Raw genomic sequence first — 224,611 nt, forward strand, 5'->3', positions numbered from 1 at the left:
GCGCGCGTGACGCTGCCGATGTTCTTCCTGATGGTGGCCGCGGTGCTGCTCATCTACTTCGTGCCGCAGCTCGTGACCTGGCTGCCGCAGCAGATGGCACCCTGAAGCTTTCACGCCCCGGGCCGACAATCGCCGCATGCTCGTTCCGATTCTCGCGATCTGCGTCGGCGCCTCCATCGGCGCCCTGTCCCGCTGGGGTCTCGCGCTCTGGCTCGGTGTCGGCGGCCTCATGCCCTGGGGCACGCTGGCCGCCAACCTGATCGGCGGCTACCTGGTCGGCCTGGCCGTCGCCACCTTCCAGCTGCTGCCCAACCTCGATCCGGTCTGGCGGCTCGCGCTGGTGACCGGCTTCCTCGGCGGCCTCACCACCTTCTCGAGCTTCTCGGCCGAAGTCACGACCATGCTGCTCGAAGGCCGGCTCGGCGTGGCCCTTGTCACGGCCGCCGCCCACCTGGGCGGATCGCTGTGCCTGACCTGGCTGGGCATCCGCACCGTGCAGGTCTTGTCGGCCTGATCGACCACGAAAAAACCGCCTTATGTCCTGCGGTTATAGATACCGGCGTCGATAGAGGCGGCCGATAGAATCGACCGCAATGCCCCTCGTCCTGCTCGTCGCACTCCCGTTCCTTGCCAGCGTGCTGGCGGCCTTGATGCCGTCGAACGCGCGCAACCGGGAGTCCACGCTCGCGGGGCTGGTCGCGCTGGGCTGCGCGGTGCAGACGGCGTGGCTCTTTCCGCGGCTCGCCAACGGCAACGTGCTGCGCCACGAGATCGAATGGCTGCCCGCGCTGGGCCTGAACCTGGTGTTCCGCATGGACGGCTTCGCCTGGCTGTTCTGCATGCTGGTGCTGGGCATCGGCTCGCTGGTGGTGCTCTATGCGCGCTACTACATGTCGGCCTCCGATCCGGTGCCGCGCTTCTTCTCGTTCTTCCTCGCGTTCATGGGCGCGATGATGGGCGTGGTGCTCTCGGGCAACCTGATCCAGATGGTGCTGTTCTGGGAGCTCACCAGCCTGTTCTCGTTCCTGCTGATCGGCTACTGGCACCACCGGCGCGATGCCCGGCGCGGCGCGCGCATGGCGCTCACGGTCACCGGCGCGGGCGGGCTGTGCCTGCTGGCCGGCGTGCTGGTGCTGGGCCGCATCGTCGGCAGCTACGAGCTCGACGTGGTGCTGGCCTCGGGCGACGTCATCCGCGCCCATGCGCTGTACCCGGTGGTGCTGGTGCTGATCCTGCTGGGCGCCTTCACCAAGAGCGCGCAGTTCCCGTTCCACTTCTGGCTGCCGCGCGCCATGGCCGCGCCAACGCCGGTGTCGGCCTACCTGCACTCGGCCACCATGGTGAAGCTCGGCGTGTTCCTGATGGCACGGCTGTGGCCCGTGCTCTCGGGCACCGAGCAGTGGTTCTGGCTGGTGGGCGGCGCGGGCGCGATCACGCTGCTGCTCGGCGGCTTCATCGCGATGTTCCAGCGCGACCTCAAGGCACTGCTGGCCTACTCGACCATCTCGCACCTCGGCCTCATCACCCTGCTGCTGGGCCTCAACAGCCCGCTCGCGGCGGTGGCGGCGGTGTTCCACGTCATGAACCACGCGACCTTCAAGGCCTCGCTGTTCATGGCCGCCGGCATCATCGACCACGAGACCGGCACGCGCGACATCCGCAAGCTCAGCGGCCTGATGAAGCTGATGCAGATCACGGGCACGCTGGCCATCATCGCCAGCGCCTCGATGGCCGGCGTGCCGCTGCTCAACGGCTTCCTCTCGAAGGAGATGTTCTTCGCCGAGACGGTGTTCATCCAGTCCACGCCCTGGGTCGACTTCAGCCTGCCGCTGATCGCCACGCTGGCCGGCATCTTCAGCGTGGCCTATTCGGCGCGCTTCGTGTTCGACGTGTTCTTCGGCGCGCCCTGCGGCAACGAGGTGCCCAAGCCGCCGCACGAGCCGCCGCACTGGATGCGCGTGCCGGTCGAGCTGCTGGTGCTGATCTGCCTGGTGGTGGGCGTGGCGCCGGCCTGGTCGGTCGGCCCGATGCTGGCCGCCGCGGCCGCGCCCGTGGTCGGCGGCATCCTGCCCGAGTACAGCCTGGCCGTGTGGCACGGCTTCAACCTGCCGCTCCTGATGAGCTTCGTCGCCCTGGCGGGCGGCGCCGGGCTCTACCTGCTGCAGCGCCGCCAGCGCGCGGCCGGCGGCCTCGAGAACACGCCGCTCCTGCACCGCTTCGACGGCCAGGTGATCTTCGAGCACCTGATCGCGCTGCTGAGCGAGGCCGGCCGCCGCAGCCGGCGCCTGTTCGGCACGCGCCGCATGCAGACCCAGCTGCTGCTGCTCGTGGTGGTGGCCGTGGCCGGCGCCTTCGCGGCGCTCGAGCAGACGCCCGCGGCCGCCGGCACGCGCGAACTGCTGCCCTTCTCGCCGATGTTCGCCATGACCTGGCTGATCGGCGGCGTCTGCGCGCTGGCCGCCGCCTGGCAGGCCAAGTTCCACCGGCTCGCGGCGCTGATGCTGGCCGCGGGCGCGGGCCTGGTCTCGTGCGTCACCTACATCTGGTTCTCGGCGCCCGACCTCGCGCTCACGCAGCTGGTGGTCGAGGCCGTGACCACCGTGCTGATCCTGCTGGGCCTGCGCTGGCTGCCGATGCGCAGCAAGGACGCGGTGCAGACCGCGAGCGCGCGCCTGCGCCCCTGGGGCCGGCGCGGCCGCGACCTGCTGGTGGCCACCGTCGCGGGCTGCGGCATGGCGGCGCTGGCCTGGGCCATGATGACGCGCACCTTCCCGCAGAGCATCTCGCCCTTCTTCCTCGAGCGCGCGCTCAGCGAGGGCGGCGGCACCAACGTGGTCAACGTGATGCTGGTCGACTTCCGCGGCTTCGACACCTTCGGCGAGATCACCGTGCTCGGCGTGGTGGCGCTCACCGTCTATGCGCTGCTGCGCCGCTTCCGGCCCGCGGTCGAATCGATGGCGCTGCCGCCGCAGCAGCGTGCCCAGGCCGACGACGGCAGCAGCGACCTGCTGAACCCGCGCCGCGCCAAGGACACCGCCGTCGGCTACCTGATGGTGCCCGCGGTGCTGGTGCGCCTGCTGCTGCCGCTGTCGGTGCTGGTGGCGGTCTATCTCTTCATGCGCGGCCACAACGCGCCCGGCGGCGGCTTCGTCGCGGGGCTGGTGATGTCGGTGGCGCTGGTGCTGCAGTTCATCGTCTCGGGCACCGAGTGGGTGGAGGAGCACCTGCGCATCTACCCGCGCCGCTGGATCGCCATCGGCCTGCTGTTCGCGCTGGGCACCGGCGGCGGCGCTGTCTTCTTCGGCTACCCCTTCCTGACCACGCACACCGCCCACCTGCACCTGCCGGTGCTCGGCGACATCCACGTGCCCAGCGCCCTGTTCTTCGACATCGGCGTGTTCGCGCTGGTGCTCGGTGCCACCATGCTGATCCTCACCGCGCTCGCGCACCAGTCGGTGCGCAGCCATCGCTGGGCCGACGAGCAGGCCGAGAAGGAGGCGCAGGCCGAAGCGGATGCGCTGGCGGCCGGCGCCACGCCGGAGGGAGCGCGCTGATGGAAATCGTGCTCGCCCTCGCGATCGGCGTTCTGACCGGCTCGGGTGTCTACCTGCTGCTGCGTCCGCGCACCTTCCAGGTGATCATGGGCCTCACGCTCATCTCGTACGCGGTCAATCTCTTCATCTTCAGCATGGGCCGGCTCAAGGTCGACAGCGAGCCGGTGCTGATCCCCGGCTTCGCGGCCACGCTGGCCAACACGGCCGACCCGATGCCGCAGGCGCTGGTGCTCACCGCGATCGTGATCGGCTTCGCGATGACCGCGCTGTTCCTGGTGGTGCTGCTGGCCTCGCGCGGCCTGACCGGCACCGACCACGTGGACGGCGAGGAACGCCAGGAACAGGAGGAGGCGCGCGAATGACCGAGCTCTTCAGCCTGCTCGACCGCTTGCTCGACATCAGCATGCCGCACCTGGTGGCGGTGCCGATCCTGGTGCCGATGCTCACGGCCGCCTTGATGCTGCTGCTGGGCGAGCAGCGCCGCCGCACCAAGTCCTTCCTCAGCGTGGTCTCGGGCCTGGTGGGCCTCATGGCCGCGCTGGCGCTGCTGCGCTGGGTCAACGCGGCCGACACCGGCGGCGGCCCGGGCTCGATCGGCGTCTACCTGCCGGGCAACTGGCGCGCGCCCTTCGGCATCGTGCTGGTGGCCGACCGGCTCTCGACCATGATGGTGGCGCTGACCGGCGTGATCGCCTTCGCCGCCTCGATCTACTCCACCTCGCGCTGGGACCGCGCGGGCGTGCACTTCCATCCGCTGCTGCAGCTGCAGCTCATGGGCCTGAACGGCGCCTTCCTCACCGGCGACCTGTTCAACCTGTTCGTGTTCTTCGAGGTCATGCTGGCCGCCTCCTACGGCCTGCTGCTGCACGGCTCGGGCCGGCTGCGGGTGCAGGCCGGGCTGCACTACATCGCGATCAACCTCGCGGCTTCCTCGCTGTTCCTGATCGGCGCGGCCATGCTGTACGGCGCCACCGGCACGCTCAACATGGCCGACCTGGGGCTGCGCATCGCCCAGCTCGCGCCCGGCGACCGCGGCCTGGTGCACGCGGCCGCGGCCATCCTGTTCACCGCCTTCTTCGCCAAGGCCGGGGCCTGGCCGCTCAACTTCTGGCTGGTACCGGCCTACAGCGCGGCCGTGTCGCCGGTGGGCGCGGTGTTCGCGCTGCTCACCAAGCTCGGCGTCTACACCGTGCTGCGGCTGTGGACCGTGCTGTTCGCGCCCGACACCGGCGCCTCGGCCGAGTTCGGCCAGGTGGTGCTGATCGGCGCCGGCATCGCCACCCTGTTCGTCGCGGCCATCGGCATCGTCGGCACGCAGCGGCTGTCGAACCTCGCGGGCTTCAGCGTGCTGATCTCGGCCGGCACGCTGCTCACCGCCGTGGGATTGGGCCAGCCCGATGTCTGGGCCGGTGCGCTGTTCTACATGCTGAGCTCCACCCTCGCGGTGGCCGCCTTCTTCCTGCTGATCGACATGATCGAGCGCTGGCGCAACGCCGGCATGAGCGTGGCGCCGCACGAGGCCGCCGGCACCGCCCCCTTCCTGGCCGAGGACCTGAGCGCGCTGAGCGACGTGAACCTCGACGACGACGCGCAGGCGCTCTACGGCCGCGCCATTCCGGCCGGCGTGGCCTTCCTGGGCCTGAGCTTCATGATCTGCACGCTGCTGCTCACGGGCCTGCCGCCGCTGTCGGGCTTCGTCGGCAAGTTCGCGATGCTCTCGGGGCTGATGGGCTCGAGCGCCGCCCTCACCGCCGCCGACTGGACCTTCCTCGTGCTGCTGATCGCCTCGGGCTTCCTCGCGCTGATCGCGCTGACCCGCACCGGCATCCGCCATTTCTGGACCCAGCCGCACGGCAACCTGCCCTCGCTGCCCGCGCTCGAGGTGCTGCCGGTGGCCGGGCTGATCGCGGCCTGCATCGCGCTCACCGTCTGGTCCGAGCCGGTGCTGCGCCACGCGATGGCCACCGCCGAGGGCCTGCGCACGCCGAGCGCCTACCGCGAAGCGGTGATGGGCGCGCGGCAGGTGCCGAACCCGGCGCCCAAGGGCGATACGAAGGCCGGCACGCCATGAAGCGCCTGATCCCCTCCCCGCCGCTGTCGGTCGCGCTGTTCGTCGTCTGGCTGCTGCTCAACCAGTCGCTCGAGGCCAGCACGCTGGTGTCGGGCCTGCTGCTGGCGGTCGCCGTGCCGCTGCTGACCAAGGGCCTGCGGCCCGCCACCGTGCGCATGCGCCGGCCCGGCGTGGCGCTGCGGCTGTCGGCCGTCGTGCTCTACGACATGTCGCTGTCGGTGTTCGCGGTGGCGCGCGCGCTGCTCACGCGCCGCAGCGACCGGATCCATTCGAACTTCCTGCGCATACCGCTCGATTTGCGCGACCCCAACGGCCTCGCGGTGCTCGCGATGATCATGTGCCTCACGCCCGGCACCGCCTGGGGCGAGGTGGCCTTCGACCGCAGCACCCTGCTGATCCACGTCTTCGACCTCGACGACGAGGCGGCCTTCATCGCGCAGATCAAGAGCCGCTACGAACGTCCGCTGATGGAGATCTTCGAATCATGACGCCCATCCTCTTCTGGTCGCTCAAGTTCGCGCTGTTCCTGCTCGCGGTGGCGATGCTGTGCGCCGTCGCGCGCCTGCTGATCGGCCCCACCGCGCAGGATCGCGTGATGGCGCTCGACTGCCTCTACATCAACGGCATGCTGATGATGCTGGTGCTGGGCATCGTCTACGCGAGCGACGTGTACTTCGGCGCCGCGATGCTGATCGCGCTGTTCGGCTTCGTCAGCTCGACGGCGATGGCCAAGTTCCTGCTGCGCGGGGAGGTCATCGAATGAGCGATTTCATCGTGGGGCCGCTGCCGCTGTGGGCCGAGGTCGTCACCGGCGTGTTCGCCGTGCTGGGCGCGGCCTTCGCGGCCATCGGCTCTTTCGGCCTGGTGCGGCTGCCGAGCTTCTTCCGCCGCATCCACGCGCCCACCCTGGGCGCCACCGGCGGCGTGTGGTCGATGATGGTCGCGACCATCGTCTACTTCTCGGTGCAGAGCCACAGCCTGTTCCTGCACGCGACCCTGATCGCGCTGTTCGTGGCGCTCACCACGCCCGTCACCACCATCTTCCTGATGCGCGCCGCGCTGTTCCGCGAGCGGCAGAAGCACGGCGACGTGCCGCCGCCCGCGCCCTCGGACCAGGGGCCGATCCCGCCCTACAAGGGCTGAAGGCCCGCGGCGTGCCAGGCGCTCAGGGCGCCATGCGCACGTTCCTGTCGAGGAAGTCGTTGCTGAACAGCAGCGCGGGGTCGTAGGGCTTCTCGATGCCGATCAGCGACGAGACCAGCTCGTAGTCGGCCTTCACGCGCGCGCCGTCGAAGGCGCCGAGCGCCACCTTGGTGGTGGTGTCGTCGCGCATCAGCTGCTTGATGCGTTCCCACTGGTCGCGCTGGTTGTCGGGCGACAGGCCGCTCACGCTCGCGGTCAGCGCCTGCAGGCAGGGCGCGAAGTCCTTCACGCAGGCTGCGTAGGCACGCTGCGTGACGGCGACGAACTTCTTCACCTGCTCGGGCTTCTTCGCGAGGTAGGCGCCGTTGACGATCAGCGAGTTGCCGTAGACGTTCACGCCCGCCGTGCGCCAGGGCTGGAAGCCGAGGTCGTCGCCGAACTCGCGCACCTTGAGGTCGTGCTCGTTGTAGAAGTCGCTGATGATGTCGACCGATTTGCTCTTGAGCGCCGCCACCTTGGCCTGCGGGCTCACGTTGACGAAGCTCACGCTGGCCGGGTCGAGGCCGGTCTTCTTGGCGAAGGCCGGCCACATCAGGCGCGCGGCGTCGCCCGGCGGGTTGCCGATCTTGCGGCCCGCGAAGTCCTTCGGCCCCTGGATGCCCGAGGACTTGAGCCAGTAGAAGCCCTGCGGGCTGTTGGCGTAGATCACCATCAACGCCTTCACGTCGGCGCCCTTGCCGCGGGCCTGGATGGTGGTCGGCAGGTCGGAGATGCCGAGCTCGCTGCCGCTCGTGCCCACGCGCTGCGCCGACACGGCCGAGCCCTTGCCGGCCTCGATGTTGAGGTCGATGCCGGCCTCCGAATACCAACCCTTGGACTTGGCGTAGTAGAGCGGCGCATGGTCCGCCGTGGGCGTCCAGTTGAGCATCAGGCTCATGGAATCGGCGGCGAATGCCGCGGGCCCCTGCAGCGCGAGAACGGCGGCGGCGCCAGCCACCGACAACAGCTTTTTCATGCAGCTCACTCCAAAAGAAGGTACAAACAGATCCTGAAATTCATATTACCAACTGTTTGGTTGACAGGCAATCGAAGCCTTCCCGCCCTGGAGACAGAATCCGACCATGCCTTCCGCCACCTCCCGCAAGTCCGCCGCACCCGCCGCCACCCCCGCGGCTCCTGTCGCCACGCGCCGCGAGCGCGACCCCGTCGCCGCCAAGCAGGCGCTGATCGCCGCCGCGGTCGCCGAGTTCGCGACCAAGGGCTTCGCGGGCGCGCGCGTCGACGAGATCGCCGCCGCCGCGGGCGTGAACAAGCAGCTCGTCTACCACTACTTCGAGAGCAAGCAGGGGCTGTACCTGGTGGCGCTCGAATCGGTCTATGCCGAGATCCGCGAGAAGGAACAGAAGCTCGAGCTCGGCGCGCTCGAGCCGCGCGAGGCGATGGCGCAGCTGGTGGCCTTCTCCTTCGACTACCTGGCCGAGCATCCGGAGTTCATCGCCATGCTGGCCGACGAGAACCGCAACCGCGGCGAGCACCTGCACGAGTCGGAGCGGCTGCAGAAGATGCACTCGCCCTTCATCGAGATGCTCGAGGCCACGCTCGAGCGCGGCGTGGCCGCGGGCGTGTTCCGCGCCGACTTCGACGCGATCAACCTCTACATCTCGATCGCCGGCATCTCCTACTTCTTCTTCTCGAACAACCACACGCTGTCGGCCATCTTCGGCACGCCGCTCGACGCGCGCGGCGCGCTGCTCAAGCGCCGCCGCCACGTGATCGAGTTCGCGCTCAACGCGCTGCGGCCCTGAGCGCTTGCGGCCCTCGCGCCGCTTTTTATCAACTAGTTGGTTGACTCGACCGGCCAGCCTGCCTATGATCCGCCGCATTGTTTCCTTCCACAGGAATTGAGATGACGGCATCCGACGGCGCCTCCCCGCCCACCGCAAGCTCCGCGCCGCTGTCCGGCGAACGCCCCGCCTGGCAGCGCTGGGCCGTGGTGGTCGCGGTGCACATCGCGGCGGTGCTGCTGTGGGAGTTCGCGGTGCGCGCCTTCCAGATCCAGCCTTTCGTGCTGCCGGCGCCCTCGAAGGTGCTCGCCACGCTGGCCAATCCGCAGCACGCCTGGCTCATGAACACCGGCGTCACCGCACTCGAGGTGTTCGGCGGCTACGTGCTGGGCCTGGTGCTCGGCATCCTCTGCGCGCTGCTGTTCGTCACCAGCCGGCGGCTGATGCTGGTGGCCTTCCCGCTGCTGGTCACGCTCAACATGATCCCGAAGGTGGCGATGGGCCCGCTGGTGATCGTGTGGTTCAGCTACGGCATCGGACCGAACATCCTGATCACCTTCAGCCTGTGCTTCTTCCCGATCCTGCTGACCACGATCCGCGGCCTCAACGAGACCGAGCCCGAACTGCTCGACCTCGTGCGCGCGCTCAAGGGCTCGCGCTGGCAGCTGTTTCGCTACATCCAGCTGCCGGGCTCGCTGCCCTACGTGTTCTCGGGCATGAAGGTCGCCACCATCCTCGCGGTCGCGGGTGCCGTGGTGGGCGAATTCATCGCGTCGGAGCGCGGCCTGGGCTACCTGATGATCCAGGTGCAGGCCTCGCTCGACACCCCCGCGGTCTTCATGGCCGTGCTCCTCATCACCGGCCTGGGCGTGCTGCTCTACCTGCTGGTGCTGCTGCTGGAGCGCCTCTTCATCACCCAGGACGCCCGAATCCAATGAACACCACCACGCCTGTGCTCGACGACCTCCCCTTCCCCGAACGCTTCGACACCGAGGCCGCGCTCGAGGACTACCTCGCCACGCCCTCGCGCGACCTGCTGCGCGACATGGCGCGCATCGACGGCGACCTGATGGTGCTCGGCGTCGGCGGCAAGATGGGCCCGACGCTCGCACGGCTGGCGAAGAACGCGATGCCGGGCCGGCGCGTGATCGCGGTGGCGCGCTTCAGCGAGGCCGGCGTGCGCGAGGCGCTCGAGGCGAACGGCATCGAGACCCTGGCCTGCGACCTGCTCGACGCCGAGGCGATCGCGAAGCTGCCGCGCACGCCCAACGTGGTCTTCATGGCCGGGCGCAAGTTCGGCGCCGATGCCGACAACCCGCTGACCTGGGCCATGAACGCGCACGTGCCCGCACTGGTGGCGCAGCACTTCAGCGGCTCGCGCATCGTGGCCTTCTCCACCGCCTGCGTCTATCCCTTCGTGCCGGTGATCGGCCAGGGCGCGCACGAGAGCGAGGCGCCCAATCCGCCCGGCGAGTACGCCAACTCCTGCGTGGGCCGCGAGCGCATGTTCGAGTACTTCTCGCAGCGCCACGGCACGCCGGGCCGGCTGTTCCGCCTGAGCTACGCCATCGACCTGCGCTACGGCGTGCTGGCCGACGTGGCCGGCAAGGTCTGGCGCGGCGAGCCGGTGGACGTGACCATGGGCCACGTCAACGTGATCTGGCAGGGCGACGCCAACGCGCAGGCGCTGCGCTGCCTCGCGGCCGCGACGGTGCCGACCTCGCCGCTCAACGTGAGCGGCCCCGAGACCACCTCGATCCGCTGGCTGGCCGAGGAGTTCGGCCGCCGCTTCGGCAAGCCGGTGCAGATCGCGGGCAGCGAGGCGCCCACCGCCTGGCTCATGAACACCGGCGAGGCCGAGCGGCTGTTCGGCTATCCGCGCGTGCCGTTGTCGCAGCTCGTGGGCTGGGTCGCCGACTGGATCGCGCGCGAGCAGCGCCAGTACGGCAAGCCGACCAAGTTCGAATCGCGCGACGGCAAGTACTGAAGGAAGACACCGTGCCCGCCACCGCCCTCGTCGAAACGCTGGACGCGCTCTCGCCGCGCGAGCTGCCGCAGCTGGACGCGCTGGTCGCGGCCAGCGGCTGGAACCAGCTCGCGGCGGACTGGCGGCTGTTCGAGCGGCTCGGCAGCGTGCACGCGATACGCGACGGTGAAGGAACGATCGTCGCGAGCGGCGCTGTGCTGCCGCTGGAGCGCGCAGCCGACGCACCACGCAACCAGCCCGGCGCCGCCTGGATCAGCATGATCCTCGTGGCGCCCGCCGCGCGCGGGCAGGGCCTGGGCCGCGCGGTGTTCGCGCACTGCCTCGAGCGCGTGCGCGCGCAGGGCCGCGTCGCGATGCTCGATGCCACGCCGCAGGGCGAGCCGCTCTATGCGAGCTTCGGTTTCGCGCCGCTGTGGCGGCTCACGCGCTGGCGCCGCGAGGCGCTCGCGCAGGCGGCCGATCCGGCACCGATCGACCGGCCCGATGCGGCGCCGCTCGCCGCGCTCGACACCGAGGCCCTGGGCCTCGCCCGCCCCCAGGTGCTCGCCGACCTGCTCGCGCGCCCGGGCAGCCGCTGCGTGCGCGATGGCCTGGCCTTCGCCCTCGTGCGCGAAGGCCGCGTCGCCCATCACGTCGGCCCGCTGCTCGCTGCCGACGAGGCCCATGCCCGCGCGCTGCTGCCGCGCGCGCTCGCCGGTATCGCCGGCCCGGTGCTGATCGACGTGCCCGACGGCCGCGCGCAACTCGCGCAGGCACTGCGCGCGGCCGGCTTCGAACCCCAGCGCGGCTTCGCGCGCATGGCGCTGCCGCCCGCGAGCACGGCGGCGCCGGCCGGTCATCCCTCGTTCATCCACGCCATTGCCGGCCCCGAGTTCGGCTGAGGACTTCGCACATGCCATTGAACCGCTCCGACCTGCCCGCCGACGTGCTCGCGCTGCTCGCCAAGGGCACCGTGATCCCGGCCCATCCGCTCGCGCTCGATGCCGAACGCCGCTTCGACCGCCGGCGCCAGCGCGCGCTGACGCGCTACTACGTCGATGCCGGCGCGGGCGGGCTCGCGGTCGGCGTGCACACCACGCAGTTCGCGATCCGCGAGCGCGGCCTCTATGCCAAGGTGCTCGAGGCCGCGATGGCCGACCGCCTGGCCTGGAGCGACCGGCCGATGGCGATGATCGCCGGCCTCTGCGGCCCCACCGCGCAGGCGAGCGCCGAGGCGCGCACCGCCGTCTCGCTCGGCTACCAAGCGGGCCTCCTGAGCCTGGCCGCGCTGGCCGGCGCCTCGGAAGACGCGTTGATCGCCCACTGCGAGGCGGTCGCGCAGGAGATCCCGCTGATCGGCTTCTACCTGCAGACCGTGGTCGGCGGCCCGGTGCTGTCGAGCGACTTCTGGCGCCGCTTCGCCTCGATCCCGAACGTGCTCGCGATCAAGGTCGCGCCCTTCAACCGCTACCGCACCATCGACGTGGTGCGCGGCGTGATCGAGGCGCGCGCCGAGGAGCGCGTGTTCCTCTACACCGGCAACGACGACCACATCGTGCTCGACCTCGCCCTGCCCTTCGCGGCCATGCGCGACGGCGCGCCGGTGCAGGTGCGCTTTCGCGGCGGGCTGCTGGGCCACTGGTCGGTGTGGACCGCGGGCGCGGTGCAGCTGCTCGCGCGCATCCAGGCCGAGCTGGCGGCCGGCCAGGGCAACCTGAGCCCCGAGCTGCTCGCGCTCGATGCGCGCGTGACCGACTGCAACGCCGCCTTCTTCGACGTGGCGAACAATTTCCACGGCTGCATCGCGGGCTGCCACGAGGTGCTGCGGCGCCAGGGGCTGCTCGAGGGCATCTGGTGCCTCGATCCGGCCGAGGGCCTGGGCGCGGGCCAGTCGGCGGAGATCGACCGCGTGTACGCCGCGCACGGCGACCTCGCCGACGACGCCTTCGTGCGCGACAACCTCGCACGGTGGCTGGCATGACCGCGACCGCCGTCCGCGCCGAGGTCGAAGTGCCTCTGATCCGCATGCGCGGCCTGCGCAAGGTCTACCGCCGCCGCGACCAGGAGTTCCTCGCGGTCTCCGACGTCACGATGGACATCCACGCGGGCGACATGGTGTCGCTGGTCGGCCCTTCGGGCTGCGGCAAGTCGACGCTGCTGAAGATCCTCGCCGGGCTGCACGGCCACGACGGCGGCACGCTGGAGATCGGCGGCGGCCAGGCCTTCGAGCCGGGTCGCGACGTGGGCATGGTGTTCCAGCAGCCGCTGCTGCTGAAGTGGCGCACCATCCTCGAGAACGTGCTGCTGCCGGCCGACATCCTGGGCCTCGACCGCAAGGCCGCGACGCAGCGCGCGCACGAACTGCTCGAGATGGTCGGCCTCGCGGGCTTCGCCGACAAGCGGCCCTACGAGCTCTCGGGCGGCATGCAGCAGCGCGCCGCGATCGCGCGCGCGCTGATCCACGAACCCAAGCTGGTGCTGATGGACGAGCCCTTCGGCGCGCTCGATGCGCTCACGCGCGAGAAGATGAACCTCGAGATGCTGCGGATCTGGGCGCGCAGCCGCACCACCTTCGTGGTGGTCACGCACAGCATCCAGGAGGCGGTGTTCCTCGGCTCGCACTGCGCGGTGCTCACGGCGGGGCCGGCGCGCATGGCCGACTTCTTTCCGATCGAGCTGCCAGCGCCGCGCACGCTGCACATCAAGACCAGCGCCGAGTTCGGCCTCTACGTGCGGCGCATCTACGACCTGCTCGGGGTCGAGTAGACCCCTGCGGCTCAGGCCGGCAGCAGCCGTTCCTTGGCGCGCGCCACTTCCATCTCGCGCGGCAGCGGCACGGCGTTCTTCACCGCGAGGATCTCCGCCATCACGCTGACCGCGATCTCGGGCGGCGTCTTGCTGCCGATGTAGATGCCGATCGGCCCGCGCAGCCGCGCCAGCGATTCGGCGGTCTGGTCGAAGTGCTCGATCATGCGGTCGCGCCGCGCGTCGGCATTGCGGCGCGAACCGATGGCGCCCACGTAGAAGGCATCGCTCTGCAGCGCCTCGAGCAGCGCGAGGTCGTCGAGCTTGGGATCGTGCGTGAGCGCCACCACGCAGCTGCGGCGGTCAGGCCGGAAGGCCAGCACCGCATCGTCGGGCATCTCGGTGGTGATCTGCACGCCGGGCAGCGACCAGGCGGTGCGGTACTCGGCGCGCGGATCGCACAGGGTGACCGCGAAGCCGCTGAACTTGGCCATGGTCGCGAGGTACTCGGCGAGTTGGCCGGCGCCGATCAGCAGCATGCGGTACTCGGGGCCGAAGGTGTTGGCCAGTTCGGTGTCGTCGACCGTGAGTTCGTCGGGCGCCTTGGCTTCCTCGAGCCGCACCACGCCCGTGGCCAGCTCGACGGTGCGCCGCATCAGCCGGCCCTGTTCGAGCTGCGACACCAGCGTGTCGAGCGCGCCCGCGTCGGGCGCGTACTCGAGCAGCAGCTCGAGCGTGCCGCCGCAGGGCAGGCCGAAGCGGTGCGCCTCGTCGGCCGTGATGCCGTACTTCACCAGCGCGGGCGGCGCGCCCAGCGGCACCTCCTGGGCCTGGCCGTGGGCATGGCTGTAGCGCGCGATCAGGTCGTCCTCGATGCAGCCGCCCGAGACCGAGCCGACCACCGCGCCGTCTTCGGCCAGCGCCATGATCGAGCCCACGGGCCGCGGCGACGAGCCCCAGGTGCGCACCACCGTGGTCAGCAGCGCGCGCTTGCCGGCACGCCGCCAGTCGCGCAGCGTGCGAAGCACCATCACGTCGAGGTTTTCCATCGCGTCTTCTTTCGTGGAAAGCGGCGCCTGTCGGCCGTCTCAGCCGCCGCCGGCTTCGCCGCCCGCACCGGGCTCGGCGTCCTTGTCCGATTTCTTGCCGAGGCCGATCTTCTTCATGAAGCCGGCCACCGCGCCGGTCCTCTCGGCCGGCGCCTCCGCGTTCTCGGGCGCCGCGGCCGGCGGCGGGCCGTAGCGGCTTTGCATCTCGGCTTCGAAGCGCTTGAAGAAATCGTCGGCCGTGGACTTGGCCGCGCCGTCGATCAGGCGCTGGCCGAGCTGGGCGATCTTGCCGCCCACCTGGGCCTGCACCGTGTAGTCGAGCTCGCAGCCGGCGGGGGCGACGGCCGGGGCCGCCTCGGCGCCCTCGGCCGCGGGTGCATCCGCGGGCGCGGCCGGCGCGGCATCGGCCAGCGGCCGCAAGGTCACGCTCGACGAGCCCTTGGCGAAGCCGGCCACGCCGCCCTGCCCTTCGAAGGTGAGCTTGTAGCCGTCGGGCGCGACGATGTCCGACAGCATCACCTTGCCGCTGAACTTGGCCGACACCGGGCCGATCTTGACCGCGAGGCTCACGCTGTAGGTGTTCTCGCCCGTCAGCTCGAACTTGTCGCAGCCGGGAATGCACTTCTTGAGCGTTTCCGGGTCGTTGAGCGCCTCCCAGGCCTGTTGCTGGGTGATGGCGAGCCGGCGGTTACCGAGCATTTCCATGGTGGTCTTTCCTTCTTGTGATCCTGTCCCGCGGCCCGAAGGCGGCTAGCGCCCTGACCGCATCAGTGCCGCGAGACTCGCGGCCAGCTGTTCGAGCGCGCTGAGATTGTGAACCGCGAGCATCGCGTCCGCATGGCGGTGCAGCACGCCGGCCCCACGCGCCAAAGGGGCGTAGCCCTCGAAGCGCAGCAGCGGGTTGAGCCACAGCAGCCGGCGCGAATGGCGTTTCAGCCACTGCAGTTCCTGCGCGAGCTGGGCCGGCTCGCCGGTGTCGAGCCCGTCGCTGATGACCAGCACCAGCGTGCGGCGGCCGATCAGTCGGCGCGCGTGGCGCTGGCGCAGCTCGGCCAGCGAGCTGCCGAGCCGCGTGCCGCCCGCGAAATCGTCGATGGCGAGGCTGGCCGCGGCCAGCATGTCGTCGGTGTCGGCCAGCCGGAAGGCCGGCGTGAGATCGGTCAGCCCGGTGCCGAAGGCGAACACGTCGCGCCGGCCCGCGCGCCGCGTGGCCGCGTGCAGGAAAGCCAGCAGCAGCCGCGCATAGCGCTCCATCGAGCCCGAGACGTCGACCAGCACCAAGAGCGGCAGCGGCTGTTCGCGCCGCGCCAACCGCGGCAGCCGCAGCATCTCGCCGCCGGTGCGCGCCGCCTCGTGCAGCACGCCGGGCCAGTGCATGCGCGCATGGCGGCCGCTCTCGCCGGCCGGGCGCAGGCGCCGCGTGGGCAGCCGCGGCACCGGCAGCGAGATGTCGCGCGCGAGCCGCTCGACCAGCCGGTACTCGGCCGCGCCCAGCGCATTGAAGTCGGCATGGTGCAGCCGCTGGCGATCGCTCGCGGTCATGGCGGCGTCGAACTCGACCTCCTTGTCGGGCAGCGCAGCCAGCGGCGGTTTGTGCGGATCGCGCGGCGCGGCCAGCGCCTCGCGCACGCGCGGCCGGCGCTTCGAGGGCTCGGCCTTGCCCTCGGCGCTCGGCAGCATCTGCGCGAGCAGCTTGTTGGCGAGCTCGGGGTCGCGGAACCAGGCGTCGAACAGCTCGCGGAACACCAGCCGGTCCTGTTCGCGGCCGACCATCACGGCCTCGAGCGCGGCACTGAGGTCGAGCTTGCGCTCCACGCCGACCAGTGTGGCGGCCTCCTCGGCCAGCGCGATGCGCGCGGCGTCGGTGCGCACGCCCGCGCGGCGCAGCGCCCGGCCGAAGGCGGCGATGTTGCCGGCCAGCTTGCCGGTGCGGGCGTCGCCTAGCTGTTGCATCTCTGAATACGGGAGCGGGGACCGAACGCAGACGTCGCGAAGGTTTCGCAGAGGTCGCAGAAAAGAAAATCCAAGGATTTCTTCTGCGACTTCTGCGCTGCTTTCGGCTTCCTTCTGCGTTCGGTTTTCATGCCCCCGCTTCCTCGGGCTTGAGCAGCTCGCTCGCCAGCTCGCGCGTCAGCGCCGCCACGTCGTCGCGCTGCTTGAACAGGATGCCGGCGGTGTCGGACACCACCTCGGGATCGAGCTCGACCGTGTCGAGCGCGATCAGCGCGCGCGCCCACTCCACGCTCTCGGCAATGCCGGGCGCGCGCTGGAAGGCGTTGACGAAGGGCGCGCTGCGCAGACGGGCCGCGAAGTCGGCCACCTGCGCCGACAGCTTCTCGCCCACGCCCGGCACCTGGGCACGCACGATGGCCAGTTCGCGTTCGCGCTCGGGATAGTCGAGCCAGTGGTAGAGGCAGCGCCGCTTCACGGCGTCGTTGAGTTCGCGCGTGCGGTTGCTCGTGAGGATGGTGACCGGCGCCACCGCGGCGCGGATGGTGCCGAGCTCGGGAATGCTGACCTGGTACTCGCCGAGGTACTCGAGCAGGAAGGCCTCGAAGGGCTCGTCGGCACGGTCGACCTCGTCGATCAGCAGCACCGCGCCCGGGGCCGGCGCCTGCAGCGCCTGCAGCAGCGGGCGACGGATCAGGTAGTGCGGCTGGTAGACCTCGGCCTCGACGTCGCGCACCGCGCCCGAGGCCTCGACCGCGCGCATGTGCAGCAGCTGCGCTGCGTAGTTCCATTCGTAGAGCGCCTCGCGCTGCTCGAGGCCGTCGTAGCACTGCAGCCGCAGCAGCTCGCGCTGCAGCGCCTGGGCCAGGGCCTTCGCGAGTTCGGTCTTGCCCACGCCGGGCTCGCCCTCGAGCAGCAGCGGACGCTGCAGCTTCAGCGCGAGGAACACGGCGGTCGCGAGCCGGCGGTCGGCGTAGTAGCCGGCGCGCAGCAGGCCGTCGGTGAGTGAGTCGATGGTCTCGAAGGTCATGGCCTAGGGTAATGCACGGCCGCATGGAAGACGCCGGGAAACGGACATCCGGACGCAGAGGACGCGAAGGTTTCGCGAAGGGCGCGAAAGGGAAACCGAAAAACTTTTTCGGATGTTCTTTTGCGCCCTTCGCGAAACCTTCGCGTTCTTCGCGTCCGGTCAGCCCGTGTTCGCCGACCCGTGGATCAGCCCAGCGCCTTCGTCACCGCGCGCTGCGTCAGCACGTTGATCAGGTTGGCGCGATAGGCGGCCGTGGCGTGCAGGTCGGTGTTGAGCTCGCTGGCGTCGATCTTCACGCCGGCCGCCGCGGCCGCGGTGAAGCTCTTGTCGAGCGCATCCTCGAGCCCCGCGTGCCGGAACACGCCGTTGCCCGCGCCGGTGATGGCCACGCGCACGCCGCTGTCGTACTGCGCGAGGAACACGCCGACCAGCGGGAAATGCGAGGCCTTCTGGCGCAGCTTCTCGTAGACCGCGCGCTTCGGGATCGGGAAGCGGATCGCTGTGATCAGCTCGCCCTCTTCGAGCGCGGTGGTGAACAGGCCCAGGAAGAAGTCGTCGGCCGCGATCTCGCGCTTCGTGGTGACCACGGTCGCGCCCGTTGCCAGCACCGCGCTCGGGTAGCAGGCGGCCGGATCGTTGTTGGCCACCGAGCCGCCGATGGTGCCCATCGCGCGCACCTGCCGGTCGCCGATGCGCGAGGCCAGGTCGGCCAGCGCCGGGAAGGCGGCCTTCACCTCGGCGTTGTTGGCCACGTCGAGGTGGCGCGACATGGCACCGATGACGAGGGCATCGCCATCCTTCCGGATGCCGGTGAGTTCCTTGATGCCGCCGAGGTCGACGAGCTGCTCGGGCGCCGACAGGCGCAGCTTCATCGAGGCCAGCAGGGTCTGGCCGCCCGCCAGGGGCTTGCCGCCGGCTTCGGCCAGCTTGACGGCGTCGGCCAGGGCCGCGGGCCGTTCGAACGTGAAGGCGTACATGGGGTGGTTCCTTCTTTATTTATAGATATGGGGGGTGATCAGGCGGCAGCGCCTGCCTTCTGCATCGCTTCCCAGACGCGGCTCGACGAGGCCGGCATGTCGAAGTCCTTCACGCCCAGCGGTGCCAGCGCATCGAGCACGGCGTTGATGACCGCCGGCGGCGAGCCGATCGCGCCCGCCTCGCCGCAGCCCTTGGTGCCCAGCGGGTTGTGGGTGCAGGGCGTGCAGACGGTGTCGAGCTTGAACTGCGGGAACTCGGCGGCGCGCGGCATGGCGTAGTCCATGAAGCTGCCGGTGAGCAGCTGGCCGGTCTCGTTGTCGTAGACGCAGTTCTCGAGCAGCGCCTGGCCGATGCCTTGCACCAGGCCGCCGTGCACCTGGCCCTCGACGATCATCGGATTGATGATGGTGCCGAAGTCGTCCACCGCGGTGAAGCGGTCCACGCGCACCTCGCCCGTCTGCTTGTCGATCTCGACCTCGCAGATGTAGGTGCCGCCCGGGAAGGTGAAGTTGGTCGGGTCGTAGAAGGCGGTCTCGTTGAGGCCCGGCTCGAGCTTGTCGAGCGGGTAGTTGTGCGGCACGTAGGCCGTCAGCGCCACCTGGCCGAACGGGATCTTCTTGTCGGTGCCCTTGACCGTGAACTCGCCGTTGGCGAACTCGATGTCGGCGTCGCTCGCCTCCATCAGGTGGGCCGCGATCTTCTTGGCCTTGGCCTCGATCTTGTCGAGCGCCTTCATGATGGCCGCGCCGCCGACCGAGATCGAGCGCGAGCCGTAGGTGCCCATGCCGAAGGGCACGCGGCCGGTGTCGCCGTGCACCACGTCGACCGCCTCGACCGCGATGCCCAGGCGCGCCGCCACCACCTGCGCGAAGGTGGTCTCGTGGCCCTGGCCATGGCTGTGCGAGCCGGTGAACACGGTCACGCTGCCGGTCGGGTGCACGCGGATCTCGCCGCACTCGAACAGGCCCGCGCGCGCGCCGAGCGCGCCCGCGATGTTCGACGGCGCGATGCCGCAGGCCTCGATGTAGCTCGAGTAGCCGATGCCGCGCAGCTTGCCGGCCGCCTCGCTGGCCGACTTGCGCTGGGCATAGCCCTCGACCTCGGCCAGCTTGCGCGCCTTGTCCATGCAGGCATGGAAGTCGCCGGTGTCGTACTGCAGCGCCACCGGCGTCTGGTACGGGAAGGCGGTGATGAAGTTGCGCTGGCGGATCTCGTCCTGGCCCAGGTTCATTTCCCAGGCGCAGCGCGAGACCAGCCGCTCGAGCAGGTAGGTGGCCTCGGGCCGGCCGGCGCCGCGGTAGGCGTCGACCGGTGCCGTGTTGGTGAACCAGGCATCGACCTCGACGTAGATCTGCGGCGTGGTGTACTGGCCCGCGAGCAGAGTGGCGTAGAGGATGGTCGGCACCGCGGTCGAGAAGGTCGACAGGTAGGCGCCGAGGTTGGCATCGGTGTGGACCCGCATCGCGAGGAACTTGCCGTCCTTGTCCATCGCCATCTCGGCATGGCTCACGTGGTCGCGGCCGTGCGCGTCCGACAGGAAGCATTCCGAGCGCTCGGCCGTCCACTTGATGTTGCGGTTGAGCTGCTTGGCGGCCCAGGTCAGGCACACGTCCTCGGCGTAGAGGAAGATCTTCGAGCCGAAGCCGCCGCCCACGTCGGGCGCGATCACGCGCACCTTGTGCTCGGGCAGGCCCAGCACGAAGGCCGTCATCAGCAGCCGCTCGACGTGCGGGTTCTGGTTCGAGACGTAGAGCGTGTAGTCGTCGGTGCCGCGGCTGTAGCTGCCGATGGCCACGCGCGGCTCGATCGGGTTGGGGATCAGCCGGTTGTTGACCAGATCGAGCTTCGTGACGTGCGCGGCGCCCGCGAACGCGGCATCGACCGCCGCCTTGTCGCCCAGCGCCCACTTGTAGCACTGGTTGTCGGGCGCCTCGTCGTGGATCGTGACGCCGCCGGCTTTCTTCGCCGCGTCGGCCACGCCGACCAATGCGGGCAGCACCTCGTACTCGACCACTACGGCCTCGGCGGCGTTCTTCGCCTGCTCGACCGTCTCGGCCACCACCATCGCGACATGGTCGCCGACGTAGCGCACCTTGTTGATCGCGAGGATCGGGTGCATCGGCTCCTTCATCGGCGTGCCGTCGGGGTTGTTGATCAGCCAGCCGCAGGGCAGCCCGCCCATCTTGCCCTCGATGTCCTTGCCGCTGAAGATGCCGACCACGCCGGGCATCGTGAGCGCGTCGGCGATGTCGACCGAGACGATGCGCGCATGCGCGTGCGGGGAGCGGACGAACACCGCGTGCGACTGGTTCGCCAGCGTGATGTCGTCGGTGTAGTTGCCCGCACCGGTCAGGAACCGGTAGTCTTCCTTGCGCCGCAGCGCGTTGCCGATGTGCGGCAGGTTCGCGAAGTCGGAGGCACCCATGTCGCTCTCCTCAGGCCGCGGCCGTGGCCTGGACCGGAACCGGCTTGCCCGAGGCCATGGCCTCGCCGCCCATCTGCACGGCCTTGACGATGTTCTGGTAGCCGGTACAGCGGCACAGGTTGCCGTCGAGCAGCTCGCGGATCTCGGATTCGCTCGACTTGGGGTGGTGGGTGCACAGGTCGATGGCGCTCATGACCATCCCCGGGGTACAGAAGCCGCATTGCAGGCCGTGGCATTCCTTGAACGCGGCCTGCATCGGGTGCATGGTGCCGTCGGGCTGGGCCACGCCCTCGATGGTGGTGATCTCGGCGCCGGCCACCTGGGCCGCCAGGATGTTGCACGATTTGACGGCGCGGCCGTCGACGTGGACGGTGCAGGCGCCGCACTGGGCGGTGTCGCAGCCGACGTGGGTGCCGGTGAGGTGGAGGTGCTCGCGGATCGCGTGCACGAGGAGGGTGTTGGGTGGCGCGTCGACGGTGACCGAGCGGCCGTTGACCTTGAGGGCTACCTGCATGTGGCTGTCTCCGTGAAGGGTGATGGCTGACAGGCCCGCACCCACGCTGCGGCGTGGCGGCATGGGCGGGCCCCGTGGGCATCTTGGATGCCGACCCCCTGCACTATCCTAGGCAAAACCCTCGACGCTTGCGCCGGGGGCCTGAAATTCTCAAAATGAAACAGCTTGCCGTTCGGCAGGTCCCCAAAACGGGCGTCCCACGCGCCCCGCAAACAAGATGCTCGCTTCCAACGCCCTGCCGACACCCGAGCGCTCGCTGGCCATCGCCCAGGCCCGACAGGCCCTGATCCATGGCGATGCCGCCGATCTCCGCGTTCCGCCCGGCAGCCGCATCGAACCCTGGATCGCCCGCTCGTGGCAGCGCTGCATCGAGGCCGGCCAGCAGCCGCAGCAGCGCGTGAGCTTCGAGCCCGTGAGCCGCGGCGTCCAGCGCGAGGTGATGGAGCGCAACCGCGCCCTGGTGTCGGCCGCGCGTCCGGTGATCGAACGCCTGTCGCGCGCCATCGCCGACACCCGCTATTTCGCCGTGCTCACCGATGCCGAGGGCATCGTGGTCGACCTCGGCGTGCTGCCCGACGGCACCGACGACGCGAGCCGCTATGCGCGCAACATCGGGCGCATCGGCGTCGACCTGTCGGAGCGCGCCATCGGCACCAGCGCGATCGGCACCGCGCTGGCCGAGCAGGAGTCGGTCTGGCTGCACGGCGGCGAGCATTTCTTCGACGACACCAGCGTCTACAGCTGCGCCGGCGCGCCGCTGTTCGGTCCCCAGGGCGACTGCATCGGCATGCTCGACCTGACCGGCGTGCAGGTGGCCGAGCGGCCCGAGCTGCGCCACCTCGCGACCCTGTCGGCGCGCAGCATCGAGAACGCCCTGGTGCTGCGCGCGCCCTGTGCGATGCTGCTGCGCCTGGCCTGGCCCGGCTGCGCCACCAGCGAGGCGGCCGAGGGCCTGCTGTGCATCGACGGCGGCGGCAACGTCACGGGCGCCAATGCTGCGGCGCGGCAAATGCTGCACCAGCCGCTGGCGCGCAGCCAGGGCGGCCTGCATTGCAACGACCTGTTCGCGCTGCCGCTCGACATGCTGTTCGATGCCGCGCGGCGCGGCGACGCGGTGCTCGAGGTGCCGCTGTGGTCGGGCCTGCGGGTGCAGGTGCGGCCCCAGCGCGGCGACGGCAGCAGCCACGGCGCCGCCGCGCCCGAGCCGCGACCGCGGCTGCGCGACGTGGAAACCGCGCTGATCCGCAAGGCCGTGGCCGATGCCCGCGGCAACGTGGCCGAGGCGGCGCGCGCGCTGGGCATCAGCCGCGCCACCGTCTACCGCAAGCTCTGGCGCGGGCGCGGCACCGGCACCGCGGACTGACTCAGGCGCCGACCGGCACCTTGTCGAGAAAGCCGGTCACCGAGCGCAGCTTGCCCGCGTCCAGCCGCACGAAGTCGGTGCCCTGGATCAGGTCCTCGGCGCCGCTCGGCCCGAGCGTCCACGAGAAGCGCACATGGTCGCCGTGCGCGTCGGCCTTGCCCAGCAGGTTGAAGCGGAAGCCCGGGTAGCGCTGGTGCACGGCGCCGACCAGCGCGCTGATCTGCGCATGGCCGCTGCCCTGCATGAGCGGGTCGACGTACTGCGCGTCGGCCGACCAGCCGGCTTCGAGCAGCGCGGCGCGGCGCGCGGGATCGGTCTCGTTCCAGACGGCGATATAGCCCTGGGCGATGGCGGCGGGGTCGTGGGCGGCGGTGTTCATGGCGACGATTCCTTTCGTTGAATCCCGCGACGTTGCGGGGTGAAGGAATGGTCGTTTCAGCGGCGCTCGGGGTCCATGACGTGGGAGGTCATGAAAGCCTTCAGATCGGGTCGAGCGGAAACACCGGCCGCCGCACCTTGCCGAACGGGAACAGTCCGTAGTCCGAACTGGTCACGCCGCGGCTGTCGCACTCCACCAGCGCGGCCGCGAGCGGCTCGAACACCGGCCGGCAGTACATGCGCGACTTCAGCAGCAGGAAGCGCTCGCGGCGCGGATCGAGCCCCGTGCATGCGAACACGCCGATGTCCCACGGCTCCTGCGTGCGCTCGGTGACCACGATGCGCGCGGCGCCGATGTCGAACAGCACCGTGCGGCCCATGCTGGCGCGCTGGCCGGTGTAGGTCGGGCCGGTGATGACGTACTCACCGTCGCAGATCGTGCGCACGATGCCCGTGAGCCGGACCGGCGCGCTCTCGCGGCCGATGCCGGCCAGCGAGACCTTGTTGCCCAGCGCCACCGTCGCAGTTGCGCCCTCGCCCGCCGCGACCAGTTCGGCCACCGCCTCGGGATCGCACAGCGGCCCGACGCCGATGCCCTCGAGCCCCTGGGCCAGCGCCTCCTGCAGCACGTCTATGGTGTCGCAGCTGCCGCCCGACATGCAGTTGTCGCCATGGTCGAGCAGCAGCACCGGACGCTCGGCGCCTTCGGCCAGCTGCTTCGCGCGCGCGACCGAGTCGGCCAGCGGCTCGCTGTCGTAGACGAAGGCCTCGCGCTCGTTCCACATCTGCGCCGCGATGCGGTCGGCCGTGGCCTGCGCGCGCTCGCCCGACTGCGCGTCGACCACGATCACGCTCATGCACGGCGCCTCGATGTCCGACAGCGAGAAGCCCGCGAGGATCGACACCGCGAGCGATTCGCCCGAGGCCTCGGCCGCGCGCGCGGCGTCGATGGCGCGCTGCATCGCGCCGGTGTAGGAGGCGCTGCGCAGCGTGTGGGCCATCAGCGGCAGCGAATGCCAGCGCATCGCGGGCCGCCCGCGCCCCGCCAGCAGGTCGAGCAGCAGCCGGCCCGCGTGTTCACCGGTCTCGTACATGTCGACGTGCGGATAGGTCTTGAAGCCGACGATCACGTCGGCGTTCTCCACCATCGCGGGCGTGACGTTGGCATGCAGGTCGAGCGCCACGCCGATCGGCACGCCGGGCGCGGCCGCGCGCAGCCGCAGCAGCAGGTCGCCCTCGCCGTCCGCGCTGTTGTGGGCCACCATCGCGCCATGCAGGTCGAGCAGGATCGCGTCGCAGCCCGGCGCCGCATCGACGATGCGTTGCGTGAGCGCGTCGTAGGCACGCGCATCGACCGGCCCGCTCGGGTTGGCCGAGGCCGACACCGGCGTGACCAGCTCGGCGCCGGCCGCCTCGGCCAGGTCGATGAAGGCCGACATCGCGGTGCGCATGCCCTTGTTGTCGCGGTAGGCCTGCGCGCCGAAGGTCGGGCCGTCGGGCCCGAAGGCCGCGAGCGGCGTGGGCACGGGCGAGAAGGTGTTGGTCTCGTGGTTGAGACGCGCGATCAGCACCTTCATGCGGCCACCCCGGCGCTGCGGAGCATCGCCTGCAGCAACACATTGCAGCCGGCCTCGAGATGATCGGGCTGCGCGTCCTCGATCTCGTTGTGGCTGATGCCGTCGCGGCAGGGCACGAAGATCATCGCCGCGGGGCACACGCGCGCCAGGTACACCGCGTCGTGGCCGGCGCCGCTGATCACGTTCATCCAGTCCAGGCCCTGCGCCTCGGCCGCTTCGCGCACCGCCGACACCAGCGCCGGCGTGAAGGGCTGCGGCGGGAAGTACACGACCTGCTCGAGCGTCGCCTCCACCTTCGACGTGCCCGCGATGCGCTGCACCGCGGCCTTGAGCGCGGCGTCCATCGCCGACAGCACCACGTCGTCGGCCGCGCGCAGGTCCACGCTGAGCTTCACGCGGCCCGGGATCACGTTGCGCGAGTTCGGATAGGCATCGATCCAGCCGACCGTGCCGCGCCCGTGCGGCGCATGGGCCAGCGCGATGCGGTTGACCTCGGTCACCAGTTCGGCGGCCGCGAGCAGCGCGTCCTTGCGCAGCTCCATCGGCGTGGGACCGGCATGCGCCTCCATGCCCTGCAGCACCACGTCGTACCAGCGCTGGCCCAGCGCGCCCTCGACCACGCCGATGACGCGCTCGTGCGCCTCGAGCACCGGGCCCTGCTCGATGTGCGCCTCGAAGTAGGCGCCGACCGGCGACGAAGCCGCCGAGGCCGGCACGCTGCCCGCGTAGCCGATGGCCGCGAGCGCCTCGGCCACGCTCACGCCCTCGGTGTCGCGCTGCGCGAGCGCATGCTCGAGCGTGAAGGCATCGGCGAACACGCCCGAGCCCATCATCACGGGCACGAAGCGCGAGCCCTCCTCGTTGGTCCACACGGCCACCTCGATCGGCGCCTCGGTCTGCACGCCCGCGTCGTTGAGGCAGCGGATCACTTCCAGTCCGGCCAGCACGCCGTAGTTGCCATCGAACTTGCCGCCCGTGGGCTGGGTGTCGATGTGGCTGCCGGTGGTGACCGGCGGCAGCGCGGCGTTGCGGCCGGCGCGGCGCGCGAAGATGTTGCCGATGGCGTCGACGCGCACCTCGCAGCCCGCCTCGCGCGCCCAGCGCACGAACAGGTCGCGGCCCTGGCGGTCGAGTTCGGTCAGCGCGATGCGGCAGACGCCGCCCTTCTCGGTGGCGCCCAGGCGCGCCAGTTCCATCAGCGAGCGCCAGAGGCGCTGGCCGTCGATACGCAGTTCGGTGTGTGGTGTCATGGTTTTCTTTGAATCGATGGGGGCGCCTCAGGCGAGGCCCACGCCCAGGTAGCGGTCTTTCACGTCGTGATCGGCCATGAAGGCGGCATTGCCGGCCTCGTGCACGATCCGGCCCTGCTCGACGATGTAGTGGCGATCGGCGAGTTGCACGCAGACCTCGAGGTTCTGTTCCACCAGCAGGATCGCGACGCCCGCGGCCTTGATGGTCTGGAGCTGCGCGACGATCTCCTCCACGATCACCGGCGCCAGGCCCTCGACCGGCTCGTCGAGGATCAGGAGGCGCGGGTGGTTCATCAGCGCGCGGCCGATCGCCAGCATCTGCTGCTCGCCGCCCGAGAGCTGGCCGCCGCCGTTGCGGCGTCGCTCCTTCAGGCGCGGAAAGATGCGGTAGATGTCGTCGAGCTGCCACGGCGACTCGCGCCGCTGGCCGAGCAGCAGGTTCTCCTCGACCGTCAGCAGCTTGAAGATGCCGCGGTGCTCGGGCACCAGGCAGACGCCGCGCGCGGCGATGCGGTGCGCGGGCTGGCCCGCGATGTCGGCGCCCTGGAAGCGCACGCGCCCGGCCGTGGGCGTGACCGCGCCCGCGATGCTCTTGAGCGTGGTCGACTTGCCCGCGCCGTTGCGGCCCAAAAGCGTCACCAGCTCGGCCTCGCCCACGCGCAGCGACACGCCCTGCAGCACGTGGCTCTTGCCGTAGTGCGCATGCAGGCCCTCGACCTCGAGGATGGGGGTCGTGCTCATGCCTTGCCTCCCGTGATCATGTTGCCGAGGTAGGCGCTGCGCACGCGCGCATCGGCGCGGATGTCGCCCGGCAGCCCCTCGGCCAGCACGCGGCCCAGCTGCATCACGGTCACGGTGTCGGAGATGTCCATCACGATGTTCATGTTGTGTTCGATCAGCACCACGGTGTGCTCCTCGCGCAGGCCGCGGATCAGCTGCTTCATGTCGTCGAGGTCGTCGATGCCCATGCCCGAGGTCGGCTCGTCGAGGAAGATCGCCTTCGGCCGCGCGGCCAGCGCCATGCCGACCTCGAGCCGCCGCTGCTGGCCATGCGAGAGCTCGGCCGCCGGCACGTGGGCGAAGCGCTCGAGGCCCACGCGCTGCAGCACTTCGTCCACGATCGCCTTGCAGGCCATCTCGCCGACCGGCGCGCGCCAGCAGTTCATGGCCTGGCGCGGCGCGATGCCCTGCGCCGCCACGCGCAGGTTCTCGCGCACCGCGAGGCTGCCGAACAGGCTCGTGACCTGGAACGAGCGCGCCATGCCGCGCTGCACGCGGCGGTGGTCGGGCTCGCGCGTCACGTCGTGGCCGTCGAACAGGATGCGCCCGCCGGTGGTGGTGCCGGTGCCCGTGAGCATGTGGAACAGCGTGGTCTTGCCCGCGCCGTTCGGGCCGATCACCGAGTGCACGGTGTTGCGGCGGATCTGGAGGTCGACGCCGCCGAGCGCGGCGAACTTGCCGTAGTGCTTGGTGACGCCGACGGCTTCGATGAGGACGTCGCTCATGCTTTCTCTCCCTGCGCGGCGGAGGCGCCGGCGCCTTGCGCGCCCTTCCCGAAGATGCGTCGCCAGGCGCTCTCGCCCAGCCCCCAGAGACCGCGCTGCATGCCGATGCTCACGCCGATCAGCAGCAGCCCCAGCAGCAGCAGCCAGCGCGGCCACAGCGTGGAGAGCCAGTCGGCCAGCAGCACGTAGAAGGCCGAGCCCAGCACCGAGGCGAACAGGTTGCCGGTGCCGCCGATCACGGTGATGACCAGGATCATCTCGCTCGTGTGGTACTCGGCGTTCGACAGCGGCGCGATGCCGGTCATCATGGCGTGCAGTCCGCCCGCGAGGCCGGTGACGGCGCCCGAGATCACGAAGGCCAGCAGCTTGAAGCGCCGCAGGTCGTAGCCCACCGCGGCGGCGCGGTCGCCGTTGTCGCGGATCGCCAGCAGCGTGCGGCCGAACACCGAGTCGGTCACGCGCAGCAGCAGGCCGAAGGCGATCAGGAACATCACGGCCACGAAGGCGTAGTACTTCCACGGCGTGTCCATGAAGGCCGGGCGCGGCACGTCGAGCAGGCCATTGTCGCCACCGGTCAGGCCCGAGGCGGTGTAGGCCACGAAATAGAACATCTGCGCGAAGGCCAGCGTGAGCATCACGAAGTAGGTGCCGCGCTGGCGGATCGCGACCCAGCCGACCAGCGCCGCGCCGAGCGCGCCCATGCCGATGGCCGCGAGCAGCGCCAGCGGCATCGGCAGCGAAAGCCGCGTGAGCAGGATCGCGATGGTGTAGCTGCCCAGGCCGAAGAAGATGCCCTGGCCGAAGGACAGCAGGCCCGTGTAGCCCAAGAGCAGGTTGCAGCCGAGCGCGGCGAGCGCGTAGATCAGCACCTCGCTCGCGAGCGAGCCCGAGCGCATGAACAACGGCAGCGCCAGCGTGACGGCCAGGGCCAGCAGGAAAGTGATTTTTCTGGGCATGGCGTTCATCCTCTGCGGCCGAGCAGGCCATGCGGGCGCAGCAGCAGCACGGCCGCCATCGCGATGTAGATCATCAGGCTCGCACCGGGCGGCCACAGGGTGCTCATCAGGCTCTGCACGATGCCGATCAGCAGGCCGCCGACCAGCGCGCCGCCGAAGCTGCCGAGCCCGCCGATCACCACCACCACGAAGGCCACGCCGAGCGCCTCCACGCCCATGAAGGGCTCGGCGCCGCGGATCGGCGCGGCCAGCACGCCGGCCAGCGCCGCCGTGGCCGCGCCGAGCGCGAACACCAGGCTGAAGACGCGGAACACGTTGATGCCGAGCAGCGAGACCATCTCGGTCGACTCGCTGCCCGCGCGCACCGCGCTGCCCAGGCGCGTGCCCTCGAGCACCCACCACAGCAGCACCGCGAGCACGGCGGTGAAGCCGATCACGAACAGCCGGTACTTCGGATAGATGAAGCTGCCCCACATCACCACGCCCTGCAGCAGGTCGGGCGTGGGCACGCTGTTGCCCAGCGGGCCCCAGAAGACGATCACGATCTCCTGCACCGCGAGCGCCAGGCCCACGGTGACGAGGATGTGGAATTCATGCGCCTTCGCGTACACGCGGCGCAGCAGCAGCTTCTCGGCCAGCCAGCCGAGCGCGCCGACGGCCAGCGGCACCAGCACCAGCGCGGCCCAGAAGTTCAGGCCCCACTGCAGCGCCTGGAAGCACAGGTAGGCGCCCAGCAGGTAGAAGGCGCCATGCGCGAAGTTCACGAAGCGCAGCAGGCCGAACACGATCGACAGGCCGACGGCCAGCAGGAAATACAGCATGCCGATGCCGATGCCGTTGATGGTCTGGAGCAGGTAGACGGACATGGGTGTGGGGAATGGAGCGTGCGGGCGGACCGCGCCCCGCCGCGCCACCGCGGTGGCACGGACGAGATCGCGGAACCGGCGTGACTCAGGCCAGCTTGCAGCCCGTCTTGTCGACCGGCAGGAAGGACTTGCCGGAGCTCACCACCTCGACGTAGTCGGCCGCGTCCTTCATCTTCGACTTGGCCTTGCCCTTGAGCAGGTAGTAGTCCTTCACCACCTGGTGGTCGGCCTTGCGGATCTCCTCGCTGCCCGTGAGGCCGTCGAACTTCATGCCCTCGAGCGCCGCGATCACGGCCTTCTGGTCGACCGTGCCGGCCTTCACGATGCCGTCGATCAGGATCTTGGTGCAGATGTACGAGCCCGCGAGGCTGTAGTTGGGCACGATCTTGAGCTTGTCGGCGGTGCGCTTCACCAGCTCCTTGTTGAGCGGCGTATCCACCGTGTGCCAGTACTGCGCGCCGAAGTACACGCCGTCGCAGAGGTCGGCACCGAGCTCGTCGAACTGCTCGAGCCCCGAGGCCCAGGCCATCAGGATCGTCATGTTCTTGTGCATGCCGAAGCTCACCGCCTGGCGCAGCGCGGCCGAGGACTGCGCGCCGAAGTTCAGCAGCAGCAGCACGTCGGGCTTGGCGGCCATCGCGTTGGTGAGGTAGCCGCTGAACTCCTTCTCGTTGAGCGAGTGGTAGCTGTTGCCCACGTGCTCGATGCCCTTCTCCTGGAAGATGGCCTTGGCCGCGCTCAGGAGGCCGTCGCCGAACACGTACTGCGGCGTGATCGTGTACCAGCGCTTGGCCTTGGGCATCTGCGCGACCAGCGGGCGCACCGTCTGCTCGATGGCGCCGAAGGTGGGTACCGACCAGCGGAAGGTGGCGGGGTTGCAGTCCTTGCCGGTGATCTCGTCGGCGCCCGCGGTGGTGATGAACAGGCCGCCGGCCTTCTCGGCCTCCTTGCCCATGGCCAGCGCTTCCGACGACAGGATGCCGCCCGCGAAGAACTTCGCGCCCTGCTGCTGCGAGGCTTCCTGCACCTTGCGCACCGCGGTCGCGGGCTTGCCCTCGGTGTCGAGCACCGTGTAGGCCAGCGGACGCTTGAGCACGCTGCCGTACTGCTCGATCGCCAGCTTCATGCCGAGGTCGGCGAACTTGCCGTTGGCCGCGAAGGCGCCCGACATCGGCACCGGGCAACCGAAGCGGATCGCCTCGGCCGATTGCGCGAAAGCCGAACGGCCGGCCAGCAGGGAAGCGGGAGCGGCCGACAGGGCGGCCAGTTGGAGAAGGTGTCTGCGTTGCAAGAGGAACTCCGTCGTGGTGAGGGTGGAGGGGATGGGCGTCCGCGGTCGCGGCGAATTTAAGCGGATAAATAGGATTAATATGCTGGTAAAAACCCGCTAGCAATCCTCGTGCCCAAAAACCACCGACTTCGCGGCCCCCTCGCCCCGCCCGCGTGTACCACGCCGATGCACCCAGTACCGCTGGGTAAGATCGCGCGCTGTTGCGCATTCCGCGCATCTCCCGAGGGACATCGAGCGTGGGCATGACAGTGGGGCAACACCGCCCGAAGCGACAAAAGCTCTCGGACGTCATCGTCGAGGACGTGAAACGCTGGATCGTGGCCGAGCGCAAGCAGCCCGGCGACCGGCTGCCGAACGAGAAGGAACTGATAGAGCTGTTCGGCTATTCGAAGAGCACGGTGCGCGAGGCGCTCAAGGCGCTCGAGGTCAGCGGCCTGATCTCGATCCGCACCGGGCCCGGCGGCGGCGCCTACCTGCAGCAGGTGTCGGTCGAGCATGCGTCCGAGCCGCTGCGCAACTTCCTGCACTTCCACCACCTCGACGGCCACCACATCTACCAGCTGCGCAAGGCGCTCGAACCCGAGCTCGCGGTCAGCGTGGTGGGCCGGCTCACGCCCGAGATGTTCGAGCGGCTCGAAGAAAACGTGCGCCTGTGCACAAAGGAACCGGCCTCCGAGGACGAGCAGCGCATCCAGCGCGAGGCCGAGCTGGCCTTCCACACCATCCTGGCCGAGGCCTGCCCCAACCCGGTGCTGTCCTTCATGTGCCGCTTCCTCAACGACCTGCTGCGCGACCTCGTGGTCTACAAGAAGGCGCTCGACCATCACCACTTCGGCGAGGCCAACGTCGACTACCACACGCAGCTGCTCGCGGCCTACCGCAAGGAGGACGCCGCGACGGTGCAGCGGCTGATGAGCGAGCACATGGTCGACGCCGAGCAGCACATGCACGAGATGGAGGCGCACATCGGCGCCAAGCATCTTCTCGTGCCCAACGCGCAGCGCTGAGCGCGTCTCCTACTTGCCGCGGTGCGCCGCCGTGAGGCAGGCCTGGAACGCCAGCACCGCGCGCGAAGGCTTCGGCGAACGCCGCAGCAGGCTCACGAAGCGGCATTCGTAATGGAAGCGCTCGGGCAGCACCGGGCGCATCAGCCCGCGCTGCTCGAACACCTGCGCATAGTGGTCGGGCAGGAAACCCAGGAAGCGCCCTGAAAGGATCAGCGTGGCGATCGCCTCCTGGTCGAAGCCCGTGGCCTTGCGCGAGAGCTGCGCGCGGTGGCTCAGCTCCATGTTGGGCGAGTGGTAGCCCAGGCCCGCGAAATGGTGCTCGCGCAGCTTGGGCCAGGTGAGCTTCGCATGGCTGGCCTCGAAGAGCGGATGGCCGCGGCCGCAGTACAGCAGCATGGTCTCGCCGAACAGCTCCTCGTAGATCAGGCTCTTCGAGCTGCGGTGCGCCGGGATGATGCCGATCTGGAAGTGGCCCTCGAGCACGCCCTGCTCGATCGCGTTGATCGAACCCACGTGCACCGCCAGGCTGACCTCGGGCGCCACCTCGGCAAAGCGCGCGATCGCCTCGCCGATGCGCGCCTGCGGATTGGTCGCGGTCTTGTCGAACAGCGCCACCTCGAGCTGGCCGCCCATGCGGTTGTGGATGTCGTCGATGCTGCCGCGGAAGGCGTCGACCGAAGCGAGCAGCCGCAGCGTCTCGTCGTAGACGCGCTGGCCCTCGGCCGTGAGCGCGAAGCCGGCCCGGCCGCGCCGGCACAGCACCAGGCCGAGCCGGGTCTCGAGGTCCTTCACGTGGCGGCTCACCGTCGAGGTGCCGATGTTGAGCTCGAGCTCGGCGGCCGCCATGCCGCCGCAGTCGACCACGCTCTTGAACACCTTGAGCAGGCGCAGGTCCATGTCGCTGAGCTGGCCCAGCACGGCACGGCTGCGGGCCGTGGAGGCGCCTTCTTTTACTTGCATGGATCGTCAAGTGAACATTGATATTGCGCCATTCTCCACACTGAACGGCTTGCCAACAATAGTCGCGTCACCTCTCCCACCCAACCTGGACGCACCCATGACCCTCGCCACGCCCGACCTCGCCAACCCGGCCCCGCGCACCGATGCCGCCTGGCTCGAGGCGCACTGGATGCCCTACACCGCCAACCGCCAGTTCAAGGCCGACCCGCGCCTGATCGTCGAGGCCAAGGGCGCCTACTTCACCGACCACGAAGGCCGCAAGATCTTCGACGGCCTCTCGGGCCTGTGGTGCTCGGGCCTGGGCCACGGCCGCCCCGAGATCACCGAGGCGGTGAGCCGCCAGATCGCCAAGCTCGACTATTCGCCGGCCTTCCAGTTCGGCCATCCGCTGTCCTTCGAGCTCGCCAACCGGCTCAAGGAACTGACGCCCGCCGGCCTCGACTACGTCTTCTTCACCGGCTCGGGCTCCGAGGCCGCCGACACCTCGCTCAAGATGGCGCGCGCCTACTGGCGCGCCAAGGGCCAGGCGAGCAAGACCCGGCTGATCGGCCGCGAGAAGGGCTACCACGGCGTCAACTTCGGCGGCATCTCGGTCGGCGGCATCGGCGCCAACCGCAAGCTGTTCGGCCAGGGCGTCGAGGCCGACCACCTGCCCCACACCCAGCTCGCGGCCAATGCCTTCACGCGCGGCATGCCCGAGAACGGCGCCGAGCTGGCCGACCGCCTGCTCGACCTGATCGCGCTGCACGACGCCTCGAACATCGCGGCCGTCATCGTCGAGCCCTTCGCGGGTTCGGCCGGCGTGGTGATCCCGCCGCAGGGCTACCTCAAGCGCCTGCGCGACATCTGCACCGCCAACAACATCCTGCTGATCTTCGACGAGGTCATCACCGGCTTCGGCCGCTGCGGCACGCTCACCGGCGCCGATGCCTTCGGCGTGGTGCCCGACATCATGAACGCCGCCAAGCAGATCACCAACGGCGCGCAGCCGCTGGGCGCCGTGATCGCCAGCAAGGAGATCTACGACACCTTCATGGCCGCGGGCGGCCCCGACTACATGCTCGAGTTCCCGCACGGCTACACCTACTCGGCCCACCCGGTGGCCTGCGCCGCCGGCATCGCCGCGCTCGACGTGCTGCAGAAGGAAGACATGCCCGCGCGCGTGAAGGCGCTGGCGCCGCATTTCGAGAACGCCGTGCACAGCCTCAAGGGCAGCAAGCACGTCGCCGACATCCGCAACTTCGGCCTCGCGGCCGGCCTCACCATCGCCGCGCTGCCCGGCGAACCGGCGCGCCGTCCCTACGAGATCGCGATGAACTGCTGGAAGAAGGGCTTCTACGTGCGCTACGGCGGCGACACCATCCAGCTCGCGCCGCCGTTCATCTCGGAGAAGGCGGAGATCGATCGCATGATCAATGCGCTGGGCGACGCGCTGGCGGAAACCAACTGATCAGACTCCGCCCGACATGACCTTGATGTTCGAGGTGCGCACGGCATACACGCCGCCGAAGCTCCTGAACCAGATCAGGTCGCCGGACCGCGCGATGAACCGGCCATTCATCTCGATCTCGATGCGGGGCGTCAGCAGATCCGACTTGTAGCTGAAGTCTTTCTCGGTCCCGCCCTTGGCCTGGCCCTCCTGCTGCGGCGCTTCCTTCGCGATGAAGGCCGCGAGCGCCGAGAAGCCCTGGGCCGCCTCCGTGCCCAGGCGGGCCTGCATCTCGGGCGTGAGGCGGGCCAGGTCGCCCAGCTGGTAGGACGAAGGCAGCTGGTACATGTAGACGCCCGACCACTGGTCGGCGCCCTGCCCGTACTCCAGCCGCACCGCCGCCGCGGTCAGCAGGCGGTCGTTGTCGGTCTTGCTCACGAACAGGTAGGGCGTGGCCAGCGTGCGGCCCGGCACGCCGGTCGCGGCATCGTCCACGACCTCCAGGCCCTGTTGCGTCGCGGCCGCGAGGAACAGCTCCCGTGGCGCCAGCGTCAGCTTGCCCCGCAGGCGCACGGCGTCCGCCTCGGTGTTGCTGTCGATCATGCTGATGTTGGCCGCCACGCCCAACGGGCCGAGCAGCAGGCCAAGGGCCGCGCCTCCACCGCCGAAGTTCTGGGAGTAGACGATGCTCTTGGCCGCATCCAGATGACGCGTCCCATGGCGCTCGTCCTCGACCGCCTTGGAATGGGCCAGCGAGAAAGTCCCCGGCGACTGGCCGGTGACGGGGCGAAGCTTGTATGTCGGCGGCGTTCCGCAGCCGGCAAGACTCGCGACGGCCAGCAACGCGCCCAGCCAGAACGTGCGGCGGCGCACGGCCTTGAAATATGTCATGCCTTCTCCTCGTCTTCGTGTTGTGATGCCTGCCGCTCCCATGCGGCGCGCGGATCATAGACGGATGCCATGACGTGCGGGCCCGCCCGGCCCGCCGCCGCGGGTCAGGCCTTGTCGGCCTTGCCCGCGGCGTTGGCGAGCTTGCTGAGCATGCGGTCCACCAGCCACGGCTGGCGGTTCTCGTCCTCGGCCCGCTCCTTGCGCCGGATCGCGTCGCGCACCACGATCGATCCCACGTAGCGCACCGGCTCGGGCGGAAAGTAACCGAGCGGCCCCTTCGTGATCGGGCTGCGCGTCCAGGCGTTGTCCTGGTCGAGCACCAGCGACGACAGGATCTGCCCGCCCATGTAGGTCGGCCCGACGCCGTTGCCCGAGTAGCCGAAGCCGTAGTAGATGTGCGGCGCCCCATCGAGCCGGCCGAAGAACGGGAAGCCCGTGACCGAGCGGTCGGACGGGCCGTTCCAGCTCGCGGTGATCGGCGTTTCGCTCAGGGCCGGGAAGAAGGAACGCAGCGCCTGCGTGAGCTCGGCCTCGTAGGGCGAGCGCTCGTCGAACACCTTGGCCATGCGCCCGCCCCAGGCGAAGGTGTTGCCGCCCTTGCCCAGCATGAGGCGGCCATCGGCCGTGCTGCGGTAGTAATAGACGAAGGTGCGCGAATCGAGCACCGACACGCCGTCGGTCAGGCCGCTGCGCGCGAGCAGCTCGGGGCAGCGCTCGGTGATCACCATGTCGCTCGACACGATGGCGATGGTGCGCTCGAACTGCGCGAAGCGGCTGGCCATCCAGGCATTCATCGCGAGCACCAGCTTCTGCGCGCGCACGCTGCCGGCCGGCGTGCGCACCACGACCGGATGGGCGGTGGAGAAATCGAGCATCGGCGTGCGCTCGTGGATGCGGATGCCCATCGCCAGCGCCACGCGCCGCAGCCCGCGCACCAGCTTGCCCGGATGCACGGTGGCGGCGATCGGCGAATACACGCCCGCGAGGTTGCGCGCCGAGCCCGAGCGCCGCGCCACTTCCTCGGGCGGCAGGGTGCGGTAGGAATGGATGCCGCGCGCCTCGAGCGCGCGCATCATCGGATCGAGCGTGCCGACCTGGGCCGGCGAGGTGGCGGTGTAGAGCGTGCCGTCCTGGCGCAGCTCGGCGTCGATGCCGTGGGCGGCGCAGAAGTCGGCGATGTGCTGCACCGCCGCCTCCGAGGCCTTGACCAGGCGCACCGCCTCGTCCTCGCCGAACAGCCGGCGCAGGGTCAGGAACTTGGCCGACCAGGTGAGCAGGCAGCCGCCGTTGCGCCCGCTCGCACCGGCGCCGCAGAGGTCGCTCTCGAGGATGACGATGTCGAGCGCGGGCGCCTGCTGCCTGGCCTGGATCGCGGTCCACAGTCCGGTGAAGCCGCCGCCGACGATGCAGAGGTCGGCCTCGCATTCGCCCTGCAGCGCGGGCGCGAGGTCACCGTCGTTGAAGAGAGCCTGTTCGATCCAGAAGGGGCGCATGGCGGCTCCGTGAAGGGGTCAGGGCTTGCGCCGCATCTCGTAGGAAAACTCGGACTCGCGCTCGACGACGAAGCCGAAGCGCGCGTAGAGCGCGCGGGCCGGATTCGCCTTGAGCACGCTGAGCGTGAGGTCCACGCAGGCACGCTCGGCCTCGACGACGACCTCGGCCAGCAGCCCGGTGCCGATGCCGCCGCCCTGATAGCCGGGCGCGAGCTGGATCTGGATCAGCACCCACTCGTGCGGATCGCGCGACACCTTGAGCAGGCCGACCGGCTCGCCCTCGTGCAGCAGCAGCTCGGCGCATTCGAAGCGGTGCATCAGCCGCGCCATGTGGTGCGCATCGCTGACCTCGGCGCCCGAAGCCACCACGTGGCCGTTCATCGTGCGCTGCCGCAGCGCGAGCAGGAAGGGAACGTCTTCCTGCGTGGCCGGGCGGCGCGCCAGCACGACCGGTGGCGCGGCGCTCATGCGGCGATGGCAGTAGGCTTCAACGCGGCCTCCAGGTGCCGCACGTAATGCGCGAGGTCCGGCGTCTTCGCGTCGGCGCACTTGGCCGTGTCGTCCCAGCGCCGCAGCCGCACCGCGTCCTTCGCGTAGGGCAGCGCCTCGAAGGCACTGGCCTGCGCCGAGTCGAACACGCCGCCCTGCAGCTGCAGGCTGCGCTGCGAATCGGGCGACAGCGCCTCGAGGTAGCCGGGCTCGCGCGCGCACAGGAAGCGCTTGGCATCGACGTGCAGCCGGATCGGCTCCAGCGTGGCCGGGCCGAACAGCGCGCGCAGGAACGGCAGGCAGCGGTACTGGTGCAGGTCGTCGAGCCCCTGCTGCGTCGGCGTGCCGCCGAAGTCGTGCAGCAGGTGACCCAGGTCGTGCAGCAGCGAGGCGGCGATCAGCGCGCTGTCCGCCCCCTCCTGCTCGGCCAGGTGCGCCGATTGCAGCGCATGCTCGAGCTGGGTGACGGGCTCGCCGTCGTACTGGGCATGGCCCTTGGTTTCGAACAGGCCGACGATGTCGGGAAGGCTCAGGCTCATGGTTACCAGGGCAGCGAGTAGGTCTTGGTGTTGGTGAAGCTCTTCATCGCCTCGAGCACTCCTTCCTTGTAGCCAAGGCCCGAGTCCTTGATGCCGCCGAAGGGCGTGAGTTCGAGCCGGTAGCCCGGCACCTCGCGCACGTTGACGCTGCCGACGTTGAGCTCGCGGATGAAGCGCGTGATGTGGTCGAGCCGGTTGGTGCAGATCGACGACGACAGGCCGTAGGCCGTGCCGTTCGAGATGCGGATCGCCTCGTCGATGGTCTTGAAGCGGATCACCGGCGACACGGGCCCGAAGGTCTCGTGCTTGGCCACCGTCATCCCGGGATCGACGCGGTCGAGCACGGTCGGCGAATACAGCGCGCCGCGGCGCTCGTTGCCGTACAGCAGCTTCGCGCCGGCCGCGATGGCCTCGTTGACCACGCCCTCGAACTGCTTCGCGGCGGCCTCGTCGATCACCGTGCCCATGTCGGTGTCGGGATCCATCGGGTCGCCGTACTTCAATGCGCGGGTCTTGGCCACCAGCAGCTCGACGAACTGGTCGGCCACCGATTCGTGCACCAGCATGCGCTTGATCGCGGTGCAGCGCTGGCCCGAGTTCTTGTACGAGCCGCTGGCCGCGAGCGTGGCCGCCTCCTCGATGTCGGCATCGTCCATCACGATGATCGGGTCGTTGCCGCCGAGCTCGAGGATCTGGCGCTTGTAGACCGCCTTGGCCGCGATGTACTTGCCGATCGGCACGCCGCCGGTGAAGGTGACGAGGTCGACGTCGGCATTGGTCAGCAGTTCGTCGGCGATCTCGCGCGGGTCGCCCGTGAGCACCGACAGCATCGGCGGCGGCAGGCCGGCCTCGTAGAGGATGTCGGCCAGCAGGAAGGCCGCCAGCGGCGTCTTCTCGCTGGGCTTGAGCACGATGCGGTTGTTGGTGGCGATGGCCGGCGCCACCTTGTGGATCACCTGGTTGAGCGGGTGGTTGAACGGCGTGATGGCCGTGATCGCGCCCTGCAGCGGCTCGCGCAGCGTGTAGACCTTGCGGCTCTTGCCGTGGTGCGTGAGGTCGCACGAGAACACCTGGCCGTCGTCGACCAGCGCCTGGTTGGCCGCGAACAGCAGCACGTCGGAGGCGCGGCCCACCTCGTAGAGCGAGTCCTTGCGCGACAGGCCCGATTCGAGCGTGATGGTGCGCGAGATCTCGTCGAGGCGCGAGGCGATGATCTCGCCCGCGCGCATCAGGATCTTGTAGCGCTCGTAGCGCGTGAGCGTGGGCTTGTAGTCGCGCGCGATGCGCAGCGCGTTGCGCACGTCGTCGAGCGTGGCCTTGGGCACGGTGGCGATCACCTCGCCGGTGTAGGGATAGGTGACCTCGATCGTGCGGTCGCGGTAGACGCGCTCGCCGGCGATGCGCAGGGCTTCGCGGTGGATGGTGCCTGGCTTCGGCGTGGCTTGGCTCATGGGTGCTCCGGCGGTCGGTTACTGGGCGTGGTTCAGCGCGATGTCGAGCGCATCGAAGTTGCGCAGGCGGCGGCCGGCGGCGATGCCCGCCACCGGGCGGTTGCAGATCAGCGGCACGCGCTGCTCCGACACGCCGCCGTGCGAGCGCAGCGGCACCTCGAGCGCCGACAGGTCGTGGCGGCTGGCCGCAGTGCCGATCACGGTGTTCTTCTCGCTCACGACCACGATGTCGCCGATGCGGTCGGCGGGCAGTTCGAAGCGCTGCGCCGCTTCCTTGCGCGACAGCACCGACTCCATGCCCGGCACCTGGCGGATGCGCTCGATCCAGCCCGGCACGCTGGCCTCGTCGGGCGCGTAGACGGTGGCGAAGGAACCGAGCGCGCCGTGGTGCACCACGTAGGGATCGGTGATCGGCAGGATCACGCGCGCGGTGCCGGCGCCGTACCAGCCGTCGAGCACGTCCTGCAGGTAGATGACGTTGGGCGAACCGTCGGCGCCGTGCTTGTCGTTCATGCCGTGGTCGGCGGTCAGCACGATGGTGGCGCCGAGCGCATCGAGCTGCGCGAGGTAGCGGTCCATCATCGCGTAGAAGGCATTGGCCTGTTCGCTGCCGGGCGCGGCCTTGTGCTGCACGTAGTCGGTGGTCGAGAGGTACATCAGGTCGGGGCGGCGCGACTCCATGAGCTTCACGCCGGCCGCGAACACGAACTCGGAGAGCTCGGCGCTGTAGACCGAGGGCACCGGCATGCCGACCATGCCGAGCACGTCGTCGATGCCGTTCTCCTCCATCGTCACCTGGTCCGACTTCTCGGACGAGAAGCAGATGCCCTTCATGCGGTGGCCCAGCAGCTTGCGCAGCTTGTCCTTGGCCGTGACCACCGCCACCTTGGCACCCGCGTCGGCGAAGGCCGCCAGCACGGTGCCGGCGCGCAGGTACCTGGGGTCGTTCATCATCACTTCCTGGCCCAGCTCGCGGTCGAAGAAGTAGTTGCCGCAGATGCCGTGCACCGCGGGCGGCGCGCCGGTCACGATCGACAGGTTGTTCGGGTTGGTGAAGGACGGCACGACGCAGTCGGCCAGCAGGTCGGCGCCCTCCTTGCGCATGCGCCCGATGTACGGCGCCACGCCGGCGGCGATGGCCGCGTCGAGGTAGGCCGGCTCGCAGCCGTCCACGCACACGACCACGATCGGGCGCGCCATCCAGCGATAACTCCTGGCATTGACTTCGAGGGTCTCCGGTGTCATTTCAGACTTCCTTTGGTGGGTTGTTCGTGGTGGCGGCTTCGGCATCGGCGCGGCCGAAGGCCTTGTGCATGCGCGCGCGGCTGCCCGCGACATGCCGGCGCAGCGCGCGGCCCGCGATGTCGGGGTCGCCGCTGGCGATGGCCTCGACGATGTCGCGGTGCTCGTCGGCCGAGACCCGCAGGCCGCCGCCGCTGTCGAGCGCGCGCATGCGGAACAGGTGCAGCTCCTTCACGAGGCGCTTGTAGGTCTCGGTCAGCTTCCTGCTGCCCGCGGTGTCGAGCAGGATCTCGTGGAACTGCAGGTTGAGCTGCGCGTACTGCTCCACGTCCTGCGCCTGGGCCGCCGAGCGCATGGCATCGAGCATGGCGCGCAGCCGCTCGACGGCATCGGGCTTGATCGCCAGCGCCACGCGGCGGCCGATGATTTCCTCCAGTGCCTCGCGCAGCTCGTAGATCTCGTCCGCTTCCTCGAACGCGATCTCGCGCACGAAGACGCCGCGGTTCTTCTCGTTGCGCACCAGGCCCGCCTCCTCCAGCGCGCGCAGCGCCTCGCGGATCGGGCCGCGGCTGGTGTTGAAGCGCTGCGAGAGCTCGCTCTCGTTGATGCGGCTGCCCACCGGGAGCTCGCCCGTCATGATCAATCGCTCGATCTCCTCCTGCATCAGCATCGGCAGCGAGCTGGACTGGAGGAACGCGAGGGCGGAGGAGGGATTGCTGGTGACCATGGAACGCATTCTCCAGCCTTCAATTGAAAACTGTCAACAATTTTTTATTGACAGTCTTAAGTTGGCAATCTACATTGCTTTCACCGGATCCCGGCCGCCAGGCCCCGGACGCCCGCCACTCACCCTTTCGTGACAGCAAGCCCTCTCAGGAGAAACAGATGACGATGAAACCAAGCTCGCGCCGTCTCGCGGCCGTCCTGTGCGCCGCGGCGCTCGGCCTCGCGACCAGTGGCGCCGCCTGGGCGCAGAAGACCTCGCTCCTGGTCTACACCGCGCTCGAGACCGATGCCATGAAGCTCTACAAGGACGCCTTCGAGAAGGCCAATCCCGATATCGAGGTGAAGTGGGTGCGCGACTCCACCGGCATCGTCACCGCCAAGCTGCTGGCCGAGAAAGCCAATCCGCAGGCCGACGTGGTGGCCGGACTGGCCGCCAGCAGCCTCGCGCTGCTGCAGCAGGAAGGCATGCTGCTGCCCTACGAGCCCAAGGGCTTCAAGGAACTGAACCCCGCCTACTCCGATGCCGCGCGCCCGCCGGCCTGGGTCGGCATGGACGTCTGGGCCGCCACCATCTGCTTCAACCGGGTCGAGGCGCAGAAGCTGGGCCTGCCCAAGCCCGAGAGCTGGAAGGACCTCGCCAAGCCGGTCTACAAGGGCGCCATCTCGATGCCGCATCCGGCCTCCAGCGGCACCGGCTACCTCGACGTCTCCTCGTGGCTGCAGCTGTGGGGCGAGGCCGAGGGCTGGAAGTACATGGACGCGCTGCACCAGAACATCGCGCAGTACGTGCACTCGGGCTCCAAGCCCTGCAAGCAGGCCGGCGCGGGCGAGTTCCCGATCGGCATCTCCTTCGAGTTCCGCGCCCACCAGGTCAAGAAGTCGGGCGCCCCGGTCGACCTGATCTTCCCGAAGGAAGGCCTGGGCTGGGACATCGAGGCCACCAGCCTCATGAAGACCAGCACCAAGCTCGAGCAGGCCAGGCGCTTCGCCGACTGGATGGCGAGCAAGGAGGCCAACCAGATCAGCGCACGCTGGTGGGCCGTGGTGGCCTATCCCGGCGTGGTCTCGAAGCTCGAGGGCATTCCCGACAACTACGAGAAGCTGCTCGCGAAGAACGACCTGAACTGGGCCGCCAAGAACCGCGAACGCATCCTGGCCGAGTGGAGCAAGCGCTACGAGGGCAAGGCCGAACCCAAGTAAGAGCTCGCCCCGCCTCTCCCGCCTGCCGTCTTCCTCCAACCCGCGGACACGCGCCCCGCCGCGTCCGCCAACGACGAGTGCGAACAATGGATACGACCGACACCCCGTTCATGGCCGGCCGGCGGCCCGCGAGCGGCGCCGCGGCGCTCGAGGTCATCGGGGTCCGCAAGGACTTCGAGACCTTCAGCGCGCTGCGCGACGTGCACCTGCGCGTCAACCCCGGCGAGATGCTGTGCTTCCTCGGCCCCTCGGGCTGCGGCAAGACCACGCTCTTGCGCATCATCGCGGGGCTGGAGACCCAGACCGCGGGCCAGATCCTGCAGAACGGCAAGGACGTCTCGTGGCTGCCGCCCGACCGACGCGACTACGGCATCGTGTTCCAGTCCTACGCCCTGTTTCCCAACCTCACGATCGCCGAGAACATCGGCTACGGCCTGGTCAACGGCCGCGCCCGGCGCGCCGAGGTCAAGGCGCGCGTCGACGAGCTGCTCAAGCTGGTCGGCCTGCCGACCTCGGGCGCCAAGTACCCGAGCCAGCTCTCGGGCGGCCAGCAGCAGCGCGTGGCCCTGGCGCGCGCGCTCGCCACCCGGCCCGGCCTGCTGCTGCTCGACGAGCCGCTGTCGGCGCTCGACGCGCTCGAGCGCATCCGCCTGCGCGGCGAGATCCGCCGGCTGCAGAAGCAGGTCGGCATCACTACCATCATGGTCACGCACGACCAGGAAGAAGCGCTGTCGATGGCCGACCGCATCGTGGTGATGAACCACGGCGTGATCGAGCAGGTCGGCACGCCGATGGAGGTCTACGAGCAGCCGGCCACGCCCTTCGTGGCGGACTTCGTCGGCAAGGTCAACGTGCTGCGCTCGGTGGCGCTGGGCAACCACCGCTTTCAAGTGGGCGACATGGAGCTGCAGTGCGATGCCTGCGACGGCGCCTTCGAGCCCGGCGAGGCGGTCAACCTCTACCTGCGGCCCGAGGACCGCGCGGTCGAGCACCTGCGCGAGGACACGGCCAACCGGCTGCGCGCCATGGTCACCAAGGTCGAGTTCCTCGGCGGCCTGTGCATCGCCGAGGTGACGGCCGACGCGCTGCACGGCCAGACGCTCGGGCTGCACTTCTCGCTCAACCAGCTGCACGACCTGGGCATCCGCGAGGGCCACACGGTCGACATCGCGCTGCGCGCCAACCGCATCCGCGCCTTCTCCGCCGCGCGCGCTACGCAACCATGAACACGCTGGCCCATCCCCTCGCCGCCAAGCCGGCCATGAGCACGCGGCCCGCCCTGCGCTGGAGCCGCGACGAGACCATCGCGCGCGCCGTGCTGTGCGTCGTGATGGCGATGCTGTTCGTGTTCCTGGTCGCGCCGCTGCTCACCATCCTTGCGCACGCGGTGCAGGACAAGGACGGCCGCTTCGTCGGTCTGGCCCACTTCATCACCTACTTCCAGACGCCGAGCCTGCTGCGCGCCGCCTGGAACTCGGTCTGGGTCGCGGCCGCGGTGGTCGCGATCTCGGTGCCCGCGGCCTTCGTGTTCGCCTATGCGCTCACGCGCAGCCGCATGCCGGCACCGCTGAAGGCCGTGTTCCGGCTCATCGCGCTGATCCCGCTGCTCGCGCCCTCGCTGCTGTCGGCGATCTCGTTCGTGCAGTGGTTCGGCAACCAGGGCGCGCTCAAGTTCCTGCTGGGCGGCACCTCGATCTACGGCGCGCCCGGGATCATCCTGGCCGAGGTCTACAACACCTTCCCGCATGCGCTGATGATCCTGGTCACTGCCCTGTCGCTGGCCGACGGCCGGCTCTACGAGGCCGCCACCGCGCTGCGCACGCGGCCGCTGCGGCAGTTCATGACCATCACCCTGCCCTCGTGCAAGTACGGCCTGATCAGCGCGGCCACCGTGGTCTTCACCTACGTGGTCAGCGACTTCGGCGCGCCCAAGGTGATCGGCGGCAACTTCAACGTGCTGTCGGTCGACGTCTTCAAGCAGGTGGTCGGGCAGCACAACTTCTCGATCGGCGCGGTGGTCGGCATGCTGCTGCTGCTGCCGTCGATCGTCTCCTTCGTCATCGACTACGTGGTGCGGCGCAAGCTCAAGGCGCAGCTCACGGCGCGCTCGGTGCCCTACAGCCCGAAGCGCAGGCGCGTGGCCGACACGCTGCTCACGCTGTTCTGCACGGTGGTCTGCGCCTTCCTGCTGGCCACCATCGGCATGGCGGTCTACACCTCGCTGATCGCGCTGTGGCCCTACGACCAGACCTTCACGCTCAAGCACTACCACTTCGTGCTGGTCGAGAGCGACATGGCCGCGGCCTACGGCAACAGCCTGCTGGTGGCCATGGCCACCGCGGTGGCCGGCTCGCTGATCGTGTTCACGGGCGCCTACCTGATCGAGAAGACGCGCGGCCTCGGCCTGATGCGCAAGGGCATGCACCTGATGGCCGTGCTGTCGATGGCGGTGCCGGGCCTGGTGCTGGGCCTGGGCTACGTGATGTTCTTCAACCATCCGGCCAACCCGCTGAACTTCCTCTACCAGACGATGGCGATCCTGATCGTGTCGATGGTGGTGCACTACTACACCTCGAGCCACCTCACGGCCGTCACCGCGCTCAAGCAGATCGACAACGAGTTCGAAGCCGTCTCGGCCTCGCTCAAGGTGCCGTTCTTCAAGACCTTCCTGCGCGTCACGGTGCCGGTATGCCTGCCGGCCATCCTCGACATCGGGCGCTACTTCTTCGTGGTGTCGATGGCCAGCCTGTCGTGCGCCATCTTCCTCTACACGCCCGAGACCATCCTCGCGTCGGTCGCGATCATGCACATGGACGACGCCGGCGACATCGGCCCGGCCGCCGCGCTGGCCAGCCTGATCGTGGTCACCTCGACCCTGGTGTGCATCGCCTATGCGCTGCTCACGCGCGTGCTGCTCGCGCGCACGCAGGCCTGGCGCAACCTGGGCCGCGGCTGAACGGCCCCCTCTCATTCCCCTTCCCTGCCTGGAGACACCATGAGTCAAGCCCCGCATCCGATCCTGCTCACCCCCGGCCCCCTGACCACGTCCGAGCGCACGCGCCAGGCGATGCTGCGCGACTGGGGTTCGTGGGACGGCGACTTCAACCAGATCACCGCGCGCATCCGCCGCCAGGTGCTGGAGATCGTGCACAGCACGGGCACGCACGAATGCGTTCCGCTGCAGGGCAGCGGCACCTTCTCGGTCGAGGCCGCCATCGGCACCGTGGTGCCGCGCGACGGCCACGTTCTGGTGCCGAGCAACGGCGCCTACTGCCAGCGCCTCGCGAAGATCTGCAAGGTGCTGGGCCGCAAGCTCACCACCATCGACTACACCGAGGAGAAGCAGATCTCGCCCGCCGACGTGGACCGCGCGCTCGCGGCCGACCCCGGCATCACCCATGTCGCGGTGGTGCACTGCGAAACCGGCGCCGGCGTGCTCAACCCGCTGCACGAGATCGCATTGGTCGTTGCGAAGCACGGGCGCGGCCTGATCGTCGATGCCATGAGCTCCTTCGGCGCGCTCGAGATCGACGCGCGCAAGACGCCGTTCGATGCCGTGGTCGCGGCCTCGGGCAAGTGCCTCGAGGGCGTGCCGGGCATGGGCTTCGTGATCGTCAAGCGCAGCACGCTCGAGCAATGCGAAGGCCACAGCCCCTCGCTGAGCCTGGACCTGTACGACCAGTGGGTCTACATGGAGAAGACCACGCAGTGGCGCTTCACGCCGCCCACCCACGTGGTGGCCGCGCTCGACACCGCGATCGCGCAGTACCTGGAGGAAGGCGGCCTGGCCGCGCGCGGCGGCCGCTATGCGCGCAACTGCAAGGCGCTGGTGAGCGGGCTGGCCGCGCTGGGCCTGCGCGCCTTCCTCGACCCGGCCATCCAGGCGCCGATCATCGTCACCTTCCATGCGCCCGACGATCCGCGCTACGACTTCAAGACCTTCCACAACGAGGTCAAGAAGCGCGGCTACATCCTCTACCCCGGCAAGCTCACGCAAGTGGAGACCTTCCGCGTGGGCTGCATGGGGCACTTCGGCGACGCGGGCATTCCGGGCGCGGTCGCCGCCATCGCCGAGACGCTCGAGGCCATGGGCATCCGGCAGGCATCGGCCGCCGTCGCGGCCTGAACGGACAACGCATGGCACCGGCGCATTGCAGCGCCGGTCCTACAACGCGGGGCACGGCACGCTTCCCATAATCGGGCACATGACGGCGCTGCGCAGCGACATCCCCGCCCGCCTCGACCGCCTGCCCTGGTCGCGCTGGCACTGGCGCGTGGTGATCGCCCTCGGCGTGGCCTGGGTGCTCGACGGCCTCGAGGTCACCCTGGTGGGCTCGATCGGCGCCGTGCTCGAGCGGCCCGACACGCTCGGCCTCACGGCCGGCGAGATCGGCCTCTCGGGCTCGATCTACGTGGCCGGCGCCGTGCTCGGCGCGCTGCTGTTCGGCCGGCTCACCGACCGGCTCGGACGCAAGAAGCTGTTCCTGGTCACGCTGGTGGTCTACACGCTGGGCACGCTGGCCACGGCCTTCTCTCCCGACTTCGCCTTCTTCGCGCTGTGCCGCTTCGTCACCGGGCTGGGCATCGGCGGCGAGTACGCGGCCATCAACTCGGCCATCGACGAGCTGATCCCCGCGCGCGTGCGCGGCCGCGTCAACCTCGCGATCAACGGCAGCTTCTGGATCGGCGCCGCGCTCGGCGCCGGGCTGAGCCTGGTGCTGCTCGACGCGCGCGTGATCGGTCCGGTGTGGGGCTGGCGCGCCGGCTTTGGCCTGGGTGCGGTGCTCGCGGTGGCGATCCTGCTGGTGCGCCGCCATGTGCCCGAGAGCCCGCGCTGGCTGATTGCGCACGGCCGCGCCGATGAGGCCGAGCGCATCGTCGGCGCCATCGAGGCCGAAGTCTCGGCGCAGCACGGGCCGCTGTCCGCGCCGCGCAGTTACGTCGACTACACGGCCGCGCGCCGCGAGAGCCCGCCGATGCGGCAGGTGGCGCGCGTGCTGCTGCAGCATTACCGGCAGCGCAGCGTGGTCGCGCTCGCCTTGATGATCGCGCAGGCCTTCTTCTACAACGCGATCTTCTTCACCTATGCGCTGGTGCTGACGCGCTTCTACGCCGTGCCCGAGGCCAGCGTGGCGCTCTACATCTTCCCGTTCGCGCTCGGCAACGTGCTGGGGCCGCTGCTGCTGGGCCCGCTGTTCGACAGCGTGGGCCGGCGCCGCATGATCGCGCTGACCTATGTGCTCGCGGGCGTGGGGCTGGCCCTCACCGGCTGGGCCTTCATGCAGGGCTGGCTCGATGCGCGCAGCCAGGCGTTGTGCTGGTCGGCCGTGTTCTTCCTCGCCTCGGCCGCCGCGAGCTCGGCCTATCTCACGGTCAGCGAGGTGTTCCCGCTCGAGATGCGCGCGATGGCGATCGCGATCTTCTATGCCATCGGCATGGGCGCGGGCGGCTTCGCGGCGCCGCTGCTGTTCGGCCTGTTGATCGAGACCGGCAGCCGCGGCGCGGTGATGGTCGGCTACTGCCTGGCCTCGGTGCTGGTGGTGGTGGCCGGGCTGCTCGCGCTGCGCTATGCGGCCGACGCGGAACGCAAGCCGCTCGAGGAAGTGGCACCGCCGCTGGCCTCCGAGCACGGCGGCGAGCGCTGAGGCCCGGCGCGGCCATCGCCACGCGGTTGCGTCTGCACCGTGGCACGGCACCGGCAAGGCATGTGACTTGCTTCGGCCTCGCGGTCCGCACCGCGAGATGCAGGACTCCTACAAACGTCGACGCCCCCGTCTTCGATTCATTGCTTTCGCGATCCGGACATCGCCAGAGGCGCGTTGCAACCCCGTCGCGATTCGCCTCGATTCTTAAGAAATCTTGGGAGAAAGCAATTGAAAACAAAGCGTTCGACACGCGCGGCGGCAGCCTGCGCGATGCTCCTGGCCTGCGTGCTCGCGAGCGGATGCGGCGGCGGCGATGACACGGCCGTGCGGCCGCTCGCGGTCCCGCCCATCGCACCCGCCGACCCCGCGCCGACGATCTCCGTGACCGCGCCGCCCAACCCGGCGGACCCCACGGCGATCACGCGCTTCACCTCGACCGTGCCGTTCGGGGAAAAAGGCAGCTACCTGTCGTCGGAGCAGATCGTCTACGGCTTCGGCACCACGGCGGTGTCGGATGCCCAGTACAAGGACGTGATCTATACCGTGCCGCTGCGAGGCACGGTGCGCTATCCGATGGCTCAGGCCGGTGCGCCGGGCGCGTCGAAGGTGCAACCCTCCGCCGCCGGCGGCCATCCGGTGGTGGTGTTCCTGCACGGCATGCACGACGCCTCCGACCTCAACAACGCCAAGGGCTACGACTACCTGCAGAAGGGCCTGGCCGAGAACGGCTACGTGGCCTTCTCGATCGACGCGGGCAAGATCAACGGCCTCAACAACATCAACGCATCCGACGCCGGCGCGCTCGCGCGCGGCCAGTTGCTGATGACCACGCTCGACCTGCTGCGCGCCGGCAATGCGACGGGCGTGTTCAACGGCGTCGAACTGCCCGGGCTCAAGGGGAAGCTGGACCTCGACCGCGTGGGCATCGTCGGCCACTCCCGAGGCGCCGAGGCGGTGGCCTACGCGGTCGAGCTGAACCGGCAGCGCATCGGCATCAGCTACCAGAACGTCGAAGCCGCGCGCGAGATCCGCCAGGCGGCCGCGCTCGCCGAGGCCGAGCAGGCGCGGATCCAGAAGCGGGTCGAGGCCGCCTCGGCCACCGTCAGCCAGCTGACCGTGCAGCTCATCATGGCGCAGGCCGCGCTCACGGCGATGCAGGGCCAGTCGCCGCCCGCGGCGCCTGCGGTGATCGAGGCGCTGAAGCAGGACCTGCGGCGATGGAGCGAACAGGTCGCGGCGGCCCAGGCGGTGCTCGACGCGGAGAAGGCCGCGCTGGAAAAGGCCAGCGCCCGTTTCCGGGACGCGAGCTCGATGCCGAAGCTCATCAATGCGGGCAGCAGCGCGTGGCTGGAGCAGGTCTCCTCGCCCGAGGCCCTGCGCGAATCGGGCGTGCTGCTGCCATCGGGCAGCGAGCCGCCGCACCGGATCCGCGCGGTCTTCTCGCTGGCGCCGATCAACGCGCGGCGGCTGTCGAACGTGACCTACGTGCCGTTCGCGACGCTGCTGCCCACCTGCGACGGCGACGTCTACAACATGCCGGGCGCGCAGATCTTCGACGACAGCCGCAACACGGCGGCGGACGAGACCGCGCCCAAATACCAGGTGGTCGTGCGAGGCGCCAACCACAACTTCTACAACGACCACTGGTCCGAGAACGACGATTCCGAGAAGAACGCGCCGCTCTATTGCAAGGCGGGAAAGATCGAGACGCTGCGGCTCGGCGCCGACGACCAGCGGCGCAACGGCGAGTTCCTCATGCAGTCGTTCCTGCGCTACTTCGTGGGCGACGAGTTCCAGTTCGCGCCGTACTGGAAGGGACAGGCGCCCATTCCTTCCGCGGGCTGCCCGGCCGGCGAGCGCCAGTGCGACGAGCGCGTCGTGCTGACGGTGCACCAGCCCGCCACCCAGCGCAAGCTGCTCCAGGACTTCCGCAACGCCGATGCCAGCGCCAGGAATGCGAGCGGACTCGCGACGCGCTACGAGCGCTTCGAGGCGACCGTCCAATGCCAGTTCCTGGCCATCGACGGCCTGCTGGGCGGCCGCAAGGCGGCCTGCACCGATCCGCTGAGCCAGCGCCCGGTCGAGCGCCTGTTCAAGGAAGGCGAGCTGTACCGCCCATCCTCGTACGACGGCAAAACCCTGCTGACCTGGTCGACCACGGATCAGGCCCAGCTGCAATGGGAAGCGGCCGGCCCCGTCATGGCCATCGACACCGGCGATCTTTCAACCCAGGGCTTCGACACGCTGAGCGTGCGCGTCGCCGTGCTGGCCCCGATCGGCCAGGAGGTCGAGATCGCGCTCGTCGACACGCAGGGCCGCAAGGCCGCGCTCAAGGGCAGCGACTTCAGCGATGCGCTCTACGGGATCGCGCGCAAGCCCGACGGCGCGATCCCGCTGGTCGACGCGCCCGAGGACGCGATCTATGCCGACACGGGCACCACCCGGCCGCTGCTGAACATGGTGGCGGTTCCGCTGAAGGCCTTCGCGCTGCATGGCGTGGACCTCGCGCACATCCGGCAGGTCACGCTGCGCTTCCCGAAGGGTTCGGGCAGCGTGGCCGTCACCGACGTGCAGCTGCAGCGGATGGACTGAACGCCACGCCGGCTACAGCGCGCAGGTCCTGAAGCCCAGGAAGCCGTCGTCGCGCCACGGCAGCGCGAAGCCGCGCCGCCGCATCGAGCGCAGCCGCGCGCGCGTGGCGAACGAGGCCCCGCGCAGCACGCGCGCGCGGCCGAAGCCCGCGGCGGGATCGAACTCGCCGCCGCCGCTCCAAGGATCGGCGCGGTAGCCGGGCCAGGGCTGCAGCGTGCCCGCGGTCCATTCGTGCACGTCGCCCCAGCGGAAACCACGCCGCGCCGCGGCATGCGCCGCGATCTCCCACTCGACCTCGGTCGCGATGCGGCGGCCGGCCCAGCGGGCCCAGGCATCGGCCTCCCACCAGCTCAGGTGCACCGCGCTGTGGTGGCCGGCCGCGCGCACGGTGGCGCCGAAGCGCTGCTGCAGCACCGAGCCGCCGGTGGCGCTGCGCGCCGCGCCGATCTGCTCCACGTGGCGCGGCCCGCGCCGGCCCTCGGCCTGCGCGGCCAGCCAGCGCCAGCCCTCGCCGTGCCAGAGCTCCTCGCGGTCGTAGCCGCCGTCGTCGACGAATTCGGTGAACTGGTTCCAGGTGACCGGCTGGGCATCGATCTCGAACTCCGGCACGTCGACGCGGTGTGCGCCGCGCTCCTGCGCGAAGGCGAAGCCGGCCTCGCCGCGGCCCAGCTCCCAGCGCGTGGCAGGCAGCGCCAGCGGCTCGCGCACCACGCTCACGGGCGCCTGCTCGATGCCCAGCGGCAGCCCGAGGGTCTGCGCCATCACCACGAACTGCTCGCCGCGCAGGTCCTCGTGGAACAGCGCGAGGCGGTAGAAGTAGAGGCCCGCATCGGTCTCGGCCGCATGCTCGAGCAGTTCGAGCGTGCTCTCGAGCGTCTCGAGCAGGTAGGCCTTGGTCTGGGCCAGGTCCGGCAGCCCGGGCGCCCAGCGGCGCTCGGGGCCGATCTGCGCGGGGTTCCACCAGTCGTCGGCCCCGGGATCGATGGCCGCGAGCCGCGTCGGTCGCACCGGACAGTCGGCGCCGAAGGCACGCTGCGTGTTGCGCCCGATCCACCATTCGGCGAACCAGCCGATGTGGCCGGCCAGCCAGACCGGCGGCTGCATGCCCTCCTCGCGCTGCAGTTCGGGCGGCACCGGCAGCGCGGCCGAGCCCAGCGCCTGCTCGTAGAGCGACAGCAGGTGCAGCGTGTGGTTGCGCGCATCGATCAGCGCCAGCGACAGCAGTTCGCGGCCGGCGCGGAGCATGTCGGGGGAGTCGATGCTGGCGGGCATGGAAACCGCCGGGTCGGACGCGGGGCGCGGTGTCTGGGCCATGGCCCATTATGGCCACCGCCCCCGGGGTAGCCCCTGAAGGTAATCCCCGGGGTAGTTCATTAGAATTCAGCCCGCTTCCCCGCACCCGACCCGCCGGCGCACAACGTCGGTGCGTCGGGTGCATTCGTATCGGGGCGGCTTCCACTACAAAAATGGAGATGTGATGCAAGGCTTGCTCAAGCTGTCCCGGGCCATCGACTGGCTCAACGCCCAAGTGGGCAAATACGCCATCTGGCTCATCCTGGCCGCCACCGTGATCAGCGCCGTCAACGCGCTCGTGCGGAAGGTCTTCAACACCAGCTCGAACGCGTTCCTCGAGGTCCAGTGGTATCTGTTCGCGTGGTCGTTCCTGATCGCCGCGGGCTTCACCCTGCTGCACCGCGAGCATGTGCGCATCGACGTGGTCAACAGCCGCCTGTCCAAGCGCAAGCAGGTCTGGATCGACATCATCGGCTTCGCCTTCTTCCTCACGCCGCTGTGCCTGGCGGTGCTCTACCTCTCGACCCCGGTGGTGATCCAGATGTACCAGTCGGGCGAGGTGTCCGGCAATTCCGGCGGCCTGATCCGCTGGCCGGTGTGGGCGGCGCTGCCGGTGGGCTTCGTGCTGCTGCTGCTGCAGGGCTGGTCCGAACTGATCAAGCGCATCGCGTTCCTGCGCGGCCAGGGACCCGATCCCATGGGCCGCCTGACCGACAAGACGGCCGAGGCCGAACTCATCGAAGCCCTGCGCCTGCAGGCCGAGGCGGATGCCGCCAAGGCCGGCACCTCGGCCAAGCCGCAGCACTGAGCGCACCAGACACACACCATGGAATTCATCGTCGCCAACTTCGCCCCGATCATGTTCGCGGGGCTGATCTGCTTCCTCCTGCTGGGCTTTCCCGTGGCCTTCAGCCTCGGCGCCTGCGGCCTGTTCTTCGGCCTGATCGGCATCGAACTGGGCGTGTTCCAGTCCTCGGTGATGGCCTGGCTGCCCCAGCGGCTCATCGGCATCATGGCCAACGACACGCTGCTGGCGGTCCCCTTCTTCACGCTCATGGGGCTGATCCTCGAGCGAAGCGGCATGGCCGAGGACCTGCTCGACACCGTCGGCCAGGTGTTCGGCCCGATGCGCGGCGGCCTGGCGCTGGCCGTGATCTTCGTCGGCGCGCTGCTGGCGGCCACCACCGGCGTGGTGGCGGCCTCGGTCATCTCGATGGGCCTGATCTCGCTGCCGATCATGCTGCGCTACGGCTACGACCGGCGGCTCACCAGCGGCGTCATCGCGGCCTCCGGCACGCTGGCCCAGATCATCCCGCCCTCGCTGGTGCTGATCATCATGGCCGACCAGCTCGGCAAGAGCGTCGGCGACATGTACAAGGGCGCCTTCCTGCCCGGCTTCATGCTGATGGGCCTGTACGTGCTGTACGTGGTCTTCCTCGCGATCTTCAAGCCCGCCCAGGTGCCCGCGCTGCCGCCCGAGGCACGCACCTTCCGCGAACCCAACGGCAGCGGCGGCTACGTCTCGCTGGTGGCGCTCACGGCCCTCTCGGCCGTGGTGGCCGTGGTGCTGGCGCGCAACATGGCGGCCGTGCACACCTGGTTCCAGGGCGAGGAAGTGACCTCGGTCGCGACCGACGAGAAGGTCGTGGTCGCCATGTGCGGCGGCGTGTTCGTCGCGCTGGTGATCGCGCTGGTCAACAAGGGCCTGAAGCTCAACCTGCTGTCGCGGCTGGCCGAGCGCGTCACCTTCGTGCTGATCCCGCCGCTGCTGCTGATCTTCCTGGTGCTGGGCACCATCTTCCTGGGCGTGGCCACGCCGACCGAAGGCGGCGCGATGGGCGCGGTGGGCGCGCTGGTCATGGCCTGGCTGCGCGGGCGCATGAACATGACCCTGCTCAAGCAGGGCCTGGCTTCGACCACCAAGCTCTCGAGCTTCGTGATGTTCATCCTGATCGGCGCCACGGTCTTCAGCCTGGTGTTCCAGGCCGCCGACGGCCCGATCTGGGTCGAGCACCTGCTGTCGGCGCTGCCCGGCGGCCCGGTGGGCTTCCTGATCGCGGTGAACGTGCTGGTGTTCTTCCTGGCCTTCTTCCTCGACTACTTCGAGCTCTCGTTCATCGTGGTGCCGCTGCTGGCGCCGGTGGCCCACAAGCTGGGCATCGATCTGATCTGGTTCGGCGTGCTGCTGGCGGTGAACATGCAGACCTCGTTCATGCACCCACCCTTCGGCTTCGCGCTGTTCTTCCTGCGTTCGGTCGCGCCCGAGAAGCAGTACGTGGACCGCGTGACGCAGAAGGTCATGGAGCCCGTGACCACGATGCAGATCTACAAGGGCGCGATCCCCTTCGTGCTGATCCAGCTGACGATGGTGGGCATCCTGATCGCCTTCCCGCAACTGGTGACCGGCAGCCTCGACAAGGAGGTCAACGTCAACCTCGAGGACATCGGCGCGCAGATGCGCGACAGCCTGAAGTCGGAAGACGGCGCCCCGTCCTCCGAGCCCTACGGCAACGACCAGCCGGCCTCGCCCGACGCGGCGCCGGGCAGCACGCCCGATGCCGGCGCGCCGCAGGGCGCGGAAACGCCCGCGCCCACGGCCGAGCCGGCCGAGAGCGATCCGCTCAAGGCGATGGAGGACGCGCTCAAGCAGGGCGACAAGAAGCCCTGACGCGCGGGCGGCGCCCTCCGGGGCGCCCCTCAAGAAAAAGGCCGGCCACTCTCGCGAGCGGCCGGCCTTTTTCGTGGCCCGGTCCGGGAAGGGCTGGCGCCCTCCCGGCCGTGGAACTCAGATCTTGACCGAGTTCATGTACTGGTTGAACGGGTACTCCGAGAAGCGGTTCCACAGGATCTGGTCGCGCTGGAAGGCGCGCATGTCCTGGTGGATCTTCTTGAACTCGGGCGACTTCGCCTCGTGCTCGGCGAAGGTGTCCATCGAGGCCTTGAAGCCGGCATCCATCACGGCCTTCGGGAACGCCTTGAGCTGGGTCTTGGCGGCCACCAGCTTCTTCAGCGCGACCGGGTTGTAGGCGTCGTACTTGGCGATCATGTCGCGCGCCGCCACCTTGGTGGCCGCGTCGAGGATGGCCTTGTTCTCGTCCGACAGCTTGGCGTAGGCCTTGTTGTTGATGAAGAACTCGAGGTCGGCGCCGCCTTCCCACCAGCCGGGGTAGTAGTAGTAGGGAGCGACCTTGTTGAAGCCCAGCTTCTCGTCGTCGTGCGGGCCGACGAATTCGGCCGCGTCCAGCGTGCCCTTCTCGAGCGCCTGGTACACGTCGCCGGCGGGCATGTTCTGCGACACCACGCCCAGCTTGGCCATCGCCTCGCCGAACACGCCGCCGCCCATGCGCATCTTCAGGCCCTTGAGGTCCTCGACGGTCTTGATTTCCTTGCGGTACCAGCCGCCCATCTGCGTGCCGGTGTTGCCGGCGCTGGCGGTGCGGAAGTTGTAGTTGGCGAAGAAGGCGTCGAGCAGCTTGCGGCCGTTGCCGTACTCTTTCCACGAATCGGTCTGGCGGGCCGTCAGGCCGAAGGGCACCGCGCAGCTGAAGGCGAAGATCGGATCCTTGCCGGTGAAGTAGTAGGCCGCGGACTGGGCCATCTCCAGAGTGTCGCCCTGCAGCGCGTCGACCACGCCGAACGCGGGCATCAGTTCGCCCGCGGGGTGCGCGGAGATTTCGAACTTGCCGCCCGACAGGGCCTTGACCGTCTTCGAAAGCATTTCGGCACTGCCGAAGATGGTGTCGAGCGAGCGGGGGAAGCTCGACGCCAGGCGCCAGCGCACGGCGGCCTGCGCATGAACGGCAGGCGCGATGCCGGCAGCCAGAACGCCGGCGATGCCGGCGTTTTTGATGAGGGAACGACGATCCATTGATTTCACTCCGAGTGCTTCAAGAAAAACGAAACGCGGCTTGTGACCGCGTTGGGGACTTTTGTAAGTCTTAAGGCCTGTGCGTCGACAGGCCTTGGACGATTGTAAAAACGCCCTTACACACGGGCGGCGGGGGTTTACCCTGCGACAGCGCCGAAGCGTTGCCGGATCGACTGCTCGATGCCGGGCGCATCGAGCCCGATCGAGGCCAGCAGCTTGGCCGGGTCGCCGTGCTCGATGAAGCGGTCGGGCAGGCCCAGCTGCAGCACCGGCACCTGCACGCCGGCGGCCTGCAGCGCCTCGAGCACCGCGCTGCCCGCGCCGCCCATCAACGCGCCTTCCTCGAGCGTGACCAGCGCCTCGTGCGAGCGCGCCACCTCGAGCAGCAGCTCCACGTCGAGCGGCTTGGCCCAGCGCATGTTGGCGACCGTGGCGTCGAGCGCCTCGGCGGCCGTGAGCGCCGGATACAGCAGCGTGCCGAAGGCCAGGATGGCGATGCGTTGGCCCTGGCGGCGCAGCTCGCCCTTGCCGAAGGGCAGGCCGTCGAGCGCCAGGTGCGGCTCGACGCCGGCACCCGCGCCGCGCGGATAGCGCACGGCCACCGGGTGGTCCTGCTCGTAGGCGGTGGTCAGCAGCTGCCGCGTCTCGCGCTCGTCGGCGGGACAGGCGATGCTCATGTTCGGGATGCAGCGCAGGAACGGGATGTCGTAGGCACCCGCATGCGTGGCGCCGTCGGCGCCCACCAGGCCCGCGCGGTCGAGCGCGAACACCACCGGCAGGTTCTGGATCGCGACGTCGTGCACCAGCTGGTCGTAGCCGCGCTGCAGGAAGGTCGAGTAGATCGCCACCACCGGCTTCAGGCCTTCGCAGGCCAGGCCCGCGGCGAAGGTCACGGCATGCTGCTCGGCGATGCCGACGTCGTAGTAGCGGTCGGGGAAGCGCTGCTCGAACTCGACGAGACCCGAGCCTTCGCGCATGGCCGGCGTGATGCCGACCAGCCGGCCGTCCTTGGCCGCCGTGTCGCACAGCCACTGGCCGAAGACCTGCGTGAAGGTCTTCTTGGGCGCCGACGCGGGCTTGACCAGGCCGACCTGCGGATCGAATTTGCCGGGGCCGTGGTAGGCCACGGGATCGGCCTCGGCCAGCTTGTAGCCCTGGCCCTTCTTGGTCACCACGTGCAGGAACTGCGGGCCCTCGAGGTGCTTGAGGTTCTCGAGCGTGGGCACCAGCGAGTCGATGTCGTGGCCGTCGATCGGGCCCACGTAGTTGAAGCCGAACTGCTCGAACAGCGTGGCCGGCACCACCATGCCCTTGGCATGCTGCTCGAAGCGCTTGGCCAGCTCGAACAGCGGCGGCGCGGCGCGCAGCACGCTCTTGCCCACGTTCTTGGCGGCGGCGTAGAAGTTGCCGCTCATCAGCTGCGCGAGGTAGCGGTTGAGCGCGCCCACCGGCGGGCTGATCGACATGTCGTTGTCGTTGAGGATCACGATCAGCCGGCAGTCGCACACGCCCGCGTTGTTGAGCGCCTCGAAGGCCATGCCGGCCGTGAGCGCGCCGTCGCCGATGATGGCCACGGTGAAGCGGTCCTCGCCCTTCTGCTTGGCGGCCATGGCCATGCCGAGCGCGGCCGAGATGCTGGTCGACGAGTGCGCGGTGCCGAAGGTGTCGTACTCGCTCTCGCTGCGCTGCGGAAAGCCCGAGATGCCGCCGAGCTGGCGCAGGGTGGGCATGCGCTCGCGTCGGCCCGTCAGGATCTTGTGCGGATAGGTCTGGTGGCCCACGTCCCACACCAGCCGGTCGTGCGGCGTGTTGAAGACGTGGTGCAGCGCGACCGTGAGCTCCACCGTGCCGAGGTTCGAGCTCAGGTGGCCGCCGGTGCGCGAGACGTTGTCGAGCACGCAGGCGCGCACCTCGTCGGACAGCTGCTTGAGCTGGGCCCGGTCGTACTGGCGGATGGGGGACGGATCGTGGAGCGTGGGGAGCAGCGGAGCGGCCATGGATCGTGGTGTTCGTTCTTGTCTAGCGGTCGCGGGCGACGACCATGTGGGCCAGGGCGCGCAGCGCCGCGGTGTCGTTCAGGCCGCTCGCATCGAGCGCGGCGAGCGCGTCGTCGAGCAGTTGCGAAGCCTGGGCCCGGGCTCCCTCGAGCCCCAGCAGCGACACATAGGTGGGCTTGTCGGCCGCGGCATCCTTGCCGGCGGTCTTGCCGAGGGTCTGCGAATCGGCTGTCACGTCGAGGATGTCGTCGACCACCTGGAAGGCCAGGCCGATCGCCGCGCCATAGCCGCGCAGCGCGGTCAGCGCCGCGGGCGAAACACCGGTGCCGCAGGCCGCGCCCATCTCGACGCTGCCCTGCAGCAGCGCGCCGGTCTTCAGGCGGTGCATCTCGCGCAACTGCGCTTCGTTCAAGGCCACGCCCACGCTCGCGAGGTCGATCGCCTGGCCGCCGGCCATGCCCTGGCTGCCGGCGGCGCGCGCGAGCATGCGGCACAGCGTGGCCTGCATCGCGGGCGGCACCTCGTCGCCATCGGGCGTGAGCAGCTCGAAGGCCAGCGCCTGCAGCGCGTCGCCCGCGAGCAGTGCATCGGCCTCGCCGAACTTCACGTGCACGGTGGGCTTGCCGCGGCGCAGCACGTCGTTGTCCATGCACGGCAGGTCGTCGTGCACCAGCGAATAGGCATGGATCAGCTCGGTGGCGCAGGCCGCGCGCAGCGCCGCGGCCGCATTGCCGCCGACCGCCTCGCTGGCCGCGAGCACCAAGAGCGGCCGCAGCCGCTTGCCGCCGTCGAGCACCGCATAGCGCATGGCCTCGCCGAGCAGCACCGGCGAATCGACGCCGACCCAGCCCGACAGCGCCTGTTCGACGCGCTCGAGGTGCGGACGGCTCCAGAGCGCGAGGCGGGCCTGATCCCAGGCGGAGGACGTGGTGGCCGCGGTCATTCGGCGGCCCAGGGCTTGAGGCTGCCCGCGTCGAGCACCTTGATCTGGTCTTCCACCGCCTGCAGCCGGTCGCGGCAGAAGGCCAGCAGCGCGGCGCCGCGCTGGTAGCTGCCCAGCAGCTGGTCGAGCGGCAGCTGGCCCGATTCGAGTTCCGCGACCAGTTGCTCCAGTTCCTGGAGTCCCGCTTCGTAGCTGACGGGCATCGGGCCCGTGTCGGGCGTGGGCGCCGGACTGGACGCGGGAGAGGAAGGCACCTTGGGCATGCGGGGGCAACGAGGATGAAACCGCGCATTTTAGGTCGCGGCCGATGGCACATCGGCGGCTTGCGTGACACCGCGGCGCGGCGTCGTGCACGGCCGGACAGGGCGCCGGCCCGACCAGGGTGAAAGCCCCAGGGGCCACAAGGAAGGCCCCCCGGGTACAATCACCCTCCCCCAGCCGGTCACGCCGGCGCAACTCTCGGGCCGGCACGCCTCTCCTGTCGTCGGTACCTTCCGTTTCAATTTTGTTTTCCTCCCTGTGGGGAGCTTGGTCAGGTCCTCCATGTCTGATTTAAGTCTTCAACTGCAGCAGGCCACGAGCCAACTTCCGGTTTCCGCGTACTTCGACGAGGCGCTCTTCGCCCGCGAGATGGAAACGCTCTTTGCCCGTGGCCCCCGCTATGTCGGCCACCGCCTTGCCGTGCCGGAGGCCGGCAACTTCCACACGCTGCCCCACGAGCACCAGGGCCGCGCGCTGGTCCACACGCCCAAGGGCGTGGAACTGATCTCCAACGTCTGCCGCCACCGCCAGGCCGTGATCCTGCAGGGCCGCGGCGAACTCGACGCGCGCACCGGCGGCAACATCGTCTGCCCGCTGCACCGCTGGACCTATGCCGCGGCCGACGCGCGCACCACCGGCACGCTGATCGGCGCACCGCATTTCGCGCAGGACCCCTGCCTGAACCTGCACAACTACCCGCTCACCGAGTGGAACGGCCTGCTGTTCGAGGCCAACGGCCGCGACATCGCGGCCGACATGGCCGGCCTGGGCCCACGCGCCGACCTCTCGTTCGAGGGCTTCGCGCTCGACCACGTCGAGCTGCACGAGTGCAACTACAACTGGAAGACCTTCATCGAGGTCTACCTCGAGGACTACCACGTCGGCCCGTTCCATCCGGGCCTGGGCAGCTTCGTCACCTGCGACGACCTGCGCTGGGAGTTCAACCGCAACTATTCGGTGCAGACGGTGGGCGTGGCCAACCGCCTGGGCCGCGCGGGCAGCCCGGTCTACCAGAAGTGGCAGGAACAGCTGCTGCAGTACCGCGAGGGCAAGCCGCCCAAGTACGGCGCGATCTGGCTCACCTACTACCCGCACGTGATGATCGAGTGGTATCCGCACGTGCTCACGGTCTCGACCCTGCACCCGGTCAGCCCCACCAAGACGCTCAACATGGTGGAGTTCTTCTACCCCGAGGAAATCGTCGCCTTCGAGCGCGAGTTCGTCGAGGCGCAGCGCGCCGCCTACATGGAGACCTGCGTGGAGGACGACGAGATCGCCGAGCGCATGGACGCCGGCCGCCGCGCGCTGATGCTGCGCGGCGACAACGAGACCGGCCCCTACCAGAGCCCGATGGAAGACGGCATGCAGCAGTTCCACGAGTGGTACCGGCGCGAGCTGCAGGCCGCCGGCTGAGGCGTCGAAGCGACTGCTTCCGCCTCGTTTCCTGCTATTCTCTTGATAGCTGAACACGTCCGATTGGCGGGCGTTTCAGCTATTTTTCTTTTGTAAGAAGTCAAGACGATGCAAGCGCTCTGGATGGTGCTCGGCGCCTTTTTGTTCGCCACCATGGGCGTGGCCGTGAAGATCGCCTCGGCCTGGTTCACCAGCGGGGAGATGGTGCTGTGGCGCGGCGTCATCGGCATCGTCTTCCTGTGGCTGCTCGCGCGCAGCCGCGGCGTCTCGCTCGCCACCCGGTACCCGGGCATGCATGCCTGGCGCAGCCTGATCGGCGTGGTCTCGCTGGGCGCGTGGTTCTATGCCATCGCCCACATGCCGCTGGCCACGGCCGTCACCCTCAACTACATGAGCAGCGTCTGGATCGCCGCCTTCCTGGTCGGCGGCGCGCTGCTGGCCTGGATGCCGGTGCCGGGCCGCGACGGCCGCGTCTCGCGCCCGCCGCTGCAGGCGCCGCTGGTGCTGACCGTGCTCACCGGCTTCGTCGGCGTGGTGCTGATGCTAAAGCCCAGCGTGGATTCGAGCCAGGGCTTCGCCGGCCTGCTGGGCCTGCTGTCGGGCCTGACCGCCGCCTTCGCCTACATGCAGGTGGTGGCGCTCTCGCGCATCGGCGAGCCCGAGATGCGCACGGTGTTCTATTTCGCGCTCGGCTCGGCCGTGGCCGGTGCGCTGGCCACGGCCTTCACGGGCTTTTCGGAATGGAACTGGCGCCACGGCCTGTGGCTGCTGCCGATCGGCCTGCTGGCCGCTCTCGGACAGCTTTGCATGACCCGCGCCTACGCCACCGCCAAGACCCAGAGCGGCACCCTGGTGGTGGCCAACCTGCAGTACTCGGGCATCATCTTCGCGGCCTTCTACAGCGTGGTGCTGTTCGACGACCGCATCGACGCCGCCGGCTGGACCGGCATGGCGCTCATCATCGCGAGCGGCGTTGCCGCAACCGTGTTGCGTCAGCGTACAGTTCCGCAAGCGCCGGCCGAGGAACATTGAGGCCGGTTCGCAGTCCCTTCACCGTCCGCCGCGCCCGTTGCGCGGCCCATGCGCCAAGGAGTTCTTCGCCATGACCTTCACCACCCTCGTTTCCGCCGCCGAGCTGCGCGCCCTGCAGGCCGCCGGCACGCCGCTCATGGTGTTCGACTGCAGCTTCGACCTCATGAAGCCCGAGTCGGGCGCCCAGCAGTACGCGGCCTCGCACATCCCCGGCGCGCTGCATGCCGACCTCGACACCGACCTCAGCGCCAAGCATGGCAAGCCCGGCGCGCACGGCGAGGTGGTGGTGGCGCAGGAAGACGGCGTGCCCGCCTCGGGCGGGCGCCATCCGCTGCCCAGCCGCGAACGCTTCGCGGCCTGGCTCAGCAGCATCGGCTTCTCGAACGACATGCAGGCCGTGGTCTACGACCGCAACGGCGCCAACTACTGCGGACGCCTGTGGTGGATGCTCAAGTGGATGGGCCACGACGCCGTGGCCGTGCTCGACGGCGGCCTGCAGGGCTGGCAGGCCGAGGGCGGCGAGGTCACCGACCGCGAGGAGCCCGCGCGCTTCCAGTCGAACTTCGTCATGGGCGAGCCGCTGGTGCGCCTCGTGACCACCGACACCGTGGTGCGCCAGCTGGGCCAGCCTGACCAGAACCTGATCGACGCGCGGGCCGGTGCACGCTATCGCGGCGAGGTGGAACCTCTGGACCCGATCGCCGGTCACATCCCCGGGGCACTCAACCGCCCCTTCGCCGAGAACCTCGGTCCCGACGGCAAGTTCAAGCCCGCCGCGCAACTGCGCGCCGAGTTCGAAACGCTGCTCGAAGGCCGCGATCCGGCGACGGTCGTCCACCAGTGCGGCAGCGGCGTGAGCGCCGTTCCCAACCTGCTCGCGATGCGCATCGCGGGGCTCGGAACGGCCGCGCTCTATGCCGGCAGCTGGAGCGAATGGAGCAACACCCCGGGGCTGCCGACCCGGCAAGGCGCCCAACCATGACCCAGATCCGATCCAGCGTCGCTCGACGCATCCTCGCTTCCGCCGCCATCGCCCTGATCGCCTCGGCCCCGTTCGCCGCCGCGCAGGCCCAGCAGCAGCACGCCCACGTGCACGGCCAGATCAAGCTCGACGTCGCCATCGACGGCCCCACGGTCGTGATCGCCATGGAGTCGCCGCTCGACAACATCGTGGGCTTCGAGCGCGCGCCCAAGACCGATGCCGAGAAGAAGACCGTCGAGGATGCCGTGGCCCAGCTGCGCGCGGCCGACAAGCTGTTCGCCATCGACCCCGCCGCGAGCTGCAAGCTCGGCCCGGTCGAGCTGCAATCGGCCGCGCTCGGCCTGGGCAAGCCCGATCCGAACGAGCCCGAGGGCCATGCCGACCTCGACGCCACCTTCTCGTTCAACTGCGCCAACGCGGCCGCCGCCAAGTACATCGACATCGGCCTGTTCGCCGCCTTCAAGGGCACGCGCCAGATCGATGCGCAGATCGCTTCCGCGCAAGGCCAGTTCAAGCGCCAGCTCAAGCGCCCCGCGGGTGCGCAGGCCGCGCAGCCGGCCCGCCTGACCTGGGGCAAGTGAGGTCGTGAGCCTTCCTTCGCAGGCCGAATCCACGCCGCTGCGCGTGGTGCTCTCGGCCGAATCGCTGCGCTTCTCCTGGCCCGGCAGCGCCACGCCCTGCATCGACATCGAGGCCTTCCGCATCACGGCCGGCGAATCGGTGTTTTTGCATGGCCCCAGCGGCTGCGGCAAGAGCACCCTGCTGTCGCTGCTGGCCGGCGTGCTGGTGGCCGACGAGGGCCGCGTGTGCCTGCTGGGCCACGACTGGTCCAAGCTCTCTGGCGCCGCGCGCGACCGCTGCCGCGTGGCGCACGTGGGCTACATCTTCCAGCAGTTCAACCTGCTGCCGTACCTGAGCGTGGTCGACAACGTGCTGCTGCCCTGCCGCTTCTCGGCACGCCGCCGCGAGCAGGCCTCGCGCCAGCGCGGCGCGCGCGAGGAAGCCGAGCACCTGCTCGACCAGATGGGCCTGGACCGCAAGCTCTGGCAGCGCCAGGCAATGCAGCTCTCGGTGGGCCAGCAGCAGCGCGTGGCCGCGGCGCGCGCGCTCATCGGCCAGCCCGAGGTGGTGATCGCCGACGAACCCACCTCCGCGCTCGACGAGGACCGGCGCGAGGCCTTCCTCGACGTGCTGCTGACCGCCTGCGCCGAGAACGACAGCGCGCTGGTGTTCGTGAGCCATGACCAGCGCATCGCGCAGCGCTTCGCGCGCCATGTGCTGCTGCCCGAGATCAACCGCGCCTCGAGCGCGACGATGGCGACCGAAGAATGAAGGCCCTCTTCTCCATCGCCTGGCGCAGCGCCTGGAACCGCCGCTTCACGCTCGCGCTCACCGTGTTCTCGATCGCGCTGTCGACCTTCCTGCTGCTGGGCGTCGAGCGCATCCGCACCGAGCTGCGCGAGAACTTCGCCTCCTCGGTCTCGGGCACCGACCTGATCGTGGGCGCGCGCACCGGCTCCACGCAGCTGCTGCTGTACTCGGTGTTCCGCATCGGCGCGGCCACCAACAACATCTCGTGGAAGAGCGTGCAGGCGCTGCAGGCGCACCCCGGCGTCGACTGGGTGGTACCGCTGTCGCTCGGCGATTCGCACCGCGGCTTCGCCGTGCTCGCGACCTCGCCCGAGTACTTCACGCGTTTTCGCTACGGCGACCGCCAGTCGCTCGCGCTGCGCGAGGGCAAGCCCTTCAGCGAGCTGTTCGACGCCGTGGTCGGCGCCGAGGTGGCCGACAAGCTCGGCTACCACGTGGGCCAGAAGATCACGCTGGCGCACGGCAGCGGCGAGCTCAACGTGGCCGAGCATGCCGACAAGCCCTTCACCGTGGTGGGCGTGCTCGCGCGCACTGGCACGCCGGTCGACCGCACCGTGCACATCGGCCTCGCGGCCATGGAGGCGATCCACCTCGAATGGGTGGGCGGCGCGCCCATGCCCGGCGTGAAGATCCCAGCCGACCAGGTGCGCAAGTTCGACCTCACGCCCAAGAACGTGACGGCCGCGCTCGTGGGACTGAAGAACCGCGCCGCCGTGTTCTCGGTGCAGCGCTGGATCTCCACCTACACCGGCGAGCCGCTGATGGCGATCCTGCCCGGCGTGGCGCTCGACGAGCTCTGGAGCGTGATCGGCGTGGGCGAGAACGCGCTGCTGCTGATGTCGGGCCTCGTCGCGCTCGTGAGCCTCGCGGGCCTGGTGTCGGTGGTGATGGCCGGCCTCAACGAAAGGCGGCGCGAACTGGCCGTGCTGCGTGCCGTGGGCGCGGGCCTGCGCCACGTGCTGGCGCTGCTCGCGCTCGAGGGCGCGCTGGTCACCGTGCTCGGCGTGCTCGTGGGCGTGCTGATGGCGGTGCTGGGCATCGCCGGCCTCGCGCCCTGGCTGCAGTCGCAGTTCGGGCTGACATTGCGGCTTTCCGAACCTACACTGAACGAATGGCTGCTGCTCGCGAGCCTGCTGGCCGCCGGCTGGCTGGCGAGCCTGCTGCCCGGCATTCGCGCCTACCGGCTCTCGCTCGCCGACGGGCTTTCACCGAGGATCTGATCCCATGCGCCACACAAAGACTCTCCATCCCGCCGTCCAGGCCTCGAAGCGCTTCGCCCTGCTGATGGCCGGCGCCAGCCTCGCGGCCGCCGCCTGGGCCGCCGAGCCCGCGCCCAAGGACACCACCGCCACCAACCCGCTCGGCGGCAAGGCCGCGCCCGTGGCCACCGCCAAGGCCCCGGCCGGCCAGCCGCGCCAGATCACCTGGGAGGAACTGGTGCCCAAGGACTGGGACCCGTCGAAGGAGTTCAAGGGCATGGACCTCAGCGCCCTCGACGACGGCGACCCGCGCGCCAACGAGCTGCTGATGAAGATGCAGGAGGTGTCGAACAACGCGCCGACCAATCCCGCGATGAACGGCGTGGAGGTGAAGATCCCCGGCTTCATCGTGCCGCTCGAGGAGGCCAAGGGCGAGGTCACCGAGTTCCTGCTCGTGCCCTACTTCGGCGCCTGCATCCACACCCCGCCGCCGCCGGCCAACCAGATCCTGCACGTGGTGCCGCAGAAGGGCGCCAAGTTCCGCGCCATGGACACCGTGTGGGTCACGGGCAAGCTGCAGACCCTGCGCAACGATTCGATGATGGGCGTGAGCGGCTACCACGTGAGCGCGAGCAGCGTCACCAAGTACACCGGCGGATCGAAGTAGGTTGCGCGCGGCTCTGACCGCCAGCTGACTGTTCGAGAGGGGCCGGCATTCACCGGCCCTTCACCTTTCTTGACAGGCCTGTTCCTACCCGGCCTGCGCCCGGCAGACGACACAGGCCGTTGCATCCTGGGGCCATCCTTCGTCATCGCTTCAGTTGCGGCAGCCGTTCTCTACGGGCGGGCGCCACGACAGCGTCCCAGGAAGGCCCACATGATCCCCTCCAACCCCACCCCCCTCGCGCGTGCGCTCACGCTCTCGCTGTGCACCGCAGCATTGGTGCTCGCGGGCTGCGACAAGTCCGAGACGCCCGCCGCGCAGAACGCCGCGGCACCCGCGCCACAGGCAGCGGCTTCGGTACCCGCCGCCGCAGGACCGGCACCCGCGGCCCCCATGCCCGTGGCCTACGTGCCACCCGCGGCCGAGGAGCTCTACCAGATGGTCGCCCCCATCGCGCTGTACCCCGACAAGCTCGTGGCGCAGGTGCTGGCCGGCGCCACCTATCCCGAGCAGATCACCGCCGCGCAGGACTGGCTCAAGCAGAACCCCACGCTCAAGGCTGGCGCGCTGGCCGATGCCGTCAACCAGCAGCCCTGGGACCCGAGCGTGAAGTCGCTGACCGCCTTCCGCAACGTGATGGACCAGATGGCCGGCAACCTGCCCTGGACCGAGGCACTGGGCAAGGCCTACTACAACGACCCGGCCGACGTGATGAACGCGATCCAGGTCATGCGCCAGCGCGCCTCCAAGGCCGGCCGGCTCAAGAACAACGACAAGCTCAAGGTCGCCACCGCCGCGGCGCCGGCCAACTACACGCCCGCGCCCGATCCGCAGGGTGCCTATGCGGGCCCGCTCATCGTCGAGCCGCCGCAGCAGCTCATCACCATCCAGCAGGCGCAGCCCGACGTGGTCTACGTGCCCAGCTACAACCCGCAGCAGATCTACGGCGAACCCGTGGCCGCCTACCCCGGCTACGCCTACACGCCCCCGCCGCAGCCCGTGTACGTCGACCGCGGCTACAGCGGCGCCCAGGTCGCCACGGCCGGCGTGCTGGCCTTCGGTGCCGGCGTGGTCGTGGCCTCGGCGCTCGAGCGCCATGGCTGGGGCTGGAACTCCTGGAACGTGAACTGGGGCCGTCCGCGCGACCGCGACTATCAGCGCGCCGCGCCGCCGCCGCCGGCCTATCGCCCGGCCGTGGTCTACAACAACAACACCTACGTCTCGCGCTCGACCACCGTCGTCAACAACGTCTACAACAACAACGGCGGCGGCCGCGACCGTGACCGCCCGCGCGGCGACGCGGGCGTGGCCGCCTGGCAAGCCGCGCATCCGGGGCAGTCGCCCAACTTCGCGATGCAGCAGCAGGCCCAGCAACAGCAGGCCGCCGCGCTGCTCGCGCAGCAGCAACAGGCGCGCCAGCTGCAGATGCAGCAACAACAGCAGCAACACGCGCAGCAGTTGCAGAGCCAGCAGCAAGCGCAGCAACAAGCCCAGCAGCAGGCCCTGGCGCGCCAACAGCAGATGCAGCAGCAGGCGCATCAACAACAGGCGCAACAGCAGGCACAGCAGGACCAGGCGCGACGCCAGCAGCTGATGACGCAACAGCAGACGCGCGAGCAGCAAGCCCAGCAGGCCCAGGCCGCGCGCCAGCAGGCGCAGCAGCAGCAAGCGCAGCAAGAGCAGGCGCGTCGCCAGCAGCAATTGGCCCAGAACCAGGCCGGCCAGCAGCAGGCGCAACAGGAACAGGCGCGCCGCCAACAACAGCAGCAACAACAACAGGCGCAGGAACAGGCGCGACGCCAGCAACAGCAGGCTCAGCAAGACCAGGGCCGCAGGCAGCAGCAACAACAGCAGGCGCAGCAGGAGCAGGTCCGTCGCCAGCAAGAGCAGCAACAGCAAGCCCAGCAGAACCAGGCCCGCCAACAGCAGCAAGCGCAGCAGGAGCAGACGCGGCGCCAGCAGATGCAACAGCAGCAGGCCGCGCAGAACCAGGCACGGCAGCAGCAGCAGCAGCAACAGGCCGCCCAGCAGGCGCAGCAGCAGGAACAGGCGCGACGCCAGCAGATGCAGCAACAACAGCAGCAGCAACAACAAGCCGCGCAACGCCAGCAACAGCAGGCCCAGCAGCAACAGGAGCAGGTCCGTCGCCAGCAGCAGCAAGCGCAACAGGCACAGCAACAAGCCCAGCAACAGGCCATGCAGCGGCAACAGCAGCAGGCTCAACAGGCGCAGCAGCAAGCCATGCAACGCCAGCAGCAACAGGCCCAGCAAGCCCAGCAGCAAGCGATGCAGCGCCAACAGCAGCAGGCCCAACAGGCTCAGCAGCAGGCCGCGCAGCGCCAGCAGCAACAGGCCCAGCAGATGCAGCAACGGCAGGCACAGGCTCAAGCGCAGGCCCAGGCTCAAGCCCAGGCCGCCGCGCACCGCAACCGCCCGCCCGGCGACCAGCGTCCGCAGTGACGGCAGGCGCCTCGATGCGCCACCCGATCGAAGCCTTCAGCCCCCAGCAAAAAGGCGCATGCGAGTCCTTCGCATGCGCCTTTTTCATGGCGGGTGCGGCGTGCTTCAGCGGCCCTTGCCGATCTCCGTCAGCAGCCGCGTCACGAGGTACAGCCGCGGCACGATCGAGTCGACCTCGATGTACTCGTCGCGCGCGTGGTAGCCGAAGCCCGCGAGGCCGAAGCTCTCGACCACCGTCGCCTTGCCCGAGCGCCCCGCGTAGCCCGCGTCGGTGCCGCCGCCGGTCATCGGCGTGAGCGCGAGTTCGCGGTCGATCTCCTTGTAGATCGCCTGGGCCTTCTCGGCCAGCGCGCGGCCCTTCTCGCCCGCCACGAAGGCCGGGCGGCCCACCTCCACCTTCACCGTCGTCTCGGTGTCGGGAATCAGCTTGCCGCTCGCGATCTTCGCCTGCAGCGCCGCGTCGAGCTTCTTCTCCGCGCCGGGCTCGGTGATGCGCACGTCGCCGAGCGCCTGCGCCTTCTCGGTGATCTGGTTGATCGGGCCCACCGCGCGCGCCACCGTCCAATTGAGCGTCACGCCCGGGATGTCCTTCGCGAGGTCCTTGGTCTGCAGCATCTGGTACGAGAGTTCGTACAGCGCATTGCGGCCCAGCTCGGGCGCCGCGCCCGCGTGCGAGGCGCGGCCCTTCACCTCGAGCGTGGCCTGCGCGATGCCGGCCGCGCCGAGCAGCAGCGATTCGCCCTTCACCACCGACTTCGCCGCCGTCGGCTCGAACGACAGCACCGTGTCGTGCAGGTCGGCCGTCGTCGCGATCAGCTCGCCCGAACCCACCGAGCCCACTTCCTCGTCGGGATTCATGAGCACCGTGAGCGTGTCGTAGTCGCGCCAGCCCGCGTCGGCCAGGATCTTGAGCGAGGCCATCATCACCGCGAGCCCGCCCTTGTCGTCCGCGATGCCGGGCCCGTAGATGCGGTTGCCGTCGACCTTGTAGGGCTGCGAGTTGAGGATGCCGGGCTGATAGACCGTGTCCATGTGGCCCTGCAGCATGATCTTGCGCTTGCCGTTGCCCTTCATCGTGCCGATCACGATGTCTGCCCCCGCACCGGCCGTCGCCTTGCGCCGCTCGACCTTGAAGCCGGCCGCCTTGAGCCGGCCTTCCACCACGTCGGCCATCTTCATCAGCCCATCGACATTGAGGCTGCCCGACTCGATCAGCACCATCTCCTTGAGGTTCTCGATCACCGCCGGCTGCGCCTTCTCGGCCGCGGCGAGCAGCTTGGCGTCGGGGGCGGCGTGAGCAGCGGTCGCGGCGCCGAGGGCGAAGGTGCAGGCCAGCGCGATGGAGCGCAGCGAGAAGATGGGTGAGGAAGGTTGAGTCATGAGGGTCCCCTTTTGTTGAAGTGAATGGCGAGCGGAAGGATAGCGAGGCGGGGCGGAATGCGGAGCAAATGGGCGACAGGTTCGCCGGTCGGCTCAAGCAATGTTGCGCCGCCGGACACGAAACTTGACGGCCCTCGCCGCGACCACCTACAGTGCCCTCGCCTCGTGTGAACGAGGCCGGGTTTGGCGGCCTGAAGACATCCTGCGATTCACTTTGGAGGCCCACATGGCCAAAGACTTCGATGCAGGCACCGACGCCGGTGATTCAGGGGCACGCCCCGTCTCTCAGTTCAAACCCTTCGAATGGGTTCCTCCTCGGGGACTCGATCCCAGCCGACAGCACCAAGCCGCCTTCTTGAACGATGCGCGCGACGTGGTGCAAGGCGCGCTGTTGCTGGTTCAACTGCTGCAGTGGGATGAAGAGCGGCGCGATGCCGCGTCATCCGAGACCGACCCCGCCCCTGTGCTCGACGCGTGCCAGCGCGGTTCGCTGCAGCGCTTCGTTGCGGTGTCGCTGGGCTTGCTTCATGCGCGGATCGAGGCGCAGTGCGAGGCGATGAGGGAGTAGCGCGAGGTGCGTCGAACGGCATCGGCAATACTCGGCCGATCGACTGCACGAATCCTCGCGGACTCACCAGACCCATGCGCGCACTCGCCTTGAATCTTCTTCTTGCACTGGCACTGCCCCTCGCACATGCCGCCAACGATGCCGACACGGTCGGCACCTACCTCACCCCGGGCACGGAACGCGAAGAACTCGCGCAGCGGTTCACCGGGCGCAATGCCGTCGTCATCGCCTCCGTGACGACGTACATCGAGCCCATGTGCAACCCCGACAGCCTGCCACCCAAGGGCTCGCGCATTCAGGAACTCACCTTCCTCGACGATCACGGAAAAACGCTGCGCATCCGCATTCCCAGAACCGATGCCGAATGGGCCGCCAAGGCTGCAGCCCAACCCACGATACCCAAGCAGACTGCATATGCGCATTTGCCGGTCGCCTACGTCATTCCCAGCGGCCGCTATACCCTGCAAAGCCACACCATCGAAGCCGGCATGACCGCTCGCCGCGCACCGGCGAGCGGCTGGAGCGATGGCTACCCGGAAGTCGTTCCTGCGGACGGCCTGCCGGAAAACAGAGTCTTCGTGGCGGAGGCCGGAAAGCCTGTCTATATCGGGCACTTCCATCAGGCCTGTGGCATCGGGGCCAAATCAGTGCCACCCATGTATGCCGATGGGATGTATGAGAAAAGCGGCGCCACGGGAGCCGTGGATCCGCGCTACCCGAGCCTGGAGGAAGTCGTGAATCAACGCTACCCGAGCCTGGATCTGGCGCAGCTGGTTCGCAATCCCATTCGGCAGGGGCCGTCGCTGGGGATGGAGCCGCGTCGTGGGAAGTGAGTGGCCTGAGTCCCTGCATCCCGTGCAGCCGACAACGCACCCGGCGTCATGAAGCTCGTTCTCATCGACGGGCCTGCCGCCTTCGGCAAGCCAAGGATCGCGCGAGAGCTCGCGGCATGACCACCTCGACCCATCCGCTCATCCGTCCGGCGACCATCGCCGATGTAGACGCCATGTTCAACGTCAGAACGACGGTGCGAGAGAACGCGATGACCATCGAGGAACTCGCCGGGATTGGCGTGACACCGGCAGCCATCGCCCTGGCCGTCGAAAGCGCGGCTTGCGCCTGGGTCGGCGAAATTCAGGGGGATGTCGTCGGCTTCGCCATGGTGGATCTCGAAACGGCCTGCCTGTTCGCCGTGTTCGTGTTGCCGGAGTTCGAGGGCCAAGGCATCGGAAAGCGCCTCATCCAGGCCTGCGAAGCTGCCTTGTTCGACCTGCATCCTGTCGTTTGGCTCGAGACGGCAAGAAGCAGCCGTGCTGCCTGCGTCTATCGACATCTCGGCTGGGGACGCGAGCAAGACCTGGGGGATGGTGACGTTCGGCTGGAGAAACGACGTTCGGGCGAAACCGATCCGAAGATCACTCTTTCCGGATGACTGCTTTCGACAAGAAGCGAATATCTCCGCGCCCCTTGGGATTGCCGCCATATCGGCCGCTTGCATCCTCCGTCCAGCCTCACGAGCCACTATCGCTTGGCTGCGCTCGTCATCAACCTACGGATCGACCTCTGCCGGCGCGCGGCGCCCGCCGCCAACTTCCACGGCCTCAGCTCTGGTTGTATTCCTTGAGCCTTCGCCCCGCCGCCAACGGCAACCCCCGCAACCTCCGCCCCGTAGCATCCGCAATCGCATTCCCCAACGCTGCAGGCGCCGGCCCCTGCGAAGCTTCGCCGGTCCCCAGAAACGGCGCCCCGGGCCGATCGATGATGTGCACCTCCACCTTCCGCGGCACGTCCGAGAACCGCATGATCGGATAGCGGCTCCAGTCGTAGCTGCGGATGCGCTGGGCGTCGTACTGCACCTGCTCGTACAGGGTCCAGCTGGCCGACTGCAGGATGCCGCCCTCCACCTGGTTGCGCACGCCGTCGGGGTTGACCACCTGGCCGCAGTCGATGGCCGCGATGGCGCGCTCGATGCGGATCTCGCCGGTCTCCGGCACGATCGACACCTCGACCGCCAGCGCCAGATAGCTCATCAGGTTCTTGTACTGGGCGAAGGAGAAGCCCACGCCGCGGTTCGGCACGCGCTTGCGCTTGGGGTCCCAGCCGAACTTCTTCGCCGCGAGCTGTACCACGTCGCGCCCGCGCGGGTCGTCGAGATGGCGCAGCCGGAACTCCACCGGATCGGCGCCCGCGGCGGCGGCCAGCTCGTCCATGAAGCTCTCGATGGTGAAGACGTTCATGTACGCGCCGAGCCCGCGCATGGCTGATACGCGCACCGGCATGTCGGGCAGGAAGTGGTGCTCGACGTTGTAGTTGGCGAAGTTGTACAGCGGCAGGCTGTTGCGGTCGCCACCGCCCTCGGGCATGGGAATGGGCTTGGGCGGCGCCGGCGTGAAGGGCTTCGCGAGGTACTGCGCGGAGATGAAGCGCCCTGCGTTGTCCAGGCGCTGGTTGTGCGAGTTGCTCCAGATCTCGTAGTGCCAGTCGACCACGCGGCCGCTGGCGTCGAGCGAGGCCTTCACGTCGGTGACCATCGCGGGGCCGAAGGGCTCCCAGGTGAACTCGTGCTCGCGCATCCATTGCAGACGCACCGGCCGACCCGGCACGGCGCGCGCGATGAGCGCTGCCTCGGCGCCTGCATCGTCGGCGGCGTTGTGGCCGTAGCAGCCCGAGCCCTCCACATGCACGCAGCGGATGTCCTCGGGCTTCATAGCGAGCAGTTCCGACAGCGCGCCGCGCATCGGGAACACGCCCTGCGAATGGGTCCACACGGTGAGCTTGCCCTGCGCGTCGAACTGCGCGACGGCGCACGAAGGGCCGATCGACGCATGCGCGAGGTAGGGCTTGGTGAAGCGCGCATGCAGGGTCTTGGCCGCGGGCATGGTCTCGCCATGGCGGTCGCCGACGTGGATCTCCTGCCGGGGCAGCTTCATCAGCGTGTCGTGAATGGTGGCCGGGGTGGGCAGCGAAGCACTCTCCTGCCAGCGCGCGGCCTCGGTGAGCGCGCGCATGGCCTGGATGGCTTGCCACTCGTCCTGCGCCACCACGGCCAGGAAGCTGCCGTCGCGCACCACCTTGACCACGCCCGGCATCTTCTCGACGGCCGCACTGTCGACGCCGGTCAGCACGGCGCCATACGACGGCGGCCGCACCATGCGCGCATGCACCATGCCCGGCAGGCGCATGTCCTGCACGTAGCTCGCGCCGCCGGTGACCTTTCCCGGGATGTCGAGCCGCCGGCGCGACTGGCCGATGACGCGGTGCTGCTTCGGATCGACCAGTTCGGAACGCGGCTCGGCGCGCCGGTGCAGGTCGAGCCCGCTCACGGCCTGGCCGTAGCTCAGGGTACGGCCGTCGGGGGCGGAGATGACGCCGTCGCGCAGCTTGAGGGTGTCGGCCGCCACGCCGAGCTTGCCGGCGGCCGAACCGACCAGCAGCACGCGCACCTGCGCCGCCGCGTTGAGGATGGCGGTGCCGCTGTCGGCGGTGGAATGGCTGCCGGCCGTGTAGCCCTCGTTGGGCGTGACGGCGGTGTCGGCCGTTACCAGGTGCACTGCCTCGAAGGGCACGCTCAGCTCCTCGGCGGCGATCTGCGTAAAGGCGGTGCGGATGCCGGTGCCGAGTTCGGCCTTGCCGGTCCACACGGTGATGCGGCCCTGCTCGTCGATGCGGATCCAGGCGTCGAGCATGGGCGTGCCGGTGAGGTCGCCCGGCAGCTTGGCGGTGCCGGCATCGAGCGCGCTGGGCGCGCCCGCCTCGGTGGCCTGCTTGCCCTGCTGGGCCAGCGCGGCGGCGCCGGGCCAGAGCGAGAAGCTCACGGTGAGCGAACCCGCGGCCAGGAAGTGGCGTCGGCTCGGGTTGCGCAGCGCGGCGTCTTGCCGCTGTGCGGGGCGGCTCATCGCGCTGCTCCTTGCCGCGCGCTGCCGGCCAGCGTCTTCGAGGCCTCGACGATCGCGGCCACGATGCGCATGTGGGTGCCGCAGCGGCAGAGGTTGGGCTGCATGTGCTGGCGGATCTCTTCCTCGTCGGCGCCCGGGCGCTCGTCGAGCAGGGCCTGCGCGCGCATCACCATGCCGGCGATGCAGTAGCCGCACTGGGCCGACTGCTGCTCGATGAAGGCCTGCTGGATCGGTGCCGGCTTGTCGGCGCTGCCCAGGCCCTCGATGGTGCGCACCGCGCGCTTGCCCACGGCCGACACCGGCATCAGGCACGAGAACACGGGGCGCTTGTCGACGATCACGGTGCAGGCGCCGCACTGGCCGAGGCCGCAGCCGTACTTGGCGCCGTTGAGCTTGAGGTGGTTGCGCAGCGCATACAGCAGCGGCATGGAGGGGTCGATGTCGAGCGCGTGGTCGACGCCGTTGACGGTGAGCGTGATCATTTCGGCAGTGCCTCCTTCTCCTTGCGAACCTTCGCAACCTCGTTCTGCAGATCGGGCCAGGCCGGACGCTGCGTGGCGCTGGACCGCACATAGCGCAGCACCTCGGCGATCTGCTCGTCGCTCAGCACATCCGCGAACGGCGGCATGTAGTGCGCCGATGCCGAACCGCCCCACGGGTTGCCGCTCAGCACGAGGTTGATGGCGTTGCGCGCGCTGTCGGCATTGACCGCCGTGCTCAGGCCGAGCGCGGGCCGATCGCCGATGGTGCGCATGGGCGCCGCGCCGCCGTGGCAGCCGGCGCACGAGCCGTTGAACAGCGCGGCACCGGCATCGACGCGCTGGCCCGCGGGTGCTGCCATGGCGGCTACCGAAGCCGACGCAGCCGCCTTGGCCGGCTCGGCCTGCGCCGCGGCAGGGGCCGCGGGCTGCATGCCCATGATGTAGGTCGCGATCGCGCGCACGTCCGACTCGGGCACGTCGGCCAGGTGCTGCGTCACCGGCAGCATCGGCCCCGCGGCCGCGCCGTGTTCGCTCGCGAGGCCGGTGCGCAGGTAGGACACGAGCTGTTCCTTCGTCCACGGCCTGGGCGCGCTGGCCATTGCATTCAGCGGTGGCGCTTCCCAGCCGTCGATGAGGTTGCCCGTGAAGGGCTGGCTGCCTTTCTCGGCGCCGAGCAGGTTCATCGGCGTATGGCAGGCAGCGCAGTGCGCCGCGCCTTCCACGAGGTAGCGGCCGCGCAGCCATTCGTCGGACTGCGCGGTTGCGGGCGCGGGCAGCGGGCCCTTCCGCAGGAACAGCAGGTTCCAGCCCGCGACCAGCGGCCTAAAGCCGAGCGGGAACGTGAGCTGGTTGGCCCTGGCCGGCGCATGCACCGGCGTGCGCGCCATCAGGTACGCATAGAGCGCGCCGATGTCGTCGTCGGACATGCGCGTGAAGTGCGGATAGGGAAAGGCCGGGTACAGCAGGTGCCCGTCGCGCGACACGCCGGCGCGCATGGCGCGCGTGAAGGCCTCGAGCGACCAGGTGCCGATGCCGGTCTCGGCGTCGGGCGTGATGTTGGTGCTGTAGATCGTGCCGAAGGGCGTGTTGAGCGGCAGCCCACCCGCGAAGGGTTTGCCGTTGGCGGCCGTGTGGCACACCATGCAGTCGCCCGTGCTGGCCACGTGCGAGCCTCGCACCAGCAGCGCCTGGTCGCTACTGGACGGCGGTGGCGTGGGCAAGGCCGAGATGGCCGGCTCCCACGCATAGGCAAAGGCCGCGCCAACGGCAGCAGCCGCGACGACCAGCAGCGTCGCGATCTTGTTTCTCGTGTTCATTCGTCCATCCTGCCCGGCCGGGTTTGCGTACGGCGCATCGCTTCATCGTGGGCGGCGCGGATGCTACGCGGCAAGAATTAGATGGGAGTTCGGGCTTGGAGATACCTGAGTCGAATGCGGGTCGGTGTCGGGCCTTGCTGCCCCGGCGTCGCTTTTTCAGTCAGCAGGAAATTCCGCCCTTGGCCGAGATATCCATGGCGAGTTCTTGTCTTCGCGCCGAGCAAACCAACCCAGCGGCAGGTTCGCGAGTTCAACGAGAGTTTCTTCCAACTGAACCAGCTGCTTCAGCCCCACGATCATTGCCTCTGACGCATCCGCACCGCCGCCGGGCAGCATCTGCCAGGCGCCGTCGTCCTCGTCGTGGAACACGAGCAGGATCGGCGCAGCCTCGTTCATGATGGACCTCACGGTGAAGCACGCAACATTCGGTGCATCGCTGAAAGGCCAGGTGTCGTCGGAAATGGACATGCTCTTGTTCAGTGAAACATCAAGCCTTGCCGGCGCGCCCTAACTTCTTCTTCGCCACCGCCTCCACGGCTTCCACCTCCGGCGCCTCCCGCGCCGACTTCATGTGCCCGCTCTCCCCGATCGTCATCCCCACGATCTTCGCGAGCTGCCGGCTCACGCTGATGTACGCATGCCCGAGCCGGCTGTCGAAATAGAGCGAATCCCCACGCCCCAGCCGCACCACCTCGCCGTTGTCGAAGTGCACCTCGATCTCGCCCGAGAGCACATAGGCGAACTCCTCGCCCGAGTGCCGCACGAAGTCTTCGGGGCCATGGATGCGCCGCGCGTGCACCACGCCGACGATGGGGCTCATCTGCTTGCCGGCGGCGGTGGTGCCGAGGAACTCGTAGGCGATCGATAGGCCGCGGTACACCACGCCCTTGCCGGCGCGCGTGACCACGGGGCCGTCGAACTGCGCGGGCTTGACGCCGGCGCCCGCGAACATGGCGTTCATGTCCATGTCGAGCGCGCGGCCCAGGGCGGTGAAGTTCTCGTAGCCCAGCGCGAGCTGGCCGCGCTCGGCGCGCGAGATGGTGGTGATCGACACGCCCGAACGCTCGGCCAGTTGCGCCAGCGTCCAGCCGAAACGCTTGCGCGCGGTGCGCAGGCGATAACCGAAAGTGGTGCGGTCCAGCGTGGGCGCGGCCTCCTTCGGCTTCGCCGCCTGCTTGGTCCCTGTATGTGGATTCACGCTTGGCTCTCTCTTGTGATGCGCAGGATTCTGCCAGTCCATCCGCCCCCCCTCCACCGCCGGGCCGCCGCGGCCGGGCCCGGAATTTGCGTATGCGCAAATTGCAAGTACGCAAATTTCACCGCCATGGTGCAACGAGCGTCCTGGGCCCCTCGCCGCGTCCTCACTCTGCACGAGACGACGTCAAAGGAACTCAGGGCTTTCGATAATTTGCGGATACGCAAATTTGTTCCTACACTCCGCCGCGATGACAACGACCGAACACACCACCGCCACCGCCGACTTCCTCGTGATCGGCGGCGGCATCGCCGGCGCCTCGGTGGCGCACTGGCTCGCGCCGCATGCCCGCGTGATCCTGCTCGAACGCGAGAACCAGCCCGGCTACCACTCCACGGGCCGCTCGGCGGCGCTGTTCATGGAGAGCTACGGCACGCCGCAGGTGCGCGCGCTCACGATGGCCAGCCGCGCCTTTCTCGAGAACCCGCCGCCGGGCTTCGCCGAGCATCCGCTGCTCACGCCGCGCGGCGCGATGATGATCGCGGGCCCGGGCCAGGAGGCTCAGCTCGAAGAGCATTGGCAGGTGCTGCAGGGCATGCCCGGCGATCCGCGCCGGCTCGGTGCCGACGAAGCATGCGCGATGGTGTCGGCGCTGCGGCCCGATCAGGTGATCGGCGCGGTCTACGAACCCGACGCGGCCGACATGGACGTGCATGCGATCCACCAGGGCTACCTGCGCGGCATGCGGCGCGCGGGCGGGCAGCTGGTGTGCGATGCGGGCGTGACGGCCATCGAGCGCGTGGGCGAGGTCTGGCGCGTGCAGGCCGGCGGGCGCAGCTACGAGGCACCAGTGCTGCTCAATGCGGCGGGCGCCTGGGTCGACACGGTGGCTCGACTCGCGGGCGTGCCGCCCATCGGCATCGAGCCGCGCCGGCGCTCGGCCTTCATCTTCGCGCCGCCCGAGGGCGAGGCCGCGACGGCCGCGCGCTGGCCCATGGTGTTCGGCGCCGACGAGGACTGGTACATCAAGCCCGACGCCGGCATGCTGCTCGGTTCGCCGGCCAATGCCGACCCGGTGGAGCCGCAGGACATCCAGCCCGAGGAGCTCGACATCGCGATCGCGATCGACCGCATCGAGCAGGTGACCACGCTTTCGATCCGCCGCCCCACGCGCACCTGGGCCGGCCTGCGTTCCTTCGTGGCCGACGGCGACCTGGTCGGCGGCTTCGATCCCGAGGCGCCGGGCTTCTTCTGGGTCGCGGCGCAGGGTGGCTACGGCATCCAGACCTCGGCCGCGATGGGCGAGGCCTGCGCGGCGATGGCACGCGGGCTGCCGCTGCCAGAGCGCATCGCGGGCTTCGGGCTCACGGCCGAGATGCTCGGGCCGCAGCGGCTGCGCAGCAAGGTCGCGGCCTGACGCGGCAACGCCCCCTTTTCCTTCCTTCTTCCCTCCACCCGAGAACAAGAGAAACCCCATGCGTGTCTTCAGTGCCTCCCTCGCCACCGAAACCAACACCTTCGCGCCCATGCCCACGGGCCTGGCCTCGTTCAAGGATCGCGGCTACTTCCCCGCCGGCCAGCATCCCGAAGCGATGACGCTGTTCTCGGGCCCGCTGTGGGCCGCGCGCATCCGCGGCAAGGAGCGCGGCTGGACGCTGTTCGAAGGCATGGTGGCCGGCGCGCAACCGAGCGGCACGACCACGCGCCATGCCTACGAGACGCTGCGCGACGAGCTGCTGGCCGATCTGCGCGCGGTGCTGCCGGTCGACATGGTGCTGCTGGGCCTGCACGGCGCGATGGTGGCCGACGGCTACGACGACTGCGAAGGCGACCTGCTGAAGCGGGTGCGCGAGATCGTGGGCCCGAAGGTGGTGATCGGCGCCGAACTCGATCCGCACAACCACCTCACGCCCGAGATGGTGGCCAACGCCGACCTGATGATCTCGTTCAAGGAGTACCCGCACACCGACGTGCTCGAGCGCGGCATGGAACTGGTCGACATCTGCGCGGCGCAGGTCGAGGGCAAGGTGAAGCCGGTGGCCGCGATGGTCGACTGCGACATGATCGTGACGGTCCACACCTCGCGCCAGCCGGCGCGCGGCTTCGTCGAGCGCATGCAGTCGCTCGAGGGCAAGGACGGCGTGCTCTCGGTCTCGCTCACGCACGGCTTCTCGTGGGGCGACGTGCCCGAGATGGGCACCAAGCTGCTGGTCTACACCGACGGCGACGCGGCCAAGGCGCAGGCCCTGGCGCGCCAGTTGGCCGACGAGGTGATCGCGATGCGCGACGCGCTCACGGTCCCCTACCCCGGCATCGACGCCTCGCTCGACGCGGCGCTGGCCTTCGACGGCGGCCCGGTGGTGCTGGCCGATGGCGCGGACAACCCCGGCGGCGGCGCGGCTAGCGATTCGACCTTCATCCTGCGCCGCATGGTCGAGCGCGGCATCACCAATGCGGCGCTGGGCCCGATGTGGGACCCGATCGCGGTGCGCATCGCCTTCGACGCGGGCGTGGGCGCCAGGCTCACGATGCGCATCGGCGGCAAGATCAGCCCGCTCTCGGGCGACCCGATCGACCTCGAGTGCACGGTGAAGGCGCTGCAGCGCGACCTGGTGATGACCGGCCTGGCGGGCACGCCGGTGCTGATGGGCGACAGCGCGCTGGTGGAAGCCAACGGCATCGAGATCGTGCTGATCACGCTGCGCAACCAGGCGATGGGCACCGACCTCTTCACGCAACTGGGCTGCGATCTCGCCGCCAAGAAGATCGTGGTGGTGAAGTCCTCGCAGCACTTCTATGCCTCGTACTCGAAGGTCGCCAGGCATGTGATCTACGCGGGTGCGCCGGGCGCGGTCACGCTCGACCTCAACACCCTGCCCTACCGCAAGGCGCGGCTGCCCAAGTGGCCGATCGGCGCCACGGCCTGACGCTTCGTTTTTTCTTTCTCCCTCGTTCCCTTCCCTTTTTCTCAGCCACGGAGTTCCGCGATGACTTCACCACGCCGCCTTCTCGCCGCCTGTCTCGGCGGACTCGCCCTCGCCACGGCGAGCCTGCACGCGCCGGCCCAGCAGCAGCCCAAGACGCTGCGCGTGGTCGCGCATGCCGACCTGAAGATCCTCGACCCGACCTTCACCACGGCCTACATCTCGCGCAACTTCGGCTACATGGTCTACGACACGCTGTTCGCGCAGGACGCGAACGGCAAGCCGCAGCCGCAGATGGTCGAGAAGTACAGCACCTCGAAGGACGGCAAGCAGTGGAGCTTCACGCTGCGCCCGGGCCTGAAGTTCTCGGACGGCAGCGCCGTGACCTCGGCCGATGCCATTGCCTCGCTGCAGCGCTGGGCCGCGCGCGACAGCCTGGGCCGCGCGATGGTGGCCAGCGGCGCCGAATGGAAAGCGGTCGACGCCCACAGCTTCACGCTCACGCTGACCGAGCCCTTCGGCATGGTGCTCGACGGGCTGGCCAAGCCCTCGGGCTTTCCGCCGGTGATCCTGCCCGAGCGCATCGCGAAGATGCCGGCCACGGCGCCTTTGACCGAGGTCGTGGGCTCGGGCCCGTTCGTCTTCAAGCGCGACGAATGGGTGCCGGGCAACAAGGCGGTGTTCGTGCGCAACACCAACTACGTGGCGCGCAGCGAGCCGCCGAGCGGCCTCTCGGGCAGCAAGAAGACCAGCTTCGACCGCGTGGAGTGGCTCTACCTGCCCGACGCCAACAGCGCGGTGGCGGCGCTCAAGCGCGGCGAGGTCGACCTGGTCGAGCAGCTGCCGCCCGACTACATCGCGCCGCTGCGCACCGACAGCAACGTCAAGATCGGCTCGGGCGGCGCCTACCAGGCCTTCCTGGTGATGAACCAGCTGCACGCGCCCTTCAACGACCCGAAGGTGCGCCAGGCACTGCTGCAGGCGGTGAGCCAGGAACGCTTCGTCGCGGCCATGGGCTATCCGCTGGACATGCGCATGAGCTACTGCGCCACCTACTTCATCTGCGGCAGCCCGAACGAGACCGCGGCCGGCGCCGAGCCCTTCCGCAAGGCCGACGTGGCCAAGGCCAAGAAGATGCTGGCCGACGCCGGCTACAAGGGCGAGAAGGTGGTGCTGCTGGTGCCCAGCGACGTGCCCTATCTCAACGCCGAGGCGCTGATGGCCGCGCAGACCATGCGCAGCATCGGCCTGAACGTCGACGCGCAGACCATGGACTGGGCCTCGATCGGCGCGCGCCGCGCCAAGCGCGATGCGCCCGAGGCCGGTGGCTGGAACATGTACGTGACGGTGGCCGGCGAGTTCGACGCCAACTCGCCGATCGCCAACGCCTACCTGAGCGCGGCCTGCGGCAACAGCCTGCCGGGCTGGCCCTGCGACAAGAAGCTCGACGAGCTGCGCACGGCCTGGCTCAAGGAGACGGTGCCGGCCAAGCGCAAGGAACTGCTCGACGCCTTCCAGTCGCGCGCCTATGAGGCCGTGCCCTACATCAACGCGGGCCAGTACTCGGCCGCGTTCGCCGCGCGCTCCAGCCTCAAGGGCGTGGACAAGCTCTGGGCCGGCATGCCGACGGTCTGGATGCTCGACAAGTAAGCCCTCCTCCCCAGCCACGAGAACCTCGAAGCCATGGGCTACATCCTCCGTCGGTTCCTCTCGACGCTCCCGGTCATGGCGGTGGTCGCCGTGGTGGTGTTCCTGCTGATCCACCTGTCGCCCGGCGATCCGGCCGCGCTGATCGCGGGCGACCTCGCCACCGGCGAGGACATCGAGAAGCTGCGCGCCGCGCTCGGCCTCAACCTGCCGCTGTGGCAGCAGTTCGCGCTGTGGCTCGGCCGGCTCGCCACCGGCGACCTCGGCACCTCGATCTTCACGCAGGTGCCGGTGTCGCAACTGCTCGGGCAGCGGCTCGAGCCCACGGTGTCGATCGCGCTGCTCACCATGGCGATCACGCTGGTGGTGGCGGTGCCGCTGGGCACGCTGGCAGCCTACCGCGCCGGCACCTGGATCGACCGGCTGGTGATGCTGTTCGCGGTGCTGGCTTTCTCGGTGCCGGTGTTCCTGGTCGGCTACCTGCTGATCTACGCCTTCGCGATCCAGCTGCCGTGGTTTCCGGTGCAGGGCTACGTGCATTTCGGCCAGAGCCCAGCCGACTGGCTGCTCGGGCTGGTGCTGCCGTGCGTGAACCTGGCGCTGGTCTACATCGCGCTGGTCACGCGCATGACGCGCGCCACCGTGCTCGAGGTGCTGCACGAGGACTACATCCGCACCGCGCGCGCCAAGGGCCTGGGCGTGTTGCCGGTGCTGGGCCATGCGCTGCGCAACGCGGCGATTCCGATCGCCACCACGGTGGGCGTGGGCATCGCGCTGCTGATCGGCGGCGTGGTGGTCACCGAGACGGTGTTCGCGATCCCCGGCGTGGGCCGGCTGGTCATCGATTCGGTGCAGCGCCACGACTATCCCGTGATCCAGAGCGTGCTGCTGCTGTCGGCCGGCGTGTACGTGCTGATCAACCTGCTGATCGACCTGAGCTACCGCTTCTTCGATCCGCGCATCCAGTACTGAACCGCGCCATGTCCACCGTACTCCCCATGAGCGACAGCGACACGCCCCCCATCCAGGCCAGCACCGAGGCCGACATCGCGCCCTTCGTCCCGCCGCGCTTCCGCTGGCTGCGCAAGCACCCGACGCTGATCGTCGGCCTGCTGCTGCTGCTCGCGGTGGCCGCACTGTCGATCGCCGCGCCCTGGATCGCCACCCACGACCCGCAGGACATCGACCCGCTGGCGCGCATGCAGCCGCCCTCGGCCGAGCACTGGTTCGGCACCGACGCGCTGGGCCGCGACGTGTTCAGCCGCGCGGTGTGGGGCGGCCAGGTGTCGATGATCGTCGGCGCCTCGGTCGCCGTGCTGGCCACCGTCTTCGGCATCGTGCTGGGGCTGCTGGCGGGCTTCGTGCGCCGCATCGACGGCTTCGTGATGCGCGTGATGGACGGACTGATGGCGATCCCCGGCATCCTGCTGGCGATCGCGCTGATGGCGGTCACGCGCGCCAGCCTCACGACCGTGATCGTGGCCATCACCATTCCCGAGATACCGCGCGTGGTGCGGCTGGTGCGCTCGCTGGCACTCACCTTGCGCGAGCAGCTGTTCGTGGAGGCCGCGCATGCGGTGGGCACGCGGCTGCCGACGATCCTGTGGCGCCACGTGCTGCCCAACATGGTGGCGCCGCTGATCGTGCAGTCGACCTTCGTCGCGGCGGCCGCGGTGCTGACCGAGGCGGCGCTGTCCTTCCTCGGCGTGGGCGTGCCCGCGCAGACGCCGAGCTGGGGCAACATGATGGCCGAGGGGCGCAACTTCGTCGCCGTGGCCTTCCACATCATCCTGTACCCGGGCCTCTTGCTCGCGGCCACGGTGCTCGCGATCAACCTCGTGGGCGACGGGCTGCGCGATGCGCTCGATCCGCGCCTGGCGCGCCAACTCTGAGGGACGACGCCCCATGACCACTCCCCTGTCCCGCGTCGCGCTCGCGACCGGCGAGCCGCTGCTCGAGGTCGACGCGCTGCGCACCCACTTCCACACGCTGGCCGGCGTGGTGCGCTCGGTCGATGGCGTGTCCTACACCGTGCGCGCCGGCCGCACGCTCGGCGTGGTCGGCGAATCGGGCTGCGGCAAGAGCGTGACCGCGCTGTCGATCCTGCGGCTGGTGCCCACGCCGCCGGGCCACCACGCGGGCGCGGTGCGGCTGCGCGGCACCGACCTGATGCAGCTGAGCGAGCGCGAGATGCGCCAGATCCGCGGCAACCGCATCTCGATGATTTTCCAGGAGCCGATGACCTCGCTGAACCCGGTGCTGACCGTGGGCCGGCAGATCGCCGAGACGGTGCAGCTGCACCAGAAGGCCAGCCGCGCCGAGGCGCTGCAGCGCGCGGTCGAGATGCTGCGGCTGGTGCAGATCCCCGAGCCCGAGCGGCGCGTGAACGAGTACCCGCACCAGCTCTCGGGCGGCATGCGCCAGCGCGTGATGATCGCGCTGGCCCTGGCCTGCAACCCCGAGGTGCTGATCGCCGACGAGCCCACGACCGCGCTCGACGTGACGATCCAGGCGCAGATCCTCGACCTCATCAGACGGCTGCAGAAGGAGCTGGGCATGGGCGTGGTGATGATCACGCACGACCTGGGCGTGGTGGCCGAGAGCTGCGACCGCGTGGTCGTGATGTACGCGGGCAGGAAGGTCGAGGAGGCCGAGGTGGTCGAGCTGTTCGACCGGCCGCTGCATCCCTACACGCGCGCGCTGATGGCCTCGATGCCCGCGATGAACACCGCGAGCACGCGGCTCACCGAGATCCCGGGGCTGGTGCCGGCGGCGCACGAACTGGGCCGCGGCTGCGCCTTCGCGGCGCGCTGCGCCTCGGCGCGCGAACGCTGCCGACACGAGACGCCGCGGCTCACGCGCCAGGGCGATGCGAACGACGCCGACGGCGGCCACGTGGTGGCCTGCTTCGCGGTGCAGGAGGGCTGGGCCACGGCTTCGGTCGAACAGGAGGTGGCGGCATGAGCACGACGACGACAACCAATGCCGCGCCGCTGTTGCGCGTGCACGAGCTGCGCAAGCACTATGTTTCGCCGAAGCGCTGGCTGCGGCCGGCGCGGCCGCCGATCCAGGCGGTCGATGGGGTGTCCTTCTCGGTGGCCCGCGGCGAGACGCTCTCGCTGGTCGGCGAATCGGGCTGCGGCAAGACGACCACGGCGAAGTCGGTGCTGCGGCTGGTGGAGCCGAGCGCGGGCTCGGTGCAGCTCGACGGCGAGGAACTGGTGGGACTGTCGCCCTCGCAGATGCGCCAGCGCCGGCGCGACCTGCAGATCATCTTCCAGGACCCCTACGCCTCGCTCAACCCGCGCCTGACCGCGGGCGAGATCGTGGCCGAGCCGCTGCGCAACTTCGGCGGGGCCGACGCGGCCGCGCGCGAGGAGCGCGTGCGCTGGCTGTTCTCGCGCGTGGGCCTGCGGCCCGAGGCGGCGAAGAAGTATCCGCACGAGTTCTCGGGCGGGCAGCGCCAGCGGCTGGGCATCGCGCGCGCACTGGCCCTGCAGCCAAAGCTGATCGTCTGCGACGAGCCGGTGTCGGCGCTCGACGTGTCGGTGCAGGCGCAGGTGGTGAACCTGCTGATGGACCTGCAGGCCGAGTTCGGCATCGCCTACCTGTTCGTCGCGCACGACCTCGCGGTGGTGCGCCACATCAGCCACCGCGTGGCCGTGATGTACCTGGGCCACATCGTCGAGATCGCGGACCGCGACACGCTGTTCTCCGCGCCGCGCCATCCTTACACCGAAATCCTGCTGTCGGCGGTGCCGGTGCCCAACCCGCGCACGCCGGCCAAGCGCCTGCTGCTGCAGGGCGATCCGCCGAGCCCCGCGAACCCGCCCTCGGGCTGCCGCTTCCACACCCGCTGCCCGATGGCGCAGGCGGTGTGCAAGGAGCAGCAGCCCGCGCTCACGCCGCGCGAGGCCGAGGGCCATCTGGTGGCCTGCCATTTCCGCTGAACACGCACTCACGACAGACAAAGGAAAGAACGCGATGTCGAACCCCACCCACCACGACCTGCTGATCCGCGGCGGCACCGTGATCGACGGCACCAAGGCGCCGCGCTTCGAGGCCGACGTGGCCATCTCGGGCGGACGCATCGCCGCCATCGGCAAGCTCGAGGGCCACACGGCCGACCAGGTGCTCGACGCCACGGGCCGCATCGTGGCGCCGGGCTTCATCGACTCGCACACGCACGACGACCAGGCGGTGCTGTCGCAGGCGCAGATGCCGTTCAAGGTGTCCCAAGGCGTGACCACGGTGATCGCGGGCAACTGCGGCATCAGCGCCGCGCCGCTGCGCGAGGACATGGACCTGCCGATGCCGCTGAGCCTGCTCGACTCGCCGGTCGAGGGCCGCTTCACCACCTTCGCGGCCTACCTCGACGCGCTGCGCGCCACGCCCTCCTCGGTCAACGTGGCGGCGATGGTGGGCCATTCGACACTGCGCGCCGTGACCATGGCCGACCTCGACCGCCCAGCCACCGCGAGCGAGATCGCGGCGATGCAGGCGCTGGTCGAGGAAGCGATGCAGGCCGGCGCCATCGGCCTGTCGACCGGCACCTTCTACCCGCCCGCGGTGAAGGCCACGACCGAGGAGATCATCGAGGTGGGGCGCCCGCTCACGTCGCGCAAGGCGCTCTACGTGACGCACATGCGCGACGAGGCCGACCGGGTGATGGAATCGCTCGAGGAGACCTTCGCCATCGGCCGCGCGCTCGACATCCCGGTGGTGGTGTCGCACCACAAGGTGCAGAACGTGCAGAACCACGGCAAGACCAAGGTCACGCTGCCCTTCATCCAGGAGGCGATGAAGCACCAGTGCATCGGCCTCGATTGCTATCCCTACACGGCCGGCTCGACCATGATCCGCACCGACCGCGGCATGATGGACGGCCGCGTGCTGATCGCATCGAGCGTGCCGCATCCCGAGTGCGCGGGCCGCGACCTCAAGGACATCGCGGCCGACTGGGGCGTGTCGGGCGAGGAGGCTGCGAAGCGGCTGCAGCCCGGCAGCGCGATCTATTTCATGATGGACGAGGACGACGTGCAGCGCATCCTCGCCTTCGACGAAACCATGATCGGCTCCGACGGCATTCCGCTCGGCGAGAAGCCGCACCCGCGGCTGTGGGGCACCTTCCCGCGCGTGCTGGGCCACTACAGCCGCGACGTCGGCCTGTTCCCGCTCGAGACCGCGGTGTGGAAGATGACCGGCCTCACGGCGCGCAACTTCGGCCTGCACGAGCGCGGCACGCTCAAGCCCGGGCACCACGCGGACGTGGTGGTGTTCGATGCGAAGACCGTGCGCGACACCGCGAACTACCAGGAGCCGACGCAGGCGGCCGAAGGCATCGAGGCGGTGATCGTGAATGGCGCGCTGACCTGGCGCGATGGCGCGCACAGCGGTGCGCGCAACGGGCAGGTGATCGTGCGGCAGACGAGCTGACGCCGGGGGCAGCTCTCAACGCGCGTCGTGCGAATGGATCTGCAGCGCTTCGAGGAAGCGCGAGACCATGTTGTAGGCCGCGACCGTCGCCGTGAGTTCCACCAGCTGCCGCGGCTCGAACTGCGCCGACACCGCGGCGAAGATCGCATCGGGCACCTGCACGTGGAGCGTCATGGCGTCGGCATAGGCCAGCACCGCGCGCTCGCGCTCGCTGAACAGGTCGCTTTGCGCCCAGTCCGCCAGCGCATCGAGCTGCGGCTGCGACATGCCTTCCTTCAGCGCGATCGGCGCGTGCTGGTCCGCTTCGTAGGGCGCGTGGTTGAGCTGCGCCACGCGCATGATGACCATCTCGCGCAGCGCGCCGGGCAGCGAGGACTTCTGCCGGATCGCGGTCAGATAGGTGAGCCAGCCTTCGGCCACGGGCGGGCTGTTGAGCAGCATGCGATAGAGATGCAGCACCTCGCCGCGCTCGGCGACGATGCGGTCCGCGAGCGGCTTGACGGCGGGGTTCTGGCTGTCCGCGTAGGGGATCCGGGCCATGGGGGTGTTCCTTTCTTCGGGGATCGGGTTCAGTCGCTGGTGACGATCCTGCGCTTGACCAGGTCGTCCATGACTTCGGCGTCTCTTTTCACGCGCTGCGCGAACTGCTCGGGCGTGCCGTTCACGATGTCGTAGGCGTTCTCGGCGAAGCGCTTCTCCACCTGCGGATCGTGCATCGTCTCGCGCACGGCCTTGAGGATCTTCTGGCGCACCTCGGGCGGCATGCCCGGCGGCGCGACGATGCCGATCCAGGTGGGGTATTCGAAACCCGGGATCAGCTCGTTCATCGCGGGCACGTCGGGCAGCATCGCCGAGCGCCGCGGCGAGCTCACGGCCAGCGCCCGGACCTTGCCGGCCTTGATCTGCGGCAGCATCACCGACAGGCCCGCGAACGCATAGTCGATGTGACCGCCCAGCATGTCGGTGAGCAGCGGGCCCGCGCCCTTGTAGGGCACGTGCTCGGTGCGCAGCCCCTTGGCCAGCGAGAGCTGCGCGCTGTTCACGTGCCCGGCCGAGGCGGTGCCCGCGGAGCCGTAGGAGCTCTTGGGATTGGCCTTGAGGTAGGTCACCAGTTCATCGAAGTTCTTCGCCGGCAGGTCGTTGCGCGTGACCAGCACCTGCGGCGTGGTGACGAGCAGGCTCAGGTAGTCGAAATCCTTGAAGGTGTCGAAGGGCAGGTTCTTCACCGTGAGGTGGTTCACCGCCTGCGAATCGAGCGCGAGCATGAGGGTGTAGCCGTCGGGCTTGGCGCGATGCAGGTCGCCCGCGCCCAGCGAACCGCTGGCGCCGGGCTTGTTGTCGATCACCAGCGTCTGGCCCAGCTTCTCGCCCAGGGTGTTGCCGATGATGCGTGCCGTCTGGTCGACCGCGCCGCCCGGAGCGAAGGGCACGATGAGGCGGATGGGCTGGCGGGGATAGCCCTGCGCATGGGCGGCCGGCATCAGTGCAGCCGCGGCCGTCGCGACTGCGCAAGCCAATAGAAGTCGTCGCCCGGTCTCGAGCATGTATGTCTCCTGGTTTTTGGGGGAAGCGATGGAAAGCGAACGGGCCGTCAGCGCGTGGCCGCGACCAGGCCGCCGTCGACGACGATCTCGGTGCCGGTCACGTAGCGGCTCTCGTCCGCCACGAGGAACAGCACCGCGTGCGCCGTGTCCCAGCCGGTGCCCATGTGCTTCATGGGCACCTGGTTGTTGCGGTGGTCGATGAAGCCTTGCGTGTCGCCCTTCGCGTACTTCGCCGCCAGCCCTTCGATGAGCGGCGTGTGCATCAGCCCCGGCACCACGCAGTTGAGCCGGATGCCTTCGGGCGCATGGATGACGGCCGAGGTGTGCGTGAACTGCAGCAGCCCCGCCTTGGCCGCGGCATAGGCGACCTGCGGCTTGCCGATGTAGCGCAGGCCGGCCACGGACGCCACGCTGACGATGGCGCCGCCGCCCTGCGCGCGCATGTGCGGGATGACGTGCTTGCAGCCGAGGAACGCGCTCTTGAGGTTGACCTGGATCTGCGCGTCCCACACCGCCTCGTCCATGTCGACGGGACCGCCGGGCTGCGAGACGCCGACGTTGTTGACCAGGATGTCGATGCGCCCGAAGCGCTGGATGCAGGCGGCCACCGCCTGCTCGACCTGCGCGGACTGGGTGGCATCGCAGGCCTGGACCTCGGCCTCGCCGCCCTCGGCCACGACCAGGGCACGCGTGGCCTCGGCGTTGGCCAGCACGAGGTCGGTGCCGAACACCTTCGCGCCCTGCCGCGCGAGCAGCACCGCGGTGGCGCGCCCATTGCCCCAGCCATCGGCCACGGCGCCGCAGCCCATGACCAGCGCTACTTTTCCCTTCAGATCCAGCACCTTGTCGTCTCCTTCGATTTGCCTGAGCGGCGATCGTAGGAAGAACCCATTTATCTTTGAAATTCTTTCTATCTATCGATTTATAGAATCAGGGAATGAATATCTCCCCGCGCCAGCTGCGCCTGTTCCTCGCGCTCAGCGAATCGCTGAACTTCAGCAAGACCGCGGAGCAGCTGTTCATGACCCAGCCCTCGCTGAGCAAGGCGATCCGCGATCTCGAGGAGGCGCTGGGCCTGGTGCTGTTCGAGCGCACCACGCGCAGCGTGCATCTCACCGCGAGCGGCACGCGGCTGGCCAGCATGGCGCGCAGCGTGATCGGGGAATTCGACAGCGGCCTCGAACGCATGCGCACATCGGCCGAGCAGGAGGCGCAGCAGCTGAGCATCGCCTCGCTGCCGTCGCTGGCCAGCGTGATCCTTCCCGCCACCTGCGGCGCGCTCGAGCGGCGCTTCGCGCAGCCGCGCATCGCCATCCACGACTGCTCCAACAGCGCGAGCATCCAGCGGCTGCTGAACTACCAGGTGGATTTCGCGCTGGCGTCCGTCATGCCCTCGCACCCGGAGCTGCAATACGAGGAACTGCTGCGCGACCAGTTCGTGCTGCTGTCGTGCGGCGCCTGGCGCCAGCGCATCGCCGACGAGGTCATGCTCGACGAACTGCTGCGGCTGCCGGTCATCAGCATGACCGACGCCAGCACCGCGATGCGCTACATCAGCGCCGCCTTCCTGCAGCGCGGCGTGGAGTTCCGGCCGAAGATGCAGCTCGACCAGGTCGGCACGATCGCGGGCTTCCTCAAGGAAGGGCTGGGCGTTGCCGTGCTGCCCTATCTGGGCATGATGCCGATGGTGAGCCTGCGGGGAATGAAGATCTCGTCGATTTCAGACGGGCCGCTGCGCTCGGTGGGGATGGTCACGCGCAGGCAGGGCGGCACGTCGGCGATCGCGCGGGCGGCGATGGAGGAGATCCGCAAGGTGGTGGGCGCCTTGATGGAGAAGCACCAGGGCTGGCTGCATCCCGCATCGGCCTAGCGAGCGGCCCCCGGGAGAGGCGCCCTCAGTCGGGCGCGTTCATCACGCGATCGAATTCCTCGTCGGCCGGCACGTTGTCGGCATCGAGCTCGCTGGCATCGGTGAGGTCGATGCCGGTTTCCTCGGACAGGGAATCGGCGGCTTCCGCGTCGATGGCATCGAAGTCGTCCTCGGGCAGGCCGTCGGCATCGAGGTCCTCGTCGACTTCCTCGGGGATCGGCGCGGGGCGCGCGCTGGTGGCGGCGGCACGGGTGGTCATGGTCGTTTCCTCACGTTTTCTCACGGATGACAGGACGAAGCAGGCCCCTATGTTGCGCCGATTTCGCGTCATCCGGAAGTCGGCGCGGGTGACCGGAGGTATCGCCCGCGCCCGCACCTGTGCAAACGATCAGTTCTTCGCCGCGTCCTTGTTCGCCCCAGGCTTGGCCTCGCCTTCGTGCGCGTGGTCGTGCCCTTGCTCGTGCGCATGCGCGGCGTGGTCGTGCCCGTGGTCGTGGCCGTGCTCGCCGCTGTGCGCGAGCCGGCTCACGCCCGTGACCAGCGCGATGCCCGCGATCAGCCAGGCGATCTGCCCGAGGGTCTGGCGCATCGGCAGGCGCTTCTGCAGCTGCGGGATCAGGTCGGCCAGCGCGACGTAGACGAAGCTGCTGCCGGCCAGCACGAGGAAGTACGGCAGCCAGCCATGCAGCTGGTCGACCAGCCACCAGCCCGCGATGCCGCCGAGCATGGTCATGGTGCCGGCCAGCGACACCTTCACGAGCGCGGCGCGCTGGTTGGCCGAGCTCTGGCGCAGCACCACGAGGTCGCCGATGTGGTGCGGCACCTCGTGCGCGAGCACCGCGAGGGCGGCGACCAGGCCCAGGCGCAGGTCGGCGATGAAGGCCGAGGCGATCAGGATGCCGTCGCCGAAGCAGTGCACGCTGTCGCCGGTGAGCACGGCCCAGCCGCCGGCGCGCGGGCCGTGGTCGTGGCCGTGGTGCGCATGGTCGTGGCCGTGCGCGTGATCGTGGTGGCCGTGGTTGTCGTAGATGGGGCCGAGCTGCGCCGGCTGCCCGGCGGTGTCGCCGCCGTGATGGTGCTCGTGCCCGTGGTGCCACAGCTCGGCCTTGTCGAGCAGGAAGAAGAACACCACGCCGAACAGCAGCACCGCGAACAGCAGCGCGGGCTCGATGCGGCTTTCGAAGGCCTCGGGCAACAGGTGCATGAAGGCGGTGGCGAGCAGCGCGCCCGCCGCCAGGCTCAGCAGGTGCTGCGGATTCACGCCGCCCGAGCCGCTGCGCACGCCCACGCGCAGCAGCAGCGCCGCGAGCCACACGCTGCCGATGCCGGCGACCAGGGTCGCCAAGATGATCACTATCAAGTTCATAGCTGCTTACGCAATAAGAGCGCCCGATGGCACCCAGTTCCATTCATAAAAAGCAAAAAGGCCGCCCCTTGCGGGGACGGCCTTCGGCGGAAGCTGGCTCTCGGGTCGTCTGAACTGGATTCGCTCAGGCGACGCCGTTGGCTTTGAACCAGGCGGTGGCTCGCTGCCATCCGTCGTCGGCCGCGCTCTTGACGTAGCTGGGACGGTAGTCGGCATGGAACGCATGGCCTGCTTCGGGATACACGACGAAGCTCGACGCCTTGGCAGCCGGAGAGCCATTTGCCAGGGCCGATTTCATCTTATCAACGGTGTCAAGGGGGATGCCCTGGTCTTTTCCGCCGTACAGGCCGAGCACCGGCGCCTGCAGGCTGGCGGCGATGTCGACCGGGTGCTTCGGGGTCAGGTCGCTGGCCTGGCCGACCAGCCGGCCGTACCAGGCGACGCCGGCCTTGACCTTGCCGGTGGCGGCGTAGAGCCAGGTGATGCGACCGCCCCAGCAGAAGCCGGTGATGCCGGCCTTGGAGGTGTCGCCGCCGTTGGCCGCGGCGTACTGCAGCGCGCCGTCGAGGTCGGCCAGCACCTGGGCGTCGGGCACCTTGCTCACGATGTCGGCCTGCAGCTTGGGAATGTCGGTGTAGCCGCGCGGATCACCCTGGCGCGCATAGAGCTCGGGCGCGATGGCGAGGTAGCCGAGCTTGGCGAAGCGGCGGCAGGTGTCGGCGATGTATTCGTGCACGCCGAAGATCTCCTGCACCACCAGGATCACCGGCAGGCCGGTCTTGTTGGCCGGCGCCGCGGCATAGGCCGGCACCTCGAAGCCGTTGACCGTGTACTTGATCGGGCCGGCCTTGAGGCCGTCGGCCGGGGTGCTGATGGCGGTCTGCGCCATCACCGGCATCACGGCGGCGGCATAGCCCACGCCGATGGCGGCCTTGAGCGCGGTGCGCCGCGTCGCGCCCTGCTCGGTGCTGTCGCCGGGGCGCAGCGAATCGAAGTCGGATTGCAGGTCGGAACGGCGGTCGTCGAATTGGGGCATGAGGAGGGCTCCAGGTGAGGGATCGTCGGACAAGGGGCGTGCTGCGCGAAAAAACGCACGCCGCAATGTAGGCGATAACGGCCCGTCCTCTGAGTCCGCGGGGTTGATGCCCCCGCGCGGGAACCGCTCAGCGCGGCTCGTAGGCCCGGCGCGCCAGCGCCGCCGCCAGCACCTGCGCCGGATCGACCAGCCGCAGCCCCGCCACCGCCGGCGAGCCCGCGAGCCCCAGCGGCACCTCGGTGCAGCCCATGATGATGGTGACCGGCCCGTGGCGCTCGGCCAGCCGCAGCGCGACCTCGGAGAAGCAGCGCTCGGCCAGCGCCATGTCGCCGGCCTTCACGCCCTCGAAGATGCCGCGCGCGATGGTGCGGCGCTCGGCCTCGCTCGGCACGTGGCAGCCCAGGCCGGCCTCGGCCAGCGCCTGCTCATAGAGGCCGATGCGGTAGGTGCCCTCGGTGGCCATCAGCGCCACCTCGCCCGCGCCCTGCGCCGCGAGGTGCTGCGCGGTCTCGCGCGCCATGTGCAGCAGCTCGACCTGCGGAAAGCGCTCCTGCAGCCGCGCATGCCAGGCATGGGCGGTGTTGCAGGCGATCGCCACCGTGCGGCTGCCGAGCGCGGCCAGCCGGCCCAGCGCCTGCAGCATCGGCTCGAGCGGCTGGTGCGCGCCGTTCTCGGCGCTCGACAGCAATGCGCCGGTGCGGTCGGGCACCGGCACCTGCGCGAGCCAGTGCTCGGGGAAGGACTGGTCGCGCACCGGTTCGCCGCGCGCACGCATCTGCTGCGCGCAGGCCTGCACGAACAGGCGCACGAAGTCGGCGCCCGCGGCCGGGCCCATGCCGCCCAGGATGCCTACGACCTGCGTGGAGACCATGTCCTTGCTTCCGATCGCGGCGTGCTCAGGTCGCCGGCTTGTCGCTGAATTCCTTGAGGTTGTCCTTGAGCTGCGGGCTCATCGGCAGGTTCAGCGGCAGGTTCTTCGGCGGGATCGGCGACATGAACCACTTGGTGTAGAGCTTCTCGAACTCGCCGCTCTTCATCATGCCGATGAAGGTGTCGTCGACCAGCTTCTTGAAGGCCGGGTCGTCCTTGGGCAGCATGCAGGCGTAGGGCTCGACCTGCAGCGACTCGCCCACCACCTCGTAGTCGGCCGGGTTCTTCGAGTTGGCGATCAGGCCGAACAGCAGGATGTCGTCCATCGCGAAGGCAACGGCGCGGTCGCTCTCCACCAGCAGGAAGGCGTCGGCGTGGTCCTTGCCGAGCACGATGTTCATGTCGAGGTTCTTCTCGGTGTTGTACTTGCGCATGACCAGCGCGTTGGTGGTGCCGGTGGTGCTGGCCACGGTCTTCTTCGCGAGGTCGGCGTAGTCCTTGATCTTCGAGGACTTCTTCACCAAGAGGCGCGTGCCCGTGTAGAAGTGGTTGACCGCGAAGGACACGTCCTTGCCGCGCGCGGTGTTGTTGGTGGTGGAACCGCACTCGAGATCGACCGTGCCGTTGGTGATCAGCGGGATGCGGTTCTGCGAGGTCACGGCCATCAGCTGCACCTGCAGGTTCGGCTTGTTGAGCTTCTTCTTCACCGCCTCGACCACGGCGTTCGACATCTCGACCGCGAAGCCGATGGGCTTGTTGGGACCGTCGAGGTAGCTGAACGGTACCGACGACTCGCGGTAGGCCAGCGTGATCTTGCCGGACTCGGCGATCTTGGCCAGCGTGTCGGCGGCCTGGGCGCCGGTGGCAGCGAGCAGGACCGTGGCGGCGGCGGCCATCAATGCGGAGAGTTTCATGCGTGCCTTCTTCGAGGGAGGTTGAACAGGAGGCCCAGTGTAAGAAAGAGTGACTCAAGGCGGCAATTCCAATAGCGGCCTGGGCCATACCCAAAGGTTATGGGGAGGGAAAACCCCGCCCGTTTCCTGAAGCCGCGTTGCGGTATCGGGGCGTTCGCTCGGCAACGGGGTGATGTCCACCTCGAAGACCGACCCGAACCCGCCGCGGCCAGGCCCGCGTTCCCTCGCGCTGGCGGGCTGCGCCGCATGGCTGCTCGCGCTGGCGGCCTGCGGCGGCGGCGCCGGCAGCGGCCTGGGCCCGCCGGCGGACACCGAAGCCGCGCCGCCGATGCCCGAACCCCCGCTGGTCGCGGCCACGCCGGCCGAGCGCGCGGGCTGCTCGGTCACGCTCGAGGGCGACTCGATCCTGTACGGCGGCTTCGTGCCCGGCCCGCGCCTGCCCGAGACGCCGGCCGCGCTGCTGCATCGGCTGCGGCCCGCCTACACGGTGGTCGACAACTCGGTGCCCGCCCTCACCGCCGCGCTGCGGGCACGGCCCTTCGCCGCCGAGCGGCGCAGCACGCGCTTCGTGGTGCTGCAGCACGGCATCAACGACGCCCAGAACGCCACCGCCCTCGCGCCGCCGCTGCGGCGCATGGTCGAGCGCGTGCAGGCCGAGGGCCGCGTGCCGGTGGTGACCGGTCTCGCGCGCCAGTTCGGCGCGCGCAAGGTGCGCCGCCGCGATGCCTACGACGCCACCGCGCGCGAGGTGGCGCGTTCGCGCGGCGCGCTGTTCGCCGACTGGGGCGCGGTCGAGGGCCGGCCCGAGGACATGGCCGACTGGATCCATCCCGGCACGCCCTATTCCGCGCGGCTGGTCGAGCGGCTGGTGGCCGTGCTCGATGCCGCGGCGCCCGAGTGCGCGCAAGGGCCCCTCGCGCGCGCCGACCGAATTCTTCCCGAGCCTTCGCCATGACAAGTCCCTTCTCGCTTCCCACCTGGCGCCGCGCGGCGCTGGCCTGCGCCTGCGCGCTCGCGCTGTCCGGCTGCGGCCGCGATGCGCCGGGCGGACGCACGGCCGCCGCGCCCATGCCGCCGCCACGCCCCGACTGCTCGGTCACGCTCGAGGGCGACTCGATCATGTTCGACGGCGGCGCCGCGCTGCTGATGCGCCTGCGGCCGGCCTATGCGGTGGTCGACAACTCGGTGGCCGGCTCGACCGCCACGCTGCGTGCCACCGCCTTCCCGCGCGTGCGGCTGACCACGCGCTTCGTGGTGCTGCAGCGCGGCATCAACGACGCGATGCGCGGCTGGCAGATCGAATACCCGCTGCGCACGATGGTGGGCCTCGCGCAGGCCGAGGGCCGCGGCGTGGTGCTGACGGGCCTCACGCGCCAGGCGCCCGGCCATCCGATCGCGCTGCGCGACGCGCACGACGCGACCATGCGCCGCGTCGCCGCGGAAACCGGCGCGCTGTTCGCCGACTGGGGGTCGGTCGCGGCCGATCCGGCCGATATCCAGGCCGACGGCCTGCATCCGCGCCCGCCCTACACCGCGCGACTGATCGCGCGGCTGGTCGAGGTGCTCGACACGGCCGCGCCCGAGTGCGCGGCGCGCGGCCACTGAGTCCGGGGACGGCGGCGACAGGGGTCATGCCCTTTGGCTATGGGCCACGCCTCTTTTTGCATTTCCGCGCCGACGGCGGCACGCCTACAGTCGAGGCTCACCCCTTCCCTCTTCGTTCCCGAAAGTTGCCCCTCATGCATGTGTGCGTGCTCGGCGCCGGCATCGTGGGCCTGGCCACCGCCTGGCAACTCGAACGCCAGGGCCACCAGGTCAGCGTCGTCGATCGCGCGGCCCCCGGCGCGGGCGCGAGCGGCGGCAACGGCGCGCAGCTCAGCTACTCGTACGTGCAGCCGCTGGCCGATCCCGCGATCTGGCGGCAGCTGCCGAAGCTGCTGCTCTCGCCGACTTCGCCGCTCAAGCTGCGCCCGCAGCTCGATCCGCTGCAATGGCGCTGGGGCCTGGCCTTCCTCGCGGCCTGCAACGCGCGCACCTCGCGCGACACCACCGAAAAACTGCTGGCGCTCGCGGCCGAGAGCCGCGCCGGCTTCGAGGCCATGCAGGCCGATGCCGCACCCGACTGCGACTTCTCGGCCACCGGCAAGCTGGTGCTGTATGCGAGCGAGGCCTCGCTGGCCGGCGCGCGCGCGCAGCTCGAACTGCAGCGCACCATGGGCAGCGAACAGCGCATCGTGCGCCCCGACGAGTGCGTGGCGATCGAGCCCGCGCTCGCGGACTACGCGCGCGGCATCGCGGGCGCGGTCTACACGCCCAGCGAATGCGCGGCCGACTGCCTCAAGGTCTGCGCCGAGCTGATGCGGGTGCTGCGCGCGCGCGGCGTGCGCTTCGAGCTCGGCACCGAGGCCCGCGGCTTCGCGCAGGCCGGCGGGCGCATCGCCGCGGTACGCACGGCCGCGGGCGACATCGAGGCCGATGCCTACGTGATGGCGCTGGGCACCGCCTCGCACAAGCTCGGGCGCGCGCTCGGCGCCTACCTGCCGGTCTATCCGCTCAAGGGCTACAGCATCACGCTCGACGTCGATCCGGCGCCCGGTGCGGCGCCGACCGTGAACGTGACCGACAGCGCGCGCAAGGTGGTGTTCGCGCGCATCGGCTCGCGCCTGCGCGTGGCCGGCATGGCCGAGCTCGTGGGGCACGACGCGAGCATTCCCGCCACCCGCATCGAGACCCTGGCCGAGGCCACGCGCGCCGTGTTCCCGCGCGCGAGCCGGCTGGCCGAGCTGCATCCCTGGACCGGCATGCGTCCGGCCACGCCCACGGGCCTGCCGATCGTCGGCCGGCTCGAGGGCGCGCCCTCGAACATGCTGTTCAACACCGGCCACGGCGCGCTGGGCTTCACGCTGGCCTTCGGGTCGGCGGGACGCATCGCTGCCGCACTCGAACACGGGATCGGATAGCCGAACGCAGAAGGCAAACCAAGAAGCGCAGAAGTCGCAGAAGAAACATCCATTTTTCCGGCTGTTCCTTCAGCGACTTCTGCGAAACCTTCGCGCCCTCTGCGTTCGGCTGTCCGCTCCCGACTCCGCTAAACCCCCGCCTCCACGATCGCCTGCTGCATGCAGCGCGTGATGCCGCGCACCGCCACCGAATCGGGCCGGCCCGTGAAGCGCAGCGCGCGGATCGGCACCGGGATGTGCGGCTCGAGCATGAGCACGTCGACCTTGGCCTTGTCGGCCGAGCGCGCGGTGCAGCCGTCGACCAGCGCCACGCCCAGGCCGTGGTGCGCCATCGCCAGCGCCGCGTGGTAGGTCTGCACCGTGACCACCGCCTGCTGGAAGCCCACGCCGGCCTGGCGGCAGGCCTGGCTCAGGCTGGTGCCCACGGGGTCGCGGCTGTCGAGGCCGATCACCGGCCGCTCGGCCAGGTCGTGCAGCGCCACCGAGCCGTTGCGCACCAGCATGCGCGGCAGCATGCCCTTGGGCGCGATGCAGACCATGCGGCTGTCGGCCACCGTGTCCTGCGTGAGCGAGGGATGCACGGCCGGGCTGAACGCGAAGCCGACGTCGGCCTCCTGCAGCAGCAGCGCCGACATGATCTGCGGCGAATGCAGCGACTCCACGCTGATCGCGTAGCCCGGATGCTTCTCGCGGAAGGCCTTGAGCGCGCGCGGCAGGATCTCGTAGCTCAGCGCCAGCACGCTGAGGATGCGCAGCTCGCCGGTGTCGGCGCCCGCGCGCAGGTTGGCCGCGAGCCGCTGCACCTCGTCGAGCTGCGCGAACAGCCGCTCGATGTGCGGGTACAGCGTGAGCGCCTCGGTGGTCGGCGTAAGCCGCCCCTTGGCGCGCTGGAACAGCGGGAAGCCCAGCTGCAGCTCGGCATGCTGCAGCGTGCGGCTGACGGCCGGCTGCGTGATGTTGATGAGCCGTGCCGCCGCGCTCACGCTGCCCGTGAGCATGATGGCGTTGAAGACCTCGATGTGGCGCAGCCGCATGGCGGGATCAGCGCACGCTGGTCTTGCCGCGCGCGATGTCCATCACCATGCGCGTGGCCAGGTACAGCCGCGGCTCGATGGAATCGATCAGCACGTACTCGGCATCGGCCGAATGCGCGCCGAAGCCCTGCAGGCCGAAGCGCTCGATCACCGGCGCCTTGGTCTTGAGCGAGGCGAAGGCCGCGTCGGTGCCACCGCCGGCGGCCTTGTCGTCGGCGCCCAGCGGGCGGCCGAGCTCGTCCTTGTAGATCGCCTGCGCATGCCTGGCGAGCGCGCGCGAGGCATCGGTGGCCTCGAGCGGCGGACGGCGGCGCTCGAACTTGAGCTCGACCTTGGCCTCGGGAATCAGCTGCTTCTTCACGCGCTCGTTGACCTGCTGCTCGATGCGGTCGTAGTCGGCGACCTTGAGCACGCGCACGTCGGCGCCCGCGGTGGCCGAGGCCGGGATCACGTTGCGGTTGCTGCCCGACTTCGAGATGGTCCAGTTCATCTTGAGGCCGGTGGCCGGGTCGGACAGGTCGCGCATCTGCAGGATCTGGTGCGACAGCTCGTAGAGCGCATTCACGCCGAGCTCGGGTGCCGAACCGGCGTGCGAGGCCTTGCCGCTCACGTTGAGCGTGACCGAGGCGATGCCGGCGGTGGCCAGCGAGAGCTTGTCGTCCTTGACCGAGGCGCCCTCGAAGGAGAGCACCGCGTCGTGCTCGCCGCCCAGGCGCGTGAGCAGCGCACGCGAGCCGGGCGAGCTGATCTCCTCGTCGCCGTTGATCAGCACCGTGAGCGTGCCGTACTCCTTGAACTTGAGCGCCTGCAGCATCGCCACCGCATGGAGGATGACGGCCACGCCCTGCTTGTCGTCGGCGATGCCCAGGCCGTAGGCCTTGTCGCCCTCGACGCGGAACGGCTGCTTGTTGAGCATGCCGATGGTGTAGACCGTGTCCATGTGGGCGATCAGCATGATCTTCTTCGTGCCCGTGCCCTTGAAGCTGGCACGCACCACGCGGCCGATCTTCTCGGGCGTGTCCTCCATGCGGTAGGCCTCGGCGCTCGGGTCGATCAGCTCGACCTCGCCGCCGAGCGCCTTGAGCTTGGCGGCGATCAGGTCGGAGATCTTTTCCAGTCCCTCGAGGTCGCGGCTGCCGGACTCGATGGCCACCAGTTGCGAGAGCGAATCGAGCAGCGGCTGCTTCTGCGCGGCGGCGAGTTCGGCGATGCGCGCGTCGGGCGCGGCGGCGGCCGTGGCGGCGGCGCCGGCCAGCAGCATCGGCAGCAGTGCGCGCGCGAAGAAGCGGGAGGGGTGGAAATGCATGTTCTGGTCTCCTGACGATGATGACGGTCGAATGGCGGATTCAAGCACGGGCGCCGTCGCGATGCGACCCTCTCATTCGCGCACGAGCCGTACGCCGAGATGCATGATGCGTGCCTCGCAATAGATGGCGCCCTCGCGGCTCAGCACCCAGGCGCTGATCGATGCGCGGGCCGTCGATGTCTCGGGGCTGGAGTTGCAGACGGTGGAAGACCACTGGCCCGCGCGCAATGCCTCCTTGCCCTGCGCCGGAAAGTCCGATGGGGGCAGCTCGAAGCGATCGGCCTCTCGCCGCGCGAGGCTGTCGATTTCCTTGATGGTGGGCAGGCGCCAGCCGGCCTGCTCGCCGGCGCGCTGCAGGGCCTGCACGTAGTCGTAGCGCTTCGCACTCCAGGTGCAGCGCTTGCCGTTCCAGGTCTGCGGCTCCTCGCAGCGGCGCCACACCAGGCCGGTGTGGCGGTCCTCGACCGCGCCGCCGGGCACGCCGCGCTCGTCGGGCAGCTCGCGCCAGCGGCCGGACTTCGGCGCCTCGGGGCCGCGCACCAGGCGCACGAAGAGCGGCGGCTCGCGCGACATGTCGGGGTCGCAGTCGTAGACGAAGCCGTTCGCGAAGTTCACGCACCACGGGCTCACGGGATCGCGCATGTCGGACGTCAGGTAGATGGCCGGCACGGTGTTCGGAAACCAGCGCGCGTCGATGACCGACTGCTCGGCCAGCGGCCGGTCGGCGCGCACCTCGGGCACGCGTTCCTTGCCCAGGTCGACCAGGCCGTGCAGCTCGGCCACCGTGGGCAGGCGCCAGTCGGCGTAGCCGCACAGCCGGCTCGCGTTGACCTGCGCCACGTAGGCCATGGCGTCGGCGGGCCGGCCGTTGTCGCGCTTGCCTTCCCAGACCAGGCCCGACACGCGGTCGCGCACGCAGGCTGTTCTCGGCTGGCCCGGCACGGCCTCGTAGGCCAGCGGACCCGCGCCCTGCCGGCCGTCCTGCTTGGGAACCAGGGCCAGCGGCCCGGCGTCGGCGCAGGCCTGGGGCGTGGGCCAGCCTTCCTTCGTCAGGCCCAGGCAGGTGCGCACGCCGGTGGGCGGCACCTTGGAAAGCGCGGGCTGCGCGGCCGCGGGCACCGCGATCCATGCGGCGAGGATGGCCGCCGCGGCGAGGGCCCGCGCCAGGCTCAATGCGCCTTGTCCCAGTTCGGTCCCACGCCGATCTCGGCCAGTAGCGGCACCTTGAGATCGGCCACGCTGGCCATGATGCGCGGGATCTCGGTGCGCACCCATTCGACCTCGGCCTCCGGCACCTCGAACACCAGTTCGTCGTGCACCTGCATGATCATCTTCGTGCCGCGCTTCTCGGCGTCGAGCACGTCCTGCACCTTGACCATGCTGAGCTTGATCAGGTCGGCCGCCGTGCCCTGCATCGGCGCGTTGATGGCCGCGCGCTCGGCGCCGCCGCGGCGCGGACCGTTGGGCGAGTTGATCTCGGGCAGGTACAGGCGCCGGCCGAACACGGTCTCGACATAGCCCTGCTCCTTGGCCGAGGCCTTGGTCTCGTCCATGTAGGCCTTCACGCCCGGGTAGCGCGCGAAGTAGCGCTCGATGTAGGAGGCCGCGGCCTTGGTCTCGATGCCGAGGTTCTTCGCGAGGCCGAAGCTGCTCATGCCGTAGATCAGGCCGAAGTTGATGACCTTGGCGTAGCGGCGCTGCTCGCTCGACACCTGGTCGGGCGTGGAGCCGAACACCTCGGCCGCGGTGGCGCGGTGCACGTCGATGCCTTCGGTGAAGGCGCGCAGCAGCGATTCGTCGCCGCTGATGTGGGCCATGATGCGCAGCTCGATCTGCGAGTAGTCGGCGCTCGCGATCACGCTGCCCGCGGGCGCCACGAAGGCCTCGCGCACGCGCCGGCCTTCGGGCGTGCGGATCGGGATGTTCTGCAGGTTGGGGTCGTTGCTCGACAGGCGCCCGGTGACGGCCACGGCCTGCGCATAGTGCGTGTGCACGCGGCCGGTGCGCGGATTGGCGAGCTGGCCGAGCTTGTCGGTGTAGGTGCCCTTGAGCTTCGACAGGCCGCGGTGCTCGAGGATCTTGGCGGGCAGCGGATAGTCCTCGGCCAGCTTCTCGAGCACTTCCTCGTCGGTGCTGGGCGCGCCGCTCGGCGTTTTCTTGACCACGGGCAGGCCGAGCTTGGTGAAGAAGATCTCGCCGATCTGCTTGGGCGAACCGAGGTTGAAGGGCTGGCCCGCGATGTCGTAGGCCTCCTGCTCGAGCGCCATGATGCGCGTGCCGAGTTCGTGGCTCTGCGCGGCCAGGGTGGCGCTGTCGATCAACACGCCGTTGCGCTCGATGCGGTAGAGCGCCTCGCTCGAATCCATCTCGAGCTGGTAGATGAAGCGCAGCTTCTCGTTGGTTTCGAGCTGCGGCCACAGCGTGCCGTGCACGTCGAGCGTCTGGTCGCTGTCCTCGCACGAATACTCGGCGGCCTTGGCGATGTCGACCTGGCTGAACGGGATCTGGTGCGCGCCCTTGCCGCAGAGGTCCTCGTAGGAGATGCCGCTGCGGCCCAGGTGGCGCTCGGCCAGGCTGGCGAGGCCGTGCGGCTTGTGGACCTCGAGCACGTAGCTCTGCAGCATGGTGTCGTGCGCGTAGCCCTGCACCTCGATGCCGTGGTTGGCGAACACGTGGCGGTCGTACTTGATGTGCTGGCCGAGCTTCTTCTTCGCGCCGTTCTCGAGCCAGGGCTTGAGTTTGGCGAGCACCTCGTCGATCGGCAGCTGCGCGGGCGCGTCGGGATAGTTGTGCGTGAGCGGTATGTAGGCCGCCTCGCCGGGCTTCACGCTGAAGCTGATGCCGACGATCTGCGCCACCATCTCGTCGAGCGAGGTGGTCTCGGTGTCGATGGCCGTGAGCTCGGCGGCCTCGAGGCGCGCGAGCCAGGTGTCGAACTGCTCCCAGGTGAAGACGGTGTCGTATTGCAGGTTGCTCGCGGGCGCGGCGGCCTCGAGCGCGCCGAGCTCGGTGCTCTCGTCGAACAGGCCGCCCTGGTCGGTGCTCGCGGCGCCGCCCTTGGACTTCTGCTTCTTGATGTTCTCCTCGATCAGCTCGGGCGGCACCTCCTGCGCCTCGAGCGACTTCACCAGGCTCTTGAAGCCGAACTTCTCGTAGAAGGGCTTGAGCTCGCCGGTCTGCGGCGCACCCACGGGCAGGCCTTCGAGCGAGGGCAGGCCCTCGACGTGGCCGGCCAGGTCGCAGTCGGTGCGGATCGTGACGAGCCGGCGGCTCAGCGGCAATTGCCCGAGCGCCTTGCGCAGGTTCTCGCCGGCGGCGCCCTTGACCTCGGCCGCGCGCTCGATCAGCGCGTCGAGCGAACCGTATTCGAGCAGCCACTTGGCGGCCGTCTTGGGACCGACCTTCTCGACGCCAGGCACGTTGTCGACCGAGTCGCCCACCAGCGTCTGGTAGTCGACCATCAGGTTCGGCGGCACGCCGAACTCGGCCGTGACGCCGGCCACGTCGCGCTTCTTGCCGTTCATCGTGTCGATGATGGTGATGTGCTCGTCGACCAGCTGGCTCAGGTCCTTGTCGCCACTGGAGACGATCACCTCGACGCCCTGCGCGGCCGCCACCTTGGCGAGCGTGCCGATCACGTCGTCGGCCTCCACGTCGGGCACGCTGAGCACCGGCCAGCCCAGCAGCTTGACCACCTCGTGGATGGGGTCGATCTGGCTGCGCAGGTCGTCGGGCATCGGCGAGCGGTTGGCCTTGTACTCGGGATACCAGTCGTCGCGGAAGGTCTTGCCGGGGGCATCGAAGATGCAGGCCGCGTAGTCGGCGCGCACCTCGCGCCGCAGCGCCGTCATCATGTTGATCATGCCCCGGATCGCGCCTGTGGCCGGGCTCTTCGGATCGCCGGGCACGGCCCGCAGGTCGGGCATGGCGTGGAAGGCGCGATAGAGGTAGCTCGATCCATCGACGAGCAGCAGCGTTTTCTTGTCGGTCATCGGGGCATTTTGCCTGCCTCCATGGCCGCCCGAATGTCCTTGCGGACCACGCCGCCGCGAGGCCTGCGACGACAACCCCGGTACGGCGCGCCGCCTACAATCCGTGCATGCCCGACTCCACACTCCTGGTTGCCCGCCGCCTCCTGCTGGCGCTGGCCCTCGCCACCCCCTTCGCCGCCGTGCAAGCGCAGAACGCGCCCGCGGCCGCGCCGGCTGCAGCGGACCCTTCGCTACAGAATCAGGAGCAGCAGTCCGACGCCCGACGCAACCAGAAGATCGAGCACCTGCACACCGAGGACAGCGGCGCCTCGGTCGACGAGGTCCGCTACGGCGGCCGCACCCAGAGCATCAACGTGACGCCCAAGGCCAACATGCCCGGCTACCAGGTGCTGCCGAACGATCCGTCCGGCGCGCGTCCCAACGCGGCCGACGGCCCCGCGGGCACCTCGCCCCGGGTCTGGAACGTCATGAAGTTCTGACCGTGCGACGCATCGCAGCGGCAGCCGCATCCCAACCGCGCTGAGGGCGCTTTCCATGGCAGTCTTTACCGAAGTCGAATTCGGCGAGGCCGACGCGCTCGTGCAGCGCCTCGGCCTGGGCCCCCTGCGCGAACTGCGCGGCATCGAGGGCGGCATCGAGAACACCAACTACTTCGCCACCACCGAGTCGGGCGAGTACGTTCTCACGCTGTTCGAGCGCCTGAGCGCCGAGCAGCTCCCCTACTACCTTTGCCTGATGAAGCACCTGGCCGCGCGCGGCCTGCCGGTGCCCGAGCCGGTGGCCGATCCGGCCGTGCAGCCGATAGCCGCCCAGGACGCGCATCCGTTGTCGGTGCCGGCCAACGCGCCCTGCGAGCTGCTGCTCGAGGTGGCGGGCAAGCCGGCCGCGCTGGTGCGCAAGCTCGCGGGCCGCAGCGAGCTCGCGCCGGGCCCCGCGCACTGCGCCGAACTCGGCGCGCTGCTGGCGCGCATGCATCTGGCGGGACGCGACTTCCCGCGCATCCAGCCCAACCTGCGCGGCCTGCCCTGGTGGAACGACACCGTGCCGGTGGTGCTGCCCCACATCGACGAGGCCCAGTCGGCGCTGCTGCGCGGCGAACTGGCCTACCAGAACCACGTGGCCGAGTCCTCGGCCTATGCGGCCCTGCCGCGCGGGCCGGTGCATGCCGACCTGTTCCGCGACAACGCGATGTTCGAGACCGGCCATGAGGAAGGTGCCGCCCCGCGCCTGACCGGCGTGTTCGACTTCTACTTCGCGGGCACCGACACCTGGCTGTTCGACCTCGCCGTGTGCCTCAACGACTGGGCCATCGACCTGCCGAGCGGCCGCCACGACGAGGAGCGTGCCGACGCGCTGCTCGCCGCCTACGAGTGCGTGCGCCCGCTCAACGCCTCGGAACGCGCGCTGCTGCCCGCCATGCTGCGCGCCGCGGCGCTGCGCTTTTGGATCTCCCGCCTCTGGGACTTCCACCTGCCGCGCGAGGCCAGCATGCTCAAGCCCCACGACCCGACGCACTTCGAGCGCGTGCTGCGCGAGCGCGTGCGGCACCCGCACGTCATGGCCCGCGCCCTCGAGCCCGTGGCCGCCTGACCCGTACCCCATGAAACTCCACCTCGTGCCGGCCAAGACCGGCGCCCAATGGGTCCGCCTCGGACTCAAGACCTTCTGGCGGCAGCCGCTGGCCTTCGTGTCGCTGTTCTTCCTGCTGATGGCGCTGATCTCGACGCTGTCGGTGGTGCCGCTGCTGGGCAGCGTGCTGGCGCCGGTGCTGCTGCCGTTCATGACGCTGGGGCTGATGGTCGCCACCGCGGTGGCCTATGACGACGAGCAGGCCGGCAACGACGGCGTGGCCGGCACGCGCCGGCCCACCGGCTCGGCGATGTTCGTCGAGGTCTTCGCCGCGCTGCGCGCCGAATGGCGCCCGCTGGTGGTGCTGGGCCTGATCTCGGCCGTGTACTTCGTGCTCGCGGTGCTGGCCACCGCGCTGGTCGACGGCGGCCAGCTCGCGCGTGCCTACCTGCTCGACGAGGCGCTGTCGCCCGAGGTGCTGGCCAGCAGCGAGTTCCAGGTCGCGCGCATGGTCCACCTGTGCCTGAACCTGCCGCTGTCGCTCGCGATGTGGCATGCGCCCGCGCTGGTGCACTGGCACCGCGTGGAGCCGGTGAAGAGCATCTTCTTCAGCATCGTGGCGCTGTTCCGCAACTTCGGCGCCTATGCGCTGTTCGGCATCGCCTGGTTCGGCGTGTTCCTGCTGGCCGGCATCGCGGTCGGCCTGATCGCCACCGTGCTGGTGGGCGTCGGCGCCGTGGGCGCGGGCTCGGGCGCCACCGCGATCGGCACCGTGCTGATCGTGGGCACGGCGCTGGTGCTGGCGGCGATGTCGCTGGCCTCGACCTGGTTCACCTTCCGCGACAGCTTCGACCCGAACTGAGCCGGGCGGCCCCGCGGGCCGCGCCCCGGCTCAGACCGGCGTGAGCTTGGCCACCGACAGCGCCAGCCACTTCACGCCGTGGCGCGTGAACTTGACCTGCGCTCGCGCATCGTCGCCGCTGCCCTCGAGCGCGGTCACCGTGCCTTCGCCGAACTTGTTGTGGAACACCTGCATGCCCGAGCGCAGGCCGTGCGAGGGCGCGGCCTTCTGGGGCGGCACGGGCGGGCTCGCGAAGGTCTCCTTGCCGGCGCCGCCACCGTAGGACTTGCCGCTGTATCCGCCGCCACCCGCGCCGCGCGTGCTGCCATAGCCGTTGCCATAGCCGAAGGCCGAGTTGCCGAAGGCCTGGTTCTTGGGCGTGAGCCACTTGAGCGCGCCCTCGGGCAGCTCGTCGAAGAAGCGGCTCTTGACGTTGTAGCGGGTCTGGCCGTGCAGCATGCGGGTCTGCGAATGGCTCAGGTACAGCCGCTTGCGCGCGCGCGTGATCGCCACGTACATCAGGCGGCGCTCCTCCTCGAGGCTCTCGTAGTCGCTCATCGAGTTCTCGTGCGGGAACAGGCCCTCTTCCATGCCGGTGATGAACACGCAGTCGAACTCGAGACCCTTGGCGGCATGCACCGTCATCAGCTGCACCGCGTCCTGGCCGGCCTGGGCCTGGTTGTCGCCCGATTCGAGCGCCGCGTGCGTGAGGAAGGCCGCGAGCGGGCTCAGCGTTTCGCCGGTTTCGGCGTCGGGCGCCAGCGGCTCGTCGAGCAGCGGCCGGCCCGGGTCGATGCCCTGGCTCGCGGGCGACTGGCGCAGCTCGTCGACCGGCAGCGCCACCGCGTCGCGGCCGAAGCCTTCCTGCGTGACGAAGCTCTCGGCCGCGTTCACCAGTTCCTCCAGGTTCTCGATGCGGTCGGCGCCTTCGCGGTCGGCCCGGTAGTGCTCGACCAGGCCGCTGTGATCGAGCACCAGCTCGATGATCTCGCGCAGGCTCGCGCCCTGCGTCTGTTCGCGCAGCACGTCGATCTTGGCGACGAAGGCCGTGAGGTTCGAGCCGGCCTTGCCGCCGACCGCGTGCACGGCGTCGTGCAGCGAGCGGCCCGCGGCGCGCGCGGCGTCCTGCAGTTGCTCGAGCGTGCGCGCGCCGATGCCGCGCGGCGGGAAGTTGACGACGCGCAGGAAGCTGGTGTCGTCGTCCTTGTTCTCGAGCAGGCGCAGGTAGGCCAGCGCATGCTTGATTTCGGCGCGCTCGAAGAAGCGCAGGCCGCCGTACACGCGGTACGGCACCGAGGCATTGAACAGCGCGGTTTCGATCACCCGGCTCTGCGCGTTGCTGCGGTAGAGCACGGCCATCTCCTTGCGGTCGACGCCGTCGCGCACCAGCTGGCGCATCTCCTCGACCATCCACTGCGCCTCGGCGAGGTCGCTCGAGGACTCGTAGACGCGCACCGGCTCGCCGGGGCCTTGATCGGTGCGCAGGTTCTTGCCCAGGCGCTTCTTGTTGTGGCTGATGAGCTCGTTGGCCGAGTCGAGGATGTTGCTGTAGCTGCGGTAGTTCTGCTCCAGCTTGATCTGGTGGCGCACGTCGAACTCGCGCACGAAGTCGGCCATGTTGCCCACGCGCGCGCCGCGGAAGGCATAGATGCTCTGGTCGTCGTCGCCCACCGCGACCACGCTGTTGTCGCCGGGTACGAACTGGCCCGCGACGGTGTTGCCCGCGAGCATCTTGATCCAGGCGTACTGCAGCCGGTTGGTGTCCTGGAACTCGTCGATCAGGATGTGGCGAAAGCGCCGCTGGTAGTGCTCGCGCACCGGTTCGTTGTCGCGCAGCAGCTCGTAGCTGCGCAGCATCAGCTCGCCGAAGTCGACCACGCCCTCGCGCTGGCACTGCTCCTCGTAGAGACGGTAGAGCTCGACCTTCTTGCGGTCGTCCTCGCTGCGGATCTCGACCGCGTCGGGGCGCAGGCCGTCTTCCTTGGCGCCCGCGATGAACCATTGCGTCTGCTTGGCCGGGAAGCGCTCGTCGTCGACGTTGAACTGCTTCATCAGCCGCTTGATGGCCGAGAGTTGGTCCTGCGTGTCGAGGATCTGGAAGGTCGACGGCAGGTTGGCCAGCTTCCAGTGCGCGCGCAGGAAGCGGTTGCACAGGCCGTGGAAGGTACCGATCCACATGCCGCGCACGTTGACCGGCAGCATCGCCGTGAGCCGCGTCATCATCTCCTTGGCGGCCTTGTTGGTGAAGGTCACGGCCAGGATGCCGCCGGCGGACACCTGGCGCGTCTGCAGCAGCCAGGCGATGCGGGTGGTGAGCACGCGGGTCTTGCCCGAGCCGGCGCCCGCGAGGATCAGCGCGTTGCCGGCCGGCAGCGTGACCGCTGCGAGCTGCTCGGCGTTGAGGTTGTGCAGCAGCGGCAGGTCGACCGGCGGCGGGGTGCGGTCATCGGCCGCGAATTCTTCGAACATCCGTCGATTGTAGAAACCACGGCGTATGCGGGTTATATGAAGTTCCGGAAGACCTCCCCACGGGAGGCTGCGTAGAATCAATCACCGGGCCCAAGTTTTTGTGCCCGGTTTTTTGTGCGCGTCGCCCGCCCCCGCAGGGGCTTTCGCAGCGACGCCGCCGAAGCCGGCCAGACCAAGCGCTCACTCGTTTTCAACGACTTCCTCCAGGAGCTTGGTTTCATGCAAATCTTCGATTACGACAACATCCTGCTGCTGCCGCGCAAGTGCCGCGTGGAGAGCCGCTCCGAGTGCGACACCAGCGTCACGCTCGGCGGCCGTACCTTCCGCCTGCCGGTGGTGCCCGCCAATATGAAGACGGTGGTGGACGAGTCCATCTGCCTGTGGCTGGCGCAGAACGGCTACTTCTACGTCATGCACCGCTTCGACCTCGACAACGTCGCGCTCGTCAAGCGCATGCAGGGCCATGGCGTGTTCGCCTCGATCTCGCTGGGCGTGAAGAAGGCCGACTACGACACGGTCGACCAGCTCGTCGCGCAGGGCCTGGTGCCCGAGTACGTGACGATCGACATCGCGCACGGCCATGCCGACAGCGTGAAGAACATGATCGGCTACCTCAAGCAGAAGCTGCCCGCGACCTTCGTGATCGCCGGCAACGTCGGCACGCCCGAGGCGGTGATCGACCTCGAGAACTGGGGCGCGGACGCGACCAAGGTCGGCATCGGCCCGGGCAAGGTCTGCATCACCAAGCTCAAGACCGGCTTCGGCACCGGCGGCTGGCAGCTCAGCGCGCTCAAGTGGTGCTCGCGCGTGGCGACCAAGCCGATCATTGCCGACGGCGGCATCCGCGACCACGGCGACATCGCCAAGAGCGTGCGTTTCGGCGCCTCGATGGTGATGATCGGCTCGCTGTTCGCGGGCCACGAGGAATCGCCGGGCCAGACCGTCGAGGTCGACGGCGCGCTGTTCAAGGAGTACTACGGCTCGGCCAGCGACTTCAACAAGGGCGAGTACAAGCACGTCGAGGGCAAGCGCATCCTCGAGCCCATCAAGGGCAAGCTGGCCGACACGCTGGTCGAGATGGAGCAGGACGTGCAGAGCTCGATCAGCTACGCGGGCGGCCGCACGCTGATGGACATCCGCAAGGTCAACTACGTCACCTTGGGCGGCGACAACGCAGGCGAACACCTGCTGATGTAGGCCTTCAGGACTCGAGCAGCTGCACCGCGAGCCGGTGCAGCCGGTGCGAGGAATCGGCCAGCGCGTCGACCACGCCGAAGTGGTCGAGGCCCGGCAGTAGCTCGCACACCGGCACCGCCCGCGAGCCCCAGGCCTCGCGGATCATCGCGTTGTGGCGGATGAACTCCTCGCTCTCGTTGCCGCCCGCCACCGCGTAGAGCAGCCCGCGCTTCGGCGCCGGCCAGTACGCGGGGCTCGCGCGGCGCACGTCCTCGTCGCTGAGCCGCAGCACCTGCTCGAGGAAGGGCGTGCGCTGCAGCGGCGCGAGGTCGTACAGGCCCGAGATCGACAGCGCATTGCGCACCAGGTGCTCGGGCAGGTCCGGCGCCACGGCCTTCCAGTCGCAGGCCAGCAGCGCCGCCGCCATGTGGCCGCCGGCCGAATGCCCGGCCACCGTGATCCGCGCGGGATCGCCACCATGCGCCGCGATGTGGCGCCAGGTCCATGCGAGCGCGCGCACCATCTGCAGCACGATGCCCGGCACCGTCACCGGTTGCTCGGGCGTGCCGGGGCACAGCGCGTAGTTGGGCTGCACCACGCAGACGCCGCGGTCGTTGAAGGCGGGCGCGATGAAGGAATGGTCCTTCTTGTCCATCGCGCGCCAGTAGCCGCCGTGGATGAAGACCAGCACGGGCGCGTCGGGCACGGGCGCCGGGAACACGTCGAGCGTTTCGTTGACGCCCTCGCCGTAGCGCAGGTCGATCCGGCTCGGCAGCGCATCGCGCGCCGCGGCGGATTCGCGCGCCCAGCGCGCGAAGTACGCCGGGTGTTCCTTCACCCGCGCGAGGTTGTTGTACATGCCTTCGAGCCAGGCGGGGTCGCGCGAGGGGGTCATGGGGTTGCCGGGGTCCGGTGCCGTTTCTGGGAGGCGCGCATCTTGGCATGCGGCGAGCACGCTGCCGCGAGTTCCGGCTAAAATTCGCCTCGCGTTGGGGGGGTAGCTCAGCTGGGAGAGCGCCGCGTTCGCAATGCGGAGGTCGGGAGTTCGATCCTCCTCCTCTCCACCAACCGACAAAAAAGGGCCTTGGCATCCGCCAAGGCCCTTTTGCTTTGGTGCATCGCGTATCAGTCGAGCGCGAGGTGCTGGCCGTGCAGCGCCGCCGCGCCGGGCGACGCGAGAAAGCCGATGGTCTGCGCGGCGACCGCGGTCGACACCCATTCGGCCGGGTTCGCATCGGGCATCGCCTGCCGGTTGGCCGGCGTGTCGAGCACGCTGGGCGCCACGCTGTTGATGTTGACGCCATGCGGCGCCGCCTCGGCCGCCATCGCCTCGACCAGCCGCTGCAGCGCGCTCTTCGACGCGATGTACGACGCCATCGCGGGCAGGCCGCGCGCCGCGACCTTCGCCGTCACCGCGACGATGCGGCCGGCGCGGCGTTCGATCATCGAGGGCAGCAGCGCCTGCGTCACGGCCACGAAGGACCAGGCGTTGAGGTTCATCATCCGGTCCCAGCTCTCGCGCGTGAGCGCGTGCGTCGCCTCGCCCATCTCGAAGCCGCCGGCGATGTGCACCAGCGCATCGACGCGGCCGAAGGCCTTGAGGATCTGCTCGGACAGGCCGGCCATCGAGGCGGCAGAGGTCACGTCGCCGGCCAGCAGCAGGTGCTGCGAGTTGTCGAGGCCCGGGAACACTTCGGACAGGCGCCCGGCGTGGTGGTCGATCAGCGCGGCGCGCGCGCCCTGTGCGAGGAAGTGTTGTGCAACGGCGCGCCCGAGTGCGCCCGCGGCACCGGTGATCACGACATGCGGCGCGGTGTTGGCATCGCTCATGGAAGTTCTCCTGAATGGGAAAGAGAGGGGGCGAACCCCCTTCGTCGGTGCCGAATGCTAATCCGCCACACACGCCGCATACAAAAATTTTGAGAACAACGAATTTCTACGCTATACTCGCAGACTTGCCTGAAAACGAATATGTTTTCAACGCAAGGGCTCTTAGCTCAGTTGGTAGAGCAGCGGACTCTTAATCCGTAGGTCGAGTGTTCGAGTCACTCAGGGCCCACCACCAACACTGAAAACGGCCGAAATCCTTCTGGGTTTCGGCCGTTTTTCTTTGTGCGTCCGCACTGCTTGCCTTGGCGCGGGTGGCAGGCCCGCCGGACCTGCCACGATCGATGCTCAATCCACCGGCGTTACTTGGACGAGTAGGTCATCTTGGTCGCGACCATCGGCGACTTCGGATCGACACCCTTGAGCAACTGGCCGCGATAAGGTCCTTCGGCCGCCAGCCAGAACTCCTTGGTGGCCGATGGGCCGACCAGCGAACCCAGCGTCAGCTTCAGCGTGAACTTGCAGGTGCTGAACGTGCCCAGCGGCGTCTCCAGCTTTTCGCGACCGCTGTAGCTGAGCTCGCCCTTCGCGGGCAGCGTACGCGTCGAGACGACGCTGCCGTTGGAGGTCTCGGTCTTGGTCACGGAAGACTCCTTGCTCACGACCTGCCCGGGCTTCATGTCGATCGGGAACGAGAACGGCGGTTCGAACACCTGCGATGCGTAGCCTGTGTACTCCCGGGGCACGATGGCGGGAAGCTTCATGTCGTCGGCGAACTTGTCATCGATCTTGCTGTGGTACGAGGTCGACTTTCCATAGAGGAAGAGATTGCCGCCGACCAGGTCCTTGTATTCCTTCTTGACGATGCGCTGCTCGAAGGCTGGATAGGAACTGACCTCCGTGCCGACGTTGAAGGCCACCGGCGTGGCACCGGCGAAGGCCTCGCGCCCTTCGGTCACGCTCTTCCTGCGGAAGGAGTCGGTCTCGGGATCCTTGCCTGGCACGACCGCCTCGAAGTCGAGCAGAGTGCCTTCGCGGAAATCGGCTTCGTTGAAGCAAGGCGCGGAACTCTCGGCCTGCGGGTCCGGTGCGGGCGCCGGTGCCGGCGCGGGTGCCGACGCGATGGGCAGCAACGGGAAGCCTCCCCCGCCTCCCCCGCCGCCGCCACAGGCCGAAATTGCCGCAGCCGCGGCTGCGATGGAAAGCAGGCGCGCGCGCGGCATCCTGCTGAAATCTGCGCTTCTCATGACTTCTCCCTTGTGTGACAACAACCGACAAAGAAACTTGCAGTTGTCACGGAAGAATACGTTTGCCCCTCGCGGGGGCACACCTCCTTACGGAGGAATAAGTCACGTGGTCCGAATCAAGGTGCTGAACGATCGTGAACCACGTCGCAGCGATTCGGCGTCGTCACACAGCACGCGCATTCGCGTGAAGGCCTCAACCCGCAGACCGCCGCTCCAGCCAGTCGGAGGCATAGGCCGCCAGCAACGCCTGCCTGTCGACCACCTCGGCCTCCAGGTACTGCCGCGCATGCGCCTGCGCGACCTCGCTCGCGAGAAACCAGCGCTCGCGCTCGCCGCTGCCCAGGGGTGGCGGCGTGCCCCAGGTGGCGCCGTCCTCGCCGCGGAAGGCCTCGGTGATGGGCAGCCGCCCGCCCGTCATGCCGATCTCCGACAGCATGCTGCGCGGACCGTCGAGCGCGATGCGCACGCGCACGTCGTCGCCATTGACCTCGACGATCGCGCCGAGTCCACCCTTCTGATGCACACGCCACAGCTGCGCCGGCGAGGCACTGCGGATCCAGTTCTGCATCGCGGCCTTCAGGGCCTTGAGGATGATTTCCTTGTCCATTTCCACACTATTTCACATTTTTGAATGACGGCTGCATCGCCGCCCCTGGCCACGCAGTGGCGGGTCGCGTGCCCCATGGCATCTTGCTGTTGCTGTCACACAGCGCCCCATAACAATGACCACAGGGACCAGAAACCGAAGCCAGAAAAGCTCGTTGCCACACCCGCCTCGGCGGGTATTTTTTTGCCCGCGCACGCGCCCATGAAACGCCGTCCGATGAGCCGCCACGCGGGTGGCTTTTCGGGCCTACGCTATATTTCCGCCCCATGGAAAAGGCTTCCGACATCGGCAAACCCACCGTGCCCATCGATCTGATCGGGCCGGAACACTGGCACCGCTCCAGGCGCCGCAACGGGCGCACCGCCAGGGTCCTCTTCGCGATCGTCGGCGGCCTCGCGGCGGCCGGTGCGATTGCCTACCGCTACTTCGGACTCGGCCGCTGAACACACCCATGAAAAAGGCCCGCCGTGCGCGAGGACGGCGGGCCTTTGCGTTGGCACCGGTTCATTGCAGCCGCGATCCCTTCGGCAGCCGCCTGGCCAGCCACTCGTGCACGTCGGCGCGGATGTGGCGGCCCTCGAGCAGGAAGTTCTCGAAGCGGCTCGGCACGTACGGCAGGTACACGAGCGGCATGCCGGCCTCCTCGGGCGTGCGCGCGGCCTTGCGGCCGTTGCACGCGGCACAGGCTGTCACGAGGTTGGCCCAGCTCCAGGCACCGCCACGCGATGCCGGCAGCACGTGCTCGCACTGCAGCACCTGCTCCGCGAACACGCCCGCGCAGTAGGCGCAGGTACGGCGGTCGCGGCGCAGCAGCTTGCGCTTGGTGAGGCCGGGCACGACATCGAAGAGGTTGATCTTCGAGGCCCCGCGCAGCGCGATGATCGGCGCGACCTCGATGCGCGATTGCACGCCGCGCGCCACGTTGAAGCCGCCGCGCATGGTGGCCAGCGGCGTGTCGCCGTCTTCCCAGGCCACGTCGTCGCAGGCGTAGTGCAGCACCGCCTGCTCCAGCGAGACCCAGGCTTGCGGCGTGCCCTGGATGTCGAGTTGCAGGACGTGTGAATGCATGGCTCGCCTCCTTTCGCGGCGATGTCGAACGATGGTCGAAAAAGTCTGGGGTACACGAACGGAATCGAACCGTCGTCAGCGGGATCACAACCCGCAGCTCTGCCATTGAGCTACGCGCACCATGGAAAAACGAAAGAAGGATCCGCTACCACTCCCCGACTTCGCGCACACGCTGGTCGAGGTCGAGCTGATCGAGCCGCAGCTCGCGCAACGAGCCGGGCTCGCGCAGGACATCGGTCTTGCGACCGAAGCCCAGGCGCCGCGCCAGCGCGGACACGAAGGGCTTGCGCGCCGGCGCGGGATGCACGGCGATCATGCGGATGGGGCTGTTGCGCTTGCGCATGCGATGACTCCTTGTTGTATGGGTTGAGCGATGTGGTGACAGCATTGGCGTTCCGCAGGGGACTCGAACCCCTGGCTTCCTCCTGGACAGGGAGGCACTCTGGCCGCTGAGTTAGCGGAACGTGATCGAGGAAAAGGCGCTTTCCATTTCGGTTGTGTCCTCACGCGACAGGCCCCGCGCTCTCGCTCGAGGCCCCGTGCGACATCGCCGCACAGGAGTGGTCCACGCTCCTGCACATCCCGCCAGACCGTCCACGCGGCTCATCCTGGCGGTGTGGTGAAGGCACACCCGAAATGGCGAAGCTGCGCGCCGATCCAGTGACGGCTGCGCCTCGCGGCAAGTTGTCGAAGAACACCGGCGGCATCCGTGGACGCCACCGCCGCGGCACGATGGCCGCGAAAAAAAAAAAGGCCCGGAACCTTTCGGTGTCCGGGCCTCTGGTGAGAGAGCTTGGGAGGGCATGCGCCTAAGCGCAACCTCCACCCGGTGGCAGTCGACCCTCGAATGCATCAACGCGCGCTTTCGCGTGGTTCAGCGAATGCATGGCGTACGAGCGACCCAGGTTCGCGGCGGGCGACGGCAGGTCGAATCCTTTGCTGAAACCCGCGCGCACGAGCGCCCGGCCCGAGACGGGTCGAATGCTGGAGAGTTGGCGTGCGGTGTTCACGATGGGACCTTGGTGGAAGCTGTCGCGCTTTGAAAAGGGGTGGAGGGATCGGGCCTCTCGCGGCCTGGGCCTGCGAGTGCCTTGCACTGTAAAGAGTCTTTACGAGGGCGTCAACAACCGGGACAATCTTTTTTTGTCTTGTTGTTGTTTTTGAACAGTGCCCCAACTCACCGTCGCACGCCGCCGCAATGTGCTCGCGCTGCATCGCCGTTTTCTCGAGGCGTCCGTGGCCGCCGGCCTGCCCGCCAAGGGACTCGACCAGGCCTTCGCGCGGAAGATCGAGGTGTCGCCGAGCATGTGGAGCCAGATCAAGAGCGCGCGGCCGATCGGCGACAACCTCGCGCGGCAGATCGAGCGGCACTGCGAGGTCGAGGCCGGCTGGCTCGACCGGGAAGACCGGCCCTCCGAAGTGCCCGACGAGGCCGAGGAGCGCTTCGTCGCGATGGCGCGCGAAGCCTGGCGTGCCGCCAATGCCAAGGGCAAGCGCGAACTCGGCGGCTGGCTCAAGAAGAAGATCGCCGAAGACGCGGGGCCCGTCGCGGCGGACAAGAAGTGACGCCTCGAAGCTAGGCCGCAAGCGCCGTCTCCACCGCTGCCTCGTCGCCGTACTCCGACGGGTACATCCCCCGCAGCCACCACTCGACGCCACTCAGTTGCGCCTCGAGCGACAGGCCATCGAGGGCCAGGGCGCGCAACGCCCGCATCGAGCGGAAGCCGATCAGGCCGTCGATCCCGCCGATGTCGTACCCCAGGCGGATCAGGCCGCTCTGCAGGCGCGCCTCGTCGGCGTTGTGAACGAACAGGTCGTGCGGCAGGCCGGCCGCGAGGATGGCGCTGGCCGCCATCGCGAGGTACGGCGTCCTGAACGGGCCCGCGGGCCTCGACGCATGCTGCTCGTACACGCGCTGATGGCTGCCGCGGCATTCGAAGTGCCAGGCCTCGCTGAGCGCCGGGTCGGGCGTGCGATGGATCGGCACCACGCCGAAGCCGCGCGCCAGCGCCCAGAACTCGGCCAGCGGCATGCGCAGCGCACCGAGGTCGACGTCGAAGGCGCGGCCGGCCTCGTGCATGCCGTCGCCCGTGCACGCGCCGAGCGATGGCTGCCGGCCGGGCCCGGCGGCCCGGTCATGGAACAGGTCGGACAACAGCAGGCGCCCGCCGCGGCGCTCGACCTCCTTGCGGATCGCGGCGAGCGCGCGCCGCGTGTCGGGCGTGCACCAGGCCAGGGGCCGCGGCAGCGCGAGCCATTGGCCTGCCACCTTGTAGATCGAGGGCACATCGATCGAAACCAACCGTCCCGGCATGAGCGCTTTCTTTGATGACTGCAATGCGCCGCACGCGGGGCCCGCGCGGCCCTGTCACGGCATGCGGGGATTGGAGTTCATCGTCGCGCCGCGCGCATGCCCCAATTGGAGGAGAAACGCCGCGCGGCGCTACGAGAGGTCGACGCGCGGCCAGTCGAAGCGCTTCCTGGTCGCGCCCTCCTCGAGCACCAGCAGGTCGGTCGACAGCGCGGCCGACCAGCCCTCGGCGCATCGCTCGAAGCGCAGCAGGCCGTAGCCCGATCCACGCTGCGGCAGCTCGCCATCGATCGCCTCGAGCCGCAACGTGCGGCCGTCGGGCAATGACAGGTCCTCGTCGAGCCACAGATCGCCGGGCGAGCAGTTGGCGTACGGCAGGGGCGCGTAGAAGGCCGGCGCGAGCATCACCGCGCCGACGCGCACGCCATCCACCGTGACCGCGCCCGAGAAGCTCAGGTGGTAGTCGCCCGAGATGCAGGCGAAGCGCCCCGGCACCGCATCGGCCAGTCGGCCCAGCAGCTCGGCGCGTTCTGCCGGCGCGGCCTGCATCGAGTCCGGCGGGCCGGGGTTCGCGGGATCGCAGCCCGGCACCAGCCCCGGCAGCAGCACGCTGCCCGTGAGCAGGCAATGGAAGGCGTCGCTGTCGCGGCCCTCCTCCACCCAGGCGTGGAAGGCCGCGCGCGCCTCGTCCGACAGGGTGCGCACCGCGACCGGCTTGCCCGGCGCGCTGTGCCGGGCGGCCTTGCGCCAGCGTCGCGTGTCGGCCACGAAGAAGCGCACGCCGCCGCGCTCGTAGCGCGCGAAGCCGAAGCGACGCATGCTCTCGCTGCCGTGCATCAGCTGGTAGGCGGTCAACGCGTTCTGCGCGGCCTGCAGCGCATGTTGCTCGCGCAGGCGGCTGTAGCCGCGGCGCGCGAGATGCGGCTTGAACAGCGAGCGGGCCAGCGGGTAGTTGTCGGTGAACTCGTGGTCGTCCACCGTGCACACCGACGGCACCCGCGCCAGCAGTTGCTGCAAGGCGCGCCGCGTGAAGGCCCGCTGGTGCCGGTCGGTGTAGCGCTCGACGGGATTGGTCGAATCGATGATGCCGCCGGTCGCGTCGGCATAGATCTGGTCGCCGAGCATGAACAGCATCTCGGGGCCACCCGCTCCCAGCTTGCGCACGGTCTTCAACAAGCGCTCGAACGAGGCCGAGGCCGGTTCGCTGTCGAAGGAGAAGCCCGGGTAGCTGCAGCTGCCGATGGCGATGCAGAGCGCGCCCTCGCGCGCGGCCAGCATGCGCGGCCTGAGGCGGATCCAGCGGTGTTCCGCCAGCGGTGCATTGCGACGCTGGTGCGACAGCGAGGCGGGAAAGGGCCCGCGCCCCACCTCGCGCTCGCGCACCGCCGCTTCGGCCGCGAAGCGGATCGAGCCCTGCAACGCCATCAGCTCCGCCGCCTCCGCGGCGGCAGAGAACGCCACCGGCGGCCCTTCCACGACCTCATCGGGCAGCCGCTGCAGTGGCCGGCTCGCGGTCCGTGCATCGAGCGCCGGTGCGTGCGAGACGCACTCGATGCGCGCGCGCTCCCACGTCCCGCCCTCGGGCAGCGGAATGTTGCCGCAGGCCACGCGGATCGCGCTGCTGCCATCGGTGCGGCCCTGCGCGCTGCCGAGCACCCAGGGCCGCCGCGGCGGCGGCAGCAGGAAGCCGTCGCGCGCCACCATCGGCGCGGGAAAGTCGACGATCTCCAGCGGCACGCGATAGAGACGCGACCCCAGGTGCACGATGGCGCTGGCCGCCAGCCCGCGGCTGAGCAGCGCGTCGGCGGCGGTGTCGTCGACCACGAAGGCCACGCGCACGCCGCGCGACGGGCCCGGCGGCATGGCGCAGTACAGGGCCAGTTGCGGGTCGACGTCCATCGGCTCCATCGGCCCGACCCAGGGACCGGCGCGCGGAAAACGCACCTCGTGGTTCGGATGCGGGCTCGCCGGCGGGATGTCCTCGTCGACGCCGGGCGCGGCGACGGCCGGCCCATGTTCGCGCGATCCCCAGGCCTGGTTCAGCAAGGCCGCCAGCCGTTCGTAGGGACTGGCCTCGCCGTCGACGCGATCCATCGCCGCCTGGCCGATCAGCGGATCGAGGTGGCCATGGCCCGCGATCAGGTCGCACATGTGCGGCGGCTGCCCCTCGGTCGCCTTGCCGAACAGCGGCACCCAGTCGGGATGGATCTGCGCGAACTGCAGCGACGAGCGCAGCGCCCCTTCCTTGTCGAACAGCTCGTTCTCGCAGCCGTGCACGAAGCGGATCGGCAGCGCCATGTGGCGCGCGATCGCGCTGTCGTTGGCGTAGACGTTGAAGCCGTCCTCGCTGACCAGCCGCTCGTATTCGACGAAGCGCGCCGCATGCGCGAACACGCGCACCGAGGCGTTGCCGAACAGCTTGGGCAGTTCGCGGTGGGTTCGGGCGTTGAGGTTGCGGTGCTTGAACAGCTCGGCGTCGAGGAAGCGCACGCGCCTGCAGGTCGCGCAGTCGTCGTCGTGCGGCCGGCCCAGCGTGCCCTCGCCCGGGCAGTGCTCGCCGGGCGGCACCGGCAGCGCCGCGAACAGGCGGTCGACCAGCGATTCGACCAGCGACTCCACCGGCCCGCGCACCGCCAGCGGCACCGTGGTGCGGCCGGCCAGGTTGCGGATGAAGGCCGGCAGCCAGGTCTTGCCCTGCGAGGAGCGCGAACCGACCGTGAACAGGTGCGTCTGCGCGCTCACCAGGCCCGCGAGCTTCGGCAGCAGCGGACGCACGCCGGTGGCCGACACGTAGCCGGCGCTCTCGATCGGATAGGACAGCCGCCCCGCCAGCAGCGCCATCTGGAAGGCCGCCGCGCCGAGGCACTGGCCGAAGGCATGGAGCTGCAGCGGCAGCCCGGCTTCGGGTCCGACGACCCGGTCGCGCTCGTTGCGCAGCAGGTCGAGCACGAAATCGACCGCCTCCGGGATGTCGACCATCGCGACCTGGTCGGCGGTACCCGGCTCCTGCGAGGCCCGCGAACGCGGGCTCAGCCGGGTGTCGAGCACCCAGACCTCCCAGCCCAGGCCATACAGGTGCTCGGCGAAGTTCTGCGTCGTGCCCTTGAAGGTGAAGGTGTGGCCCGACATGCCGAAGGCATGGGTCAGCAGCACCGAGCGCGCGCGCCGCACGGGCACGCCGCACCACTGGCCGTCGAGGAACTCGGGCAGCCCGTCGGCGCCGGGCCGCCGGTAGCGCCACAGCCGAAGCTGCACGTTCTCCACGGCCTCGGTGCCGTCGTCGCTCGACGAGCGACCGCGCCGCACCCACAGCGAATGCGCCTGCGGATGGACGTCGCCCTGCGTGCCGCCGCAGGCCTCACCGCGCAGCTTCAGGTCCTCGCGGCTGGCGACGTCGACCAGCGGGCTGCCGCTATAGTCGGGCAGCCGGAAATCGAGCATGCGCGACTGCAGCGCGAAGCGCGCGAGCAGCGCCGGATAGGCCACCAGCGTGCCCATCGCCGAGCTGGCGTCGGCGCCGCCAAGCAGTTCGATCGGGGTGTCGCGCACCGCGCGCGCCACGTCGAACGCGAAGTGCGCTTTCGCCACACGGTTGCGCCACGGCGACCACCAGGGCGCCGGCCGGTCGTCGGCATCGAGCGTGATGACCGGGCAGGTGAGCTGGGTGAACAGGTCGGGCCGCAGGTCGGCCGGTACGGCCTTGCCCGGACGGTCGTCGGCCCACCGCCATTGCCACAGCCGCCGCGCGCCATGCCCCACGAGCTGCGGCCAGCTCGCGGCATAGACGATCTCCTTGGTGCCGCGCAGCCGCAGCCGCCGGACCGGATCGGGCCGAGGCACGCCGCCGGGGCGCAGCGTCAGCCCGAGGTCGTACTCCACATGCCGGATCTCGGTGGCGGCCCACCAGGCCCAGAACATGTTGCGGCTGCGCTCGAGCGTGATCTCGGTGTCGCCGCGCCGCCAGTCGAGGTAGCCGCGCAAGATGAACCAGGTCAGTACCGTGCGCGGCAGGCTGGCGATGCGCCGCAGGGTCGCGAGCGGACCGCCGGGCTCCACCGCGAGGATGGAGACCGCGCCGCCGCGGATCTTGTAGCTGACGAAGCGCTCGCTGGCCGGCCTGGCATCGGGGGCCGTGCCCTCGACCAGGGGTTCGAAGCGCAACAGCCCGCGCACGCCCGTGAAGCGATGCCGCGCATCGCTCCACAGCTGCTGCCAATCGAAGGTGTGCATGCTGACCACCATGTCGCAGTCGGCGGTCGGCGTGCCCAGCATGCGGCGCAGCGGACCCCGCAGCGGCAGCGCGCGGCACTCCAGCCGCTCGCGCGCGCGGGCCTCGACCCGCATCGGCCCGGGCCGCGACCAGCCCGCGGTGGAGCGCGGCAGGCCGCGCTGCGGCGCGGGCGTCGGCGTGGCGGTCGGGCCGGCCACGCGCAGCCCGGGCGCCAGGTGCGCCATCGCGCGTTCCGCCAGCGCGGTGATGGTCCACAGCGGATTGCAGCCCAGCGAGGTCGGGACGATCGAACCGTCGAGCACGTAGAGGCCGTGCCAGAGTTCGTTGTCGCCGCGCCAGACCCGCCCCAGGTGGTCGACCACGCCCGAGTCGTGGTTGTCGCCCATCGGGCAGCCGCCGAGCGGATGCACCGTCATCGCGAGCGCATCGGGCTTCGGCCCGGACAGCAAGGTCGCGGCGCCCGGCGGCAGCGCCTGCCAGGTCGGCAGGTGCAGGTGCACGCCGTCGCGCCTCGTGCCCGCATCGAACATGCGCTGCTGCGCGGCGTAGGTGGGCGCCTCCTGCGGCCGCGGCCAGTAGGGGGCGATGCCGTCCATCTCGGGCACCCAGACCGCCCGCCCCTGCGAGCTGTCGTGGCCCATCGCCAGCAGCAGCTGGCTGTGGGCGGCGAGCTCGGGCGAGGCGGCCAGCGGATCGATGCCGCGGCCGTGCGCGCGCGGCGATGGCGCGCGCGCGCCGATGTGGCGCAGGGTCCAGGCGATGGCCAGCATCTCCTCGTACAGGCGCGACAGCGGGCCGGGCACCGCGCCGTCCTGCAGCATCACGCGCTCCTGCAGCGGCGGCCGGTCGTCGCCGCTGCCGCGCAGGTCGAGCAGGGTCGTGATCGTCGGCCCCACGGGCCGGCCGGCCTGGGCCTCGGGGATCGCGCCGCGGCCCACGTTGTCCACCGGCGTCTTGAGGTCGGCGATCACGCTCACGCTGTCGCCGTTCGCGCTCACGCGCGTGCCCAGCGTGGGCGACAGCGTGAAATGCTCGTGCACCTTCTGCGAACGCATCAGCAGCTCGGTGCTGCCGAAGGTGCCGGCCGCGACCACCACCAGCGCGGCCTCGAAGCTGCGGCCGTGCTGCGTCACCAGGTCGGCCATGTTGCGCAGGTCGCGGCTGCGTTCGGTCTCCACCGCGGTGAAGCGCCAGCGGCCGGTCTTGCGCTGCGGCTCGAGGGCATAGACGGTGCAGCGGCTCACGAACTGCACGCCCAGCTCGCCGGCCTGCTTCAGGTAGGTGGTGGGCAGGGTGTGCTTGGCGCCGGGCGTGTTGCAGCCGGTGAAGCAGTCGCCGCAATGGCTGCAGCGCGCCGGGTCGATGGTCAGCGTTGCCGCGTGCACCCGTGGCGCGTGCTTGCGCAGCGTCTTGTCGCGCTGCAGCGTCTCGCAGAGCTTCGCCAGCGCCTGCGACTTGGGCAGCGGTTCGGCCTCGGCGCCGTCCGCGGTGCGGATCGAGAAGCGCGTGCCCTGCAGCTGTTCCCTGGCGCGCGCGAAGGCCGACGGCAGGCGCAGGCCGGGCCTGTCGTCGTCGAGCGCATGGCGGATCTGGGCCGGCCACGCGGGCTGGGCGAAGACGTCGTCGTCGGGCTGCACCAGCACGCCGGCATTGATCAGGCTGCCGCCGCCGAAACCGTTGGCCACCAGCGAAGCCATGCCCGGCCCGACGCGCCATTCGAACAGGCCGCAGGGGCTGCCCATCGGCCCCTGCGGGCCCTGGAAACGCAGGTACTTGGGCAGCTGGCCCACGTCGTTGGCGAACTCGCCCGGCAGGAACTCCGAGCCGCGCTCGAGCAGCACCACGCGCCGGCCGGCCTGCGCGAGCCGCAGCGCGGCCACGCTGCCGCCATAGCCCGAGCCGATCACGACGGCATCGAGCTGCAGCGGCTCGGGAGGCTTCCATTCGTCGAAGGGAATGGACAGCGGCTGCGCGGTGGGCGAGGACATGGGACGGCGGGAAACGGGAGAGAGGAAATCGTGGCCCGCCGACGGTGGACCTGGGGGGCGAATCCGGACTCAGAGCAAGGCGCGCACCTGCCTCGCGAGCTGGACTTCGTCCACCGGCTTGTGCATCAGCGGCCGGCCGGTGCGGGTCGCCTGCTCGATGCGCGCGGGGGCCGTGTCGCCCGTGATGAAGACGATCGGCAGGTCGGGCGCATCGCGGTTCAGCCGCGCCGCCGTGGAGATGCCGTCCTCGCCGCCGCGCAGGCGCAGGTCGCACAGGCACAGCTGCCAGTTGCCGGGCGGCCCGAGCGCGAGCGCGGCATGCAGGCCGTCGGCGGTGTCCACGTCGGCGCCCCAGGTCTGGAGCAGCGCGCTCAGGCTGTTGCTCACCATCTGCTCGTCGTCGATCACCAGCACGCGCCGGCCGCGCAGATCGGGCATCGGCACCGAGGGGCGCGGCCGCAGGTCGGATTCGTCGGGCGCGCGCGTGAACAGCGCGGGAATGGTCAGCGTGAACTTCGAGCCCTTGCCGGCCGCCGATTCCACCTTCACCTCGCCGCCGAGCATGTGGATCAGCCGGCGCACGATCGACAGCCCGAGGCCGAGGCCGCGGGCCCGATCGCGCTCCTGGTTGTCGACCTGGAAGAACTCCTCGAAGATCAGCGTCTGGTGTTCGGTCGCGATGCCCTGGCCGGTGTCTTCCACCTCGAAGCGGATCACGGGACCGACGATGTGGGCGCGGATCGCTATCAGGCCCGAGGTGGTGAACTTCACCGCATTGCCCACGATGTTGCGCAGCGCGCGCTCGAGCAGCACCGGGTCGGTCTGGGCCACGAAAGCGCCGCCCTCCACTTCCACCCGCACGTTGCGCCCGGCCAGCATGGCGCGCGCCTCGGTGCCCTGGCGCGCCAGCATCTGGCCGATGTCGACCGCCTGCGCGCGCGGCTGCACCGCGCCGGCATCGAGGCGCGACATGTCGAGCAGGTTGTCGAGCAAATCGCCCAGCACGCGGCTGGCCTCGGCGATGCTGCGCGCGATCTGGCGTTGCTCGTCGGTCTCGGCGTTGTGCGTCAGCACCGCCGTGTAGAGCGCGAGCGCCTGCGCCGGCTGGCGCAGGTCGTGGCTGGCATTGGCCAGGAAGCGCGACTTCGAGACGCTCGCCTCCTCGGCCACGTGGCGCGCCTCCTCGGCCTTGCCGCGCTCCTCCTCGGCGACCACGCGCATCCGCTCGGCCTGCTCGCGCTGCGCGTCGGCCTCGAAGCGGATCAGCACCGAGCGCTCGAACACGCTCGCCAGATAGGTCGAGAAGCGCGCCATCACCACCGCGTACATCAGCAGCGACAGCACCACCGCCCAGGCACGCGGACCGCCGTGCAGCCCCCAGCCCAGCGCCACCAGCGGCACGCCGACCAGCAGGAAGCACAGGTAGCCGCGCGCGAAGGAGGCATAGGTGGCGGCCCCGCCGGCCGCGGCGAGCAGCACGATCACGGTCAGCGCGAGCCGCGACTCGTCGGGCAGCACGCCGAAGAACATCACGGGCAGCAGCCCGATCCAGATGCCGTTGACCAGCGCGATGTAGAAGAACTTGCTCAGCGCCGCGGCGTCGCGCGGCTCGCGGTCGCTCAGCAGGCGCGCGCCCAGCCGCATGCGGTAGGCGTTGGCGCCGATGAACAGCGCCAGCCAGGCTCCGATCAGCACCCACGACACGTGCCGCGCGAGGATCGCAGAGACGAAGGAGCAGCCGACCAGCAAGCCGAGGACGGCGTTGCGCGACTGGGTCGCGAGCAACCCGACCTGCTCGGCGACCAGCGCCGCGGCCCGGTTCCTCATCCGGCTTCCATCGCGCGCCAGCCGAGGCGGGAGAGCTCGTACATGGCCTGGGTGCGGCTGTGGACGTCGAGGATCTCGAACACCACCTTCAGGTGCGACTTCACGGTGGTGTCGGAGATGTTGAGCTCGCGCGCGATCGCCTTGTTCGACTTGCCGTGGGCCAGGCGCAGCAGCACCTCTTCCTGGCGCGGCGACAGTCGCAGGCTCGCGAGCCGGTCGGCCGGCGAGGGCTCGTCGGTGCGCGGCGGCTCGAGGCACACCGGCGGCACGTAGATGCCGTCGTCGAGCACCACGCGCAGCGCCTGCATCATGGTCGCCGGGTCGAGCGACTTCTTGACGTAGCCCATGGCGCCGTCGTCGATCGCGCGGCGCACCGTGTTGGGGTCTTCGTTGGCCGACAGCACGACCACCGCCTGCTCGGGGAACTGGCCGCGGAACAGGTGCAGCGAGTCGAGCTCGCGCATGCCGGGCATCTCGAGGTCGAGCAGCACGATGTCGAAGGGGCCATGCGTGCGCATGGCCGCGATCGCATCGTGGATGTCGGCGGTCTGGTGCACGCCGATCTTGGGGTCGAGCGAGCGCAAAAGAAGTGCCACGCCCTCGCGCACGAGGCCGTGATCGTCAACCAGCAGAATTCTCATCAACCGTTCCCATTCAACTCCGCCTTATTTTCCCAGGCCCGGAATTGTGGAAGCAGTACGCTGGTAGTACAAGCCCGGGGGAACTCCTCCTTTAGAGGGATCGACATTCCCCGGGGCTTAAGAAGGCATCGCGCCCTTCAGGATCGCCGCGCGCAGGTCGGCCGGGATCTCGATTGCCTTGTGGGTTTCCAGCGAAGTGGTCACCAGCACCTGGCCGACCTGCATGCGCACTTCGCCCGACACCGGCTCGAAGCAGCGCAGCCGCAAGCTCAGGGAACGCGAACCGAGCCGCTCGACCGCCAACCCCAGCGCCACCCGGTCGCCCATGCGGCTCACGGCGCGGAAATCGGCCTCGAGCTTCACGGTCGGCAGGCCGACGCGACGGCCGGTGACCAGCGCGTCGTAGCCGATGCCGAGCTCCTCGTTGACCCAGTCCTCGACCAGCCCGTTGAGCATCACGAAGTACTGCGGGTAGAAGACGATGCCGGCCGGGTCGCAGTCCGAGAAGCGGATCAGCCGCGGCCGGCTGAATTCCGCGAAGCGCGGCGCGGGCGTCTCGGCCATGGCTCAGCCCTCCTCGCCCGCGGGTTCGCTGCGCATCACGTGCACGCGCAGCTCGCCGAGCTGGGCATGCATCTGTTTGATGGTCTTCATGTCCAGGCCCGAGAACATCTCGAGGATCCATTGCTCGTGCTCGCTCGCCATCGCCTCGAAGCCGGCGCGGCCCTTGGGCGTGAGGCTCACGATCCAGGCCCGGCGGTCCTCGGGGCTGGGCGCGCGCGCCACCACGCCCTCGCGCTCGAGCTCGTCGGTGAGGCCGGTGACGTTGCCGCCGGTCACCATCAGGTAGCGCGAGAGCACGCGCATCTTCAGCCCTTCCCTGTGACGGTAGAGCTGCGCCATGTAGTCGAAGCGCGCCAGCGAGATGCCGAAGCGCTCGCGCAGCCGGCGCCGGATCTCGGCCTCGATCTGGGTGGTGCTGGCCAGCATGCGCAGCCACAGCTTGAGGGCCGCATGGTCCTCGGTGCGCGCGCGCGCCTCGTGGCCCAATTCCTCGGCGTCGCTCAGCGCGGCATGCGAGGCATCGTTGTGCTTCATGTGACCTCCCCGCCCGAGACCGAGATCGACTGCCCGTTGACCGAGGCGGCGCCCTCGCCGCACAGCCAGCGCACCGCGTCGGCCACCTCCGAGGGCTGCACGATGCGGCGCTGCGGGTTCACGCTCGAGAACTCCGCCAGCGCATCGGCCTCGCTGCGGCCGGTCTTGCCGACCACGTTGGCGACGCTGTTGCGCAGGATGTCGGTGTCGGTGTAGCCCGGGCAGACCGCGTTCACCGTCACGCCCTTGCGCGCCACCTCGAGCGCCAGCGAGCGCGTCAGCCCGATCACCCCGTGCTTGGCCGCGGTGTAGGCCGCCACGTAGGCATAGCCCTTCTGCCCCGCGGTGCTCGCGATGTTGACGATGCGGCCCCAGCCGGCCTCGAGCATGTCGGGCAGCGCCGCCTGGGTGCACAGGAAGCTGCCCGTGAGGTTGACCGACAGCATGCGCTGCCAGAGCTCGACCGAAGTCTTGAGGAAGGGCGCGCTCTCGGCCGCGCCCGCGTTGTTGACCAGGATCGCGAGCGGCCCGAGCGCGGCGCGCGCCTGCGCGAAGGCCTGCTGCACGGCCGCCGGGTCCGCCACGTCGGCCGCCACCACGCGGTGCGAGGCGGCGGCGGGCAGCGTGTCGGCCACGCGCTGCAGCGCCTCGCGGTCGCGCCCCAGCAGCGTGAGCACCGCGCCCTCGGCCGCGAGGGTGCGCGCGATCTCGGCGCCGATGCCGCGCGCGGCACCGGTGACCAGGGCGTGGCGGCCGGAAAGAGAATTTGCTTGCATGGCAATAATATTTAGTCCTAAACCATTCTAGCGTTTTGCGGCCCTGGACATCGGCCACAGGCCTAGGTACGCCGCGCCGGCTGCCGGTCCCAGGTGCCGGGCGTCACGCCGCGCTCGCGCAGCTTGTACTTCTGGACCTTGCCGTTCTCGGTGCGCGGCAGGTCCTCGAGGATGTCGATGTAGCGCGGCACCGCGAAGTACGGCAGCCGCGCCTCGCAGAAGGCCGCGAGCTCGGCGGGTTCCACCGCCGTGCCGGGGCGCGCGATCAGCGCCGCCATCACCTCGTCCTCGGCCAGTTCCGAGCGCACCGGGTAGACCGCCACCGCCGCCACGCCCGGATGGCTCAGCAGCACCTGCTCGACCTCGAAGGAGGAGATGTTCTCGCCGCGCCGGCGGATGGCGTCCTTGAGCCGGTCGACGAAGCGGAAGGCGCCGTCGGCATCGCGCACCACGCGGTCGCCGGTGTGGAACCACAGGTTGCGCCAGGCCTCGACGGTCTTGGCCGGCATGTTGAAGTAGCCGCTCGCGAAGGCATGGGGCTCGCTCGCTCGCAGCAGCAGCTCGCCGGCCTCGCCGTCGGGCAGTTCCACGTCGTGCGCGTCGGCCACGCGCGCCTCGAAGCCCGGGCGCACCCAGCCCATCACGCCGCCGCGCGGCGAATCGGGCGCGGTGCTGATGACGAAGTTGGTCTCGGTCGAGCCGTAGCCCTCGAGCAGCCGCACGCCCGTGCGCGCCAGGAAGCTCTGCATCGCATGCGCCGGCACGCCAGGGCCCAGGCCCACGCGCACCCGGTGCGCGCGCTCGCCCGGCCCCTCGGGCTGGGCCAGCAATATCGGCACCATCGCGCCCAGCAGGTAGACCACCGTGGCCTCGTGGGCGCGCATCGCCTCCCAGAAGCCCGAGGCCGAGAAGCGCGCCTCGAACACCACCCGGCAGCCGGTGATCGCGGCCTGCGCGAAGGTGTTGAGCGCATTGATGTGGAACAGCGGCAAGGTGGTGCACAGCACGTCGTCGGCGCCCACGCCGAGCACGGCCGCGCTGTTCACGCCCCACCAGTAGTACTGCGCATGCGGGCAGGTCACGCCCTTGGCCGGGCCGGTGGTGCCCGAGGTGTAGAGGATCGCGAGCGTGTCGCCCGGCTGCACCTCGGCCGCGGCGATCGCCTCGCCATCGGCCGGCCAGGCCTTGACCTCCACGCCCTCGAGCGCGATCTCGCCCTCGCCGATCACCCACACCGTGCGCAGCGCGGTGCGCGCGAGGTCGACGCCGGCCAGCCGGTCGAGGAAGGCGCTCTCGATCACCAGCAGCCGCGCCGCGCTGTCGGCCAGGAAGTACTCGATCTGCGGCGCCATCGAGGCGGTGTTGATCGGCACCATCGCTGCACCCAGCCAGCCGCAGCCGCCCAGCGTCTCGAGCACCTCGAGCCGGTTGCCGCTCATCAGCGCCACGCGATCGCCGCGCGCCACGCCCGCCGCGGCCAGCGCGCCGGCGCGCGATGCGGCGGCCGCGCGCGCATCGGCATGTGCCCATTGCCGTCCGGCGATCGACAGCAGCGGCTTGTCGCCGAACAGCGCCGCCTGCCGCTCGAGCATCGCCGGCAAGGTGCGGCGCGCGGGCGGCAGCGGGTCCGGCTCAGTCCTCATCGTGCGTGCCCCCGCCGAGGTAGGTGGCCTGCACGCGCGGATCGCAGGCCAGGTCCTGCGAGGCGCCATCGAGCGCGATCTCGCCCGTTTCCAGCACGTAGCCGTGGTCGGAGGATTCGAGCGCCGCGCGCGCGTTCTGCTCCACCAGCAGGATCGACACGCCGTCCTCGCGCAGCTTGCGCACGATCGCGAGGATGTCGCGCACGATCAACGGCGCCAGCCCGAGGCTGGGCTCGTCGAGCATCAGCAGGCGCGGCGAGGACATCAGCGCGCGCCCCACGGCCAGCATCTGGCGCTCGCCGCCCGAGAGCGTGTCGGCGCGCTGCGCGCGGCGCTCGGCCAGCCGCGGGAAGCGGTCGTACACGCCCTGCAGCCGGCTCTTGAGCACGCTGCCGCGCAGCCGGCGCGAGAAGGCGCCGAGCTGCAGGTTGTCGAGCACCGAGAGCTCGCCGAACAGCTCGCGCTTCTCGGGCACCAGGCACAGGCCGCGCTCCACGCGCGCCTCCACGTCCAGGCCGTGCAGGTCCTCGCCCTCGAAGCGCAGCACGCCCTTCGAGGGCAAGAGGCCCATCGCGGCCGCGAGCAGCGTGGTCTTGCCGGCGCCGTTGGGGCCGATCACCGAGACGATCTGGCCCGGTTGCATCGCGAGCGACACGCCGCGCACCGCATCGACCTGGCCATAGGACACATGCAGGTCGCCGATCTCCAGCATCGGGGTCGTCGTGCTCATGCCACGCTCCCCAGGTACGCCGCCTGCACCCGCTCGTCGGCACGCACCGCGGCCGGCGCGCCCTCCACCAGCTTGGCGCCGAAGTTCATCACCACCAGGCGGTCCACGAGTTTCATCACGAAGTCCATGTCGTGTTCGACGATCAGAATGGTCACGCCCTCGTCGCGCAGCTTGCGCAGCAGCTCGCCCAGGGCCATCTTCTCCTTGCGGCGCAGGCCGGCCGCGGGCTCGTCGAGCACCAGCAGCACCGGGTCGGCCGCGAGCGCGCGCGCGATCTCGAGGATGCGCTGCGTGCCCAGCGGCAGGCTGCCCGCGAGCTCGTGCGCGCGATCGCCCAGGCCGATGCGCTCGAGCTGGCGCTGCGCCTCCTGCAGGATCTGCCGCTCCTCGGCGCGATCGAGCCGCAGCCCAGCGCGCAGCACGCCCGAGCGCGTGCGCGAGTGCGCGCCCAGCGCCACGTTGTCGAGCAGGCTCATCTGCGGGCGCAGCTTCACGTGCTGGAAGGTGCGCGCCAGCCCGAGCCGCGCCACCTCGCGCTGCGGCATGCCGGCGATGTCCTGGCCCAGGAAGCGCACGCTGCCCGAACTCATGGGCAGGGTGCAGGTCAGCAGGTTGAACATGGTCGACTTGCCCGCGCCGTTGGGCCCGATCAGGCCCACGATCTCGCCAGCCGCCACGTCGAAGCTCACGTCGTTGACCGCCACCAGCCCGCCGAAGCGCTTGACCGCGCCCTGCACCGAGAGGATCGGCGTGCCGCGCGCCGGCAGCGCGCGATGCGGCAGCGGCTCGACGGCCGCCAGCGGCGCCGCGGATGGGCGTACCGCTCCCGGGCCCTTGCGCGCGCGCAGCCGCCGCACGAAGCCCATCAGCCCGCCGCGCGCGAAGTGCAGCAATGCGATGAACAAGACCGCGAAGGCCACCGCCTCGAGCTGGCCGGCGCGTTGGGTGATCAGCGGCAGCACGTCCTGCAGCCCGTTCTTGAGCACCAGCACCAGGCCCGCGCCCACCAGCGCACCGACCAGGCTGCCGAGCCCGCCGGCCACCGCCATCAATAGGTACTCGATGCTCGCGCGCACGTCGAAGGGCGAGGGACTCACGAAACGGTTCATGTGCGCATAGAGCCAGCCCGCGAGCCCGGCGAACAGCGCCGCCGTCACGAACAGCGACAGCCGCACGCGGTAGGCGTCGGCGCCCACGCTCGCCAGCAGGGTTGCGCCGCCGCGCAGGCTGCGGATCGCGCGGCCCGGGCGCGAGCGCAGCAGGTTGTGGCTGAACAGGAAGGCCAGCCCGACGATCGCCCAGATCAGGTAGTACATGGCGCGCGGATCGGCCAGCGACCAGCCGCCGATGAACAGCGGCGGGATGTTCGACAGCCCGGTGTGGCGCCCCAGCGCGTCGACGTTGCCGAACAGCATGGCGATCGACAGGCCCCAGGCGATGGTCGACAGCGGCAGGAAGTGCCCGCCCAGGCGCAGCGTGAGCAGCCCGATGGCCAGCGCCGAGAGGCCGGTCAGCAGCAGCGCGAACAGCAGGCCGATCCAGGGCGAGTAACCCTGCGTGGTGCTGAGCCAGGCCGTGGCATAGGCCGCGATGCCGACGAAGGCCGCCTGCCCGAAGGAGGTGGCGCCGCCCACGCCCGTGAGCAGCACCAGCCCCAGCGCGACCAGCGCGCCGATGCCGATGTCGTTGAGCAGCGAGACGGTGAAGCTGCCGAACAGCGCCGGCACCACGGCCAGCGCGGCGATCACCACGGCGCAGAGGATCAGGGGACGGCGGTTCATTGGTCCACCTCCTCTTCTTCCTCTTCCACGTGCCGCGCCATGAACGAGCGCAGCATCAGCACCGGGATCAGCAGGCTGAACACGATCACGTCCTTGAGCGCGCCGCTCCAGAACGAGGCGAAGCTCTCGACCACGCCGACGGCCAACGCGCCGATGGCGGTCATGGGGTAGCTCACGAGGCCGCCGATGATGGCGGCCACGAAGGCCTTCAGGCCGATGATGAAGCCCGAGTCGTAGTACATGGTGGTCACCGGCGCGATCAGCACGCCGATCAGCCCCGCCAGCAGCGAGGCGCAGCCGTAGGCCAAGAGCGCGGTGCGCGCGGGCCGGATGCCGACCAGCCGCGCGCCGACGCGGTTGACGGCGGTGGCGCGTAGCGCCTTGCCCATCACGGTGCGTTCGAACACCAGGAAGAACAGGCCGCTGAGCACGATCGCCGAGCTCACCATCAGGATCACCTGGCCGCTGACGGTGAAGCCGTCGCCCAGCGTGAGCGTGCCCGAGGCCAGCGGGCTGGTGCGCGAGCCTTCCGGCCCGAAGAACAGCAGCCCCAGGCCCGACAGCAGGAAGTGCAGCGCGAGCGAGACGATCAGCAGCACCAGCACCGAGGCATCGGCGATCGGCTGGAACACGACGCGCGCCAGCAGCGGCGCCACCGGCACCACCAGCAGCACCGACACCGCGAGCTGCACCGGCGCCGGCACGCCGGCGCTCGCCGCGGCCCAGGCGATGGCGCAGGGCACCAGCGGCAGCACGCCCCAGGCCAGCACGGCCTTCGGAATGCGCCGCGCCTCGCCGCGCCGGATCAGGCTGCCGACCTCGGTCAGCACGGCCAGCGCCGCGAGCACGGCCACCAGGCCGATGGTCGGCGGCAGCTTGCCGGTCTCGAAGGCCGCCAGCGTCAGCGCGGCGAAGGCCGCGATGTCGCCGAAGGGCACGAAGACCACCCGGGTCACCGAGAAGATCAACACCAGGCCGAGACCGGCCAGCAGGTAGATGGCCCCGTTGGCCAGCCCGTCGATGCCCAGGATGAGGGCCACGTCCCAGGTCATTGCACAGTCCTTCGCTTCGTCATCGCTCTCGCTTCTCGCTTGCTTTGGGTGGATGGAGGATGGAGGACGCCGCGCTCAAGGCGCCAGCTTCCACTGGCCCTTGTCGAGCTTCACGATCACGCGCGCGCGCTGGTCCACGCCGTAGAGATCGCCGGGCTTGAAGTTGTAGACGCCGTGCGTGCCCACGACCTCCTTGGTGCTGAAGATCGCGTCGCGCAGCGCGACCCGGAACTCGGGCGTACCGGCCTCGGCCTTCGTGAGCGCGCGCGCCGCCGCATCGGCGAACACCAGGTAGCCGTCGAAGGAATAGGCCGAGAAGGCGTCGCTGGTGGGCGCGTTGTTGACCTTCTGGAAGATGCTGCGGAACTCCAGGCCGATCTTGCGCGTGGGATGGTCGGCCGGCAGCTGCTCGGCGACGATGATCGGGCCGGTGGGCATCAGCGCGTCCTGGCCGGCGGCCCCGACCACGCGCACGAAGTCGGGGTTGATCAGGCCGTGCTGGCCGTACACCTTGCCCTTGAAGCCGCGCTCCTGCAGCGCGAGAAAGGGCAGCGCGCCCGGCGTGCCGGCGCCGCCGGTCATCACGGCCTCGGGCTTCATCGCGAGCAGCTTCAGCACCTGGCCCGTGACCGAGGCGTCGGCGCGCGCATAGCGCTCGTTGCCCAGCACCTGGATGCCGGCGGCCGGCGCGGCCTTCATCAGCGCGTTGTAGACCAGGTCGCCCCAGGCGTCGGAGAAGCCGATGTAGCCGACCGACTTCACGCCGTCCTTCTTCATGCGCTCGACCACCGCGTCGATCATCAGCTGCGTGGGTTGCGCCACCGTCATCACCCAGCCGTTCTCGGCCGGGTCGAGCAGAATCGGCGTGAGCCCGATCATCGGCACCTTGGCATCGCGCCCGACCTGCGCCATGGCGATCGCGGCCGGCACGCCCGAGGTGCCCATCAGCACGTCGACCTTCTCCTCGTCCACCAGCTTGCGCGCATTGCGGCCCGCGGTGGTCGGGTCGGAGCCGTCGTCGAGCACGATCAGCTGCACCTTGCGGCCGTTGATCTCGCCCTTGTAGGCCAGCGCGGCCTGCATGCCCTTGGCATAGGGCACGCCCAGCGAGGAGTTCGGGCCCGACAGCGACACGCTCAGGCCGACCTTGAGGTCGGCCGCGAAGGCGGCGGCGCCGAGGCCGGCGGCCAGCGCGAGCACGGCGGCGTGGCGAAGGGACTGCATCAAGCGGGTCATGTCGAAGCTCCTGGAGGAAAGGGTGGGGAGTGGAACGAGGGAGGGAACTAGATGAAAAGCTGGATGGCCGGCAATGCCTGGCCCGGGTTGAGCAGGTCGACGCGCTTCTCGCGGATGCGCCAGCCGTCTTCGATGCGCACCAGCCGATGGCGGTAGCTGCCGGCGAGCAGCACCTGCGATTCGCCCCGCGCCTCGATGTAGATGAAGGGAGTGCGCAGCACGGCCTCGCCGTCTTCGCCGGCCTCCGGCACCGAGCGCTGCAGCACGTGCTGGCAATGGCTCGCGGGATGCTGCGAATGCGCGCGCGGGTTCTTCAGCCGGTCGACGCGCAGTTGCAGCAGCAGCCGGTCCTCGCAGGCGATGGCGTTGTGGCTGCGCGGATCGGCCTGCGCCGCGCCGAGCAGCGGCACCCAGTAGAGGCATTCGACGTCGTACAGCGCGAGCCAGTCGTCGAAGCGGCGCGCGTCGAGCAGCGCGGCCTCTCGCACCACGAGGTCGATGGCGTCGTTCATGCACCCTCCCCCTGCTCGCCCATGAACTTCGCCCAGGCGCGGAACTGGTTGCGCATCAGCAGTTCGTTGGTGCCGTTGGTCTCGGCCGTTCCCCGCGCGAGTTCGGCCGGGTCGAAGTCGCGGTGCAGGCTCACCCACTCGTTGCCTTCGCCGCGCAGGCCCTTCTGCATGCTCTCGAACAGGTGCACGTCGTCGTGCGCCACCACCGACATCGGCGAGAACACGAGCCGGTTGTAGTTCATCGAGCGCTCCAGCAGCAGCTCGGGCGCGCCCTCGGCGCGGAAGCTCCAGGCCTCGATCAGCGTGCGGTCGGCCGCGAGCGGGCGGATCACGCGGATCGCCTGCGGCGAGCCCTTGACCGAGAGGCTCGGGAACAGCACCGAGTTCTGCGGCGAGCGCTGCAGGATCTCGGTAGCGCGTTCCTCGCCGTGCGCGGCGCGCATCGCGGCCTCGTAGCCCGGCAGCTGCGCGTAGTTCGAATGGATGCTGAAGTGGATGCCCAGCACGCTGTGGCCATTGGGATAGACGCGACCGCCCATGCGGTCGAAGAAGTCGTAGCCCGCGCCGAAGGGCAGGATCTGCTCCATCGCCATCGGTTTGGCCGCCTCGGGCTCGGCCGCCGTGATGCCGGCCCACAGGCCCTCGGCAGCGGCGGTGGCCGATTCGTGCGTCGACATCGGATGCACCGTGTCGTTGATGTTCTCGAGGTACATCTTCCAGTTGCAGTGGACGATGTTGCGCAACACGCCGCCGGCCACCGTGAGCCGGCCCTCGGGCGAGCGGTCGACCATGTTGTCGATGGCGTGCAGCACGCCGCCGAAATAGTCCTCGAAGCTCGGGCCTTGCGGCGACAGGCGCACGAACACGAAGTCGCGGTAGACCGCGAGGCCCGCCACGGGCGACAGGCCGCGCCCCGACTCGCATTGCGCCAGGCCGGTGTTCTCGTAGCCCGACTTCAGCGGCAGCGCGAGCGGCGCGCCGTCGAGCTTGTAGGTCCAGGCGTGGTACGGGCAGCGAAAGAACTTGCCCGCGTTGCCGCGCTCGTCGCTCACGAGCTGGCTGCCCTTGTGGGCGCAGCGGTTGTAGAACACCCGCAGCGCGCCATCGGCCTGCCGCACCATCACCAGCGGCCGGCCCGCGAGTTCGAGCGTGCGGTAGTCGCCGGCCTTGGGCACCTCGCTCGCATGGCCCGCGAACAGCCAGGTGCGCGCGAAGAAGCGCTCCTGCTCGAGCGCGAACAGCTCCTCGCTCAGGTAGACGTCGCGGTGCACGCGCCGGTCCTCGACCAGCGCGCGGATCGCCTCGGGGTGTTCGCGGTAGCGGCTCATGGGGTGCTTCGGATGCGGGCGCTCAGGGCACCAGCTTCCACTGGCCCTTTTCCATGCGCACGATCACCACCGCGCGCTCGTCCGAGCCGTAGCGGTTGTCGGGCTTGAAGTTGTAGATGCCGTGCGTGCCGACCAGCTCCCTGGTGCTGTTGATCGCATCGCGCAGCGACGTGCGGTAGGCCGGCGTGCCCGGCTCGCCCTTGGCGCGCGCCGCGGCGCTGGCCAGCAGCAGGTAGGCGTCGTAGGTGTACGAGGAGAAGGCATCGACCGGCGCCGCGCCGTGCGCCTTCTGGTAGGCCGCGCGGAAGTCCATCGACACCTTGCGGATCGGGTTGGCCGCATCGAGCTGCTCAGCCACCAGCACCGGGCCGCTGGGCACCTGCAGGCCTTCGATGGACTTTCCGCCCACGCGCACGAAGTCGGCGTTGATCAGGCCGTGCGTGCCGTAGATCTGGCCCTTGTAGCCGCGCTCGGCCAGCGCCAGGTAGGGCAGCGCGCCGGGCGTGCCCGAGTTGCCCGCGAACACGGCGTCGGGCCTGGCCGCCACGATCTTGAGCACCTGCCCGGCCACCGAGGAGTCGCTGCGTGCATAGCGCTCGTTCGCCACCACCTTGATGCCCGCGGCGGCCGCGCTCTTCATCAGCGAGTCGTAGGCGAGGTCGCCGAGCGCGTCGGAGAAGCCGATGAAGGCCACCGACTTCACGCCGGCCTGCTGCATGCGCTTGACCACCGCCGCCACCATCAGCTCGAAGGGCTGCGAGACCGACACCGTCCAGACGTTCTCCGGCCCCGGCAGCGACACCGGCGTGGGCGAGATCAGCGGCGTGCCGAGCTCGCGCGCCACCGCCGCGATCGCCATCGCGCCGGGCACGCCCGAGGTGCCGATCAGCACGTCGACCTTGTCCTCGGTCACCAGCTTGCGCGCGTTGCGCCCGGCGGTGGTGGGATCGGAGGCGTCGTCGAGCACGATCAGCTCGACCTTGTGGCCGGCAATGGTCGGCTGCTGTGCGAGCGCGGCGCGGATGCCCTTCTCGTAGGGAATGCCGAGCGCCGAGACCGGGCCCGAGAGCGAGCTGATGACGCCGACCTTGAGGTCGGCGGCGGCGGCGCCGGCGACCATGCAGGCGGCCAGCACGGCGGTGGCCAGGCGGGGGAAGAGATGGGTCACGGGGGTGGTCCTTTCTGGGGGCGGGTCAGTAGCGCAGCGTGCGCGTGGATTCGAGGTCGGCGTCGAGCTGCGCCGGAGTGAGCCGCTCCGGCTTGCAGCCGAAGTCCTGGAACAGCGCGAGCTGGTCGCCGTAGTGCCTGTCGCGCCGGCCGGCCGGATCGACGAAGCCGCTCTGGCCCGGCGCGGCCACCGAGCACATGCCGACCGCGCCCGGGCGCAGCACCACCCGGTAGCTCAGCGTGCCGCGGTTCATGTAGGGGCTGGTCTCGGGCTGCTCGTCGGCACCGGCCCAGGGCACGCCGATCGCGTTGATACTGGAGAAGCGGTGCCGCACCACGGGCGTGGTCCAGCGCGCCATGTCCGGGCCGCGCGCGGCCGACAGCTCGGCCACCGCGTCGGCCAGCGCCGCGCGCACCAGCGCCTGCGGGTCCTGCCCATGCAGGAAGTCGATGCGCTGCGGCACGCCCGAGGCCGGGCCCGCGAGCGCATTCCAGATCAGCTTGGACACCGCGGCCGGCTGCACGCTGCCCGGCGAGCCGCGCGGCGTGAGCGTGGGATAGCCGAGGTTGGCGTAGTTCGCGAGCAACGGCGCCGGCAGGTCCTGCGACAGCAGCCGGCGGCCCATGGCGGCGAGCCAGGCGCGCAGCACGGTGGTGGCGTTGTCGGCATAGACCGCGTCGCCGGGCGCGGCCCGGTTCTTGAAGTCCCAGCGCGCCAGCAGGTCGGCCGCACGGCGCACCGGATCGTTCTGCGGCAGCCGCGCCGCGGCCTCGACGATCTTCGGCACGAAGTAGCGCGCGTTGAGGTCGGCCAGCGCGGCGTTCTCGTTCACGCGCCAGACCTGGTCGGCGTCGAGCCTCGCGTCGCCCTGCAGCTGCGCATGGATCTCCGCCACGCGGTCGACGTGCGAGAAGTTCGCGCCGTCGGCGCGCAGGCCCGCGGCGATCTGGTTGTTCCAGCTCGCGAGATAGCCCTGCGCCGGGTTGAAGCTGCGCGGATTGGCCTCGAAGGGCAGCAGGCCCTGCCACTCCATGCTGCCGTCGCCGCGCGCGGGAAAGCGGATGTCCTGCGCGGCCGGCCGGCGCGGCTGGCTGCCCAGGCCGACGACGCCGATGTTGCCCGCCACGTCGGCATAGAACCAGGTGATGGAGGCGCTGACCCGCGCGCCCTGCGCGAGGAACTGCGGCCAGTCGCGCGCACGGGCCGCCTGGGCCCAGCCCAGCATGGTCTCGACCTCGCGGCCCTGCCAGCTGCTGCGCACGGTGTAGGCGCGCTGGTTGGGCAGGTCCCAGCTCTGCACGAAGCCGTGCACGGTCGAAAGGACCTCGATGCGGCGCGGCGCCTCGCCCTTGACGCGGATCTCGTCGACCCGCCGCGTCATCGGCCGCCAGGCGCCCTGGTAGCGGTAGCTGTAGCGGTCGGCGGGCGAGAGCTCTTCCTGGTAGCTGTCGTTGGTGTCCAGCGAGCCCACGGTCGAGCCCCAGGCGATGGTGCCGTTGGTGCCGAACAGCACCGGCAGCAGGCCCACGGGCGTGAGGCCGGTCAGGTCGTAGCCCGCGCCGTGCAGGCCGATGCCATGCACGAAGGACGGATTGTTGAAGCCCTGCTGCGGCCCGTTGTAGAGCACCGCCACGCCCTCGCGGGTGCGGCCGGGCCCGAGCACCCAGGCATTGCTGGCGGTCGGCATCTGCTCTGCCGCGGCGAGGCCCAGGCGCGCGACCTGCGTCGCGCGGAAATCGGCGGCCGCCGTGGGCGACAGCGGCGCGAGCGCCGCGTCGCCGGGCTCGGCGCGCGCGCTCGTGCGCGGGGACGGCACGCCGCGCGGCACGATGGTGGGCGCGGTCGGATCCTCCAGCCAGCGCAACTGCTCGTAGAGCTGCAGGCCCGCCGCGTCGCCGCGCGCCGCCTTGAGCTGCTGCAGCAGCGAGAGGTTCGCGACCTCGGCCGTGCCGGCGAAGAAGCGGTTGAGGATCAGCCCGATCCAGACCAGCGCCACGTCGTCGGCGGACCAGGCCGTGGGCACGAAGCCGTTGTCGATGAACTGACGCGGCATCAGCCGCGCGCGGTCGGCCAGCACTTCGCGGATGCGCGCGTTGACGCCGGCCGCATAGCCCTCGAACAGGGCGCGGTCGTCGGCGCCCAGCGCATCGATCTGGCGCCGGATGCTCGCCGGGTCGATGTTCGAGCGCGTGGCGGTGTCGACCGCCACGTAGTCCGGCCCGAGCACCTCGGCCACGCTGCCGTTGCCCGAGCGCCTGGCCATCTCGAGCTGGTAGAGCCGGTCCTCGGCCACCGCGTAGCCGAAGCCGTAGAACAGGCCGTAGGTGGTGCCGGCGTAGACGTGCGGCACGCCGTGTCCGTCGCGCTTGATCGTGACCTCGCCGGCGGGCGGCGCCTGCGTGGCGCAGCCGGCCAGCCAGGCCGCGGCCAGCAGCGCGCCGGCCACGGCCCGCGCGCGCGGGCGGTGCGATGCGATGGCGTTCATCGGCGAGGCGGGCCGCGCGGCGTTCAAGGCACCAGCTTCCACTGGCCCTTGTCGAGCCGCACCACCACGCGCGAGCGGTCGTCGGAGCCGTAGCGGTTGTCGGGCTTGAAGTTGTAGACCGAGTGCGTGCCCACCAGCTCCTTGGTGCTCACGATGGCGTCGCGCAGCGCGAGGCGGAACTGCGGCGTGCCGGGCTCGGCCTTGGTGGCGAGCGCGCGCTGGGCGGCGTCGAGGTAGATCAGCCAGGCATCGAAGCTGTAGGCCGAGAAGGTGTCGGTCGGCGGCGCGCCGTTGGCCTTCTGGAAAGCGGCACGGAAATCGAGCGCGATCTTCTTCATCGGGTTGGTGTCGGGCAACTGCTCGGCCACCACCACCGGGCCCGTGGGCGCGAGCAGGCCATCGACCGACGGGCCGCCGACGCGGATGAAGTCGGGGTTGATCAGCGAGTGCATGCCGTAGATCTTTCCCTTGTAGCCGCGCTCGGTCAGCGCGAGGTAGGGCAGCGCGCCGGGCGTGCCCGAGGCGCCGGTGATGACGGCGTCGGGGCGCAGCGCGACGATCTTGAGCACCTGGCCGGCAACCGAGGAGTCGCTGCGCGCATAGCGCTCGTTGCTCACCACCTTGATGCCCGCCGCGGGCGCGGCCTTGTTGAGCGCGTCGTAGACCAGGTCGCCCCAGGCGTCGGAGTAGCCGATGTAGGCCACGCTCTTCACGCCCGCCTGCTTCATCTTCTCGACCATCGCGCCCATCATCAGCGGCGCGGGCTGCGGCAGCGTCACCATCCATGCGCCCTCCTCGCCCGGCAGGTCGGCGTTGGCGATGGAGATCAGTGGGGTCTTGGTCTCGCGCGCCACGCCGGCGATGGCCAGCGAGCCCGGCGCGCCGGCGGTGCCGATGATGACGTCGACCTTGTCCTCCTCGATCAGCTTGCGCGCGTTGCGCGCGGCGGTCGAGGGATCGGAGGCGTCGTCGAGCGCGATCAGCTGCACCTTGCGCCCGCCGACCTCGGACTTGTAGGCCTGCGCGGCCTTGATGCCCTTGTCGTAGGGAATGCCGAGCGAGGACACCGGCCCCGACAGCGAAGTGATGAAACCGACCTTGAGGTCTGCCGCCCAGGCGTTCGATACCGCGAGCGCACCCGCGGCCACGGCGAGGCCCGCGAGGGCACGGATTCGGGTCATGACTGTCATGCTTCTTCTCCTGGAATGAGGGGGTGGGTGACGGGAACTCGGTGGGGATTCAGAGCGCGAGGCTGCCGACGCTGGTGCCGCCGCAGACGTAGAGCACCTGGCCGGTGACGAAGCTGTTGGCGGGGTCGGCGAAGAAGCGCACGGCGCGCGCCACGTCGGCCGATTCGCCGAGGCGGCGCACCGGCACGCTGGCGGCCAGCGCGCGTTCCTTCTCGCTGCCGGCCTCGACCACGTCGTAGAACATGTCGGTGCGGATCGGCCCGGGCGCGACCACGTTGACGGTGATGCCCTCGGGCGCGAGCTCGAGCGCCCAGGTGCGCGCCATGCCCAGCATGCCGGCCTTGGTGGCCGAGTAGCTGGTGCGCGTGGCCAGGCCCAGCGCGGCGCGCGACGAGAGCAGCACCACGCGGCCGAAGCGGCGCGCGCGCATCGCGGGCAGCGCGGCCTGCACGAGCTGGATCGCGCAGCCCAGGTGCAGGTCGACCAGCGCGTCGAGGTCGGACAGCTGGACTTCGGGCAGCAGCGCGGCGCGGATCACGCCGGCGTTGTGGACCACGGTGGTCACCTCGAAGCGCGACACCAGCTCCTTCGCGGCCGCGGCCGTGGCCGCGCGGTCGGCCAGGTCGACCTCAATGCTGTGCAGCTTCGGATGGTCGATCTCGGCCTTGCGGCGCGCGAGCGAGACGACCTCGTAGCCCTGCTCGAGCAGGTCGAGACAGATGGCCTTGCCGATGCCGGCGCTGCCGCCGGTGACGACGGCGGTCTTCGGTGCGTCGCTCATGCGTTCGCTCCCTTTGTTGCTCCCTCCCCCAGCGGGGGAGGGAGAAATGGGCCCTCATGACGAGGCTCCCACCAGCGCGAGCACCCGCAGCGGGCTGCCGCTGCCCTTCTCGATCTTCAGCGGCGGGCAGATCAGCATCGCGCCCGCGGGCGGCAGCAGGTCGAGGTTGCTCAGGCACTGCAGGCCGTAGCGGCCCGCGCCGTGCATGTAGTAGTGGCAGGGGTACGGCGGGCGCAGGTGGTAGCCCTGGCCGGCATCGGTGCCGATGGCCTCGGAGCCGAAGCCCAGCACGTCGCGCTGCTCGACCAGGAAGCGCACGGCCTCGGTGCTCGGGCCCGGCGTGTGCTGGCCGGTCTCGTCGAAGTTCTGGTAGGCCTCGGGGTCGTGGCGCTTCGACCAGTCGGTGCGCATCAGCACCCAGGCGCCGGCCGGGATGCGGCCGTGCTTCGCCTCGTAGTCCTCGATGTCCGCGGGCGTGAGCAGGTAGTCGGGGTCGTCCTTGACCTGCGGCGAGCAGTCGATGACGCAGGCCGGCGCCACGAAGTGCTGCACGGGAATGGTGTCGACCGAGTTGTTCGGCAGGTCGCGGCCCGAGATCCAGTGGATCGGCGCATCGAAGTGGGTGCCGGTGTGTTCGCCGCAGGAGAAGTTGTTCCAGTACCAGCCGGGCCCGCGCTCGTCGTACTTCGAGACCTCCTCGATGCGGAACGGCCAGCACTGTCCCATCTCGGGCGGCAGCGCGATCTGCGGGAACTCGGGCGTCAGGGTCTGGGTGAGGTCGATCACGCGGATGCCGCCGCCGGCCAGGGCGCCGGCCAGGCCCGCGAGGATCTGCGCCGGGGTGAGCGTGGGGTTGCTGGGGGTCATCGGGGAGCGCTCCTGTCTCTTTCGATCTGTCTTCAGCTGCCGCCGGCCGCGAGTTCGCGTTCCAGCACCTTGGGGTTGTCGCGCCAGCGCTCGAGCCACTCCTGCGCCACGTCGCCGGGATAGACGTCTTCCACGCCGTCGCGCAGCGCCTTCACGATCGCGCTGGCGAGCGCCGGGGCGCCGAGCTTGGGCGGCGGCATGTGCTGGTTCCACTCGTCGTCGATCGGGCCCGGGAACACGTTGACGACCCGGATGCCGGCCGGTCGCATCTCGGCGCGCAGGCACTGGGCGAGCGAATAGGCCGCGGCCTTCGAGGCGCTGAAGGTGCCGTGCGCCGGGTAGTTGCTCAGCGCGTAGATCGACAGCAGGTTGACCCAGGCGGTGGCACCGGTGGCACCATCGGCCGAGCGGCCCTTGAGCGCGGGGCCGAACTCCTGCGCCAGCCGCAGCGCGCCGAAGTAGTTGATGTCCATCTCGGCCTTGGCCACGTCGGTGCCGCGCCGCGAGGCGATGCCGAAGGTGCGATGCACCTCCGCGTTGTTGATGACGATGTCGACCTTGCCGCCGATGGAGCCCGCGAGCTCGGTCACCTGCCGGCCGTTGGTGAGGTCGAGCGGCACCAGCGTGACCTGCGGCAGCGCGCCGATGTCGTCGAGGCCGTCGCCGAGCTTCTTCCAGGGTTCGGCATGGCCGACCCAGACGATCTCGGCGCCGGCCTTCACGAGGGCGCGCACGATCGCCTGCCCGACCTCGGTCTTGCCGTCCGTCACCAGCACCTTGCGGAACTTGGGGTCGCTGGTCATTTCTCTGAGCATCCTGTCGTCGGCCATGTGTGCACTTCCTTGGTTCGGGAATCCGATCAGTACCGCCTGTCCCGCGCGGTCGAGCCGCGCGCCCACCTTGACGCGCGAGGGCGCCTCGCCGACCTCGCCGTGCAGGTGCACCATCAGCGTCGGGCCGGCATCGAGGTGCACCAGGCCCAGCCGCCAGGGCAGCCGTTCGCGGAAGAACAGGTCGTTGCTGTGATGCAGCGTGGTGCTGCTCAGCAGTTCGCCCTCGCCGTCCTGCTCGCGCCAGGCGAGGTGCGGCGACAGGCACTTGTGGCAGGCCGCGCGCGGCGGGTACTGCACGGTGCCGCAGTCCTCGCAGGTCTGCAGCTCGAAGCGGCCCTCGGCCGCGGCGGCGGTGATGCCCAGCGCGATGCGGCCGCGCTGCCAGGGCGGCAGGTTCATCTGCCGCGTGCGCAGCACGGGGTTCTTGCGCGGGGGGCGCATGAGGGGCATGGTCATTGGCTTCTCCCCAGGAGGACGGCGCCGGTGCACAGGCAGCGGTCGTAGGTCACCATGCCGAAGCCGGCCACGAGGCCCAGCTTGGCGTCGGGCACGCGGCGCGCGCCCGCGGTGTCGGTGAGCTGGCGGATGGTCTCGGTCATGCCGAGGAAGCCGCCCGCGGCACCGGCCTGGCCCGCGGACAGCTGGCCGCCGCTGGTGTTGTTGGGAAAGCTGCCTTCGCAGGTCATGGTGTGCGAGCGCACGAAGGCCGGGCCCTCGCCCTTCTCGCAGAAGCCCAGGTCCTCGAACTGCATCATGGCGATCACGGGATAGTCGTCGTAGGTCTGGATGAAGTCGACCTGCGCGGGCGTGGCGCCGGCCTGGGCATAGAGGTCGTCGCGGTCACGGCGCCAGCCGCCCTGCACCATCACCGGGTCTTCCGAATAGGCGTTGTGGCGTTCGATGGCGCCACGGATCGCGACGTGGGCGAGGCCGAGGTCGCACGCCCGCTCCTCGCTCATCACGAGGAAGGCCTCGGCGCCCGCGCAGGGCATGACGCAGTCGAACAGGTGCAGGGGCTCGGCGATGGGCCGCGCGTCCATGTACTCGTCGAGCGTGAGCGGCTTCTTGAACATGGCGTTGGGATTGCGCAGCGCATTGGTGCGCTGGTCCACCGCGATGCGGCCGAAGTCCTCACGCTTCGCACCGAAGCGCCGCATGTAGTGCGCGGTGATCATCGCGAAGATCGAATTGGGTCCGCCCGATCCGTAGGGATAGGTGGCATCGCGCGCGAAGTTGCTGAAGCTGCCGAGGGTCTGGCGGAAGGAATCGACATGGTTGGTGTCGGCCGCCACGCAGGCCACGACGTCGGCATCGCCGCTCTGCACCGCGCGCGCGGCACGGCGCAGGCACATCACGCCCGAGGCGCCGCCGGTGGGCACATGGTCGAGCCAGCGTGGCGAGAGGCCCAGGTGCTGGGTGACGCCTACCGCGGTGTCGGGGGCTAGCGAGAAGCTGCTGATGCAGAGGCCGTCGATTGCGTCTTTTTCGATGCCGCTGTCCTTGACGAGGGCCTCGATGGCCTGGCCCAGGAACCAGTGCGCTGTGAGCGTGGAGTAGCGTTGGTAGGGCACCGTGACGGGGACCGCTACGGCTACGCCTTCGTAGGATTGGCGGCGGGTCATTGTTTGGGCTCCACTTTGTTCGGCCGGGGGCGCGTGCACAGGACAGCGGGTACTTCCCTCCGCGAATGTCCCCCGCCTTCGGCTCCTCCTTTATTTCGCTGCGGGAAGCACCCACTGCCCTGTGCACGGAGGCGCAGCAGTGGTGCGAGCCGGTTCAACCTGCGCGTCCCAGGCTCACGTCGATGGGGTACTCCCCGCAGCGAAATAAAGGAGGAGGCCGCAGGCCGGGGGACATTCGCGGAGGGGAGTCCCCCGTCGGCGTGAGCCCGTCCCGAACGAACAACGCAGAGGATTTCCATAGTCACCCCTGCCTCTTCTTCAACCCACGCGTATCGATGCAATGCACCTGCCCAGGCAAACCCTGGGCCAGCACACGCAACTCCCCGCGCTGGATCTTTTGAGACGCCGTGAGCGGCAACGCATCGACGAACGCCACATAGCCAGGCGCCTTGTAATAGGCCAACTGGTCGAGCGCATGCGCCACGATGCTCAGCGCCATGGCGGAGCGGGCATCCTCATTCACCGCCTCGTGCAGCACGATGCAGGCCAGCACCTCGTCGCCGCGCACCGCATCGGGCGTCGCGGCCACGGCCGAGCTCTTCACCGCCGGGTGCTGGTTCAGCACGCTCTCGACCTCCACTGCCGAGATGTTCTCGCCGCTGCGGCGGATCACGTTCTTCTTGCGGTCGACGAAGCACAGGCTGCCGTCGGATTCGCGGCGCACCATGTCGCCCGTGTGGAACCAGCCATCGGCCCAGGCCTCCTGGGTCGCTGCCTCGTCCTTGAGATAGCCCGAGAAGAAATAGCGGCGCGGATCGGGGCCCGCGCTGCGCACCAGCAGTTCGCCCGGCGCGCCCACCGGCACGTCGGCACCGGCCTCGTCGATCAGCCGCAGCTCGACGAAATCCTCGGGCCGGCCGAAGGAGCTCGTGCCGATGTGGCGCGGCTCGTGGTTCGCCATCACGCAGGCGGCGGCACCGGTCTCCGTCATGGCCCAGGCCTCGACCAGCGGGAAGCCGAAGCGCTCCTCGAACACGCCATGGTTGCGCCGGTCCACGCCGGCACCGAAGGCCCAGCGCACCGCATGCTCGCGGTCGGAGGGCGACGCGGGCGCGGCCAGCAGCATCGCGGGCATCACGCCGAGGTAGTGGACGATGGTCGCGCCGGTCTCGCGCACGCTGTGCAGCCAGCTCTTCGGATGGAAGCGGTCGAGCTGGATCAGGCAGCCGCCGGCCACCAGGATCACCATGGTCGAGAAGGCCATCGCGTTCACGTGGTTGAGCGGCAGCGGCGTGATGATCCGCTCGCGGTCGCGCCGCACCTCGCACACGCCGTCGAGCCCTGCGTACCACTCGCCCGCGCGGATGAAGTATTCGTTGCCCAGCATGCAGCCCTTGGGACGCCCGGTGGTGCCCGAGGTGTAGAGCAGCGCGCATTCGGTGTTCGGGCCGACGGGTTCCCCCGCACGCGGTGCGCGGCCGCGGGCCGGCGGCACTTCGGGGTCCGAGGCCTGCATCACGTCGAGCGTGGCGCCTTCGCGCTGCGCCGCCGCGCGCAGGTCGTCGGCGCGCTGCGGCAGGCTCACCGCGAGCTCGATCCCGCTGTGGCCGATCAGGTAGGCCAGCTCGGCCGCGCGCATCTCGGCATTGATCGGCACCACGCTCACGCCGAGCGCATTGAGCGCGAACCAGTGGTACAGGAAGGCCGGCCGGTTCTCGAGCAGCAGCCCGACGCGGTGGCCATGGCCGTAGCCCGCGCGCGCATAGGCCTCGCGCAGCCGGTCGACCTCGGCCGCGGCCTCGCGCCAGCGGATGCTGCCGGCCTCGATGCCATAGCTCGCGGCCGTGACCGGCTCGACGCACAGGAACTCGGCCTCGGGCGTGCGCGCCGCCGAGGCGGCGAAGGCGGCATGGACGGTGGGATGCGTCATCGCGGTGTCCGTCCGTTCAGATGAAGAGCTGCACCGCGGGCAGCGCCGCGTCGCAGTTCAGCAGGTTCACGCGCTTGAGCGTCATGCGCAGCGCGCCGTCCTGCCACAGCAGGTGGTGGAAGAAGGTGCCGACGTAGAACTGCAGCTCGTCGCCCTGGCATTCGGTGTAGTGGAACTCCGTGCGCACCACGTAGCGGTTCGCGGCCTCGTCGAACTCCTCGACCGTGGGCGCCTGCAGCAGGTGGTGGCAGCGGCTCGGCGGCTGCTGCGAGAAGGCGCGCGGGCTCTTCAGGCGCTCGATGCGCAGCTCGCGCAGCAGCTTGTCCTCGTACATGTGCGAGGTGTGGTTGATGCCGTCCTCCTGGTCGGGAATCAGCGGCACCCAGTAGAAGGCCTCGTCGGTGAAGAGCGCGTTCCACTCCTCGTAGCGCTTGGCGTCGAGCAGGCGGCACTCGCGCACCACGAAGTCGACCAGTTGCTGGTGCGTGACGGTGGCGCTCATCACATCGTCTCCGTCATGTAGCGCGCCCAGCTGCGGTACTGGTTGCGCATCGGCAGCTCGCTGGTGCCGACGGTGGTGGCCTCGCCGCTGCGCTCGGCCTCGCCGTCCTCGAAATTGCGGTGCAGGCTCACCCACTCGTTGCCGCTGGCATGCAGGCCGGCCTGGATGCCGCGGTAGGCCTGCAGGTCGTCGTGCCCCACCACCGAGAACGGCGAGTTGATGAGCCGGCTGTACATGGTGGTGCGCTGCAGCAGCTCGGGCGGCGCGCCCTTGAGGCGGAAGGTCCAGCTCTCGACGATCGACATGCCGGCTGAGACCGGCTTGACCACGCGGATCGCCTGGATCGCGCCCTTGATCGTGAGGTTCGGGTAGTAGACCGTGTTGTGGCGCGCCATGCCGAGGATCTGCGCCGTGCGCTCCTCGCCGTAGCGGGCCTTCATCGCATCGTCGTACGCGGGGATCGCCTTGTACTTGCTGTGGATGCTGAAGTTGACGCCCGTGAAGCTGTGGCCGTTGTCGTAGGTGCGAACGCCCATGTCCTCGAAGAACTTGTAGTCCGACATGAAGGGCACGAACTGCTCGATCGCCATCGGCTTGGGCTCGTCGGCGGGCTTGCCGGCCCACATGGTCTTGGCGGTGCCGGCCGAGGACTCGTGCGCCACCATCGGGTGCATGGTGTCGTTGAGGTTCTCCACGAACATCTTCCAGTTGCACTGGTGCGTGAAGCGCAGGCAGCCGCCGGCGATCTCGAGCTCGCCCTCGGGCGAGCGGTCGGCCATGTTGTCGATCGAGCTCAGCGAGTCGCCGAAGTACTCCTCGAACGAGGGCCCGACGTCGTTGATCTTCACGAAGACGAAGCCGCGGTAGCTGCGCACGCCGGCCACCGGCACCAGGCCCTTCGAGGCCTCGCAGTCGTGCAGCTGCGTGCCCTCGTAGCCGTTCTTCAGCGGGATCGACAGCAGTGAGCCGTCGGTCTTGAAGGTCCAGGCGTGGTAGGGGCAGCGGAAGAACTTTCCGGTGTTGCCGCAGGGCGCGCTCACCAGCCGCGAACCCTTGTGGGCGCAGCGGTTCATCAGCACGCGCACGCTGCCGTCGGCATGGCGCACCACGATCAGCGGCCGGCCCGCGATCTCGTTGGTGATGTAGTCGCCGGGCTTGGGCAACTGGCTCTCGTGGCCGACGTAGTTCCAGGTGTTGGCGAAGAAGTGCTCCTGCTCGAGCGCGAAGATCTCCTCGCTGATGTAGAGGTCGCGGTGCACGCGGTCGGGCCGCACCAACGCGCGGACCGCATCGGGATTGCCTCGGTAGCTGGTCATGCGTGGACTCCTTGGGTTCAGAGGTCGAGCACCAGCCGTTGGCCCTTGGCGCGGGAGATGCAGATCTGGATCACGTTGCCCGCGGCCTTCTCGCGTGCCGTGAGCACGTAGTCGCGGTGGTCGATCTCGCCGTCGATCACGGGCACGGCGCACACGCCGCATTCGCCGCGCTTGCAGTCGAACATCGGGTCGCAGCCATGCTCGATCAGGCAGTCGAGGATGCTCTGGTCGGCCGGCACGGTGAAGCGCTGGCCCGACATGGCGAGCTCGACCTCGAAGGCATGGTCGCCCTCCTCCACCACCGGCGCGGTGAAGAGCTCGAAGTGCACGCGGTCGCTGTTCCAGCCGCGCGCCTGGGTCTGGGCCAGCACCGCGTCGAGCATGGGCTTGGGGCCGCAGACATAGAGCTGGTCGGCCGGGTCGCAACGCGCGAGCAGCGCGCCCACGTCGAAGGGCGCGCCCTTCGACTCGTCGTCGTGCAGCAGCAGGTCGGTGCCCAGCAGCTCGCCGAGCTCGGGCAGGAAGGCCATCAGCGCGCGGCTGCGGCCCGCGTAGTGCAGTTCCACCGGCAGACCCTGCGCGCGGCGGTGCGCGGCCATGCTCGCGAGCGGCGTGATGCCGATGCCGCCGGCCAGCAGCACCGCGCGGCCCGCGCCGCCGTGCAGTGGAAAGTCGTTCTTCGGCGGCTCGGCCTCGATGGCGTCGCCCTCGCGCAGCCGCTCGTGCATGAAGCGCGAGCCGCCGCGGCCCGCGGCCTCCTTGCGCACCGCGATCAGGTACTCGGCCGGTGCCTGCTGGCCGCCGGCGGCGAAGTCGATCAGCGAATAGTGGCGCCAGTCCGACTGCCCGTTGCCGAGGTCGACGCGCACGCGGATGTGGGCGCCGGCCTCGAAGCCCGGCAGCGCGGCGCCATCGTCGGCGCGCAGGCGGAACAGCCGGATCAGCGGATTGAGTTCGCGCGCCTCGGCGACGCGCAGGCGAAGGGTCGTGGGATCGGAGGCCATGGGTGTCGTCTCTTCTTCGTCGTTCAGGCCAGCGCGTGGCGCACCAGCGCCGCCTGCAGCTGGTGGCCGTGCTCGTCGGCCAGCGCGGCATTGCGCAGTTCGCGCAAGGTGGCCGGCGCGAGCGCATCGCCGGCGCGGCGCAGGGCCGCCATCACGGTGTCGTAGTTGCGCAGGCCGCGTTCGTGCGTGTCGCTGTAGCCCTTGACCAGCCGCTGGCACTGCGCCACTTCGATCGCGAGCTCGGTGTTGCGCGCGGCGGTGGCGGCGATCTCGGCCAGCCAGGCCTCGATGCGCCGGTTCTCGTCCGCGTAGCGCAGCGTGGAACGGCGCCAGCGGCCCATGCCGGCCACGGTGGACAGCAGCAGGTAGCCGTGCAGCGAACTGGTCTGCACCACGCGGCCCTTGCGCGTGAAGCGCTCGACCAGGCCGCGCGCCCAGCCGGTGCGCATCAACCAGCGGCCCAGGCCCGCGGGCAGGGTCTCGCAGATCTCCTGCAGCCGCGGATGCATGTACTCGTGGATCGCGAGCAGCTGGTCGGCCTGCACGCGCGACTCGTCGCGCACGCGGTCGAAGCGGGTCGCGCGGATCTTGAGCGAGGCCACGCGCGCCGTGTCTTCATAGGACATCCAAAGCGCCAGGTGGCGCGCCGCGACCTCGAGCAGCGCCGGGCTGCCGAGCGACTGCAGCGCGGCGGAGCGGTCGAGGTAGAGGCCCGCATAGGCCGGGTCCTGGTAGTCGATGAGGCGGCGCACGCCCTCGAGCAGCAGCGCATGCTGCGCCGGCGCGAAGTCCTTCTGCACGCGCTCGACCAGCGCGCGCACCGCGGGATGGCGCGGCTGCGGCGGCGCGGCCGGCGGCAGGGCTGCCTCGGGCGCTTCGCCCTCCTCGGCCTGGGCGCGCGCGAAAGCGGCACCGAAGGCGCGCAGGCTGGGCTTCACGCCGACGCCGCCGCGCTCGATGGTGGCCTCGAACTGGGCGCGGCCGAAGGGCAGCACGCCCGAACCCGCGAGCGCGCCGAACAGCACGGCGCTGATCACGCTGCCCGCGTCTTCGGCGGCCTGCGCCATGTCGAAGCGGATGAAGCGGTGCGCGGCGCGCCCCGCATGCGCGAGCAGTTCGCGGCTGTCGACGCGGCCGTCGCCCATCGCGCTCTTCTCGGCGATCGAATAGACGCGGTGCGTGGAGGCGATCAGCGTGGTGCGGTCTGGCGTGACCAGCCCGCGCTGCACCGCGCGGCCGGCTTCCATCAGCTCGGAGGCGAGCACCAGGTCGACGTCGCCCGGCAGCGGCATCAGTGCCAGCACCGGCTGGCCGCCGTCGGCGCGCGCGGCGGCCTCGGGGAACAGCTCCACGTAGTAGATGGTGGCGCCGGTGCGCTGCGCCACGCCGGGCACGGAGGTGGTCTGGGCATACCAGCCATTGGCCTCGCCCATGTCGACGATCCAGTCGGCCAGCACGCCACCGCCCTCGCCGCCCATGGCGAGGATCGCGATCTTGATCGGTTGTTGCGTGGTCATCGGCGCGCTCAGAACGAATAGGCCTCGCGCCGGCGCGCAGCGCCGCGCTGCAGCCAGCCGATGACGGCCCCCCGCACGCGCTCGCGCAGCCGGTCCCAGCCGGTGGGATTGCTGACGATGCGCGCCTTGTAGAACGAGGGGCAGAGCACGGCCGCGTGCGAGACGTCGCCGCAGTTGCCGCAGCCCACGCAGCTCTCGAGCACGGTGGCGACCGGGTCGGTGCGCAGCGGATCGGGATTGGTCTTGATCGACAGCGAGGGGCAGCCCGAAAGCCGGATGCAGGAGTGGTCGCCAGTGCAGGTGTCGGCATCGACGCCGAACTTCTCGCGCACCATGCGCTTGCCGTCGGCGATGGCCTTGCGCACCAGCGGCTTCTCGCGCCGCTGCTTGTTGAGCATGCACTCGGACTGCGCGATCAGGACCTTCGGGCCCTTCTCCTTGGTGGTCAGCGCCTCCTTGAGCGCGTCGCGCATGCCGGCCACGTCGTAGGTGCGGCGGATGGTGCGCACCCAGTTCACGCCCACGCCGCGCACCGCGCGTTCGATCGCGTGGCCGGTGCTGCGGGTGGCGTTGACGGCCTTCGACGACAGGATGTCCTGCCCGCCGGTGGCCGAGGTGTAGTTGTTGTCGACGACGATGGTGAGGTTGTCGCTCTGGTTGAACACCGCGTTGGCGACGCCGCTCGTGAGGCCGTTGTGCCAGAAGCCGCCGTCGCCCATCATCGCGATCGCGCGCTTGCCGCGCGGCGCGCCCATGGCGGCCGCGCCCGCGCCGCCGAGGCCGTAGCCCATGGTGGTGTTGCCGATGTGGAACGGCGGCAGGATCGAGAACAGGTGGCAGCCGATGTCGGCGCTCACGTGGTGCGGACCGAGCTCGCGCTCGACCAGCTTCATCGCGCTGAAGATCGGGCGCTCGGGGCAGCCGGTGCAGAAGCCCGGCGGGCGCGCGTGCACGCTGTCGGCCAGCGGCGCGGCCGGCTCGCTCGGCAGCTCGATCAGCGGGATCACCTTGCGCACCGGGGCCGGCACGGGCGCGGCCGGTTGCGGCGCGAGGCGGCCGTAGCGCTCGCAGAAGACGCGCGCGCCCTGCAGCAGTTCGGCGGCCGTGTACTCGCCGGCCACCGGCAGCATGTCCTTGCCGTGCAGCGCGGTGGTCACGCCGCGCTGGCGCAGGATGGTCGCGATGTTCTGCTCGATGAAGTTGGGCTGGCCCTCCTCCACCATCAGCACCGCGCGCTTGCCTTCGCAGAAGCGCACCACCTCGCTGTCGATCACCGGGTAGGCGACGTTCATCACGTACAGCGGGATGCGGCTGTTGCCGTAGACGTCGGCCAGGCCCAGGCGCTCGAGCGCGCGCACCAGCGTGTTGTAGCTGCCGCCCTGCACCACGATGCCGATGTCGTCGGCGCCGTCGGCGAAGAACTCGTTGAGGCCGCGCTCCTCGATGAAGCGCACGGCCGCGGGCCAGCGCTCCTTCACTTTTTCCTGCTCGTGCACGAAGCTCGCGGGCGGCAGCACGATGCGGCTCACGTCGCGCCGCGGGTTCTCGGCCGCCTCCTGCACCGAATAGGCGGCGCGGCGGTTGTCGGCGGCGACGAACTGGCCGTGCACGTGGCAGGCGCGGATGCGCAGCTGCAGCATCACCGGCGTGCTGCTGGCCTCGGAGAGCTCGAAGCCCTGCTTCACGGCCTCGACGATGCTCGGCAGGTTGGGCCGCGGGTCGAGCAGCCACATCTGCGACTTCATCGCGAAGGCATGGCTGCGCTCCTGCATGATCGAGGAGCCTTCGCCGTAGTCCTCGCCCACGATCACCAGCGCGCCGCCGGTCACGCCACCCGAGGCGAGGTTGGCCAGCGCATCGGATGCGACGTTGGTGCCGACCGTGGCCTTGAAGGTCACGGCGCCGCGCAGCGGATAGTTGACCGAAGCCGCGAGCGTGGCGGCGGCCGTGGCCTCGCTCGCGCTGTTCTCGAAGCGGATGCCCTGGTCGGCGAGGATGTCCTGCGCGTCGGCCAGCACGTCCATCAGGTGCGAGATCGGCGCGCCCTGGTAGCCCGCGACGTACGACACGCCCGATTCGAGCAGCGCCTTGGTGACGGCGAGGATGCCTTCGCCGCGGAACACTTCACCGGCGGACAGCCGCAGTTTCTTCACTTCTTCGACAAACGAACGCTCGGCCATGGCTTGCTCTTTTCCTGGATCGACGTCACCGTGTGGGCGGTGGCCCGTTCATGCATCACCTGCAGAAAAGCGATGAGTGCTTGTACGGGCCTTGGTACGTATACTGTTTAGAAATGAATCTATCCACAATCATGAATAACCCTAGACACGCAAGCCGCGTGCCACTTTCGGGTCGTTCGATGTGCATCGGGAGAACGCATGGGAAGCACTGAAAAGAAGCCGCAGCGCTTCGTCGACAACTACCTGCCCGCGCTGCTCGCGCAGGCCAGCCAGCTGATCTCCTCGGAGTTCCACGAGGTGGCGCGGCAGGAGGGTTTCTCGGTGTCGGAGTGGCGCGTGATGGCCTCGCTCGCGGGCGGCGACGCAGTGAGCATCGGGCGGCTCGCGCAGATCACCGTGACCAAGCAGCCGACCGTAACGCGGCTGCTCGACCGCATGGAAACGCAGGGCCAGGTCGAGCGCATTCCCCATGAGAGCGATCGCCGCATCACGCTGGTGCGCATCACCCGCAAGGGTGCGGCCAAGGTGGAGCATCTGATGCAGCTCGCGAGCGAGCACGAGCGCCGCGTGCTCGAGCCCTTCGGCCTCACGCGCGCGGAGGAACTCAAGAACACGCTGCGGCTGATGATCCAGCTGCATGCGCATGCGCCGTCGGATGCGGCGCAGGACGAGGACGACGAGGAACGCTGAAGGCTCAGCGCGCGAGGAAGTCGCCCACGCAGCGCGCGAAGGCCTCGGGCAACTGGTCGGGCAGCGGCACCATGCCGCCTTCGATGTCGGCGATGCGCACGCTGGCCGCGTGGCGCAGATGCCGCGCGAGTTCCTGCGCATGCGGCGAAGCGAACGGATCCTCGGGCGCGCGCACGATCAGCACGGGCTGCGTCACGCGATCGATGCGTTCTTCCATGCGGTACGAGGCCACGGCGCGATGGCCTTCCTCGAGCCGCCGGCCGACCTTGAGCGCATCGAGCACGAAGGCCTCGAGCAGCTCGGGCCGGTTCGGCGGATAGAAGCCCTGCCGCTTGCCCCACAGTGCCGCGAGATGGCTGCCGTCTTCGCTGGGCTCGACCTCGTCGATCGGCGGACGCTCGGCGCGCGCGCGGCGAAAGGCCTCGTCGGTGTAGGGCGTCGAGGACAGCACCAGCGCGCGCACGCGCTCGCCGAGCGCGGCCGCGAGTTCGATCGCGATCACGCCGCCCGTGTGATGGCCGACCACGGCGACGCGTTCGATGCGCAGCGCATCGAGCAGCTCGGCCGCGACGCGGGCCCAGTGCGCGATCGAGGCGGGCTCGCCGCCCGCGGCCGAATCGCCGAAGCCCACGGTGTCCATCGCGACCGCGCGATGCCGCGCGCCGAGCAGTGGCAGCACCGTCTCGTACTCGCGCCAGCTGCGCGGCGATTGATGCAGCAGTAGCACGGGCGGTGCATCGATGGCGCCGCAGCTCGCGTAGTGCACCTGACCGACCGACAGATCGGCGAAGGCGCGGCGGATGGCCGGCGTCATGGCAGTGTGCGTTCGGCCGCGGGCCGCCAGAGGCCCGCATGGCGCAGCATGCCGAGCGTGCGCGAGAGCACGTCGCGGCGATAGGCCGCGGTGTCGGTGCCTTCGTAGGCATAGAAGCCGCTGCCGCTCTTGAGGCCGAGCCGCCCCTCCTCCACCATGCGGTCGACGATGGCCGGCGCGGTGTAGCGCCCCTTGTCGATCGAGGCCGACATCTCGCGGCTCGCGTGGTGCAGGATGTCGCAGCCACCGAAGTCGATGAACTCGACCACGCCGAGCGCCGCGAAGCGCAGGCCCAGGCCGTGGCGCGTGGCCTTGTCGATCTCCTCGGCGGTGGCGGCCCCCTCCTCGATCATGCGCGCGGCCTCGTTCATGATCAGCGCCTGCAGCCGCGGAACGATGTAGCCGGGCGTGGGCCCGCACACCACGGGCAGCTTGCCGATCGCCTCCATGATCTCGCGCGTGCGCGCCAGCACGGCGGGGTCGGTGCCCGGATGGCAGCTCAGTTCGACCACCGGGATCACGTAGGCCGGGTTGAGCCAGTGCATGTTGAGGAAGCGCTCGGGCCTGCGCACCAGCGCCGCGAGTTGCGTGACCAGGATGCTGCTGGTGGTCGAGGTCAGGATCGCGTCGTCGCTGCAATGGGCGTTGATCTGTTCGAAGGCCTCGCGCTTGGCCGCCAGCGTTTCGGGCACGCCCTCGAACACCAGCTCGGCCTGCGCGAGCGCCGCCGGTGCCTGCGCGGCGCGCACGTACTGCACGCGCGCGGCGATGGCCTCGGCCTGCGCCGCATCGATCACACCGAGTTGCGCCAGGCCCGCGAGGCTGGCGGCGATCTCCTGCCGCGCCTCGTCGTGCAGCTTGTTCCAGGCCTCCTCGTCGCGCACGCGCAGGTCGACCAGCGCGATGCGGTGGCCCGCGTAGGCGAAGGCGATCGCGATGCCGCGGCCCATGCGCCCCGCGCCGACCGCGGCGAAGCGGACCGGCTCATTCGCCATCGTGCAGCCTCTGGCGCAGCGCGTCGGCCGACAGGTCCGCGAGGCCCAGGGCCTCGAAGCTGCGCGGCCCCTGGCGCAGGTCGCGGCCGAGGAAGCCGCCGACGATCGCGAGCAGGCCATGGGCGATGGGCGCGTCGACGCCCGCATGCCGCGCGGCCGAGGCGAGGAAGGCCAGGCCGAGCTCGGTGTCCTCGGTGATGTAGCGGTGGCCGTGCAGGTCGATGTTCTCGCGCCAGTCGCCCGACTTCACGAGCTGCTTGTGGGCATCGCCGTACATCCAGCGATCGTTGTCGTAGTGGTCGGCCAGCGGATAGTGCGGGCCGCCGTGGCCGAAGGCCTCGCGCACCGCGATGCGCTCGCGGTCGAGCCGGTCGGTCACGGCGCGCACCGCGGGCTGCGTGCCTTCGTTGTGGATGTCCCAGCGCTCGAAGTGCTGCAGCGGCGCGGCATTCATCACCATCAGCGGCGGATGGATCACCGGGCCGGCATTCATCAGCGCACCCGAGAGCGCATCGCCGCAGCCGTGCACGCTCGGGTAGGCCACGCGGATGGTGTCGATCGCCTGCGCGGCCTTGCGCGCCGGATAGACGCCGGTGGGCAGGCGGATGGCGCGGATCGTGACGTTGACCTCGCGCTCGCCATGCTTGCGCGCCAGGTAGGGCAAGGTGCCGGTCTCGGCCCAGGCCACGTCGGCGCGGTTGCCGGCCTCGCGCACGGTGCGCGCCATCACGTAGCTGCCGAAGGTGCCGGGCGGCAGGAACACGACCTGGCCGTCGACCAGGTGCGGCGCCATGGCGCGCGCGATGAAGTCCTGCGCGATGGCCGGGGTCGGCAGCACGATGAGTTCCGCATCGCGCAGCGCGGCGCCGATGTCGGCGGTGGGCAGCGCGATCGGCACCTCGCGCACGCCGCGCGCATCCTTGAGCACGATGCTGCCGCTGTCGATGACCGGCTGCAGCGCGGCCGCGTCGCGGCGCCACAGCCGCACTTCATGCCCGGCTTCGGACAGATCGGCGGCGGCCGCATAGGCCCCATGGCCGCCACCCAGGATCGCGATTTTCATGGTCGAAGGGTCGAAAAGCTGAGGTTGATGAACCGGCCACCGACGATGCGGAAGCGGAATACAGGACTGCGCGCGTCCAATACATTACTTTTCATCAATTCAGACGTCAATCAAAATCGGCGCCTTCGACTGCTCGCAAACCCCCAATGCAAAAAGCCCGCGTTCCGGAGAACGCGGGCTTTGCGAGCAGCTCGAGGGCCGATCAGCGGCTGGGCTTGAAGGCGCGCTTCTGCGCGTCGCGCGGCACGAACACCTTGCCGGGGCCGCCGGCGTGGCCCGGGCCCTTGCGGGGCGCGAAGCCGTCGTTGCGCGGCGCGAAGCCGCCTTCGTTGCGCGGGCCGCCGCTGCGGGCGCCGAAGCCTTCGTTGCGGCTGCCGCCGGCATTGCCGCGCGGTGCGCTGTCGCCCCAGCCCGGCTTGCGGCCGAAGCCGGCCGACTCGTCACGGTCGCGGCCGCCGCCGAAACCGGCGTTCTGGCCACCGCCGAAGCCGCCGCGCGGCGCGCCGCCGGCCGGGCCGCGTGCATTGCGGTCGTTGAAGCCGCTGGCGTTGGCATAGCCGCCGCCGTTGCCGCCGCGGTAGCCACCGCCGCCGTTGCCCTGGCGACGATCGCCGCCGCGGCCGCGGCCGCCGAAGTCGCCCTGCGGGCGCGATTGCGGCATGCGCTGCTGCGGCTCCATGCCGGGGATCACCTCGGCCTTGAACTGCTGGCGGCTGTACTGCTCGATGTCCATGATGCGGCGGCGGTCGCGGAACTCGGCGAAGGTGATCGCCAGGCCGTCGCGGCCGGCACGGCCGGTACGGCCGATGCGGTGGGTGTAGTCCTCGGCCTTCATCGGCAGGCCGAAGTTGAAGACGTGGGTGATGGTCGGCACGTCGATGCCGCGCGCGGCCACGTCGGTCGCCACCAGGATCTGGACCTGGCCCTGGCGCAGCGCCATCAGGCGGCGGTTGCGCAGGCCCTGGCTCAGCGCGCCGTGCAGCGCCACGGCGCTGAAGCCGTCCTGCTGCAGGTCGTTGGCGAGGCCGTCGCACTCGACCTGGGTGCTGGCGAACACGATCGCCTGGTTGATGCTGGTGTCGCGCAGCCAGTGGTCGAGCAGCTTGCGCTTGTGGGTGGCGTTGTCGGCCCAAAACAGCACCTGCTTGATGTTGGCGTGCTTTTCCTGCGGGCTGTCGATGGTCACGCGCTGCGGTTCGCGCATCACGCGGGTGGCCAGTTGCTGGATGCGCGGCGCGAAGGTGGCGCTGAACATCATGGTCTGCTGGCGCTCGATGGTGAGCTGGTTGACTTCGGCCAGGTCGTCGGCGAAGCCCAGGTCGAGCATGCGGTCGGCCTCGTCGACCACCAGGAACTTGACCTTGTCGAGCTTGATCTGCATCGAGCGCTGCAGGTCGAGCAGGCGGCCCGGCGTGGCGACCACGAGGTCGGCGTTCTGCAGGCGTGCGATCTGCAACTGGTAGGGCATGCCGCCCACCACGTTGGCGATGCGCAGGCCGCGGCAGTGGCGCACCAGCTCGATGGCGTCGTGCGCGACCTGCTGCGCGAGTTCGCGCGTCGGGCACAGCACCAGGGCGCCGGGCGTGGCGGCCTTGAAGTTGCGGTTGCTGGTCGGGTTGACGCGCTTGGGCCGCTTGGGCGGCGCTTCGCCGCGTTCGGCGGCTTCGGCCGTCAGGCGCTCGAATTCGGCGCGCTCGGCGGCGGCTGCTTCGGCCTGGCGGCGGATCAGCGTGTGCAGCACGGGCAGCAGGAAGGCCGCGGTCTTGCCGCTGCCGGTCTGGCTCGAGACCATCAGGTCGACGAAACGGGCCGATTCGTCGCCGCGGGCCAGCGGGATCACCTTTTCCTGCACGGTCGTGGGCTGGTGGAAGCCCAGGTCCTCGACGGCGGCGATCAGTTCGGGAGCGAGGCCCAGCGGAATGAATCCGTTGGGGCCGCGCGGTGCCTCGGGCGCGTCGGACGTCTGCGCGTCCTGATCGGCGACCTCGAGGACTTCGTTGGCCTCGGTGCTGGCGGCGTCGAGCGCCTCGAGCACGGGCACTTCGGAGGTGACAGCGGAGAATTCGTTGTTGTGAATCGATTGCACAGGCGCGAGCTCGCCCTGCGCTTCAAAAGCGTCGGTCATGAATGTCAAATTTCAAACGCGAGCGCTGCCGTGGGCGGCGCCCCGTTGGTGGTTAAAAACATCAACCATCCAACGACATTCAGCTTCCGGTTCTGAAACCCGAGGCTGCGGCCCTTTTTGATCGATCCATGCGATCGGGCGCGGTGTGCAAGATAGGGAGATGCGGGATATGCCGGCGGGGAACCGATTCTGCTCATGCACGCGCCATCCTTTTTGAAAGAATGGCCGGGCACCCCGGTCAGCGAAGCCCACGATTATGACATGCATCGGGGTTTTTACCTAATCCCCGTGCGCAATCGGATATTCGGCCGTTGTTCCGGCCGCCAGGCCTCAGTCGGTCAGGCGCAGGAAGGTCTCGCGGTAGTGCGCCAGTTCCTCGATCGATTCGTGCACGTCGGCCAGCGCCGTGTGGGCCTGCTGCTTCTTGAAGGCGTTGTAGGCCGCGGGCTTCCAGCGCTTGGCGAGCTCCTTGAGCGTGCTGACGTCGAGGTTGCGGTAGTGGAAGTAGGCCTCGAGCCTGGGCATGTACTTGACCAGGAAGCGCCGGTCCTGGCCGATGGTGTTGCCGCACATCGGCGAGCCGCTCTTGGGCACGTAGCGCGCGATGAATTCGATCAGCTGCTGCTCGGCAGCGGCCTCGTCGACGGTGGAGGCCTTGACCTTGTCGATCAGGCCGCTGCGGCCGTGCGTGCCCTTGTTCCAGGCATCCATGCCGTCGAGCACGGCGTCGCTCTGGTGGATGACCAGCACCGGGCCGTCGATGCGCGGCGTGAGGTCGGGGCCGGTGATGACCACGGCGATTTCGAGCAGCCGTTCCTTCTCGGGATCGAGCCCGCTCATCTCGCAATCGAGCCAGACCAGGTTCTGGTCGCTTTTCTTCAGGGTGGGGACCGCTGCGGCGGCCGTGGAGGCGGTGGATTCGGGCATCGAGGGATTGTCGCCGATGGTCCGAAGGGCTTGGGCCCAGGACTAAACTCGCGCGCATGTCCTATTCGCTTCTCTTCACCCTCGCCTTCGCCGCCGCGCTGGTGGCCGGCCTGCTCGTGAAGTTCTGGCTGGCCTCGCGGCAGGTGCGGCACGTGGCGCGGCATCGCGGCGAGGTGCCCGAGGCCTTCGCGCAGACGATCAGCCTCTCGGCGCACCAGAAGGCGGCCGACTACACGGTGGCGAAGGCGCGCTTCGGGCTGATAGAGATGGCCTGGAGCACGGCGCTGCTGCTGGGCTGGACCCTGCTCGGCGGCCTCGACCTGCTCAACAAGCTGCTGCTGGCCTGGCTCGGCGGCGGCATGGTGCAGCAGCTGGCGCTGCTGGCAGCCTTCGCGGCCATCGGCGGCCTGCTCGAACTCCCGTTCACGCTGTGGCAGACCTTCAGGCTCGAGGAGCGCTTCGGCTTCAACAAGATGACCTGGGGCCTGTGGCTGCGCGACACGGTCGTCTCGACGCTGGTCGGCGCGGCCATCGGGCTGCCGATCGCGGCGCTGATCCTGTGGATCATGGGCGCCACGGGCACGCTGTGGTGGCTCTGGGCCTGGGCCGCGTGGATGGGCTTCAACCTGCTGCTGATGCTGGTCTACCCGATGTTCATCGCGCCGATCTTCAACAAGTTCCAGCCGCTCGACGACCCGACGCTCAAGGCCCGCGTCACCGCGCTCATGAGCCGCTGCGGCTTCCGCGCCAAGGGCCTGTTCGTGATGGACGGCAGCCGCCGCAGCGCACATGCCAACGCCTACTTCACCGGCTTCGGTGCCAGCAAGCGCGTGGTGTTCTACGACACCCTGCTGCGCCAGCTCAACGCCGGCGAGGTCGAGGCGGTGCTCGCGCACGAGCTCGGCCACTTCAAGCACCGCCACATCGTCAAGCGGCTGGTCGCGATGTTCGCGCTGAGCCTCGCGGGCTTCGCGCTGCTGGGCTGGGTCTCGACCCAGGCCTGGTTCTACACCGGCCTGGGCGTGCAGCCCAACATGTCGACGGCGGCGCCCAACAGCGCGCTGGCGCTGCTGCTGTTCATGCTCGCAGTGCCGGTGTTCGGCTTCTTCGTCGCGCCGCTGTCGGCGCGGCTGTCGCGCAGGCACGAGTTCGAGGCCGACGCCTATGCCATCGCCCAGACCAGCGGCGCCGACCTCTCGGCCGCGCTGCTCAAGCTCTACCAGGACAACGCCTCGACGCTCACGCCCGACCCGGTGTTCGTCAAGTTCTACTACTCCCACCCGCCCGCCTCCGAGCGCCTCGCGCGCATGCTGGCGACCGCCTGAGCGCCATCTCTTTTCCGTCTCCCCGCACCTCTTTTCGAAAGCAGCGCCATGAGCACCGCCAGCATGTTGAAGATCAAGGACTGGAAGTCCATCCCCCGCAAGGCACTGAGCGCGACCGAGATCGTCTCGGCGCTGGCGCGGCTCGAAGGCTGGAAGCTCAGCGGCGACGGCGCGAACGTCGCGATCGAGAAGACCTACAGCTTCACGAACTACTTCGAGACCATCGCCTTCGTGAACGCGCTGGCGATGGTGGCCCACACGCAGGACCACCACCCCGACCTGTCGGTGCACTACAACCGCTGCGTGGTGCGCTTCAACACGCACGACGTCGGTGGCATCTCGGTCACCGACTTCGACTGCGCACGCCAGGCCGATGCGCTGCTGGCGGCCGCGCCCACGGCATGACCGGAGCGATCGCCTTTGGCTAAGCCGGGCCGCGAGCGCCAGCAGGGCCGAGCCTCGGCCGATGCGCTGCACGACGGCCTCGTGGTGGCCAGCCACGGCCGCCACTGCCTGGTCGAGACGCCCGAAGGCGAACGACGCATCTGCCATCCGCGCGGCAAGAAGAGCCAGGCTGTGGTCGGCGACCGCGTGCGCTGGCAGGCCAGCGAGGACGAAGGCACGATCGAGCAGGTGGTGCCGCGGCGCAACCTGTTCTACCGCCAGGACGACATCCGCACCAAGTCCTTCGCGGCCAACCTCGACCACGTGCTGATCCTGATCGCGGCCGAGCCCGAGTTCTCCGAACACCAGCTCGCGCGCGCCCTGATCGCGGCCGAGGCGGAGCGCATCACGCCGATCATCGCGCTCAACAAGAGCGACCTGGTCGAACCCTTCGAGCGCGCCTGGCGCAAGCTCGCACCCTACCGGCGCATGCACCACGGCGTGCTGCCGCTGTCGCTCAAGGCCTCGGGCGAGGTCGACCACGCCTCGCTGACGCAGCGCCTCGCGGGCAAGACCACGCTGGTGCTCGGCCCCTCGGGCGCGGGCAAGAGCACGCTGATCAACCTGCTGGTGCCGGGCGCCACCGCGCTCACCGGCGAGATCTCACAGGCGCTCAATTCGGGCAAGCACACCACCACCAGCACCACCTGGTACTGGGTCGACGCGGCGCGCAGCACCGCGCTGATCGACTCGCCGGGCTTCCAGGAATTCGGCCTCAACCACATCGCGCCGATGCAGCTCGCGGGCCTGATGCCCGACATCGCCGAGCATGCGGGCGAGTGCAAGTTCTACAACTGCACCCACCTGCACGAGCCGGGCTGCGGCGTGATCGCGCACGTGGAATCGGCGGCCAACGACGGGCCGATCAGCGCCTCGCGCTACAGGATCTACGGCGACCTGTTCGCGGAGCTCAGCGAGACGCGCTACTGAGCCTGCAGGATTTCGCGCAGCCGCTCCACCAGCACGCTGCACTGCGCGCGCGTGCCGATGCTGATGCGCAGGTACTGCGCGATGCGCGGCTGGCGGAAGTGCCGCACCAGCACCGCGCGCTCGCGCAGCGCGGCGGCCAGTTCGGCGGCATCGCGCGACGGATGCCGCGCGAACACGAAATTGGTCCGCGAGGGCAGCACCTCGAAGCCCAGGTCCTCGAGCTGCAGCACCAGTCCCTCGCGGGTGTCGACGACGTCGTCGCGCGTCTTGCGGAACCAGTCCTCGTCCTCGAGCGCCGCCACGGCGCCGGCGCTCGCGAGCCGGTCGAGCGGGTAGGAGTTGAAGCTGTCCTTCACGCGCACCAGCGCATCGATCAGGTGCGACTGGCCGCAGGCGAAGCCCACGCGCAGGCCGGCCAGCGAACGCGACTTCGAGAGCGTCTGCACCACCAGCAGGTTGGCATGGTGCGGGATCAGCGGGAGCGCGCTCTCGGCGCCGAAATCGACGTAGGCCTCGTCCACCAGCACCACGCGCTCGGGACAGGCGCGCAGCAGTTCCTCGATGCGCGCCAGCGGCAGGCCGATGCCGGTGGGGGCATTCGGATTGGCGACCACGACGCCCGCGCAGCCTTCGCGCGCGCGATCGGCCATGGCGGCCACGTCGATACGCAGGCCCTCGTCGACCGGCAACTGCTCGCAGGCGATGCCGTAGAGCTGCGCATAGACGCGGTAGAAGCTGTAGCTGATGTCGGGCATCAGCAGCGGCTCGCGCTGCTGGAAGAAGGCGAAGAAGGCGTGGGCCAGCACCTCGTCGGAACCGTTGCCCGCGAAGACCTGCTCGACCGCGAGCCCGTGGCGGCGCGCGACGGCTTCGCGCAGCGCGAGCGAGGTGGGGTCGGGATAGAGCTCGAGGCCGTTCTCGGCCGCCTCGCGGATCGCCTGGATGGCGCGCGGCGACGGGGGATACGGGTTCTCGTTGGTGTTGAGCTTCACGAGGTCCCGGATGCGCGGCTGCTCGCCGGGCACATAGGGCTCGAGGTCCGCGATGCGCGGGCTCCAGAACGAAGGCGCGCGCCTGGCCGCCGGATCGATCGAATCGGCCATGGGCTCAGCCCAGCAGCCGCGCGAGCGTGAGCAGCGCGAGCAGCACCATCCACATCACGACCGAGCGCCAGACCAGGCCCACCACGCTGCGCAGGTGGCCGGGCTCGGGCTCGCGGCCCGGCGTGCTGCCGCTGTCGGTGCGCCGGGTGTCGGCGAAGGATTCGCCGGCCTGCGCGCGCGGCAGCGGATCGACGCTGGGGATGGGCCGCAGCCGGCCGCCGCCCAGGCGCACGTTGACCGCGCCCGAGGTGGCCGCGAGGATCACGCCGTCGTTCTCGCTCGAAAAGCGGCGCGCGTCGTTGCGCCAGCAGTCGATCGCTTCCTCGAAGCTGCCCACCACCGCGAAGCCCAGCGCCGTGATGCGCGCGGGCAGCCAGTCGATCGCATGCCAGGCGCCCTCGGCGGCCTGTTGCACCGATTCGCTCGAGGGCTGCACGGCGGCGCCGTTCTTGTGCGCCCAGTAGCGCGCGACGAATTCGCTCATGCGGTAGAAGACCGCGCCGGCCGGCCCCAGGCCGACCGCGGCGAGCACCGAGAACCAGGCCAGCACGCCGAACACGTGGCGGTGCGCGGCGATCACCGAATGCTCGATCACATGGCGCACGATCTCGCTGCGCGGCAGCTCGGCGGCGTCCACGCCCTGCCAGTGCGCGAGCAGCGAGCGCGCGAGCGGCTCGTCGCCTTCGTCGAGCGCGTCGCGGATGTCGGTGAAGTGGTGGCTGAACTGGCGAAAGCCCAGCGTGACGTAGAGCACCGCGATGCTCCAGAGCACCGCGAACGGCAGCCCCAGCGTGAGCACCAGCAGCCAGTGGATGCCGAGCGCGAGCAGCGTCGGCACGAAGACCGCGAGACCCCAGGCGATCCATCCATGGTGCGGCTTGCCCGCGTCGAAGTTGCGGCTGGTCCAGCGCGTCCATGCGAGCACGCCGCCATACACGGGGTTGTGCGGGGCCAGCGGCCGCACCTGCTCGATCAGCAACGCACACAGGATGGCGAAGAAGCTCATCCAGAGATGATAGCGAGACAGCCCCGTCGTTCGGGGCTTGCGGGCCTATGAGGCCGACAGAACTCGCCGTTTCTTCAGGCGGCTCAGGCGCTCAGGAAGCGGTAGAGATTGCGCAGCATGCCGGCCGTCGCGCCCCAGACGAAGCGCTCCTCGCTGCCGTCCTGGTAGGGCATCGAGTACCAGTGCCGCTGCGTCCCGTCGCCCGCGGGAACGGCATGGCGGCGGTGGTTGGCCGGGTCCATGAGCCAGCCCAGCGGCACCTCGAAGGCCTGCGCGACCTCGTAGGGATTGATGGTGAGCTCGAAGCCGGGCTCGACCAGCGACACCACCGGCGTGACGATGAACGAGGTCACGGTGGTGTAGGTCGGCAGGCTGCCGAGCACCTCGATGTAGCTGGCCGACAGGCCGACCTCTTCCCAGGCCTCGCGCAGCGCGGCGGCCGCGATGTTGGCGTCCTCGGGATCGACGCGGCCGCCCGGGAACGCGACCTGTCCCGAATGGGTCGACAGGTTCGCGGTGCGCTCGGTGAGCAGCACGGTCGGGCCCTGCGGGCGCTGCACGATCGGCACCAGCACGGCCGCCTGCGCGGGCTCGCGGCCGGTCATGCGCGGCTCGCGGCGCAGTTCGGGCGCCCAGGCCGGCGGCGAAGCGAAGCGCGCGCGCAGCGCCTGCGCCGTCAGCTGCTCCAGCGCCACCGCGGGCAGCCCGTCGGCCGTGCCGCCACCCACCACCGGGACCTTGCGCGGGTCGAATGGCGGCAGCATCGTGGGCACGACGGCATTGACGGGTTCGGAGGTGGCGGAGGACATGGACGGGGCGGCGCTGGAGGCGGTCAAGTGATCGATCGTGAGGCGAAGGGTGAACGGACGAAAGGGAAACGGGGGCAAAACGCAAAAAGCCGCCAGAGCGGCGGCTTTTTCGCAACAGGCAAGCCTGCGGGCAGCTTACGCGGCCGCGGCGCTCGACGACTTGCCGGGCAGCTTTTCCTTGATGCGAGCCGAACGGCCGCTGCGGTCGCGCAGGTAGTACAGCTTGGCGCGGCGCACGTCGCCGCGGCGCTTGACTTCGATGTTGGCGATCAGCGGGCTGTAGGTCTGGAAGGTACGTTCCACGCCTTCGCCGCTGGAGATCTTGCGCACGGTGAAGCCGCTGTTGAGGCCACGGTTGCGCTTGGCGATCACCACGCCTTCGTAGGCCTGCACGCGCTTGCGGGTGCCTTCGACGACGTTCACGCTGACGATGACCGTGTCACCGGGCATGAAATCGGGGATGGTCTTGCCGAGGCGGGCGATTTCTTCCTGCTCGAGAGTCTGGATGAGGTTCATGATTTCCTGATATCGATCGTGTCCGCGCTGCACAAAAGGCGTCGTTGGCGCAGTCATGCGGGATGACTTCGCACCGGACGCGGCCGGCCAGAGGATCGGGGAGCCCGCGATTATAGCTTTTTTTTGAGCACCGCCTCATCGGCGGCGTTCAGGCGTCCGGCGGAGCGGGCCGCGTCGATCAATTCGGGGCGTTCCCGGGCGGTGATCGCCAGCCGCTGGTCGCGGCGCCAGCGCTCGATCTGCGCATGATGGCCCGACATCAGCGGCGCCGGCACGCCCTGCCCGTTCCACTGCTCGGGCCGCGTGTAGTGCGGGCAGTCGAGCAGGCCGTCGAGCGCGGGATTGAAGCTGTCCTGCACATGGCTGGCCTCGTCGCCGAGCACGCCGGGCTGCAGCCGCGCCACCGCGTCGAGCAACGCCATTGCCGGGATCTCGCCGCCCGACAGCACGAAGTCGCCGAGGCTGACCTGGTGCGTGACATGGGCGTCGATGAAGCGCTGGTCGATGCCTTCGTAGCGGCCGCAGATCAGCACCGCGCCCTCGCTCGCCGACCAGCGCTCGACCGCTTCGTGGCGCAGCGCCTCGCCGATCGGCGAGAACAGCACCACCGGCGCCGGCACGCCGCGCGCGGCCTGCGCCGCGGCGAGGCAGGCCGACAGCGGCTCGGCCATCATCACCATGCCGGGGCCGCCGCCGAACGGGCGGTCGTCCACGCGCTTGTAGTTGCCGTTCGCGTAGTCGCGCGGATTCCACAGCACCACCTCGACCTGCTTCGACTCGTAGGCGCGGCGCGTCACGCCGCTGGCCATGAAGGGCGCGAACAGTTCGGGAAACAGCGTGAGGATGTCGAAGCGCATGCGCGCGGACCGCGGCGGCGGGGCCGGGATCAGTAGTCGGGCTGCCAGTCGACCGTGATGCGCCGGCCCGCGAGGTCGACGCCGTCGACGAAGGCCGAGACGAACGGCACCATGCGCTCGATGGCCTTGCCGTCCTGCTCGGCCGCGATCACCAGCGTGGTCTGCGGGCCGGTGGCGAGCAGCTCGCGCACCGCGCCGAGCACGATGCCTTCGCGGTTGACCACCTCGAGGCCGATCAGGTCGACCCAGTAGTACTCGTCGTCGGCGGTGCTCGGAAAGCTCGAGCGCGGCACGAACACGCGCGCGCCACGCAGCGCCTCGGCCGCGTTGCGGTCGGGCACGTCACGCGACGAGGCGACGATGCAGTCGGAATGTTCCTTGGCTTCGCTGATCGCGAGCCGGAAAGCGGTGGCGGCCGAAGCCCCGGGGGCCTGCAGGAACCAGCGCTTGGAAGAAAAAAGCGCCTCGGGCTGGGCGCTGTGGGGCAGGACCTTGAACCAGCCCTTGATGCCCCAGGCATCGGCGATGCGGCCTACTTCGATCGCGTCCGCCGGCAATTCGGCGGCTTCGAGCGCGGGCAGCATCGCCGGTGGCCGGGCTGCTTAGGCGGCAGCCTTGGGAGCGGCCGCGGCGGCTTGACGGATCAGGCGCGCGACGGTGGGCGAGGGCTGGGCGCCGACGCTCTTCCAGTACGTCAGGCGGTCCTGAGCGATACGGATGCTTTCTTCGTTTTCCTTGGCGGTCGGGTTGTAGAAACCCAGGCGCTCGATGAAACGGCCATCGCGGCGAACGCGCTTGTCCGACACGACGATGTTGAAGAACGGACGGCCTTTGGCACCGCCACGGGAGAGTCGAATGACGACCATGATTTATCCTTGGGTGGGTCGCAGGCCTTCGTGTTTGAAGATGAAAACCTGCTCACGATGTTCTTCCAGCGTCGAGACACGCGACATGGCCACCCGGCCAGCGACACGCTGAAAAGCCCACGATTATAGCCCGCACCGCGTTCCGGCCGAGAATTCTTGCCTGCACTGGCCAGTTTCCGGCCCATTCACGGCCATTTCGCCTCCCCAATTTCCCCTCATGACAACGATCCGCCCCAGCCGGGAAGACGACATCCCGGCGATCGCCGCCATCTACGCCCACCATGTCCTGCACGGCACGGGCACCTTCGAGACCGAGCCGCCCTCCCCCACCGAGATGGCCGCCCGGCGTGCCGACGTGCTGGGCAAGGGGCTGCCCTACCTGGTCGCCGAGCGCGACGGCGCGCTGCTGGGTTTCGCCTACTGCAACTGGTTCAAGCCGCGCCCGGCCTACCGCTTCTCGGCCGAGGACTCGATCTACCTGGCCGAGGCCGCGCGCGGCCAGGGCCTGGGCGCGCGGCTGCTGGCCGCCCTGTGCGAGGCGGCCGAGGCCGCCGGCGTGCGCAAGCTGATCGCGGTGATCGGCGACTCGGCCAATGCCGGCTCGATCGGCGTGCACCGCGGCCAGGGCTTCACCCAGGTCGGCGTGCTCAAGGACTGCGGCTGGAAGTTCGGCCAGTGGCGCGACGTCGTGCTGATGGAAAAGAGCATCGGCGCGGGCAGCAGCACCCATCCCGAATGAACGAAGCAACGAAAGCAGGATCGAGCACCGCATGAAAAGCAAGACGACCACGGCCTGGCTGGCCTTCCTGGGCGGCCCGCTGGGCCTGCACCGCTTCTACCTGCGCGGACTGGGCGACTGGCTCGGCTGGCTGCTGCCGATCCCGACCGCGCTGGGCCTCTACGGCATCGAGCGCGTGCGCATGTTCGGCGTGGACGACGGCTGGAGCTGGGTGCTGATCCCTTTCCTCGGCTTCACCATCGCCGGCTGCGCGCTCACGGCCATCGTCTACGGCCTGATGACGCCCGAGAAGTGGAATGCACGCTACAACGCGGGCGCGGCACCCGACGCGGAACCGGGTCGCACGAGCTGGGCCACCATCGGCGCGGTGGTGCTGGCACTGTTCTTCGGCAGCACGATCCTCATGGCGAGCATCGTGTTCAGCTTCCAGCGCTACTTCGAGCACCAGGTCGAAGAGGGACGGAAGATTTCCCAGTAGATCCGGGGATTGGCACCCGGCGCCGACGCCGGGTACCAACCAAAAAAACCACCCGACCAGAGCCGGGTGGCAAACCTTGGAGACAAAAAAGACGCGGGAATCAGAAGCTGTGGCGCAGCCCGAAGTCGTAGCCCGTCGACGAGCGCGGTGCCCAGCCGGCGGTCGCCAGGTAGGCCGGAGCGCCACCGGTGGTCACGCGGTTGAACACGGCCGTGTTGTTCTGGCCATCCTTGATGCGCACGCGGGCGATCGTGGCGTACAGGGCGGTGCGCTTCGACAGGTTGTGCACGTAGCCCAGCGCGAACTGGTTGGCCTTGGTCGACAGCTCGGGGTTGCCGAACAGCGCGGTGGCCGGGTTCACGAAGCCGTTCTGGCCGGCCTTGTACTTCACGTAGCCGTACGAAGCCTTGATCTGGCCCGGGCCCACCGGCACGCTGACGCCGAGCAGGAAGCCGTCGTACTTGTCGGTCACGCTGTCGACGAAGGTCAGGGCGCCCAGGGCGGTGGCCGTGTCGAACTTGTTGCGGACCTGCGAGTATTCGCCGAACAGCTTCGCCGCGCCGAGGTCGTAGCTCGCGCCGAGGTTGAAGGTGTTGATGCGGTTCTTGAACGCTTGCGAAGCCAGCGCCGGGGTCAGGACCGTGGTCGCGGTCAGCGGCGTGGTGTCCTTGTTGTCCTGGCCGTAGGAAACGGCGACGTCCAGCGGGCCGTTGGCATAGCCGACACGGCCGCCGAAGTACGAACCGCGCTTCGAGGGCGACTCGATCACGTTCTCGTCGAACTTGACGTTCTCGTGCAGCGCGTACTGGAACTGGCCATAGAAGCCACCGAGGTTCGGCGGCAGGAAGTAGCCGATGCTGTTGCTGGCGCGCGCGTAGTTGTCGCTGGCCGAAGCGCCGTTGGGCGCGGTGCCTGCCTTGCGCGACAGCGAGTCGCCGACGCGGCTGATCAGGCTCGTGCCCACGCCACGCAGACCGAAGGGATCGAACACGTTGTCGTTCCAGTAGGTGGGCGTGTAGTCGCGACCGAGGCGGATTTCGCCGAAGCCACCCGACAGGCTCACGGTGGAGCGACGGTCGAACGCGGCCACGCCGGTCTTGCCGTCATCGTTGGTGATGCCCGATTCGAGCCAGAAGCTCGCTGCCAGGCCACCGCCCAGATCTTCCGTGCCGCGGAAACCGAGGCGGCTGGAGCTGCTGCTGCCGTTCGCCAGGGCCGTCTGGCTCTGCTTGCGCGAAGCGCCGTAGAGCAGCGGGTTCGTGCCACGGTACTCGCTCTTGGTCGAGTAGTTGCTCACGCTCGCATCGACCACGCCGAACAGCGTCACCGACGATTGAGCAGCCGCTCCGCCGGCCGCCAGCACGGCGGCCAATGCCACCAGGGATTTTTTCATTTCAGCTTCCTCTTTCTTAAGCACAACAAGCGTCCTGGGCGGTTCTTCGAGGAACCACCCCGGAACGGGGGGACACCGGGGATTCCGCGGCGGCTCGCCGCGGTTTCTCGCATGCATCGGATCGCGTTTCATGCGGCGCCGGCGTGGGACCGGCTCCGAGCGACGTTGCACGCGATGCATCTGCAATCGGGTGCAGTGATGGTCTCGTGCGCGGGTGAAGAGTCCGTGACAACCCTTAGAGTCCGTTCACGGAAACGGGACTCTTTGGCGCGATAACAACACGCTCAGAAAGTTGTGCTGAAACGCACTGCGCTGCGCTGCGATCGCACGGCATCGGGCAGCCGTGGTCCAGCAATGGCGAATGAGGGATGACGGTGCGCGCAGCCGATGCGGCTTCGAGCTGCGCCCCGAACAACGAGGCTCAGAAGATCTGCCAGCTCACCCAGTAAGCAATCGCCGCCACGAACGCCGATGCCGGGATCGTGAAGATCCATGCCCACACGATGTTGCCCGCCACGCCCCAGCGCACCGCGCTCGCGCGCTGCGCCGAGCCCACGCCGACGATGGCGCCGGTGATGGTGTGGGTGGTCGACACGGGAATGCCCAGCGCGGTGGCCAGGAACAGCGTAAGCGCGCCGCCGGTCTCGGCGCAGAAGCCGCCCACGGGCTTGAGCTTGGTGATCTTCTGGCCCATGGTCTTGACGATGCGCCAGCCGCCGAACATGGTGCCCAGCGCGATCGCGGCATAGCAGCTCACGATGACCCAGGTCGGCGGTTCTGCCTCGCCAGCCGAGGCGTAGCCGGTGGCGATCAGCAGCATCCAGATGATGCCGATGGTCTTCTGCGCGTCGTTGCCGCCGTGGCCCAGGCTGTAGGCGCCGGCCGAGACCAGCTGCAGCCGCCGGAACCAGCGGTCGATGCGCGAGGGCGTGGCGCGGCGGAAGGTCCAGGCCACGATCACCATCATCAGCGAGCCGAGCAGGAAGCCCAGCACCGGCGAGACGAAGATGAAGGCCACGGTCTTCCAGATGCCCGAGGCGACGAGGCCGCTGGTGCCGGTCTTGGCGATCACGGCGCCGACGATGCCGCCGATCAGCGCATGCGAGGAGCTGCTGGGGATGCCGTAGTACCAGGTGACGAGGTTCCAGCTGATGGCGCCGATCAGCGCGCCGAACACCACATGCACGTCGACCACGCCGGGCTGGGCGATGCCCTTGCCCACGGTGGCGGCCACGCTCAGATGAAAGACGAAGATCGCGATCAGGTTGAAGAAGGCGGCGAACACCACGGCCTGGCCGGGCCGCAGCACGCCCGTGGACACCACGGTCGCGATCGAGTTGGCGGCATCGTGGAAGCCGTTCATGAAGTCGAACAGGATCGCGAGCGCGACCAGCACCATCACCACCCAGAGGGCGACCTGCACCGTTGCCATCGGTCGTGCCCGCTCAGGAGTTCTCGAGGACGATGCCCTCGATCACGTTGGCCACGTCCTCGCACTTGTCGGTGATCGTCTCGAGCAGCTCGTAGATCGCCTTGAGCTTGATGACCTCGCGCACGTCGGGCTCCTCGCGGAACAGCTTGCTCATGGCGCTGCGCATCACGCGGTCGGCGTCGGACTCGAGGCGGTCGATCTCCTCGCAGGTCTTCAGGGTGGCCTCGGCCACGGCCGGGTCGGCGATCTTGCCGAGGTACTTCACGGCGTCCTTGAGGCGGTCGCAGCACTTCACGCTCAGCGTGGTGAGGCGCACGATCTCCTCGGTCATGTGGCGCACGTCGTACAGCGCCATGGTCTCGGCCGAGTCCTGGATCAGGTCGGCCACGTCGTCCATGGTGTTGATGAGCTTGTGGATCTGCTCGCGGTCGATCGGCGTGATGAAGGTCTTGTGGATCAGCCGGTTGACGTCGTGCGTGACGCGGTCGGCCGCGCGCTCGGCGTTGTCGACGTCGCGGTTGTACTGCTCGCGCAGGTGCACGTCGTTGTAGTTGGTGACGAGTTGCTCGAACGCCCGGGCCGCCTCGACGATGCGCTCGGCGTGCTGGTTGAACATCTCGAAGAAATTGCCCTCGCGGGGCAGCAGCTTGCCGAACATGGCGACTCCTGGAGGACGTCAATCACAGTTTCATGACGCCTTGATGAAAAACCCGCGAAGTTTAAACGGGCGGATCGTGCGATCCGGACCTTGGGGGGTTGATCTTTTCGTTGTATATGCGCGCGGCGTGGCTGCCGCGCAGCCGCCAGCAGCATCACCGGCGCGACGCCGGCGGGATCGAGGCCCGCCCTGGCGGCCCGCTCAAGCCTGGGGATCGGTGTCGCGCAGCCGCTCGATGACCTGCTTCGACACGCGCGCCAGCGCGGCGCGCGGCACCTTGTCGGGCGCGATCTCCGCCAGCGGCTTCAGCACGAAGGCGCGCTCGCGCATGCGCGGATGCGGCAGCGTGAGCGCGGGCGTGTCCTTGACCGTGTTGCCGTGCGTCAGCAGGTCGAGGTCGAGGGTGCGTGGCGCATTCGGGAACGGCCGCTCGCGCCCGGCCTCGAGCTCGAGCTGCTGCAGGTCGGCCAGCAGCGCCTCGGCCGTGAGGCCGGTGCGCACCGCGACCACGGCATTGATGAAGTCGGGGCCGGTGGCATCGACCGGCGCGCTGCGATAGAGCGAGGAACTGGCCGTCACGGTGGTGCGCTCGATCGCGCCGATGGCGAGGATGGCGGCGCGCACCGCCGCGGCGGCATCGCCGAGGTTGGCACCGATCGCGATGAAGGCCTGGACCGTGGGGTACTCGTCGCGGGACCGGCTCGGGGGCCGGGCCGGGCCGGAGCCGCCCGAGCGACCGGCCGGCCTGCGCGCCGGCGCGGCGCCCTTGCGGGCCGGGCCGGCGGAACTGGCGCCGCGGCCGCCGGGCTTGCGATCGCCATCGCGGGCATCGCGCGGTGCCTGGCGACGGCCCTCGCCGCCCCCCGCGGGCTTGCGGCCGCCCGCGCCCTTGCCGCCCGGCGGGCGCCCGGTGGTACTCATTCGGACGCGGCTGGCGCGCCGCCCTCACCACCGGTACGCGGCTTGCGGCGGCGCCGGCGCTTGCGCGGCGCGGCCGCCTCGCCATCGGGCGGCACGGCAGCACCGGCTTCGCCGTCGGCCGCCTCGTCGTCCGCGCGCTCGTCGCCGCGCGCGGCGGCGCTCTTGACGACCACGGGACCGGCCGCGGGCGCGGTGTTGCGCACCCGCACGCGCTGACGTGTCTTCTGTTCGTCGCGCACCTGGTCCAGCAGGTCCTGGCGCCGCGTGTCGTCCGAGGTGCTGAACTCCTGCCACCACTCGGCGATGGCCTCGCTGACCTCACCCACGTCGGCGCGCAGGCGCATGAAGTCGAAGGCGGCACGGAAGCGCGCCTGCTCGACCAGGCTGTAGGGCGTGGAGCCGGTGCGCTTGTCGAAGCGCGGCTGCATCATCCAGATCTCGCGCATGTCGGCGGCCAGCTTGCCGCGGCCCGAGACGTCGCCGATGCGCGCGTTGAACACGTCGTCGATCGCGTCCTGCAGCGCCGGGAACGGCGGCTGCGCGCGCTGGCCGTTGCGGCCTTCCTGGCGCTGGGCCCAGCCGTCGCGCACGTCGGCCCACAGCACGCAGGCCAGCAGGAAGCTAGGCGCCACCGGCTTGCCCTCGCCGACGCGGCGGTCGGTGTCCTGCAGCGCGGCCTTCACGAACGGCAGGTCGGCACGCTCCACCACCACGTCGAGCAGCGGATAGATGCCCCTGGCCAGCCCCAGCTTGCGCAGCTGCTCGACGGTGGCGATCGCGTGGCCGGTCTGCAGCAGCTTGAGCATCTCGTCGAACAGGCGGCTCTGCGGCACGTCGGCCAGCAGCTTGCTCGACTCGACCAGCGGCGCGCCGGTCTTGGGCTCGAGCTTGAAGCCCAGGGCCGCGAGCTTGGCCGAGAAGCGGATGGCGCGGATGATGCGCACCGGGTCCTCGCGGTAGCGCACGGCCGGGTCGCCGATCATGCGCAGCACCAGCTTCTGGGCATCGCGGATGCCGTGGTGGTAGTCGATCACCACCTGCCGCGCCGGGTCGTAGTACATCGCGTTGACGGTGAAGTCGCGGCGCGCGGCGTCTTCCTCCTGCGGGCCCCAGACGTTGTCGCGCAGCACGCGGCCGCTGGCGTCCACGGCATGGGTCATGCCCGCGAGCTCGCCCTTGCTGGTCCGCTCGTTGCCGCTGACCTGGCCGGCCGCGGCCGCGTCCATGTAGGCGCGGAAGGTCGAGACCTCGATCACCTCGTGCTCGCGGCCGCGCCCGTACACCACGTGCACGATGCGGAAGCGCCGCCCGATGATGAAGGCGCGGCGGAACAGCCCCTTGACCTGCTCGGGCGTGGCATTGGTCGCCACGTCGAAGTCCTTGGGCCGCAGGCCGAGCAGCAGGTCGCGCACCGCGCCGCCCACCACGTAGGCCTCGAAACCGGCCTGCTGCAGGGTGGTGACCACGTTCTTCGCGCGTTCGTCGACCAGGGCCGGATCGATCCGGTGAACCTCCGCCGGCACTTCCTCGCGCTTGCCGAAGCGGCTCTTTCCCTGTGCGCCGCCGGCGGATTTGCCGAGCAGCTTGTCGATGAATTTCTTGATCATTGGTTGAGAAGGGTTCTTCTTATTCGTTTTCGAGCATGGAGCGGATCAACGGAATGGTGATCGCGCGTTGCGTCTGCAGCGCATAGCCGTCGAGCTGCGTGAGCAGCTCCATCAGGCTGCCGAGGTCGCGGCTGAAGCGGTGCAGCATGTAGTCGAGGACATCGTCGGACAGCATCACGCCGCGCGCATCGGCGGCCTGGCGCAGCACGGCGCGCCGCTCGCTCTCGCCGAGCACCTGCAGATGGAACACGTGGCCCCAGCCGAGGCGGGTGCGCAGGTCCTCGCGCAGCGGCAGATCGGCCGGCGGCAGCGCGCCCGCGGCCACCACGCCGCGCTGCAGGCTCTGCGCATTGACGAACCAGTTGAAGGCCGCGTGCTGCTGCACGGCGGTGTAGAGGTGCACCTCGTCGAGCAGCACGGCGACCCAGCGCTCGTCGAACTCGGGCGGCTCCAGCAGGCCGGCGTGCAGCCAGCCCACGCTGGCGCCCTGCTCGCGCAGCGCCACGCGCACCGATTCGAGCAGGTGGGTCTTGCCGCTGCCGCTTTCGCCCCACAGGTAGGTGGGCACGGGCGAGTGGAGCGCCGGACTGCCGGCGCCGCCCACCCACAGTTGCAGGTGCCGCAGCGCCGCCTCGTTCGGGCCGGCAAAGAAGGCGTCGAAGCTGGGGCCCGTCGCGATGCCGATATCGAGCGCGAGCTGTTTCATCCCGGGAAGGTTCATGGAGGGGGCGGTCAACGCCCGTAAAATCGTCCGGAATTCTATCGGCCCGGCCGTTTCGCCCTTTGACCCTCCCCCCCGGGGTGCCATCGCGGCCGGTGCGCTTTCCATTCCTCTCGCTTCCAACCAGCCATGACCTCCCCTCTGCCCACTCCGCTCAGCTACAAGGACGCCGGCGTCGACATCGATGCCGGCGACGCGCTGGTCGACCGCATCAAGCCGCTCGCGAAGAAGACCCTGCGCGAAGGCGTGCTGGCCGGCATCGGCGGTTTCGGCGCCCTGTTCGAGGTGCCCAAGCGCTACAAGGAGCCGGTGCTGGTGAGCGGCACCGACGGCGTGGGCACCAAGCTCAAGCTGGCCTTCGAATGGAACATGCACGACACGGTCGGCATCGACCTCGTGGCCATGAGCGTCAACGACGTGCTGGTGCAGGGCGCCGAGCCGCTGTTCTTCCTCGACTACTTCGCCTGCGGCAAGCTCGACGTCGACACCGCCGCGGCGGTGGTCGGCGGCATCGCGCGCGGCTGCGAGCTCTCGGGCTGCGCGCTGATCGGCGGCGAAACCGCCGAGATGCCCGGCATGTACCCGGCCGGCGAGTACGACCTGGCGGGCTTCGCGGTCGGCGCGGTCGAAAAGTCGAAGATCCTCACGGGCCAGAACGTCAAGCCCGGCGACGTGGTGCTGGGCCTGGCCTCGGCCGGCGTGCATTCCAACGGCTTCAGCCTGGTGCGCAAGGTGATCGAACGTGCCGGCGCCGAGCTGCCCGCCACGCTCGACGGCAAGCCCTTCCGCGAGGCCGTGATGGAGCCCACCCACCTCTACGTGAAGCCGGTGCTCGAGGCGCTCGGCAAGCACCCGATCAAGGCGCTGGCCCACATCACCGGCGGCGGCCTGCTCGAGAACATCCCGCGCGTGCTGCCCGAAGGCACGGCCGCCCACCTGAAGAAGGGCAGCTGGCCGCAGACCGAGCTGTTCGCCTGGCTGCAGAAGGTGGCCGGCATCGACGACATCGAGATGAACCGCACCTTCAACAACGGCATCGGCATGGTGGTGGTGATCGACGCGGCCGAGGCCGCCGCCTGCGCCGCCACGCTGCGCGCGGCCGGCGAGACGGTGCACGAGATCGGCGCGATCGCCGAGCGCGGCGAAGGCGCCGCCGTGGTCGTCGCCTGAACCCACCGGGTTTCGACGCGCAAGCGCCCTCCCGGATGACCAAGCCCCTGCCCACCGCTCCCATCGCCCCCGTGCCGCCACGCAGCGCCCCGCGCAACGTGGTGATCGCCAGCTACCTGCTGATGCTCGCGGGCCTGATGCTCGTGATGTGGCAGCACCTGCTGCCGGGGCTGCTGTGCGCCTGCATCGGCTTCCTGGCCACGCGCTTCTTCGCGCGGCTGATCGGCCGCGGCCTGGCGCGCTTCGCGCCACTGCGCGCGCGCGGCGACGGCATCGCGCGCGTGCTGGCGGTCACGCTGGTGCTGCTGGCGCCGATCGCGCTGGTCACCGTGGGGCTGTCGCAGGCGCGGGAATACGTCATCGACGCACCCGACCAGTACCGCGAGCTGCTCGACTACACGGCACGCACCGTGCTCGAGCTGCGGCTGAAGCTGCCGCCCGAGATCGCGGTCTACCTGCCCGAGGGCGCGGCCGAGATCCAGCGCATGGTGGCGAACTACATGCGCGCCCAGGCCGGCATGCTGGCACTCACCGGCCGCGCCTGGCTCGGGGCGCTGCTGTTCGCCTACGTGGGGCTGATCATCGGCGGGCTGGCCGCGGTGGCGCATGCGCGCGGACCGCGCCGGCCGCTGGCGGAGGAGCTGCACCAGCGCATCACGATGTTCGGCCAGGCTTTCGGCCAGATCGTCGCGGCGCAGTTCTGGATCGCGGCCTTCAACACGCTGCTGACCGCCATCTTCCTGCTGGTGCTGATGCCGCTGTGGGGCCCGCACCTGCCCTACACGCCCGCGCTGATCACGCTGACCTTCGTCGCCGGGCTGGTGCCGATCGTGGGGAACCTGGTGTGCAACGCGGTGATCACGCTGGTGGCGTTGTCGGTGTCGCCGGTCACGGCCGCGGCCTGCCTGGCCTTCCTGATCCTGATCCACAAGGCCGAGTACGTGATCAACGCCAAGGTGGTGGGCAGCCGCACGCAGATGAGCGTGTGGGAGCTGCTGGCCGTGATGTTCGTGGCCGAGGCGGTGTTCGGCCCGGCCGGGCTGGTGGCGGCGCCGCTGTTCTACGCCTACCTCAAGAAAGAGCTGCAGGCCGGCGGCCTGGTCTGAGGCGGCGGGCGCCCCGCGCGCCTGGCGATGTCCTGATCTGATCGATTCTGGTCCGCTCCGGAGCGGCCCTCAGGCGTGAAACCGCCAAGAATCGGGCGCATCATCCACTTCGCCTTCGGAAAATCCGCCATGAAGACCTGTCTGATTGTGATCGACGCCCAGGAATCGTTCCGCCAGCGCCCGTACTGGGACGAAAGCCTCGCGGCGCCCTATCTCGCGACCCAGAACGCGCTGATCGCGGGCGCGGCCGAGGCCGGCCTGCCGATCGTGCGCGTCTACCACGTCGACGGCCCGACCACCGCCGCCAACGCCTTCGCGGTCGAATCGGGCTTCGTGCGCCCGATCGAGGGCCTGGCCGGCTTCGAGGCCGCCGCCACCTTCACCAAGCACCGCCACAGCGCGCTGGTCAACAGCGGGCTCGACATCTGGCTCACCCAGCAGGGCATCGGCCGGCTGATCGTGAGCGGCATCCGCACCGAGCAGTGCTGCGAGACCACCACCCGCCATGCCTCCGACCTGGGCTGGGAGGTCGACTACGTGACCGACGCCACGCTGACCTTCGACATGGTGCAGCCCGACGGCAAGCCGCTTTCGGCCGCCGACATCAAGGCCCGCACGGCGACCGTGCTGGCGGGGCGCTTCGCGACCCTCTGCGGCGTGGCGCAGGCGCTGGAACGCGCGGCATGAGTCCGTCGCCGGCCGCCGCGCTGCGCGTGCTGATCCTGGCCTTCGACGGCATCGAGGCCCTGGACTTCGCGGGCCCGTTCGAGGTGTTCACCACCGCGACCCGCGTGCACCGGCGACTGCGGCCGGACGCACCGGCGCTCTTCGAGGTCGCGGCCGTGGCCGAGGGCGCGCCCGCGCGGCCGGTGCAGGCGCGCGCCGGGCTGCGGCTGCTGGCCGCGCACGACCTGGCCGACGCGCCGCAGGCCGACCTGCTGCTCGTGCCCGGCGGCGTGGTCGACGCGCCGCTCGCGAGCGCCGCCACGCTGCAGTGGATCGCGCGGCAGGCCGCGGGTGCGCGGCTGGTGGCCTCGGTCTGCACCGGCGTCTTCCTGCTCGCGGCCAGCGGCGTGGTCACCGACCAGGCCGTCACCACGCACTGGGAGGACCTGGCCGATCTGCGCGAGCGCTTCCCGGCGCTCGAGGTGCGCGAAGGCGTGCGCTGGGTCGACGGCGGCCGGATCCTGAGCTCGGCCGGCATCAGCGCCGGCATCGACATGAGCCTGCACCTGGTCGAGCGCCTGGCCGGCCGCGAACTGGCCGAGCGCACCGCGCGCCAGATGGACTACGCATGGACGCACAACCCACCCTGATCCGCGTCGTCTTCGCGCTGCTGCCCGGCAGCCTGGTGCTCGACTGGGCCGGGCCGGCCGAGGCGCTGCGCATCGCCAACCAGCGGCTGCGCGCCACCGGGGCGCCGCCGCGCTTCGCGATCGAGTTCGCGAGCCCACGGCCCGACACGGTCGGCTCGGTCGGCATCGCGCTGACCGGGCTGGCGCCGCTGCCGGACCTGCTCACCGCCGATGGTGCCGACGGCGCCGCCTGGGTGGTGCTGGTCGGCATGCCGGGCGACACGATCCCGATCGACACGCCCGAGACCCAGGACCTGCTGCACTGGCTGCGCGGCCTGCGGCTCGAGGCGGGGCGGCTCGAGCTGCTGACCATCTGCGCCGGCAGCCTGCTGGCCGCGCATGCCGGCGCGCTGGCCGGGCGGCGCGCCACGACGCACCACCATCACCTCGACGAGCTGCGCGCCGTGGAGCCGCGCTGCGAGGTGGTGGGCAACCGGGTGTTCGTGCTCGACCCGCCGGTCTACAGCAGCGCCGGCGTCACCACCGGCATCGACCTGCTGCTGCACCGCATCGCCGACACCTGCGGCGAGGCGCTGGCGGCGCAGGTCGCGCAGACCATGGTGGTGGCGCTGCGGCGCGGCCCGCACGACCCGGAGCTCTCGCCCTTCCTGGCCTACCGCAACCACCTGCACGCCGCCCTGCACCGGGTGCAGGACGCGGTCAGCGAACGGCCGCAGGCCGACTGGAACGTGCCGCGCATGGCCGAGGTGGCCCACACCTCGGCGCGCCACCTCACGCGGCTGTTCGTCGAGCATGCGGGCGTGGCGCCGCTGGCCTACCTGCGCCGGCTGCGGCTGGCGGCTGCGCAACTGGCGCTGGCCTCGGGCGCCAGCGTGACGCGGGCGGCCGAGCTGTCGGGCTTCGGTTCCGACACGCAGTTGCGCCGCGCCTGGCATCAGTTCGGGCTGCCGGGTTCGCCGTCGGACGCGGCCGGGCTGGCGCGCGGCTGAGTCAGCCCAGGCAGGCGCGTGCGCGCGCCGCCAGCAGCGCCTTCTCGCGGCCGTTGCGCGTCAGGCCGGCCGCGCGCTCGAACTCGCGCCGCGCCTCGTCGAGCCGGCCCAGCTTGAACAGCAGGTCGCCGCGCACCGCCGGCAGCAGGTGGTAGCCCTGCAACGCAGGCTCGGCCAGCAGCGCATCGGCCACCTCGAGCCCCGCGGCGGGGCCGAAGGCCATCGACAGCGCGACCGCGCGGTTGAGCTCGACGATCGGCGAAGGCGCGAGCTGGGCCAGCGCGTCGTAGAGCGCGGCGATGCGGCCCCAGTCGGTCTGCTCGGCCGTGCGCGCCCGCGCATGGCAGGCGGCGATGGCGGCCTGCAGCGCATAGGGGCCGAGCGCGCCGCCGAGCGCCTCGGCGCGTGCCAGCGCGGCCAGGCCGCGGCGGATCAGCACATGGTCCCAGCGCGCGCGGTTCTGCTCGAGCAGCAGCACCGGCTCGCCCGATGGCCCGACGCGCGCGGGGGTGCGCGAGGCCTGGATCTCCATCAGCGCGACCAGCCCATGCACCTCCGACGCCGCGGGCATCAGCTCGGCCACGATGCGGCCCAGGCGCAGCGCCTCCTCGCACAGCGCGGGACGCATCCAGTCGTCGCCCGCGGTGGCGGCATAGCCCTCGTTGAAGATCAGGTAGAGCACCTCGAGCACCGAGGCCAGCCGCGGCTCGAACTCGGCGCGGCGCGGCACCTCGAAGGGCACGCGCGCCTCGGCCAGGGTGCGCTTGGCGCGCACGATGCGCTGCGCGACGGTGGGCTCGGTGACCAGGAAGGCGCGCGCGATCTCGTCGGTGGCGAGGCCGCCGAGCAGGCGCAGCGTGAGCGCCACGCGCGCCTCGGTCGACAGCACCGGGTGGCAGGCGGTGAAGACCAGCCGCAGCAGGTCGTCGCCGATGTCGTCGTCGAGCGCGGTGTCGACCGCCTCGGCGAAATCGGCCTGCGCGATCTCGTGCCGCGCATCGAGCTCGCGGCCGATCTCGCCGGCCTTGTGCTCGGCCAGCTGCAGGTGGCGCAGGCGGTCGAGCGCGCGGCGCTTGGTCACGGCGGTGAGCCAGGCCGCAGGGTTGTCGGGCACGCCCGATTCGCTCCATTGCTCGAGCGCCGAGACCAGCGCGTCCTGGGCCAGCTCCTCGGCCAGGCCCACGTCGCGCACCATGCGCGCGACGGTGGCGATGATCCTGGCCGACTCCATGCGCCACACCGCCTCGACGGTGCGATGGATCGCGGCGGTGCGCGGGTCGTGGCTCACCGGCTCAGTTCGCGGGCTTCTTGAGGGTCTGCATCGAGGGGAAGGCCTCGGCGGTCAGCGCCTGCACCTCGGCCGGATAGTCCTCGACCTCCTGGATCTGGCGCACCTCGATGACCTCGTTCTCGCCGCCGGGGCAGCGCGTGGCCCATTCGATGGCGGCGGCGCGCGAGGGCACGTCGATGATCCAGAAGCCGCCGAGCACTTCCTTGGCCTCGGCGAAGGGGCCGTCGACCACCGTGGGCTTGCGGCCCGGGAAGCTCACGCGCGCGCCCATCGAGGGTGGATGCAGGCCGTCGCAACTGATCAGGATGCCCGCCTCCTGCATCGATGCGTTGTAGGCCATCATGGCCGACACCGCGTCGACGTCGTCGGGGATGGTGCCGGGCGCGGCGTTCTCGTAGCCGTGGGGGATCATCAGCAGCATGAATCGCATGGCGGTTCTCCTGGATTCAGTGGCCGGGCTTGGTGCGGGCCTCGGTCTCGGCGCGCAGGCGGTCTTCCTGCGCGAGCAGCTCGGGCGTCATCGAATCGCCGAAGTCGGCAGCCTCGAAGACCTGGCGGATCTCGATCTCGCCTTCCTGGAACGGGCTGCGCCTGATCCACTCGATGGCCTCCTCCTTCGACTTCACCTGGAACAGCCAGAAGCCGGCCAGCAGTTCCTTGGTTTCGGCGAAAGGGCCGTCGATGACGGTGCGCTTGGTCGGGCCCTCGCAGCGCACGCGCACGCCCTTCGAGCTGGGATGGAGGCCCTCGCCCGCCAGCAGCACGCCGGCCTTCACCAGTTCCTCGTTGTACTTGCCCATCGCGGTGAGGATCTCGGTGCTGGGCATCACGCCGGCTTCGGAATCCGCATTGGCCTTGACCAGAATCATGAATCGCATGTCGTTGCTCCTAGAGGGGGGTTGGAAGTGGAAATCGGGAACGGCGTCGAAGCCTCGAATCTGCCTGCTCCTGTTGACACGTCGAGCGACGGCCGGCCGGATCGACAGGAATCGACCGGCCCAGTTGTAAAAAAGCGTTTCAATTTCAGCGAGCCGGCCGCTACGGACGGCCGCAGAAGCGCAGCACATGCCCGTCGGGCTCGCGGATCGCGAACTCGCGCGTGCCCCAGGGCTGCGACACCGGCGCCTCGATGACCGTGACGCCGCGCTTCAGGTAGGCCGCATGCAGGCCGTCGATGTCGTGGCCGACCTGGATCACGAACTCGCCGCGCCACGGACGGGGCTCGCGCGCGCCGGTCTGCCACAGGCGCAGGTAGATCGGCTGGCCGGCGCCGGCCGGCAGCTGCCTGACGCGGCCGTAGCTCGGCGGCTCGCCCGCGATGAAGTCGAGCTCGAAGCCCAGCACCTCGCAGAACCAGCGCGCGGCGCGGCCGACGTCGGCCACCGGCAGCACCGGCTCCATGCCATGGAAGCCGTGCACGGCGCCGAGGGCGGGCGCGCCGGTGGGGCCCGCCCGGGTGGCCATCAGCTGGCGGCGCGCCGCAGCGCGGCCACGCGCTCCGCGATGGCGTCGATGTCGAGCGCGTCCTCGGCATGGGCCAGGTAGGCCTCGAGGTCGCGCACCGCGGCGGCCGTGCTGCCCTGCTCGGCATGGGCGATGCCGCGGTCGCGGTACTCGCCCCAGGCCTCGGGCAGCAGCGCGATGATGCGGTCGAGCACGGCGATCAGCCGCTGCCAGTCCTCCTGCGCGCGGTGCACTTCCTTGAGGTTGCGCAGCATGCGGCCGATGATCTCGCGCGAGCTCGCGGGCTGCAGGTACAGGCCCAGCGGCACGTCGAATTCGCCGACCAGGCCGTTGCCGCGCTTGTAGGGCTCGAGCCGCTCGCTGAGTTCCTCGCGCGAGAGCGACTTGCCGGTGAAGGGATCGATCACCACCTGCCCCTTGGGCAGCGTCACCTTGAGCATGAAGTGCCCCGGGAAGCCGATGCCGCGCGCCTGCAGCCCCAGGCCCTGCGCCAGCTCCATCCACAGCACCGCGAGCGAGATCGGGATGCCGCGGCGCGTGCGCAGCACCGCGTTGAGGTAGCTGTTGTCGGGGTCGTAGTAGTCGTTGACGTTGCCGCCGAAGTTCAGGTCGTTGAAGAAGAACTGGTTGAGCGCGCGCAGCCGCGCGAGCGGTGCGGCGTCGGACGGCAGGCGGCGCTTGAGGCGGGCCAGCAGCTGGTCGACATCGCCGAGCACCTGCTGGACGTCGAGGTCGGGGTACTCGTCCTGCGCGATGCTGGCGGCGGCTTCGAGCAGCGGGAACTGGTCGTCGCTCTGCACGAGCGACTCGAAATACTCGAGTGCGGTGGGGACCTGGAAGCTGAACGTCGTCATGTGGCTTTGTAGAGGAGCGGGGCCGGCAGCGTCAAGGCGGGGGACATGCGGATTGCCAAGGCGGCTGGCACTGCCGATCGTCGAGGGCTCAGCGCCGCATGAAGCTGCGCAGCCGTACGCCGGTGGCGGCCAGTACCGCGAAATAGAGCAGCGCGGCGCCGGTCACCAGCATCGCCAGCAGGCCGATGCGCCAGAAGCGCTGCTCGCGCAGGCCGATCCAGTCGAAATGCCCCGAGGCCCAGGCCAGCAGCGCGGCCAGCACCAGCGAGCCCGCGAGCACCTGCAGCGCGAAGCGGCCCCAGCCGGGCTCGGGCTTGTAGCTGCCGCGGCGGATCAGGCCCGCCAGCAGCCAGCTCGCGTTGACCAGCGCGCCGATGCCGATGGTCAGGGTCAGCGCCGCATGCTGCAGCACCGGCACCAGGAACAGGTTGAGCACCTGGGTCAGGATCAGCACGCCGACCGCGATCAGCATCGGCGTGCGCGTGTCGTGCTTGGCGTAGTAGCCGGGCGCGAGCACCTTGATGGCCACGATGCCGACCAGGCCGACGCCGTAGCCCATCAGCGCGACGGTGGTGCGGCGCACGTCCTCGCCGCCATAGGCACCGTTGTGGAACAGCACCGCCACCAGCGGCTGCGAGAACAGCAGCAGCGCCACCGCGCACGGCGCCGCGAGCAGCAGCACCAGGCGCAGACCCCAGTCGAGCAGCGACGAATAGCGCGCATCGTCCTTGGCCGCGCGCGCGCCGGCCAGCTGCGGCATCAGCACCACGCCCAGCGCCACGCCCAGCATGGCGGTGGGGAACTCCATCAGCCGGTCGGCATTGGTGACCCAGGTCACGCTGCCGGTGGCCAGGTGCGAGGCGATCTGCGTGTTGATCAGCAGCGAGATCTGCGCCACGCTCACGCCGAGCAGCGCGGGCAGCATGAGGCGCGCGATCTTGCGCGTGTCGGGGTCGGCCCAGGCGGTGCGCAGCGCCTTGAAGCTCGCGCCGATGCGCGGCAGCAGCCCCAGCTTGCGCAGCGCGGGCAACTGCAGCCCGAGCTGCAGCACGCCGCCCACCATCACGCCCACGCACTGGGCATAGATCGGCTCGATGCCCCAGCGCCGGAACAGCGGCGCGCCGAGCAGGATCGAGAGGATCAGCGCGATGTTGAGCAGCACCGGCGAGGCCGCCGGCACCGCGAACCTGCGCCACGTATTGAGGATGCCGCCCGCCAGCGCCACCAGCGACATGAAGCCGATGTAGGGGAACATCCAGCGCGTCATGACGACCGCGGCGTCGAAGCCCGCGAGACCGCTGGCCATGGCCCAGACCAGCCACGGCGCGCCGATCACGCCGGCCACGCACACCAGCACCAGCATCCAGGTCAGCAGCGTGGCGACATGGTCGACCAGTTCCTTGGCGCCGGCATCGCCCCGCTCGGTGCGGGTAGCCGCCAGCACCGGCACGAAGGCCTGGCTGAACGCGCCCTCGCCGAAAACCCGGCGAAACAGGTTCGGAATGCGGAAGGCGACGTTGAAGGCGTCGGTCAGCGCGCTGACGCCGAACACCGAGGCGAACAGCACGTCGCGCACGAGGCCGGTGATGCGCGAGGCGAGGGTCAACAGGGAGACGGTGGAGGCGGATTTGAGCAGCGACACGGGGGGAGTGTAGGCCCCGCAAAGCCCGTGAAATGGCAGTTCTGGCCAGATTTTGCCGCCCGGCCTATAATGGAGGGCTTTGCTGCATCATCCTCAGACACTGAGAGAACACTACCATGGCATCTACCAAGCCCAAGAAGAAGAACCCGCGCCTGGCGTCGGGCCGCAAGCGCGTCCGCCAGGACACCAAGCTGAACGCAGCGAACACCTCGCTGCGTTCGAAGTACCGCACGGCAGTCAAGAACGTCGAAAAGGCTGTTCTGGCCGGCGACAAGACCAAGGCGACCGAGCTGTTCGCCAAGGCCCAGAGCATCGTCGACACGGTCGCCGACAAGGGCATCTTCCACAAGAACAAGGCCGCTCGCGACAAGAGCCGCCTGTCGGCCAAGGTCAAGGCCCTGGCCCTCGCGCCTGAAAAGGCCGCCGCCTGACACCTGTCAGGCAAGCCCGGACCGGTTCGCGCCGGTCCGCCGTTTGATCGGGGTGCGCTGCAGCAAAGTGAAAAACCGCCTTCGGGCGGTTTTTTCATGGGCGAACGGTTTGTCGAAAAAGGAAAAGCGGTCGACCGCTCAGGGCTTCTTGACCGGCGTCGGCGGGGTCCGCTGGAGCCCGTCCTTGTGCTGGTGATCCGGATCGGGCACCAGGCAGGCCTCGGCCACCTGCAGGTCGTTGTCGCGCGCGAAGTTCACGCAGAAGTCCCAGGCCATGGGTTCGGCCTCGCGCAGCGCGCTGTTCACCACCACGCACTTCACGCCATTGATGGTGGTCGGCACGCACCACGGCGAGTAACTCAGGTGGCTGCCCGGATAGGCCCCGCCGGGCCGGAAGGAACACATCACGCCGGCCAGCCGCTCGGCCCAGTCGCTCGGGCGAAAGGTGCGGCCGTCGTGCGTGATGCCTTGGATGAAGATCTCGGTGGCGGTGGGGGAAATCATCGTTTGGGAAGAGGCGACCGCACGCCGTAGCGAGCTGTTGCGGTGCAACAAGGATTCTATCCGCGCCCTCCCCCTTCCCACCGGGCGCAGGGCATTGCTGTGATGCGGAATCCTCAACGCCAGCGTCAAACTCGCCGCCTAGAATCCGCCTTCCCTTACTGGAGAACCGAATGAGCGCTACCGTCGAGCCCACCTCGCCCCACGTCATGAACACCTACGGCCGCCTTCCGATCGCGCTGTCGCACGGTCAGGGTTGCCGAGTCTGGGACACGAACGGCCGCGCCTACCTCGACGGCCTCGGCGGCATCGCGGTCAACACGCTGGGCCACAACCATCCCGAGCTGGTGCCCGCGCTGCAGGACCAGGTCAGCAAGCTGATCCACAGCTCCAACTACTACCACGTGCCCGGCCAGGAGAAGCTCGCCACCAAGCTGACCGAGATCTCGGGCCTGACCAACGCCTTCTTCTGCTGCACCGGCCTCGAAGCCAACGAAGCCGCGCTCAAGCTGGCGCGCAAGTTCGGCCACGACAAGGGCATCGAGCGCCCCGAGATCGTGGTCTATGAAGCCGCTTTCCACGGCCGCAGCATCGCCACCCTGTCGGCCACCGGCAATCCCAAGGTGCAGAAGGGCTTCGGCCCGCTGGTCGAGGGCTTCATCCGCGTGCCGCTCAACGACATCGAGGCCCTGAAGAAGGCCACCGAGGGCAACCCCAACGTGGTCGCCGTGTTCTTCGAGACCATCCAGGGCGAAGGCGGCATCCACCCGATGCGCATCGAGTACCTGAAGCAGGTGCGCGCGCTGTGCGACGAGCGCGACTGGCTGATGATGATCGACGAGGTGCAGTGCGGCATGGGCCGCACCGGCAAGTGGTTCGCCCACCAGTGGGCCGGCATCAAGCCCGACGTCATGCCGCTGGCCAAGGGCCTGGGCTCGGGCGTGCCGATCGGCGCCGTGGTGGCCGGCCCCAAGGCCGCCCACATCTTCGGCCCCGGCAACCACGGCACCACCTTCGGCGGCAACCCGCTCGCCATGCGCGCCGGCATCGAGACCATCCGCATCATGGAAGAGCAGAAGCTGCTCGAGAACGCCGCCAACGTCGGCGCCCACCTGAAGGCCGCGCTCGAGCGCGAACTCGGCGGACTGCCCGGCGTGAAGGAAGTGCGCGGCCAGGGCCTGATGCTGGGCATCGAGCTCGACCGTCCCTGCGGCGCGATCCTCAACCGCGCCTGCGACGCCGGCCTGCTGCTGAGCGTGACCGCCGACAGCGTGATCCGCCTGGTGCCGCCGCTGATCCTGAGCATCGCCGAGGCCGACGAGATCGTCGCCATCCTCGCGCCGATCGTGAAGACCTTCCTCTCGGAGCCCGCCCCCAAATGACGAGTGCCAGCGCGACGCCAGCCATCCGCCACTACCTGCAGTTCTCGGACTTCTCGGCCGACGAGTACGCCTACCTGTTCGACCGCATGGCGGTCATCAAGAAGAAGTTCAAGACCTACGAGAAGCACCAGCCGCTGACCGACCGCACGCTGGCCATGATCTTCGAGAAGGCCAGCACGCGCACCCGCGTGAGCTTCGAGGCCGGCATGTACCAGCTCGGCGGCAGCGTGGTGCACCTGACCACGGGCGACAGCCAGCTCGGCCGCGCCGAGCCGATCGAGGACAGCGCCAAGGTCATCAGCCGCATGGTCGACCTGGTGATGATCCGCACCTACGAGCAGACCAAGATCGATGCCTTCGCCGCGCATTCGCGCGTGCCGGTCATCAACGGCCTGACCAACGAGTTCCATCCCTGCCAGATCCTCGCGGACATCTTCACCTACATCGAGCACCGCGGCTCGATCCAGGGCAAGACGGTGGCCTGGGTGGGCGACGGCAACAACATGGCCAACACCTGGCTGCAGGCCGCCGAGATCCTGGGCTTCACCGTGCACGTGAGCACGCCCAGCGGCTACGAGGTCGACCAGTCGATCGCCGGCATCCGCTCGGGCGACAGCTACAAGGTCTACAAGGACCCGATGGAAGCCTGCCGCGGCGCCGACCTGGTGACCACCGACGTCTGGACCAGCATGGGCTACGAGGCCGAGAACGAGGCGCGCCGCAAGGCCTTCGCCGACTGGTGCGTGGACGAGGAGATGATGCGCGGGGCCCAGCCCGACGCGCTGTTCATGCACTGCCTGCCCGCGCACCGCGGCGAGGAAGTGCAGGCCGAGGTCATCGACGGCCCGCAGTCGGTGGTCTGGGACGAGGCCGAGAACCGCCTGCATGCGCAGAAGGCGCTGATGGAGTTCCTGCTGCTCGGCAGGCTCTGAGCGCCCTCTTCTTCCGCTTCGGCAGCACCGGCCCGCCATGAACGCCTGCCAGCAATGCGGGGCCTGCTGCGCCAGCTACCGCGTCGACTTCAGCGTGCACGAGCTCGACGACAACGGCGGCCGGGTGCCTTCGGGCCTGGCCGTCGAGGTCAACGACACGCTGTGCCGCATGCGCGGCACCGATCACACGCCCGCGCGCTGCGCGGCCCTCACCGGCAGGATCGGCCAGTCGGTGGCCTGCGGCATCTACGAGTGGCGGCCCAATCCCTGCCACGAGCTCCAGGCCGGCAGCGACGCCTGCCAGCGCGCGCGGCTGCGCCACGGGCTCGGCGCGCTGCCCGACACGCTGCACTGATCAGGCCGCCGGCACCGGCAGGCCGCCCACGCGGCCCTTGAATTCCTGCAGCGAGAAATAGGTCTGCACGTGGCGCACGCCCGGCAGGCGGTGCAGCTTGCGCTGCAGCAGCTCCGAATAGGCGTCGAGGTCCTTCGCCACCACCACCAGCATGAAGTCCTCGGGCCCCGAGATGCCGTGGAACATCACGACCTCGGGAATGGCGCAGACCGCGTCCTCGAAGGCGCGCGACGAGATCTCGGTCTGGTGGTCGATGCCCACCATCACGAAGGCCATCACGCCGAAGCCCAGCGCGCGCCGGTTCAGGCCCGCGTGGTAGCCGCCGATCACGCCGTCGTCCTCGAGCTTCTTCACGCGCCGCCAGCACGGCGACTGCGACAGGTGCGCCATCTGCGCGAGCTCGCCCGAGGTCAGGCGGGCGTTGTCCTGCAGCGCGCGCAGCAGCTGGAGGTCGGTGCGATCGAGGTCAGCTTGCATGATTTTTTCCAGATTCGGTCGTTTGAGAATGGATTATCCAATTTCATTCGAACCTATGGATAACTTCTCGACTTAAAGCAGCTCTTGCGAATAGCATCCGGCTCCGCGCAACGGCTTGTGGCAAGCCGGCATCCGGCCCACACTGGCTGCCTCGGCCCACCGGCATTGTTGCCACCCGAACCCCACCCTTCGTGACACCGCTTCGTGACACCGATTTCGCCACCATGACCGCACCACGACGACTCTGGGACATCTCCGCCCCCGTGCACGCGGGCAGCCCGGTGTTTCCGGGCGACACGCCCTATACGCAACAGTGGTGCGCCACCATCGGGCCCGGCTGCCCGGTCAACGTGAGCGCGATCACGATGTCGCCGCACGTGGGCTCGCACGCCGATGCGCCGCTGCACTACGACCCCGAGGGCGCGACCATCGGCGACGTCTCGCTCGACGCCTTCATCGGCCCCTGCCGCGTGATCCACGCCATCGGCCGCGGCCCGCTGGTCGAATGGGCCCACATCGCCCACGCGGTCACGAGCCAGTTGCCGCCGCGGGTGCTGGTGCGCACCTATGCCGCCATGCCGGTCGATCGCTGGGACGGCCAGCTCGCCGCCTATGCGCCGTCCACGGTCGAGCGCCTCGCGGCCATGGGCGTGAAGCTCATCGGCATCGACACCGCGAGCATCGACCCAGCCGACAGCAAGACGCTCGACAGCCACCAGGCGATCCGCCGCCGCGGCCTGCGCGTGCTCGAGAACCTCGTGCTCGACGAGGTGCCCGAGGGCGACTACGAACTCATCGCGCTGCCGCTCAGGCTGGTGAGCGCCGATGCCTCCCCCGTCCGCGCCGTGCTGCGCGAACTCTGATCCGCCAAAACCCATGACGACCACCCTCGAAGACTGCCGCGCGCTCGACGCGCAAGACCCGCTGCGCGCCCTGCGCGACCAGTTCACCCTGCCCGACGGCGTGATCTACCTCGACGGCAACTCGCTCGGCGTGCTGCCCAAGGCCGCGCCCGCGCGCATCGCCGAAGTGGTGGCCAGGGAATGGGGCGAAGGCCTGATCCGCTCCTGGAACACCGCGAGCTGGTTCGACCTGCCGCAGCGCCTGGGCGACAAGGTCGCGCGCCTCGTCGGCGCCGCGCCCGGCGAGGTGGTGTGCACCGACAGCACCTCGGTCAACCTCTACAAGGTGCTGTTCGCCGCGCTCTCGCAGCAGAAGGACAGCGGCCGCAAGCTGGTGGTGAGCGAGCGCAGCAACTTCCCGACCGACCTCTACATCGCCGAGTCGCTGTGCCGCGAGCGCGGCTTCACGCTCAAGCTGATCGAGGCCGACGAGCTGCCCGGCGCACTGACCGACGAGGTCGCGGTGCTGATGCTCACGCACGTCAACTACCGCACCGGCGCCATGCACGACATGAAGGCCATCACCGCCGCCGCGCACGAGGCCGGCGCGCTCGCGGTCTGGGACCTGGCCCACAGCGCGGGCGCGGTGCCGGTGGCGCTCAACGAGGCCGAGGCCGACTACGCCATCGGCTGCGGCTACAAGTACCTCAACGGCGGCCCCGGCGCGCCGGCCTTCGCGTGGGTGCACACGCGCCATGCCGATCGCTTCGAGCAGCCGCTGTCGGGCTGGTGGGGCCATGCGGCGCCGTTCGAGTTCACGCCGCACTACCGGCCCGCGCCGGGCGTGGCGCGCTACCTCTGCGGCACGCAGCCGATCGTCTCGCTGTCGGCGCTCGAATGCGGCCTCGACACCGTGCTCGCGGCCGAACCCTTCGACGGCGAACGCGGCGGCATGGGCGCGCTGCGCGCCAAGTCGCTCGCGCTCACCGACCTGTTCATCGCGCTGGTCGAGGAGCGCTGCGCGGGCCACGGCCTGTCGCTGGTCACGCCGCGCGAGCATGCGCGCCGCGGCTCGCAGGTGTGCCTGAGCCGCGACGAAGGTGCCTATGCCATCGTGCAGGCGCTGATCGCGCGCAACGTGATCGGCGACTTCCGCGCCGGCGACGCGCAGATGCCCGACATCCTGCGCTTCGGCTTCACGCCGCTTTACCTCGGCTTCGAGGACGTCTGGAACTCCGTCGAACAGCTGGTGCAGGTGCTCGAGACCGGCGAGTGGCGGCGCCCCGAATTCAACCGCAAGAACGCAGTGACATGAGCACCGAGAAGCGCCCCGAAGAGATCGTCCACGAAGAGAAGGCGCAGCTGGATTTCAGCGCGTCGATGAGCTACGGCGACTACCTGCACCTCGACGAGATCCTCAACGCCCAGCATCCGCTCTCGCCCGCGCACGACGAGATGCTGTTCATCGTGCAGCACCAGACCAGCGAGCTCTGGATGAAGCTGATGCTGCACGAGCTGCGCGCCGCCACCGCCTGCATCGCGAGCGAGCAGTTGCCCGATGCCTTCAAGATGCTGGCGCGCGTGAGCCGCATCATGGAACAGCTGGTCGGCGCCTGGACCGTGCTGTCGACCATGACCCCGCCCGAGTACACCGCGATGCGCCCCTATCTCGCGAGCTCGAGCGGCTTCCAGAGCGCGCAGTACCGCTGCATCGAGTTCGCGCTCGGCAACAAGAACCCCGCCATGCTCAAGCCGCATGCGCACCGCCCCGACCTGCTGGCCCAGGTCGAAGCCGCCTGGCGCTCGCCCTCGCTCTACGACGAGTCGCTGCGCCTGCTCGCGCGCCATGGCCTGCCGGTGCCCGCCGACCGCCTCGAGCGCGACTGGACCCAGCCCTACGAGGCCAGCGACGGCGTCGAGGCGGCCTGGCTGCAGGTCTACCGCGAGCCGCACCGGCACTGGGACCTCTACCAGCTCGGCGAGAAGCTCACCGACATCGAGGATGCCTTCCGGCTCTGGCGCTTCCGCCATGTCACCACCGTCGAACGCGTGATCGGTTTCAAGCGCGGCACCGGCGGTACCGGCGGCGTGAGCTACCTGCGCAAGATGCTCGACGTGGTGCTGTTCCCCGAGATCTGGAAGCTGCGCACTGACCTGTAGATTCTCGGCGGCACCCCCGGGTGCCACCCCTTGCCGCTCCCGCCCAGCACGCTACATTTTTGGGAACCACGGAGGCGCCGCCATGAACGACATCCAGTTTTCGGCCGATGAGCTCGACACCCTGCGCGAACACGGCGTGGTGCTGTTCGCGGAGCGGGTGATCTTCGAGGCGCAGCCGCCGATGCCGGCGCACCGCATCTCGGCGATCCAGGCGATGTGCGCGGGCCCGCTGCCCGAACCGCTGCTCGCGCTGTGGCGGCTCACGGCCGGCGGGCGCCTCGACTACGACCTCGCGCTCGAGATGAACGGCAACATCGAGAACATCAGCTGGTCGGAGCTGTTCTGGGACGGCAGCGACGGCTACCGCGACCTGCAGGGCTGGATCGAGCACGAGCAGGAACTGGCCGAGGAAGGCGCGCAGACCCATGGCCTGCGCTGGCGCGGCAAGCTCGCGCACCTGCCCTTCGGCGGCTTCGAGTACTGCGACCGCATCTACACGGTGGTCGAGCCGGGCGCGGAGCACGGGCAGGTCGTGGCCTGGAAGCAGGGCCTGCCGCCGGCCTGGACCCATGCGCTGCACGAGGACGGCCTGAGCGTGGTCGCGAGCGACCTGTTCGGCGCCTTCGCCGCGCTGCACCTCGACGAGGACCCGCTCGCGCCCACCGGCGACTGCTACTCGGGCCACGCGCTGCTGGCCTACGTCGACGATCGCCACCAGGCCCACGGGCTGGACATCGACCTGATGGACAAGCTGGTCACCTTCTACTGCCGCGCCGTGGTCGACTGGCGCACGCCGCTGGCCGAGGGCAGCCTGCGCCGCCAGCCCGCGGTGGCGCGCACGGCGCTGCGCCATGCGATTGCGGTCGACGACGCGGCGCTGGTGGTCGAGCTCGCGGCCGCGGGCGTGCGCTTCGAAGGACCGCTGCAGGGCAGCGCGCTGGCCACCGACATGGCGGTGAGCCGCAGCGCCTATGCGGCCGCGGCGGCGCTGGTGCGCGCGGGGGCACCGGTCTCGGCCGAGGTGCTCGCGAACATCGACGGGCAGATCTCGCCCGAGCTCACGACCGCGCTGCTGGCCAACGGCGCGGAGCCCAACATGACGGCAGTGGTCGCCTGCGTGGCCTGCGGCGCGCCCGCGAGCGCGCGGCTGATCGCCGAGGCCTGCGCGCGCGCGGGCATCGACGTGCCGGCCGCCTTCATCGTCGACCGCGATGCGCTGCTGGCCGAGCTCGAGGGCACGCTGATGCAGGTGCGCAGCGGCTCGATGGGGCACTACCTCGGGCCCGAGGGGCTGGCCGAGCGCATCGAGCACCTGCAGTCGTTCAGGCTCTAGCCGCCGTACAGCCAGGGCTGGTCGAGCAGCCGCTCGCCGAGCGCGCGCATCGCGAGGTCGCGGCCCAGCCGCACCGGCCCGCTGGCATGGAAGATCTGGCCGTTGCGCCGCGCCTTCGCCTGCACCTGTGCATTGCGCTGCCAGCGCGCGGCCGCGTAGCGCGCGAAGGCCGCGGGCACGGCGTCGCTGCCGCCCTCGCCCAGGGCCTCCGACAACGCCACCGCATCCTCGATCGCCATGCCAGCGCCCTGCGCGAGGTACGGCACCATCGGATGCGCGGCATCCCCGACCAGCGCCAGCCGCTCGTGCGCCATCTCGGCGGCCGAGACCAGCGGCGGGCGATCGCTGAGGCTCCAGGCGCGCCAGCCCGGCATGGCTTCGAGCAAGGCCTGCAACGAGGCACCCGTGCGTCCCGCGGCGGCCTGCAGCGCCGCGAGGCTGCTGGCCTGGTCCCAATCGTGCGCATTGCCGGCCGGCGCCGATTCGGCGATGACCACCACGTTGAGCCACTCGCCGGCACGCACCGGATAGGCCACCGCATGCAGCTGCGGCCCGAGCCACACCTCGACCCCGCCGCGGCGCAGCGCGGGCGGCAGCGCGTCCTGCCGCGCGAGCGCGCGCCACGCGGTGTGGCCGGTGATGCGCGGCGGCTGGCCGGCCGAGGCCGCGTCCAGGCGTCGCCGCACCACGCTCCAGAGGCCGTCGGCACCGACCACCGCCTCCCCCTCCCAGGCACGCGCGTCGCTGCTCGAGACGCACACGAGCTCGTCGCTGAGCTCCACGCGCTCGATCTGCGCGCCGGTCACGAGCGCGCCGGTGCCGCGCGCGCGCACGGCATCGAGCAGCAGCCCATGCAGGTCGGCGCGATGGATGCAGAGGTAGGGGGCGCCGTAGCGCTGGCGCATGGCGGCGCCGAGCGCGAGCCGGCCGATCTCGGCGCCGCTGCCGGCGCTGCGCACCACCAGTGCTTCGGGCTGCGCCGCGACCCGGGCGAGGGAGTTTTCGAGGCCGAGCTGCGACAGGCGCCGCGTGACGTTGGGGCCGAGCTGCACGCCGGCGCCGATGTCGCCGAAGGCGGCGGCCTGCTCGAACACGTCGGCGCGATGGCCACCGCCGGCCAGCGCCAATGCGGTGGCCAGCCCCCCGATGCCGCCGCCGGCGACGAGGATGTGCGCGGGCATCGGCCTCAGCGCGCGGAGGACGAAGAGGCGGAGGAGGAAGCCGGGGTAGCCGGGGCCTGGGGGGATTTGGGACCGCAGCTGTTGCAGCTGTCGCACGAGCCGCAGCCCGAGGTCTTGGCGAGCGAGGCCGCCAGTTGCTCGGCGCGCTCGGCATCGACGAGGCCGGCGCGCTGCGTGCCGGTGGCGACCTTGCGCGCGGCGCTGCGGCGCCAGCCCGCGGGCATCCAGCGCCAGACCGCGTAGAACGCGGCGCTCGCGACGATCAATCCGACGATCAGTTCTTGTGCCATGGAAGCTAGCCTTTCAGAGGCGGTTTTACCCCGCCCCGAGAGCCACCGCAACGTGGTAGGTGATGAAGCACGCGATGTAGGCCAGCGCGAACAGGTAGCCCGCCATGATCCACACGTACTTCCATTGCCCCGTCTCGCGCTTGACCGTGGCCAGGGTCGAGATGCATTGCGGCGCGAACACGTACCAGACCAGCAGCGACAGCGCGGTCGCGAGCGACCAGCTGCCGGCGATCAGCGGCTCGAGCGCGCCGGCCACGTCGTCGCCGGTGGCCGAGAGGGCATAGACCGTGCCCAGCGCGCCCACCGCGACTTCGCGCGCGGCCATGCCCGGCACCAGCGCGATCGAGATCTGCCAGTTGAAGCCGATGGGCGCGAAGATGTGCTCGAGGCCGCGGCCGATCATGCCGGCCAGGCTGTACTGGATCGCCGGTCCGGTCGCGCCCTCGGGCGGCGACGGAAAGGTCGAGAGGAACCAAAGCAGGATGGTCAGCGTGAGGATGATCGTGCCCACGCGCTGGATGAAGATCCATGCGCGCTCGTACAGGCCCAGCAGCAGGTTGCGCGGATTGGGCCAGCGGTAGGCCGGCAGTTCCATCATCAGCGACGAGCGCTGCGTGTTGTCGCGGAAGCGCTTCATCACCCAGGCCACCAGCATCGCCGAGACGATGCCGAAGACGTAGAGCGCGAACAGCACCACGCCCTGCAAGTTGAACACGCCGCCCACGGTGCGCGCCGGGATGAAGGCCGCGATCAGCAGCGCATAGACCGGCAGCCGCGCCGAGCAGGTCATCAGCGGCGCGATCATGATGGTGGTGATGCGGTCGCGCCAGTTGCTGATGGTGCGCGTGGCCATCACGCCCGGGATGGCGCAGGCGAAGCTCGACAGCAGCGGAATGAACGAGCGGCCCGACAGCCCCACGGTGCCCATCACGCGGTCGAGCAGGAAGGCCGCGCGCGGCAGGTAGCCGGAATCCTCCAGCGCCAGGATGAACAGGAACAGGATCAGGATCTGCGGCAGGAAGACGATCACGCCGCCCACGCCCGCGATCACGCCGTCGACCAGCAGGCTCTGCAGCATGCCCTCGGGCATGTGGGCCTTGAGCAGCTCGCCCAGGCCTTCGGTGGCTGCCTTGATGGCGTCCATCGGCACGTTGGCCCAGCTGAACACGGCCTGGAACATCAGGAACATGGTGACCGCGAGCACCAGCATGCCCCAGACCGGATGCATCACGATGCGGTCGATGCGGTCGCTGGTGACCAGGCTGCTCGCGGGCTCCTTCACCGCCAGGCCGAGGATGCGGCGCACCTCGCGCTGGGTGGCGAGCACGTCGTCGAGGCCGGGCGCCTGCCAGGGCTGCGGCGTGGCCGCGGCCACCGGGGTGTCGAGCACGGCCAGCAACGCCTTCGCGCCGCCGGACTGCACGCCGACGGTCTCGATCACCGGCAGGCCGAGTTCGCGCGACAGCACCGCCGTGTCGACCGCGATGCCCTGCTTGCGCGCCATGTCGGTCATGTTGAGCGCGACCACCATCGGCAGGCCGAGCTTCTTGGCGTCGAGCACCAGGCGCAGGTTCAGGCGCAGGTTGGTGGCGTCGGTGACGCAGACCAGCAGGTCGGGCAGCGCTTCCTGGCTCTGGCCGGTGACGACGTCGCGCGTGACGGCCTCGTCGGCCGACAGCGCGTTGAGGCTGTAGGCGCCCGGCAGGTCGAGCACGAACACGCGGCGGCCCGCGGGCGTGCGCAGGCTGCCTTCCTTGCGCTCGACGGTCACGCCCGCGTAGTTGGCGACCTTCTGGCGGCTGCCGGTCAGCAGGTTGAACAGCGCGGTCTTGCCGCAGTTGGGATTGCCCAGCAGCGCGATGCGGTTGGGCTGGCCGGTGGCGGCGAAACCGCCCGGGCCCTGGATCACGGCCTCAACCATGGCGCGCACCTCCGGCCACCTCGGCGCCCGGCGCCACGTGGATCAACGCGGCCTCGTGGCGACGCAGCGCGAAGGTGGTGTGGCCCAGCCGCACCGCGATCGGCTCGCGGCCCGGCATGCCGCTGGCGACGATGCGCACCGACTCGCCCGGCACGAAGCCGATCTCGGTCAGGCGCAGCACCAGCTCGCGGTCCTCCGCGCCGTCGGGGCGGGCGACGTCGAGCACGGTGGCCCACTGATGATCGGGAAGCTGATCGAGGCGCAGGCCTGCGGAGGCCTGCGTAGCCGCAGTGTTGTTGGTTTGCACGGTGGGAGTGCGCTCGGAACCCCGGGAGCGCCAGTTAGCAAAACCAGGATGCTATCAATTCTCAATCGCGTAAACCTGACCAAGACCCCACAAATCCGACGATCGCGCCCCGCGCCGGTGCGTTTCGACCCGGCGGAACCGGGGATCGAGGGTCAGTTCAGGCCGAGCATGCCGCGCAGCTTCGACAGGTCCTCGGCCAGCGTGTTGACCCGGCCGGCCAGCAGCTTGCGGTCGCGCTCGCTGAGCTTCGAATAGGTCTCGAAGCCGCCGTCGGGCGTGCGGTACTTCGCGAGCGTGTCGAACACCACCTTGAAGTTGGCGTCGGCCTTGTCCGAGAAGGCCTTGTTCTCCTTCGCCACCAGCGGACGCAGCAGCTCGACGATCTTGAAGGCGCCCTCGAAGTTCGACTGGAAGTCCCACAGGTCGGTGTGGCTGTAGCGGTTCTCCTCGCCCGAGATCTTGGTGGCCGCGACCTCCTCCATCAGCACGGCGGCGCCGCCCACCACCTTCTCGGGCGGGAAGGTCAGCGCGCCCAGGCGCTTCTGCAGCTCGAGCACGTCGGCCAGCAGCTTGTCGGCCACGGGGTTCAGTTCCTTCGTGCTCTTCTGCACCCACAGGCCGTACTCGATGCGGTGGAAGCCGCCGAAGGCCGGGTCCTTCTCGGCCTTCTCGTGGTCGTCGGCGCGCGAGTCGATGGACTTGTCGAGGTCGTTGAACAGCTCGGCCACCGGCTCGATGCGCTCGTAGCTCGTGCGCGTCGGCGCGTACAGCTTCTTCGCCTTCTCGATGTCGCCGGCCTTCACCGCGGCGGTGAAGGCACGGGTGTCCGCGGCCAGCTTGCGCACGTTCTCGGCCACGTAGATCTTGTAGTCGGAGATCGGGCCGACCAGCTCGAGCGGCGACACGGCGGCCTGCGCGCCGGCGGCGTAGAGGCCGGCGATGCCTGCGAGGAAGGTGGCGAGGAAGCGACGGCGGAACTGCACGGTCATGGATCTCCTTGGGTTCTGACGGTGGTGAAAAAACTTTTTGGGGGCGCGTGGCGCGCTCAGGCCGCCATCAGGCTGCGGCCGAGCCAGTCGGCCTCGTCGCGCACGCCCGGCAGCGTGAAGAAGAAGCCGCCGCCGATGGGCTTGATGTATTCCTCGAGCGGCTCGCCGTCGAGGCGCGTCTGCACCGCGATGAAGCCGTCCTCGAGGTTGGCCTGGTAGCAGATGAACAAGAGGCCCATCTCGAGCTGGCCCGACTTGGTGACGCCGTTCGAATAGTTGAAGGGCCGCCGCAGCATGAGGTTCTTGTCGGACGCCCTGGTGCGCGGATTGGCCAGCCGGATGTGCGCGTCGAGCGGCGTGGTCTTGCCCTCGGGGTCCTTCGCGTAGTCGGGCACGTCGTGCTCGGTCCTGCCGCCATCCATCGGCGCGCCCGTGGGCTTGAGCCGGCCCATGATGGCCTCCTGCTCCTGCAGCGGCGTGCGGTCCCAGCGCTCGACGAAGTTGCGGATGATGCGCACCGCCTGGTAGCTGCCGCCCACGGCCCAGGCCGGCTCGTCGCCACCGGCCGGCACCCAGACGATGCGGTCCATCAGCGTGTCGTCGGCCGAATCGGGATTGGCCGAGCCGTCGCGAAAACCGAGGAAGTTGCGCGCGCTCTCGGCCGGCTTGCCGGGCACGGCCGGGATCGGCGGCACGGTGCCCTCCTGCTTCCAGTGCAGCACCAGCAGGTCGGGCGTGTTCTTGATGATGTCGCGCAGCGCGTGGATGTTGGTGTCGGGCGTGTTGGCGCAGAACTGGATCGACAGGTCGCCATGGCACAGCGCGGCATCGAGCGCGTCGTTCGGATGGCGCTGCATCTGGTTCAGCCGCCTGGGCTTCTTCGACGCGAGGCCGAAGCGTTCGTCGAACAGCGAGGTGCCGACCGAGACGGTGACGGTGAGCCCGTCGGGCTGCACCACCGGCCCGAGGATGCCCGAGCCCGCGGGCGGCAGCTTGGGATCGGGATCGGTCTGCGGGCCGCCCTGCGTGAGGAAGGCGATGCGCTCGGTCAGGGTGCGGAACAGGCGCTCGAGGTCGGCGCGGTTCTCGGCCAGCACGAAGAAGGAGGCGATCATGCCGGCCGTCGGTCGCGGCGTGACGATGCCGGCCTGGTGCTTGCCGCGGAAAGGCACGCGGTCCTGCGTGTGGGTGCTCTGCGGCGCGTCCGTGACCTGGGCGCCGGCATCGGGCCCGTTGGGCGGGCCCGAGGGCGCGGCGGCATGCGCGGCCGCGGCCAGGCCGGCGAAGGCGGCACCGGCCGCGCCGAGCATGCGGCGGCGGTGCGGGGAGGCGGGTGGCCCGTCGGTGGGGAGGGATTCGTTCTTCGTGGTCATGAGAGGTCGGTCGGCAGCAGCCTCATTCCAGACCGAGCGCGGCATTCACCTTGGCCAGTTCCTCGGCCAGCGCGCGCACGGGTTCGGCCAGGGCCTTGCGCTGCGCCTCGTCGAGCGGCGCGGACTTGAAGCCCTCGCCTTCGCGGTACGGCGCGAGCGCGGCGTCGAAGGCGGCGAAGCGTTCGTCCACGCTCTTCTGCAGCGCGGGCGCGGCCTTCACCAGCAGCGGCTGCAGCAGGTCGGCGATCTTCTTCGTGCCTTCGTAGCTGCCCTGCAGGTTCGCGAGTTCGGCCTGGCCGTAGTGGTCCTCGCCGCCCGCGGGCAGGTTGTCGGCCACGCGGCGCAGCAGCTTCGAGGCCGAGCTCGCGAGCCGCTCGGGCGGCATGTTCAGGCCGCGCAGCCGCTCCTTGAGCACGCCGATGTCGGCGATCAGCTGCGCCACCACGGGCGCGAGCGGCTTCAGGTCGTTCTGGCCATACAGCGCGTACTCGATGCGGTGGAAGCCCGTGAAGCCGGCATCGGCCTCGCGCTTCTCGAAGTAGTCGGCGCGCGCGTTGATGCGCGTGTCGAGGTCGGCGAACAGCTCGGCCATCGGCTCGATGCGCTTGTAGGCCTGGTGGGCGGGCGCATAGAGCGCCCTCGCCTGCCGCAGGTCGCCGGCCTGGACCGCGTCGGCCAGCGCGCGCACCGCGTCCTCGAGCGAGCCGGCCTCCAGGCGCAGGAAGGTCTGGTACTCGGCCAGCGCGCCCACGTAGTTGACCAGCGAAGGCCGCGCCGCCTCGGCCTCGGAGGCGGCCGAGGGCGTCACGCGCAGCTTGCCGCGCGGGTTGCTCAGGAGGCCGCAGGTGATGGCGAAATCGCCGGGCTGCAGCTTCACCGTCATGGTCTGCGAGAAGCCCGGCGCGATGTTCTCGCGCTCCTCCACCACCATCACGCCGTCGAGGATCTCCCACTCGAGCGCGCGGTTCGACTGGTTGACGATGGTGAAGGTGGTGCGCCCGGCCGGCACCGTGATCTCGTTGGGCTCGCAGACATTGCCGCGGATCGTGACGGTGACCGCGTTGTCGGCAGCCTTCGGCGGCGCCTGGCGCGCGTGGTTGGAGGCATACCAGAAGGCCGCGAGGCCGGCGAGCGCCAGCAAGGCCGACGCGGCGACCGCCACGCGCATCAGGTGGGAAGAAGGTGCCTTGGATTCGGGAGAGGAAGAGGACATCGAGGGGATTTCAGCGGGCCGCGGCCGCGCGCGGCGCCGGCGCGGCCGGACGCAGGAAGAAGAACAGGGCGAGGGCCAGGAAGGCCAGGTAGACGACGACCTCGCCCACCACGGGCGCGGCCTGGTAGCCGAGCAGGCCCGACAGCACGGCGCCCAGCGGGCTGTCCATCGGCAGGGTCTCGCTCATGTCGAAGACCACCGTCTGCAGGTGGTTCCAGACGCCGCCCTCGTGCAGCTTGCGCAGCACGCCGGCCAGCAGGCCCGCGGCCACCAGCAGGATGACCAGGCCGGTGAAGCGGAAGAAGCGCCGCAGGTCGAGCCGCACGCCGCCCGAATAGAGGCCGTAGCCGACCACCACCGACACCGCGATGCCGGCGAGCGCGCCCACCGGCGCTTCCCAGCCGCTGCTCTGCTGGAAGATCGCGAGCAGGAAGAACACCGACTCCAGGCCCTCGCGCGCGACCGCGAGGAACACCATGCCGATCAGCGCCCAGCCCTGGCCGTCCGAGCCCTTGGCGAGCGCCTGGTCGATCGAGGCCTGCAGCTCTCCCTTGATCGAGCGCGCGGCCTTGCGCATCCAGAACACCATCGAAGTGAGCATCACCACCGCGATCAGCCCGACCACGCCCTCGAACAGCTCCTGCTGCTTCTGCGGGAACTCGGCCGCGAGCAGTTGCAGCCCGGCGCCCGCGAACAGCGACAGCGCGGTGGCCAGCAGCACGCCGACCCACACCGCGGGCATCAGCGCGCCGCGCCCGCTCTGCTTGAGGTAACTGGCGACGATGCCGACGATCAGCGCGGCTTCGATGCCTTCGCGCAGCATGATGAGAAAGGGGATGAGCATCGGCTTCGGAAATCAGGGCGGGAGGAGCCCTCCGGAACCGTCGCGATCAGCGGCGCTGCATGTCGGCTCCACGGAGGAGCGGACGAGGATAACCCATCAAACAAGAACCATTCTCATCTGATGGGCTTTTCTTACCGAATGGTAATGAAAGCCATGTGACAGGCAGGCTCAGACCGCCAGTTCGACGAAGCGCGCATCCACCGCGCCGCCATCGATGCGCAGCTCGGCGACCGCGATCGGCAGGCTGAAGCGCCGCGGCCCCGCGCTGCCCGGGTTCACGTAGAGCACGCCGCCGCGTTCCTCGATCCTGGGCTTGTGCGAATGGCCCGAGACCACCACGCGCACGCCGGCCGCGGCCGGGTCGATGGCGAGCTGCGCGAGATCGTGAATGGCATAGAGATGCACGCCACCGAAGGCCACGCGCTCGGTCTCGGCAATGCCCTCGGCCCAGGCCTCGCGGTCGTTGTTGCCGCGCACCACGGTCAGCGGCGCGATCGCGCGCAGGGCCTCGAGGATGGCGGGACTGCCGATGTCGCCGCCATGCACGATGAAGTCGCAGCCCTGCAGGGCCGCCACGGCCTGCGGGCGCAGCAGGCCGTGGGTGTCGGAGATCAATCCGACGCGCGTCACCGAAATCAGGCGGCCAGCAGCTGCCGCAGCACGAAGGGCAGGATGCCGCCGTGCTTGTAGTAGTCGACCTCGATCGGCGTGTCGATGCGCAGGCGCACCGTCACCTCCTGGTGCGTGCCGTCGGGGCGGTGCACGACCAGCTTCACGTCCATCTGCGGCTTGAGCTCGCCGCCGATCACCACATCGATCTGCTCGTCGCCCGTGAGGCCCAGCGTCTGCCAGGAATCGGCGCCGCGGAACTGCAGCGGCAGCACGCCCATGCCGACCAGGTTGGCGCGGTGGATGCGCTCGAAGCTGCGCGCCACCACGGCCTTGATGCCCAAGAGCTGCGTGCCCTTGGCGGCCCAGTCGCGCGACGAGCCGGTGCCGTACTCCTCGCCGCCGAACACCACCGTGGGCGTGCCCTGGGCGATGTACTTCATGGCCGCGTCGTAGATGAACATCTTCTCGTTGCCGGGCTGGAACAGCGTGACGCCGCCCTCTTCCTGCGTGCCGTTGGCGTCCGGCGGAATCATCAGGTTCTTGATGCGCACGTTGGCGAAGGTGCCGCGCATCATCACGTCGTGGTTGCCGCGGCGCGAGCCGTAGCTGTTGAAGTCGGCCTTGGGCACGCCGTGCGCCTTGAGCCAGATGCCCGCGGGCGAGCTTTCCTTGATCGAGCCGGCCGGCGAGATGTGGTCGGTGGTGATCGAGTCGCCGAACAGCGCCATGATGCGCGCGCCCTTGAAGCCCGCGTCCGCGGCATGCGGTTTCATCTTGAAGCCCTCGAAGAACGGCGGCTCGGCGATGTAGGTCGAGGTGGGCCAGTCGTAGACCTGGCCCGTGGTGCCCTTGATGCTGCTCCAGAACTTGCCCGGGTCGGTCTTGACCTTGTCGTAGTTGGCGCGGAACGACTTGGCGTTCATCGCATAGCGCAGGTTCTCGTCGATCTCCTTCGGCGTGGGCCAGATGTCGCCGAGGTAGACGTCCTTGCCGCCCTTGCCCTTGCCCACCGGCTGGGTCATCAGGTCGACCATCACGTTGCCCGCGATCGCGAAGGCCACCACCAGCGGCGGCGAGGCCAGGAAGTTGGCCTTGAGGTTCGGATGGATGCGCGCCTCGAAGTTGCGGTTGCCCGAGAGCACGGCCGCGCCGATCAGGTCGTTCTTCGTGATGATCTCGTTGATCTCGGGCGTGAGGTCGCCCGCGTTGCCGATGCAGGTGGTGCAGCCGTAGCCCGCGAGATAGAAGCCCAGCTTCTCGAGGTAGGGCAGCAGGCCGGCCTTCTCGAGGTACTCGGTCACGATGCGCGAGCCGGGCGCCAGCGAGGTCTTGACGTGCGGCTTGACCGAGAGGCCGGCTTCCACCGCCTTCTTGGCCAGCAGGCCCGCGGCCAGCATCACGCTCGGGTTCGAGGTGTTGGTGCACGAGGTGATCGCGGCGATCAGCACGTCGCCGTTGCCGATGGTCACCTCGCCCTTGGATTTGGACGGCGCCGCCGGCGCGGTGGCGCTCACGTGCGCGGCCGCCTTGGTCGTGCGGTTGGCCACCATCTCGACCAGGTCGCGCGGCGCGCCCGGGGCGGGCGCGGCGGTTTCCTCGTCGTTGCCGGCACCGGCCGGCGCGAGCGGATAGCGCAGCTTGAGCTTGTCGGCCGGCTGGTTGAAGCCGTTGGCGTCGTTGGGCTTGCTGTAGAGCTCCGAGAACTTGGTCGACAGGTGGCCCAGGTCGATGCGGTCCTGCGGCCGCTTCGGGCCCGCCAGGCTCGGCGAGACGGTGCCGAGGTCCAGGCGCACGACCTTGGTGTAGTCGATGTCGCCGGGGTTGGGCATGCCGAACAGGCCCTGCGCCTTGTAGTAGGCCTCGAAGCGCTCGACCTCCTCCTTGGTGCGGCCCGTGCCCTCGAAGTAGGCGACGGTCATCTCGTCGACCGGGAAGAAGCCCATGGTGGCGCCGTACTCGGGCGCCATGTTGCCGATGGTGGCGCGGTCGGGCACGGCGATCGAGGCGGCGCCCGGACCGAAGAACTCGACGAACTTGCCCACCACCTTCTCGGCGCGCAGGATCGAGGTGACGTAGAGCACCAGGTCGGTGGCGGTCACGCCCTCGCGCAGCTTGCCGGTGAGCTCGAAGCCCACCACGTCGGGCGTGAGCATGTAGACCGGCTGGCCGAGCATCGCGGCCTCGGCCTCGATGCCGCCCACGCCCCAGCCGACCACGCCCACGCCGTTGATCATGGTCGTGTGGCTGTCGGTGCCGACCAGCGAGTCGGGGTAGTAGACCGGGACGTCGCCCTTATCGTTCGGGTTCGAGTAGACGCCGCGCGCGAAGTACTCGAGGTTGACCTGGTGCACGATGCCGAAGCCGGGCGGCACGACACGGAAGGTGTCGAAGGCCTGCATGCCCCACTTCATGAACTGGTAGCGCTCGTTGTTGCGCTGGAACTCGAGCTTCATGTTGAGGTCGAGCGCCTTGGGCGTGCCGTAGTAGTCGACCATCACCGAGTGGTCGACCACCAGATCGACCGGCACCAGCGGCTCGATGGTCTTGGGCGACTTGCCGAGCTTGGCGGCCACGCTGCGCATGGCGGCCAGGTCGGCCAGCAGCGGCACGCCGGTGAAGTCCTGCAGCACCACGCGGGTCACGACGAAGGGGATCTCGTCGGTGCGCTCGGCGTTCGGCGCCCAGTGGGCCAGTTCCTCGACATGCTTGGCCGACACCTTCTGGCCGTCGCAGTTGCGCAGCACCGACTCGAGCACGATGCGGATCGACACCGGCAGCCGCTCGACGCTCGGGTGCTGCTTGGCCAGTTCCTTGAGGGACCAGTACTTGCCGGCCTTGCCCGATGCGGTCTTGAAGGTCTTGAGGGTGGACGCAAAGGCGTGAGCCGGTGCTTTGGCCATGTGTGGGACTCCTTGGGGAATGTGTTCGTGAAGCGCCTCAAAGGTTAGCAGGGATGAATGTCAATTGCTGTAGTCAGGCATCGCTTCGGAAGGCCACCGAAGGCTATGGCCGCCATTGACAAAAAGCCCTCTCGAGCGGCCATGAAAAAGGCGCCCCGCGGGCGCCTCGACGGCATGCGGACGGAAGGCGTTCAGGCCAGTGCCATCCGGGCCGCCGGCCGGCTCGCGCGCAGTCCGCTCCATTGCAACTCGGCCAGCACCAGCACGCAGACCGCCTGCGCCAGCACCCAGGCCACGCCCAGGGCCGTCACCGGGAACAGGCCGCCGGCCAGCAAGGCGGCGCAGCCCACGGCCCAGCCCAGGTTGCCGAGCATGACCACGCCGATCAGCGTGCGCGGCGGGGTGGCGCGGCTGGCCATGAAGGCGGCGGCCGCCGCATAGGCCAGCAGGAACACCCCGGTGCCCAGCAGCAGCGCCGCCGGCAGGCCGGTGAGGCGGGCCAGGGTGTCGGTGAAAGCGACCTGCAGCGCGCCGGTGCCGGCGCAGGAGGCGGCGTCGGCCCACATCACGCGGGGCAGGAAACGTGGCGAGGCGAAGAGCGTGGAACGTGCGGTCATGAGGTTTCTCCTTCGGTTCGGGTGGTACGCCGCAAGACTGTCCTGCTGCGTTGGGGTCGATGATTCCGGGACCGGCGCACAGCGTCCATGACCTGCCAGGTCATGGCGACGCGCGGCCCGCGCGCCAGAATGCGGCCCCATGAACACCCCCCGCCCCCACCCCACGAAGCCCGGCCAGCCGGGCGCGCGCGATCCCTTCGGCGTGCACCTGCGGCACTGGCGCACGCACCGCCGCCTGAGCCAGCTCGACCTGGCGCAGGAGGCCGAGGTCTCGACCCGGCACCTGAGCTACGTGGAAACCGGCCGTGCCGCGCCCAGCCGCGAGATGGTGCTGCGGCTGGCCGAGCGGCTGGAGGTGCCGCTGCGCGAGCGCAACGCGCTACTGGTGGCCGCGGGCTTCGCGCCCATGTACCGCCAGCGCTCGCTCGACGACCCGGCCATGGCTTCGGCGCGCCGCGCGGTCGACCTGGTGCTCAAGGGCCACGAACCCTTCCCCGCGCTGGCGGTGGACCGCCACTGGAACCTGGTGGCCTACAACGCACTGGTGCCGCTGTTGATGGAAGGCGCGTCGGCCGAGCTGGTGACGCCGCCGGTCAACGTGCTGCGCCTGAGCCTGCGGCCCGACGGGCTGGCCTCGCGCATCGCCAACCTCGCGCAGTGGCGCGCCCACCTGCTCGAGCGGCTGCAGCAGCAGATCGCCGCCACCGGCGACCGCGTGCTGGTCGAGCTGCACGACGAGCTCGCGGCCTACCCCGTGCCCCACGTCGGCCACGACACCCCGCCCGCGGGCGGCGAGCTGTCGGGCGTGGTGGTGCCGTTCCAGCTCGTGACGCCCAACGGTGTGCTGAGCTTCATCAGCACCACCACCATCTTCGGCACGCCGGTCGACATCACGTTGCAGGAACTCGCGGTGGAGTCGTTCTTTCCGGCCGATGCGCAGACGGCGGCGGCCCTGACGGCGCTGGCTGCGCAGGCGAAGGCGCAGGCGGCTGCGGCGGGCTGAGCGCGCCCTCCCCCGCCTTGTCTTCGTCGCGCGCCTTCGGTCCCGGCACGTCGTCGACCTGGATCACCTTGTCGGCCGCGCGCAGATAGGCCAGCGCGAGCGCCGGATCGGCCGCCGTGCGGGCCGCGGCCTCGAGCGAGTTCGTGCGCCGCAGCACCTTGTTGAGCGCCGCGGTTTCCTCGCCGAGCCGGTCGCCCAGTTCCAGCGCGCTCATCAGGTCGCGCAGGCCGCCGGCCGCGGGCTCGCTGAGATCGGGCACCAGCCGCTCGACCACGCCGGGCCGGGTGCGCAGCGTCTCGGCCAGCGCCAGCAGCTGCACGTCGCGCAGCGGCGCCAGGTGCGCGGTGCGCCGCAGCACCAGCGCGCCGATGAAGCGCCGGCCCGGCGTGGGCAGGTTGGCATAGAGGTCGTGCAGGATCGCCGCCGCCTGGTCGAGCTGCACGCGTATCGCGGCCTGGGCGAAGGGCAGCATCTCGGGCGCCGCCTCCACGCCATAGCGCCACACGCAGGCGCTGGCGAGATAGAGGTGGGCCAGCACGTCGCCGAGCCGCGCCGACAGCAGCTCCATGCGCTTGAGCTTGCCGCCGAGCATGCCCATGGCCAGGTCGGCGGTGAGCGCGTACTTGGCGCTCATGCGCGCGATCAACCGGGCCTCGGGCGCCAGCGCCTCGGGCGGGCGGCCCAGCACCGGCGCGCCGAACAGGCTGTGCCAGAGGTTGCGCGCCACGTGCCCACCATGCGCCATCAGCGCCTTGCCGAGCGCGCTCTCGTCGTTGGCCTGCACCGCGGCCATCTCGTCGAGCACGTGCGGATGGCAGCGCACCGCGCCCTGGCCGAACACGATCAGCGCGCGCGTGAGGATGTTGGCGCCCTCCACCGTGATCGCGATCGGCGCCTGCCTATAGGCCACGCCCAGCAGGTTCGAGGGACCGGAGATGATGCCCTTGCCGCCGAGGATGTCCATGCCGTGATTGACCGCGCGCCGGCCGGCCTCGGTCAATTGCACCTTGAGGATCGCGCTCGCCACGCTGGGCCGCTCGCCGGCATCGAGCGCGCAGGCGGTGAAGCGGCGCGCGGCGTCGCTCGCATAGAGCTCGGCCGACATCTGCGCCACCAGCCCCGCCACCGCGTGGAACTTGCCCACCGGCAGGCCGAACTGCTCGCGGATGCGGCCATAGCCGTTGCTCACGAACAGCGCGGTCTGCTGCATCGCCGAGCCGAGCGCGGGCAGCGAGATGGCGCGGCCCGCGGCCAGGCACTCCATCAGCATGCGCCAGCCCTGGCCGACCTGCGGCTCGCCGCCGATCACCCAGTCCATCGGCACGAAGACCTGGTGGCCGTGGATGGGGCCGTTCATGAAGGCGCTGTCCATCGGGCGATGGCGCCGGCCGATCTCCATGCCCGCGTGCGGCACCGGGATCAGCGCGCAGGTGATGCCGAGGTCGCGCTGGCCCTCGGGCCGGCTCTCGTCGACCGCGTGGAAGGCCAGGCCGACCACGGTAGCCACGGGCGCCAGCGTGATGTAGCGCTTGTCGAAATCGACCAGGAAGCCGCGCGTTGGCCGGCCCTCGAACTCGCGCTCCACCAGCACGCCGCGGTCGGGGATCGAGGCGGCATCGGAGCCCGCGTAGGGCGAGGTCAGGCCGAAGCACGGCAGCTCGCGGCCATCGGCCAGGCGCGGCAGGTAGTGCTGCTTCTGGCCGTCGGTGCCGTAGCGCAGCAGCAGCTCGGCTGGGCCGAGCGAGTTGGGCACCATCACCGTGACCGCCGTCGCGACGTTGACGGTGGCGATGCGCGCCACCACCGTGGCATGCGCATGGTGGCCGAAGCCCAGGCCGCCGAACTCCTCGGGAATGATCATTCCGAAGAAGCGCTGCTCGCGCAGGTAGCGCCACACCTCGGGCGGCAGGTCCTTCGCTTCGTCGATCGCATGGTCGTCGAGCATCGCGCACAGCGTGCGCACCTCGCGGTCGATGAAGGCCTGTTCGCGCTCGGTCAGGCGGTTGGGCCCGAAGGCGGCGAGCGCATCGAAATCGGGGCGGCCGGCGAACAGCTGGCCTTCGAAGCCGACGGTGCCCGCTTCGAGCGCGGCGCGTTCGGTGTCGCCCAACGGCGGCAACGCCTTCGAGAAAGGCTTCATGGCCCAGCGGCCGATCAACGAGGCCAGCGGCATGCGTGTCTCCTTCGCCGCGAGGCAGGCGCGCGGCGCTCTACCATGGTGCGACCGGGGCGGCCCGGGGCCGGCCGGCCGAGGACGACCGCGCGTGTCGGAGACGGGCTTGCATTGCCGGCGCGCGCGGCGCCGCGCGGCTCAGCGCCGCTTCGGCGCCTGCTGCCCGGCCGGTGCCGCCGGTGCGGGCGCCGCTGCCGGCGCGGCCGCAGCAGCCGCCGGATCGCGCCAGCCGTATTCGACATAGCGCCGGATCACCAGGCAGCCCGGCGGCGAATCGATCAGCGACACCGACGAGGTCGGCTCCTTGTCGTCGGTGTAGACCGTGTAGACCGGCAGCAGCTTGGTCGCGCGGTAGTTCGGCAGTTCCTGCTGGGCGATGCTCGCGCAGGTGAAGGGCGCCACCGAGATGCGCTCGGCCGCCACGGTGCAGGCGCCGCTGTCGTCGGGGATCGCGGTGATCGAACCCGCCACGCCGGCATTCGGGAACTCGATGCCGATCAGCGAGAACACCGGGCCGCTGTCGGGGCGCTTGCGGTCCCAGTCGAGCAGCACGTCGTGGCTGCGGCTGCCCTGCACGGTCAGCGAGGACAGCCGCGTGATCGCCGGCAGACAGCGCTTGACGCCCACGCTGGTGGCCGCGCGCGTGAGGGTGTCCTGCGGCGGCGCGGGCGGTGCCTGGGGCACGAGCACGCCCTGCGCGAAGGCTGTGGCCGCCAGGGTGCAGGCCGCGGCGCACGGCAGCAGACGAAGGAGAAGCGATGTCGGGGTCATGGGGGTCGTTCCGAAGTCGGCCGCGTTCAGGCGTAGAGCGCCTCGATCGCGGCGGTGTAGATGCGCACGTTCTCCTCGCCTTCGGGGTCCAGCCGCTCGAGCAGCGCCCGCGCGCGCTCGCGGTAGTTGGGCAGGTCGGCGTCGTGCTCGGCGAAGGCGCGCCGCAGCGCCCGGCCGCCGTCCTCGCAGTCGAAGCCCTGGTAGCGGTAGCCGCAGTCGCCGATCAGGTGCGAGTTGTGCACCAGCGGATAGCCGCCGTACAGCGCCTCGTAGTAGAGGTAGTTCTGGCCATTCTCCCAATGGTGCGCGAACACGCAGTCGACATTGGGCGGCACCACCTGGTAGACCGGGAAGCGCCCCTCGAACGAGGCCAGCCCGTGCTGCACCAGGTCCAGGCTCTGGGCGAAGCCGACGAACAGCGGCTTCTCGCGCAGGTGGAAGCTGTTGTAGACCCACAGGCGCTCGATCAGGTCGGGCTGCGCGCGGTGCGCCGCCTCGCAGCCCAGCATCGGGATGAAGCTGGTCTTCACCATGCAGATGTTGGGCTCGAAGATCGCCACGCGCCAGTGCCGGCGCCCGGGCTCGTAGGCGAAGGGCTTGCCGCCGCCGCTGCGCGCCAGCGCGCGCTCGAGCACCATCGGGCTCCACAGGTGCGGCATCAGGCGCACCGGCGTGCGGAACGCGGCCTCGAAATAGGGTTTGCAGGTGGCCTCGTACTCGGGCAGCGTCCAGACCTCGTGGTAGGGCGCGAGCGTCAGCAGCAGGCCATGCGGCTTGTCGAAGATCATGCGCTCGATGTCGATCACGTAGTCGTTGCCCACGCGCATCGACACGATCTTGCCGCCGCGCTCGCGGAAGGCCACGGCCCAGTCGCGCCCGAGCTGGGCGCTCATCTCGATCATCACGTCGAGTTCCTGCGCGGCGGTCGCCATGTCGATGATCGGCACCGGCGAATCGGCCAGGAAACCGGCCGCATCGGCCGGCGCGCCGTCGCCGCCGCCGGCCACGAGCACCGTGCTGGCCACGCGCGGCGAGCGCAGCAGCAGCATCACGAGGAACAGGCAGTTCTGGTAGACGCCGTTCTCCCACAGGCTCTGCTCGCCCTTGCGGATGAAGATCGAGACGCCGACGCGCAGCTTGCCGGGCATGGCGTTCATCGCGCGGCACCTCCGGCGCGGAAGTTCGCATCGCCGCCCACCAGTTGCAGCAGCCGTTGCGCATAGCCTTCGACGTTGGCGCTCGCCAGCGGATCGAGCGCGTCGAACACGCGCTGCGAGCGGGCCCTGTAGCCGTCGAGTTGCGCGTCGTGATGGCGCGCCGCGTTCAGCAGCTGCTCGACGCCGGCGCCGACCTCGAAGCCCGGGTAGTAATAGCCCGCGTCGCGCAGCCAGGGCGAGTTGTGCACCAGCGGGTAGTTGCCGTAGAGCGCGTCGAGGTAGCTGTAGTTCTGGTCGTTCTGCCACTGGTGCGACACCACCGCGTCGGCGTGCTGCACCATGAAGCCCGCGAAGTCGTGCCGGCCATGGAAGATCGCCTTGTGCTCGCGCACGATGTCGAGCGAGTTCGCGAGGTAGAGCATGGTCGGGTGGTCCTTCATGTGCAGCGTGTTGAGCGCATGCATCCAGCTCACCGCCTTCGGATCGGCGCGGTAGGCGCCGTCGCAGATCAGCATCGGCAGGGTGCCGGCCTTCACCACCGAGATGTTGGGTTCGAAGATAGCGACCCGGAAGCCCGGCTGCTCGGCCGTGCGCGGCACGTAGCCGAAGCGGAAGCCCGCCGCCTCGACCTCGGCCACGCGCTGCGCGAGGAACTCGGGGGACCAGAGGTAGGGCACCACGTGCACCGGGCAGCGGTTGTACACGCGCATCATCGGCGCGAAGGTTTCGTCCTTGGGCAGCAGCCAGACCTCGTCGCAGCGGTCGGGCCGGCTGAAGTGCCCCTTGTCGGAGAACACGATCGGCTCGGCCAGCGAAACGAAGGGCTGGCCCACGCAATGGAACACCACGCGCCCGCCGCGCGCCCGGAAATACGACAGCCACGAGACCTCGAGCGCGCCCGCCATCTCGAACACCACGTCGAGCGCATCGGTGAGCTCGCGCGCCCGGCCGATCGCGAGCCCGCGGGCGGCGAGGTCGACCTGCGGCGGCATCACCGACTGGTCGCCCGCGTCGATCAGCGTGACCGACTCGACGAAAGGGATCTGCTGCAGCAGCCGGGCCAGGAACAGCACGTTCTGCCCCATGCCGTTCTCCCAGATGTTCTGGCCGGCGTGGGTGAGGACTGAAATACCGATGCGCATGGGCGATGAGTGTCCCTCAAAAAAGGAAGGCCCCCGCACCCTGGGGCGCGGGAGCCTTCGCGGGGGCTTTTCTCTCCCTGTGACTTACTTCCACTTCCAGCCGATGCCGGCGTTGATGCCCCATTCCTTGCCCGTGGTCGAGAGGCCCGCGCCCCAGGACATCTTGCCGTCGTCCGACAGCGCCTTGAAGGTCAGCGCCACCGCGCTGTAGCCCTTGTAGCTGCCGAAGCCCACGCCCACGGTCTTCTCGCCGGGGTAGAGGGTCGGCAGGTAGGTGCCCGACATCGCGAACGCCATCGCCGTGCCCGAGTAGGCCACGCGCGCCACGTCGCCGATCTGGTTGCGCACGTCGTTCAGCTGCTGCACGTTGACCGCGTCGCCCGGCAGGATGCCCGGTGCCACGTTGCTGATGCGCGTGCCGCCCGCCGCCTGGCCGGCGCCCAGCGTGATCTGGTTGTAGTTGACCGACCCGTCGGGGTTGGTCTCGTACTGCACGCTGCTGGCCTTCGAAGCCGCCGAGGCCGCCTTGAGCTGCGCCACGTTGGTGGCGTCGCTGTCGGCCGAGCCCGCGGCCACGCCGGTGATCTGGCGGAACTGGCCGTTGGCCGCATCGCCGACCGACACCGCGCCCTGCGTGCTGGTGGTGGCCTTGATCGCCGCCTCCTGCGCCGCGGTGGCGCTGCCTGGCACGTAGCCGGCCACGCCCGCGCCCCTGGAGGCCACCGAGCCCGAGCCCAGGGCCACGCCGCCGGTCTGCTGGACCACCGCGTTGAAGCCGACGGCCGTGCCGTTCGAGACGTTGGGCGCCGCGCTCCTCGAGGTGCCGCCCGCGTCCGCGCTGTCGCCGATCGCCACGCCCTTGCCGCCCGCGCTGGCGCCCGCACCGATCGCCTGCGAACCGGTGGCCAGTGCCCCGCTGCCGATCGCGATCGCGTTCGTGCCCGTGGCCTGCGCCCCGAAGCCCACCGCCACCGCGCCGTCGGCCGTCGCCTTCGCGCCGTTGCCCGCGGCAAAGGAGTTCGCGCCGCTGGCCACCGATTGCGGCCCGATCGCCACCGACTCCTGGCCGGTGGCCTGCGAGTCGCCTGCGGTCGAGTTGGCGTGGAAGTACTTCGTGCCGTTGTTGTAGATGTTGGTGACGGTGCTGTTGGTGGTGCTCAGGCCGGTCGACAGGCTGCTCACGCCGCTGACGGAACTGCTGATGCCGGTCGAAAGGCTGTTCAGGTTGCTGTTCGTCGTGCTCAGCCCGCTCGACAGGCTGCCGATGCCGCTGGTGACGGTGCTCAGGCCGGTCGAGGTCGAGGTCGACAGGCTCGCGACATTGCTGTTCGTCGTGCTCAGGCCCGTCGACAGGCTGCCGATGTTGCTGGTCGCGGTGCTCAGCCCGGTCGACAGGCTGCCGATGCTGCTCGTGGCCGTGCTCAGACCGGTCGAGGTCGATGTCGACAGGCTGTTGATGCTGCTGGTCGCCGTGCTCAAGCCCGTCGACGTCGAGGTCGACAAGCTGTTGATGCTGCTCGTGGCCGTGCTCAGGCCGGTCGAAGTCGACGTCGACAGGCTGTTGATGCTGCTCGTCGCCGTGCTCAGGCCGCTCGAGGTGGACGTCGACAGGCTGTTGATGCCACTCGTCGCAGTGCTCAGGCCGCTCGACGTGGAGGTCGACAGGCTGCTGACGGTGCTGTTCGTCGTGCTCAGGCCGATCGACAGGCTGCCGATGCCGCTGCTGACGGTGCTCAGGCCGACCGACAGGCTGCCGATGGAACTGGTCGCCGTGCTCAGGCCGGTGGAGGTCGAGGTCGAGAGGCTGTCGATGTTGCTGGTGGCGGTGCTGAGGCCGGTCGACGTGGAGGTCGAGAGGCTGCCGATCGAGCTCGTTGCGGTGCTGAGGCCGGTCGACGTCGACGTCGAGAGGCTGCTGACGCCGCTGGTGGCGGTGCTCAGACCGGTGGACAGGCTGTCGATGCTGCTCGTGGCGGTGCTGAGGCCGGTCGACGTGGACGTCGACAGGCTGCCGATGGAACTCGTCGCAGTGCTCAGACCCGTGGACGTCGAAGTCGACAGGCTACCGATCGCGCTGGTGGCAGTGCTCAGACCGGTCGAGGTCGAAGTGGACAAGCTGTCGATGGAGCTCGTCGCCGTGCTCAACCCGGTGGACGTCGAGGTCGAGAGGCTGCCGATGCTGCTCGTGGCGGTGCTCAGGCCCGTCGAAGTGGACGTGGACAGGCTACCGATCGAGCTCGTCGCCGTGCTCAAGCCAGTCGACGTGGAGGTCGAAAGGCTGCCGATGCTGCTAGTCGCCGTGCTCAGACCGGTCGACGTCGACGTGGACAAGCTACCGATCGAACTCGTCGCCGTGCTGAGGCCGGTAGACGTCGAGGTCGAGAGGCTGCCGATGGAACTCGTCGCAGTGCTCAAGCCCGTGGAGGTCGAGGTCGACAGGCTGTCGATGCTGCTCGTGGCGGTGCTCAGACCCGTGGAGGTCGAAGTCGACAAACTGCCGATGGAGCTCGTCGCCGTGCTCAAGCCGGTCGACGTGGAGGTCGAGAGGCTGCCGATAGAACTCGTCGCAGTGCTCAAGCCCGTCGAAGTGGACGTGGACAGGCTACCGATCGAACTCGTCGCCGTGCTGAGGCCGGTAGACGTCGAGGTCGAAAGGCTGCCGATCGAGCTCGTTGCCGTGCTCAAACCGGTCGACGTGGACGTCGACAGGCTGCCGATAGAGCTGGTGGCCGTGCTCAGACCGGTCGAGGTCGATGTGGACAAGCTACCGATCGAACTCGTTGCGGTGCTCAAGCCAGTCGACGTCGAAGTCGAGAGGCTATCGATACTGCTCGTCGCGGTGCTCAGACCCGTCGACGTGGAGGTCGACAGGCTATCGATGCTGCTCGTCGCAGTGCTCAAGCCGGTGGAGGTCGAGGTCGACAGACTATCGATGCTGCTGGTTGCGGTGCTCAGGCCCGTCGATGTGGACGTGGACAGGCTGCCGATCGAACTCGTTGCCGTGCTCAGGCCAGTCGACGTCGAGGTCGACAGACTATCGATGCTGCTGGTTGCGGTGCTCAGCCCCGTGGAAGTCGAGGTGGACAGGCTACCAATGCTGCTCGTCGCAGTACTCAGACCCGTCGAGGTCGACGTGGACAGACTACCAATGGAGCTCGTTGCAGTGCTGAGGCCAGTCGACGTCGAGGTCGAAAGACTGTCGATGCTGCTCGTCGCAGTGCTCAGACCCGTCGAAGTCGACGTGGACAGGCTGCCGATCGAACTCGTTGCCGTGCTCAGACCAGTCGACGTCGAAGTCGAGAGGCTATCGATGCTGCTCGTCGCGGTACTCAGGCCCGTAGAGGTCGAGGTGGACAGGCTGCCGATCGAACTCGTTGCCGTGCTCAGACCAGTCGACGTCGAAGTCGAGAGGCTATCGATGCTGCTCGTCGCGGTGCTCAGACCCGTCGAAGTCGACGTGGACAGGCTTGCGATCGAACTCGTTGCTGTGCTGAGGCCAGTCGAAGTCGATGTCGACAAGCTACCAATGGAACTCGTCGCAGTGCTCAAGCCGGTGGAGGTCGAGGTGGACAGGCTACCGATGGAACTCGTGGCCGTGCTCAAGCCCGTGGAAGTCGAGGTCGACAGGCTGCCGATCGAGCTCGTTGCCGTGCTGAGGCCAGTCGAAGTCGATGTCGACAAGCTATCGATGCTGCTGGTCGCCGTACTCAGCCCCGTCGAAGTCGAGGTCGAGAGGCTGCCGATGGAACTCGTTGCCGTGCTCAGGCCCGTGGAGGTCGAGGTCGACAGGCTACCGATGGAACTCGTCGCAGTGCTCAGACCCGTGGAGGTCGAAGTCGACAAGCTGTCGATGCTGCTCGTGGCAGTGCTCAGACCCGTCGACGTGGAGGTCGACAGGCTGCCGATCGAACTCGTTGCTGTGCTGAGGCCAGTCGAAGTCGATGTCGACAAGCTATCGATGCTGCTGGTCGCGGTGCTCAGGCCCGTAGAGGTCGAGGTGGACAGGCTACCGATCGAGCTCGTTGCCGTGCTCAGACCAGTCGACGTCGAAGTCGAGAGGCTATCGATGCTGCTCGTCGCGGTGCTCAGGCCCGTAGATGTCGAGGTGGACAGGCTACCGATCGAGCTCGTTGCCGTGCTCAGGCCAGTCGACGTGGAGGTCGACAGGCTATCGATGCTGCTGGTCGCGGTGCTCAGGCCCGTGGAGGTCGAGGTGGACAGGCTACCGATGGAACTCGTTGCCGTGCTCAGACCAGTCGACGTCGAGGTCGACAAGCTACCAATGGAACTCGTCGCAGTGCTCAAGCCGGTGGAGGTCGAGGTGGACAGGCTACCGATGGAACTCGTGGCCGTGCTCAAGCCCGTGGAAGTCGAGGTCGACAGGCTGCCGATCGAGCTCGTTGCCGTGCTGAGGCCAGTCGAAGTCGATGTCGACAAGCTATCGATGCTGCTGGTCGCCGTGCTCAGACCAGTCGACGTCGAAGTCGAGAGGCTATCGATGCTGCTCGTCGCGGTACTCAGGCCCGTAGAGGTCGACGTGGACAGGCTACCGATGGAACTCGTGGCCGTGCTCAGACCGGTCGACGTGGACGTCGACAGACTACCGATCGAACTCGTCGCGGTGCTCAACCCCGTGGAGGTCGAAGTCGACAGGCTGTCGATAGAGCTCGTTGCCGTGCTCAGACCCGTCGACGTGGAGGTCGACAGGCTGTCGATGCTACTGGTCGCCGTGCTCAATCCGGTCGACGTCGATGTGGACAGGCTGCCAATCGAGCTCGTTGCCGTACTCAGTCCAGTCGACGTCGAGGTCGACAAGCTGTCGATGCTGCTCGTCGCGGTGCTCAGACCCGTGGAGGTTGAGGTGGACAGGCTACCGATCGAGCTCGTTGCCGTGCTCAGGCCAGTCGAAGTGGATGTCGACAAGCTATCGATGCTGCTGGTCGCAGTGCTCAGACCCGTCGAGGTCGAAGTCGAGAGGCTATCGATGCTGCTCGTCGCAGTACTCAGGCCCGTAGAGGTCGAGGTGGACAGGCTACCGATGGAGCTCGTGGCCGTGCTCAAGCCCGTGGAAGTCGAGGTCGACAGGCTGCCGATCGAGCTCGTTGCCGTGCTGAGGCCAGTCGAAGTCGATGTCGACAAGCTATCGATGCTGCTGGTCGCCGTACTCAGCCCCGTCGAAGTCGAGGTCGAGAGGCTGCCGATGGAACTCGTTGCCGTGCTCAGGCCCGTGGAGGTCGAGGTCGACAGGCTACCGATGGAACTCGTCGCAGTGCTCAGACCCGTGGAGGTCGAAGTCGACAAGCTGTCGATGCTGCTCGTGGCGGTGCTCAGACCCGTCGACGTGGAGGTCGACAGACTACCGATGGAACTCGTCGCCGTGCTCAAACCGGTCGACGTCGAAGTCGACAAGCTATCGATGCTGCTCGTGGCAGTGCTCAGACCCGTCGACGTGGAGGTCGACAGGCTGCCGATCGAACTCGTTGCGGTGCTCAGGCCGGTAGAGGTCGACGTGGACAGGCTGCCGATCGAGCTCGTTGCCGTGCTCAAACCAGTCGACGTCGAGGTCGAGAGGCTATCGATGCTGCTCGTCGCCGTGCTCAAACCCGTGGAGGTCGAAGTCGACAGGCTGCCAATGCTGCTCGTAGCGGTGCTCAGCCCCGTCGAGGTCGAGGTGGACAAGCTGCCGATGGAACTCGTTGCCGTGCTGAGGCCGGTGGATGTCGAGGTCGACAAGCTGTCGATGGAACTCGTCGCAGTGCTCAAGCCGGTCGAGGTCGAGGTAGACAGGCTGCCAATCGAGCTCGTTGCCGTGCTCAGACCTGTCGACGTGGAGGTCGACAGGCTGTCAATGGAGCTCGCTGCAGTGCTGAGGCCAGTCGACGTCGAGGTGGACAGGCTACCAATGCTGCTGGTGGCAGTGCTCAGGCCAGTAGACGTCGATGTGGACAGGCTACCGATCGAGCTCGTTGCCGTGCTCAGGCCAGTCGAAGTGGATGTCGACAGGCTATCGATGCTGCTCGTCGCAGTGCTCAGGCCCGTCGAGGTAGAAGTCGACAGGCTGCCGATGGAGCTCGTCGCCGTACTCAAGCCGGTCGATGTCGAGGTCGACAAGCTATCGATGCTGCTTGTCGCGGTGCTCAGACCTGTCGAGGTCGACGTGGACAGGCTGCCGATCGAGCTCGTTGCGGTGCTCAAGCCAGTCGACGTCGAAGTCGAGAGGCTATCGATACTGCTCGTCGCGGTGCTCAGGCCCGTAGAGGTCGAGGTGGACAGGCTGCCGATCGAGCTCGTTGCGGTGCTTAAGCCAGTCGACGTCGAAGTCGAGAGGCTATCGATGCTGCTCGTCGCCGTACTCAAGCCGGTCGATGTCGAGGTCGACAAGCTATCGATGCTGCTTGTCGCGGTGCTCAGACCTGTCGAGGTCGACGTGGACAGGCTGCCGATCGAGCTCGTTGCCGTGCTCAAACCAGTCGACGTCGAGGTCGACAGGCTATCGATGCTGCTGGTTGCGGTGCTCAGCCCCGTGGAAGTCGAGGTGGACAGGCTGCCAATGCTGCTCGTAGCGGTGCTCAGACCCGTCGAAGTCGAGGTGGACAAGCTGCCGATGGAGCTCGTTGCCGTGCTCAGGCCGGTGGACGTCGAGGTCGAGAGGCTATCGATGCTGCTTGTCGCGGTGCTCAGACCCGTCGACGTAGAGGTCGACAGGCTGCCGATCGAACTCGTTGCCGTGCTCAAGCCAGTCGACGTCGAGGTCGACAGGCTATCGATGCTGCTGGTCGCTGTGCTCAGGCCCGTGGAGGTCGAGGTGGACAGGCTGCCGATCGAGCTCGTTGTGGTGCTCAAGCCAGTCGACGTCGAAGTCGAGAGGCTATCGATACTGCTCGTCGCTGTGCTCAGACCCGTCGACGTGGAGGTCGACAGGCTGCCAATGGAGCTCGTCGCCGTGCTGAGGCCAGTCGACGTCGAAGTCGAGAGGCTATCGATGCTGCTAGTCGCGGTGCTCAAACCCGTCGAAGTCGACGTGGACAGGCTGCCGATGGAACTCGTGGTCGTGCTCAAACCGGTCGACGTCGAGGTCGAGAGGCTGTCGATGCTGCTGGTTGCAGTGCTCAGGCCCGTGGAGGTCGACGTGGACAGGCTGCCGATGGAACTCGTCGCAGTGCTCAGACCCGTGGAGGTCGAGGTAGACAGGCTATCGATGCTGCTCGTGGCGGTGCTCAGACCCGTCGAAGTCGACGTGGACAAGCTGCCGATGGAACTCGTTGCCGTACTCAAGCCCGTCGAGGTGGACGTCGACAAGCTGCCGATGGAGCTCGTGGCCGTGCTCAAACCCGTGGACGTCGAGGTCGAGAGGCTACCGATCGAGCTCGTGGCCGTGCTCAAACCGGTGGAACTGGAAGTCGACAAGCTCGACACGCTGCTGTTCGTCGTGCTCAGGCCCGACGACAGGCTGCCAATGCTGCTGGTCGTGGTGCTCAGTCCTGTCGACAGGCCATCGATCCGGCTGTTCGCCGTGCTCAAGCCGGTAGACGTCGATGTGGACAGGCTGCCGATGCTGCTCGTGGCCGTGCTCAGACCCGTCGACGTGGAGGTCGACAGGCTGCCGATCGAACTCGTTGCCGTGCTCAAGCCAGTCGACGTCGAAGTCGACAGGCTGCCGATGGAACTCGTGGCCGTGCTCAGACCCGTCGAGGTGGAGGCCGACAGGCTGCCGATGCTGCTGGTCGCGGTGCTCAAGCCCGTGGACGTCGACGTCGAGAGGCTACCGATCGAGCTCGTTGCGGTGCTCAAACCGGTGGAACTGGAAGTCGACAAGCTCGACACGCTGCTGTTCGTCGTGCTCAGGCCCGACGACAGGCTGCCAATGCTGCTGGTCGTGGTGCTCAGTCCTGTCGACAGGCCATCGATCCGGCTGTTCGCCGTGCTCAAGCCGGTAGACGTCGATGTGGACAGGCTGCCGATGCTGCTCGTGGCCGTGCTCAGACCCGTCGACGTGGAGGTCGACAGGCTGCCGATGGAACTCGTTGCCGTGCTCAAACCGGTCGACGTCGAGGTCGAGAGGCTGCCAATACTGCTCGTCGCGCTACTCAGGCCCGTGGAGGTCGAGGTGGACAGGCTACCGATGCTGCTCGTTGCAGTGCTCAGACCCGTGGAGGTCGAAGTCGACAGGCTGCTGATGGAACTCGTGGCCGTGCTCAGACCCGTCGAGGTGGAGGTCGACAGGCTGCCGATGCTGCTGGTCGCGGTGCTCAAGCCCGTGGACGTCGACGTCGAGAGGCTACCGATCGAGCTCGTTGCGGTGCTCAAACCGGTGGAACTGGAAGTCGACAAGCTCGACACGCTGCTGTTCGTCGTGCTCAGGCCCGACGACAGGCTGCCAATGCTGCTGGTCGTGGTGCTCAGTCCTGTCGACAGGCCATCGATCCGGCTGTTCGCCGTGCTCAAGCCCGTAGACGTCGATGTGGACAGGCTGCCAATGCTGCTCGTGGCCGTGCTCAGACCGGTAGAGGTCGACGTGGACAGGCTGCCGATCGAGCTCGTTGCCGTGCTCAAGCCAGTCGACGTCGAAGTCGACAAGCTGCCGATCGAACTCGTTGCCGTGCTCAGACCGGTCGACGTCGATGTGGACAGGCTGCCAATCGAACTTGTCGCAGTGCTCAGGCCAGTGGACGTCGAAGTCGACAGGCTCGACACGTTGCTATTCGTCGTGCTCAGACCCGACGACAAGCTACCGATTGAGCTCGTGGCGGTGCTCAGTCCGGTGGAGGCCGAGGTCGACAGGCTGCCGATCGAGCTGGTTGCAGTGCTCAGGCCTGTCGAGGTCGACGTGGACAAGCTGCCGATGCTGCTCGTGGCCGTGCTCAAGCCGGTGGAAGTCGAGGTAGACAGACTACCGATGCTGCTGGCCGCGGTACTGAGACCCGTCGATGTCGATGTCGACAGACTCGACACGCTGCTGTTCGTCGTACTCAAACCCGATGACAAGCTGCCGATGCTGCTGGTGGCCGTGCTCAGGCCCGTGGACGTCGACGTGGAGAGGCTGCCAATCGAGCTCGTTGCCGTGCTCAGGCCCGTCGAAGTCGACGTCGAGAGGCTACCGATGGAGCTCGTGGCGGTGCTAAGCCCCGTGGATGTCGAAGTCGACAAGCTGGACACACTGCTGTTCGTCGTGCTCAGACCCGACGACAGGCTGCCGATGGAGCTGGTCGCGGTACTCAGGCCTGTCGAAGTGGACGTCGAGAGGCTACCGATCGAACTCGCCGCAGTGCTCAGGCCGGTCGAAGTCGAGGTCGACAGGCTGCCGATGCTGCTCGTGGCCGTGCTCAAGCCGGTGGACGTCGAAGTCGACAAGCTGGACACGCTGCTGTTCGTCGTGCTCAAGCCCGACGACAGGCTGCCGATGCTGCTGGTCGTGGTGCTCAGTCCGGTCGACAGGCCATCGATGCGGCTGTTTGCCGTACTCAATCCGGTGGAAGTCGACGTGGAGAGGCTGCCGATGGAACTGGTCGCGGTGCTCAACCCTGTCGATGTCGAGGTCGACAGGCTCGACACGCGGCTGTTCGTCGTGCTCAGACCCGACGACAGGCTTCCGATGCTGCTCGTCGCAGTGCTCAGGCCCGTCGAGGTCGAGGTCGACAGGCTGCCGATGGCGCTGGTCGCCGTGCTCAATCCAGTCGATGTCGAAGTCGACAAGCTCGAAACGCTGCTGTTCGTCGTGCTCAGACCCGACGACAGGCTGCCGATGCTGCTCGTCGCAGTGCTCAGGCCCGTCGAGGTCGAGGTCGACAGGCTGCCGATGGCGCTGGTCGCCGTGCTCAATCCAGTCGATGTCGAAGTCGACAAGCTCGAAACGCTGCTGTTCGTCGTGCTCAGACCCGACGACAGGCTGCCGATACTGCTCGTGGCCGTGCTCAGGCCCGTCGAGGTCGAGGTCGACAGGCTGCCGATGGAACTGGTCGCCGTGCTCAACCCGGTCGACGTCGAAGTCGACAGGCTCGACACGCTGCTGTTCGTCGTACTCAGACCCGACGACAGGCTGCCGATGCTGCTCGTGGCCGTGCTCAGGCCCGTCGAGGTGGAGGTCGACAGGCTGCTGATGGAACTGGTGGCGGTGCTCAGCCCTGTCGATGTCGAGGTCGACAGGCTCGACACCCGGCTGTTCGTCGTGCTCAGGCCCGACGACAGGCTGCCGATGCTGCTGGCGGTCGTGCTCATGCCCGTGCTCAGCTGCGCCACCGTCACGGCGTCCTGCAGCGCCGCACCATCGGCCACGTTGGTGATGCGCCGCAGGGCCGACGACGAGCCCACCGAGACTTCGGAGGCGGGTGCGTTGGTGCCGGTGAGGAAGCCGTTGCCGGTCGGCGCCTTGGCGCCCGTCACGCTGCCCGCGCCCAGCGCGACGCTGTTGGCATAAGCGGCGTTGGCGCCCGTGCCCATCGACACCGCGTTCGAGCCCAGGCTGATCGCGTTGGCGCCGAAGGCGATCGCCGCATCGGTGACCGACAGGTCCGCCGACTTGACGACGGCACCGTTGCCGATCGCGATGCTGCGGGTGGTCCGGTCGTCGGTCGTTGCATTGCCGCCGATCGCGATCGAGGCGTTCTGCGGCGCCACCCCGATCTGGTCGGCGGATGCGCCGGTACCCAGCGCGATGCTGCCGCCCCAGCTGTTCGCGTTCGTGCCGATCGCGATGGTGTTGACGTCGGTGTTCGAGCCGATGGCGGCGTTCTTGCCGATGGCGATGGCGCCGTCCGCGATGGAACGCGCGTTGGTGCCAAGCGCCAGCGAGTCGGCACCCGTGGCGATCGACACGGTGCCGATCGCCACGGCGTTGGCAGCCACGGCATTGGCGGTGTTGCCGATGGCGACGCTGCCCGTGTTGCCGGCAGCCGCGTCGCGCCCGAGCGCCACGCTTCTGTTGCCGAATGCATTGGCGGCGGTGCCCAAGGCCGTGGCAGAAGATCCGGTCGCTTGCGAGAACGTGCCGACCGCCACCCCTCCGGACTGATTGGCCGTGGAAAGGGCCCCAAGAGCCAGGCTGCTGCCTCCCAAGGCGTTCGCGCTATACCCCATGGCCAACGCGTTGTCGCCTGCGGTGGCGATCGCGCCGATCGCCACCCCCTGCGTCGCCAGGGCGCGGCTGTTGAGCCCGATCGCCGTCGAATTGAGGCCCTGGGCGCTGGCAGCCTGGCCGATGGCGGTGGAACTCATGCCAGCAGCGTTGGAGCCGGTTCCGATCGCGGTACCGAAGGTGTTGGCCCGTACGCCCGAACCGATCGCGACGCCTTCGGTGCCATAGGCATTCGCCACATTACCGATCGCCACGGTGCCGTTCGCGGTAGCGTTCGAGGTGCTGCCCAGCGCGATGGCGGCCGTGCCGATTGCATTGTTGGCGTTACCGACCGCGAGCGCTCCGGTCCCGTTGGCCGTGTTGTCGGCGCCCACGGCCACCGCTCCTGTGCCAGTGGCAGTGTTCGGATCGCCGATTGCCACCGCGCCGTCGCCTGTCGCCTTCTGATTGCGGCCGATCGCCACGGCGCCGCCGTTCGCACTGCCGCCGTTGGCCATGGTCCCGCTGGAGCCGATCGCCACGTTGCGGCCCGTCGCGCCGCTGGTCACGCCATCGCCCTGCGCGATGCCGAAGGCGCCGTTGACCACGGCGCCGCGTCCCACCGCGATGCCGGAGGTGGCGGCTGCCACGACCGAGGACTGCCCGCCGATGGCGATGCCGTCGGTCGCCGCCGAGGTGGCCACGCCGTTCGCGTTGCTGCCGATGGCGATCGAACCGTTGTTCGAAGCAAGGGAACCGTTGCCAGCCGCCAGCGAGTTCTGACCGGAGGCGGTCGCGCCGACGCCGAAGGCGGTGGCGCCATCCGCCGATGCCGTCGTGCCGTTGTTGCCGATCGCGAGCGTGTTCTTGCCCGACGCGGTGGTCTGGCCGCCGACGGCGGTCGAGTCCTGGCCCGTGGCCTTGGCGCTGGTGCCGATGGCGGTCGAATCGCCCAGGCTTGCAGCCGTGCCCGTGGCCAGCGCTCCGGAGCCGATCGCCAGGTTCGACGAGCCAAGGGCCGCCGCGTTGGCGTTCGGGCCGATCGCGATGGCCGATGGCCCCAGCGCATTGGCGGAGTAGCCGATCGCGAGGCTGGTACCGCCGCTGGCCACGGAGTTGTGACCCATCGCCACGCTGCTGATGCCGGAGGCGTTGGCCTGCAAGCCGAAGGCCGAGGCGAACTGCGCGGCAGTCGACCCCATGCCGTACATGCTGGCGCCCTTGCCCGTGGCTCTGGTAAACGACCCGAACAGCGTCACGCCCAGGAAGCCGCCACCGTTGGCCGAGCACCCGCCCACCACCGTCGAGTACACGCCGGAGCCGTCGACCGGATCGACCGTCGCTGGGTAGGCCTTGCCATCGGGGCCGGTGTTCGCACCCGTGTTGCAGGCGCCGTTCGGCGGTCCGACGATGTAGGCGTTCGCGCTCTCCATCAAACCGAAGGACGCCAGGGCGACGCTCAGCACGGCACCCGAGATCACGGCAGCCGAACTGCTGCGCTTGCCTCGGGCGGAAGTGATTTCCGAAGCAGCCACCCATGCACCGAGCGACTCATTCCAGATACTTCTATATGACTTGTTCATTGACTGCCAACTGCGTGTGGAATCTCGGGACCGGCGCGGGAGGTCCCGGAAAAAATGTGAAAGGGTCGTGCTTGACGCTCGTCGCCGAGATCTCAATCACCGCGCTGTTCACAAGAGCGGTGGAATGTACATACTTGTTTACATTCGAAATGCATCGAGAAAAATTGCTTGAAAAATTTCGATGATTTAG

The 224,611-nt window shown here is 69.5% G+C and carries 199 protein-coding genes, 4 tRNA genes and 1 pseudogene; 78 read left to right on the forward strand and 126 right to left on the reverse strand.

Translation table 11 applies throughout. From position 1 onward, the window contains the following. The first annotated feature begins 136 nt into the window (after window positions 1–136). From crcB to mnhG, 7 genes are all read left to right on the forward strand, one after another. Window positions 137–514, forward strand: coding sequence for a fluoride efflux transporter CrcB (gene crcB, locus KV106_RS06500; protein WP_057589597.1), 378 nt, complete (start codon window positions 137–139; stop codon window positions 512–514). Between the two features lie 79 nt (window positions 515–593). Further along, the gene (locus tag KV106_RS06505) at window positions 594–3,554 is read left to right on the forward strand and encodes a monovalent cation/H+ antiporter subunit A (protein WP_261207545.1); all 2,961 of its coding nucleotides are present in this window, start codon (window positions 594–596) and stop codon (window positions 3,552–3,554) included. Next, complete coding sequence (locus KV106_RS06510) at window positions 3,554–3,916, forward strand: Na+/H+ antiporter subunit C (protein ID WP_057589595.1); 363 nt, start codon at window positions 3,554–3,556, stop codon at window positions 3,914–3,916. The genes KV106_RS06505 and KV106_RS06510 overlap by 1 nt, the downstream gene beginning before the upstream one ends. Further along, window positions 3,913–5,625, forward strand: coding sequence for a monovalent cation/H+ antiporter subunit D (locus KV106_RS06515; protein ID WP_057589594.1), 1,713 nt, complete (start codon window positions 3,913–3,915; stop codon window positions 5,623–5,625). The genes KV106_RS06510 and KV106_RS06515 overlap by 4 nt, the downstream gene beginning before the upstream one ends. Further along, a complete protein-coding gene (locus KV106_RS06520; RefSeq protein ID WP_261207567.1) occupies window positions 5,622–6,113 on the forward strand; it encodes a Na+/H+ antiporter subunit E in 492 nt (163 codons plus the stop codon). The genes KV106_RS06515 and KV106_RS06520 overlap by 4 nt, the downstream gene beginning before the upstream one ends. After that, window positions 6,110–6,388: a K+/H+ antiporter subunit F gene (locus tag KV106_RS06525; protein ID WP_057589592.1), complete on the forward strand. Its 279-nt coding sequence runs from the start codon at window positions 6,110–6,112 to the stop codon at window positions 6,386–6,388. The genes KV106_RS06520 and KV106_RS06525 overlap by 4 nt, the downstream gene beginning before the upstream one ends. Further along, window positions 6,385–6,768, forward strand: coding sequence for a monovalent cation/H(+) antiporter subunit G (gene mnhG / locus KV106_RS06530; protein ID WP_261207600.1), 384 nt, complete (start codon window positions 6,385–6,387; stop codon window positions 6,766–6,768). The genes KV106_RS06525 and mnhG overlap by 4 nt, the downstream gene beginning before the upstream one ends. Window positions 6,769–6,790: 22 nt before the next feature. Here mnhG and KV106_RS06535 read toward each other — a convergent pair whose 3' ends face one another. Further along, entirely contained in the window at window positions 6,791–7,783 is a 993-nt protein-coding gene (locus KV106_RS06535) for an ABC transporter substrate-binding protein (protein WP_261207602.1), read from the reverse strand. Window positions 7,784–7,889: 106 nt separating this feature from the next. Here KV106_RS06535 and KV106_RS06540 point away from each other — a divergent pair, with 106 nt between their 5' ends. The 6 genes from KV106_RS06540 (at window position 7,890) to KV106_RS06565 (ending at window position 13,284) form a co-directional block, all read left to right on the forward strand. Further along, complete coding sequence (locus KV106_RS06540) at window positions 7,890–8,573, forward strand: TetR family transcriptional regulator (RefSeq protein ID WP_057589589.1); 684 nt, start codon at window positions 7,890–7,892, stop codon at window positions 8,571–8,573. A gap of 101 nt (window positions 8,574–8,674) precedes the next feature. Then, the gene (locus KV106_RS06545) at window positions 8,675–9,490 is read left to right on the forward strand and encodes an ABC transporter permease (RefSeq protein WP_209541145.1); all 816 of its coding nucleotides are present in this window, start codon (window positions 8,675–8,677) and stop codon (window positions 9,488–9,490) included. After that, complete coding sequence (locus KV106_RS06550) at window positions 9,487–10,539, forward strand: NAD-dependent epimerase/dehydratase family protein (protein WP_057589588.1); 1,053 nt, start codon at window positions 9,487–9,489, stop codon at window positions 10,537–10,539. Before KV106_RS06545 ends, KV106_RS06550 begins: the two co-directional genes overlap by 4 nt. A gap of 11 nt (window positions 10,540–10,550) precedes the next feature. Next, window positions 10,551–11,420 (forward strand): GNAT family N-acetyltransferase, encoded by an 870-nt coding sequence (locus KV106_RS06555; RefSeq protein ID WP_261207638.1) that lies wholly within the window; start codon window positions 10,551–10,553, stop codon window positions 11,418–11,420. An 11-nt stretch (window positions 11,421–11,431) separates the two neighbouring features. Then, window positions 11,432–12,499 (forward strand): dihydrodipicolinate synthase family protein, encoded by a 1,068-nt coding sequence (locus tag KV106_RS06560; RefSeq protein ID WP_261207640.1) that lies wholly within the window; start codon window positions 11,432–11,434, stop codon window positions 12,497–12,499. Next, entirely contained in the window at window positions 12,496–13,284 is a 789-nt protein-coding gene (locus tag KV106_RS06565; protein ID WP_261207642.1) for an ABC transporter ATP-binding protein, read from the forward strand. The genes KV106_RS06560 and KV106_RS06565 overlap by 4 nt, the downstream gene beginning before the upstream one ends. An 11-nt stretch (window positions 13,285–13,295) precedes the next feature. Here the strand turns inward: KV106_RS06565 and KV106_RS06570 are convergent, their stop codons facing one another. The 7 genes from KV106_RS06570 to KV106_RS06600 form a co-directional block, all read right to left on the reverse strand. After that, the gene (locus KV106_RS06570; protein ID WP_057589584.1) at window positions 13,296–14,312 is read right to left on the reverse strand and encodes an XdhC family protein; all 1,017 of its coding nucleotides are present in this window, start codon (window positions 14,310–14,312) and stop codon (window positions 13,296–13,298) included. 39 nt (window positions 14,313–14,351) lie between these two features. Beyond that, a complete protein-coding gene (locus KV106_RS06575; protein WP_261207646.1) occupies window positions 14,352–15,017 on the reverse strand; it encodes a CoxG family protein in 666 nt (221 codons plus the stop codon). 45 nt (window positions 15,018–15,062) lie between these two features. Continuing rightward, on the reverse strand, window positions 15,063–16,265 hold the full coding sequence (locus KV106_RS06580; protein ID WP_261207654.1) for a vWA domain-containing protein: 1,203 nt from the start codon (window positions 16,263–16,265) through the stop codon (window positions 15,063–15,065). Window positions 16,266–16,392: 127 nt separating this feature from the next. Continuing rightward, window positions 16,393–17,292, reverse strand: coding sequence for an AAA family ATPase (locus KV106_RS06585; RefSeq protein ID WP_261207664.1), 900 nt, complete (start codon window positions 17,290–17,292; stop codon window positions 16,393–16,395). 185 nt (window positions 17,293–17,477) lie between these two features. Further along, window positions 17,478–18,269 (reverse strand): FAD binding domain-containing protein, encoded by a 792-nt coding sequence (locus KV106_RS06590; protein WP_261207673.1) that lies wholly within the window; start codon window positions 18,267–18,269, stop codon window positions 17,478–17,480. Window positions 18,270–18,307: 38 nt separating this feature from the next. Further along, complete coding sequence (locus KV106_RS06595; RefSeq protein WP_057589579.1) at window positions 18,308–20,695, reverse strand: xanthine dehydrogenase family protein molybdopterin-binding subunit; 2,388 nt, start codon at window positions 20,693–20,695, stop codon at window positions 18,308–18,310. Window positions 20,696–20,705: 10 nt separating this feature from the next. Further along, window positions 20,706–21,209 carry a (2Fe-2S)-binding protein gene (locus KV106_RS06600; RefSeq protein ID WP_057589578.1) on the reverse strand — a complete coding sequence of 168 codons (504 nt, stop codon included), beginning with the start codon at window positions 21,207–21,209 and terminating at the stop codon, window positions 20,706–20,708. Window positions 21,210–21,426: 217 nt separating this feature from the next. Here KV106_RS06600 and KV106_RS06605 point away from each other — a divergent pair, with 217 nt between their 5' ends. Further along, window positions 21,427–22,572: a helix-turn-helix domain-containing protein gene (locus KV106_RS06605; protein WP_057589577.1), complete on the forward strand. Its 1,146-nt coding sequence runs from the start codon at window positions 21,427–21,429 to the stop codon at window positions 22,570–22,572. A gap of 1 nt (window position 22,573) precedes the next feature. Here the strand turns inward: KV106_RS06605 and KV106_RS06610 are convergent, their stop codons facing one another. The 8 genes from KV106_RS06610 to KV106_RS06645 all read right to left on the reverse strand — a co-directional run bounded on the left by KV106_RS06610 (window position 22,574) and on the right by KV106_RS06645 (window position 30,395). Continuing rightward, window positions 22,574–22,951, reverse strand: coding sequence for a nuclear transport factor 2 family protein (locus KV106_RS06610; protein WP_057589576.1), 378 nt, complete (start codon window positions 22,949–22,951; stop codon window positions 22,574–22,576). A gap of 100 nt (window positions 22,952–23,051) precedes the next feature. Continuing rightward, window positions 23,052–24,527, reverse strand: a complete 1,476-nt coding sequence (locus KV106_RS06615) for a M81 family metallopeptidase (RefSeq protein WP_261207721.1) — start codon at window positions 24,525–24,527, stop codon at window positions 23,052–23,054. Continuing rightward, window positions 24,524–25,777, reverse strand: a complete 1,254-nt coding sequence (locus KV106_RS06620; RefSeq protein ID WP_261207723.1) for a Zn-dependent hydrolase — start codon at window positions 25,775–25,777, stop codon at window positions 24,524–24,526. Before KV106_RS06620 ends, KV106_RS06615 begins: the two co-directional genes overlap by 4 nt. A gap of 27 nt (window positions 25,778–25,804) precedes the next feature. Continuing rightward, window positions 25,805–26,518 carry an ABC transporter ATP-binding protein gene (locus KV106_RS06625; protein WP_261207739.1) on the reverse strand — a complete coding sequence of 238 codons (714 nt, stop codon included), beginning with the start codon at window positions 26,516–26,518 and terminating at the stop codon, window positions 25,805–25,807. Beyond that, window positions 26,515–27,282, reverse strand: a complete 768-nt coding sequence (locus KV106_RS06630) for an ABC transporter ATP-binding protein (protein WP_261207742.1) — start codon at window positions 27,280–27,282, stop codon at window positions 26,515–26,517. Before KV106_RS06630 ends, KV106_RS06625 begins: the two co-directional genes overlap by 4 nt. Beyond that, window positions 27,279–28,238 (reverse strand): branched-chain amino acid ABC transporter permease, encoded by a 960-nt coding sequence (locus tag KV106_RS06635; protein WP_209541158.1) that lies wholly within the window; start codon window positions 28,236–28,238, stop codon window positions 27,279–27,281. The genes KV106_RS06630 and KV106_RS06635 overlap by 4 nt, the downstream gene beginning before the upstream one ends. Before the next feature lie 5 nt (window positions 28,239–28,243). Then, a complete protein-coding gene (locus KV106_RS06640; RefSeq protein ID WP_057589571.1) occupies window positions 28,244–29,104 on the reverse strand; it encodes a branched-chain amino acid ABC transporter permease in 861 nt (286 codons plus the stop codon). 85 nt (window positions 29,105–29,189) lie between these two features. Continuing rightward, entirely contained in the window at window positions 29,190–30,395 is a 1,206-nt protein-coding gene (locus tag KV106_RS06645) for an ABC transporter substrate-binding protein (protein ID WP_057589570.1), read from the reverse strand. Window positions 30,396–30,637: 242 nt separating this feature from the next. Here KV106_RS06645 and KV106_RS06650 point away from each other — a divergent pair, with 242 nt between their 5' ends. Then, on the forward strand, window positions 30,638–31,402 hold the full coding sequence (locus KV106_RS06650) for a FadR/GntR family transcriptional regulator (RefSeq protein ID WP_057589569.1): 765 nt from the start codon (window positions 30,638–30,640) through the stop codon (window positions 31,400–31,402). 9 nt (window positions 31,403–31,411) lie between these two features. Here KV106_RS06650 and KV106_RS06655 read toward each other — a convergent pair whose 3' ends face one another. Continuing rightward, on the reverse strand, window positions 31,412–32,362 hold the full coding sequence (locus tag KV106_RS06655) for a LysR family transcriptional regulator (protein WP_057589568.1): 951 nt from the start codon (window positions 32,360–32,362) through the stop codon (window positions 31,412–31,414). 97 nt (window positions 32,363–32,459) lie between these two features. Between KV106_RS06655 and aptA the strand changes: the two genes are divergently transcribed. Continuing rightward, window positions 32,460–33,812 (forward strand): omega-aminotransferase AptA, encoded by a 1,353-nt coding sequence (gene aptA / locus KV106_RS06660; protein ID WP_261207796.1) that lies wholly within the window; start codon window positions 32,460–32,462, stop codon window positions 33,810–33,812. On the opposite strand, the gene KV106_RS06665 is transcribed toward aptA, so the two are convergent. The 7 genes from KV106_RS06665 to KV106_RS06695 all read right to left on the reverse strand — a co-directional run bounded on the left by KV106_RS06665 (window position 33,813) and on the right by KV106_RS06695 (window position 40,623). After that, window positions 33,813–34,682 (reverse strand): hypothetical protein, encoded by an 870-nt coding sequence (locus KV106_RS06665; RefSeq protein ID WP_261207811.1) that lies wholly within the window; start codon window positions 34,680–34,682, stop codon window positions 33,813–33,815. A gap of 104 nt (window positions 34,683–34,786) precedes the next feature. Next, window positions 34,787–36,175, reverse strand: coding sequence for an FAD-dependent oxidoreductase (locus tag KV106_RS06670; protein ID WP_261207819.1), 1,389 nt, complete (start codon window positions 36,173–36,175; stop codon window positions 34,787–34,789). Window positions 36,176–36,193: 18 nt separating this feature from the next. Further along, window positions 36,194–36,643 carry a GNAT family N-acetyltransferase gene (locus tag KV106_RS06675; RefSeq protein WP_261207827.1) on the reverse strand — a complete coding sequence of 150 codons (450 nt, stop codon included), beginning with the start codon at window positions 36,641–36,643 and terminating at the stop codon, window positions 36,194–36,196. After that, complete coding sequence (locus KV106_RS06680; protein ID WP_093349162.1) at window positions 36,640–37,203, reverse strand: phosphonate degradation HD-domain oxygenase; 564 nt, start codon at window positions 37,201–37,203, stop codon at window positions 36,640–36,642. Before KV106_RS06680 ends, KV106_RS06675 begins: the two co-directional genes overlap by 4 nt. A 2-nt stretch (window positions 37,204–37,205) precedes the next feature. Continuing rightward, window positions 37,206–38,654 carry a phosphonoacetaldehyde dehydrogenase gene (phnY, locus tag KV106_RS06685; RefSeq protein ID WP_261207848.1) on the reverse strand — a complete coding sequence of 483 codons (1,449 nt, stop codon included), beginning with the start codon at window positions 38,652–38,654 and terminating at the stop codon, window positions 37,206–37,208. An 18-nt stretch (window positions 38,655–38,672) separates the two neighbouring features. Continuing rightward, window positions 38,673–39,899: a phosphonoacetate hydrolase gene (gene phnA, locus KV106_RS06690; protein WP_261207858.1), complete on the reverse strand. Its 1,227-nt coding sequence runs from the start codon at window positions 39,897–39,899 to the stop codon at window positions 38,673–38,675. Between the two features lies 1 nt (window position 39,900). Next, entirely contained in the window at window positions 39,901–40,623 is a 723-nt protein-coding gene (locus KV106_RS06695; protein ID WP_261207860.1) for a phosphonate utilization associated transcriptional regulator, read from the reverse strand. A gap of 158 nt (window positions 40,624–40,781) precedes the next feature. On the opposite strand from KV106_RS06695, the gene KV106_RS06700 reads away from it, so the two are divergent. From KV106_RS06700 to KV106_RS06725, 6 genes are all read left to right on the forward strand, one after another. Continuing rightward, window positions 40,782–41,822: a putative 2-aminoethylphosphonate ABC transporter substrate-binding protein gene (locus tag KV106_RS06700; RefSeq protein ID WP_261207870.1), complete on the forward strand. Its 1,041-nt coding sequence runs from the start codon at window positions 40,782–40,784 to the stop codon at window positions 41,820–41,822. An 86-nt stretch (window positions 41,823–41,908) separates the two neighbouring features. Further along, complete coding sequence (locus KV106_RS06705; protein ID WP_261207872.1) at window positions 41,909–43,048, forward strand: putative 2-aminoethylphosphonate ABC transporter ATP-binding protein; 1,140 nt, start codon at window positions 41,909–41,911, stop codon at window positions 43,046–43,048. Then, complete coding sequence (locus KV106_RS06710) at window positions 43,045–44,778, forward strand: putative 2-aminoethylphosphonate ABC transporter permease subunit (protein WP_261207874.1); 1,734 nt, start codon at window positions 43,045–43,047, stop codon at window positions 44,776–44,778. The genes KV106_RS06705 and KV106_RS06710 overlap by 4 nt, the downstream gene beginning before the upstream one ends. Before the next feature lie 39 nt (window positions 44,779–44,817). Further along, window positions 44,818–45,948: a 2-aminoethylphosphonate--pyruvate transaminase gene (locus tag KV106_RS06715; protein WP_261207876.1), complete on the forward strand. Its 1,131-nt coding sequence runs from the start codon at window positions 44,818–44,820 to the stop codon at window positions 45,946–45,948. 79 nt (window positions 45,949–46,027) lie between these two features. Further along, window positions 46,028–47,467 carry an MFS transporter gene (locus KV106_RS06720; protein ID WP_261207894.1) on the forward strand — a complete coding sequence of 480 codons (1,440 nt, stop codon included), beginning with the start codon at window positions 46,028–46,030 and terminating at the stop codon, window positions 47,465–47,467. A 270-nt stretch (window positions 47,468–47,737) separates the two neighbouring features. Next, entirely contained in the window at window positions 47,738–50,059 is a 2,322-nt protein-coding gene (locus tag KV106_RS06725) for an alpha/beta hydrolase (RefSeq protein ID WP_261207896.1), read from the forward strand. Window positions 50,060–50,071: 12 nt separating this feature from the next. Here the strand turns inward: KV106_RS06725 and KV106_RS06730 are convergent, their stop codons facing one another. Then, window positions 50,072–51,331: an SUMF1/EgtB/PvdO family nonheme iron enzyme gene (locus KV106_RS06730; RefSeq protein ID WP_261207920.1), complete on the reverse strand. Its 1,260-nt coding sequence runs from the start codon at window positions 51,329–51,331 to the stop codon at window positions 50,072–50,074. Between the two features lie 205 nt (window positions 51,332–51,536). Here KV106_RS06730 and KV106_RS06735 point away from each other — a divergent pair, with 205 nt between their 5' ends. Next, window positions 51,537–52,160, forward strand: coding sequence for a TRAP transporter small permease subunit (locus KV106_RS06735; RefSeq protein WP_057589552.1), 624 nt, complete (start codon window positions 51,537–51,539; stop codon window positions 52,158–52,160). Between the two features lie 18 nt (window positions 52,161–52,178). Then, window positions 52,179–54,020 (forward strand): TRAP transporter large permease, encoded by a 1,842-nt coding sequence (locus KV106_RS06740; protein WP_261207923.1) that lies wholly within the window; start codon window positions 52,179–52,181, stop codon window positions 54,018–54,020. A gap of 117 nt (window positions 54,021–54,137) precedes the next feature. Here KV106_RS06740 and KV106_RS06745 read toward each other — a convergent pair whose 3' ends face one another. The 4 genes from KV106_RS06745 to xseB form a co-directional block, all read right to left on the reverse strand. Beyond that, on the reverse strand, window positions 54,138–55,220 hold the full coding sequence (locus KV106_RS06745; protein ID WP_057589550.1) for a TRAP transporter substrate-binding protein: 1,083 nt from the start codon (window positions 55,218–55,220) through the stop codon (window positions 54,138–54,140). Window positions 55,221–55,357: 137 nt separating this feature from the next. Beyond that, window positions 55,358–57,217: a 1-deoxy-D-xylulose-5-phosphate synthase gene (gene dxs / locus KV106_RS06750; RefSeq protein WP_057589549.1), complete on the reverse strand. Its 1,860-nt coding sequence runs from the start codon at window positions 57,215–57,217 to the stop codon at window positions 55,358–55,360. A 22-nt stretch (window positions 57,218–57,239) separates the two neighbouring features. After that, window positions 57,240–58,160: a polyprenyl synthetase family protein gene (locus KV106_RS06755; protein ID WP_261207951.1), complete on the reverse strand. Its 921-nt coding sequence runs from the start codon at window positions 58,158–58,160 to the stop codon at window positions 57,240–57,242. Continuing rightward, window positions 58,157–58,423, reverse strand: coding sequence for an exodeoxyribonuclease VII small subunit (gene xseB / locus KV106_RS06760; RefSeq protein WP_093349123.1), 267 nt, complete (start codon window positions 58,421–58,423; stop codon window positions 58,157–58,159). Before xseB ends, KV106_RS06755 begins: the two co-directional genes overlap by 4 nt. A gap of 280 nt (window positions 58,424–58,703) precedes the next feature. Here xseB and KV106_RS06765 point away from each other — a divergent pair, with 280 nt between their 5' ends. The 8 genes from KV106_RS06765 (at window position 58,704) to KV106_RS06800 (ending at window position 67,542) form a co-directional block, all read left to right on the forward strand. Beyond that, entirely contained in the window at window positions 58,704–59,834 is a 1,131-nt protein-coding gene (locus KV106_RS06765; RefSeq protein WP_057589543.1) for an aromatic ring-hydroxylating oxygenase subunit alpha, read from the forward strand. A 108-nt stretch (window positions 59,835–59,942) separates the two neighbouring features. Continuing rightward, window positions 59,943–60,866: a DMT family transporter gene (locus KV106_RS06770; RefSeq protein WP_057589541.1), complete on the forward strand. Its 924-nt coding sequence runs from the start codon at window positions 59,943–59,945 to the stop codon at window positions 60,864–60,866. A gap of 70 nt (window positions 60,867–60,936) precedes the next feature. Beyond that, window positions 60,937–61,848 (forward strand): sulfurtransferase, encoded by a 912-nt coding sequence (locus KV106_RS06775; protein ID WP_261207963.1) that lies wholly within the window; start codon window positions 60,937–60,939, stop codon window positions 61,846–61,848. Further along, the gene (locus tag KV106_RS06780) at window positions 61,845–62,429 is read left to right on the forward strand and encodes a DUF2796 domain-containing protein (protein WP_261207965.1); all 585 of its coding nucleotides are present in this window, start codon (window positions 61,845–61,847) and stop codon (window positions 62,427–62,429) included. The genes KV106_RS06775 and KV106_RS06780 overlap by 4 nt, the downstream gene beginning before the upstream one ends. A gap of 4 nt (window positions 62,430–62,433) precedes the next feature. After that, on the forward strand, window positions 62,434–63,180 hold the full coding sequence (locus KV106_RS06785; RefSeq protein WP_057589538.1) for an ABC transporter ATP-binding protein: 747 nt from the start codon (window positions 62,434–62,436) through the stop codon (window positions 63,178–63,180). Continuing rightward, a complete protein-coding gene (locus KV106_RS06790) occupies window positions 63,177–64,439 on the forward strand; it encodes an ABC transporter permease (protein WP_093349115.1) in 1,263 nt (420 codons plus the stop codon). Before KV106_RS06785 ends, KV106_RS06790 begins: the two co-directional genes overlap by 4 nt. 4 nt (window positions 64,440–64,443) lie before the next feature. After that, window positions 64,444–65,085, forward strand: coding sequence for a DUF3299 domain-containing protein (locus KV106_RS06795; RefSeq protein ID WP_261208009.1), 642 nt, complete (start codon window positions 64,444–64,446; stop codon window positions 65,083–65,085). 210 nt (window positions 65,086–65,295) lie between these two features. After that, complete coding sequence (locus KV106_RS06800; RefSeq protein WP_261208011.1) at window positions 65,296–67,542, forward strand: DUF3300 domain-containing protein; 2,247 nt, start codon at window positions 65,296–65,298, stop codon at window positions 67,540–67,542. A 105-nt stretch (window positions 67,543–67,647) separates the two neighbouring features. Here KV106_RS06800 and KV106_RS06805 read toward each other — a convergent pair whose 3' ends face one another. Then, a complete protein-coding gene (locus KV106_RS06805) occupies window positions 67,648–68,922 on the reverse strand; it encodes a M20/M25/M40 family metallo-hydrolase (RefSeq protein WP_261208022.1) in 1,275 nt (424 codons plus the stop codon). Window positions 68,923–69,148: 226 nt separating this feature from the next. Between KV106_RS06805 and KV106_RS06810 the strand changes: the two genes are divergently transcribed. The 3 genes from KV106_RS06810 to KV106_RS06820 all read left to right on the forward strand — a co-directional run bounded on the left by KV106_RS06810 (window position 69,149) and on the right by KV106_RS06820 (window position 70,922). Continuing rightward, window positions 69,149–69,490: a hypothetical protein gene (locus KV106_RS06810; protein WP_261208035.1), complete on the forward strand. Its 342-nt coding sequence runs from the start codon at window positions 69,149–69,151 to the stop codon at window positions 69,488–69,490. Between the two features lie 74 nt (window positions 69,491–69,564). After that, the gene (locus KV106_RS06815) at window positions 69,565–70,323 is read left to right on the forward strand and encodes a hypothetical protein (RefSeq protein ID WP_261208037.1); all 759 of its coding nucleotides are present in this window, start codon (window positions 69,565–69,567) and stop codon (window positions 70,321–70,323) included. A gap of 116 nt (window positions 70,324–70,439) precedes the next feature. Continuing rightward, complete coding sequence (locus tag KV106_RS06820) at window positions 70,440–70,922, forward strand: GNAT family N-acetyltransferase (RefSeq protein WP_261208048.1); 483 nt, start codon at window positions 70,440–70,442, stop codon at window positions 70,920–70,922. A 169-nt stretch (window positions 70,923–71,091) separates the two neighbouring features. Here KV106_RS06820 and KV106_RS06825 read toward each other — a convergent pair whose 3' ends face one another. From KV106_RS06825 to KV106_RS06845, 5 genes are all read right to left on the reverse strand, one after another. Beyond that, window positions 71,092–73,386 (reverse strand): xanthine dehydrogenase family protein molybdopterin-binding subunit, encoded by a 2,295-nt coding sequence (locus KV106_RS06825; protein ID WP_261208067.1) that lies wholly within the window; start codon window positions 73,384–73,386, stop codon window positions 71,092–71,094. Beyond that, entirely contained in the window at window positions 73,383–73,868 is a 486-nt protein-coding gene (locus KV106_RS06830) for a (2Fe-2S)-binding protein (RefSeq protein ID WP_261208079.1), read from the reverse strand. The genes KV106_RS06825 and KV106_RS06830 overlap by 4 nt, the downstream gene beginning before the upstream one ends. Next, window positions 73,865–75,184 (reverse strand): cytochrome c, encoded by a 1,320-nt coding sequence (locus KV106_RS06835; protein ID WP_261208090.1) that lies wholly within the window; start codon window positions 75,182–75,184, stop codon window positions 73,865–73,867. Before KV106_RS06835 ends, KV106_RS06830 begins: the two co-directional genes overlap by 4 nt. Before the next feature lie 156 nt (window positions 75,185–75,340). Beyond that, entirely contained in the window at window positions 75,341–75,652 is a 312-nt protein-coding gene (locus KV106_RS06840) for an NUDIX hydrolase (RefSeq protein ID WP_261208092.1), read from the reverse strand. Window positions 75,653–75,671: 19 nt separating this feature from the next. Then, window positions 75,672–76,382, reverse strand: coding sequence for a helix-turn-helix domain-containing protein (locus tag KV106_RS06845; protein ID WP_057589520.1), 711 nt, complete (start codon window positions 76,380–76,382; stop codon window positions 75,672–75,674). A 247-nt stretch (window positions 76,383–76,629) separates the two neighbouring features. On the opposite strand from KV106_RS06845, the gene KV106_RS06850 reads away from it, so the two are divergent. From KV106_RS06850 to KV106_RS06885, 8 genes are read left to right on the forward strand one after another with little or no spacing between them, the layout of a single operon-like run. Next, window positions 76,630–77,796 carry an NAD(P)/FAD-dependent oxidoreductase gene (locus tag KV106_RS06850; protein WP_261208102.1) on the forward strand — a complete coding sequence of 389 codons (1,167 nt, stop codon included), beginning with the start codon at window positions 76,630–76,632 and terminating at the stop codon, window positions 77,794–77,796. Window positions 77,797–77,854: 58 nt separating this feature from the next. Continuing rightward, complete coding sequence (locus tag KV106_RS06855; protein WP_261208105.1) at window positions 77,855–79,306, forward strand: M81 family metallopeptidase; 1,452 nt, start codon at window positions 77,855–77,857, stop codon at window positions 79,304–79,306. A gap of 60 nt (window positions 79,307–79,366) precedes the next feature. Continuing rightward, entirely contained in the window at window positions 79,367–80,953 is a 1,587-nt protein-coding gene (locus KV106_RS06860) for an ABC transporter substrate-binding protein (protein ID WP_093349074.1), read from the forward strand. Window positions 80,954–80,986: 33 nt separating this feature from the next. Next, window positions 80,987–81,922 carry an ABC transporter permease gene (locus KV106_RS06865; RefSeq protein WP_057589513.1) on the forward strand — a complete coding sequence of 312 codons (936 nt, stop codon included), beginning with the start codon at window positions 80,987–80,989 and terminating at the stop codon, window positions 81,920–81,922. Window positions 81,923–81,948: 26 nt separating this feature from the next. After that, the gene (locus tag KV106_RS06870) at window positions 81,949–82,842 is read left to right on the forward strand and encodes an ABC transporter permease (protein ID WP_261208787.1); all 894 of its coding nucleotides are present in this window, start codon (window positions 81,949–81,951) and stop codon (window positions 82,840–82,842) included. Window positions 82,843–82,855: 13 nt separating this feature from the next. After that, window positions 82,856–83,914: an ABC transporter ATP-binding protein gene (locus KV106_RS06875; RefSeq protein WP_261208119.1), complete on the forward strand. Its 1,059-nt coding sequence runs from the start codon at window positions 82,856–82,858 to the stop codon at window positions 83,912–83,914. Beyond that, window positions 83,911–84,900: an ABC transporter ATP-binding protein gene (locus KV106_RS06880; protein ID WP_261208121.1), complete on the forward strand. Its 990-nt coding sequence runs from the start codon at window positions 83,911–83,913 to the stop codon at window positions 84,898–84,900. The genes KV106_RS06875 and KV106_RS06880 overlap by 4 nt, the downstream gene beginning before the upstream one ends. Window positions 84,901–84,934: 34 nt before the next feature. Further along, window positions 84,935–86,386: an N-acyl-D-amino-acid deacylase family protein gene (locus KV106_RS06885; protein WP_261208123.1), complete on the forward strand. Its 1,452-nt coding sequence runs from the start codon at window positions 84,935–84,937 to the stop codon at window positions 86,384–86,386. A gap of 15 nt (window positions 86,387–86,401) precedes the next feature. Here KV106_RS06885 and KV106_RS06890 read toward each other — a convergent pair whose 3' ends face one another. The 3 genes from KV106_RS06890 to KV106_RS06900 all read right to left on the reverse strand — a co-directional run bounded on the left by KV106_RS06890 (window position 86,402) and on the right by KV106_RS06900 (window position 88,772). Next, window positions 86,402–86,926, reverse strand: coding sequence for a carboxymuconolactone decarboxylase family protein (locus KV106_RS06890; RefSeq protein WP_261208134.1), 525 nt, complete (start codon window positions 86,924–86,926; stop codon window positions 86,402–86,404). 29 nt (window positions 86,927–86,955) lie between these two features. Next, window positions 86,956–87,867 carry a Bug family tripartite tricarboxylate transporter substrate binding protein gene (locus KV106_RS06895; protein WP_261208142.1) on the reverse strand — a complete coding sequence of 304 codons (912 nt, stop codon included), beginning with the start codon at window positions 87,865–87,867 and terminating at the stop codon, window positions 86,956–86,958. A gap of 110 nt (window positions 87,868–87,977) precedes the next feature. After that, window positions 87,978–88,772 carry an SDR family NAD(P)-dependent oxidoreductase gene (locus KV106_RS06900; RefSeq protein ID WP_261208160.1) on the reverse strand — a complete coding sequence of 265 codons (795 nt, stop codon included), beginning with the start codon at window positions 88,770–88,772 and terminating at the stop codon, window positions 87,978–87,980. A gap of 95 nt (window positions 88,773–88,867) precedes the next feature. Here KV106_RS06900 and KV106_RS06905 point away from each other — a divergent pair, with 95 nt between their 5' ends. Continuing rightward, on the forward strand, window positions 88,868–89,800 hold the full coding sequence (locus KV106_RS06905) for a LysR family transcriptional regulator (protein WP_261208162.1): 933 nt from the start codon (window positions 88,868–88,870) through the stop codon (window positions 89,798–89,800). A 25-nt stretch (window positions 89,801–89,825) separates the two neighbouring features. On the opposite strand, the gene KV106_RS06910 is transcribed toward KV106_RS06905, so the two are convergent. The 5 genes from KV106_RS06910 to KV106_RS06930 all read right to left on the reverse strand — a co-directional run bounded on the left by KV106_RS06910 (window position 89,826) and on the right by KV106_RS06930 (window position 93,986). After that, window positions 89,826–90,059: a hypothetical protein gene (locus KV106_RS06910; protein WP_172705367.1), complete on the reverse strand. Its 234-nt coding sequence runs from the start codon at window positions 90,057–90,059 to the stop codon at window positions 89,826–89,828. A gap of 129 nt (window positions 90,060–90,188) precedes the next feature. Further along, window positions 90,189–91,166 carry a ZIP family metal transporter gene (locus KV106_RS06915; RefSeq protein ID WP_261208173.1) on the reverse strand — a complete coding sequence of 326 codons (978 nt, stop codon included), beginning with the start codon at window positions 91,164–91,166 and terminating at the stop codon, window positions 90,189–90,191. A gap of 124 nt (window positions 91,167–91,290) precedes the next feature. Beyond that, on the reverse strand, window positions 91,291–92,202 hold the full coding sequence (locus tag KV106_RS06920) for a dienelactone hydrolase family protein (protein ID WP_057589499.1): 912 nt from the start codon (window positions 92,200–92,202) through the stop codon (window positions 91,291–91,293). Between the two features lie 127 nt (window positions 92,203–92,329). Continuing rightward, complete coding sequence (locus KV106_RS06925) at window positions 92,330–93,073, reverse strand: aspartate/glutamate racemase family protein (protein WP_261208184.1); 744 nt, start codon at window positions 93,071–93,073, stop codon at window positions 92,330–92,332. Between the two features lie 25 nt (window positions 93,074–93,098). Next, on the reverse strand, window positions 93,099–93,986 hold the full coding sequence (locus KV106_RS06930; protein WP_261208186.1) for a transporter substrate-binding domain-containing protein: 888 nt from the start codon (window positions 93,984–93,986) through the stop codon (window positions 93,099–93,101). A gap of 172 nt (window positions 93,987–94,158) precedes the next feature. Here KV106_RS06930 and KV106_RS06935 point away from each other — a divergent pair, with 172 nt between their 5' ends. From KV106_RS06935 to KV106_RS06945, 3 genes are all read left to right on the forward strand, one after another. Then, complete coding sequence (locus tag KV106_RS06935) at window positions 94,159–94,941, forward strand: SGNH/GDSL hydrolase family protein (RefSeq protein WP_057589496.1); 783 nt, start codon at window positions 94,159–94,161, stop codon at window positions 94,939–94,941. Then, window positions 94,938–95,591 (forward strand): GDSL-type esterase/lipase family protein, encoded by a 654-nt coding sequence (locus tag KV106_RS06940; protein WP_261208189.1) that lies wholly within the window; start codon window positions 94,938–94,940, stop codon window positions 95,589–95,591. Before KV106_RS06935 ends, KV106_RS06940 begins: the two co-directional genes overlap by 4 nt. A 134-nt stretch (window positions 95,592–95,725) precedes the next feature. Continuing rightward, the gene (locus tag KV106_RS06945; protein ID WP_261208788.1) at window positions 95,726–96,946 is read left to right on the forward strand and encodes a D-amino acid dehydrogenase; all 1,221 of its coding nucleotides are present in this window, start codon (window positions 95,726–95,728) and stop codon (window positions 96,944–96,946) included. 128 nt (window positions 96,947–97,074) lie between these two features. On the opposite strand, the gene KV106_RS06950 is transcribed toward KV106_RS06945, so the two are convergent. From KV106_RS06950 to polA, 4 genes are all read right to left on the reverse strand, one after another. Beyond that, the gene (locus KV106_RS06950) at window positions 97,075–97,980 is read right to left on the reverse strand and encodes a LysR family transcriptional regulator (RefSeq protein ID WP_261208191.1); all 906 of its coding nucleotides are present in this window, start codon (window positions 97,978–97,980) and stop codon (window positions 97,075–97,077) included. Window positions 97,981–97,987: 7 nt separating this feature from the next. Then, entirely contained in the window at window positions 97,988–99,286 is a 1,299-nt protein-coding gene (locus KV106_RS06955; protein WP_261208193.1) for a M20/M25/M40 family metallo-hydrolase, read from the reverse strand. A 72-nt stretch (window positions 99,287–99,358) separates the two neighbouring features. Beyond that, window positions 99,359–100,459: an Lcl C-terminal domain-containing protein gene (locus KV106_RS06960; protein ID WP_261208211.1), complete on the reverse strand. Its 1,101-nt coding sequence runs from the start codon at window positions 100,457–100,459 to the stop codon at window positions 99,359–99,361. Next, entirely contained in the window at window positions 100,456–103,278 is a 2,823-nt protein-coding gene (gene polA, locus KV106_RS06965) for a DNA polymerase I (RefSeq protein WP_261208228.1), read from the reverse strand. The genes KV106_RS06960 and polA overlap by 4 nt, the downstream gene beginning before the upstream one ends. Window positions 103,279–103,385: 107 nt before the next feature. Between polA and KV106_RS06970 the strand changes: the two genes are divergently transcribed. From KV106_RS06970 to KV106_RS06980, 3 genes are read left to right on the forward strand one after another with little or no spacing between them, the layout of a single operon-like run. Further along, entirely contained in the window at window positions 103,386–103,757 is a 372-nt protein-coding gene (locus KV106_RS06970) for a hypothetical protein (RefSeq protein ID WP_057589489.1), read from the forward strand. A 55-nt stretch (window positions 103,758–103,812) separates the two neighbouring features. After that, window positions 103,813–104,868, forward strand: coding sequence for a homoserine kinase (locus KV106_RS06975; RefSeq protein WP_261208232.1), 1,056 nt, complete (start codon window positions 103,813–103,815; stop codon window positions 104,866–104,868). Window positions 104,869–104,878: 10 nt separating this feature from the next. Beyond that, on the forward strand, window positions 104,879–105,709 hold the full coding sequence (locus KV106_RS06980; RefSeq protein WP_208508839.1) for a BPSS1780 family membrane protein: 831 nt from the start codon (window positions 104,879–104,881) through the stop codon (window positions 105,707–105,709). A gap of 30 nt (window positions 105,710–105,739) precedes the next feature. On the opposite strand, the gene KV106_RS06985 is transcribed toward KV106_RS06980, so the two are convergent. After that, window positions 105,740–108,157, reverse strand: coding sequence for a UvrD-helicase domain-containing protein (locus tag KV106_RS06985; RefSeq protein WP_261208244.1), 2,418 nt, complete (start codon window positions 108,155–108,157; stop codon window positions 105,740–105,742). A 219-nt stretch (window positions 108,158–108,376) separates the two neighbouring features. Here KV106_RS06985 and KV106_RS06990 point away from each other — a divergent pair, with 219 nt between their 5' ends. After that, the gene (locus KV106_RS06990; RefSeq protein WP_057589697.1) at window positions 108,377–109,354 is read left to right on the forward strand and encodes a GMP reductase; all 978 of its coding nucleotides are present in this window, start codon (window positions 108,377–108,379) and stop codon (window positions 109,352–109,354) included. A 4-nt stretch (window positions 109,355–109,358) separates the two neighbouring features. Here KV106_RS06990 and KV106_RS06995 read toward each other — a convergent pair whose 3' ends face one another. Next, complete coding sequence (locus KV106_RS06995; RefSeq protein WP_057589485.1) at window positions 109,359–110,228, reverse strand: alpha/beta hydrolase; 870 nt, start codon at window positions 110,226–110,228, stop codon at window positions 109,359–109,361. Window positions 110,229–110,324: 96 nt separating this feature from the next. Here KV106_RS06995 and KV106_RS07000 point away from each other — a divergent pair. Next, window positions 110,325–110,400, forward strand: a tRNA-Ala gene (locus KV106_RS07000). Between the two features lie 58 nt (window positions 110,401–110,458). Here the strand turns inward: KV106_RS07000 and KV106_RS07005 are convergent. Beyond that, complete coding sequence (locus KV106_RS07005) at window positions 110,459–111,163, reverse strand: SDR family NAD(P)-dependent oxidoreductase (protein ID WP_057589484.1); 705 nt, start codon at window positions 111,161–111,163, stop codon at window positions 110,459–110,461. A gap of 156 nt (window positions 111,164–111,319) precedes the next feature. Here KV106_RS07005 and KV106_RS07010 point away from each other — a divergent pair. Further along, a tRNA-Lys gene (locus tag KV106_RS07010) sits at window positions 111,320–111,395 on the forward strand. 127 nt (window positions 111,396–111,522) lie between these two features. Here the strand turns inward: KV106_RS07010 and KV106_RS07015 are convergent. Both KV106_RS07015 and KV106_RS07020 read right to left on the reverse strand, forming a co-directional pair. Then, window positions 111,523–112,383 carry a DUF3108 domain-containing protein gene (locus KV106_RS07015; protein WP_261208271.1) on the reverse strand — a complete coding sequence of 287 codons (861 nt, stop codon included), beginning with the start codon at window positions 112,381–112,383 and terminating at the stop codon, window positions 111,523–111,525. Between the two features lie 217 nt (window positions 112,384–112,600). Further along, entirely contained in the window at window positions 112,601–113,014 is a 414-nt protein-coding gene (locus KV106_RS07020; RefSeq protein WP_057590602.1) for a hypothetical protein, read from the reverse strand. A gap of 266 nt (window positions 113,015–113,280) precedes the next feature. Between KV106_RS07020 and KV106_RS07025 the strand changes: the two genes are divergently transcribed. Then, the gene (locus tag KV106_RS07025; RefSeq protein ID WP_172705668.1) at window positions 113,281–113,457 is read left to right on the forward strand and encodes a hypothetical protein; all 177 of its coding nucleotides are present in this window, start codon (window positions 113,281–113,283) and stop codon (window positions 113,455–113,457) included. A gap of 61 nt (window positions 113,458–113,518) precedes the next feature. Here KV106_RS07025 and KV106_RS07030 read toward each other — a convergent pair whose 3' ends face one another. The 4 genes from KV106_RS07030 to KV106_RS07045 form a co-directional block, all read right to left on the reverse strand. Next, window positions 113,519–114,082, reverse strand: a complete 564-nt coding sequence (locus KV106_RS07030) for an HNH endonuclease (protein WP_261208291.1) — start codon at window positions 114,080–114,082, stop codon at window positions 113,519–113,521. A gap of 46 nt (window positions 114,083–114,128) precedes the next feature. Next, window positions 114,129–114,202: transfer RNA gene (locus KV106_RS07035), tRNA-His, on the reverse strand. Window positions 114,203–114,227: 25 nt separating this feature from the next. Next, window positions 114,228–114,425: a short-chain dehydrogenase gene (locus KV106_RS07040; RefSeq protein WP_261208293.1), complete on the reverse strand. Its 198-nt coding sequence runs from the start codon at window positions 114,423–114,425 to the stop codon at window positions 114,228–114,230. Window positions 114,426–114,470: 45 nt separating this feature from the next. Continuing rightward, window positions 114,471–114,546: transfer RNA gene (locus tag KV106_RS07045), tRNA-Asp, on the reverse strand. A gap of 703 nt (window positions 114,547–115,249) precedes the next feature. On the opposite strand from KV106_RS07045, the gene KV106_RS07050 reads away from it, so the two are divergent. Next, window positions 115,250–115,648, forward strand: coding sequence for a hypothetical protein (locus KV106_RS07050; RefSeq protein WP_057590605.1), 399 nt, complete (start codon window positions 115,250–115,252; stop codon window positions 115,646–115,648). Between the two features lie 10 nt (window positions 115,649–115,658). On the opposite strand, the gene KV106_RS07055 is transcribed toward KV106_RS07050, so the two are convergent. The 27 genes from KV106_RS07055 to KV106_RS07185 form a co-directional block, all read right to left on the reverse strand. Continuing rightward, the gene (locus tag KV106_RS07055) at window positions 115,659–116,396 is read right to left on the reverse strand and encodes a M15 family metallopeptidase domain-containing protein (protein WP_172705669.1); all 738 of its coding nucleotides are present in this window, start codon (window positions 116,394–116,396) and stop codon (window positions 115,659–115,661) included. 129 nt (window positions 116,397–116,525) lie between these two features. Further along, complete coding sequence (locus KV106_RS07060; protein WP_261208296.1) at window positions 116,526–122,612, reverse strand: FAD-dependent oxidoreductase; 6,087 nt, start codon at window positions 122,610–122,612, stop codon at window positions 116,526–116,528. 69 nt (window positions 122,613–122,681) lie between these two features. Beyond that, on the reverse strand, window positions 122,682–124,439 hold the full coding sequence (locus tag KV106_RS07065; protein ID WP_057590608.1) for an ATP-binding response regulator: 1,758 nt from the start codon (window positions 124,437–124,439) through the stop codon (window positions 122,682–122,684). Beyond that, window positions 124,436–125,080 carry a response regulator gene (locus KV106_RS07070; protein WP_064262281.1) on the reverse strand — a complete coding sequence of 215 codons (645 nt, stop codon included), beginning with the start codon at window positions 125,078–125,080 and terminating at the stop codon, window positions 124,436–124,438. The genes KV106_RS07065 and KV106_RS07070 overlap by 4 nt, the downstream gene beginning before the upstream one ends. A 117-nt stretch (window positions 125,081–125,197) precedes the next feature. Continuing rightward, window positions 125,198–125,644 carry an acyl-CoA thioesterase gene (locus KV106_RS07075; RefSeq protein WP_261208311.1) on the reverse strand — a complete coding sequence of 149 codons (447 nt, stop codon included), beginning with the start codon at window positions 125,642–125,644 and terminating at the stop codon, window positions 125,198–125,200. A 3-nt stretch (window positions 125,645–125,647) separates the two neighbouring features. Further along, window positions 125,648–126,178: a MarR family winged helix-turn-helix transcriptional regulator gene (locus KV106_RS07080; RefSeq protein ID WP_057590611.1), complete on the reverse strand. Its 531-nt coding sequence runs from the start codon at window positions 126,176–126,178 to the stop codon at window positions 125,648–125,650. Next, window positions 126,175–126,954, reverse strand: coding sequence for an SDR family NAD(P)-dependent oxidoreductase (locus tag KV106_RS07085; protein ID WP_057590612.1), 780 nt, complete (start codon window positions 126,952–126,954; stop codon window positions 126,175–126,177). Before KV106_RS07085 ends, KV106_RS07080 begins: the two co-directional genes overlap by 4 nt. A gap of 62 nt (window positions 126,955–127,016) precedes the next feature. Continuing rightward, a complete protein-coding gene (locus KV106_RS07090; protein WP_261208315.1) occupies window positions 127,017–128,597 on the reverse strand; it encodes an ATP-dependent acyl-CoA ligase in 1,581 nt (526 codons plus the stop codon). Beyond that, entirely contained in the window at window positions 128,587–129,327 is a 741-nt protein-coding gene (locus tag KV106_RS07095) for an ABC transporter ATP-binding protein (protein ID WP_057590614.1), read from the reverse strand. Before KV106_RS07095 ends, KV106_RS07090 begins: the two co-directional genes overlap by 11 nt. Continuing rightward, on the reverse strand, window positions 129,324–131,108 hold the full coding sequence (locus tag KV106_RS07100; protein WP_261208326.1) for a branched-chain amino acid ABC transporter ATP-binding protein/permease: 1,785 nt from the start codon (window positions 131,106–131,108) through the stop codon (window positions 129,324–129,326). The genes KV106_RS07095 and KV106_RS07100 overlap by 4 nt, the downstream gene beginning before the upstream one ends. After that, a complete protein-coding gene (locus KV106_RS07105; RefSeq protein ID WP_093348977.1) occupies window positions 131,105–132,160 on the reverse strand; it encodes a branched-chain amino acid ABC transporter permease in 1,056 nt (351 codons plus the stop codon). Before KV106_RS07105 ends, KV106_RS07100 begins: the two co-directional genes overlap by 4 nt. A gap of 75 nt (window positions 132,161–132,235) precedes the next feature. Next, window positions 132,236–133,396 carry an ABC transporter substrate-binding protein gene (locus KV106_RS07110; RefSeq protein ID WP_409976486.1) on the reverse strand — a complete coding sequence of 387 codons (1,161 nt, stop codon included), beginning with the start codon at window positions 133,394–133,396 and terminating at the stop codon, window positions 132,236–132,238. A gap of 47 nt (window positions 133,397–133,443) precedes the next feature. Then, window positions 133,444–133,908, reverse strand: coding sequence for an aromatic-ring-hydroxylating dioxygenase subunit beta (locus tag KV106_RS07115; RefSeq protein WP_261208339.1), 465 nt, complete (start codon window positions 133,906–133,908; stop codon window positions 133,444–133,446). Continuing rightward, window positions 133,905–135,236, reverse strand: coding sequence for an aromatic ring-hydroxylating dioxygenase subunit alpha (locus KV106_RS07120; RefSeq protein ID WP_261208350.1), 1,332 nt, complete (start codon window positions 135,234–135,236; stop codon window positions 133,905–133,907). Before KV106_RS07120 ends, KV106_RS07115 begins: the two co-directional genes overlap by 4 nt. A 22-nt stretch (window positions 135,237–135,258) precedes the next feature. Beyond that, on the reverse strand, window positions 135,259–136,356 hold the full coding sequence (locus KV106_RS07125) for an ABC transporter substrate-binding protein (RefSeq protein ID WP_261208792.1): 1,098 nt from the start codon (window positions 136,354–136,356) through the stop codon (window positions 135,259–135,261). A 73-nt stretch (window positions 136,357–136,429) separates the two neighbouring features. Beyond that, window positions 136,430–138,916, reverse strand: a complete 2,487-nt coding sequence (locus KV106_RS07130; RefSeq protein WP_261208395.1) for a penicillin acylase family protein — start codon at window positions 138,914–138,916, stop codon at window positions 136,430–136,432. Next, window positions 138,913–140,079, reverse strand: coding sequence for an ABC transporter substrate-binding protein (locus KV106_RS07135; protein ID WP_057590621.1), 1,167 nt, complete (start codon window positions 140,077–140,079; stop codon window positions 138,913–138,915). The genes KV106_RS07130 and KV106_RS07135 overlap by 4 nt, the downstream gene beginning before the upstream one ends. 49 nt (window positions 140,080–140,128) lie before the next feature. Then, a complete protein-coding gene (locus KV106_RS07140) occupies window positions 140,129–140,860 on the reverse strand; it encodes an SDR family NAD(P)-dependent oxidoreductase (RefSeq protein WP_261208418.1) in 732 nt (243 codons plus the stop codon). 54 nt (window positions 140,861–140,914) lie between these two features. Continuing rightward, window positions 140,915–141,727 carry a cyclase family protein gene (locus KV106_RS07145; RefSeq protein WP_261208420.1) on the reverse strand — a complete coding sequence of 271 codons (813 nt, stop codon included), beginning with the start codon at window positions 141,725–141,727 and terminating at the stop codon, window positions 140,915–140,917. 32 nt (window positions 141,728–141,759) lie between these two features. Further along, on the reverse strand, window positions 141,760–143,016 hold the full coding sequence (locus KV106_RS07150; RefSeq protein WP_261208429.1) for an SDR family NAD(P)-dependent oxidoreductase: 1,257 nt from the start codon (window positions 143,014–143,016) through the stop codon (window positions 141,760–141,762). Next, complete coding sequence (locus tag KV106_RS07155; protein ID WP_261208430.1) at window positions 143,013–144,182, reverse strand: thiolase family protein; 1,170 nt, start codon at window positions 144,180–144,182, stop codon at window positions 143,013–143,015. The genes KV106_RS07150 and KV106_RS07155 overlap by 4 nt, the downstream gene beginning before the upstream one ends. Window positions 144,183–144,483: 301 nt before the next feature. After that, a complete protein-coding gene (locus KV106_RS07160) occupies window positions 144,484–146,112 on the reverse strand; it encodes an AMP-binding protein (protein WP_261208432.1) in 1,629 nt (542 codons plus the stop codon). Window positions 146,113–146,128: 16 nt separating this feature from the next. Further along, window positions 146,129–146,614, reverse strand: a complete 486-nt coding sequence (locus tag KV106_RS07165) for an aromatic-ring-hydroxylating dioxygenase subunit beta (RefSeq protein ID WP_261208442.1) — start codon at window positions 146,612–146,614, stop codon at window positions 146,129–146,131. Then, the gene (locus tag KV106_RS07170; RefSeq protein WP_057590628.1) at window positions 146,614–147,930 is read right to left on the reverse strand and encodes an aromatic ring-hydroxylating dioxygenase subunit alpha; all 1,317 of its coding nucleotides are present in this window, start codon (window positions 147,928–147,930) and stop codon (window positions 146,614–146,616) included. Before KV106_RS07170 ends, KV106_RS07165 begins: the two co-directional genes overlap by 1 nt. A 17-nt stretch (window positions 147,931–147,947) precedes the next feature. Next, window positions 147,948–148,934, reverse strand: a complete 987-nt coding sequence (locus KV106_RS07175; protein ID WP_261208454.1) for a PDR/VanB family oxidoreductase — start codon at window positions 148,932–148,934, stop codon at window positions 147,948–147,950. Window positions 148,935–148,957: 23 nt separating this feature from the next. After that, on the reverse strand, window positions 148,958–150,451 hold the full coding sequence (locus KV106_RS07180; protein ID WP_261208482.1) for an indolepyruvate oxidoreductase subunit beta family protein: 1,494 nt from the start codon (window positions 150,449–150,451) through the stop codon (window positions 148,958–148,960). 8 nt (window positions 150,452–150,459) lie between these two features. Then, window positions 150,460–152,631: an indolepyruvate ferredoxin oxidoreductase subunit alpha gene (locus tag KV106_RS07185; protein WP_261208492.1), complete on the reverse strand. Its 2,172-nt coding sequence runs from the start codon at window positions 152,629–152,631 to the stop codon at window positions 150,460–150,462. A gap of 198 nt (window positions 152,632–152,829) precedes the next feature. On the opposite strand from KV106_RS07185, the gene KV106_RS07190 reads away from it, so the two are divergent. Further along, window positions 152,830–153,321: a MarR family winged helix-turn-helix transcriptional regulator gene (locus KV106_RS07190; protein WP_057590632.1), complete on the forward strand. Its 492-nt coding sequence runs from the start codon at window positions 152,830–152,832 to the stop codon at window positions 153,319–153,321. 4 nt (window positions 153,322–153,325) lie between these two features. Here KV106_RS07190 and KV106_RS07195 read toward each other — a convergent pair whose 3' ends face one another. The 5 genes from KV106_RS07195 to orn all read right to left on the reverse strand — a co-directional run bounded on the left by KV106_RS07195 (window position 153,326) and on the right by orn (window position 159,245). Beyond that, window positions 153,326–154,135: an alpha/beta fold hydrolase gene (locus KV106_RS07195; RefSeq protein ID WP_261208505.1), complete on the reverse strand. Its 810-nt coding sequence runs from the start codon at window positions 154,133–154,135 to the stop codon at window positions 153,326–153,328. Next, on the reverse strand, window positions 154,132–155,130 hold the full coding sequence (locus KV106_RS07200; RefSeq protein ID WP_261208507.1) for a 3-hydroxybutyryl-CoA dehydrogenase: 999 nt from the start codon (window positions 155,128–155,130) through the stop codon (window positions 154,132–154,134). The genes KV106_RS07195 and KV106_RS07200 overlap by 4 nt, the downstream gene beginning before the upstream one ends. Continuing rightward, window positions 155,120–156,193: an NAD/NADP-dependent octopine/nopaline dehydrogenase family protein gene (locus tag KV106_RS07205; protein ID WP_261208543.1), complete on the reverse strand. Its 1,074-nt coding sequence runs from the start codon at window positions 156,191–156,193 to the stop codon at window positions 155,120–155,122. The genes KV106_RS07200 and KV106_RS07205 overlap by 11 nt, the downstream gene beginning before the upstream one ends. Window positions 156,194–156,395: 202 nt before the next feature. Continuing rightward, window positions 156,396–158,318, reverse strand: coding sequence for a DEAD/DEAH box helicase (locus KV106_RS07210; protein ID WP_261208561.1), 1,923 nt, complete (start codon window positions 158,316–158,318; stop codon window positions 156,396–156,398). Between the two features lie 330 nt (window positions 158,319–158,648). Continuing rightward, on the reverse strand, window positions 158,649–159,245 hold the full coding sequence (orn, locus tag KV106_RS07215) for an oligoribonuclease (protein WP_261208570.1): 597 nt from the start codon (window positions 159,243–159,245) through the stop codon (window positions 158,649–158,651). A gap of 56 nt (window positions 159,246–159,301) precedes the next feature. Between orn and KV106_RS07220 the strand changes: the two genes are divergently transcribed. The 3 genes from KV106_RS07220 to rsgA are packed head-to-tail and all read left to right on the forward strand — an operon-like array spanning window position 159,302 to window position 161,944. Beyond that, window positions 159,302–160,570 carry a M48 family metallopeptidase gene (locus KV106_RS07220; RefSeq protein WP_261208583.1) on the forward strand — a complete coding sequence of 423 codons (1,269 nt, stop codon included), beginning with the start codon at window positions 159,302–159,304 and terminating at the stop codon, window positions 160,568–160,570. A gap of 48 nt (window positions 160,571–160,618) precedes the next feature. Further along, window positions 160,619–160,975 carry a 4a-hydroxytetrahydrobiopterin dehydratase gene (locus KV106_RS07225; protein ID WP_261208585.1) on the forward strand — a complete coding sequence of 119 codons (357 nt, stop codon included), beginning with the start codon at window positions 160,619–160,621 and terminating at the stop codon, window positions 160,973–160,975. Window positions 160,976–160,990: 15 nt separating this feature from the next. After that, window positions 160,991–161,944, forward strand: a complete 954-nt coding sequence (gene rsgA / locus KV106_RS07230) for a ribosome small subunit-dependent GTPase A (protein ID WP_261208586.1) — start codon at window positions 160,991–160,993, stop codon at window positions 161,942–161,944. On the opposite strand, the gene hisC is transcribed toward rsgA, so the two are convergent. The 7 genes from hisC to rpsP form a co-directional block, all read right to left on the reverse strand. Further along, window positions 161,938–163,047, reverse strand: a complete 1,110-nt coding sequence (gene hisC / locus KV106_RS07235; protein ID WP_261208587.1) for a histidinol-phosphate transaminase — start codon at window positions 163,045–163,047, stop codon at window positions 161,938–161,940. The genes rsgA and hisC overlap by 7 nt on opposite strands. 4 nt (window positions 163,048–163,051) lie before the next feature. Further along, on the reverse strand, window positions 163,052–164,053 hold the full coding sequence (locus KV106_RS07240) for a CobD/CbiB family protein (RefSeq protein ID WP_057590642.1): 1,002 nt from the start codon (window positions 164,051–164,053) through the stop codon (window positions 163,052–163,054). An 83-nt stretch (window positions 164,054–164,136) separates the two neighbouring features. Then, a complete protein-coding gene (locus tag KV106_RS07245) occupies window positions 164,137–164,862 on the reverse strand; it encodes a CoA pyrophosphatase (RefSeq protein ID WP_261208588.1) in 726 nt (241 codons plus the stop codon). 135 nt (window positions 164,863–164,997) lie between these two features. After that, entirely contained in the window at window positions 164,998–165,378 is a 381-nt protein-coding gene (gene rplS, locus KV106_RS07250) for a 50S ribosomal protein L19 (RefSeq protein WP_057590644.1), read from the reverse strand. 110 nt (window positions 165,379–165,488) lie between these two features. Next, window positions 165,489–166,235 carry a tRNA (guanosine(37)-N1)-methyltransferase TrmD gene (trmD, locus tag KV106_RS07255; RefSeq protein ID WP_261208589.1) on the reverse strand — a complete coding sequence of 249 codons (747 nt, stop codon included), beginning with the start codon at window positions 166,233–166,235 and terminating at the stop codon, window positions 165,489–165,491. Between the two features lie 29 nt (window positions 166,236–166,264). Beyond that, window positions 166,265–166,819 carry a ribosome maturation factor RimM gene (gene rimM / locus KV106_RS07260; RefSeq protein ID WP_057590646.1) on the reverse strand — a complete coding sequence of 185 codons (555 nt, stop codon included), beginning with the start codon at window positions 166,817–166,819 and terminating at the stop codon, window positions 166,265–166,267. An 18-nt stretch (window positions 166,820–166,837) separates the two neighbouring features. Then, entirely contained in the window at window positions 166,838–167,101 is a 264-nt protein-coding gene (gene rpsP / locus KV106_RS07265; RefSeq protein ID WP_057590647.1) for a 30S ribosomal protein S16, read from the reverse strand. A 217-nt stretch (window positions 167,102–167,318) separates the two neighbouring features. On the opposite strand from rpsP, the gene KV106_RS07270 reads away from it, so the two are divergent. Together KV106_RS07270 and KV106_RS07275 are read left to right on the forward strand one after the other, a co-directional pair. Next, a complete protein-coding gene (locus KV106_RS07270) occupies window positions 167,319–167,840 on the forward strand; it encodes a GNAT family N-acetyltransferase (protein ID WP_261208591.1) in 522 nt (173 codons plus the stop codon). Between the two features lie 31 nt (window positions 167,841–167,871). Then, the gene (locus KV106_RS07275; RefSeq protein ID WP_057590649.1) at window positions 167,872–168,318 is read left to right on the forward strand and encodes an NINE protein; all 447 of its coding nucleotides are present in this window, start codon (window positions 167,872–167,874) and stop codon (window positions 168,316–168,318) included. 100 nt (window positions 168,319–168,418) lie between these two features. On the opposite strand, the gene KV106_RS07280 is transcribed toward KV106_RS07275, so the two are convergent. From KV106_RS07280 to hda, 6 genes are all read right to left on the reverse strand, one after another. Next, entirely contained in the window at window positions 168,419–169,711 is a 1,293-nt protein-coding gene (locus KV106_RS07280) for a porin (protein ID WP_057590650.1), read from the reverse strand. Between the two features lie 421 nt (window positions 169,712–170,132). Beyond that, window positions 170,133–171,143 (reverse strand): inorganic phosphate transporter, encoded by a 1,011-nt coding sequence (locus tag KV106_RS07285; RefSeq protein ID WP_057590651.1) that lies wholly within the window; start codon window positions 171,141–171,143, stop codon window positions 170,133–170,135. Between the two features lie 13 nt (window positions 171,144–171,156). After that, window positions 171,157–171,801, reverse strand: coding sequence for a DUF47 domain-containing protein (locus KV106_RS07290; RefSeq protein ID WP_261208593.1), 645 nt, complete (start codon window positions 171,799–171,801; stop codon window positions 171,157–171,159). Between the two features lie 201 nt (window positions 171,802–172,002). Next, complete coding sequence (gene folK / locus KV106_RS40000; protein ID WP_314733632.1) at window positions 172,003–172,722, reverse strand: 2-amino-4-hydroxy-6-hydroxymethyldihydropteridine diphosphokinase; 720 nt, start codon at window positions 172,720–172,722, stop codon at window positions 172,003–172,005. After that, window positions 172,719–174,329: a polynucleotide adenylyltransferase PcnB gene (pcnB, locus tag KV106_RS07300; protein WP_261208599.1), complete on the reverse strand. Its 1,611-nt coding sequence runs from the start codon at window positions 174,327–174,329 to the stop codon at window positions 172,719–172,721. Before pcnB ends, folK begins: the two co-directional genes overlap by 4 nt. Before the next feature lie 19 nt (window positions 174,330–174,348). Beyond that, window positions 174,349–175,035 (reverse strand): DnaA regulatory inactivator Hda, encoded by a 687-nt coding sequence (hda, locus tag KV106_RS07305; protein ID WP_314733633.1) that lies wholly within the window; start codon window positions 175,033–175,035, stop codon window positions 174,349–174,351. A gap of 144 nt (window positions 175,036–175,179) precedes the next feature. Here hda and purM point away from each other — a divergent pair, with 144 nt between their 5' ends. The 5 genes from purM to KV106_RS07330 all read left to right on the forward strand — a co-directional run bounded on the left by purM (window position 175,180) and on the right by KV106_RS07330 (window position 179,631). After that, window positions 175,180–176,220 (forward strand): phosphoribosylformylglycinamidine cyclo-ligase, encoded by a 1,041-nt coding sequence (gene purM, locus KV106_RS07310; RefSeq protein WP_057590655.1) that lies wholly within the window; start codon window positions 175,180–175,182, stop codon window positions 176,218–176,220. Window positions 176,221–176,255: 35 nt separating this feature from the next. Then, on the forward strand, window positions 176,256–177,326 hold the full coding sequence (locus KV106_RS07315) for an AI-2E family transporter (RefSeq protein ID WP_057590656.1): 1,071 nt from the start codon (window positions 176,256–176,258) through the stop codon (window positions 177,324–177,326). A 129-nt stretch (window positions 177,327–177,455) separates the two neighbouring features. After that, a complete protein-coding gene (locus KV106_RS07320) occupies window positions 177,456–178,013 on the forward strand; it encodes an isochorismatase family protein (protein ID WP_261208601.1) in 558 nt (185 codons plus the stop codon). Beyond that, window positions 178,010–178,642 (forward strand): DJ-1/PfpI family protein, encoded by a 633-nt coding sequence (locus tag KV106_RS07325; RefSeq protein ID WP_057590658.1) that lies wholly within the window; start codon window positions 178,010–178,012, stop codon window positions 178,640–178,642. Before KV106_RS07320 ends, KV106_RS07325 begins: the two co-directional genes overlap by 4 nt. Next, complete coding sequence (locus KV106_RS07330) at window positions 178,621–179,631, forward strand: GlxA family transcriptional regulator (protein WP_261208603.1); 1,011 nt, start codon at window positions 178,621–178,623, stop codon at window positions 179,629–179,631. The genes KV106_RS07325 and KV106_RS07330 overlap by 22 nt, the downstream gene beginning before the upstream one ends. A gap of 1 nt (window position 179,632) precedes the next feature. On the opposite strand, the gene KV106_RS07335 is transcribed toward KV106_RS07330, so the two are convergent. The 6 genes from KV106_RS07335 to murJ form a co-directional block, all read right to left on the reverse strand. Continuing rightward, the gene (locus tag KV106_RS07335) at window positions 179,633–180,862 is read right to left on the reverse strand and encodes an RNA polymerase sigma factor (RefSeq protein WP_261208793.1); all 1,230 of its coding nucleotides are present in this window, start codon (window positions 180,860–180,862) and stop codon (window positions 179,633–179,635) included. A gap of 61 nt (window positions 180,863–180,923) precedes the next feature. Then, window positions 180,924–181,352 carry a YciI family protein gene (locus KV106_RS07340; protein WP_057590661.1) on the reverse strand — a complete coding sequence of 143 codons (429 nt, stop codon included), beginning with the start codon at window positions 181,350–181,352 and terminating at the stop codon, window positions 180,924–180,926. Window positions 181,353–181,368: 16 nt separating this feature from the next. Beyond that, complete coding sequence (locus KV106_RS07345) at window positions 181,369–181,800, reverse strand: YciI family protein (protein WP_057590662.1); 432 nt, start codon at window positions 181,798–181,800, stop codon at window positions 181,369–181,371. Window positions 181,801–181,960: 160 nt separating this feature from the next. Further along, window positions 181,961–182,386 carry a bleomycin resistance protein gene (locus tag KV106_RS07350; RefSeq protein ID WP_057590663.1) on the reverse strand — a complete coding sequence of 142 codons (426 nt, stop codon included), beginning with the start codon at window positions 182,384–182,386 and terminating at the stop codon, window positions 181,961–181,963. Then, on the reverse strand, window positions 182,386–183,240 hold the full coding sequence (locus KV106_RS07355) for a SirB1 family protein (protein WP_057590664.1): 855 nt from the start codon (window positions 183,238–183,240) through the stop codon (window positions 182,386–182,388). The genes KV106_RS07350 and KV106_RS07355 overlap by 1 nt, the downstream gene beginning before the upstream one ends. An 88-nt stretch (window positions 183,241–183,328) precedes the next feature. Continuing rightward, window positions 183,329–184,882, reverse strand: a complete 1,554-nt coding sequence (gene murJ / locus KV106_RS07360; protein ID WP_261208605.1) for a murein biosynthesis integral membrane protein MurJ — start codon at window positions 184,880–184,882, stop codon at window positions 183,329–183,331. 116 nt (window positions 184,883–184,998) lie between these two features. On the opposite strand from murJ, the gene rpsT reads away from it, so the two are divergent. Beyond that, a complete protein-coding gene (rpsT, locus tag KV106_RS07365) occupies window positions 184,999–185,313 on the forward strand; it encodes a 30S ribosomal protein S20 (protein ID WP_057590666.1) in 315 nt (104 codons plus the stop codon). 138 nt (window positions 185,314–185,451) lie between these two features. Here the strand turns inward: rpsT and KV106_RS07370 are convergent, their stop codons facing one another. Next, window positions 185,452–185,817, reverse strand: coding sequence for a DUF3579 domain-containing protein (locus KV106_RS07370; RefSeq protein ID WP_057590667.1), 366 nt, complete (start codon window positions 185,815–185,817; stop codon window positions 185,452–185,454). A 170-nt stretch (window positions 185,818–185,987) separates the two neighbouring features. Here KV106_RS07370 and KV106_RS07375 point away from each other — a divergent pair, with 170 nt between their 5' ends. Genes KV106_RS07375 through KV106_RS07385 form a run of 3 tightly spaced genes read left to right on the forward strand, consistent with a single transcriptional unit; the run spans window position 185,988 to window position 188,483 of the window. Continuing rightward, window positions 185,988–187,196: an aspartate aminotransferase family protein gene (locus tag KV106_RS07375; protein ID WP_057590668.1), complete on the forward strand. Its 1,209-nt coding sequence runs from the start codon at window positions 185,988–185,990 to the stop codon at window positions 187,194–187,196. Continuing rightward, window positions 187,193–188,128 carry an ornithine carbamoyltransferase gene (argF, locus tag KV106_RS07380; protein WP_261208607.1) on the forward strand — a complete coding sequence of 312 codons (936 nt, stop codon included), beginning with the start codon at window positions 187,193–187,195 and terminating at the stop codon, window positions 188,126–188,128. Before KV106_RS07375 ends, argF begins: the two co-directional genes overlap by 4 nt. Before the next feature lie 37 nt (window positions 188,129–188,165). Then, window positions 188,166–188,483, forward strand: a complete 318-nt coding sequence (locus KV106_RS07385) for a YkgJ family cysteine cluster protein (protein ID WP_057590670.1) — start codon at window positions 188,166–188,168, stop codon at window positions 188,481–188,483. On the opposite strand, the gene KV106_RS07390 is transcribed toward KV106_RS07385, so the two are convergent. Next, on the reverse strand, window positions 188,484–188,960 hold the full coding sequence (locus KV106_RS07390) for an Lrp/AsnC family transcriptional regulator (protein ID WP_057590671.1): 477 nt from the start codon (window positions 188,958–188,960) through the stop codon (window positions 188,484–188,486). Between the two features lie 224 nt (window positions 188,961–189,184). Between KV106_RS07390 and kynB the strand changes: the two genes are divergently transcribed. The 4 genes from kynB to KV106_RS07410 all read left to right on the forward strand — a co-directional run bounded on the left by kynB (window position 189,185) and on the right by KV106_RS07410 (window position 193,295). Next, window positions 189,185–189,823, forward strand: a complete 639-nt coding sequence (gene kynB / locus KV106_RS07395; protein ID WP_093348842.1) for an arylformamidase — start codon at window positions 189,185–189,187, stop codon at window positions 189,821–189,823. Between the two features lie 13 nt (window positions 189,824–189,836). Then, the gene (kynU, locus tag KV106_RS07400) at window positions 189,837–191,117 is read left to right on the forward strand and encodes a kynureninase (protein ID WP_057590673.1); all 1,281 of its coding nucleotides are present in this window, start codon (window positions 189,837–189,839) and stop codon (window positions 191,115–191,117) included. After that, complete coding sequence (gene kynA, locus KV106_RS07405; protein WP_057590674.1) at window positions 191,114–191,962, forward strand: tryptophan 2,3-dioxygenase; 849 nt, start codon at window positions 191,114–191,116, stop codon at window positions 191,960–191,962. The genes kynU and kynA overlap by 4 nt, the downstream gene beginning before the upstream one ends. Before the next feature lie 82 nt (window positions 191,963–192,044). Continuing rightward, complete coding sequence (locus tag KV106_RS07410; RefSeq protein ID WP_057590675.1) at window positions 192,045–193,295, forward strand: hypothetical protein; 1,251 nt, start codon at window positions 192,045–192,047, stop codon at window positions 193,293–193,295. Here KV106_RS07410 and KV106_RS07415 read toward each other — a convergent pair. The 11 genes from KV106_RS07415 to KV106_RS07465 form a co-directional block, all read right to left on the reverse strand. Next, complete coding sequence (locus KV106_RS07415; RefSeq protein ID WP_261208610.1) at window positions 193,292–194,476, reverse strand: FAD-dependent monooxygenase; 1,185 nt, start codon at window positions 194,474–194,476, stop codon at window positions 193,292–193,294. The genes KV106_RS07410 and KV106_RS07415 overlap by 4 nt on opposite strands. Window positions 194,477–194,481: 5 nt before the next feature. Beyond that, window positions 194,482–194,766 (reverse strand): DUF6587 family protein, encoded by a 285-nt coding sequence (locus KV106_RS07420; RefSeq protein WP_261208611.1) that lies wholly within the window; start codon window positions 194,764–194,766, stop codon window positions 194,482–194,484. Between the two features lie 25 nt (window positions 194,767–194,791). Then, a complete protein-coding gene (gene feoB / locus KV106_RS07425) occupies window positions 194,792–196,687 on the reverse strand; it encodes a ferrous iron transporter B (RefSeq protein WP_261208614.1) in 1,896 nt (631 codons plus the stop codon). Continuing rightward, a complete protein-coding gene (locus tag KV106_RS07430) occupies window positions 196,680–196,994 on the reverse strand; it encodes a FeoA family protein (protein ID WP_261208616.1) in 315 nt (104 codons plus the stop codon). The genes feoB and KV106_RS07430 overlap by 8 nt, the downstream gene beginning before the upstream one ends. Before the next feature lie 152 nt (window positions 196,995–197,146). After that, window positions 197,147–197,983, reverse strand: coding sequence for an iron uptake system protein EfeO (efeO, locus tag KV106_RS07435; RefSeq protein WP_082321866.1), 837 nt, complete (start codon window positions 197,981–197,983; stop codon window positions 197,147–197,149). 56 nt (window positions 197,984–198,039) lie between these two features. Further along, a complete protein-coding gene (gene efeB / locus KV106_RS07440) occupies window positions 198,040–199,356 on the reverse strand; it encodes an iron uptake transporter deferrochelatase/peroxidase subunit (protein WP_261208624.1) in 1,317 nt (438 codons plus the stop codon). 22 nt (window positions 199,357–199,378) lie between these two features. Continuing rightward, window positions 199,379–200,569, reverse strand: a complete 1,191-nt coding sequence (gene efeO, locus KV106_RS07445) for an iron uptake system protein EfeO (RefSeq protein WP_261208625.1) — start codon at window positions 200,567–200,569, stop codon at window positions 199,379–199,381. A gap of 10 nt (window positions 200,570–200,579) precedes the next feature. Further along, window positions 200,580–201,413: an iron uptake transporter permease EfeU gene (gene efeU, locus KV106_RS07450; RefSeq protein WP_261208627.1), complete on the reverse strand. Its 834-nt coding sequence runs from the start codon at window positions 201,411–201,413 to the stop codon at window positions 200,580–200,582. Between the two features lie 168 nt (window positions 201,414–201,581). Next, window positions 201,582–202,043, reverse strand: coding sequence for a metallophosphoesterase family protein (locus tag KV106_RS07455; RefSeq protein ID WP_261208629.1), 462 nt, complete (start codon window positions 202,041–202,043; stop codon window positions 201,582–201,584). A 5-nt stretch (window positions 202,044–202,048) separates the two neighbouring features. Further along, complete coding sequence (gene acnA, locus KV106_RS07460) at window positions 202,049–204,925, reverse strand: aconitate hydratase (protein WP_057590683.1); 2,877 nt, start codon at window positions 204,923–204,925, stop codon at window positions 202,049–202,051. Window positions 204,926–205,116: 191 nt separating this feature from the next. Then, the gene (locus KV106_RS07465) at window positions 205,117–205,542 is read right to left on the reverse strand and encodes a hypothetical protein (RefSeq protein ID WP_261208631.1); all 426 of its coding nucleotides are present in this window, start codon (window positions 205,540–205,542) and stop codon (window positions 205,117–205,119) included. 139 nt (window positions 205,543–205,681) lie between these two features. Here KV106_RS07465 and KV106_RS07470 point away from each other — a divergent pair, with 139 nt between their 5' ends. Beyond that, a complete protein-coding gene (locus KV106_RS07470; protein ID WP_261208632.1) occupies window positions 205,682–206,545 on the forward strand; it encodes a helix-turn-helix domain-containing protein in 864 nt (287 codons plus the stop codon). On the opposite strand, the gene KV106_RS07475 is transcribed toward KV106_RS07470, so the two are convergent. The 5 genes from KV106_RS07475 to KV106_RS07495 all read right to left on the reverse strand — a co-directional run bounded on the left by KV106_RS07475 (window position 206,433) and on the right by KV106_RS07495 (window position 222,861). Further along, on the reverse strand, window positions 206,433–208,718 hold the full coding sequence (locus KV106_RS07475) for an acyl-CoA dehydrogenase (protein ID WP_261208634.1): 2,286 nt from the start codon (window positions 208,716–208,718) through the stop codon (window positions 206,433–206,435). The genes KV106_RS07470 and KV106_RS07475 overlap by 113 nt on opposite strands. 138 nt (window positions 208,719–208,856) lie before the next feature. Next, the gene (locus KV106_RS07480) at window positions 208,857–209,489 is read right to left on the reverse strand and encodes a hypothetical protein (protein WP_057597658.1); all 633 of its coding nucleotides are present in this window, start codon (window positions 209,487–209,489) and stop codon (window positions 208,857–208,859) included. A 26-nt stretch (window positions 209,490–209,515) separates the two neighbouring features. Beyond that, window positions 209,516–210,646, reverse strand: a complete 1,131-nt coding sequence (locus tag KV106_RS07485) for a DUF2827 domain-containing protein (RefSeq protein ID WP_057597659.1) — start codon at window positions 210,644–210,646, stop codon at window positions 209,516–209,518. Further along, complete coding sequence (locus tag KV106_RS07490; protein WP_261208636.1) at window positions 210,643–211,788, reverse strand: DUF2827 domain-containing protein; 1,146 nt, start codon at window positions 211,786–211,788, stop codon at window positions 210,643–210,645. Before KV106_RS07490 ends, KV106_RS07485 begins: the two co-directional genes overlap by 4 nt. Before the next feature lie 84 nt (window positions 211,789–211,872). Next, the gene (locus KV106_RS07495) at window positions 211,873–222,861 is read right to left on the reverse strand and encodes a YadA-like family protein (RefSeq protein ID WP_462982915.1); all 10,989 of its coding nucleotides are present in this window, start codon (window positions 222,859–222,861) and stop codon (window positions 211,873–211,875) included. On the opposite strand from KV106_RS07495, the gene KV106_RS40070 reads away from it, so the two are divergent. From KV106_RS40070 to KV106_RS40080, 3 genes are all read left to right on the forward strand, one after another. Beyond that, entirely contained in the window at window positions 222,860–223,087 is a 228-nt protein-coding gene (locus KV106_RS40070) for a hypothetical protein (RefSeq protein ID WP_409976487.1), read from the forward strand. The genes KV106_RS07495 and KV106_RS40070 overlap by 2 nt on opposite strands. Window positions 223,088–223,306: 219 nt before the next feature. Next, window positions 223,307–223,621 (forward strand): hypothetical protein, encoded by a 315-nt coding sequence (locus KV106_RS40075; protein WP_409976488.1) that lies wholly within the window; start codon window positions 223,307–223,309, stop codon window positions 223,619–223,621. A gap of 30 nt (window positions 223,622–223,651) precedes the next feature. Continuing rightward, window positions 223,652–223,918: a hypothetical protein gene (locus KV106_RS40080; protein ID WP_409976489.1), complete on the forward strand. Its 267-nt coding sequence runs from the start codon at window positions 223,652–223,654 to the stop codon at window positions 223,916–223,918. Window positions 223,919–224,337: 419 nt separating this feature from the next. On the opposite strand, the pseudogene KV106_RS40085 reads toward KV106_RS40080, so the two are convergent. Next, window positions 224,338–224,421, reverse strand: a pseudogene (locus tag KV106_RS40085) (ESPR domain-containing protein); the annotation flags it as partial. Window positions 224,422–224,611 lie beyond the last annotated feature (190 nt).

It is taken from the genome of Variovorax endophyticus (assembly GCF_025376855.1).
Lineage (GTDB): Bacteria > Pseudomonadota > Gammaproteobacteria > Burkholderiales > Burkholderiaceae_C > Variovorax.

What these genes read in the sequence shown, in the direction of transcription:
- efeB (WP_261208624.1), bottom strand. Translation starts at nt 199,356, where the DNA reads ATGACCACGAAGAACGAATCCCTCCCCACCGACGGGCCACCCGCCTCC.
- KV106_RS07090 (WP_261208315.1), bottom strand. Translation starts at nt 128,597, where the DNA reads ATGAGGACTGAGCCGGACCCGCTGCCGCCCGCGCGCCGCACCTTGCCG.
- KV106_RS06820 (WP_261208048.1), top strand. Translation starts at nt 70,440, where the DNA reads ATGACCACCTCGACCCATCCGCTCATCCGTCCGGCGACCATCGCCGAT.
- KV106_RS07325 (WP_057590658.1), top strand. Translation starts at nt 178,010, where the DNA reads ATGAGTCCGTCGCCGGCCGCCGCGCTGCGCGTGCTGATCCTGGCCTTC.
- KV106_RS06905 (WP_261208162.1), top strand. Translation starts at nt 88,868, where the DNA reads ATGAATATCTCCCCGCGCCAGCTGCGCCTGTTCCTCGCGCTCAGCGAA.
- KV106_RS07340 (WP_057590661.1), bottom strand. Translation starts at nt 181,352, where the DNA reads ATGCGATTCATGCTGCTGATGATCCCCCACGGCTACGAGAACGCCGCG.
- rimM (WP_057590646.1), bottom strand. Translation starts at nt 166,819, where the DNA reads ATGCTGCCCGCGCTCGAAGCCGCCGAATTGCCGGCGGACGCGATCGAA.
- KV106_RS07225 (WP_261208585.1), top strand. Translation starts at nt 160,619, where the DNA reads ATGAGCACCGCCAGCATGTTGAAGATCAAGGACTGGAAGTCCATCCCC.
- KV106_RS07495 (WP_462982915.1), bottom strand. Translation starts at nt 222,861, where the DNA reads ATGGGGTATAGCGCGAACGCCTTGGGAGGCAGCAGCCTGGCTCTTGGG.
- KV106_RS06525 (WP_057589592.1), top strand. Translation starts at nt 6,110, where the DNA reads ATGACGCCCATCCTCTTCTGGTCGCTCAAGTTCGCGCTGTTCCTGCTC.
- KV106_RS07160 (WP_261208432.1), bottom strand. Translation starts at nt 146,112, where the DNA reads ATGACGCATCCCACCGTCCATGCCGCCTTCGCCGCCTCGGCGGCGCGC.
- KV106_RS07355 (WP_057590664.1), bottom strand. Translation starts at nt 183,240, where the DNA reads ATGACGACGTTCAGCTTCCAGGTCCCCACCGCACTCGAGTATTTCGAG.
- KV106_RS07180 (WP_261208482.1), bottom strand. Translation starts at nt 150,451, where the DNA reads ATGACCACGCAACAACCGATCAAGATCGCGATCCTCGCCATGGGCGGC.
- KV106_RS06770 (WP_057589541.1), top strand. Translation starts at nt 59,943, where the DNA reads ATGCAAGCGCTCTGGATGGTGCTCGGCGCCTTTTTGTTCGCCACCATG.
- kynB (WP_093348842.1), top strand. Translation starts at nt 189,185, where the DNA reads ATGACCGCACCACGACGACTCTGGGACATCTCCGCCCCCGTGCACGCG.
- KV106_RS07200 (WP_261208507.1), bottom strand. Translation starts at nt 155,130, where the DNA reads ATGGCGAATGAGCCGGTCCGCTTCGCCGCGGTCGGCGCGGGGCGCATG.
- KV106_RS06910 (WP_172705367.1), bottom strand. Translation starts at nt 90,059, where the DNA reads ATGACCACCCGTGCCGCCGCCACCAGCGCGCGCCCCGCGCCGATCCCC.
- KV106_RS06715 (WP_261207876.1), top strand. Translation starts at nt 44,818, where the DNA reads ATGAGTCAAGCCCCGCATCCGATCCTGCTCACCCCCGGCCCCCTGACC.
- KV106_RS06890 (WP_261208134.1), bottom strand. Translation starts at nt 86,926, where the DNA reads ATGGCCCGGATCCCCTACGCGGACAGCCAGAACCCCGCCGTCAAGCCG.
- acnA (WP_057590683.1), bottom strand. Translation starts at nt 204,925, where the DNA reads ATGGCCAAAGCACCGGCTCACGCCTTTGCGTCCACCCTCAAGACCTTC.
- KV106_RS07095 (WP_057590614.1), bottom strand. Translation starts at nt 129,327, where the DNA reads ATGAGCACGACGACCCCGATGCTGGAGATCGGCGACCTGCATGTGTCC.
- KV106_RS07015 (WP_261208271.1), bottom strand. Translation starts at nt 112,383, where the DNA reads ATGCCGCGCGCGCGCCTGCTTTCCATCGCAGCCGCGGCTGCGGCAATT.
- efeO (WP_082321866.1), bottom strand. Translation starts at nt 197,983, where the DNA reads ATGACCGTGCAGTTCCGCCGTCGCTTCCTCGCCACCTTCCTCGCAGGC.
- KV106_RS06810 (WP_261208035.1), top strand. Translation starts at nt 69,149, where the DNA reads ATGGCCAAAGACTTCGATGCAGGCACCGACGCCGGTGATTCAGGGGCA.
- orn (WP_261208570.1), bottom strand. Translation starts at nt 159,245, where the DNA reads ATGCCCGAATCCACCGCCTCCACGGCCGCCGCAGCGGTCCCCACCCTG.
- KV106_RS07020 (WP_057590602.1), bottom strand. Translation starts at nt 113,014, where the DNA reads ATGGACAAGGAAATCATCCTCAAGGCCCTGAAGGCCGCGATGCAGAAC.
- KV106_RS07245 (WP_261208588.1), bottom strand. Translation starts at nt 164,862, where the DNA reads ATGTCCTCCGCCACCTCCGAACCCGTCAATGCCGTCGTGCCCACGATG.
- KV106_RS06590 (WP_261207673.1), bottom strand. Translation starts at nt 18,269, where the DNA reads ATGTACGCCTTCACGTTCGAACGGCCCGCGGCCCTGGCCGACGCCGTC.
- KV106_RS07065 (WP_057590608.1), bottom strand. Translation starts at nt 124,439, where the DNA reads ATGAGGAACCGGGCCGCGGCGCTGGTCGCCGAGCAGGTCGGGTTGCTC.
- KV106_RS40070 (WP_409976487.1), top strand. Translation starts at nt 222,860, where the DNA reads ATGGCCAACGCGTTGTCGCCTGCGGTGGCGATCGCGCCGATCGCCACC.
- KV106_RS06850 (WP_261208102.1), top strand. Translation starts at nt 76,630, where the DNA reads ATGACAACGACCGAACACACCACCGCCACCGCCGACTTCCTCGTGATC.
- KV106_RS06595 (WP_057589579.1), bottom strand. Translation starts at nt 20,695, where the DNA reads ATGGGTGCCTCCGACTTCGCGAACCTGCCGCACATCGGCAACGCGCTG.
- KV106_RS06630 (WP_261207742.1), bottom strand. Translation starts at nt 27,282, where the DNA reads ATGAGCGACGTCCTCATCGAAGCCGTCGGCGTCACCAAGCACTACGGC.
- KV106_RS07080 (WP_057590611.1), bottom strand. Translation starts at nt 126,178, where the DNA reads ATGAAGCACAACGATGCCTCGCATGCCGCGCTGAGCGACGCCGAGGAA.
- KV106_RS06880 (WP_261208121.1), top strand. Translation starts at nt 83,911, where the DNA reads ATGAGCACGACGACGACAACCAATGCCGCGCCGCTGTTGCGCGTGCAC.
- KV106_RS07205 (WP_261208543.1), bottom strand. Translation starts at nt 156,193, where the DNA reads ATGAAAATCGCGATCCTGGGTGGCGGCCATGGGGCCTATGCGGCCGCC.
- KV106_RS06790 (WP_093349115.1), top strand. Translation starts at nt 63,177, where the DNA reads ATGAAGGCCCTCTTCTCCATCGCCTGGCGCAGCGCCTGGAACCGCCGC.
- KV106_RS06930 (WP_261208186.1), bottom strand. Translation starts at nt 93,986, where the DNA reads ATGAAACTCTCCGCATTGATGGCCGCCGCCGCCACGGTCCTGCTCGCT.
- KV106_RS06710 (WP_261207874.1), top strand. Translation starts at nt 43,045, where the DNA reads ATGAACACGCTGGCCCATCCCCTCGCCGCCAAGCCGGCCATGAGCACG.
- KV106_RS07040 (WP_261208293.1), bottom strand. Translation starts at nt 114,425, where the DNA reads ATGCGCAAGCGCAACAGCCCCATCCGCATGATCGCCGTGCATCCCGCG.
- KV106_RS07190 (WP_057590632.1), top strand. Translation starts at nt 152,830, where the DNA reads ATGGGAAGCACTGAAAAGAAGCCGCAGCGCTTCGTCGACAACTACCTG.
- KV106_RS06805 (WP_261208022.1), bottom strand. Translation starts at nt 68,922, where the DNA reads ATGACTCAACCTTCCTCACCCATCTTCTCGCTGCGCTCCATCGCGCTG.
- KV106_RS07350 (WP_057590663.1), bottom strand. Translation starts at nt 182,386, where the DNA reads ATGGCCACCCGGGCGGGCCCCACCGGCGCGCCCGCCCTCGGCGCCGTG.
- KV106_RS07030 (WP_261208291.1), bottom strand. Translation starts at nt 114,082, where the DNA reads ATGCATTCACACGTCCTGCAACTCGACATCCAGGGCACGCCGCAAGCC.
- KV106_RS06575 (WP_261207646.1), bottom strand. Translation starts at nt 15,017, where the DNA reads ATGGAAATGCTCGGTAACCGCCGGCTCGCCATCACCCAGCAACAGGCC.
- KV106_RS07100 (WP_261208326.1), bottom strand. Translation starts at nt 131,108, where the DNA reads ATGAACCGCCGTCCCCTGATCCTCTGCGCCGTGGTGATCGCCGCGCTG.
- KV106_RS07115 (WP_261208339.1), bottom strand. Translation starts at nt 133,908, where the DNA reads ATGAACGACGCCATCGACCTCGTGGTGCGAGAGGCCGCGCTGCTCGAC.
- KV106_RS07490 (WP_261208636.1), bottom strand. Translation starts at nt 211,788, where the DNA reads ATGCGCATCGGTATTTCAGTCCTCACCCACGCCGGCCAGAACATCTGG.
- KV106_RS07150 (WP_261208429.1), bottom strand. Translation starts at nt 143,016, where the DNA reads ATGACCATGCCCCTCATGCGCCCCCCGCGCAAGAACCCCGTGCTGCGC.
- KV106_RS06535 (WP_261207602.1), bottom strand. Translation starts at nt 7,783, where the DNA reads ATGAAAAAGCTGTTGTCGGTGGCTGGCGCCGCCGCCGTTCTCGCGCTG.
- xseB (WP_093349123.1), bottom strand. Translation starts at nt 58,423, where the DNA reads ATGCCCAAGGTGCCTTCCTCTCCCGCGTCCAGTCCGGCGCCCACGCCC.
- KV106_RS06545 (WP_209541145.1), top strand. Translation starts at nt 8,675, where the DNA reads ATGACGGCATCCGACGGCGCCTCCCCGCCCACCGCAAGCTCCGCGCCG.
- KV106_RS07385 (WP_057590670.1), top strand. Translation starts at nt 188,166, where the DNA reads ATGAACGCCTGCCAGCAATGCGGGGCCTGCTGCGCCAGCTACCGCGTC.
- KV106_RS06895 (WP_261208142.1), bottom strand. Translation starts at nt 87,867, where the DNA reads ATGCCGGCCGCCCATGCGCAGGGCTATCCCCGCCAGCCCATCCGCCTC.
- KV106_RS06840 (WP_261208092.1), bottom strand. Translation starts at nt 75,652, where the DNA reads ATGTCCATTTCCGACGACACCTGGCCTTTCAGCGATGCACCGAATGTT.
- KV106_RS07195 (WP_261208505.1), bottom strand. Translation starts at nt 154,135, where the DNA reads ATGACGCCGGCCATCCGCCGCGCCTTCGCCGATCTGTCGGTCGGTCAG.
- KV106_RS06860 (WP_093349074.1), top strand. Translation starts at nt 79,367, where the DNA reads ATGACTTCACCACGCCGCCTTCTCGCCGCCTGTCTCGGCGGACTCGCC.
- KV106_RS06795 (WP_261208009.1), top strand. Translation starts at nt 64,444, where the DNA reads ATGCGCCACACAAAGACTCTCCATCCCGCCGTCCAGGCCTCGAAGCGC.
- KV106_RS07475 (WP_261208634.1), bottom strand. Translation starts at nt 208,718, where the DNA reads ATGCCGCTGGCCTCGTTGATCGGCCGCTGGGCCATGAAGCCTTTCTCG.
- KV106_RS06855 (WP_261208105.1), top strand. Translation starts at nt 77,855, where the DNA reads ATGCGTGTCTTCAGTGCCTCCCTCGCCACCGAAACCAACACCTTCGCG.
- KV106_RS06610 (WP_057589576.1), bottom strand. Translation starts at nt 22,951, where the DNA reads ATGAACACCGCCGCCCACGACCCCGCCGCCATCGCCCAGGGCTATATC.
- KV106_RS07120 (WP_261208350.1), bottom strand. Translation starts at nt 135,236, where the DNA reads ATGAGCCGCTACCGCGAACACCCCGAGGCGATCCGCGCGCTGGTCGAG.
- KV106_RS07105 (WP_093348977.1), bottom strand. Translation starts at nt 132,160, where the DNA reads ATGACCTGGGACGTGGCCCTCATCCTGGGCATCGACGGGCTGGCCAAC.
- KV106_RS06990 (WP_057589697.1), top strand. Translation starts at nt 108,377, where the DNA reads ATGCAAATCTTCGATTACGACAACATCCTGCTGCTGCCGCGCAAGTGC.
- KV106_RS06920 (WP_057589499.1), bottom strand. Translation starts at nt 92,202, where the DNA reads ATGCCCCAATTCGACGACCGCCGTTCCGACCTGCAATCCGACTTCGAT.
- KV106_RS06665 (WP_261207811.1), bottom strand. Translation starts at nt 34,682, where the DNA reads ATGACATATTTCAAGGCCGTGCGCCGCCGCACGTTCTGGCTGGGCGCG.
- trmD (WP_261208589.1), bottom strand. Translation starts at nt 166,235, where the DNA reads ATGCGCTTCGACATCCTCACGCTGTTTCCCGAACTGTTCGCGCCCTTC.
- KV106_RS06675 (WP_261207827.1), bottom strand. Translation starts at nt 36,643, where the DNA reads ATGAGCGCCGCGCCACCGGTCGTGCTGGCGCGCCGCCCGGCCACGCAG.
- KV106_RS07155 (WP_261208430.1), bottom strand. Translation starts at nt 144,182, where the DNA reads ATGACCCGCCGCCAATCCTACGAAGGCGTAGCCGTAGCGGTCCCCGTC.
- KV106_RS06870 (WP_261208787.1), top strand. Translation starts at nt 81,949, where the DNA reads ATGAGCGACAGCGACACGCCCCCCATCCAGGCCAGCACCGAGGCCGAC.
- KV106_RS07420 (WP_261208611.1), bottom strand. Translation starts at nt 194,766, where the DNA reads ATGGCACAAGAACTGATCGTCGGATTGATCGTCGCGAGCGCCGCGTTC.
- KV106_RS07085 (WP_057590612.1), bottom strand. Translation starts at nt 126,954, where the DNA reads ATGCAAGCAAATTCTCTTTCCGGCCGCCACGCCCTGGTCACCGGTGCC.
- KV106_RS06570 (WP_057589584.1), bottom strand. Translation starts at nt 14,312, where the DNA reads ATGGAAAACCTCGACGTGATGGTGCTTCGCACGCTGCGCGACTGGCGG.
- KV106_RS06670 (WP_261207819.1), bottom strand. Translation starts at nt 36,175, where the DNA reads ATGCGCCCCTTCTGGATCGAACAGGCTCTCTTCAACGACGGTGACCTC.
- KV106_RS07270 (WP_261208591.1), top strand. Translation starts at nt 167,319, where the DNA reads ATGACAACGATCCGCCCCAGCCGGGAAGACGACATCCCGGCGATCGCC.
- feoB (WP_261208614.1), bottom strand. Translation starts at nt 196,687, where the DNA reads ATGGTTGAGGCCGTGATCCAGGGCCCGGGCGGTTTCGCCGCCACCGGC.
- KV106_RS06730 (WP_261207920.1), bottom strand. Translation starts at nt 51,331, where the DNA reads ATGCCCGCCAGCATCGACTCCCCCGACATGCTCCGCGCCGGCCGCGAA.
- KV106_RS06680 (WP_093349162.1), bottom strand. Translation starts at nt 37,203, where the DNA reads ATGAGCCTGAGCCTTCCCGACATCGTCGGCCTGTTCGAAACCAAGGGC.
- KV106_RS07165 (WP_261208442.1), bottom strand. Translation starts at nt 146,614, where the DNA reads ATGAGCGCCACCGTCACGCACCAGCAACTGGTCGACTTCGTGGTGCGC.
- KV106_RS07290 (WP_261208593.1), bottom strand. Translation starts at nt 171,801, where the DNA reads ATGTTCGGCAAGCTGCTGCCCCGCGAGGGCAATTTCTTCGAGATGTTC.
- KV106_RS06515 (WP_057589594.1), top strand. Translation starts at nt 3,913, where the DNA reads ATGACCGAGCTCTTCAGCCTGCTCGACCGCTTGCTCGACATCAGCATG.
- KV106_RS06735 (WP_057589552.1), top strand. Translation starts at nt 51,537, where the DNA reads ATGCAAGGCTTGCTCAAGCTGTCCCGGGCCATCGACTGGCTCAACGCC.
- KV106_RS07480 (WP_057597658.1), bottom strand. Translation starts at nt 209,489, where the DNA reads ATGACCCCGACATCGCTTCTCCTTCGTCTGCTGCCGTGCGCCGCGGCC.
- KV106_RS06780 (WP_261207965.1), top strand. Translation starts at nt 61,845, where the DNA reads ATGACCCAGATCCGATCCAGCGTCGCTCGACGCATCCTCGCTTCCGCC.
- KV106_RS06865 (WP_057589513.1), top strand. Translation starts at nt 80,987, where the DNA reads ATGGGCTACATCCTCCGTCGGTTCCTCTCGACGCTCCCGGTCATGGCG.
- KV106_RS06775 (WP_261207963.1), top strand. Translation starts at nt 60,937, where the DNA reads ATGACCTTCACCACCCTCGTTTCCGCCGCCGAGCTGCGCGCCCTGCAG.
- KV106_RS06815 (WP_261208037.1), top strand. Translation starts at nt 69,565, where the DNA reads ATGCGCGCACTCGCCTTGAATCTTCTTCTTGCACTGGCACTGCCCCTC.
- dxs (WP_057589549.1), bottom strand. Translation starts at nt 57,217, where the DNA reads ATGGCCGCTCCGCTGCTCCCCACGCTCCACGATCCGTCCCCCATCCGC.
- KV106_RS07275 (WP_057590649.1), top strand. Translation starts at nt 167,872, where the DNA reads ATGAAAAGCAAGACGACCACGGCCTGGCTGGCCTTCCTGGGCGGCCCG.
- KV106_RS07320 (WP_261208601.1), top strand. Translation starts at nt 177,456, where the DNA reads ATGAAGACCTGTCTGATTGTGATCGACGCCCAGGAATCGTTCCGCCAG.
- polA (WP_261208228.1), bottom strand. Translation starts at nt 103,278, where the DNA reads ATGACCGACAAGAAAACGCTGCTGCTCGTCGATGGATCGAGCTACCTC.
- KV106_RS06510 (WP_057589595.1), top strand. Translation starts at nt 3,554, where the DNA reads ATGGAAATCGTGCTCGCCCTCGCGATCGGCGTTCTGACCGGCTCGGGT.
- KV106_RS06950 (WP_261208191.1), bottom strand. Translation starts at nt 97,980, where the DNA reads ATGCGGCTGCGCCACATCGAGGTCTTCAACGCCATCATGCTCACGGGC.
- KV106_RS07025 (WP_172705668.1), top strand. Translation starts at nt 113,281, where the DNA reads ATGGAAAAGGCTTCCGACATCGGCAAACCCACCGTGCCCATCGATCTG.
- KV106_RS07485 (WP_057597659.1), bottom strand. Translation starts at nt 210,646, where the DNA reads ATGAACGCCATGCCCGGCAAGCTGCGCGTCGGCGTCTCGATCTTCATC.
- KV106_RS07345 (WP_057590662.1), bottom strand. Translation starts at nt 181,800, where the DNA reads ATGCGATTCATGATTCTGGTCAAGGCCAATGCGGATTCCGAAGCCGGC.
- KV106_RS07075 (WP_261208311.1), bottom strand. Translation starts at nt 125,644, where the DNA reads ATGGCCGAGACGCCCGCGCCGCGCTTCGCGGAATTCAGCCGGCCGCGG.
- KV106_RS07005 (WP_057589484.1), bottom strand. Translation starts at nt 111,163, where the DNA reads ATGAGCGATGCCAACACCGCGCCGCATGTCGTGATCACCGGTGCCGCG.
- KV106_RS06985 (WP_261208244.1), bottom strand. Translation starts at nt 108,157, where the DNA reads ATGTTCGAAGAATTCGCGGCCGATGACCGCACCCCGCCGCCGGTCGAC.
- KV106_RS07375 (WP_057590668.1), top strand. Translation starts at nt 185,988, where the DNA reads ATGAGCGCTACCGTCGAGCCCACCTCGCCCCACGTCATGAACACCTAC.
- KV106_RS06720 (WP_261207894.1), top strand. Translation starts at nt 46,028, where the DNA reads ATGACGGCGCTGCGCAGCGACATCCCCGCCCGCCTCGACCGCCTGCCC.
- KV106_RS06940 (WP_261208189.1), top strand. Translation starts at nt 94,938, where the DNA reads ATGACAAGTCCCTTCTCGCTTCCCACCTGGCGCCGCGCGGCGCTGGCC.
- KV106_RS07055 (WP_172705669.1), bottom strand. Translation starts at nt 116,396, where the DNA reads ATGCCGGGACGGTTGGTTTCGATCGATGTGCCCTCGATCTACAAGGTG.
- KV106_RS06605 (WP_057589577.1), top strand. Translation starts at nt 21,427, where the DNA reads ATGCTCGCTTCCAACGCCCTGCCGACACCCGAGCGCTCGCTGGCCATC.
- KV106_RS07470 (WP_261208632.1), top strand. Translation starts at nt 205,682, where the DNA reads ATGAACACCCCCCGCCCCCACCCCACGAAGCCCGGCCAGCCGGGCGCG.
- KV106_RS06765 (WP_057589543.1), top strand. Translation starts at nt 58,704, where the DNA reads ATGTCTGATTTAAGTCTTCAACTGCAGCAGGCCACGAGCCAACTTCCG.
- KV106_RS06615 (WP_261207721.1), bottom strand. Translation starts at nt 24,527, where the DNA reads ATGAAGGTGCTGATCGCGCGTCTCAACCACGAGACCAACACCTTCTCG.
- KV106_RS06655 (WP_057589568.1), bottom strand. Translation starts at nt 32,362, where the DNA reads ATGCAAGTAAAAGAAGGCGCCTCCACGGCCCGCAGCCGTGCCGTGCTG.
- KV106_RS07220 (WP_261208583.1), top strand. Translation starts at nt 159,302, where the DNA reads ATGTCCTATTCGCTTCTCTTCACCCTCGCCTTCGCCGCCGCGCTGGTG.
- phnY (WP_261207848.1), bottom strand. Translation starts at nt 38,654, where the DNA reads ATGAGCCAAGCCACGCCGAAGCCAGGCACCATCCACCGCGAAGCCCTG.
- KV106_RS07335 (WP_261208793.1), bottom strand. Translation starts at nt 180,862, where the DNA reads ATGGAGTCGGCCAGGATCATCGCCACCGTCGCGCGCATGGTGCGCGAC.
- KV106_RS07070 (WP_064262281.1), bottom strand. Translation starts at nt 125,080, where the DNA reads ATGAGAATTCTGCTGGTTGACGATCACGGCCTCGTGCGCGAGGGCGTG.
- KV106_RS06745 (WP_057589550.1), bottom strand. Translation starts at nt 55,220, where the DNA reads ATGGATCGTCGTTCCCTCATCAAAAACGCCGGCATCGCCGGCGTTCTG.
- folK (WP_314733632.1), bottom strand. Translation starts at nt 172,722, where the DNA reads ATGAGTACCACCGGGCGCCCGCCGGGCGGCAAGGGCGCGGGCGGCCGC.
- KV106_RS07170 (WP_057590628.1), bottom strand. Translation starts at nt 147,930, where the DNA reads ATGACCAGCTACCGAGGCAATCCCGATGCGGTCCGCGCGTTGGTGCGG.
- aptA (WP_261207796.1), top strand. Translation starts at nt 32,460, where the DNA reads ATGACCCTCGCCACGCCCGACCTCGCCAACCCGGCCCCGCGCACCGAT.
- KV106_RS07370 (WP_057590667.1), bottom strand. Translation starts at nt 185,817, where the DNA reads ATGATTTCCCCCACCGCCACCGAGATCTTCATCCAAGGCATCACGCAC.
- KV106_RS06830 (WP_261208079.1), bottom strand. Translation starts at nt 73,868, where the DNA reads ATGATCACGCTCACCGTCAACGGCGTCGACCACGCGCTCGACATCGAC.
- KV106_RS06800 (WP_261208011.1), top strand. Translation starts at nt 65,296, where the DNA reads ATGATCCCCTCCAACCCCACCCCCCTCGCGCGTGCGCTCACGCTCTCG.
- KV106_RS07410 (WP_057590675.1), top strand. Translation starts at nt 192,045, where the DNA reads ATGAACGACATCCAGTTTTCGGCCGATGAGCTCGACACCCTGCGCGAA.
- KV106_RS06835 (WP_261208090.1), bottom strand. Translation starts at nt 75,184, where the DNA reads ATGAACACGAGAAACAAGATCGCGACGCTGCTGGTCGTCGCGGCTGCT.
- KV106_RS06695 (WP_261207860.1), bottom strand. Translation starts at nt 40,623, where the DNA reads ATGGTCACCAGCAATCCCTCCTCCGCCCTCGCGTTCCTCCAGTCCAGC.
- KV106_RS06935 (WP_057589496.1), top strand. Translation starts at nt 94,159, where the DNA reads ATGTCCACCTCGAAGACCGACCCGAACCCGCCGCGGCCAGGCCCGCGT.
- KV106_RS06585 (WP_261207664.1), bottom strand. Translation starts at nt 17,292, where the DNA reads ATGACCTTCGAGACCATCGACTCACTCACCGACGGCCTGCTGCGCGCC.
- KV106_RS06825 (WP_261208067.1), bottom strand. Translation starts at nt 73,386, where the DNA reads ATGAGCCGCCCCGCACAGCGGCAAGACGCCGCGCTGCGCAACCCGAGC.
- KV106_RS06995 (WP_057589485.1), bottom strand. Translation starts at nt 110,228, where the DNA reads ATGACCCCCTCGCGCGACCCCGCCTGGCTCGAAGGCATGTACAACAAC.
- KV106_RS07415 (WP_261208610.1), bottom strand. Translation starts at nt 194,476, where the DNA reads ATGCCCGCGCACATCCTCGTCGCCGGCGGCGGCATCGGGGGGCTGGCC.
- KV106_RS06565 (WP_261207642.1), top strand. Translation starts at nt 12,496, where the DNA reads ATGACCGCGACCGCCGTCCGCGCCGAGGTCGAAGTGCCTCTGATCCGC.
- KV106_RS06635 (WP_209541158.1), bottom strand. Translation starts at nt 28,238, where the DNA reads ATGCCCAGAAAAATCACTTTCCTGCTGGCCCTGGCCGTCACGCTGGCG.
- KV106_RS07240 (WP_057590642.1), bottom strand. Translation starts at nt 164,053, where the DNA reads ATGAGCTTCTTCGCCATCCTGTGTGCGTTGCTGATCGAGCAGGTGCGG.
- KV106_RS07135 (WP_057590621.1), bottom strand. Translation starts at nt 140,079, where the DNA reads ATGACAGTCATGACCCGAATCCGTGCCCTCGCGGGCCTCGCCGTGGCC.
- rplS (WP_057590644.1), bottom strand. Translation starts at nt 165,378, where the DNA reads ATGAACCTCATCCAGACTCTCGAGCAGGAAGAAATCGCCCGCCTCGGC.
- KV106_RS06970 (WP_057589489.1), top strand. Translation starts at nt 103,386, where the DNA reads ATGCCCGACTCCACACTCCTGGTTGCCCGCCGCCTCCTGCTGGCGCTG.
- KV106_RS06520 (WP_261207567.1), top strand. Translation starts at nt 5,622, where the DNA reads ATGAAGCGCCTGATCCCCTCCCCGCCGCTGTCGGTCGCGCTGTTCGTC.
- KV106_RS06505 (WP_261207545.1), top strand. Translation starts at nt 594, where the DNA reads ATGCCCCTCGTCCTGCTCGTCGCACTCCCGTTCCTTGCCAGCGTGCTG.
- KV106_RS06755 (WP_261207951.1), bottom strand. Translation starts at nt 58,160, where the DNA reads ATGACCGCGGCCACCACGTCCTCCGCCTGGGATCAGGCCCGCCTCGCG.
- KV106_RS06975 (WP_261208232.1), top strand. Translation starts at nt 103,813, where the DNA reads ATGGCAGTCTTTACCGAAGTCGAATTCGGCGAGGCCGACGCGCTCGTG.
- KV106_RS06725 (WP_261207896.1), top strand. Translation starts at nt 47,738, where the DNA reads ATGCTCCTGGCCTGCGTGCTCGCGAGCGGATGCGGCGGCGGCGATGAC.
- KV106_RS06955 (WP_261208193.1), bottom strand. Translation starts at nt 99,286, where the DNA reads ATGCATTTCCACCCCTCCCGCTTCTTCGCGCGCGCACTGCTGCCGATG.
- KV106_RS06580 (WP_261207654.1), bottom strand. Translation starts at nt 16,265, where the DNA reads ATGCAACAGCTAGGCGACGCCCGCACCGGCAAGCTGGCCGGCAACATC.
- KV106_RS06705 (WP_261207872.1), top strand. Translation starts at nt 41,909, where the DNA reads ATGGATACGACCGACACCCCGTTCATGGCCGGCCGGCGGCCCGCGAGC.
- KV106_RS06925 (WP_261208184.1), bottom strand. Translation starts at nt 93,073, where the DNA reads ATGGTCTCCACGCAGGTCGTAGGCATCCTGGGCGGCATGGGCCCGGCC.
- KV106_RS06915 (WP_261208173.1), bottom strand. Translation starts at nt 91,166, where the DNA reads ATGAACTTGATAGTGATCATCTTGGCGACCCTGGTCGCCGGCATCGGC.
- argF (WP_261208607.1), top strand. Translation starts at nt 187,193, where the DNA reads ATGACGAGTGCCAGCGCGACGCCAGCCATCCGCCACTACCTGCAGTTC.
- KV106_RS06620 (WP_261207723.1), bottom strand. Translation starts at nt 25,777, where the DNA reads ATGACACCACACACCGAACTGCGTATCGACGGCCAGCGCCTCTGGCGC.
- KV106_RS07280 (WP_057590650.1), bottom strand. Translation starts at nt 169,711, where the DNA reads ATGAAAAAATCCCTGGTGGCATTGGCCGCCGTGCTGGCGGCCGGCGGA.
- KV106_RS06560 (WP_261207640.1), top strand. Translation starts at nt 11,432, where the DNA reads ATGCCATTGAACCGCTCCGACCTGCCCGCCGACGTGCTCGCGCTGCTC.
- KV106_RS07465 (WP_261208631.1), bottom strand. Translation starts at nt 205,542, where the DNA reads ATGACCGCACGTTCCACGCTCTTCGCCTCGCCACGTTTCCTGCCCCGC.
- KV106_RS07185 (WP_261208492.1), bottom strand. Translation starts at nt 152,631, where the DNA reads ATGGCCGAGCGTTCGTTTGTCGAAGAAGTGAAGAAACTGCGGCTGTCC.
- hda (WP_314733633.1), bottom strand. Translation starts at nt 175,035, where the DNA reads ATGAAACAGCTCGCGCTCGATATCGGCATCGCGACGGGCCCCAGCTTC.
- KV106_RS07390 (WP_057590671.1), bottom strand. Translation starts at nt 188,960, where the DNA reads ATGCAAGCTGACCTCGATCGCACCGACCTCCAGCTGCTGCGCGCGCTG.
- KV106_RS07330 (WP_261208603.1), top strand. Translation starts at nt 178,621, where the DNA reads ATGGACGCACAACCCACCCTGATCCGCGTCGTCTTCGCGCTGCTGCCC.
- KV106_RS07125 (WP_261208792.1), bottom strand. Translation starts at nt 136,356, where the DNA reads ATGGTCGCCGGCGCCGCCGCCGCCGACCTCAAGGTCGGCGTCATCAGC.
- rpsP (WP_057590647.1), bottom strand. Translation starts at nt 167,101, where the DNA reads ATGGTCGTCATTCGACTCTCCCGTGGCGGTGCCAAAGGCCGTCCGTTC.
- KV106_RS06640 (WP_057589571.1), bottom strand. Translation starts at nt 29,104, where the DNA reads ATGTCCGTCTACCTGCTCCAGACCATCAACGGCATCGGCATCGGCATG.
- KV106_RS06600 (WP_057589578.1), bottom strand. Translation starts at nt 21,209, where the DNA reads ATGCAGGTAGCCCTCAAGGTCAACGGCCGCTCGGTCACCGTCGACGCG.
- KV106_RS06945 (WP_261208788.1), top strand. Translation starts at nt 95,726, where the DNA reads ATGCATGTGTGCGTGCTCGGCGCCGGCATCGTGGGCCTGGCCACCGCC.
- KV106_RS07315 (WP_057590656.1), top strand. Translation starts at nt 176,256, where the DNA reads ATGACCAAGCCCCTGCCCACCGCTCCCATCGCCCCCGTGCCGCCACGC.
- KV106_RS06540 (WP_057589589.1), top strand. Translation starts at nt 7,890, where the DNA reads ATGCCTTCCGCCACCTCCCGCAAGTCCGCCGCACCCGCCGCCACCCCC.
- KV106_RS07110 (WP_409976486.1), bottom strand. Translation starts at nt 133,396, where the DNA reads ATGACCCGCTTGATGCAGTCCCTTCGCCACGCCGCCGTGCTCGCGCTG.
- crcB (WP_057589597.1), top strand. Translation starts at nt 137, where the DNA reads ATGCTCGTTCCGATTCTCGCGATCTGCGTCGGCGCCTCCATCGGCGCC.
- KV106_RS07060 (WP_261208296.1), bottom strand. Translation starts at nt 122,612, where the DNA reads ATGTCCTCGCCCACCGCGCAGCCGCTGTCCATTCCCTTCGACGAATGG.
- kynA (WP_057590674.1), top strand. Translation starts at nt 191,114, where the DNA reads ATGAGCACCGAGAAGCGCCCCGAAGAGATCGTCCACGAAGAGAAGGCG.
- KV106_RS07140 (WP_261208418.1), bottom strand. Translation starts at nt 140,860, where the DNA reads ATGAGCGACGCACCGAAGACCGCCGTCGTCACCGGCGGCAGCGCCGGC.
- KV106_RS06875 (WP_261208119.1), top strand. Translation starts at nt 82,856, where the DNA reads ATGACCACTCCCCTGTCCCGCGTCGCGCTCGCGACCGGCGAGCCGCTG.
- KV106_RS06980 (WP_208508839.1), top strand. Translation starts at nt 104,879, where the DNA reads ATGAAACTCCACCTCGTGCCGGCCAAGACCGGCGCCCAATGGGTCCGC.
- pcnB (WP_261208599.1), bottom strand. Translation starts at nt 174,329, where the DNA reads ATGATCAAGAAATTCATCGACAAGCTGCTCGGCAAATCCGCCGGCGGC.
- efeU (WP_261208627.1), bottom strand. Translation starts at nt 201,413, where the DNA reads ATGCTCATCCCCTTTCTCATCATGCTGCGCGAAGGCATCGAAGCCGCG.
- purM (WP_057590655.1), top strand. Translation starts at nt 175,180, where the DNA reads ATGACCTCCCCTCTGCCCACTCCGCTCAGCTACAAGGACGCCGGCGTC.
- KV106_RS07285 (WP_057590651.1), bottom strand. Translation starts at nt 171,143, where the DNA reads ATGGCAACGGTGCAGGTCGCCCTCTGGGTGGTGATGGTGCTGGTCGCG.
- rpsT (WP_057590666.1), top strand. Translation starts at nt 184,999, where the DNA reads ATGGCATCTACCAAGCCCAAGAAGAAGAACCCGCGCCTGGCGTCGGGC.
- KV106_RS07210 (WP_261208561.1), bottom strand. Translation starts at nt 158,318, where the DNA reads ATGACCGACGCTTTTGAAGCGCAGGGCGAGCTCGCGCCTGTGCAATCG.
- KV106_RS07145 (WP_261208420.1), bottom strand. Translation starts at nt 141,727, where the DNA reads ATGACCCCCAGCAACCCCACGCTCACCCCGGCGCAGATCCTCGCGGGC.
- KV106_RS06700 (WP_261207870.1), top strand. Translation starts at nt 40,782, where the DNA reads ATGACGATGAAACCAAGCTCGCGCCGTCTCGCGGCCGTCCTGTGCGCC.
- phnA (WP_261207858.1), bottom strand. Translation starts at nt 39,899, where the DNA reads ATGACACCGGAGACCCTCGAAGTCAATGCCAGGAGTTATCGCTGGATG.
- KV106_RS06740 (WP_261207923.1), top strand. Translation starts at nt 52,179, where the DNA reads ATGGAATTCATCGTCGCCAACTTCGCCCCGATCATGTTCGCGGGGCTG.
- KV106_RS06625 (WP_261207739.1), bottom strand. Translation starts at nt 26,518, where the DNA reads ATGAGCACGACCCCCATCCTCGAGGTCGAGGGCCTGCATGCGCACTAC.
- kynU (WP_057590673.1), top strand. Translation starts at nt 189,837, where the DNA reads ATGACGACCACCCTCGAAGACTGCCGCGCGCTCGACGCGCAAGACCCG.
- efeO (WP_261208625.1), bottom strand. Translation starts at nt 200,569, where the DNA reads ATGTCCTCTTCCTCTCCCGAATCCAAGGCACCTTCTTCCCACCTGATG.
- mnhG (WP_261207600.1), top strand. Translation starts at nt 6,385, where the DNA reads ATGAGCGATTTCATCGTGGGGCCGCTGCCGCTGTGGGCCGAGGTCGTC.
- KV106_RS06650 (WP_057589569.1), top strand. Translation starts at nt 30,638, where the DNA reads ATGACAGTGGGGCAACACCGCCCGAAGCGACAAAAGCTCTCGGACGTC.
- KV106_RS06885 (WP_261208123.1), top strand. Translation starts at nt 84,935, where the DNA reads ATGTCGAACCCCACCCACCACGACCTGCTGATCCGCGGCGGCACCGTG.
- hisC (WP_261208587.1), bottom strand. Translation starts at nt 163,047, where the DNA reads ATGGCCGATTCGATCGATCCGGCGGCCAGGCGCGCGCCTTCGTTCTGG.
- KV106_RS07175 (WP_261208454.1), bottom strand. Translation starts at nt 148,934, where the DNA reads ATGGCCTCCGATCCCACGACCCTTCGCCTGCGCGTCGCCGAGGCGCGC.
- KV106_RS06550 (WP_057589588.1), top strand. Translation starts at nt 9,487, where the DNA reads ATGAACACCACCACGCCTGTGCTCGACGACCTCCCCTTCCCCGAACGC.